Annotated in this window: 226 protein-coding genes, 3 tRNA genes, 1 other RNA gene and 1 pseudogene (2 of these 231 only partly in view); 101 read left to right on the forward strand and 130 right to left on the reverse strand. The window is 36.0% G+C overall.

From position 1 onward, the window contains the following. Together ACXAGJ_RS06545 and ACXAGJ_RS06550 are read left to right on the forward strand one after the other, a co-directional pair. A protein-coding gene (locus tag ACXAGJ_RS06545) for a metal ABC transporter permease (protein ID WP_474838993.1) crosses the window boundary here: on the forward strand, positions 1-1,038 show its 3' portion. The gene continues 93 nt to the left of window position 1, outside the view; only the last 1,038 of its 1,131 coding nucleotides appear in the window; its start codon lies beyond the left edge, outside the window; it ends in the stop codon at positions 1,036-1,038. Further along, positions 1,031-2,191, forward strand: a complete 1,161-nt coding sequence (locus ACXAGJ_RS06550; protein WP_474838237.1) for a metal ABC transporter permease — start codon at positions 1,031-1,033, stop codon at positions 2,189-2,191. The genes ACXAGJ_RS06545 and ACXAGJ_RS06550 overlap by 8 nt, the downstream gene beginning before the upstream one ends. Positions 2,192-2,221: 30 nt before the next feature. Here the strand turns inward: ACXAGJ_RS06550 and ACXAGJ_RS06555 are convergent, their stop codons facing one another. The 10 genes from ACXAGJ_RS06555 to recR form a co-directional block, all read right to left on the reverse strand. Next, entirely contained in the window at positions 2,222-3,730 is a 1,509-nt protein-coding gene (locus ACXAGJ_RS06555; RefSeq protein WP_474838239.1) for an aminotransferase class V-fold PLP-dependent enzyme, read from the reverse strand. Between the two features lie 2 nt (positions 3,731-3,732). Then, complete coding sequence (locus ACXAGJ_RS06560; RefSeq protein ID WP_474838241.1) at positions 3,733-4,404, reverse strand: DUF4395 domain-containing protein; 672 nt, start codon at positions 4,402-4,404, stop codon at positions 3,733-3,735. 51 nt (positions 4,405-4,455) lie between these two features. Continuing rightward, complete coding sequence (locus ACXAGJ_RS06565; RefSeq protein WP_474838243.1) at positions 4,456-5,133, reverse strand: DUF4386 domain-containing protein; 678 nt, start codon at positions 5,131-5,133, stop codon at positions 4,456-4,458. A gap of 92 nt (positions 5,134-5,225) precedes the next feature. After that, positions 5,226-5,771, reverse strand: coding sequence for a GIN domain-containing protein (locus ACXAGJ_RS06570; protein WP_474838245.1), 546 nt, complete (start codon positions 5,769-5,771; stop codon positions 5,226-5,228). Continuing rightward, entirely contained in the window at positions 5,758-6,138 is a 381-nt protein-coding gene (locus ACXAGJ_RS06575; RefSeq protein WP_473281451.1) for a GntR family transcriptional regulator, read from the reverse strand. The genes ACXAGJ_RS06570 and ACXAGJ_RS06575 overlap by 14 nt, the downstream gene beginning before the upstream one ends. A 2-nt stretch (positions 6,139-6,140) precedes the next feature. Next, complete coding sequence (locus ACXAGJ_RS06580; RefSeq protein ID WP_474838247.1) at positions 6,141-6,893, reverse strand: hypothetical protein; 753 nt, start codon at positions 6,891-6,893, stop codon at positions 6,141-6,143. Next, positions 6,880-7,731, reverse strand: a complete 852-nt coding sequence (locus ACXAGJ_RS06585; protein ID WP_474838249.1) for an ABC transporter ATP-binding protein — start codon at positions 7,729-7,731, stop codon at positions 6,880-6,882. Before ACXAGJ_RS06585 ends, ACXAGJ_RS06580 begins: the two co-directional genes overlap by 14 nt. Positions 7,732-7,906: 175 nt before the next feature. Further along, positions 7,907-9,256, reverse strand: coding sequence for a dihydrolipoamide acetyltransferase family protein (locus ACXAGJ_RS06590; RefSeq protein WP_474838251.1), 1,350 nt, complete (start codon positions 9,254-9,256; stop codon positions 7,907-7,909). A gap of 90 nt (positions 9,257-9,346) precedes the next feature. Further along, positions 9,347-10,474 (reverse strand): glycosyltransferase family 2 protein, encoded by a 1,128-nt coding sequence (locus ACXAGJ_RS06595; protein WP_474838995.1) that lies wholly within the window; start codon positions 10,472-10,474, stop codon positions 9,347-9,349. A gap of 23 nt (positions 10,475-10,497) precedes the next feature. After that, a complete protein-coding gene (gene recR / locus ACXAGJ_RS06600) occupies positions 10,498-11,118 on the reverse strand; it encodes a recombination mediator RecR (protein ID WP_474838253.1) in 621 nt (206 codons plus the stop codon). 106 nt (positions 11,119-11,224) lie between these two features. On the opposite strand from recR, the gene ACXAGJ_RS06605 reads away from it, so the two are divergent. The 4 genes from ACXAGJ_RS06605 to secA all read left to right on the forward strand — a co-directional run bounded on the left by ACXAGJ_RS06605 (position 11,225) and on the right by secA (position 15,930). Next, positions 11,225-11,395, forward strand: a complete 171-nt coding sequence (locus tag ACXAGJ_RS06605; RefSeq protein ID WP_474838255.1) for a hypothetical protein — start codon at positions 11,225-11,227, stop codon at positions 11,393-11,395. Positions 11,396-11,409: 14 nt separating this feature from the next. Further along, entirely contained in the window at positions 11,410-11,985 is a 576-nt protein-coding gene (locus ACXAGJ_RS06610) for a cob(I)yrinic acid a,c-diamide adenosyltransferase (protein ID WP_473281466.1), read from the forward strand. A 136-nt stretch (positions 11,986-12,121) separates the two neighbouring features. Beyond that, complete coding sequence (locus tag ACXAGJ_RS06615) at positions 12,122-12,343, forward strand: DUF2795 domain-containing protein (RefSeq protein ID WP_008272287.1); 222 nt, start codon at positions 12,122-12,124, stop codon at positions 12,341-12,343. Between the two features lie 230 nt (positions 12,344-12,573). Next, complete coding sequence (gene secA, locus ACXAGJ_RS06620; RefSeq protein ID WP_474838260.1) at positions 12,574-15,930, forward strand: preprotein translocase subunit SecA; 3,357 nt, start codon at positions 12,574-12,576, stop codon at positions 15,928-15,930. Between the two features lie 71 nt (positions 15,931-16,001). Here secA and ACXAGJ_RS06625 read toward each other — a convergent pair whose 3' ends face one another. From ACXAGJ_RS06625 to ACXAGJ_RS06655, 7 genes are all read right to left on the reverse strand, one after another. After that, entirely contained in the window at positions 16,002-16,610 is a 609-nt protein-coding gene (locus ACXAGJ_RS06625) for a hypothetical protein (protein WP_474838262.1), read from the reverse strand. Next, on the reverse strand, positions 16,607-16,945 hold the full coding sequence (locus tag ACXAGJ_RS06630) for a PadR family transcriptional regulator (RefSeq protein WP_073320612.1): 339 nt from the start codon (positions 16,943-16,945) through the stop codon (positions 16,607-16,609). Before ACXAGJ_RS06630 ends, ACXAGJ_RS06625 begins: the two co-directional genes overlap by 4 nt. A gap of 171 nt (positions 16,946-17,116) precedes the next feature. Then, complete coding sequence (locus ACXAGJ_RS06635) at positions 17,117-17,755, reverse strand: hypothetical protein (protein WP_474838265.1); 639 nt, start codon at positions 17,753-17,755, stop codon at positions 17,117-17,119. A 350-nt stretch (positions 17,756-18,105) separates the two neighbouring features. After that, positions 18,106-18,798 carry a peptidoglycan DD-metalloendopeptidase family protein gene (locus ACXAGJ_RS06640; RefSeq protein WP_474838267.1) on the reverse strand — a complete coding sequence of 231 codons (693 nt, stop codon included), beginning with the start codon at positions 18,796-18,798 and terminating at the stop codon, positions 18,106-18,108. Beyond that, entirely contained in the window at positions 18,799-20,127 is a 1,329-nt protein-coding gene (locus ACXAGJ_RS06645; protein WP_474838269.1) for a flavin-containing monooxygenase, read from the reverse strand. 95 nt (positions 20,128-20,222) lie between these two features. Beyond that, positions 20,223-20,624 carry a hypothetical protein gene (locus tag ACXAGJ_RS06650; RefSeq protein WP_474838271.1) on the reverse strand — a complete coding sequence of 134 codons (402 nt, stop codon included), beginning with the start codon at positions 20,622-20,624 and terminating at the stop codon, positions 20,223-20,225. After that, a complete protein-coding gene (locus ACXAGJ_RS06655) occupies positions 20,608-21,195 on the reverse strand; it encodes an RNA polymerase sigma factor (RefSeq protein WP_474838273.1) in 588 nt (195 codons plus the stop codon). Before ACXAGJ_RS06655 ends, ACXAGJ_RS06650 begins: the two co-directional genes overlap by 17 nt. Positions 21,196-21,345: 150 nt before the next feature. On the opposite strand from ACXAGJ_RS06655, the gene ACXAGJ_RS06660 reads away from it, so the two are divergent. Continuing rightward, on the forward strand, positions 21,346-21,696 hold the full coding sequence (locus tag ACXAGJ_RS06660; RefSeq protein WP_073320630.1) for a DUF6249 domain-containing protein: 351 nt from the start codon (positions 21,346-21,348) through the stop codon (positions 21,694-21,696). 74 nt (positions 21,697-21,770) lie between these two features. On the opposite strand, the gene ACXAGJ_RS06665 is transcribed toward ACXAGJ_RS06660, so the two are convergent. The 4 genes from ACXAGJ_RS06665 to ACXAGJ_RS06680 all read right to left on the reverse strand — a co-directional run bounded on the left by ACXAGJ_RS06665 (position 21,771) and on the right by ACXAGJ_RS06680 (position 25,287). Continuing rightward, positions 21,771-22,409: a hypothetical protein gene (locus ACXAGJ_RS06665; protein WP_474838275.1), complete on the reverse strand. Its 639-nt coding sequence runs from the start codon at positions 22,407-22,409 to the stop codon at positions 21,771-21,773. Between the two features lie 386 nt (positions 22,410-22,795). Next, complete coding sequence (locus tag ACXAGJ_RS06670; RefSeq protein ID WP_474838277.1) at positions 22,796-24,169, reverse strand: hypothetical protein; 1,374 nt, start codon at positions 24,167-24,169, stop codon at positions 22,796-22,798. Further along, the gene (locus ACXAGJ_RS06675; RefSeq protein ID WP_474838279.1) at positions 24,150-24,758 is read right to left on the reverse strand and encodes a hypothetical protein; all 609 of its coding nucleotides are present in this window, start codon (positions 24,756-24,758) and stop codon (positions 24,150-24,152) included. The genes ACXAGJ_RS06670 and ACXAGJ_RS06675 overlap by 20 nt, the downstream gene beginning before the upstream one ends. After that, positions 24,742-25,287, reverse strand: coding sequence for an RNA polymerase sigma factor (locus ACXAGJ_RS06680; protein ID WP_073320642.1), 546 nt, complete (start codon positions 25,285-25,287; stop codon positions 24,742-24,744). Before ACXAGJ_RS06680 ends, ACXAGJ_RS06675 begins: the two co-directional genes overlap by 17 nt. A gap of 232 nt (positions 25,288-25,519) precedes the next feature. Between ACXAGJ_RS06680 and ACXAGJ_RS06685 the strand changes: the two genes are divergently transcribed. From ACXAGJ_RS06685 to meaB, 3 genes are all read left to right on the forward strand, one after another. After that, a complete protein-coding gene (locus tag ACXAGJ_RS06685; protein ID WP_073320645.1) occupies positions 25,520-25,741 on the forward strand; it encodes a hypothetical protein in 222 nt (73 codons plus the stop codon). Between the two features lie 81 nt (positions 25,742-25,822). Then, positions 25,823-26,380, forward strand: a complete 558-nt coding sequence (locus tag ACXAGJ_RS06690; protein ID WP_474838282.1) for a DUF2911 domain-containing protein — start codon at positions 25,823-25,825, stop codon at positions 26,378-26,380. A gap of 70 nt (positions 26,381-26,450) precedes the next feature. After that, on the forward strand, positions 26,451-27,524 hold the full coding sequence (meaB, locus tag ACXAGJ_RS06695) for a methylmalonyl Co-A mutase-associated GTPase MeaB (RefSeq protein ID WP_474838284.1): 1,074 nt from the start codon (positions 26,451-26,453) through the stop codon (positions 27,522-27,524). Between the two features lie 7 nt (positions 27,525-27,531). Here the strand turns inward: meaB and ACXAGJ_RS06700 are convergent, their stop codons facing one another. After that, positions 27,532-28,755: an acyloxyacyl hydrolase gene (locus ACXAGJ_RS06700; protein ID WP_474838286.1), complete on the reverse strand. Its 1,224-nt coding sequence runs from the start codon at positions 28,753-28,755 to the stop codon at positions 27,532-27,534. A 222-nt stretch (positions 28,756-28,977) separates the two neighbouring features. Next, a complete protein-coding gene (locus ACXAGJ_RS06705) occupies positions 28,978-29,268 on the reverse strand; it encodes a hypothetical protein (RefSeq protein ID WP_474838288.1) in 291 nt (96 codons plus the stop codon). A 345-nt stretch (positions 29,269-29,613) separates the two neighbouring features. Here ACXAGJ_RS06705 and ACXAGJ_RS06710 point away from each other — a divergent pair, with 345 nt between their 5' ends. Together ACXAGJ_RS06710 and ACXAGJ_RS06715 are read left to right on the forward strand one after the other, a co-directional pair. Beyond that, positions 29,614-31,134, forward strand: coding sequence for a BCCT family transporter (locus ACXAGJ_RS06710; RefSeq protein WP_474838290.1), 1,521 nt, complete (start codon positions 29,614-29,616; stop codon positions 31,132-31,134). A 45-nt stretch (positions 31,135-31,179) separates the two neighbouring features. Then, on the forward strand, positions 31,180-33,417 hold the full coding sequence (locus ACXAGJ_RS06715; RefSeq protein WP_474838292.1) for a penicillin-binding protein 1A: 2,238 nt from the start codon (positions 31,180-31,182) through the stop codon (positions 33,415-33,417). Positions 33,418-33,445: 28 nt separating this feature from the next. Here the strand turns inward: ACXAGJ_RS06715 and ACXAGJ_RS06720 are convergent, their stop codons facing one another. The 4 genes from ACXAGJ_RS06720 to ACXAGJ_RS06735 form a co-directional block, all read right to left on the reverse strand. After that, entirely contained in the window at positions 33,446-34,009 is a 564-nt protein-coding gene (locus ACXAGJ_RS06720; protein WP_474838294.1) for a phosphatase PAP2 family protein, read from the reverse strand. 23 nt (positions 34,010-34,032) lie between these two features. Then, positions 34,033-34,260 carry a hypothetical protein gene (locus tag ACXAGJ_RS06725; RefSeq protein WP_073320831.1) on the reverse strand — a complete coding sequence of 76 codons (228 nt, stop codon included), beginning with the start codon at positions 34,258-34,260 and terminating at the stop codon, positions 34,033-34,035. 68 nt (positions 34,261-34,328) lie between these two features. Then, positions 34,329-35,414, reverse strand: coding sequence for an OmpA family protein (locus ACXAGJ_RS06730; RefSeq protein ID WP_474838296.1), 1,086 nt, complete (start codon positions 35,412-35,414; stop codon positions 34,329-34,331). Positions 35,415-35,519: 105 nt separating this feature from the next. Next, positions 35,520-36,890 (reverse strand): MATE family efflux transporter, encoded by a 1,371-nt coding sequence (locus tag ACXAGJ_RS06735; protein ID WP_474838298.1) that lies wholly within the window; start codon positions 36,888-36,890, stop codon positions 35,520-35,522. A gap of 86 nt (positions 36,891-36,976) precedes the next feature. Between ACXAGJ_RS06735 and ACXAGJ_RS06740 the strand changes: the two genes are divergently transcribed. After that, entirely contained in the window at positions 36,977-37,342 is a 366-nt protein-coding gene (locus tag ACXAGJ_RS06740) for a hypothetical protein (RefSeq protein WP_474838300.1), read from the forward strand. Here the strand turns inward: ACXAGJ_RS06740 and ACXAGJ_RS06745 are convergent. The 11 genes from ACXAGJ_RS06745 to ACXAGJ_RS06795 all read right to left on the reverse strand — a co-directional run bounded on the left by ACXAGJ_RS06745 (position 37,339) and on the right by ACXAGJ_RS06795 (position 48,432). Beyond that, on the reverse strand, positions 37,339-38,199 hold the full coding sequence (locus ACXAGJ_RS06745) for a GNAT family N-acetyltransferase (protein WP_474838302.1): 861 nt from the start codon (positions 38,197-38,199) through the stop codon (positions 37,339-37,341). The two genes, ACXAGJ_RS06740 and ACXAGJ_RS06745, sit on opposite strands and share 4 nt — an antisense overlap. A 41-nt stretch (positions 38,200-38,240) precedes the next feature. Next, a complete protein-coding gene (locus ACXAGJ_RS06750) occupies positions 38,241-39,629 on the reverse strand; it encodes a M20/M25/M40 family metallo-hydrolase (protein ID WP_474838304.1) in 1,389 nt (462 codons plus the stop codon). A 53-nt stretch (positions 39,630-39,682) separates the two neighbouring features. Beyond that, entirely contained in the window at positions 39,683-40,561 is an 879-nt protein-coding gene (locus tag ACXAGJ_RS06755) for a PPK2 family polyphosphate kinase (protein ID WP_474838306.1), read from the reverse strand. Positions 40,562-40,683: 122 nt separating this feature from the next. Continuing rightward, positions 40,684-41,205, reverse strand: a complete 522-nt coding sequence (locus ACXAGJ_RS06760) for a hypothetical protein (protein WP_474838308.1) — start codon at positions 41,203-41,205, stop codon at positions 40,684-40,686. Positions 41,206-41,292: 87 nt separating this feature from the next. After that, positions 41,293-42,456 (reverse strand): sigma-54-dependent transcriptional regulator, encoded by a 1,164-nt coding sequence (locus ACXAGJ_RS06765; RefSeq protein ID WP_474838310.1) that lies wholly within the window; start codon positions 42,454-42,456, stop codon positions 41,293-41,295. After that, positions 42,456-43,358, reverse strand: a complete 903-nt coding sequence (locus tag ACXAGJ_RS06770; protein ID WP_473281523.1) for a DUF6268 family outer membrane beta-barrel protein — start codon at positions 43,356-43,358, stop codon at positions 42,456-42,458. Before ACXAGJ_RS06770 ends, ACXAGJ_RS06765 begins: the two co-directional genes overlap by 1 nt. A gap of 41 nt (positions 43,359-43,399) precedes the next feature. Beyond that, positions 43,400-44,290 (reverse strand): mechanosensitive ion channel family protein, encoded by an 891-nt coding sequence (locus ACXAGJ_RS06775; protein ID WP_073320696.1) that lies wholly within the window; start codon positions 44,288-44,290, stop codon positions 43,400-43,402. A 4-nt stretch (positions 44,291-44,294) separates the two neighbouring features. After that, on the reverse strand, positions 44,295-45,596 hold the full coding sequence (locus ACXAGJ_RS06780) for an ABC transporter permease (RefSeq protein WP_474838313.1): 1,302 nt from the start codon (positions 45,594-45,596) through the stop codon (positions 44,295-44,297). Then, positions 45,589-46,518 carry an ABC transporter ATP-binding protein gene (locus ACXAGJ_RS06785; RefSeq protein WP_474838315.1) on the reverse strand — a complete coding sequence of 310 codons (930 nt, stop codon included), beginning with the start codon at positions 46,516-46,518 and terminating at the stop codon, positions 45,589-45,591. Before ACXAGJ_RS06785 ends, ACXAGJ_RS06780 begins: the two co-directional genes overlap by 8 nt. A gap of 248 nt (positions 46,519-46,766) precedes the next feature. Next, positions 46,767-47,879, reverse strand: a complete 1,113-nt coding sequence (gene dnaJ / locus ACXAGJ_RS06790) for a molecular chaperone DnaJ (protein ID WP_474838317.1) — start codon at positions 47,877-47,879, stop codon at positions 46,767-46,769. 7 nt (positions 47,880-47,886) lie between these two features. Continuing rightward, a complete protein-coding gene (locus ACXAGJ_RS06795; protein ID WP_474838319.1) occupies positions 47,887-48,432 on the reverse strand; it encodes a nucleotide exchange factor GrpE in 546 nt (181 codons plus the stop codon). 164 nt (positions 48,433-48,596) lie between these two features. Here ACXAGJ_RS06795 and ACXAGJ_RS06800 point away from each other — a divergent pair, with 164 nt between their 5' ends. Both ACXAGJ_RS06800 and ACXAGJ_RS06805 read left to right on the forward strand, forming a co-directional pair. Continuing rightward, positions 48,597-49,271, forward strand: coding sequence for a YceI family protein (locus ACXAGJ_RS06800; RefSeq protein WP_474838321.1), 675 nt, complete (start codon positions 48,597-48,599; stop codon positions 49,269-49,271). A 208-nt stretch (positions 49,272-49,479) separates the two neighbouring features. Continuing rightward, a complete protein-coding gene (locus ACXAGJ_RS06805) occupies positions 49,480-52,569 on the forward strand; it encodes a T9SS type A sorting domain-containing protein (RefSeq protein WP_474838323.1) in 3,090 nt (1,029 codons plus the stop codon). An 80-nt stretch (positions 52,570-52,649) separates the two neighbouring features. Here the strand turns inward: ACXAGJ_RS06805 and ACXAGJ_RS06810 are convergent, their stop codons facing one another. From ACXAGJ_RS06810 to ACXAGJ_RS06820, 3 genes are all read right to left on the reverse strand, one after another. Continuing rightward, positions 52,650-53,555 carry a TIGR01777 family oxidoreductase gene (locus tag ACXAGJ_RS06810; RefSeq protein ID WP_474838325.1) on the reverse strand — a complete coding sequence of 302 codons (906 nt, stop codon included), beginning with the start codon at positions 53,553-53,555 and terminating at the stop codon, positions 52,650-52,652. Positions 53,556-53,654: 99 nt separating this feature from the next. After that, a complete protein-coding gene (gene mnmC2, locus ACXAGJ_RS06815) occupies positions 53,655-54,344 on the reverse strand; it encodes a tRNA (5-methylaminomethyl-2-thiouridine)(34)-methyltransferase MnmC2 (protein ID WP_474838327.1) in 690 nt (229 codons plus the stop codon). Beyond that, positions 54,344-54,847: a DUF4920 domain-containing protein gene (locus tag ACXAGJ_RS06820; protein WP_474838329.1), complete on the reverse strand. Its 504-nt coding sequence runs from the start codon at positions 54,845-54,847 to the stop codon at positions 54,344-54,346. Before ACXAGJ_RS06820 ends, mnmC2 begins: the two co-directional genes overlap by 1 nt. Before the next feature lie 179 nt (positions 54,848-55,026). Between ACXAGJ_RS06820 and ACXAGJ_RS06825 the strand changes: the two genes are divergently transcribed. After that, the gene (locus ACXAGJ_RS06825) at positions 55,027-56,094 is read left to right on the forward strand and encodes a branched-chain amino acid aminotransferase (protein ID WP_474838331.1); all 1,068 of its coding nucleotides are present in this window, start codon (positions 55,027-55,029) and stop codon (positions 56,092-56,094) included. A gap of 57 nt (positions 56,095-56,151) precedes the next feature. Here ACXAGJ_RS06825 and ACXAGJ_RS06830 read toward each other — a convergent pair whose 3' ends face one another. Further along, positions 56,152-56,538 carry a pyrophosphohydrolase domain-containing protein gene (locus ACXAGJ_RS06830; RefSeq protein ID WP_473281542.1) on the reverse strand — a complete coding sequence of 129 codons (387 nt, stop codon included), beginning with the start codon at positions 56,536-56,538 and terminating at the stop codon, positions 56,152-56,154. Positions 56,539-56,582: 44 nt separating this feature from the next. Here ACXAGJ_RS06830 and ACXAGJ_RS06835 point away from each other — a divergent pair, with 44 nt between their 5' ends. The 5 genes from ACXAGJ_RS06835 (at position 56,583) to ACXAGJ_RS06855 (ending at position 61,026) form a co-directional block, all read left to right on the forward strand. Beyond that, positions 56,583-56,774, forward strand: coding sequence for a hypothetical protein (locus ACXAGJ_RS06835; RefSeq protein ID WP_474838333.1), 192 nt, complete (start codon positions 56,583-56,585; stop codon positions 56,772-56,774). 183 nt (positions 56,775-56,957) lie between these two features. Then, a complete protein-coding gene (locus ACXAGJ_RS06840) occupies positions 56,958-58,127 on the forward strand; it encodes a hypothetical protein (RefSeq protein WP_474838335.1) in 1,170 nt (389 codons plus the stop codon). 24 nt (positions 58,128-58,151) lie between these two features. Beyond that, a complete protein-coding gene (locus ACXAGJ_RS06845; RefSeq protein ID WP_474838337.1) occupies positions 58,152-58,610 on the forward strand; it encodes a hypothetical protein in 459 nt (152 codons plus the stop codon). 2 nt (positions 58,611-58,612) lie between these two features. After that, entirely contained in the window at positions 58,613-60,403 is a 1,791-nt protein-coding gene (locus ACXAGJ_RS06850; protein ID WP_474838339.1) for an ATP-binding protein, read from the forward strand. Then, the gene (locus ACXAGJ_RS06855) at positions 60,400-61,026 is read left to right on the forward strand and encodes a response regulator transcription factor (protein WP_073320738.1); all 627 of its coding nucleotides are present in this window, start codon (positions 60,400-60,402) and stop codon (positions 61,024-61,026) included. Before ACXAGJ_RS06850 ends, ACXAGJ_RS06855 begins: the two co-directional genes overlap by 4 nt. 68 nt (positions 61,027-61,094) lie before the next feature. On the opposite strand, the gene ACXAGJ_RS06860 is transcribed toward ACXAGJ_RS06855, so the two are convergent. After that, entirely contained in the window at positions 61,095-63,140 is a 2,046-nt protein-coding gene (locus ACXAGJ_RS06860) for a dipeptidyl-peptidase 3 family protein (protein ID WP_474838341.1), read from the reverse strand. 180 nt (positions 63,141-63,320) lie between these two features. Here ACXAGJ_RS06860 and ACXAGJ_RS06865 point away from each other — a divergent pair, with 180 nt between their 5' ends. The 4 genes from ACXAGJ_RS06865 (at position 63,321) to ACXAGJ_RS06880 (ending at position 66,544) form a co-directional block, all read left to right on the forward strand. Then, entirely contained in the window at positions 63,321-64,355 is a 1,035-nt protein-coding gene (locus ACXAGJ_RS06865; RefSeq protein ID WP_474838343.1) for an SRPBCC family protein, read from the forward strand. A gap of 69 nt (positions 64,356-64,424) precedes the next feature. Continuing rightward, positions 64,425-64,790: a fluoride efflux transporter CrcB gene (crcB, locus tag ACXAGJ_RS06870; protein WP_073320837.1), complete on the forward strand. Its 366-nt coding sequence runs from the start codon at positions 64,425-64,427 to the stop codon at positions 64,788-64,790. 42 nt (positions 64,791-64,832) lie between these two features. After that, positions 64,833-65,171 (forward strand): P-II family nitrogen regulator, encoded by a 339-nt coding sequence (locus tag ACXAGJ_RS06875; protein ID WP_474838345.1) that lies wholly within the window; start codon positions 64,833-64,835, stop codon positions 65,169-65,171. Between the two features lie 260 nt (positions 65,172-65,431). Continuing rightward, entirely contained in the window at positions 65,432-66,544 is a 1,113-nt protein-coding gene (locus ACXAGJ_RS06880; RefSeq protein ID WP_474838347.1) for a porin, read from the forward strand. Positions 66,545-66,606: 62 nt separating this feature from the next. On the opposite strand, the gene ACXAGJ_RS06885 is transcribed toward ACXAGJ_RS06880, so the two are convergent. Beyond that, the gene (locus tag ACXAGJ_RS06885; RefSeq protein ID WP_474838997.1) at positions 66,607-67,146 is read right to left on the reverse strand and encodes a DUF1684 domain-containing protein; all 540 of its coding nucleotides are present in this window, start codon (positions 67,144-67,146) and stop codon (positions 66,607-66,609) included. On the opposite strand from ACXAGJ_RS06885, the gene ACXAGJ_RS06890 reads away from it, so the two are divergent. The 3 genes from ACXAGJ_RS06890 to ACXAGJ_RS06900 all read left to right on the forward strand — a co-directional run bounded on the left by ACXAGJ_RS06890 (position 67,034) and on the right by ACXAGJ_RS06900 (position 69,339). Next, positions 67,034-67,264, forward strand: coding sequence for a hypothetical protein (locus ACXAGJ_RS06890; RefSeq protein WP_474839011.1), 231 nt, complete (start codon positions 67,034-67,036; stop codon positions 67,262-67,264). The two genes, ACXAGJ_RS06885 and ACXAGJ_RS06890, sit on opposite strands and share 113 nt — an antisense overlap. 92 nt (positions 67,265-67,356) lie before the next feature. Further along, on the forward strand, positions 67,357-68,562 hold the full coding sequence (locus ACXAGJ_RS06895) for an MFS transporter (RefSeq protein WP_474838349.1): 1,206 nt from the start codon (positions 67,357-67,359) through the stop codon (positions 68,560-68,562). Positions 68,563-68,577: 15 nt separating this feature from the next. Further along, positions 68,578-69,339: a DJ-1/PfpI family protein gene (locus ACXAGJ_RS06900; protein WP_474838351.1), complete on the forward strand. Its 762-nt coding sequence runs from the start codon at positions 68,578-68,580 to the stop codon at positions 69,337-69,339. 304 nt (positions 69,340-69,643) lie between these two features. On the opposite strand, the gene ACXAGJ_RS06905 is transcribed toward ACXAGJ_RS06900, so the two are convergent. Both ACXAGJ_RS06905 and ACXAGJ_RS06910 read right to left on the reverse strand, forming a co-directional pair. Then, positions 69,644-71,065, reverse strand: a complete 1,422-nt coding sequence (locus tag ACXAGJ_RS06905) for a hypothetical protein (protein ID WP_474838353.1) — start codon at positions 71,063-71,065, stop codon at positions 69,644-69,646. A gap of 201 nt (positions 71,066-71,266) precedes the next feature. Next, positions 71,267-71,722: an AsnC family transcriptional regulator gene (locus ACXAGJ_RS06910; RefSeq protein WP_473281569.1), complete on the reverse strand. Its 456-nt coding sequence runs from the start codon at positions 71,720-71,722 to the stop codon at positions 71,267-71,269. Positions 71,723-71,834: 112 nt separating this feature from the next. On the opposite strand from ACXAGJ_RS06910, the gene ACXAGJ_RS06915 reads away from it, so the two are divergent. Further along, positions 71,835-72,218, forward strand: a complete 384-nt coding sequence (locus ACXAGJ_RS06915) for a hypothetical protein (RefSeq protein WP_474838355.1) — start codon at positions 71,835-71,837, stop codon at positions 72,216-72,218. 16 nt (positions 72,219-72,234) lie between these two features. Here ACXAGJ_RS06915 and ACXAGJ_RS06920 read toward each other — a convergent pair whose 3' ends face one another. The 4 genes from ACXAGJ_RS06920 to ACXAGJ_RS06935 form a co-directional block, all read right to left on the reverse strand. Then, entirely contained in the window at positions 72,235-73,569 is a 1,335-nt protein-coding gene (locus tag ACXAGJ_RS06920) for an amidohydrolase family protein (RefSeq protein WP_474838357.1), read from the reverse strand. Positions 73,570-73,618: 49 nt separating this feature from the next. Beyond that, on the reverse strand, positions 73,619-75,115 hold the full coding sequence (locus ACXAGJ_RS06925) for an alanine/glycine:cation symporter family protein (protein WP_474838359.1): 1,497 nt from the start codon (positions 75,113-75,115) through the stop codon (positions 73,619-73,621). Positions 75,116-75,211: 96 nt separating this feature from the next. Next, complete coding sequence (locus tag ACXAGJ_RS06930; RefSeq protein WP_474838361.1) at positions 75,212-76,330, reverse strand: LuxR C-terminal-related transcriptional regulator; 1,119 nt, start codon at positions 76,328-76,330, stop codon at positions 75,212-75,214. Positions 76,331-76,422: 92 nt separating this feature from the next. Then, on the reverse strand, positions 76,423-79,857 hold the full coding sequence (locus ACXAGJ_RS06935; RefSeq protein ID WP_474838363.1) for a methylmalonyl-CoA mutase family protein: 3,435 nt from the start codon (positions 79,855-79,857) through the stop codon (positions 76,423-76,425). A 425-nt stretch (positions 79,858-80,282) separates the two neighbouring features. On the opposite strand from ACXAGJ_RS06935, the gene purU reads away from it, so the two are divergent. Next, complete coding sequence (gene purU / locus ACXAGJ_RS06940; RefSeq protein ID WP_474838365.1) at positions 80,283-81,137, forward strand: formyltetrahydrofolate deformylase; 855 nt, start codon at positions 80,283-80,285, stop codon at positions 81,135-81,137. Here purU and ACXAGJ_RS06945 read toward each other — a convergent pair. Continuing rightward, on the reverse strand, positions 81,132-82,088 hold the full coding sequence (locus tag ACXAGJ_RS06945) for an MBL fold metallo-hydrolase (RefSeq protein ID WP_474838367.1): 957 nt from the start codon (positions 82,086-82,088) through the stop codon (positions 81,132-81,134). The two genes, purU and ACXAGJ_RS06945, sit on opposite strands and share 6 nt — an antisense overlap. A gap of 36 nt (positions 82,089-82,124) precedes the next feature. On the opposite strand from ACXAGJ_RS06945, the gene ACXAGJ_RS06950 reads away from it, so the two are divergent. Continuing rightward, positions 82,125-82,844, forward strand: a complete 720-nt coding sequence (locus tag ACXAGJ_RS06950; RefSeq protein WP_474838369.1) for a DUF4197 domain-containing protein — start codon at positions 82,125-82,127, stop codon at positions 82,842-82,844. A gap of 7 nt (positions 82,845-82,851) precedes the next feature. Here the strand turns inward: ACXAGJ_RS06950 and ACXAGJ_RS06955 are convergent, their stop codons facing one another. The 4 genes from ACXAGJ_RS06955 to ACXAGJ_RS06970 form a co-directional block, all read right to left on the reverse strand. Further along, a complete protein-coding gene (locus ACXAGJ_RS06955; protein WP_474838371.1) occupies positions 82,852-83,631 on the reverse strand; it encodes an alpha/beta fold hydrolase in 780 nt (259 codons plus the stop codon). A 95-nt stretch (positions 83,632-83,726) separates the two neighbouring features. Continuing rightward, positions 83,727-84,518: an ABC transporter substrate-binding protein gene (locus ACXAGJ_RS06960; protein WP_474838373.1), complete on the reverse strand. Its 792-nt coding sequence runs from the start codon at positions 84,516-84,518 to the stop codon at positions 83,727-83,729. A 303-nt stretch (positions 84,519-84,821) separates the two neighbouring features. Then, complete coding sequence (gene pyrF, locus ACXAGJ_RS06965) at positions 84,822-85,640, reverse strand: orotidine-5'-phosphate decarboxylase (protein ID WP_474838375.1); 819 nt, start codon at positions 85,638-85,640, stop codon at positions 84,822-84,824. A gap of 19 nt (positions 85,641-85,659) precedes the next feature. Continuing rightward, positions 85,660-86,868 carry an NAD(P)-dependent oxidoreductase gene (locus ACXAGJ_RS06970; protein ID WP_474838377.1) on the reverse strand — a complete coding sequence of 403 codons (1,209 nt, stop codon included), beginning with the start codon at positions 86,866-86,868 and terminating at the stop codon, positions 85,660-85,662. A 144-nt stretch (positions 86,869-87,012) separates the two neighbouring features. Between ACXAGJ_RS06970 and ssrA the strand changes: the two genes are divergently transcribed. Further along, positions 87,013-87,411, forward strand: a transfer-messenger RNA (tmRNA) gene (gene ssrA / locus ACXAGJ_RS06975). Positions 87,412-87,584: 173 nt separating this feature from the next. Here the strand turns inward: ssrA and ACXAGJ_RS06980 are convergent. The 16 genes from ACXAGJ_RS06980 to ACXAGJ_RS07055 all read right to left on the reverse strand — a co-directional run bounded on the left by ACXAGJ_RS06980 (position 87,585) and on the right by ACXAGJ_RS07055 (position 103,525). Then, positions 87,585-88,433, reverse strand: a complete 849-nt coding sequence (locus ACXAGJ_RS06980) for a hypothetical protein (protein WP_474838379.1) — start codon at positions 88,431-88,433, stop codon at positions 87,585-87,587. A gap of 182 nt (positions 88,434-88,615) precedes the next feature. Further along, entirely contained in the window at positions 88,616-90,088 is a 1,473-nt protein-coding gene (locus ACXAGJ_RS06985) for an alpha/beta hydrolase (RefSeq protein WP_474838381.1), read from the reverse strand. 81 nt (positions 90,089-90,169) lie between these two features. Continuing rightward, entirely contained in the window at positions 90,170-91,276 is a 1,107-nt protein-coding gene (locus tag ACXAGJ_RS06990; RefSeq protein ID WP_474838383.1) for a helix-turn-helix domain-containing protein, read from the reverse strand. Positions 91,277-91,457: 181 nt separating this feature from the next. Further along, positions 91,458-92,525, reverse strand: a complete 1,068-nt coding sequence (locus ACXAGJ_RS06995; RefSeq protein ID WP_474838385.1) for a methyltransferase domain-containing protein — start codon at positions 92,523-92,525, stop codon at positions 91,458-91,460. Between the two features lie 258 nt (positions 92,526-92,783). Then, the gene (locus ACXAGJ_RS07000) at positions 92,784-93,287 is read right to left on the reverse strand and encodes a DOMON domain-containing protein (RefSeq protein WP_474838387.1); all 504 of its coding nucleotides are present in this window, start codon (positions 93,285-93,287) and stop codon (positions 92,784-92,786) included. Between the two features lie 155 nt (positions 93,288-93,442). Continuing rightward, positions 93,443-93,895, reverse strand: a complete 453-nt coding sequence (locus tag ACXAGJ_RS07005; RefSeq protein ID WP_474838389.1) for a DoxX family protein — start codon at positions 93,893-93,895, stop codon at positions 93,443-93,445. 63 nt (positions 93,896-93,958) lie between these two features. Continuing rightward, positions 93,959-94,525, reverse strand: coding sequence for a Crp/Fnr family transcriptional regulator (locus tag ACXAGJ_RS07010; protein ID WP_474838391.1), 567 nt, complete (start codon positions 94,523-94,525; stop codon positions 93,959-93,961). Continuing rightward, positions 94,526-95,467: a TolB family protein gene (locus ACXAGJ_RS07015; protein WP_474838393.1), complete on the reverse strand. Its 942-nt coding sequence runs from the start codon at positions 95,465-95,467 to the stop codon at positions 94,526-94,528. Continuing rightward, positions 95,464-96,675 (reverse strand): alpha/beta hydrolase-fold protein, encoded by a 1,212-nt coding sequence (locus tag ACXAGJ_RS07020; RefSeq protein WP_474838395.1) that lies wholly within the window; start codon positions 96,673-96,675, stop codon positions 95,464-95,466. Before ACXAGJ_RS07020 ends, ACXAGJ_RS07015 begins: the two co-directional genes overlap by 4 nt. Positions 96,676-96,952: 277 nt before the next feature. Then, complete coding sequence (locus ACXAGJ_RS07025) at positions 96,953-97,408, reverse strand: hypothetical protein (RefSeq protein ID WP_474838397.1); 456 nt, start codon at positions 97,406-97,408, stop codon at positions 96,953-96,955. Positions 97,409-97,519: 111 nt separating this feature from the next. Then, positions 97,520-98,173, reverse strand: a complete 654-nt coding sequence (locus ACXAGJ_RS07030; protein ID WP_474838399.1) for a CPBP family intramembrane glutamic endopeptidase — start codon at positions 98,171-98,173, stop codon at positions 97,520-97,522. A 114-nt stretch (positions 98,174-98,287) separates the two neighbouring features. Beyond that, a complete protein-coding gene (locus ACXAGJ_RS07035) occupies positions 98,288-99,106 on the reverse strand; it encodes a LytR/AlgR family response regulator transcription factor (protein WP_474838401.1) in 819 nt (272 codons plus the stop codon). Between the two features lie 103 nt (positions 99,107-99,209). Continuing rightward, positions 99,210-100,667 carry a serine hydrolase domain-containing protein gene (locus tag ACXAGJ_RS07040; protein WP_474838403.1) on the reverse strand — a complete coding sequence of 486 codons (1,458 nt, stop codon included), beginning with the start codon at positions 100,665-100,667 and terminating at the stop codon, positions 99,210-99,212. Between the two features lie 66 nt (positions 100,668-100,733). Continuing rightward, positions 100,734-101,861 carry a helix-turn-helix domain-containing protein gene (locus ACXAGJ_RS07045; RefSeq protein WP_474838405.1) on the reverse strand — a complete coding sequence of 376 codons (1,128 nt, stop codon included), beginning with the start codon at positions 101,859-101,861 and terminating at the stop codon, positions 100,734-100,736. Between the two features lie 624 nt (positions 101,862-102,485). Continuing rightward, positions 102,486-103,067 (reverse strand): hypothetical protein, encoded by a 582-nt coding sequence (locus ACXAGJ_RS07050; protein ID WP_474838407.1) that lies wholly within the window; start codon positions 103,065-103,067, stop codon positions 102,486-102,488. 77 nt (positions 103,068-103,144) lie between these two features. Beyond that, a complete protein-coding gene (locus ACXAGJ_RS07055; RefSeq protein WP_474838408.1) occupies positions 103,145-103,525 on the reverse strand; it encodes a DUF2200 domain-containing protein in 381 nt (126 codons plus the stop codon). A gap of 220 nt (positions 103,526-103,745) precedes the next feature. Between ACXAGJ_RS07055 and ACXAGJ_RS07060 the strand changes: the two genes are divergently transcribed. Next, complete coding sequence (locus tag ACXAGJ_RS07060; protein ID WP_474838410.1) at positions 103,746-106,976, forward strand: S41 family peptidase; 3,231 nt, start codon at positions 103,746-103,748, stop codon at positions 106,974-106,976. A gap of 109 nt (positions 106,977-107,085) precedes the next feature. On the opposite strand, the gene ACXAGJ_RS07065 is transcribed toward ACXAGJ_RS07060, so the two are convergent. The 11 genes and pseudogenes from ACXAGJ_RS07065 to ACXAGJ_RS07115 all read right to left on the reverse strand — a co-directional run bounded on the left by ACXAGJ_RS07065 (position 107,086) and on the right by ACXAGJ_RS07115 (position 115,096). Then, entirely contained in the window at positions 107,086-107,586 is a 501-nt protein-coding gene (locus tag ACXAGJ_RS07065; protein ID WP_474838412.1) for an SRPBCC family protein, read from the reverse strand. An 18-nt stretch (positions 107,587-107,604) separates the two neighbouring features. After that, positions 107,605-108,033, reverse strand: a complete 429-nt coding sequence (locus ACXAGJ_RS07070; protein WP_474838414.1) for an SRPBCC family protein — start codon at positions 108,031-108,033, stop codon at positions 107,605-107,607. Between the two features lie 116 nt (positions 108,034-108,149). After that, on the reverse strand, positions 108,150-109,025 hold the full coding sequence (locus tag ACXAGJ_RS07075; protein WP_474838416.1) for an RNA polymerase sigma factor: 876 nt from the start codon (positions 109,023-109,025) through the stop codon (positions 108,150-108,152). 118 nt (positions 109,026-109,143) lie between these two features. Next, entirely contained in the window at positions 109,144-110,547 is a 1,404-nt protein-coding gene (locus ACXAGJ_RS07080; protein ID WP_474838418.1) for an SMI1/KNR4 family protein, read from the reverse strand. 158 nt (positions 110,548-110,705) lie between these two features. Continuing rightward, positions 110,706-111,463, reverse strand: a pseudogene (locus tag ACXAGJ_RS07085) (NYN domain-containing protein). A gap of 63 nt (positions 111,464-111,526) precedes the next feature. After that, on the reverse strand, positions 111,527-112,351 hold the full coding sequence (locus ACXAGJ_RS07090) for a ChbG/HpnK family deacetylase (RefSeq protein ID WP_474838420.1): 825 nt from the start codon (positions 112,349-112,351) through the stop codon (positions 111,527-111,529). Positions 112,352-112,424: 73 nt separating this feature from the next. Further along, positions 112,425-112,898: a DUF1905 domain-containing protein gene (locus tag ACXAGJ_RS07095; protein WP_474838422.1), complete on the reverse strand. Its 474-nt coding sequence runs from the start codon at positions 112,896-112,898 to the stop codon at positions 112,425-112,427. Between the two features lie 177 nt (positions 112,899-113,075). Further along, entirely contained in the window at positions 113,076-113,474 is a 399-nt protein-coding gene (locus ACXAGJ_RS07100) for a rhodanese-like domain-containing protein (RefSeq protein WP_474838424.1), read from the reverse strand. 2 nt (positions 113,475-113,476) lie between these two features. Beyond that, positions 113,477-113,791, reverse strand: coding sequence for a rhodanese-like domain-containing protein (locus tag ACXAGJ_RS07105; protein WP_073317524.1), 315 nt, complete (start codon positions 113,789-113,791; stop codon positions 113,477-113,479). 119 nt (positions 113,792-113,910) lie between these two features. Beyond that, entirely contained in the window at positions 113,911-114,537 is a 627-nt protein-coding gene (locus tag ACXAGJ_RS07110) for a thioredoxin family protein (RefSeq protein WP_474838426.1), read from the reverse strand. A 37-nt stretch (positions 114,538-114,574) separates the two neighbouring features. Continuing rightward, positions 114,575-115,096, reverse strand: a complete 522-nt coding sequence (locus ACXAGJ_RS07115) for a TlpA family protein disulfide reductase (RefSeq protein WP_474838428.1) — start codon at positions 115,094-115,096, stop codon at positions 114,575-114,577. Positions 115,097-115,335: 239 nt separating this feature from the next. Here ACXAGJ_RS07115 and ACXAGJ_RS07120 point away from each other — a divergent pair, with 239 nt between their 5' ends. From ACXAGJ_RS07120 to ACXAGJ_RS07170, 11 genes are all read left to right on the forward strand, one after another. Next, entirely contained in the window at positions 115,336-115,794 is a 459-nt protein-coding gene (locus tag ACXAGJ_RS07120; protein ID WP_474838430.1) for a MarR family winged helix-turn-helix transcriptional regulator, read from the forward strand. Positions 115,795-115,825: 31 nt separating this feature from the next. Then, positions 115,826-116,392, forward strand: a complete 567-nt coding sequence (locus tag ACXAGJ_RS07125; protein WP_474838432.1) for a YceI family protein — start codon at positions 115,826-115,828, stop codon at positions 116,390-116,392. A gap of 227 nt (positions 116,393-116,619) precedes the next feature. Beyond that, a complete protein-coding gene (locus tag ACXAGJ_RS07130) occupies positions 116,620-118,017 on the forward strand; it encodes an anthranilate synthase component I family protein (protein WP_474838434.1) in 1,398 nt (465 codons plus the stop codon). Between the two features lie 30 nt (positions 118,018-118,047). Next, positions 118,048-118,620: an anthranilate synthase component II gene (locus ACXAGJ_RS07135; RefSeq protein WP_073317512.1), complete on the forward strand. Its 573-nt coding sequence runs from the start codon at positions 118,048-118,050 to the stop codon at positions 118,618-118,620. A gap of 7 nt (positions 118,621-118,627) precedes the next feature. Beyond that, positions 118,628-119,632 carry an anthranilate phosphoribosyltransferase gene (gene trpD / locus ACXAGJ_RS07140; RefSeq protein WP_474838437.1) on the forward strand — a complete coding sequence of 335 codons (1,005 nt, stop codon included), beginning with the start codon at positions 118,628-118,630 and terminating at the stop codon, positions 119,630-119,632. Between the two features lie 111 nt (positions 119,633-119,743). Continuing rightward, a complete protein-coding gene (gene trpC / locus ACXAGJ_RS07145; RefSeq protein WP_474838439.1) occupies positions 119,744-120,529 on the forward strand; it encodes an indole-3-glycerol phosphate synthase TrpC in 786 nt (261 codons plus the stop codon). Then, positions 120,526-121,185, forward strand: a complete 660-nt coding sequence (locus tag ACXAGJ_RS07150) for a phosphoribosylanthranilate isomerase (protein WP_474838441.1) — start codon at positions 120,526-120,528, stop codon at positions 121,183-121,185. Before trpC ends, ACXAGJ_RS07150 begins: the two co-directional genes overlap by 4 nt. Continuing rightward, positions 121,182-122,363 (forward strand): tryptophan synthase subunit beta, encoded by a 1,182-nt coding sequence (trpB, locus tag ACXAGJ_RS07155; protein WP_474838443.1) that lies wholly within the window; start codon positions 121,182-121,184, stop codon positions 122,361-122,363. The genes ACXAGJ_RS07150 and trpB overlap by 4 nt, the downstream gene beginning before the upstream one ends. 29 nt (positions 122,364-122,392) lie before the next feature. Next, positions 122,393-122,911 carry a DinB family protein gene (locus tag ACXAGJ_RS07160; RefSeq protein ID WP_474838445.1) on the forward strand — a complete coding sequence of 173 codons (519 nt, stop codon included), beginning with the start codon at positions 122,393-122,395 and terminating at the stop codon, positions 122,909-122,911. Positions 122,912-122,952: 41 nt separating this feature from the next. Continuing rightward, entirely contained in the window at positions 122,953-123,714 is a 762-nt protein-coding gene (gene trpA, locus ACXAGJ_RS07165; protein ID WP_474838447.1) for a tryptophan synthase subunit alpha, read from the forward strand. Positions 123,715-123,910: 196 nt separating this feature from the next. Next, on the forward strand, positions 123,911-125,038 hold the full coding sequence (locus ACXAGJ_RS07170) for a glycerophosphodiester phosphodiesterase (protein ID WP_474838449.1): 1,128 nt from the start codon (positions 123,911-123,913) through the stop codon (positions 125,036-125,038). A gap of 74 nt (positions 125,039-125,112) precedes the next feature. Here the strand turns inward: ACXAGJ_RS07170 and ACXAGJ_RS07175 are convergent, their stop codons facing one another. After that, complete coding sequence (locus ACXAGJ_RS07175; protein WP_474838451.1) at positions 125,113-125,931, reverse strand: hypothetical protein; 819 nt, start codon at positions 125,929-125,931, stop codon at positions 125,113-125,115. A gap of 261 nt (positions 125,932-126,192) precedes the next feature. On the opposite strand from ACXAGJ_RS07175, the gene ACXAGJ_RS07180 reads away from it, so the two are divergent. From ACXAGJ_RS07180 to ACXAGJ_RS07195, 4 genes are read left to right on the forward strand one after another with little or no spacing between them, the layout of a single operon-like run. Beyond that, positions 126,193-126,864 (forward strand): hypothetical protein, encoded by a 672-nt coding sequence (locus tag ACXAGJ_RS07180; protein ID WP_474838453.1) that lies wholly within the window; start codon positions 126,193-126,195, stop codon positions 126,862-126,864. Positions 126,865-126,872: 8 nt separating this feature from the next. After that, positions 126,873-127,526, forward strand: coding sequence for a hypothetical protein (locus tag ACXAGJ_RS07185; RefSeq protein ID WP_474838455.1), 654 nt, complete (start codon positions 126,873-126,875; stop codon positions 127,524-127,526). Further along, positions 127,526-128,284, forward strand: coding sequence for a sensor histidine kinase (locus tag ACXAGJ_RS07190; RefSeq protein ID WP_474838457.1), 759 nt, complete (start codon positions 127,526-127,528; stop codon positions 128,282-128,284). The genes ACXAGJ_RS07185 and ACXAGJ_RS07190 overlap by 1 nt, the downstream gene beginning before the upstream one ends. Continuing rightward, positions 128,274-128,921 (forward strand): response regulator transcription factor, encoded by a 648-nt coding sequence (locus ACXAGJ_RS07195; RefSeq protein WP_474838459.1) that lies wholly within the window; start codon positions 128,274-128,276, stop codon positions 128,919-128,921. The genes ACXAGJ_RS07190 and ACXAGJ_RS07195 overlap by 11 nt, the downstream gene beginning before the upstream one ends. 49 nt (positions 128,922-128,970) lie before the next feature. On the opposite strand, the gene ACXAGJ_RS07200 is transcribed toward ACXAGJ_RS07195, so the two are convergent. Next, entirely contained in the window at positions 128,971-130,236 is a 1,266-nt protein-coding gene (locus ACXAGJ_RS07200) for a hypothetical protein (protein WP_474838461.1), read from the reverse strand. A 282-nt stretch (positions 130,237-130,518) separates the two neighbouring features. Here ACXAGJ_RS07200 and ACXAGJ_RS07205 point away from each other — a divergent pair, with 282 nt between their 5' ends. Beyond that, a complete protein-coding gene (locus tag ACXAGJ_RS07205) occupies positions 130,519-130,677 on the forward strand; it encodes a 30S ribosomal protein THX (protein WP_474838463.1) in 159 nt (52 codons plus the stop codon). 1 nt (position 130,678) lies between these two features. On the opposite strand, the gene ACXAGJ_RS07210 is transcribed toward ACXAGJ_RS07205, so the two are convergent. Continuing rightward, positions 130,679-131,332 carry a uracil-DNA glycosylase family protein gene (locus ACXAGJ_RS07210; RefSeq protein ID WP_474838465.1) on the reverse strand — a complete coding sequence of 218 codons (654 nt, stop codon included), beginning with the start codon at positions 131,330-131,332 and terminating at the stop codon, positions 130,679-130,681. Between the two features lie 149 nt (positions 131,333-131,481). On the opposite strand from ACXAGJ_RS07210, the gene ACXAGJ_RS07215 reads away from it, so the two are divergent. The 5 genes from ACXAGJ_RS07215 (at position 131,482) to ACXAGJ_RS07235 (ending at position 136,971) form a co-directional block, all read left to right on the forward strand. After that, positions 131,482-131,802 carry a hypothetical protein gene (locus ACXAGJ_RS07215; RefSeq protein ID WP_474838467.1) on the forward strand — a complete coding sequence of 107 codons (321 nt, stop codon included), beginning with the start codon at positions 131,482-131,484 and terminating at the stop codon, positions 131,800-131,802. A gap of 186 nt (positions 131,803-131,988) precedes the next feature. Beyond that, positions 131,989-133,023: a carboxylesterase family protein gene (locus ACXAGJ_RS07220; RefSeq protein ID WP_474838469.1), complete on the forward strand. Its 1,035-nt coding sequence runs from the start codon at positions 131,989-131,991 to the stop codon at positions 133,021-133,023. Positions 133,024-133,154: 131 nt separating this feature from the next. Further along, positions 133,155-133,808: a hypothetical protein gene (locus tag ACXAGJ_RS07225; RefSeq protein ID WP_474838471.1), complete on the forward strand. Its 654-nt coding sequence runs from the start codon at positions 133,155-133,157 to the stop codon at positions 133,806-133,808. A gap of 119 nt (positions 133,809-133,927) precedes the next feature. Next, entirely contained in the window at positions 133,928-134,761 is an 834-nt protein-coding gene (locus ACXAGJ_RS07230) for an AraC family transcriptional regulator (RefSeq protein ID WP_474838473.1), read from the forward strand. 77 nt (positions 134,762-134,838) lie between these two features. Beyond that, complete coding sequence (locus tag ACXAGJ_RS07235) at positions 134,839-136,971, forward strand: DUF885 family protein (protein WP_474838475.1); 2,133 nt, start codon at positions 134,839-134,841, stop codon at positions 136,969-136,971. Positions 136,972-136,992: 21 nt separating this feature from the next. Here the strand turns inward: ACXAGJ_RS07235 and ACXAGJ_RS07240 are convergent, their stop codons facing one another. Genes ACXAGJ_RS07240 through ACXAGJ_RS07250 form a run of 3 tightly spaced genes read right to left on the reverse strand, consistent with a single transcriptional unit; the run spans position 136,993 to position 141,413 of the window. Continuing rightward, on the reverse strand, positions 136,993-138,651 hold the full coding sequence (locus tag ACXAGJ_RS07240) for an MBOAT family O-acyltransferase (RefSeq protein WP_473281713.1): 1,659 nt from the start codon (positions 138,649-138,651) through the stop codon (positions 136,993-136,995). Next, positions 138,644-139,921, reverse strand: coding sequence for a GDSL-type esterase/lipase family protein (locus ACXAGJ_RS07245; RefSeq protein WP_474838477.1), 1,278 nt, complete (start codon positions 139,919-139,921; stop codon positions 138,644-138,646). Before ACXAGJ_RS07245 ends, ACXAGJ_RS07240 begins: the two co-directional genes overlap by 8 nt. Next, complete coding sequence (locus ACXAGJ_RS07250; RefSeq protein WP_474838479.1) at positions 139,911-141,413, reverse strand: SGNH/GDSL hydrolase family protein; 1,503 nt, start codon at positions 141,411-141,413, stop codon at positions 139,911-139,913. Before ACXAGJ_RS07250 ends, ACXAGJ_RS07245 begins: the two co-directional genes overlap by 11 nt. Before the next feature lie 232 nt (positions 141,414-141,645). Here ACXAGJ_RS07250 and ACXAGJ_RS07255 point away from each other — a divergent pair, with 232 nt between their 5' ends. Beyond that, positions 141,646-141,828 (forward strand): hypothetical protein, encoded by a 183-nt coding sequence (locus ACXAGJ_RS07255; protein ID WP_474838481.1) that lies wholly within the window; start codon positions 141,646-141,648, stop codon positions 141,826-141,828. A 265-nt stretch (positions 141,829-142,093) separates the two neighbouring features. Beyond that, a complete protein-coding gene (locus tag ACXAGJ_RS07260; protein ID WP_170864608.1) occupies positions 142,094-142,264 on the forward strand; it encodes a hypothetical protein in 171 nt (56 codons plus the stop codon). Between the two features lie 86 nt (positions 142,265-142,350). Here the strand turns inward: ACXAGJ_RS07260 and ACXAGJ_RS07265 are convergent, their stop codons facing one another. Continuing rightward, positions 142,351-145,803: a pyruvate carboxylase gene (locus ACXAGJ_RS07265; RefSeq protein ID WP_474838483.1), complete on the reverse strand. Its 3,453-nt coding sequence runs from the start codon at positions 145,801-145,803 to the stop codon at positions 142,351-142,353. Between the two features lie 265 nt (positions 145,804-146,068). Here ACXAGJ_RS07265 and ACXAGJ_RS07270 point away from each other — a divergent pair, with 265 nt between their 5' ends. Beyond that, positions 146,069-146,905: a hypothetical protein gene (locus tag ACXAGJ_RS07270; protein WP_474838485.1), complete on the forward strand. Its 837-nt coding sequence runs from the start codon at positions 146,069-146,071 to the stop codon at positions 146,903-146,905. A gap of 71 nt (positions 146,906-146,976) precedes the next feature. Here the strand turns inward: ACXAGJ_RS07270 and ACXAGJ_RS07275 are convergent, their stop codons facing one another. From ACXAGJ_RS07275 to ACXAGJ_RS07305, 7 genes are all read right to left on the reverse strand, one after another. Then, a complete protein-coding gene (locus ACXAGJ_RS07275; protein WP_474838487.1) occupies positions 146,977-148,116 on the reverse strand; it encodes a TRAP transporter substrate-binding protein in 1,140 nt (379 codons plus the stop codon). A 40-nt stretch (positions 148,117-148,156) separates the two neighbouring features. Continuing rightward, positions 148,157-149,503, reverse strand: coding sequence for a TRAP transporter large permease (locus ACXAGJ_RS07280; protein WP_474838489.1), 1,347 nt, complete (start codon positions 149,501-149,503; stop codon positions 148,157-148,159). Then, positions 149,503-150,006, reverse strand: coding sequence for a TRAP transporter small permease subunit (locus ACXAGJ_RS07285; protein ID WP_474838491.1), 504 nt, complete (start codon positions 150,004-150,006; stop codon positions 149,503-149,505). Before ACXAGJ_RS07285 ends, ACXAGJ_RS07280 begins: the two co-directional genes overlap by 1 nt. A gap of 78 nt (positions 150,007-150,084) precedes the next feature. Next, complete coding sequence (gene yaaA / locus ACXAGJ_RS07290; RefSeq protein WP_474838493.1) at positions 150,085-150,846, reverse strand: peroxide stress protein YaaA; 762 nt, start codon at positions 150,844-150,846, stop codon at positions 150,085-150,087. Positions 150,847-150,971: 125 nt separating this feature from the next. Continuing rightward, positions 150,972-151,553, reverse strand: a complete 582-nt coding sequence (nudK, locus tag ACXAGJ_RS07295; RefSeq protein WP_474838495.1) for a GDP-mannose pyrophosphatase NudK — start codon at positions 151,551-151,553, stop codon at positions 150,972-150,974. A 36-nt stretch (positions 151,554-151,589) separates the two neighbouring features. Beyond that, positions 151,590-152,642, reverse strand: a complete 1,053-nt coding sequence (locus ACXAGJ_RS07300; protein WP_473286962.1) for an RluA family pseudouridine synthase — start codon at positions 152,640-152,642, stop codon at positions 151,590-151,592. Continuing rightward, entirely contained in the window at positions 152,642-153,238 is a 597-nt protein-coding gene (locus ACXAGJ_RS07305; protein ID WP_474838497.1) for a PASTA domain-containing protein, read from the reverse strand. The genes ACXAGJ_RS07300 and ACXAGJ_RS07305 overlap by 1 nt, the downstream gene beginning before the upstream one ends. Before the next feature lie 83 nt (positions 153,239-153,321). On the opposite strand from ACXAGJ_RS07305, the gene ACXAGJ_RS07310 reads away from it, so the two are divergent. The 6 genes from ACXAGJ_RS07310 to ACXAGJ_RS07335 all read left to right on the forward strand — a co-directional run bounded on the left by ACXAGJ_RS07310 (position 153,322) and on the right by ACXAGJ_RS07335 (position 158,942). After that, positions 153,322-154,302, forward strand: a complete 981-nt coding sequence (locus ACXAGJ_RS07310) for a D-alanine--D-alanine ligase (protein WP_474838499.1) — start codon at positions 153,322-153,324, stop codon at positions 154,300-154,302. 56 nt (positions 154,303-154,358) lie between these two features. Beyond that, positions 154,359-154,814 carry a pantetheine-phosphate adenylyltransferase gene (coaD, locus tag ACXAGJ_RS07315; protein WP_073317388.1) on the forward strand — a complete coding sequence of 152 codons (456 nt, stop codon included), beginning with the start codon at positions 154,359-154,361 and terminating at the stop codon, positions 154,812-154,814. Positions 154,815-154,900: 86 nt separating this feature from the next. After that, positions 154,901-155,698, forward strand: coding sequence for a carbohydrate-binding protein (locus ACXAGJ_RS07320; protein WP_474838502.1), 798 nt, complete (start codon positions 154,901-154,903; stop codon positions 155,696-155,698). 101 nt (positions 155,699-155,799) lie between these two features. Continuing rightward, a complete protein-coding gene (locus ACXAGJ_RS07325; RefSeq protein WP_474838504.1) occupies positions 155,800-157,188 on the forward strand; it encodes a DUF1800 domain-containing protein in 1,389 nt (462 codons plus the stop codon). 13 nt (positions 157,189-157,201) lie between these two features. After that, complete coding sequence (locus tag ACXAGJ_RS07330) at positions 157,202-158,395, forward strand: DUF1501 domain-containing protein (protein WP_474838506.1); 1,194 nt, start codon at positions 157,202-157,204, stop codon at positions 158,393-158,395. A gap of 88 nt (positions 158,396-158,483) precedes the next feature. Further along, positions 158,484-158,942 (forward strand): GyrI-like domain-containing protein, encoded by a 459-nt coding sequence (locus tag ACXAGJ_RS07335; RefSeq protein WP_474838508.1) that lies wholly within the window; start codon positions 158,484-158,486, stop codon positions 158,940-158,942. Between the two features lie 55 nt (positions 158,943-158,997). Here ACXAGJ_RS07335 and ACXAGJ_RS07340 read toward each other — a convergent pair whose 3' ends face one another. Next, complete coding sequence (locus tag ACXAGJ_RS07340; RefSeq protein WP_474838510.1) at positions 158,998-162,579, reverse strand: RICIN domain-containing protein; 3,582 nt, start codon at positions 162,577-162,579, stop codon at positions 158,998-159,000. Between the two features lie 335 nt (positions 162,580-162,914). Here ACXAGJ_RS07340 and ACXAGJ_RS07345 point away from each other — a divergent pair, with 335 nt between their 5' ends. Continuing rightward, complete coding sequence (locus ACXAGJ_RS07345) at positions 162,915-163,736, forward strand: class I SAM-dependent methyltransferase (protein ID WP_474838512.1); 822 nt, start codon at positions 162,915-162,917, stop codon at positions 163,734-163,736. Here ACXAGJ_RS07345 and ACXAGJ_RS07350 read toward each other — a convergent pair. The 4 genes from ACXAGJ_RS07350 to ACXAGJ_RS07365 are packed head-to-tail and all read right to left on the reverse strand — an operon-like array spanning position 163,733 to position 167,712. Further along, a complete protein-coding gene (locus ACXAGJ_RS07350) occupies positions 163,733-163,951 on the reverse strand; it encodes a hypothetical protein (RefSeq protein ID WP_473281752.1) in 219 nt (72 codons plus the stop codon). The two genes, ACXAGJ_RS07345 and ACXAGJ_RS07350, sit on opposite strands and share 4 nt — an antisense overlap. After that, positions 163,948-165,342: a radical SAM protein gene (locus ACXAGJ_RS07355; protein WP_474838514.1), complete on the reverse strand. Its 1,395-nt coding sequence runs from the start codon at positions 165,340-165,342 to the stop codon at positions 163,948-163,950. Before ACXAGJ_RS07355 ends, ACXAGJ_RS07350 begins: the two co-directional genes overlap by 4 nt. Next, positions 165,314-166,075, reverse strand: coding sequence for a prolipoprotein diacylglyceryl transferase family protein (locus ACXAGJ_RS07360; protein ID WP_474838516.1), 762 nt, complete (start codon positions 166,073-166,075; stop codon positions 165,314-165,316). Before ACXAGJ_RS07360 ends, ACXAGJ_RS07355 begins: the two co-directional genes overlap by 29 nt. A 38-nt stretch (positions 166,076-166,113) precedes the next feature. Next, positions 166,114-167,712 carry a SulP family inorganic anion transporter gene (locus tag ACXAGJ_RS07365; protein ID WP_474838517.1) on the reverse strand — a complete coding sequence of 533 codons (1,599 nt, stop codon included), beginning with the start codon at positions 167,710-167,712 and terminating at the stop codon, positions 166,114-166,116. A gap of 149 nt (positions 167,713-167,861) precedes the next feature. Between ACXAGJ_RS07365 and ACXAGJ_RS07370 the strand changes: the two genes are divergently transcribed. Beyond that, positions 167,862-169,607, forward strand: a complete 1,746-nt coding sequence (locus ACXAGJ_RS07370; RefSeq protein ID WP_474838519.1) for a M14 family metallopeptidase — start codon at positions 167,862-167,864, stop codon at positions 169,605-169,607. Here the strand turns inward: ACXAGJ_RS07370 and ACXAGJ_RS07375 are convergent. Beyond that, the gene (locus tag ACXAGJ_RS07375; RefSeq protein WP_474838521.1) at positions 169,599-170,207 is read right to left on the reverse strand and encodes an NUDIX hydrolase; all 609 of its coding nucleotides are present in this window, start codon (positions 170,205-170,207) and stop codon (positions 169,599-169,601) included. The genes ACXAGJ_RS07370 and ACXAGJ_RS07375 overlap by 9 nt on opposite strands. A gap of 8 nt (positions 170,208-170,215) precedes the next feature. On the opposite strand from ACXAGJ_RS07375, the gene pyrE reads away from it, so the two are divergent. Both pyrE and ACXAGJ_RS07385 read left to right on the forward strand, forming a co-directional pair. Then, the gene (pyrE, locus tag ACXAGJ_RS07380) at positions 170,216-170,857 is read left to right on the forward strand and encodes an orotate phosphoribosyltransferase (RefSeq protein ID WP_473281764.1); all 642 of its coding nucleotides are present in this window, start codon (positions 170,216-170,218) and stop codon (positions 170,855-170,857) included. Positions 170,858-170,871: 14 nt separating this feature from the next. Then, on the forward strand, positions 170,872-171,264 hold the full coding sequence (locus tag ACXAGJ_RS07385; RefSeq protein ID WP_474838523.1) for an SRPBCC family protein: 393 nt from the start codon (positions 170,872-170,874) through the stop codon (positions 171,262-171,264). A 10-nt stretch (positions 171,265-171,274) separates the two neighbouring features. Here the strand turns inward: ACXAGJ_RS07385 and ACXAGJ_RS07390 are convergent, their stop codons facing one another. Next, positions 171,275-172,006 (reverse strand): biotin--[acetyl-CoA-carboxylase] ligase, encoded by a 732-nt coding sequence (locus ACXAGJ_RS07390; RefSeq protein ID WP_474838525.1) that lies wholly within the window; start codon positions 172,004-172,006, stop codon positions 171,275-171,277. A gap of 89 nt (positions 172,007-172,095) precedes the next feature. Between ACXAGJ_RS07390 and rsfS the strand changes: the two genes are divergently transcribed. The 6 genes from rsfS to ACXAGJ_RS07420 all read left to right on the forward strand — a co-directional run bounded on the left by rsfS (position 172,096) and on the right by ACXAGJ_RS07420 (position 176,967). Then, complete coding sequence (gene rsfS / locus ACXAGJ_RS07395) at positions 172,096-172,467, forward strand: ribosome silencing factor (protein WP_073317339.1); 372 nt, start codon at positions 172,096-172,098, stop codon at positions 172,465-172,467. A gap of 15 nt (positions 172,468-172,482) precedes the next feature. Then, entirely contained in the window at positions 172,483-174,441 is a 1,959-nt protein-coding gene (ftsH, locus tag ACXAGJ_RS07400; protein ID WP_073317336.1) for an ATP-dependent zinc metalloprotease FtsH, read from the forward strand. Positions 174,442-174,555: 114 nt separating this feature from the next. Beyond that, entirely contained in the window at positions 174,556-175,167 is a 612-nt protein-coding gene (locus ACXAGJ_RS07405; RefSeq protein WP_073317333.1) for an LUD domain-containing protein, read from the forward strand. A gap of 90 nt (positions 175,168-175,257) precedes the next feature. Next, the gene (locus tag ACXAGJ_RS07410; RefSeq protein ID WP_474838528.1) at positions 175,258-176,061 is read left to right on the forward strand and encodes a phosphatidate cytidylyltransferase; all 804 of its coding nucleotides are present in this window, start codon (positions 175,258-175,260) and stop codon (positions 176,059-176,061) included. Next, positions 176,051-176,698, forward strand: a complete 648-nt coding sequence (locus ACXAGJ_RS07415) for a phosphatidylserine decarboxylase family protein (protein ID WP_474838530.1) — start codon at positions 176,051-176,053, stop codon at positions 176,696-176,698. Before ACXAGJ_RS07410 ends, ACXAGJ_RS07415 begins: the two co-directional genes overlap by 11 nt. 2 nt (positions 176,699-176,700) lie before the next feature. Continuing rightward, the gene (locus ACXAGJ_RS07420; RefSeq protein ID WP_073317325.1) at positions 176,701-176,967 is read left to right on the forward strand and encodes an acyl-CoA-binding protein; all 267 of its coding nucleotides are present in this window, start codon (positions 176,701-176,703) and stop codon (positions 176,965-176,967) included. A gap of 58 nt (positions 176,968-177,025) precedes the next feature. Here ACXAGJ_RS07420 and ACXAGJ_RS07425 read toward each other — a convergent pair whose 3' ends face one another. Continuing rightward, a complete protein-coding gene (locus tag ACXAGJ_RS07425; protein WP_474838533.1) occupies positions 177,026-179,659 on the reverse strand; it encodes a valine--tRNA ligase in 2,634 nt (877 codons plus the stop codon). A 232-nt stretch (positions 179,660-179,891) separates the two neighbouring features. On the opposite strand from ACXAGJ_RS07425, the gene ACXAGJ_RS07430 reads away from it, so the two are divergent. After that, a complete protein-coding gene (locus ACXAGJ_RS07430; RefSeq protein ID WP_073317319.1) occupies positions 179,892-180,287 on the forward strand; it encodes a DUF1573 domain-containing protein in 396 nt (131 codons plus the stop codon). 53 nt (positions 180,288-180,340) lie between these two features. On the opposite strand, the gene ACXAGJ_RS07435 is transcribed toward ACXAGJ_RS07430, so the two are convergent. Further along, entirely contained in the window at positions 180,341-181,690 is a 1,350-nt protein-coding gene (locus tag ACXAGJ_RS07435) for a retropepsin-like aspartic protease (protein ID WP_474838535.1), read from the reverse strand. Positions 181,691-181,794: 104 nt separating this feature from the next. Here ACXAGJ_RS07435 and ACXAGJ_RS07440 point away from each other — a divergent pair, with 104 nt between their 5' ends. The 4 genes from ACXAGJ_RS07440 (at position 181,795) to ACXAGJ_RS07455 (ending at position 184,884) form a co-directional block, all read left to right on the forward strand. Next, on the forward strand, positions 181,795-182,985 hold the full coding sequence (locus ACXAGJ_RS07440) for a pyridoxal phosphate-dependent aminotransferase (RefSeq protein ID WP_474838537.1): 1,191 nt from the start codon (positions 181,795-181,797) through the stop codon (positions 182,983-182,985). Then, positions 182,985-183,998 (forward strand): UDP-N-acetylmuramate dehydrogenase, encoded by a 1,014-nt coding sequence (murB, locus tag ACXAGJ_RS07445; protein ID WP_474838539.1) that lies wholly within the window; start codon positions 182,985-182,987, stop codon positions 183,996-183,998. The genes ACXAGJ_RS07440 and murB overlap by 1 nt, the downstream gene beginning before the upstream one ends. Before the next feature lie 65 nt (positions 183,999-184,063). After that, positions 184,064-184,270, forward strand: coding sequence for a membrane or secreted protein (locus ACXAGJ_RS07450; protein WP_073317309.1), 207 nt, complete (start codon positions 184,064-184,066; stop codon positions 184,268-184,270). Positions 184,271-184,311: 41 nt separating this feature from the next. Further along, positions 184,312-184,884 (forward strand): RNA polymerase sigma factor, encoded by a 573-nt coding sequence (locus ACXAGJ_RS07455; RefSeq protein WP_474838541.1) that lies wholly within the window; start codon positions 184,312-184,314, stop codon positions 184,882-184,884. A 26-nt stretch (positions 184,885-184,910) separates the two neighbouring features. On the opposite strand, the gene ACXAGJ_RS07460 is transcribed toward ACXAGJ_RS07455, so the two are convergent. Both ACXAGJ_RS07460 and ACXAGJ_RS07465 read right to left on the reverse strand, forming a co-directional pair. Beyond that, entirely contained in the window at positions 184,911-185,144 is a 234-nt protein-coding gene (locus ACXAGJ_RS07460) for a hypothetical protein (protein ID WP_073317304.1), read from the reverse strand. Positions 185,145-185,295: 151 nt separating this feature from the next. Continuing rightward, the gene (locus tag ACXAGJ_RS07465) at positions 185,296-185,943 is read right to left on the reverse strand and encodes a hypothetical protein (protein ID WP_474838543.1); all 648 of its coding nucleotides are present in this window, start codon (positions 185,941-185,943) and stop codon (positions 185,296-185,298) included. A gap of 269 nt (positions 185,944-186,212) precedes the next feature. On the opposite strand from ACXAGJ_RS07465, the gene lipA reads away from it, so the two are divergent. From lipA to ACXAGJ_RS07480, 3 genes are read left to right on the forward strand one after another with little or no spacing between them, the layout of a single operon-like run. Further along, positions 186,213-187,085 carry a lipoyl synthase gene (gene lipA / locus ACXAGJ_RS07470; RefSeq protein ID WP_073317298.1) on the forward strand — a complete coding sequence of 291 codons (873 nt, stop codon included), beginning with the start codon at positions 186,213-186,215 and terminating at the stop codon, positions 187,083-187,085. A gap of 27 nt (positions 187,086-187,112) precedes the next feature. Continuing rightward, the gene (gene gap, locus ACXAGJ_RS07475; protein WP_474838545.1) at positions 187,113-188,117 is read left to right on the forward strand and encodes a type I glyceraldehyde-3-phosphate dehydrogenase; all 1,005 of its coding nucleotides are present in this window, start codon (positions 187,113-187,115) and stop codon (positions 188,115-188,117) included. 30 nt (positions 188,118-188,147) lie between these two features. Further along, positions 188,148-190,370: a response regulator gene (locus ACXAGJ_RS07480; protein WP_474839000.1), complete on the forward strand. Its 2,223-nt coding sequence runs from the start codon at positions 188,148-188,150 to the stop codon at positions 190,368-190,370. Between the two features lie 93 nt (positions 190,371-190,463). Here ACXAGJ_RS07480 and lpxK read toward each other — a convergent pair whose 3' ends face one another. Further along, positions 190,464-191,474: a tetraacyldisaccharide 4'-kinase gene (gene lpxK, locus ACXAGJ_RS07485; protein ID WP_474838547.1), complete on the reverse strand. Its 1,011-nt coding sequence runs from the start codon at positions 191,472-191,474 to the stop codon at positions 190,464-190,466. A gap of 80 nt (positions 191,475-191,554) precedes the next feature. On the opposite strand from lpxK, the gene ACXAGJ_RS07490 reads away from it, so the two are divergent. From ACXAGJ_RS07490 to ACXAGJ_RS07500, 3 genes are all read left to right on the forward strand, one after another. After that, entirely contained in the window at positions 191,555-192,649 is a 1,095-nt protein-coding gene (locus tag ACXAGJ_RS07490) for a Nif3-like dinuclear metal center hexameric protein (RefSeq protein ID WP_474838549.1), read from the forward strand. A gap of 3 nt (positions 192,650-192,652) precedes the next feature. Further along, positions 192,653-193,429, forward strand: coding sequence for a zinc ribbon domain-containing protein (locus ACXAGJ_RS07495; RefSeq protein WP_474838551.1), 777 nt, complete (start codon positions 192,653-192,655; stop codon positions 193,427-193,429). A gap of 63 nt (positions 193,430-193,492) precedes the next feature. Then, positions 193,493-194,731: a glycosyltransferase gene (locus ACXAGJ_RS07500; protein WP_474838553.1), complete on the forward strand. Its 1,239-nt coding sequence runs from the start codon at positions 193,493-193,495 to the stop codon at positions 194,729-194,731. Positions 194,732-194,894: 163 nt separating this feature from the next. On the opposite strand, the gene rpsT is transcribed toward ACXAGJ_RS07500, so the two are convergent. The 4 genes from rpsT to proS form a co-directional block, all read right to left on the reverse strand. Further along, complete coding sequence (rpsT, locus tag ACXAGJ_RS07505) at positions 194,895-195,143, reverse strand: 30S ribosomal protein S20 (RefSeq protein ID WP_073317281.1); 249 nt, start codon at positions 195,141-195,143, stop codon at positions 194,895-194,897. Between the two features lie 39 nt (positions 195,144-195,182). Continuing rightward, positions 195,183-195,254: transfer RNA gene (locus ACXAGJ_RS07510), tRNA-Glu, on the reverse strand. 70 nt (positions 195,255-195,324) lie between these two features. Continuing rightward, positions 195,325-195,396 (reverse strand) — tRNA-Glu (locus tag ACXAGJ_RS07515). A gap of 80 nt (positions 195,397-195,476) precedes the next feature. After that, positions 195,477-196,955 carry a proline--tRNA ligase gene (proS, locus tag ACXAGJ_RS07520; protein ID WP_474838556.1) on the reverse strand — a complete coding sequence of 493 codons (1,479 nt, stop codon included), beginning with the start codon at positions 196,953-196,955 and terminating at the stop codon, positions 195,477-195,479. Positions 196,956-197,054: 99 nt separating this feature from the next. Between proS and ACXAGJ_RS07525 the strand changes: the two genes are divergently transcribed. Beyond that, the gene (locus ACXAGJ_RS07525; protein WP_474838558.1) at positions 197,055-198,170 is read left to right on the forward strand and encodes a hypothetical protein; all 1,116 of its coding nucleotides are present in this window, start codon (positions 197,055-197,057) and stop codon (positions 198,168-198,170) included. Between the two features lie 79 nt (positions 198,171-198,249). Next, on the forward strand, positions 198,250-199,761 hold the full coding sequence (locus tag ACXAGJ_RS07530) for an OmpP1/FadL family transporter (RefSeq protein ID WP_474838560.1): 1,512 nt from the start codon (positions 198,250-198,252) through the stop codon (positions 199,759-199,761). 59 nt (positions 199,762-199,820) lie between these two features. On the opposite strand, the gene ACXAGJ_RS07535 is transcribed toward ACXAGJ_RS07530, so the two are convergent. Beyond that, positions 199,821-201,326, reverse strand: a complete 1,506-nt coding sequence (locus tag ACXAGJ_RS07535; protein WP_474838562.1) for a T9SS type B sorting domain-containing protein — start codon at positions 201,324-201,326, stop codon at positions 199,821-199,823. A gap of 262 nt (positions 201,327-201,588) precedes the next feature. Between ACXAGJ_RS07535 and folE the strand changes: the two genes are divergently transcribed. From folE to ACXAGJ_RS07560, 5 genes are all read left to right on the forward strand, one after another. Continuing rightward, positions 201,589-202,266 (forward strand): GTP cyclohydrolase I FolE, encoded by a 678-nt coding sequence (gene folE, locus ACXAGJ_RS07540; protein ID WP_474838564.1) that lies wholly within the window; start codon positions 201,589-201,591, stop codon positions 202,264-202,266. A gap of 31 nt (positions 202,267-202,297) precedes the next feature. Then, positions 202,298-203,794 carry a cysteine--tRNA ligase gene (gene cysS / locus ACXAGJ_RS07545; RefSeq protein ID WP_474838566.1) on the forward strand — a complete coding sequence of 499 codons (1,497 nt, stop codon included), beginning with the start codon at positions 202,298-202,300 and terminating at the stop codon, positions 203,792-203,794. Between the two features lie 20 nt (positions 203,795-203,814). Beyond that, complete coding sequence (gene yidD / locus ACXAGJ_RS07550; RefSeq protein ID WP_474839002.1) at positions 203,815-204,066, forward strand: membrane protein insertion efficiency factor YidD; 252 nt, start codon at positions 203,815-203,817, stop codon at positions 204,064-204,066. A 124-nt stretch (positions 204,067-204,190) separates the two neighbouring features. Beyond that, a complete protein-coding gene (gene lgt / locus ACXAGJ_RS07555) occupies positions 204,191-205,132 on the forward strand; it encodes a prolipoprotein diacylglyceryl transferase (RefSeq protein ID WP_474838568.1) in 942 nt (313 codons plus the stop codon). Positions 205,133-205,238: 106 nt separating this feature from the next. After that, entirely contained in the window at positions 205,239-206,276 is a 1,038-nt protein-coding gene (locus ACXAGJ_RS07560; RefSeq protein WP_474838570.1) for a glycoside hydrolase family 5 protein, read from the forward strand. A 20-nt stretch (positions 206,277-206,296) separates the two neighbouring features. Here the strand turns inward: ACXAGJ_RS07560 and ACXAGJ_RS07565 are convergent, their stop codons facing one another. After that, positions 206,297-207,013, reverse strand: a complete 717-nt coding sequence (locus ACXAGJ_RS07565) for a sulfite exporter TauE/SafE family protein (protein WP_474838572.1) — start codon at positions 207,011-207,013, stop codon at positions 206,297-206,299. 105 nt (positions 207,014-207,118) lie between these two features. On the opposite strand from ACXAGJ_RS07565, the gene ACXAGJ_RS07570 reads away from it, so the two are divergent. Continuing rightward, positions 207,119-207,553 carry an Lrp/AsnC family transcriptional regulator gene (locus ACXAGJ_RS07570; protein WP_474838574.1) on the forward strand — a complete coding sequence of 145 codons (435 nt, stop codon included), beginning with the start codon at positions 207,119-207,121 and terminating at the stop codon, positions 207,551-207,553. Between the two features lie 54 nt (positions 207,554-207,607). Here ACXAGJ_RS07570 and prfA read toward each other — a convergent pair whose 3' ends face one another. Further along, positions 207,608-208,684, reverse strand: a complete 1,077-nt coding sequence (gene prfA / locus ACXAGJ_RS07575; protein WP_073317649.1) for a peptide chain release factor 1 — start codon at positions 208,682-208,684, stop codon at positions 207,608-207,610. Between the two features lie 115 nt (positions 208,685-208,799). Here prfA and ACXAGJ_RS07580 point away from each other — a divergent pair, with 115 nt between their 5' ends. From ACXAGJ_RS07580 to ACXAGJ_RS07590, 3 genes are all read left to right on the forward strand, one after another. Further along, positions 208,800-209,186, forward strand: a complete 387-nt coding sequence (locus ACXAGJ_RS07580) for a hypothetical protein (RefSeq protein ID WP_474838576.1) — start codon at positions 208,800-208,802, stop codon at positions 209,184-209,186. 96 nt (positions 209,187-209,282) lie between these two features. Beyond that, positions 209,283-209,486 carry a hypothetical protein gene (locus tag ACXAGJ_RS07585; protein WP_474838578.1) on the forward strand — a complete coding sequence of 68 codons (204 nt, stop codon included), beginning with the start codon at positions 209,283-209,285 and terminating at the stop codon, positions 209,484-209,486. 88 nt (positions 209,487-209,574) lie between these two features. Continuing rightward, positions 209,575-210,066: a peptide-methionine (S)-S-oxide reductase gene (locus ACXAGJ_RS07590; protein ID WP_474838580.1), complete on the forward strand. Its 492-nt coding sequence runs from the start codon at positions 209,575-209,577 to the stop codon at positions 210,064-210,066. On the opposite strand, the gene ACXAGJ_RS07595 is transcribed toward ACXAGJ_RS07590, so the two are convergent. The 8 genes from ACXAGJ_RS07595 to ACXAGJ_RS07630 all read right to left on the reverse strand — a co-directional run bounded on the left by ACXAGJ_RS07595 (position 210,063) and on the right by ACXAGJ_RS07630 (position 220,258). Next, positions 210,063-211,244 carry an AIR synthase related protein gene (locus ACXAGJ_RS07595; RefSeq protein ID WP_474838582.1) on the reverse strand — a complete coding sequence of 394 codons (1,182 nt, stop codon included), beginning with the start codon at positions 211,242-211,244 and terminating at the stop codon, positions 210,063-210,065. The two genes, ACXAGJ_RS07590 and ACXAGJ_RS07595, sit on opposite strands and share 4 nt — an antisense overlap. Before the next feature lie 121 nt (positions 211,245-211,365). After that, positions 211,366-212,856, reverse strand: coding sequence for a carboxypeptidase regulatory-like domain-containing protein (locus ACXAGJ_RS07600; protein ID WP_474838584.1), 1,491 nt, complete (start codon positions 212,854-212,856; stop codon positions 211,366-211,368). Between the two features lie 52 nt (positions 212,857-212,908). Beyond that, positions 212,909-214,381, reverse strand: coding sequence for a CsgG/HfaB family protein (locus ACXAGJ_RS07605; protein ID WP_474838586.1), 1,473 nt, complete (start codon positions 214,379-214,381; stop codon positions 212,909-212,911). A 6-nt stretch (positions 214,382-214,387) separates the two neighbouring features. After that, entirely contained in the window at positions 214,388-214,792 is a 405-nt protein-coding gene (locus ACXAGJ_RS07610) for a curli production assembly/transport component CsgF (protein ID WP_474838588.1), read from the reverse strand. Positions 214,793-214,896: 104 nt separating this feature from the next. Then, positions 214,897-215,619 carry a CsgE family curli-type amyloid fiber assembly protein gene (locus ACXAGJ_RS07615; RefSeq protein WP_474838590.1) on the reverse strand — a complete coding sequence of 241 codons (723 nt, stop codon included), beginning with the start codon at positions 215,617-215,619 and terminating at the stop codon, positions 214,897-214,899. Positions 215,620-215,643: 24 nt separating this feature from the next. Next, positions 215,644-216,153 (reverse strand): hypothetical protein, encoded by a 510-nt coding sequence (locus ACXAGJ_RS07620; RefSeq protein WP_474838592.1) that lies wholly within the window; start codon positions 216,151-216,153, stop codon positions 215,644-215,646. 86 nt (positions 216,154-216,239) lie between these two features. Further along, positions 216,240-217,754, reverse strand: a complete 1,515-nt coding sequence (locus ACXAGJ_RS07625; protein WP_474838594.1) for a hypothetical protein — start codon at positions 217,752-217,754, stop codon at positions 216,240-216,242. A gap of 317 nt (positions 217,755-218,071) precedes the next feature. Next, entirely contained in the window at positions 218,072-220,258 is a 2,187-nt protein-coding gene (locus ACXAGJ_RS07630; protein WP_474838596.1) for a glutamine synthetase III family protein, read from the reverse strand. A gap of 219 nt (positions 220,259-220,477) precedes the next feature. Here ACXAGJ_RS07630 and ACXAGJ_RS07635 point away from each other — a divergent pair, with 219 nt between their 5' ends. After that, on the forward strand, positions 220,478-221,503 hold the full coding sequence (locus tag ACXAGJ_RS07635) for a glutamine synthetase beta-grasp domain-containing protein (RefSeq protein ID WP_474838598.1): 1,026 nt from the start codon (positions 220,478-220,480) through the stop codon (positions 221,501-221,503). A 105-nt stretch (positions 221,504-221,608) separates the two neighbouring features. Here the strand turns inward: ACXAGJ_RS07635 and ACXAGJ_RS07640 are convergent, their stop codons facing one another. Beyond that, positions 221,609-222,562 (reverse strand): calcium/sodium antiporter, encoded by a 954-nt coding sequence (locus ACXAGJ_RS07640; protein WP_474838600.1) that lies wholly within the window; start codon positions 222,560-222,562, stop codon positions 221,609-221,611. 181 nt (positions 222,563-222,743) lie between these two features. On the opposite strand from ACXAGJ_RS07640, the gene ACXAGJ_RS07645 reads away from it, so the two are divergent. The 4 genes from ACXAGJ_RS07645 (at position 222,744) to ACXAGJ_RS07660 (ending at position 225,970) form a co-directional block, all read left to right on the forward strand. Next, positions 222,744-223,100 (forward strand): BlaI/MecI/CopY family transcriptional regulator, encoded by a 357-nt coding sequence (locus ACXAGJ_RS07645; RefSeq protein WP_073317215.1) that lies wholly within the window; start codon positions 222,744-222,746, stop codon positions 223,098-223,100. Positions 223,101-223,104: 4 nt separating this feature from the next. Continuing rightward, complete coding sequence (locus ACXAGJ_RS07650) at positions 223,105-224,706, forward strand: M56 family metallopeptidase (protein ID WP_474838602.1); 1,602 nt, start codon at positions 223,105-223,107, stop codon at positions 224,704-224,706. A gap of 109 nt (positions 224,707-224,815) precedes the next feature. After that, positions 224,816-224,971 carry an SsrA-binding protein gene (locus ACXAGJ_RS07655; protein WP_073317209.1) on the forward strand — a complete coding sequence of 52 codons (156 nt, stop codon included), beginning with the start codon at positions 224,816-224,818 and terminating at the stop codon, positions 224,969-224,971. Positions 224,972-225,151: 180 nt separating this feature from the next. Beyond that, positions 225,152-225,970, forward strand: coding sequence for a hypothetical protein (locus ACXAGJ_RS07660; protein WP_474838604.1), 819 nt, complete (start codon positions 225,152-225,154; stop codon positions 225,968-225,970). Between the two features lie 58 nt (positions 225,971-226,028). Here the strand turns inward: ACXAGJ_RS07660 and ACXAGJ_RS07665 are convergent, their stop codons facing one another. Then, positions 226,029-226,541 carry an adenine phosphoribosyltransferase gene (locus tag ACXAGJ_RS07665; RefSeq protein ID WP_474838606.1) on the reverse strand — a complete coding sequence of 171 codons (513 nt, stop codon included), beginning with the start codon at positions 226,539-226,541 and terminating at the stop codon, positions 226,029-226,031. A gap of 241 nt (positions 226,542-226,782) precedes the next feature. On the opposite strand from ACXAGJ_RS07665, the gene ACXAGJ_RS07670 reads away from it, so the two are divergent. Further along, positions 226,783-226,856 (forward strand) — tRNA-Arg (locus ACXAGJ_RS07670). 94 nt (positions 226,857-226,950) lie between these two features. Here the strand turns inward: ACXAGJ_RS07670 and ACXAGJ_RS07675 are convergent. The 5 genes from ACXAGJ_RS07675 to ACXAGJ_RS07695 all read right to left on the reverse strand — a co-directional run. Next, on the reverse strand, positions 226,951-228,051 hold the full coding sequence (locus ACXAGJ_RS07675; RefSeq protein ID WP_474838608.1) for a serine hydrolase domain-containing protein: 1,101 nt from the start codon (positions 228,049-228,051) through the stop codon (positions 226,951-226,953). 7 nt (positions 228,052-228,058) lie between these two features. Beyond that, on the reverse strand, positions 228,059-228,775 hold the full coding sequence (locus ACXAGJ_RS07680) for a GNAT family N-acetyltransferase (protein WP_474838609.1): 717 nt from the start codon (positions 228,773-228,775) through the stop codon (positions 228,059-228,061). Continuing rightward, entirely contained in the window at positions 228,775-229,731 is a 957-nt protein-coding gene (locus ACXAGJ_RS07685; RefSeq protein ID WP_474838611.1) for an NAD(P)H-dependent oxidoreductase, read from the reverse strand. The genes ACXAGJ_RS07680 and ACXAGJ_RS07685 overlap by 1 nt, the downstream gene beginning before the upstream one ends. A gap of 117 nt (positions 229,732-229,848) precedes the next feature. After that, positions 229,849-230,427: an NAD(P)H-dependent oxidoreductase gene (locus ACXAGJ_RS07690; protein ID WP_474838613.1), complete on the reverse strand. Its 579-nt coding sequence runs from the start codon at positions 230,425-230,427 to the stop codon at positions 229,849-229,851. Between the two features lie 50 nt (positions 230,428-230,477). Then, on the reverse strand, positions 230,478-230,686 hold the end of the coding sequence (locus ACXAGJ_RS07695; RefSeq protein WP_474838615.1) for an NAD(P)-dependent alcohol dehydrogenase. The gene runs 712 nt beyond the window's last position; 209 of the gene's 921 nt are visible here — the last part of the coding sequence; its start codon lies off the right edge, out of view — the gene reads right to left on this strand; its stop codon occupies positions 230,478-230,480.

The raw sequence follows: 230,686 nt of genomic DNA on the forward strand, positions 1-230,686 counted from the left end.
ATGCTAGGGAGTTTTGCCGTATTGCGAAAACAAAGTCTATTAGGTGATGCCATTTCTCATGCTGCGCTCCCAGGAATTGCCATTGCTTTTTTAATTATTGGAGTAAAAAGCAGTTCTGTTTTTTTATTAGGCGCACTGATCAGCGGTCTTATTGGAACTTTTTGGATTCGTGGGATTACTCAAAAAACCCATCTCAAATCAGATACTGCTCTCGGGCTTATCCTATCCTTGTTCTTTGGTTTTGGTATGCTGTTGCTTACCTATATTCAAAAGCAACCTAATGCAAATCAAGCGGGATTAGAAAGTTATTTGTTTGGTCAAGCCGCTACACTTCTAGAAAGTGATGTTTGGTTAATGGTCATAGTTACTGGTATAAGTCTAGTTATCGTGCTACTGTTTTGGAAAGAACTAAAATTGTTACTTTTTGATCCAGATTATACCAAAACTCTCGGTTTTAATACCAAATTTCTTGATATCCTGATTACCACTTTTATTGTGGTTGCTATCGTATTAGGATTACAAACTGTCGGTGTTGTCTTAATGAGTGCTATGCTTTTGGCTCCGGCAGCTGCAGCCAGGCAATGGACCAATAATTTGGGAAAAATGGTGTTTTTGGCAGCGCTCTTTGGTGCATCCTCTGGAGTTTTAGGGACTGCGATAAGTGCAAGTCATAACAATCTATCCACGGGACCTGTTATTGTACTTGTTGCTGGGGTATTCGTTTTATTTTCTTTTATCTTTTCTCCGGGACGTGGTTTACTATTTCGAGAAATACGGTTTAGAAAAAACAGAAATGACTTGCAATTGCATAAGACCCTATCATTTATGTACAATATTGCCAGTACTCATGAAGACATATCTCATCCACATGCGATCAAAATCCTTAATAATTTTCAGGGATTTACCAGAAAATCGTTGCAAAAACTAGAAGACAAAGATTATGTAAAAATTGATGGTCCCATGTGGTCAATGACAGAAACAGGATACCACACTGCAGCAAATTTATACAATCAATTAATCAAAGAAGAAGATGAGTAGTGCACAAATTGAAATACAGCTGATCGCAAGCCTGGTAGCTATCGCTTGCGCTATACCTGGAACCTTTTTGGTGCTACGCAAAATGGCATTAATTACCGATGCTATTAGCCACTCCATTCTTCCTGGTATTGTGATTGGTTTTTTTATTACGCACGATCTGTCATCTCCTCTTCTTATTATTTTGGCCGCAGCTAGTGGCGTACTTACGGTGGTATTGGTAGAGTTTATTCAAAAAACTGGACTGGTAAAAGAAGACACGGCGATTGGATTGGTGTTCCCTGTACTATTTAGTATAGGTATTATTTTGATCGCTCAAAATGCCAACGATATTCATTTAGATGTAGATGCCGTATTATTGGGAGAACTCGCTTTTGCTCCGTTTGATAGATTAGGGTTTAATGATATTGATCTAGGCCCAAAATCCTTGTGGATTATTGGCTCTATTTTATTAATCACACTTGGTTTGCTTTTTGCTTTTTTCAAAGAATTGAAAGTAAGCACGTTTGATGCTGGTTTAGCTTCTGCTTTAGGCCTATCACCAGCTGTTATGCATTATGGACTGATGACGGTTTCTTCTATCACTACAGTGGGAGCCTTTGATGCTGTAGGCGCCATATTGGTAATTGCCCTTATGATTGCCCCAGCCGCCACCGCTTATTTATTGACCAATGACCTGAAAAAGATGTTGGTTTTGGCTGTTGTATTTGGTGTAGGAAGCGCAATAACAGGTTACTGGGTAGCTCACACTTTGGATGCTTCTATTTCAGGATCAATGACAACAGTACTAGGTCTGGTATTTTTAATCGCTTACTTATTTGCTCCAGGTCGAGGTTTGTTCTCTGTTCTTTATCGACAAAGACAACAGCGCATCGAGGTGTCTCTGCTTACCTTCCTTCTACACTTGGGAAACCATCAGGAAATTGAAGAAAGACACGTAAAACACCTCAACGAACATATTAATTGGCAGAAAGTACAATCAAAATCTGTATTGGATTTGGCACTCAAAAACAATATGATTACCATTGATAATGATATCGTATCGCTTACCAAAAAAGGTAAAGATTTTACCACAAAAGCAATTAACTATATCGTAACCAACAAAAATTCTGAAATTGAAAACATGAAGGATCATTTCTTCTTGTTTCGAGGGTAGGATTATTGCTATCCTCTTATACTGAGTCTTCTACCAAATCCCAAAAGATTCAGGCTTTTTTAAAAATCTTGCGGTGAAACTTTGATCTATGCTCCATTTCATTTCTAAAGTAGAAACCGTATTTGTATGCGAAATGGTTCCTTTTGCCAGATCTATATCATAATCCTTACTCCATATCTTATGATATTTTGCTAATTGCTGTACCGCATCCAAAATAAATACGATTTCCTTATTGCTATGGGTTGGATGAATAGACATTCGGATCCAACCTGGCTTATCTGCATTATTTCCTTTATTGATCTGATCTGTGATTTCTTTGGACCTCTGTGGCGTAACACCAAGCAGATAATGTCCATAGGTACCTGCACAAGAGCAGCCCCCTCTAGTTTGTATCCCAAATCGATCATTGAGTATTTTAACCCCTAGATTATGATGAAGACCCTCGATATAAAAAGAAATTACGCCTAATCTTTCCTGATGCTCTCCTGCCAAAATGTGTAAATTCGAGATATTGGATAGAGACTCCCAAATCATTTGAAGAATTTCATGTTCTCTTTTTTGTATGTTATCTACTCCCATTTCTTCTTTCAACTGCATGCACATCGCTACCTTGATGGTTTGTAAAAAAGCAGGCGTACCTCCATCTTCTCTAGCTTCAATAGCATCCAAATACCGATGTTCACCCCACGGATTAGTCCAGGAAACTGTACCGCCACCTGAAATGTCCGGTATCTTATTATGATACAATTTACTGTTGAACACTAAGATTCCTGTTGTTCCCGGTCCTCCCAAAAATTTATGCCCCGAAAAATAAATAGCATCAAGGTATCGTCCTTTTTTGTCGTCTTCGTGCATATCCATCTCAATATAAGGTGCGGAACAGGCAAAATCCACAAAACATAAGCCGTTGTATTGATGTATGAGTTCAGCTATTTCCTGATAAGGAGTGATAATTCCAGTCACATTAGAACAGGAAGTAATCGCTACAATTTTCATTTTACGATGCTGATACTTCTGGATTTCAATTTCAAAATTATGAATAGATACCAACCCCTTTCTATCCGGAGGAACCACAACAACATCTGCAATAGTTTCTAACCAAGAGGTTTGATTAGAATGGTGCTCCATATGAGAAACAAATACTACTGGCCTGTCCTCTTCTTCATATTGAACTTGATCTTGATACGATTCATGAACCCTGAGCCCGAGCATTCGTTGCAACTTATTAACCACTCCCGTCATCCCTGAATTTGAAGATATCAGCACATCCCGAGATGAGGCGTTAACATGCTGCTTAATAATTTGCTGTGCTTTGTGATACGCATACGTCATTGCGGATCCCGTATAATTCGTATCTGTATGTGTATTGGCCACAAAGGGATAAAAATCTTTGAGCATACGTTCTTCGATGGGTCGATACATTCGACCACTAGCTGTCCAGTCTGCATACAACACCCGTATCGAATCATGATAAGGTGTTTTGATATATTGATGCTGACCAATAATCTGATTCTGATATTTCAAAAAATAATCCTGCATGGTTATTCCTCTACTGTACCATTAATAATATCCCATAAATTGGCTGGATCTTCGGCATAAATATCCCGAAGTAGGAATACCATAAGCACAATATAGGCTATAAATCCAAAAAAGATCATGCGCTGAGCCACCGTTGTCTTTTGTATATCTTGTCTGTCTTTTCTTTCACAAACTTCCCCTGGACAGTACTGTACTTTATCCTTATAGAATCTTGCATAAAACTTACAACCCAAACAAATCCCAAAAGCGGTTTCCCAAAACAAAAATACCAGGCAGATCAAACAAATCAGTGCAGTAACTGGTCCATATGAATTGACCACATTTGATAATACAAATATGATACTGGATAGTACTAAACCTATTTTCCAGGCAAATTTCTTTTGCGGTGCCCCCACATATTCTGGTACTTGATTACGAACAATCATTCGACCAAGTATTAAGAATGGTGAAAACCTTGGGTTGATCAATACCCTAATCATAATATCTGTTAGAAAAATAGTCACTGCGTATTTAAGCATAGTGAAGTCGCCTGTAAAAACTACGATAAGTATCGAGATAAACATGATCAAAAAGAGAATGCCTGCAGCCGCTCTTATTTCTCGTTCGTTTAATACGGGTATGGTATACCCATCTACAAATTCACCAAATTGAATGGTTTTGTTAATTGTATGCATTTTGTTCGTTTTTTGATTAATGATTAAAATTGATTGATGATGATTGATGTCTTACCTCTCCATAGAGATTAATTTTTCCAGGTTAAACCCTTTGATAATAAGCCAAAAAGAAATAGCTATTTGCAACAGTCCTATGGGGAGATATAATATCATAAGACCACTATCATACAAAGACCAAAGCACGTTTGATAGCATGGTTATTGCTGCAAGACACCCTAAGATGGAAAATACTGAAGGAACAAGTTCGGTTTTACAGAACCCATAATATAGGACCATAACCGAAAGTCCTCCTACCAACATATCCATCATATGAATCCGACCTCGTACCTCAAGAAATAATGCTCCCGAGCTCTTTAAATAATCTTGGTTAGCGATATCAGCTCCAACATAGTCACTACTGATAGACAATAAAGATAACAGTACTGTATTATCGATAAGAGTAGCTGCAAAACTCACTACAGTGAGTACCAAATAGAGCATGCCCAATCTACGGCTGTAGGTATCGAAAAATGGTTTTAAGGTAATAGCTATCCAAAGACTTATGCAACCTAACAAAACTGCCAATAAAGTGGCTGTGACAATCTCCGTTTCATGAGAAGCAGTAAGGGTTAAAAAGTCGTTGTCAAAAATAACTGGTCCCAGTAAATAGAAGTTGATCAATACTCCTAATACAAACTGAAATAGAAATAGGTATCCCAGTATCATACCCGTTTTAGGATTGAAATTCATAATGTTCGTTTTTTGATTAATGATTGAAATTGATTGATGATGATTGATGATGTAATTTGTACTATTTACATATGCTTCATGATTTAAATTGATTAATTAGAAAAGTCTACTTGATTGGAGTTCCCTTTGATATTGACCTTAGCTCCAGACTTCGCTTTGCTCCTTACCGATTCATAGGATAAATCCAATACCCCATAACTTTCGTTACTAAACAGAAGATTAAGATCTTTCCCAGATACTTGTCCCAAGGTTTCAAAAGTAGTTCCTGAATGCATTACGACTCCCTCTAATACGGAATTATGAATAAAAATCTGTACACTATCCCGCTTACGTATTTCTTTGGCGTTCTCTATTCTTAATGTATCTCCAGATATTTTAATCTTTACAAAAGGCAACAGGTTTTCTGGTGCTTTAATCTTGAGTTGGGTAATACTATCCTGAATAAAATAAATATAAGCTCCTTCTTCATTGTAGATGCTCTTGAATGCTGAAACATCCCTTACTTCCTCTTTAACAGCAAGATTCACTTTACTTCGATCTACTTTATCGATATAATCATGCATGATCTTCTGAAAAGCAAAAAAGAAAAAAGCCAGCAGTACCACTGCAATTATTAATACCAAATTACTTTTTTTCATCACTTACATTTTTAATATATTGGTCATAAGAATTCTTGACTTCTTCAAACTCTACATCGAGTAGCATCATTTCTTTAAACATATCCGGAAGTCGTACTCCCATAAATTCTTTTTTCTTGATTTCGAGTACGGTATCATACCCTTTTTCTGAGACAAAATATCCAATTCCTCTTTTATTATAAATTACTTCCAGTTCTTGCAAATGTGTAAATGCCCGACTCGCGGTATTTGGATTTACCTCTACCATAACAGCAACCTCTCTTACCGAAGGAATCCTTTCGTTTTCCTGCCATTTACGGATCAGAATATTCTCATAAAAGAAATCCACAATTTGTAAGTATATCGGTTTGCCGTTATCAAAATCCATGATCAAGCCTCCTTTTCTGTCATTTTAAAATAAGCTGCCAAAAGCATCATGGGCCCGAAAATCAAACCGAAAAGAAATCCACCGACCCCTGATAGATCATTTTGCGCCAACGAAAATCCTTCTGTAGAAAAAGGATCAGAACTAAACACATCAAAAGCCCCTCCTGTAAACCAAAAACACAATATCATATTATAAATAAACACCCCGAAAACTACCACTAATGCAGCGAGCAGGGTTTTACCTATCCTGTTTTTTGTAAAGGTTAATGCCCCCAGTAAAAATGCAGGTTGAACAAAAAAGTAAAACCTCACCAAGCACCAATACGTATCCGAAAAAATGGGCAAAACATGTAAATCTGTACTAGGAAAAACACTACATAAAGCAATGGCCAATTGCCCAACAACAAAAGCAAAAACACTAAATACTACAATGTACATTACATTGGAAAGCAACCATGAAGCCAATACTTTTTCTAAAGCAGTCGCTGGTAGCAAAAAGTAGAAGTGATTTGTTTTATCTCCTTGAATTTCTCTGAAAATTGAGAAAGTGAACAAGAGACCTAATACCAAAAACAAAATAGAAAACATAGAAATGAACTCATCAGGCTTTACCATAAAGTCTCCTCGCACACTTATTAATGTTCCTACAAAAACAAGTCCACCTGCAACAAGTAAGGCTGTAATTATTGCTCCACGTAGCAATATCACGCTCCTATAAATAAGTCCTGCTATTCTTTTTGCACTAAGCTTTTGCATCGTAATGTGTACTTTTTATTACCGTATTGATTTTGTCTGGATTACTAACTACAGCGTTAAACAACAATTCAAGATCAACCTCCGTTTCTTCAAAATTTTCTCGTTTCAACACTGCTCTACCCCCAAAAGTAGGTTCGGCATATAAAACTTCATCCATCATTTGTTGTTTTGGTCTGCCAAACCATAATTTTTCGGAAACGGAAGAAAACGATTGATCGAATATTACTTTTGATTGCCCAAGAATCACCACATGATTAATCAGACTATGCAAGTCCCTTACCTGATGAGTTGAAATCACTATACATTTCCCCTGATCTACTGCGGAAGCCATAATCCTTCTAAACTGACTTTTTGAAGGGATATCTAATCCATTGGTAGGCTCATCCATAAGCAATAAATTGGTATTGGCTGCAATACCAAAAGCAATGAGTACTTTTTTCTTTTGTCCGAACGACAATGCAGATAGTTTTTCTTTAGGAAAAAGTTTAAATTCCTGAATCAATTGGTAGAATTGATCTCTAGAGAATTTAGGATAAAAAGGAGCGTTTATTTTTTCAAAACTATCAATGCTCAAAGCGGGTAATTCGAAATCTTCAGGAACTAAAAAAATCTCTTGTAGGTTCTCGATACTTCTTCTTGAAATGTCCTGATTAGAAATTTGACAATACCCGATTTTCGGAAACAACAAACCTGCCATCAACTTAATGAGTGTACTTTTCCCTTCTCCATTTTCACCAAATACCCCATAGATGTTACCAGGAGTAAAATCCAATGAAATATCATTAAGAATGGTTCTTCCTTTTGGATACTGAAAACCTAAGCCTCTAATTTGAATCATATCTAGTGTATTAGTTATCTAGTACACCTCAAAACTAAAAAAGTTATTTGAATTGACCAATTTTTTTTGGTTTTTACACTTTATTCATTGAGTATTAGCAGGTATTACTCCAAGAAAAAACAAACCCCACAGTAGAAAACTGCAGGGTTGCCATTATTTTCAAAGATTGATCTTTTTAGATCTCTCTATTACTATCAAAAGCTTCTAAGTAATCTTTTACTCGTTGCACAAACTGTCCTCCTAAAGCTCCATTCACCACTCTGTGGTCATACGAATGCGATAAGAACATTTTGTATCGAATACCAATAAAATCTCCTTCTGGAGTCTCGATTACCGCAGGAACTTTGCGAATTGCACCAAGAGCCAATATTCCTACCTGCGGTTGATTGATGATTGGCGTCCCCATAATACTGCCAAAAGTTCCAACATTAGTAACCGTGTAGGTACCATCTTGAATATCGTCTGGCTTCAATTGATTATTACGAGCTCTACCCGCCAAATCATTAACAGCCTTAGTCATTCCTACAAGATTCAATTGATCTGCATTTTTAATCACAGGTACAATCAAATTCCCATCAGGCAATGCCGCTGCCATTCCTAAATTGATATTTTTCTTTTTAATAATACTATCTCCTGACACAGATATATTCATCATCGGGAAGTCTTTCAAGGCTTTTGCCACAGCTTCCATGAAGATCGGGGTAAATGTAAGGTTCTCTCCTTCTCGCTTCATGAAATCTCCTTTCACCTTCTTTCTCCAGTTCCAGATATTGGTTACATCTGCCTCGATAAACGATTGTACGTGAGCCGAAGTTTGTACAGACTCTACCATATGATGGGCAATTAGTTTACCCATACGTGTCATTTCTATAATTTCATCTTCTCCCGAAGCCACCACAGGTGCTGCCTTTGGCGTTTCTGCTTTTTTAACAGGTGTTGCTGCAGGTTTCTCCGCTGCTACTTTTGCAGGTTCAGCTACAGCTGGTGCTACTTTACCATTTTTGCGATCCTCTACAAATTGTAAAATATCATTTTTGGTAACTCGACCATCTTTTCCTGTACCTTGCAGCGCCTCAAGTTCTGCTAGAGATATCCCTTCTGCAGTTGCGATATTTTTAACTAAAGGAGAATAGAACTTGCTACCTTCTGAGAAGTCAGTTGCAGTAGCACTAACTGCTTCTGCAGTTTCTGCTATTTGGGTTTCAATAACCGCAGCTTCCGCAGGAACTTCAGCAGGCGCCTCTTCTACCGCAGTCGACGATCCAGAATCAGGAACATCTGCTCCTTCGGTTTCGATAACGGCAATAGTTTGACCTACCTGTACTACATCGTCCACATCAAATAGTTTCTCAACTAGTACACCTTCTACCTCACTAGGCACTTCACTATCTACCTTGTCTGTTGCGATTTCTACCACAGCATCATCCAGTTCGATAGTATCTCCAACTTCTTTTAACCAAGTTGTTATTGTTGCTTCTGCAACACTTTCACCCATTTTTGGAAGTTTTAGCTCAAATTTTGCCATATTCTTAATCCAAAGTGTTTAAATGTTATATTTTTTGCGAATTTAATTAAAATAAAGCTTTAAAATTAGTTTTTCTATATTAAAGTTTATTTAAAATGTGATCACCTCTCCCTTTCCATCACTAAAATCACTCCCCAAAATATAGTCACAATCTGCTGGTCGTATTTTGAAAGTGACATTTTGTTTATTCAACAATTCCATTTGTTGAATGATCTCAAGATAAGCCATAAAATCGCCATCAAAGATAATCTCGATATTCTTATCTCCCAAATCTTCTCTCTCTATTGTAGAAACTCTTATCAATTCAGCATTCAATTTTGCTGCAATACCGGCGCTCAACATTTCATTTTCTGAAATCAAGTAATACTGCTCTATCTTTCTTCTATTTTTCTTAAAATCTTTAAATGAATGTATAAAAGATACCATTCGTATCCCCACAGAAACCATGAAATCAAGAACACGATTACTCCTAAAATGTTTGCTGTAAAACAATCGCATGGCTCCATAGAAAATCATTACCAAGTCAGCATTACGATCAACACTTTCTCCTTTATAATGCAAAGCCGTAAAAGTACCTAAATAATAATTAAGCAATCCCATTTTCTTAACTCTATAGGACAAATCCAGGTCTTCGCCATATAAAAAGTAATCATCATCAAAACCACCAACTGATAGATAATGATCTTTTTTGATCAGCATAAATGCGCTATCCAAAACATCGACTCTTCCTATCTCTCGTTCTTGAATATGATCGGCAAAATAGCTTTTTACAAATCGCGTACGAATTCCTAAAAGTCTTTTTAAAGAAGTTAGTGGTGCGGGGATATTACGTTTACTTTCCCGAAGAAAGTTCCCCTTACCACTGATTAATCTGGGTCCTACTAACCCAACATGTGGTAGTTGCGTTGCCTTTTTCAAAAGATTTGGAAATACATTGTCCGGAATAATAGTATCCGGATTGAGAAAACACAAAAATTTCCCACTAGAAACACCGACTCCTTTATTGTTTGCTTTGGCCAATCCAAGGTTGCTCTTGTTTTCTAGCAATAGCACTTCGGGAAACTTATCCCGAATCATTTGACAACTATGATCTGTAGAGTTATTGTCTACAACTATGACTTCAGAATCTTCTGCAACGATTACCTCTCTTAGACTCAATAGACATTGTTCTAAGAAATATTGCACATTATAATTTACTATGATTACTGATAGTCTCAGGTTACTTACTTTTCTGTAACAAGTTAGGAATTCTTCAGGGCGTTTTCAAAAGGAATCCTATTCATAATACTTCTACCCAAAGTAACTTCGTCTGCATACTCCAACTCGTCATTAACCCCAATACCTCGAGCGATCGTAGATATTTTGACTTCTTGCCCTTCTAATTGTCGGTAGATATAAAAATTAGTTGTATCCCCTTCCATAGTGGCACTAAGTGCAAAAATGAGTTCTTTGATTTCTCCTGATTTCACTTTTTCTACCAGGGAACTAATCTTCAAATCTTGCGGACCAACACCATCCAACGGACTTATTTTTCCGCCCAACACATGATACAAACCTCTGTATTGCCCAGTGCTTTCGATAGCCATTACATCTCGAATATCTTCAACCACACAAACGAGTTCCTTTTCTCGACTAGGGTTACTACAAATATCACAGATTTCTACATCACTAATACTATGGCATTTTTTACAGAATTTGATTTCTTTCCTTAATTGCCCCAACGCCAAGGTTAAATGTTCTGTTTGAGTCTCTGGTTGTCTTAATAAATGAAGTACTAATCTCAAAGCGGTTCGCTTCCCGATACCGGGTAATTGAGACATTTCGTATACTGCGTTTTCCAATAATTTTGAAGAGAATTCCATAGCGCAACAAATTTAGCATTTTTTAATGCATATTCCTTCTTAAATACTGATTGTTTATAAGCTTCAATTAAAAGCATTTTTCTACTTTTACCTTAAAAGAAAAACAATGTTTGATTCACTTTCGGGAGAAACTCAGCTTATCTTGATGGTCATGGGGATTGCCGTTTTATTTGCAATTGTGTCTTGGAACACCAAGAACAATAAGCGCAAACTGTATGATCGTGATAAACGAAATTTCAAAAAGAATTACTTCAAAAAGAAAGAAAAAGAGCAATAAGAAACTAATTTCACATGAAAATATACACAAAAACAGGGGATAAAGGCACTACAGCCCTTTTTGGAGGCACACGAGTCCCTAAGCATCATATTCGAATCGACAGCTATGGAACGGTCGACGAATTGAATTCTCATATTGGATTGATCAGAGATCAAGATATCGATGAACTTAGCAAACAAGTTTTGGTCACTATACAGGATAAACTTTTCACCGTAGGTGCTGTGTTGGCCACTGATCCTGAAAAAGCAATGCTAAAAAGTGGCAAAAAACGATTGAACATCCCTACCATAGCCGATGAAGACATCGAATTATTAGAAAATGAAATGGATCGAATGAATGAAGCTTTACCGCCAATGACACATTTTGTATTACCAGGAGGGCATCAAACTGTGTCATTCTGTCATATAGCCCGCTGCGTATGCCGTAGAGCAGAACGTTTGGCTACTGCACTATATGAATTAGAGCCTTTTGAAGGCACTACCTTGCAATATTTAAACCGACTATCTGACTACCTTTTTGTACTGGCACGAAAGTTGTCCCACGATTTGAAAGCAGATGAGATAAAATGGATTCCTACCAAGAATTCTTAAATTAAAAATACCTGCAAAATTAATAAGGGAAAACCCCAGAAAATCACGTTCTTATAATTATTGTTTAAATAATTAATTTTTTACTTGACTTTTTAAACTAAAAAATTATTTTTGCAGAAAATAAACCAGTAAACCTATGTATTGGACTTTAGAACTAGCATCCTATCTGAGTGATGCGCCTTGGCCAGCTACAAAAGACGAACTAATTGATTATGCAATTCGTACTGGAGCACCTTTGGAAGTTGTGGAGAATTTGCAAGCGATTGAAGATGAAGGAGATTCTTATGATTCGATAGAAGAGATATGGCCCGATTATCCTACAGACGAAGATTATCTTTGGAATGAGGATGAATATTAAAAAAATGAAATAGTTATAAAAGTCTCGCAAGAGGCTTTTTTTTTGCGTAAATTACGCCACTTAGATTACGATTTTTGATCGTAAAAATATTGTATAATTTGACCTGATTGGTCGTGAGATAATTTCGCTAATCCCAAGATCTGGGACTTGACTCGAATGACCCGAACAGTTGGACCTTCCAACCAGTTGTGTTTAAAACAAACATCTCAATAAACATATAACCATAAATTATGGGAATTTTAGATTCTGTATTAAAAGTATTTGTAGGAGATAAATCCAAAAAAGATATTAAAGAGATTCAGCCAAAAGTTGAATTGATCAAAAAAGCTGAAAAAGGACTTGAAGGATTATCTCATGATGAACTGCGCGCAAAAACAGAAGCATTCAAAAAACAGATTGATGATGCCAGAAAAGATATTCAATCCAAAATTGAAAAACTTCAGGAAGATGCAAATACTGAAGAAGATATAGACAAAAAAGAAGATATCTACGCAGAAATCGACAAGCTAAAGGACGATGCTTACGAAGCTACAGAAAATGCATTAAATGACATTCTACCTGAAGCCTATGCTGTTGTTAAAGAAACAGCGAAGCGTTTTGCAAATAATGAAACCATAGAAGTTAGTGCTTCTACCTACGATCGAGAACTTTCTGGAACAAAAGATTACATCACACTAGATAATGACAAAGCAATTTGGTCTACAAGCTGGGATGCTGCTGGTAAAGAGGTGAAATGGGATATGATCCATTATGATGTTCAGCTTATCGGTGGTATTGCCATGCACGAAGGTAAAATTGCAGAAATGCAGACGGGTGAGGGTAAAACTTTGGTAGCTACCCTACCGGTATATCTTAATGCGCTTTCTGGAAATGGAGTTCACCTGGTAACCGTAAATGATTACCTTGCACGTCGTGATAGCGAATGGATGGCTCCTATATTTCAGTTTCATGGACTTACCGTAGATTGTATCGATAACCACAGACCTAACTCGGCAGAACGTAGAGCAGCTTATAACGCGGATATTACTTACGGTACCAATAATGAATTTGGTTTTGATTATTTGCGTGATAATATGTCTCATGCTCCTGAAGATTTGGTACAACGTCCACATAACTATGCGATCATTGACGAGGTGGATTCTGTTTTGATTGATGATGCACGTACTCCGTTGATTATTTCTGGTCCTATACCAAAAGGAGATATTCATGAGTTTGATCAACTAAAACCAAAGGTTGCGGATATCGTTGCTGTTCAACAAAAATATTTGACCACTGTTCTTGCTGAAGCTAAGAAGCTCATCAAAGAAGGAGATAACAAAGAAGGTGGCTTCAAATTACTACAGGTATATAGAGGTATTCCAAAAAACAAAGCCTTAATTAAGTTTTTGAGTGAAGAAGGAGTAAAACAACTACTTCAAAAAACAGAAAACTTCTACATGCAGGACAACAATCGTGAGATGCATAAGATTGATGCCGACCTGTATTATGTAATCGAAGAGAAGAACAATCAAATAGATCTTACCGATAAAGGTGTCGAATATCTTTCTGGAAAAGAAAACCCAGATTTCTTCGTACTTCCTCAAATTGGTATGGAAATCGCCAAAATTGAAGAATTAGGATTATCTAAGGAAGAAGAGGCTGAAAAGAAAGAAGATCTTTTTAGAGATTATAGCGTAAAAAGTGAACGCATTCACACCTTAAGACAATTACTAAAAGCATATTCATTATTCGAAAAAGATGTGGAGTATGTGGTAATGGATAACAAAGTAAAGATCGTTGACGAGCAGACCGGACGTATTATGGATGGTCGTCGTTATAGCGATGGTTTACACCAGGCGATTGAAGCTAAAGAAAATGTAAAGATTGAGGATGCTACGCAGACCTTTGCTACGGTTACTTTGCAGAACTACTTCAGAATGTACCGAAAGTTATCCGGTATGACCGGTACCGCAGTTACTGAAGCAGGTGAACTTTGGGAAATCTACAAACTAGATGTGGTAGAAATCCCAACCAACCGACCTATAGCAAGACACGATCGTGAAGATTTAGTATATAAGACAAAACGTGAAAAATACAATGCCGTTATCGAACAGGTAACCGAATTGTCTCACGCAGGTAGACCTGTATTGATCGGTACAACCTCTGTAGAAATTTCTGAATTATTAAGTAGAATGCTTACCATCAGAAAGGTTCCACATAATGTGCTGAACGCGAAATTGCATAAAAAAGAAGCCGATATTGTTGCCGAAGCTGGTAAACAAGGTATGGTTACCATCGCTACCAATATGGCTGGTAGGGGTACTGATATCAAGCTTTCTGATGCGGTAAAATCTGCTGGCGGACTTGCAATAATCGGTACAGAGCGCCATGATTCAAGACGTGTAGATCGCCAGTTAAGAGGTCGTTCTGGACGTCAGGGAGATCCAGGTAGCTCGCAGTTCTATGTATCGCTAGAAGATAACCTTATGCGTTTATTTGGTTCTGAACGTATCGCCAAAATGATGGATAGAATGGGGTTAGAAGAAGGAGAAGTAATCCAACACTCTATGATCACAAAATCTATCGAGAGAGCTCAGAAAAAAGTAGAAGAAAACAACTTTGGTGTTCGTAAAAGACTCTTGGAATATGATGATGTAATGAACGCACAAAGAGAAGTGGTATACAAACGTAGATATCATGCGCTATTTGGAGAACGTTTGCGTGTAGATATCGCTAATATGATCTACGACACTGCCGAAGTGATCACCGAATCCAACAAGAACGCTCAGGACTTCAAGAACTTTGAGTTTGAGTTGATACGTTATTTCTCTATGAGTAGTCCTATCTCTGCAGAAGAGTTTGAGAAAATGGATGCTCAAAAAATTGCGGGACAAGTGTACAAAGCAGCTTATGATCACTATCAGGATAAAATGAAGCGTAATGCAGAAACTGCATTCCCAGTGATCAAACAAGTATATGAAGATCCTTCTAGCAATTACGAAAGAATCCTTGTACCGTTTACGGATGGTGTAAAGAGTCTGAATGTTGCTACAGATCTTAAAAAAGCCTATGATTCTGAAGGAAAACAGTTGATCACTGATTTTGAAAAGAACATTACACTAGCCATTATCGATGATGCTTGGAAAACCCATCTTCGTAAAATGGATGAATTAAAGCAAAGTGTACAGCTTGCTGTTCACGAACAAAAAGATCCGTTGTTGATTTACAAATTCGAAGCTTTTGAGTTGTTCAAAGCAATGATCGAAGAAGTAAATAAAGATGTGATTTCGTTCTTGTTTAAAGGAGAATTACCTACTGGTAATACACAAGATATTTCTGAGGCTCGCCAGGTAAGAAGAAAAGAAAATCTGGAAACTAGCAAAGAAGAGATTCCAAATATGGACGAGCGAGCAGCCATGAATAGAGCCGCTGGTCAAACCCAACAACAACCACAAGTAACAGAAACCATCGTAAGAGAGCAACCTAAAATTGGTCGTAACGATAGAGTTACCATTAAGCACGTAATGAGTGGTGAAAATAAAACTTTGAAATATAAGCAAGCCATTCCTCTGATCGAAAAAGGAGAATGGGTATTGATCAACGAATAAGAAGTTACAAGACTTTACATAAAAAAACCTGCAGTTTTCGCTGCAGGTTTTTTTATACTTCTTGAGTTGACCTATGATACAGACTTTTTATACATAGTAAAAAACAAAAAAGGCAAATATCCTGCAGCAAATATAAACGCTCCTGCCAACAGAAGGACACTAGCCCCTTGCCAATGCAAGAATTTAAACACTCCAGACAAACCTATCACAGTTCCTGAAACACAGCCCATGATAATTTTTAATCGTTCTGACAAAGAACGCGCTATTGCTAACTTGAACTTGTCAAAAGTATATAACGGTAAAAACACAAGTAACAATAATAGAAACCCCACTGTAAATAGCATATTAGCATAAGGAAAATACAATAACTTGAATGTAATTCCTGCGGTAAGGGTAAACGCCCCAACAAAACCAATTAGATACATAAGTCTTTTCATGATAAGTATTCGTTTATAGTTTAATAAAAAAATTGTTTTTTGTTCAATCTCACTTAGTCCATTAGGAGCCAACTCTATTAATGCTTCTTGCAAGGCCATCTCAAAGGTTTCTCCTTTCTTTATTCGGATTTCTACTACACAACATAGATGATCCAAAATATCATCTCGTAGAGACTTTATTTTTAACCCATCTTTATCCAGAAGTTCAATAATCTTGCGTTCCTGTTCATCAGTAAGCCTCATGAGATCTTCAATTGTGGATTAATAACTTTGCTTATGGTTGCTATAAAATCTTGCAGCTCTTCCAAATAATGCACTTTTTCCTCTTTTCCTTTCTTGGTGAGCAAGTAATATTTCCGAATTCTTTTACCGATATATACTTCCTCGCAAGTCAACAACCCCTCTTTTTTCATCTTTTGTAAAGCAGGGTACAACGAACCATCCTTGAGCAAAATTTTGCCATCAGACAGCTCCTTTACTTTCTGAAAAATCTCATAGCCGTACATACGTCCATTTTCAGCAAGGATATTTAATACAATAACAGAAAGGGTTCCTTTTAAAAGTTCTTTTGAATACATAGATCAAATATACATAAAAAAACAATACATCATAATTCTATGTATTTAAATTTTAAAATACTCTAAAAAAACCCATTACATCATCATATCCCAAAAAAAAGAAGCGGATCCAAATTGGATCCGCTTTTTTTTATTTTTGTTTGAGCTGTAAAACTCCCCTGATGAATTTTCTTATAGTTCGCTAAGGTTGTTTTGAGTTTCAATAAACTTTTCAACGATTACAGAATCTCCGTTGTTATTTTCTAATAAATATACCCCTACAGGAAGTAAACTTAAATCGATAACATTAGTAGTTTTTGATAACACGTGTACTGTATCTTTTACTTCAAACAACTTTAACTTATCCCCTTCTTCAAAATTTAATACAGTAACAATATCTCCATCTCTATGGATGTCCAGTAGATTTTGATTAGTATCTACATAATTCTTGATAAACCCTTCTTCAACATCTTCGCTCTCTCCTGCATCAGCCATCATACTATCTTCTACCTCAAAATTTTCATCCTGAGCAAAAACAGCTCCTTCGATCATTAACTCTTCCTCTAAACGGTCGATAACTACAGATTGACCTTGACTGTTCTCCAAAATATAAGAACCTACTGGCAACTGACTTAAATCGATATGAGAATAAGATTTTGATAAGATATGATCTCCAGTTTCAACTTCGAATAACTTTAATTTATCTCCTTCTTCGAAATCCATTACTTCAACAACTAAACCATCCTGCTTCACAACAAGACCATTGTCATCTTTAGCAATACTAACAAGAGATAAAAATAAACTGAATAATAGTGTAATCGCTTTCATCATTTTTGGGGCTTTGTAGTTAAGAAACTACGGTTTTACCATACAAGGATACAGCGAAATAATTGTGTTACCAACTAGAAATCAAGTTTTTAGATCAAATACGCCGTATTTTCGTCAAAATACCAAAAAAGAAGAAAAATATATTTAAACAACTGATTATCAAATATTTAAATATTGTAAGTGTCGCCAAAAAACACAATAAACTAGATCAAATACACAAAACACACTAGATCAGGCACTTAAAACTAGTACATATCCAGATAGTTTTATCGATTATGTACACGAAAAATCTCTTAATTATACTTGTATAATTAAACAAAATAATTCTAAATGTGATAATTCCAGGGGTGTTTTTACCTTATTTTAAGTAGTAGATTAGGATCAGGACAATTGTTTTGATATCTAGTTAATTCACTTTTACTGGATACTCCTGGATAATCTCCAGAGTTTCCTTCCAGGTCTTTCATAATCTGAAAATGCAAATGCGGAGCATAATCTCCATTTACAGACGCATCACCTAATCTGGCAATAACATCGCCTGCTCGAACCTCCTGACCAATAGCAATATGATCCAACGAAGCCACACTAAGGTGACCGTACAAGGTATAAAAAGTTATTTCGGAATAATTATGTTCCAAAATAATAGTAGGGCCGTAATCCCCATAATTCTTATTGTTTTTGTAGCTATGGATTTTTCCAGGTATTGGAGCCAGGATTTCTGTACCCGCATCACACCAAACATCTAATCCCAAGTGAATATTTCTCTCGGTTGCAGGATCTTGCTGGTTAAAATGAGTGCTTCGACGATACATTGATCTCACCTCCAAATATCCGCCATAAGCTACCATAGCATTATGTTGTTTTAGAAAATCGGCGATATAATCATCAAATGCTGCTGATGATGAAACATCTATCGCATCCAGCTCTTTATTGGACTCGGACAGATCTATGGCTAAATAATCATCTTTTGAAAATACGGAAGATACTACAGGAACAAAATTATCGGTCAACTGACCTAAAAAATCTTTAAACATTGTACTGTTCATTTAAGCACTTTTTGAAATGGTTTTGGGTTCTTTGGATATCCAATTTTTAGGAAGTTGTTTCAATAACGCCTTTCTAAAATCATGATAATCCACAGTAATGGTATGTCTTGGTGTACTGATTTGCTTATAATGTGGATGGGTAACTTCTCGCTCACATAACTTCTCAATATTTTGAGGCATTTTCCACTCCCCAGTCAAATAATTAGCCAAAATCTTACTTTGCAACTCTGATCCCGGCCAAATGCAACCTAATGGCTGAAACATGCCTACAAAGAACAAATCATGGTATTTTGGGTGAAACATTTTGAGATATAAGGGCACTGGACCCTCACTATAATCGATAAAAGAATCCTTAAAGAAGGAATGTTTCAAAACAAAACCTGTACATGCAATAATTACGTCAAAATCTTCCTTGGTACCATCTTTAAAATGCACAGTATTATCATCCAAACGTTCTATATCCACTTTAGGATGAACTTTTCCATGTCTTATCTTATATAACAGTTCATCATTAATGGTGGGATGAGTTTCTCCAAATTTAGTTCTTACCTTCTGTAACCCATATAATTTATTTTTCCCTATAAGAAGATTCAGCAATCGATCGTTAAGCCAACTTCTTATTTTTACAGGCAACCAGGCAGATCTTGCTCCAACGATATCCGAGGGTAACCCAAAAAAGAATTTTGGAATGATACGATACCCTCTTCGCCAGCTTATACTTGTTTTCTCACTCACTCGACTGGTTTCTACGGCTACATCACAAGCAGAGTTCCCTCCACCAATGACTAACACTCTTTTTCCTGCAAATGGTGATGCTTTTTTGTAGTGATGTGAATGCATAAAGGAACCACTAAAATTTCCTGGATACTCTGGCATTCTAGGTACAGAATGATGACCGTTACAGGCTACCAAATCGGTAAATACTTCTACACGCTCTTGATTGTGCTGTTTGATGGTGACATGCCATTCATTATCTCCTTTTCTATCACAATGTAGTACGCTAGTTTCAAATTCGATATGAGGATAAAGGTCAAAATAGCGGGCATAGGCTTGAAAATACCTCCGTAACTCATCATGAGATGGGTAATCCGCCACCGTTTTATCAAAATCATCAAAAGTATAATCCTCGTATTGTGATAATGTTTTGGAGCTAATAATATGAGTGGTCTCAAAAACACTGGAGTGGCTTTCATCTTCAGAATAAATCCAGTTACCGCCTACTTCTTTGTTCTGATCATAACAAACCACAGATAGTCCTTTATCAATCAAATTCTTGAGCACCGTGATCCCACTAGGTCCAGCTCCTATTATACAGACTCTTTTTTGCATACGGATGTATAATAATTAATTAGGGTATGTAAAATAGAGAATGTAACGGAGTTTAAAAAATCTTTTAAAAGATTAGTTATGTATACGCAGCCGAACTATAAAGAAAAACTCTTATCTATTCTTCTTTTAAGAATTGGGATTTGTACAAAAAATAATATGGAGAAGAACAAAATCCCATACAAGGTAGTCTTATAAAGTGTAAAGTCTTTAAAAGGGTTATTGATCAACTTCCCCTTTAGTTGTAAAGAAGAAAGATCTACCTTATCCAAAATCGATGTATTATTATCAGTTAAAAATGCAAGACTCAAAACCAAACCAAAAATTAATGTTCCTATCCAAAACCAGGCTCTTTTAGAAATAAGAGGTGTATAGACGATAGGCTCCTGTGCATTCAACCTTTTAATATCACGCATCACATTGATAGAGAAACCCGACGAGGGACGTTCTATTCCTGCCTCTTTTACTAAACGTTTTACATCATTAAATTGCTCTTCCATTTTTATTGCTTATTTCTGGTAAAACATAATGTTTCAGTATCGAATATAACTTTTTTCTACTACGAAACAGTTTTATTTTTACATTATCTGCTGTTAACCCCACAATATCAGCTATTTCTTTTATATTCTTTTCTTCAAAATAATAAAGTGTTACTAATACTGCCGTTTCTTGTGGTAGTTTTAAGATACTTTCTGCTATGATTTTTTTTCGTTCTTGTTCTTGTAAATAGCTCAATGCATCAGTAACCAGTTCTACATCTCCTTCGTTAATCTCTTCTATCAATTCTGAAGTTATTAATTTCTTATTCGATTTCACCAAATCCAGGCTTTTTCGATAGGCTATCGTATATAACCAAGTTGAAAATTTAGCTTCTCCTCTATACTTAGCTAAAGACTCATATGCCTTGACAAAGGTATCCTGAGCCACTTCTTCTGCCTGTTCTTTATTTTTAATTACCCTATACACCACAGTATATACCAAATTCTGATATCGTTCTACCAGTATCGAAAAAGCGTTGATATCGCCTTCTAGTACTTTTTGGATATAATATTGGTCTGGTTGATGGTTCATTTATCTATGAGACGACATTCATCTAACTACGGTTACACCTAATACTCAAAAAAGGTAATAATTTTTTTTTCACATTTTTTGTAACCGCTCCAAACATTTGCCCGTCATAATGAAAAAACGAACAGTAATCTAAATTTTAAAATCAACATTATGAGTTTTATTGAAGCATTAATACCATTATCTATTTTTGGTTGCATTTTTGGAATATTCTACCTCTTTATAGCTGCCAGAAATAAAGAAAGAATGGCATTGATAGAGAAAGGAGCAGACGCCTCTATCTTCTACAGTAGTAAAGAAAAAAGAGTAACACCTTTTTGGAAAGTGTTTATCTTGAATTTCTCATTACTATTAATGGGTATAGGTTCAGGTATTTTTATCGCGGGACTCTTGCATCAAGTAATTGGTCTAAATCGTGAAGTTGCATATCCCGGAACTATTTTCTTAATGGCAGGTGTTGGATTATTCGTAGGTTTCAACATGACCAAAAATCTAGAGAAATAAAAACAATACCCCTAGATCACAAACAAAAAAGCCTATCCGTTTGGATAGGCTTTACACATTTTATATAGCATTTCCTACATTTCTGCTACTTGATCTTTGTCTACAAACTTTTCTACAACTACAGAATCTCCTCTATCGTTTTCTAGTACATAAACTCCAGCTGGTAATTGGCTAAGGTCTACGAAGTTTGTTGTTTTTGTTAAAACGTGAACTGTATTTTTTACTTCAAATAATTTTATTTTGTCTCCTTCTTCGAAATCCTCTACGGTAATCACATCACCTTCTCTTGTAATCGCTAAAAGATTGGTTTCTGAGTTATCATAATAGTGCATATACTCTTGCTCAACATCTATCTCTGCAGGAACCATAACTCTTGCACTATCTCTTTCTAATAAAAAATCATTGTGAATTGCATTGATAGCTCCATCCACCTTTAACTCTTCTTCCATTCTATCAATTACAACAGATTGTCCTTCATTGTTTTCTAAAAGGTAAGTTCCTACAGGTAGTTGACTTAAATCGATCTCACTATGGGTTTTAGAAAGAATATGCTCTCCAGTCTCAATCTCAAATAACTTGATTTTATCTCCTTCTTCAAAATCCAATACAACAACAACTAGACCATCTTTCTCTACTTTAAGATCGCCGTCACTAATGTTTGCATAACTATTTAAGAATAGAAATAAACTAAAAATACATGCTATTAATTTCATCTTATCTAGGGTTTTTGAATAATGCTTTGTCCTCCCCCTGTTACGGGTTTACCATACAATGATATTACTTAAATATGGCTAAACAAACTAAAAAACAGACTTTTAGATCAAATGAATTCGATACTCGATAAAAAACACAAAAAATGTTAAATTTAAGTTATTTAAACATTAAAACACTGTTTAACAGAGACTTACATTTAAAGAATCGGGGAAATAATAGATTAAATGCATTTTTGTAAGGATCAAAGACAAACCGCGACCAAGGTTCTTACGCTTTTTTTTGTAGAAAAATAAAAACAGTCAACGCCTAAACACTAAAAAAGCCCCATCGATCTGTACCGATGAAGCTTTTTTATAATTAACACTACAATTATTATGAAAAATATTTATTCTTTACTTAAAATCACATTACTATATTTAGCATTAACAGTAATCAGCTTGTTCGTATCCCGTGTACCTTGATACCCATTGATAAAAACGTTTCCAAAATTACTTCTGGTATTAATCTCCAGCGTTTTGGGCAATCCAATTTTACTGCGAGATCCAGTATACGAGAGATTAAAAGGTGTTTTAGGTAACTTCAATCGAAAATCACTATTCTGGACGGCTAAATCCAACGTTTTGAAAGAACTTCCTAAATTCGCAATGGTTACTGTTCCAAAACTTGCAGCTATGGCTCCATTTTCATCCATTTGCTGAATAAAGATGTTGCTCGAATCTGAGTTTACCAAAAGATTCTTAGCAGTCTGAATTCTACAATTCTTTACATAATTCACTACAAGTCTTCCATCATTCCATTGCCTTACAAATACAGGAGAATAAGATGCTTTTATAAATGTTTTATTTCCATCAACCACATTGGCAGATAATCTAGTATGTGATAAGGATGCTTTTACATTATATGATCTTTCTGCAAGTTGTACTGCCCCATGACGAATGTTAAGTTTCAACTTTGCATTTTTAGGCATTTTCACTTTGATCACCTTACTTGTTCCTTTGGTATTAGGTCGTGTAGCTGTATACTGATAAACCGTTACATTCGACGTTCCTTGTTGCTGATTTTGTATATCTCTGACAAACTGTGAAGCCCACGCTTCCATTTGTCTACCATACTGCTCTCCCCACTCTAGTTTGATTTGTAAATCTCCAGAAATAGTACCATTCTTTTCTAACTGTTGCGCAAGCTTTTGCTTTTCTTTTTCGATTTCATCACTGAACTTTTCTCGAATTTGACTCTCCCACTGCTGCACATACTTCTCGTCCTGTCCCGAATATCTCCTATCAGAGAGGTTAACATTAGACTGTTGATCATTTGAAAGCGAATTAGGCATAGGATTATTCTCTATATTTTTGATAAGAGGCCCTAAAAGGTCCGAAATAGCAGGATCTAACTTTCTTAACTCTTCTTCACTAATCGTAAAATTCGATGCAGTAACTTTTCCAGACCACAAATTTCCTGCTCTGGAGTTGATCGTAATACTTTGGTCATCTCCCAATACATCCAATTGCCAACTTTCTATAATCCTTCTACTATTTTCGTCATCCAAATTCTCTCCCTCTACATAAGCTTCAATCCCAATTTCATTTCTATTCCAGGTTTCAAAAACAACATTGGTATGGCTGGTATTCAGGTTTAACGCAACATCAGAAGCAACAGAAATCCGTTCATTAAGTTTCTCTTGTCTATCCTGAGCCAGTAACCCTGTAACACAAAGACTAAGAATGCAAAATGTAATACCGCTAAGCTTGTATTTCGTCATATCCTTCGTTCTCAATTTTTTCTAATTCTTCAAGTTTTTCTTTTAATTGCTCTAATAATGAAAGTCTAAGTGTTAGATTCTCCTTCATCGCTTCAATACTCTCTAAGTTTGGCCCAACTTCCATCAATTCTTTATTTAAGTTCTGGTATTCTTTATCAAGATTACTCAACCGCACCTTAAAACTTTCTACTAATTCTCTGTTCTTATCATTGACCGTAATTTCGGATAATTGAAATTTTATACTTGTCAACAAATAGTTCTCTACCTTTTCATATTCTGGGTGCATATCTGCCAACCCAGAGGATTGCTTGTTCAACACTACTGTAGCATTCTTGGTAGTTTCAGCATCTACTACCTCAGTACCGGTATTATCCTTACCACCAAATTGGTTAAATGCGGTGATAGAAATCGAAAAAATAATAGCCACACTGGCTGCAATTTTAAGCCAGCCATAATTAGACGATTTAGTTTTCCGCTCGGGTAACTCTTTCTCTAATCTAGCCATAAAACGAGCTTGATGTCCATCTTGCAATCGTTCAGAAGGGATAGCTTTATCTTGTCTCAACAGCTCTCTAATATCTTGTGCCATCTTTCAAATGTTTTAGTTGGTCCTGTAGTTGCTTTTTTCCTCTATGTACTAAAGTCCTAGAAGCAACCGGGGTGATATCTAATATTTCACTTATCTCGTTATGATCATACCCTTCTATTAAAAATAGCATTACTGCATATTTATATTTTTCAGGTAATCTTTCTATAGCTTTCTTTACTTCATCTACGGTAACCGAATCTGAAACAGACCAATCATTCTGTTCTTCCACCGTCGTCATTACCTGTTCATTTATCGCCACCATATTCATCTTTTTGGCTTTAAGCATATCAATGCTCTTATTAATTACAATTCGTTTAAGCCAAGCACCAAAAGTAACATCACCTGTAAATTGATGTAATCTCGTAAAAGCCTTGATGAAAGATTCTTGCATAGCCTCCTCTGCCTCAAATGGATCTTTGAGGAATCGTAAAGCCACATAATACATACCATCGCAGTACTTATTATAAAGCTTCATCTGTGCTCTGCGATCATTCGCTCTACACTGTTCTATTAGCTCGCTTTGTAACAAACTTCCTTTACTTTTGGTTAGTGATTCTAATTAAAAACTGTTTCTAATTGTATTCATTTATATAGACGAATACAAAAGCCTAGGTGTTGCAAAATTATGTATAAAATCGAAACAAAATAATCAAACACTTGAATACCAAATAATTAATAAATATTTAACTACTCTCGAAGTAAGCTTTTGTAAAGTAAATATACTACATAATACAACTTTTATTAAACTAAATTATTTAACCATGCATAAGCTAAAAAAAAGTCAGATTTACGAAGATCATGATGAAGTAAAAGATGTCTTCACACTTTTGGAGAAAAATATGAATTGTACCAATACGATAATCGATCAAATTGATTATTTACTAGAAAACAAGCATTTACCCGATTCGATATTAAAAATCCTTACTTCACTGAGAAACACTTGTGCAGTAAACATCATGAATATTGCCAGATTAACCCAATAAACCTACTACTTTTCTTTCTAAGGATTAATAGCATTTAGATCCTAAAAAAGACTATCTTTAATCAATCAAAGATTAACTTTTATGTCCAGATTACTAAAACGAGTGCTATTAATCCTTGCCGGCCTTTTCATTTTTGGTTTTGCCGGCTTACAATTGATAAAATACAATACCAAAAAACATAGTCCGGAAGAAGCCTTTACCCACAATGCAGGTAATGTCAATTTTGAGATTTATTATAACAGACCCTACAAAAAGGACAGGGAAATTTTTGGCAATTTGGTCCCATTTGGCGAAGTATGGAGAACAGGAGCCAATGAGGCTACCACTTTTACCACCGATAAAGACGTTATGGTAGACGGCACACAACTACCAGCAGGGACATATACGTTATGGACTATCCCAAATAAAGATTCCTGGAAAGTCATTTTTAATAATAAACTGTACGATTGGGGAGTGAGTTTCAAAGATGGAAAAGCTACTCGAGACCCGCAATACGATCAACTCATTGTTGAAGTTCCTGTACAACCTCTTCTAAATGTGGTAGAGCAATTCTCTATTTATTTTCAAAATGCAAATGGATTTACCCTCATGTTCTTGGCTTGGGATCAAACCGCCGTTGCTATTCCGATAAAAGTATAATTTTAGTTTAAGGAGCAATAAAAGATATATTAACGGTTAGGAATTTATAACTTTGCCTTAAAATCAGTCTGTGCCTAAAGTACCCAACAAACATCCTCATTCGATCTCAAAAGTTCCTGAAAGCACCAAGAACGATGCTATTGATCGCTTTAAAAGGAAACGCCAAAAAAAAGTAAGCGTCCAAACCATTTTTGAAGGAATTTTGGCCAAAGATACTACGGCATTAAGTCGCGGTATTACTTTGATCGAAAGCACACAGAAGGATCATACCACGCAAGCACAACAACTCATAGAAAAATGTTTACCTCACTCCAATAAGGCCGTTAGGGTTGGTATTACAGGAGTACCGGGAGTAGGAAAAAGCACATTCATTGAAGCCCTAGGCGATCTTTTGATTCAGAAAGGAAAAAAAATTGCTGTTCTGGCTGTTGATCCTAGCAGTACAATTTCGAAGGGTAGTATATTAGGAGACAAAACCCGAATGGAATCTTTGGTAAGGTCTCCAGATGCTTTTATTCGTCCTTCCCCTTCTGGTAGTTCTCTAGGAGGAGTTGCTCAAAAGACCAGAGAATCTATAATTCTTTGCGAGGCTGCTGGGTATGATGTAATTATTATTGAAACGGTTGGAGTTGGACAAAGTGAAACGGCAGTGCATAGTATGGTGGATTTCTTTTTGCTTTTAAAGTTGGCCGGAGCAGGAGATGAACTACAAGGTATCAAGAGAGGGATTATAGAAATGGCAGATACCATAGTGATCAATAAAGCAGATGGTGATAATCAAAAACGTGCACGTGAGGCAAAGAATCAGTTTAGAAAAGCCTTGCACCTATTCCCTCTTGCAGAAAGCACCTGGTCTCCGCAGGTAATGACCTGTAGTGCCCTAAAAAAAGAAGGGATTGAAGAAATCTGGAAGGTCATTCTGGATTATTTGGACATCACCAAAAAGAATGGTTTTTTTGAAGAAAACCGGATTCAACAAAACAAGTTTTGGTTACTACAGACTATAGAAGAACAATTAAAAACATCATTTTTTAATAACCCAGAGGTGAAAAATGAAATGAATACTCAAATGGAAGCAGTACAACAGCTTAAAACCTCTCCTTTTGCTGCTGCTAAACATTTACTCAACCTAAGCAAAAAGTAATAAAGTACTATTTTGATTTTTCCTTAAATCCAAATCGATATGCATACCCCAGGCTTAACTCAGAAAAGTCTGCCTGACCCAAATTGGAATTAATTGTAGCCCCAAGAAACACATTGTTTTTTGGTGATTTGGAAGTATTAAACAAGTAATATCTTATTCCCATCCGACCAGTAATGGTTCTTTTTATCCTGTAGTACGAATTCAACTCTCCTAACCTGGCATATTGTCCTTGGTAAAAAAAACCCTGACTCAATTGCCATTCAATCTTATAAAAAGGTTTGTAAATATTTATCCCCAAATCAAACAAGATCCCTACGTGTCCCAGGAAGAGCTCTGCACTTCCAAAAAAACCAAAATTTGTTGCATAGCGAAATGGGTGTTCTTTATACTCTGGCACTTGTTCGCTTATGAGTTCTGCATCTTCTTGTATATGATCATAGTAGTGTTCATAAAAGCGATAATACGCTCCTATCCCAAACTTAAACGTTTTATTGATAATCTTACCTCCTGAAAGAGCTACAGAATACACCTCTTTCTTATCATTAAAAATTCTGGAAAGCACATTTTGCCCAATACCAGCTCTAAAAGAAAAATAATTCTCTGAGTATCGTTTCTTTTTTGGCACTGGTACCCCACTCTTTTCCTCAGATACTATAGGCTGTTTTCCTATTTTAGAAGATATATTGATTAAGAAAGAGTTCAGTCCTTGATTGGGTAACCGAGTATGTCCGTTAGAAAAATGCGCATATCCTATCCCCAAACGCCAATTGATGTTTCTCCGTTTTAAAAAATCATAATACAAAAATGAACGAAAAGTCCAATTGACCTTAGTAGTAACCGCAAGATTAAATGGATTCGTTTCGGGATCGTATTGCGTATCGAGATAAGCTGCTCCCATACCTACATTTACATTCCACCGGTCTGAACGTTTTTTAAATAAACCAAACTCAACAAATGGTAGAACCGAATATGCCAACCCCAATTTGTCGGTATTACCAAAATCTGTAATTCCTAAAGAAAGACCTGTTTTGGGGTAACCTAACTCTGCTGCCCATCGTTGATCACTTGAGGAATTGTACCGACCTATGCTTATAAATAGAGATTTTTGCAGATCCGTTTTAGGAAAACCCGTATTTGCTTCCATGGTTTTTCCTACAGCTAGTTCTGGAATGATAAAAAAAGATGTGGAATTCTTTTTACCTGGTTGCTGTGCATAAAGTGATACTCCCACAAAAAAAAGGAGTAAATATTTTCTCTTAAACAATATAAATGCGGTTTTATAACCTAATTGTATCCAAAAGGTTCTTAAAGGTTTGGTTGTTGTTAACTTGTTTTTTCCCCAGCATATATCTATCCAAATACTGATATCAGCATGAGGAAATATACAAATAAAAATAAATTTGCATTAGTTAGGCATAAACAACCAAGCTTGTTTACAGAAAATAATCTTCGATTATTCTTCTGTCCCTTCCATATCCTTTACCTCGGGAGCGCGCACATTTTCAGGAATATTGTCTGTGGTATCGTCATCATCAAAGGCTTGCATTGTATCTGATAATCTTTTACTTATTTTTACCAGATATGCAGTATCTTCTGTTCGTACTTCTACAGCTTCGATCAGCTCATTGTGATGATTTTTGAAAGAAATGATGTCCCTATCGGCATAGCCATCAGGAAACTTTTGTACAAGAAGGTTTAAAATGTCTTTATTCAGCTTTTTAAAATCAACAATTACTCTTCTCATGGGTTTGCAGGTTTAGTTAGTTATAATAACAGGGTCAAAACGAGGGTCTACTTTTAATTCTATTACTAAACTTGAGGAAAATTATAGTTACTTTACCCCAAGGAATTTTCTAATTGGGCTGGTTCCCATAACACAGCTGTAATGCTATTACAAGTCTACTTAAAATTATTGAAATTTTTGAAGAAACAAGTTTAAAAATCAGATTATTTTTTCGGTTTTTTACTTGTTAAAAAATTCAAAACTTATCAGGATCGTAACGTCAATTCAAAACTTTTTAAGACATTTAATAGTACACCATTACATTTTAGTACTACTAAAAAATTTTCCAAAGAAAAACGAACTATTATGAGATTTGATTTCAGCAAAAACAGTTTACTCTATATTTCACTGGGAACCCTCCTATTTTTTTCATTTTTCTTATATTTTTTTACTGTCGAAACCTATGATGTTATCGAGTCCTTTTCCATATTGATACGACAGCTATTTGGGAGGTTTTATCTTTGGCTAGGATTGATTTGTGTAGTATTATTAGTGGTGCTAGCCATTTCTAAATGGGGGAGTAAGAAATTGGGCTCCTCTACCGATAGACCTCAATTCTCAAGATTGGCATGGATATCTATGCTATACAGCGCAGGCATGGGTGCCGGAATTTTATTACGAGCAGTGCAGGAACCCGTATATATGATGAATAATCCGCCAATAAACACCAGTGCCAAGGCGAGCACTATAGCACTCGAATACACTTTTTATCAATGGGGATTTACCGCGTGGGCCTTTTACGCAATTTTTGCTATAGTAGTAGGGTATTATTTATTCGTTCACTCCAAAAAAGTATTGTCAAGCAGTGCTTTTTCCTCAATATCAAAATTGGTCCCCTCTGGAATTACTCAGAGTATCATTTTTGGGAGTATCGATATTCTTGCTATCCTTACCACCGTTTTTGGATTAGTGGCGGCCATAGGACTTGGTACTACCCAAATCGAAGGAGGATTGACTCATATATTAAACTATGACATAGGATTAACAGGAACCATTTTGGTCCTATTACTTATTTCGGTATTGGCTTTTATATCCGTGTTTAGAGGAGTTAACAAAGGCATTAAAATCATTTCTACCTGGAATATTTACATCACTATAGGTCTATTACTCTTTGTATTTGTACAAAGTGATATTCTTTCGGTCACCTACCAATTTTTTAATGCATTATTTCGCTACATTATTGATTTTATACCTCTTAGTTTAGCGTATGGTCGGTATAACCCAGGCGAGGAGTTTCTTACGGATTGGACCTACTATTATTGGGCATTTTGGTTGGCCTGGGCTCCGTTTACTGGTATTTTTATTGCCAGAATTTCTAAAGGCAGAACCCTTAGAGAAATTATACTGGGAGTGCTTTTTATTCCTTCTTTGGGTACCTTTTTTTGGTTTACTACCTTTGGGCAATCTGCTTTTGATATCATAGAACACCTAGGTAATTATCAAGGGCAATTTGACAATGTATTTACTTCTATTTTTATCTTTTTTGAAAATTATCCCTTTCAAGGGATCATAAATTCATTAACCATATTGCTCTTGATTAGTTTTTTGGTCACTTCGCTAGATTCTGCCATTTTTGTGCTCAGCATGTTCACTGATGATGGCAAACAAGAACCTTCAAAAAAACATCGTTTATTATGGAGTATTGTCCTCACAATTTTTGCTATTGGAATCATTTTATTGGGTAATGCTAAGGCTGAAATCAACGTACTGATTGCCATGCAAAAACTACTCATTATCACATCTTTACCTTTTTCATTGCTTATGGTAGTAATGATCATATTATTCTTTAGAGATTTTAAAAAGAAAAGACCTGTTGAAAAAACTTAATAATAGCGAGTTTTTAACGTTATCTATGTCGGGATCTGAAATGACATGAAGCAGTTTTTACAAAAAAAATGGGTAAAGTGGCCGTCGTTGGGCATTGGCATTATTGTACTGGGATTTATTGGTTTTTACCTTTCTATCTATCTTGGTGCGTGGGGCAAATTACCAACCAAACAGGAATTAGGTACGCTTAAACAAGCTCAGGCAACTCAGGTATTAGCTAAGGATGGACAACTAATTGGCAAATATTACATCTATGATAGACAACCTATCACATATGCAGATCTTCCGGAACATTTGATTAATGCGCTTATCGCAACAGAAGATGTTCGGTTTTATGAGCACGATGGTGTGGATAACAAAAGTTTATTGCGTGTATTTTTCAAAAGTATCTTATTAAGAGATAAATCTTCTGGCGGTGGTAGTACGATTACTTTACAATTGGCTAAGAATCTTTATGGGCGAAAAAAATATCGAGTATTCAGTACTGTGATTAATAAACTAAAAGAATCTATCGTTGCTCAAAGGATGGAGGAAATTTATACCAAACAAGAAATACTGGCACTGTACTTTAACACCGTTCCTTTTCCGGATAACACCTACGGTATTGAAAGTGCTGCTCAAAAGTTTTTTAATAAAACCACCTCTCAACTTACCTTATCTCAATCCGCAACTTTGATTGGCACCCTAAAAGCAAATCATAGTTACAACCCTCGTCTTTTTCCAGAAAGAAGTCAATTGAGAAGAGATGTAGTGCTCAAACAAATGGTCAAATATGGATACCTATCATCTAAAAAAGCAGATAAGACGATGAGCAAAAGTATCGAGCTGGATTACCAATACTTTAATCATGATCTTGGACTTGCTCCTTACTTCAGAGAAGAGGTAAAAAAGGAGCTTCTCAAAATCATGGAACATCATAAAAAACCCGACGGTAATGATTATGATATTTACAATGATGGCCTGGTGGTTTACACTACTTTGGATTTCAAGATGCAGGCCTTGGCTGAAGAAGCGATGAAAGAACATCTAAAAAGTCTACAAAAACAATATGAAACATCATACGGGGATCAAGCACCATGGAAGGACAAGGAGCTTCTCAAGAATATCATCCGGAAACAAAAAACATATAAAAAGTGGATTGAAGAGGGATTGACAGAATCTCAAATATTGGATTCTTTATCTAGGAAAAAAGAAATTGAGCTTTTTGAATGGAGTGGAGATAGTACCAAAAAAGTTTCTTCTATAGATAGCACTCAACACTATCTTAAGTTTTTAAATACCGGGATGATCGCTGTAGAGCCTTCTACCGGAGCAGTACAAGTCTATATTGGTGGCATTGATTATCGTCATTTTAAATACGATCATGTATCACAAAGTAAAAGGCAAGTTGGATCAACTTTCAAACCCTTTGTATATACCGCTGCCATAGAAGACGGTATGAAACCGTGTACTTATTTTTCAACCAAATCGATTACCTATACAGATCTAGAGGATTGGACTCCTAAAAATTCATCAAAAAAAGAAGACCCATATCTCAACTTTAGTCTGGAGACTGCGCTAAGTCAATCTGTTAACACAATTGCCGTTAAAGTTCTTAACGAAGTGGGAATCCCTAAAGTGGTAGATCAGGTAAGAAAATTAGGCATTACAGATTCGCTGTCAGAAAAGCCTGCTATGGCTTTAGGTACAGATGGTATTCCTTTAAAATCTCTTGCCGGTGCCTATGCCAGTTTCGTAAACGAAAGTAAACCCGTAACCCCATTTTACATCACAAAAATTGAAGATAAAAATGGTAATCTCATACAATCTTTCGAACCCAAAGTAAAGGATACCATAGCATACTCGGCATATACTCGGCAGGTAATGTTAGAAATCATGAAATCTACTATTGATAAAGGAACGGCTTCAAGAATACGGAATTCTTATAAGCTAAATAACGATATCGCAGGAAAAACAGGAACCACGCAAGATAATAAGGATGGTTGGTTTGTTGGAATTACTCCAAAACTTGTGACAGTTACCTGGGTAGGTAATGATAATTACAACATTGGCTTCAAAACGACAGCATTAGGTCAGGGAGCGAATACGGCGCTACCTATCTTTGCTAAGCTATACCAGGAAATGAATAAAGATGCTAGTTTTGACTTCATAACCAAAGCCAAATTCGAGCAACCCACTGAAGAAATTCTAGATGATCTGGATTGTAAACCCGAAAAGCGTGATGGTTTCTTAAAACGATTATTTAGCAAAAAGCAGAAAAAGAAAAAATTCAGAAAAAACTAATATCGCTAAAACCCAAAAATGGGTTCTACTATCCGTATTTTTTGATTAAAAATCCGTGAAGTTTATACGCGCCCACACCCAACAAAATACCTATCGCCATACCAGTAATGATATCTCCCGGATAATGCACTCCTAAGTAAATTCTACTATAGCTCACAACGATAGACCAAACTACCATAAAAGGAAAGATATATTTTAGATGTTTTTGCAAAGATAGTCCTGTAAAAAAAGCCAACGCCATAGAACTAGCAGCGTGCGCTGAAAAATATCCATGACGACCGCAGCGTTCGGCTATAAATCTGGTAAATTCTGCTACCCCTTCTGCGCGACATGGTCTTGGTCGCATAAACAATACATTCTTGAACAGGTTTGACAATTGATCAGATGCAGCAATCAAAGCAGCTACGACAACCAGTGTTATAATCGTACCACGTAACCCAAAATACTTATGGAAAAAGTACAACAAAACTAAATACAAGGGAATTTGATATAACTTTTCGGTCATAAACAACCAAAATCCATCCCAAGTAGTATTCCCTAGGTTATTGAGATATAAAAAAAGATCTTTATCAAATTGTATTAGTTCTTCCATGGATCAATTGGATATCAATCGAGTTATTCGTCATAACGTTCTATCTCACGATCATAAAAGTCATTAGCTTCCTGAAAAAGGTTCTCAGCTTCAGAAAGTAACTCTTTCTCATCGTGCTTATCAAATTCTTCAAGCCATTCTACCTCATCATTTTCAAGATTGATGATAAACCTTGGAAATTCGGTATGAATCACAAAAATTGAATCAGGAAAATCAGTATTATCCCCTAACAAGAATTTTGGAAAGCTCATGATTTGTCTATAAAAATTTGCTTCAAAGGTACTACCTTTTTGAAGGAACACCAGTTATAATTTTGGTATTATTCTATTTTAATTTCTACGCGATTATTAGACTCTGGGTCCAAATCAGATCCTTCGGTAACTATAGGAGCCGTTTCTCCTGCTGCAATGACTTCAATAAGCGACTCATCTACTCCTTTTTCGATCATATAAGTCTTTACATTAAAAGCTCTTACAGAAGACATGATTTCATTCTCAAAGGTAGAACCAGCATCATCTGCATGACCTATAATTTTTACCGAGTTGACATTAAAAATAGTTACATATTGGATGTATGAATCCAAAGCTTCTTTAATTTCTTTGTAAGCCTCACTCTCACCTACCAAAAATTCAATAGGCTTAAAATCTAACGCCATGTTACATACCTGATCCGCAATTAAGCCTTTAGTGCTTCTCATTTCCATCAACAATACATCATCTACAAAATAATAACCGGTATCATAATTCCCTCCCTTAACCGACTTACCTCTCGGACTATCAGAAAAGTAACCTAAAGAAATATATTTTTCTGTACCTTTTGCACGATATACTCCACAAACTTTTGCCCAACCTTTGGTATCACAAACTCTTTTTGAAGATTCGATGTGTAGAGGAAGTTTTGATGTTCCTGTGATTTTTGGACTTCTAGCACTGAAATAAGCTCCTATAGAAGAAGTACAGGAATTAGAAATTCCTTCTCCCAAAGATACATACATATGAAAATAGTAATACTTCCCGGCACTAAGCGGTTGTCTTAACTTTGCTGTTACCCCTTCTTTATACTCTCCCCCGGCAATATACATTCCAACTTTACCTTCTCCAGTTCTTGGGTCTTGATCTCCAAACTGTTTTAGAAAATTAGGCGATTTATGTATGAATCTTACCAATTCTAGTTGTGGATGATAAGCATCTGGAGAATTAATTGCAGGCTTCCAATTTTGAAGGATTCCAAAATTCTGCATTTCCATATCCATCCTCTTAATTGAAGTATTTACAGTCTCAAAACTCGGGTTAGGAATTAAGTTTTGTTTTTTACTGTGTTCGAAGTTTTGACCTCTACCACTAGTTATCATCAACAAAGTAAAGGCAATAAGTGATAGACAAAATTTAAAATTTGGGACTTTCATTATTTGCGTTAGGTTTTTATGGGAAAGATAGTTAATTATTCGTTAATACCAAATTAACGAACGAAGTAGGTAAAACGTATTTCTCCCTTGTTTTTATTTCAAAATTCAATCTTTTTGAATCAAAGCTTTTGTTAATTTATTGAATCTGAAATACAACAATAATGCCGAAGTTGTAAGTCCGGCAAGAAGACCTATCCAAATACCTGAACTATGATAATCTGTGTACAATCCCAAATAATAACTTACAGGAAAGCCTACTATCCAATAAGCAATAAAGGTAATAACAGTAGGTATTTTTACATCTTGAAGCCCTCTTAGTGCCCCAAGTACGGTTACCTGGATTGCATCAGATATCTGGAATAAGGCTGCGATAACTAAAAGCTTGGCTGCAATGCTAATTACTTCGGTATTGTCTGCTAGATTTTCTATATCATTTTGGTCCAGATAAATTAGAGGAAGAATAGTGTTGCACAGAATAAAAATTAACGCAAAAACTGTAGCAATAAGAAATGAAAGCAGAAATATCGAAATTGCAATTCTGCGTAAATCTTCAAAACGTGCTAATCCCTTCTGGTTACCTACCCTCACCATAGCTGCTACACTTAACCCCATGGCGACCATAAACGTCATAGAAGACAGATTGAGAGCTATCTGATTGGCTGCCTGAGGGTTCTTACCCAAAATACCAGACAACCATATCGCTGCCGTAAAAATGGCTACTTCAAAAAACATTTGCAACGCTGATGGAAACCCTAACGCCAATATTTTTTTGATCATCTTACGCTCCAGAATAAAGAATTTGATGTTCTTTACATAATTTGTGGACTTTATATTCTTTTGCAAAAAGACCCATAAAAAGACAGTCATTACAATTCTGGATGCTAGTGTACCTATTGCGGCACCTACTATTCCCATCTCTGGAAATCCAAATTTCCCAAAAATCAACAAATAGTTTAATACCACATTCACCACATTAGCCAATAGTGTTGCATACATTGGATGTCGGGTCATTGATAGCCCATCAGAAAATTGTTTTAAAGCCTGAAAACTAATCAAAGGAATTAGTGAAAACGCCACCAAATCCAAATAAGGTAATGCCAGAGTTACCACCTCTTCTGGTTGCTTCATAAGATACATCATCGGCTTGGCTAGCAAAATCAAAAAGAACAATACAACTCCCAAGGTCGTGCATAAAAAAAGACCATGTTTAAAAGCAGACTTACCGTTCTTAAAATTATTCTCACCATCAGCTTCTGCTACCAAAGGAGTAATTGCAGTAGAGAAGCCGATTCCCAAAGACATAGCAATAAACATAAAACTGTTCCCCAAAGAAACTGCTGCTAGTTCTGCTGTACCTAACTGCCCTACCATAATATTATCTACCAGAGCCACTAGGGTATGCCCTATCATCCCCATCATAACAGGAGCAGCTAATTTGATGTTGTATCTAAATTCTTTGGTGTACTGTTGAAGCATTTTTGAGTTTTGAAGACGCAAAGGTATATGAACCAAAATAAACTAAAATATTCTTATCGTATATTTAACGTTCTATACCATAAACTATGTCTGAAAAAGTAGCTAATAGCACCCCTTTAAAGAAGCGAAATAACACTAAGATCTACCTCATTGTTGCCAGTATTATTTTTGGCATTCTAATTTTACCCTCTTTACCCATGATCATCATGTCCCCGATGATGTTTGACAGTCCTGGATCCGAAAATAGCATCCCTACCATCACTTTAGTCATTAGCCTGGTTGCTTATCCTTTTGTGACGGTTTTTTCTATTGTAGTAAGTTGGATTGCTTTTGTAAAGAGAAGACATCTTTTTGCAATTATTGCAGCTAGTCTACCAGTACTGAATATTCTAATAGGAATAGCTGCTATCGTTTACATGGCAGTAGTTTGCGATGGCAATTTGGATTGTTAGAAGGTAAGTATCATTTCGAACTGCCCCTTACCCGGTGGTATTTGTAAATACTTAAAAAACTGCGTAAAAGGCTCATAACTACTCTCGATATTAATCATTTTTATCATTCCAGAGGTTGAAAAAGTTCCTAACTCCTTCAATAAAGAAGTTCCAAAACCTTTTCTTCGATGATCTGGATGAATGACCAACAACGGAATATCTCCTGTATGCATTTCTATAGCTCCATACCCAACCACTGTTTCATTCACAAGCATCTGAAGGATCTTAAAATGAGGCAACTTTCTTTCTACTGATTCCTTATTGTTCTGCCATGATTGTGGTATTGAGAAAAAAGATGTTATTTCTCCCCAATCTGGTTTTTCTATGCTTTTGAAAACAACACTTACCTGTTGCTTGTATCGTACTTTGTCCAAATCCTTATTCTCAAACACATAATAATCGTAAGTTCTTGTAACCTCAAAATCCAATTCTCTGTACAACTGAACCGCTTTTGTATTCGTCTTAATAACTTCTAGTAAATATTGTTTTTGCCCTTTATCCACTAAATCTTCAATCACAAATCGAAATAGATCTTTTGCAATCCCTTTTCCCTGGAAGTCAGGAATAATTCCTGTGCCGGTATCGTAGGCCGTTGGTATACCATTCCATATACCGATTCCATTAAGCACAAAACCTACCAATAACTCATTATTGAAAGCTCCATAGGACATAGAAAAATCACATCCTCTTCGGGCTAACATATAAGAGAATTCATCTAGGGTAATGTTAAATGGGACCTCATAATTTGCAAAAGCTTCCAAGAAACAAGAATGAATATCTTTGATATCGATACCCTCAAGTGTTTTGAATGTAATCATATCCAAGTTGTTGTAATAAGTAAGTATACGTAGTTGTTCCGCTACCTTACACCATATTTATCAAAAAGATACACAAGACTAGTCATTGTTGCTGCTCCTAATTCCAGTTCTCTTTTGTTGATTGCATCAAAAGTATCATTTTTGGCATGATGGTAATCAAAATACCGTTGAGAATCAGGTCTAAGTCCAGCGAGAACAATTCCATTTCCTTTTAGTGGACCGATGTCCGCTCCGCTTCCTCCTTTGGCAAAATAATGCACTAAATATGGTTCAAAAAGAGGTTTCCAACTTTGTATCTGACCAAAATTTGCGTCATCACAATCAAAAGAAAACCCTCTGGGGGTAAATGCTCCCGCATCACTTTCTAAGGCAAATACATGTTTTTCTCCTTTGCTTTTAGCGACTTTAGCATACTTTTTACCTCCTCGTAATCCATTTTCTTCATTCATAAACAGTACTACTCTGATAGAACGTTTAGGTTTGTATCCTATTTCTTTAAAAAGTCGCAACACTTCCATCGACTGAACCACTCCAGCTCCATCGTCATGAGACCCATCTCCTAGATCCCAAGAATCCAAATGCCCACCAACTACCATATATTCATTTGGGAATTCGGTTCCGGTAATCTGACCGATCACATTGAAGGACTCTACATCTTTCCAACTTCGGCAGTTCATATTGATATGAAATTTGATCTTTGGATTCAACGTCAACATCGAACTTAATAGGTCTGCTCCATTGGTACTAATAGCAGCTGCTGGGATTTTATCACTATTCGGCAAATCGCCATAACTCATAGCTCCTGTATGCGGAAAATCATCTAATCTCAAGTTCATGGATCTCACGATTACTCCAACTGCTCCAAATTTGGCTGCCTCTGCCGCTCCTGAATAACGCTGATCTACACAACCTCCATACGCCTCAAAAGTATGAATAAGATCTGGCTGCATAGGTCGATTGTAAAACACAATTTTACCTTCGATCTGATCCGTTCCCAGAGTTCTGAGCTCCTCAATACCTTTTACCTCAATTATTGGAGCTTTTATACCTCCTATTGGAGTTGGCACAGAACCTCCCAGGGCACAAATAGGAACATTCGTTGTTTTACCTGGTTCCGTTTCTATATATGCAAATTCGGTTACTCCTCTAGTCCATTTAGGTACCATCACAGATTGTAACCACACCTTATCAATCCCTAGCTCTTTTAGTTCTTTTTCTCCCCACTCTACTGCCTTTTGTGCATTGATAGAACCAGAGAGACGTCCTCCTATCTGGTTGGATAAATAATCTAACCACTCATAACTTTTTCCATTTACTAAAGAGGTAGTGTATATCTTCTTAAGCATAGTAGAATCCTCTACAGAAGAGGTTTGGGCAAAGCCATTAAGACTTAGTAGAATAAAAAGAATAGGGGTTATTTTTCTTAACATAGTATTTATCTCTGTAATGTATTGACGGTTATCCTAAATCAACTATCCATACATTATTCATTATTTAATTGTTGTTTGTACGTCTCTAAATTGGCTTTTGTCTCTTCATCTAATTCCGGTTCCCGAATATCTTCATAAGCCTTTAAGGTATCATACAAAATTTTCGCTACAATATATCTTGCAGAAGGTTTATCATCTGCAGGAATTACATACCAAGGTGCGTGAGGTTCTGATGTTCTACTAATGGCATCCTGATAGCATTTCTGATAATTTCTCCAGAGTTTTCGTTCCTTTAAATCTCCTGCCGAAAATTTCCAGTTCTTTTCCTTTTTTTCAAGCCTACGCAATAATCTGTTTTTCTGCTCTTCTTTTGACAGATGCAGATAAAACTTATAAATCAAAGTACCGTTTTGAGCAATATGCTTTTCAAAATTTCGTATTTGCTCAAAGCGTTTATCCCAGAATTCATCGTTAATATCCGATACCGAAGTAACCTCTGGTAAATTTTCATTCATGATATACTCTGGATGTACCCGAGTAACCAAAACATTTTCGTAATGTGTCCTGTTAAAGACTCCAAATTTTCCCCGCTGTGGCAAGGCTATATAATGCCTCCATAAATAATCATGTCCTAACTCCAGATCGGTTGGCACTTTGAAACTATGGACGATAATCCCTCTTGTATTGAAATCCTTAAATACTTCTCGAATCAAACTATCTTTTCCGGCGGTATCCATACCTTGTAAACAAACCAATACGGCATATTTACCATGAGCATATAGAGTATCCTGAAGTTCTCCTAGTTTTTCTCTGACTTCTTCCAACTCTTTTTCAATCTTCTTTTCACTTTCTTCAAGATCAATAATGGTTGGGATACTTGATAGTTCTACAGGTCCTTTTGCCCTAAAATCATCATGATTTATGTGCTTCATAATGTCATTTGTGTTATACTTCGAAAGATACTAAAGTTTTGGTTTTGTAAAAAATATATCTAGTAATTGGAGCTTATCATCAAGTGTGCATAAACCAGTAGTCTTATAACTGATTTTAGTTATTATCTTGCTTTAAAATCATAGCTAAATCCTATCAAGAAGGTATCATATCGTCTTCCCAAACTTTTGACATTCAATTCGGCAAAAATGTGTACAGGAACGGATATCTGATGCAATGCTCTTAGTTTTATCTGAGCACCGTGATTAAAATTCCCAGATCTTATCCCCAAAAAGGCTTCGTCCTCTATCTCTTCAAAAAAATTAGAGTCATTACCAATGTACCCCATTCCCGCAGTTATGGTAGTAGGATACCAATTAAATAAAATAAGATTGACTCCAAACGCTAGTTCATTAAATCCTTCATAGTCTTCTTCTCCACCAATCGCAAAAGCTCTATTATACTCACCTATAAAGGTAGTGTAGCAATTAAAGGCATATTCTACTCTAGCTCCTAGTCCAACTTCATTTTGCAAACCAAAACTTTTGATCCCTACAAAACCGTAGTTTACGGCACCAGGATCGTATTGTGCTGTAGCATTATGCAGGCCGAGCAACAGCAGAAGGGGCAATACAATTTTCTTCATAACAAAGGGCTTATCCCACTTTTGGTCGCAATATAGGGTTTATTCATTACATGCATAAATCACTATAGCACCAAAGACTATCTACTCTTATTTTGCCGCAAAGAGCTTTACATCCTCTTCGCTTACTTCTACTCCACCAAGAATAATTAAGCGTTCTACTACGTTGCGTAGTTCCCGAATATTACCTGTCCAATCGTATTGTTGTAATTGCTTAATCGCTTTGGCAGAGAACGTTTTTGTAGGTGATCCTTGTTCTGAAGCTATTTTCTTTGAAAAGTGATCAACTAATAACGGAATATCTTCTCTACGATCGTTTAATGCAGGAACCTTGACTAGGATAACAGCCAATCTGTGATATAAATCCTCCCGAAACTTGTTATCGCTAATTTCCTTTTTAAGGTCTTTATTGGTAGCTGCTACCACTCTTACATTTACCTTAATATCTTTATCGCTTCCCACACGTTGTATTTTATTTTCTTGTAATGCACGAAGTACCTTTGCCTGGGCAGAAAGGCTCATATCACCAATCTCATCAAGAAATATGGTTCCTCCGTTTGCTGCTTCAAATTTACCAGCTCTATCTTTATTTGCAGAGGTAAATGCTCCCTTCACATGACCAAAAAGTTCACTCTCGATCAATTCTCCGGGGATTGCAGCACAGTTTACTTCGATCATTGGTCCAGAAGAACGATCACTTTTTTGGTGAATCCAATGCGCCACAAGTTCTTTACCGGTTCCATTAGGCCCAGTAATTAACACCCTAGCATCAGTAGCGGATACCTTTTCAATAATTTCTTTGATGTCTGAAATGGCTTTAGACTCTCCAATCATTTCGTAATTTTTGGAAACCTTCCTCTTCAGCCTCTTATTTTCGACTACCAGTTCTTTTCTATCCAAGGCATTTCTAACCGTGTTTAGTAGACGATTTAAATCTGGTGGTTTTGAAATATAATCAAATGCTCCCAACCTCATCGTATTTACAGCTGTATCCAAATCACCATGTCCCGAGATCATTACAATTGGGATTTCTGGTTTTATCTTTTTTACAGCCTCTAATACCTCAACTCCATCCATCTTTGGCATTTTGATATCACAAAGCACCAAATCATAATCTTCATTTTTGATCATTTCTATACCCAAAAGCCCATCTTCGGCTTCGAACACCTCATATTTATCGTTTTCTTCGGTAAGAATTTTGACTAAAACTCTTCGAATCGCAGATTCGTCTTCAATTACTAAAATTTTTGCCATTATATTTTTAGTTTTATTCCACTACGAAAATAGAATGTATTTCCATTGTTGATGGTCAGTACATTTTCCTGATCCCCATCTCGTAGTCGTATTTCATTACTTAATGTATATCCGGAATACATATAGAACAATAAGTGTTCCGTAAAATAATATTCATATCCCAATGCGCCAAGAATATTCAACATCGACGCATTTTCTGCAACCTTTGTTTCCCCATTTTGATCTACAAAAGTTCTGTTATTCTGCAGATTACCATAAAAACGATCCAATCCCACAAAAGCTTGTAATGTATTCTTTTCGTTAAAGAAATATTTGATACTCGTCTTTGGTGTTCCTACCGAAAAAGACCAGTTTTGATGAAATCGTTTAAAGTAATTTATAATCGGTAACGGGAAGTTAATACTGGCAGGAGTAGTATAGCGTAATCCCATAATCAACCTAGCCGTTTTGGGGGCTTGTTTATCTTTATAGCTTTTTACAAAATACACTGAACCTGTATATCTAAAATCGTCACCTTCTATTCCTGAACTTTCGAAATTCGACGAAATCTGCCCTCCTAGTTTGGCTCCAAATCTCCAATTATTTTTCATTTTGAAGGTATACCCCAATTCCAAACCTATAGTCTGAAATACATTGAGATCTCCTCCGGGATCAAATATCAATGGATCTTCTATATCAAGATCATTATATCGGTACTGACCAGAAATTACCAAATAAGACCCCTCTTGTTTCATTTTAATAGGATAGTTAGCAGAAAAACGAATTCTGCTATATTTATTATCACTATCACTTTGAGGGATATAAGCGTATTCTAACCTTGCCAAATCAGTATCCTGGGATCTAATAGTTGTGTGTATTGCAAACACACAAAAACAAAACATTAAAAGATCCTTATACTTCATATTGGGGCATGTATATTATTTACTAACTTTTCAATGGTAGATTATTCTTTAACAATAGTAACCTCTCGTTGCGGGAACGGAATATTGATATTGTGTTCTCTAAATAAACGATCAATCTCAAATCGTATTTCACTCTTAGGGATTACTCCCTGAAAACTATCATTGATCGTAAAAATGACTTTAAAATTTAGTGAGCTATCTGCAAAATCCGTGAATAACACCAAAGGTTCTGGTTGTTTCAACACATGAGGATTCGACAATGCCGCCTGGATTAATAATTCTTTGACTAATTGCGTATCACTCCCGTAGGCCACCCCAACGCTTACAGACTCTCGTGTCAACGCTCCATTTTGAGTCCAGTTGTACAATGAGGATGTCATGTATTTATGGTTAGGAATAATGAGTACCTTGTTATCTATGGTAACCGCTCTCGTTGTTCTGAGTTTAATCTCTACTACTCTACCTACTTTATCCTCCAGCTCTATGATATCCCCAACATGAACGGTTTTGTCCACAAAAATGAATATCCCAGAGAGAATATCCTGAATAAAAGTTTGCAAAGCCAGACCCACTCCAACCAATAGTGCTGCCGAAGCTGCAAAAATGGCGGTGATATTAAAACCTATGGCGTCCAGTGTACCAAAAATAACGACGATATAAATGAAATACTTTAAAAACGAAAAAACGGATTCAAATTTCAGCTTATCGTCACTATTCAATTTCCGTGTCAGGAATCTTTTAAATACCCTTAAAAAGAAGGAAGTAATCAACAATACAAAAATCACAAATAGCAGCAAACCTACCGTAAGCACCAAGGGATGATCATCAGGACCGAAATGGAATATTTCGTAGCCCAGAAACTCTTTTATCGCACCCCAAACATCTTCTTGGATTACTTCTTTTACCTGTTCTGTGATTTCTTCTTGTATCATTGCACTAATACTTTAACCATTTGTACAACTCTTTATAACTAGGCTTCTTACCATACATCAAAATACCTACACGGTATATTTTTCCGGCCAGCCATACCATAAATATAATACTTCCGAATAACAGAAGGATAGAAATCAATACTTCCCACCAATTTACTCCAAAAGGAATGCGCATTAGCATTACGATGGGAGAAGTTAATGGAATCATGGAAAAGACCGTAGAGACCGTACCATGTGGATTTTCTACAACCGAAAAGAACCCTACATAAATCCCCAGCATCAATGGCAAAATAATAGGCAGCATGAATTGTTGAGAATCTGTTTCGCTATCCACTGCAGCACCAATAGCAGCATAGATAGAACTATATAAGAAATAGCCTCCTACAAAGTATACAAAAAAGGCCATTACCAAAGTACCTAACGGGAGTTTCAATATATCCTGAAGCAACAATTGTATTTCTTCTTGATGATCTTCTTGTAGTGCTATAGAAGGATCTATACCTGTGGGAGTTTGTGCTTCTATTCCAAAAACCGAAGTAGCGATAAATAATAAAACGCTTCCTAAAAGCACCCATATTAAAAACTGAAGGATTCCTGCAAAAGATGTTCCCAGGATTTTTCCCATCATTAATTGTAATGGTTTTACCGATGAAATAATAATCTCAATAATTCGATTTGCCTTCTCCTCGATTACCGATCGCATCACCATGTTACCATAAATAATGATAAACATCATTAAAAAATACCCTGCAGCACCTCCAAAAAACATCTTCACATAATTTGTCATTTTTGATGTCTTTTCTCCGGAGAAATTTTCGATCAAAATATTAACCCTTGCTCTTGAGTTTTCGATCACGTTCAAATCCAAACCTTTCTCTTCAAAATTTTGATTGGTGAGTTTTGAAGCGATGATATCTTCAATCCCATTAAGGATGGAAATATTTGGAGCATCATCCGCATAGAACTGAACAGAAGAAGCAAGCTCTTTGTTTGTTCCTTTTTTAGGAATATAAAGTAATCCATAAAGCTTTTTGATGACTACCGAATCTTTGGCGTCGTTCAAACTAAGATCACTATAATCTATGTAGGTTACGTTATCCGAATTTTTAAAATCGGAAGTAAACATTCCCGTTTCATCAAAAAAGGCAATTTGCCGAACTTCTTCATTATTGAGTGTAGCTAACCATGTTATTAAAGCAATCATCCCCACAAAGATGAGGGGACTTAAGAAAGTCATAACCACAAAAGTTCTGTTACGAACACGAGCAATAAATTCTCTTTGAATTATTAATTTGAGATTATTCATTTTCTGAGATGGTTTTAATAAAAATTTCGTTTACACTAGGGATCACTTCGTTAAACCGAAGAATTTGTGCTTTGGAAGACAGATATCCCAATAAATCATTTGAAGATGTGCTCTGATCCAAAGTGATTTTCAACTTTAGTTGTTCTTCTATGGTTTTAAAATCGGCTGGAACTACCTGGAATTTCTCTTTAAGCTCATCATACAATCCATTTTCACTTTCTGCGAGTAACCCAACCTCAAAAGTATTGGATTTGTATTTTCTTTTGATATCTGAAACTTCGCCTTCCAAAATTTTCTTGGACTTGTTGATTAATGCAATATGATCACATAGTTCTTCAACGCTTTCCATACGGTGGGTAGAAAATATAACTGTAGCGCCTTCCTCTCGTAATTGTAGAATTTCATCCTTAATTACATTGGCATTGATAGGATCAAAACCACTAAAGGGTTCATCAAAAATTAACAGCTTCGGTCGATGTAGTACCGTTACTATAAATTGTACCTTTTGCGCCATTCCTTTGGAAAGCTCTTGTATCTTTTTGTCCCACCAGTGTGAAATTTCAAACTTATCAAACCAATATTTTAATCGATCTTTTGCTTCTTTTTTACTTAATCCTTTAAGTTGGGCCAGATACAAAGCTTGCTCTCCTACTTTCATCGATTTATACAAACCACGTTCTTCGGGAAGATATCCTATATCCTGAATATGTTCTTTTTTTAAAGGTTCGTTATCCAAAAACACCTTTCCTTCATCTGGAAGTGTAATCTGATTAATAATACGAATCAATGTAGTTTTACCAGCTCCATTGGGTCCTAATAGCCCAAAAATACTCCCTTTTGGTACCGCTATAGAAACATTATCCAGTGCCGTAAAGCTACCGAATCGTTTGGATGCTCCTTGTACCTCTAAAAGATTAGTCATAAAGTGTAAAAATATAATTGTGGTTGTTATCAGCTCTGCATGATACGAAAACTAAAAAACTTATGCTAATATATGCCTATTAAAACAAAACCCACCCTAAATACAAGTATTAAGGATGGGAAAAAAATTGCTATGAAAAAGAAAAATTATCACTAAATGCGCTAGTGATGTTTCAAATATACGAATTTTTCTTAATCAAAAGTTAATATCAAACAAATGATTCTTTCAACAATAATCAACTGATTTTATTAAGAAAACATATCTTTCACTTTCTCGAAAAATGATTTCTCCCCACTATCGGGATTTGGCTTGAAATGATCATCCTTGGCCATTCTTTCAAAAAACTCTCTTTGTTCTTTGTTAAGGGTTTTTGGAGTCCATACATTGACATGAACCAGTAAATCTCCTTTACCATATCCATTAAGGCTTGGGATTCCTTTGCCTCTCAGCCTTAGGATTTTTCCACTTTGCACTCCCTCTTCTATTTTAATACGCACCTTACCAGATACTGTATCTATTTCTCTTGAAGTTCCTAATGCCGCTTCAGAGAAGCTTACATACAAATCATAGTGCAGATTATTTCCTTCTCTCTGTAATTCTGGATGATCTTGTTCTTCGATGGCTACCAAAAGATCTCCTGCAATACCATTACCTGGTGCTTCATTTCCTTTTCCTGTAACTTTCAATTGCATACCGTCTTCTACTCCAGGTGGAATTTTAATACTTACAGTTTCTTCTGTAACCTTTAATCCCTGAGCATCAGCATCTGCTGGTTTATGATCAATGATTTGCCCAGAGCCTCCACACGTAGAACATGCCGTAGACGTTTGCATTCTACCCAAAATAGTGTTGGTAATACGTGTTACCTGTCCAGTACCATTACAGGTTCCACAAGTCTTATAGGTAGTTCCTGGCGCCTGAATTTTACGTTTTACCTTTATCTTTTTCTCAACTCCATTGGCGATTTCCTCTAGGGTAAGCCTTACTCGGATTCGAAGATTGCTTCCTTTTACCCGACGTTGTCTTCCGCCACCGCCAAAGCCACCGAAACCACCAAAACCACCTCCAAAAATATCTCCGAACTGGCTAAAGATGTCATCCATGTTCATTCCGCCGCCGCCTCCGAAGCCGCCGCCGCCTTCAAAAGCCTGATGACCAAATTGGTCATATCTCGCTCTTTTATCAGCATCGCTAAGAATTTCATATGCTTCTGCAGCTTTCTTGAATTTCTCTTCGGCTGTTTTATCACCAGGGTTCTTATCGGGATGAAACTCAATAGCTTTTTTGCGATATGCCTTTTTTATTTCGGCATCGCTAGCATTTTTGCTAACACCTAGTATGTCATAAAAATCTTCCTTCATACCTAAATTATTGTCCGGTTACTACTTTTGGAAAACGAATTACTTTCTCTCCAAGTTTATAACCTTTTTCAATCACATCTACAATTTTACCTTTCAAATCTTCACTTGGAGCAGGGATTTGAGTAATTGCTTCATGATCATCTGCATTAAAAACATCTCCTGCGTTCACTTCTATCTGCTCAAGACCTTTTCCTTTAAGGGTTTCCTTAAGTTTGTTATGAATTAACTCTACTCCTTTTTTCAGCTCCTTATCTTCTGATTTTTCAATTTCCTTTAAAGCTCTGTCAAAATCATCCAAAACAGGTAACATAGAAACCATTACATCCTGACTTGCTGTCTTAAAAAGCTCTAGTCGTTCTTTTGATGTGCGTTTCTTATAATTTTCAAACTCTGCAAAAAGTCTTAAAAACTTATCTTTTTCTTTATCTAGTTCTTCCTGCAATTTCACCTCAACATCCACCTCTTCAGTTGTTTGCTCTTCTGTATCTTGTGCATCAAGTATTTCTTCTACCTGATCTTTTACCTCTTCTGTATTTTTATTTTTATCACTCATTGTAACAAGTACCTAATTATAAGTTTTCAATTTGAAGTAGCAAAAGTACTGCCATTTTTGAATTAATGTCATAATGTCACAGGAATATTTTAGTATATATTTAAGAAGTATGTGTTAAGAAAAAAAATAATTTTGAAAACGTTTTAACCATTTAAGAATTATCTATGAAAACTAAACTAATTAACTTATTTGCAGTATTGGCCATTATAGCTTCGGCTACTTCTTGTAAAGGAGAAAAGCAAAATGAAACAGAGACTTCTGACGCCGAAGAAGTGAGAGAAGCTCCAGCAACCGCATTAACCTACTCGATAAATACGGTTTCAAGTGTAATCGAATGGACTGGTAAAAAACCTGCTGGATCACATACTGGAACGATCAAATTATCTGGTGGAGAGGTCACTACTGAAACTGGAAAACTACAAAGTGGATCTTTTGAAATCGATATGAATACAATTACCGTAACCGATTTGGAAGGTGATGAAAAGGCAGGATTAGAGGGCCACTTAAAAGGTGAAGGTGAAGGAAAAGAAGATCACTTTTTTAATGTAGCTCAATTCCCAAAAGCTACTTTTGAAGTTACTGGAGTTACGGAAGAAGCAGGAAAAACAATGCTTTCTGGCAACTTAACGATCAAAGGTATCAGTAAAAACATTTCGATTCCTGTATCGAGTAAAATAGATCCAAATGGAGTATCAATGACCAGTGAAGTATTTACAATCAATCGTACGGATTGGGGAGTTAACTATGGTTCAAAATCTATTTTTGAAAACCTGGGAGATAAGTTTATTAATGATGATATCGAGCTTAAAATTAGCATTCATGCTAACCCTACTTCATAAAGAAAGTGTATACAAGAAATATAAAGCCGATGTTTGACATCGGCTTTTTTTTGTCTTCAATTCGAGTATAAACATCTCATAGACATCATATCCTGATATTGCGTACTAGTGATGTAGTTTTGAATGGGCATTTCGAACTATTTTACTACTCTTTTCATTTTGTACAGGTTTACATTTACCCATTCTTAAAACTTAAACTTAACACAAGATGAAAAAGTTAAATTATTGGTTAGCCCTACTTCTTTTAGTGCTCTCTCAAGCTATTAATGCTCAATCTCAAGACCCTGGAGAAATCGGAGATGGAATGTCTCGATTAGGGTTTGTACACCGGTATGAAAATTGGGTGTATCCAAATAATGTATTGGCAGAATGGAAAAAAAACAGAGGAGGAATCAATCCTAACTCGACTTCAGGATTATTATCAAATCCATATCGAAACGATGGCACTAGCTTGAGTTACGGTATAACTGTCCCCGACAATTTTAATGGAAAAATACCCGTTTTTACCGAAGGGAATTGGTGGCCTACTATTGGCAGTAATCAAACTGCACCTCTAACCTACGGTGATCTGGAAACAGATACGGGCGCTACTTATCAAAATGGAAACGTAGTTAATAATCCCAATATCACAAGAAGAGGTATTGATCGAATCACTATTGTGAATAAAACATCTTACAGCTATCTAGTATCATCAGGAACGTTCCCAGGAAACGAGCAACCAGGACAAGTTATGACTATAATCAATCCCAACGAAGAGGGGCAATTACCGATTCCTCCCAAAGATTGGTGGGAATTTGTTTTTAACGGACAACTCATAAGTGCGGTACCTGAAGTCTATTCTTCAGTAGCAGGACTAAATCCCTTAGATGCTCCCGGATGGAAACATTCGTCGTGGTCTCCTAAGTATTCCGGAGGAATACAAGCCAGAGATTTTGGCACAGGAGGGTTTGCATATACATTTGGATCTTTATTTGGTCGAAATGATGGAGGTTTTGATTTAACTAACACACTTTTTGCAGGTTTTCATACCAATGAGGGTTACGATCCTCTGGTATCCGGAGATCCCGGTTATGGATGTGCATTCTACATCAATGGTCAAATACAAGCGGTAATGGACATCAGCCTTACAGGGACACATACGGCCCAAGCCATTTTGGTGGCACAAAGCCAGCATAACCCTGCTCCTGAGCCATCCGCTTTTGGTCCTGGATTTTCACATTTAAAATCCATTATTGGAGTACAACCTGGCCAAACAGCAGAACTACATTACATATCTCATCAGGAAGCTCTACAATTAATAAACACCTACTCTTCAAATGGGAATTGGAAAAGAATTGAAAAAACATATCAATCCAATACGCAAGCCAATGTTGTAGACACTCCGTTACCTAATATTATTCCCGGTGAAGGAGATAATGCCTCATCTTGCAATGATGGGGTTCAAAATGGTAATGAAACGGGAATCGATTGCGGAGGAAGTTGCACTCCTTGTACTACCAGCCCGAGTTGCAATGACGATATACAAAATGGGAATGAGACTGGAGTAGATTGTGGAGGTGATTGTAATCCATGTACTGACAGTGGAGATAACACCACTTATATCACAGGAAAATTCGTTAGTTCCTCTGGTGGTACTTTATTAGCTATTGGTCAAGATGCTACAAGTATTGACGCTTATGTATCCTCTACCAATCAGATACCCGCAGCAGCAAGTGGCTATACGAGTATAAATAATGTAGAGGGTATCGACACAGAAGCCTCTTATGGAACTGGCCCTCAACACCTTTCGCGCCTAGCTTCTAGTTATCCCAATAGCGGATTGGTTGTAGCGGTCTATCTTGTAGATCAGTTAAGGAATTTCAACAATGGTACTTTGAATAATGAAATGGATTCTTTGATTGACAAACTGGTGGCTTTAGATAGACCGATTTACCTAAGATGGGGGTACGAATTTGACGGACCACATAATCGTTATGATCCTAATCAATTTGTAATCGCATGGAGAAAAATGTTTAATCGTATCAAAGAAAAAGGAGCTGACAAAAATATTGCCATGGTTTGGCATTCTGGGGCTTTTTGCGGATCTACATTCAATAACAATCCAATTACGGCCTGGTACCCAGGAAGAGAATTTGTGGATCTTATGGGAATCTCAGTATTTACTCCACAAGACTGTAATTATGGGGCTCAAGACACATTACTGGATTTTGCCCGGCAAGAAAACAAGCCTGTTATAATTGCCGAATCTACACCTCAAGGATATGATCTAAGTGACAACACTATTGCTCCTGTATTTGGAAACAATGTAGGTGTAAAAACACAAAAAACAGCACAACAAATTTGGGATGAATGGTACCAACCATTTTTTGATTATATCCAAGCAAACAAAGATGTGATTCGATTAGCAACCTATATCAATGCCAATTGGAATGCACAAGGTTTTTGGGATGCTCCTTATGAAATGGGATATTGGGGAGATTCAAGAACACAGATAAACAATCTGATATCTAGCAACTGGCAAAACAACGTCAACTCATCATATTGGATCAAAGCTTCAGAAAATCTTTTTGATCTTATTGGATATAACACCAATGATCCTAATCCTCCAGCCCCTACTTGTTCTGATGGTATACAAAACGGTGATGAGACTGGAGTTGATTGTGGAGGAAGTTGTACTCCTTGTACTACTACTCCAAATTGTGAGGACGGTATACAAAATGGAGATGAAACCGGAGTTGATTGTGGTGGTAGCTGCACCCCATGTAGTACCGATGGAAATACTGATAGTTGTGGAGAATTTGGTATATCTTATATTGACGATAATACTGCGAGAGTATACCATAAGAATTTAGGGTTTAACAGCAATATCTACGCTTGTGTTAACAACAATTGTTATCCTCCAGTGTTAGAAAATGGATACTACTACTTTGATTTCAGTTCATCTACAACCTATTCATTTGTTACGATGAACTTAGGACAAACTTACACCATCAAATTTCAGGCAGATTATCGTGATGTTGCAGAAACTACGGTTACATTTACCACAGACACTTGTTCTTTTACTAGTAATAAAAATAGGGTTTCAAAGGATTTATACATTTACCCTAACCCATCCGAAAATATCATTCACATTACTGGGATTGATATAGATTTCAAAACCCAGTATACTATTTACACTATAAACGGAAAAGAGGTATCAACTGGTGCAGGAAATAATATCGACATTTCAGAGTTAAGCGAGGGAATTTATATTCTAAGAACAGACACCAATGAACATCAATTCTTTATAAAAGAATAAAATAATATAATGCCGCTACAAGGGTCATGTTATAAAAACATGGCCTTTTTTATTTAATTTAAATGAACCGGGTGCAAAAATTAATCTAATAACGCATTAACCGCAGAAGTGATATTATCATATTCGAACTCAAACCCGGTCTTTGCAATTTTGTCACTACAAACTCTCTGACTCGAAAAAAGAAGTACGTGCATTTCTCCCAACACCAGTTTCATAGTAAGCCTGGGAACGCCTGGCAATACAATATTCTTATTTAACTTATTGGCAACAGTATCTGTCAATTTTTTATTAGAGACGGGATTCGGTGCTACCGCATTATATACTCCAGTGAGTTCTTCTTTCAAAACATGCACAAACATATTGGCCAGGTCCGATACATGAATCCAGCTTTGCCATTGTTTACCACTACCAAATACAGCCCCTACCCCATATTGAATAGGTTTCTTGATTTTTGGGAAAGCCCCACCCTTATCTGATAGTACCAAACCAATTCTCAATAAACTCACTTCTATACCCAAATCCTTAAACTGGAGTACGGCATCTTCCCATTTCTTAACTACTTCCCCCAGAAAACCAGTATCCTCTTCGGGGGAGTCTTCCATATAATAATTTTGAAATGAATCGGGATAGATTCCAATAGCGCTAGCAGAAATAATATGTCGAACGGTATGCGAAATATTTTTCAAGGAAGCTATCAATAGGTCTGCTGATTTGGTTCTACTATCTAAGATTTCTTGCTTGTAAGAAGAAGTCCAGCGTTTGGCAACTGTTGCTCCCACCAAATTAATGATCACCTCAACATCTTTGAAACAGTTAGTATCTATTTCATTTTGTTCCAAATCCCAGTAAAAACCCTGATATGCTTCATTTTCACTGATCTTATTTCTGTTCGTAGTAAGGTAATTCACATCAATCTTTGATTGATGACATAGCTTTACGATCTCTTGGCCGATCAAACCTGTAGCTCCTGTAATTAGAACTCTCATGGTGATACATTTTGCTGCAAAATACTATCACTAGGGTATAAAACCTATATCTTTATTATAGGTTTAACAATCGTTCAGAAGGGAAAACAGAACTGGACATCAAAGTTTGCTTGCTCTCAACATTTCCCTTTTACCGGGTGGTCCGGGCAGGCGTTCTACAGTAAAACCAACCTCTTGCATCGCTCTTCTTACACTTCCCTTCGCTGCATAAGTCACCAAAATACCATTATCTTTTAAGGCCTTAAACATTTTCGTAAAAATTGAAACTGTCCAAAGCTCGGGTTGCACTCTGGCACCAAAAGCATCAAAATAAATCAGATCAAAGCAGTTTTCATCTTTTATTTCAGAGAAAAACTGTTTGCGTTTTGTGCATACAAAATTATCAGAAATTTCAACTTGGGTTTCCCAGGAAGAAGTATGTAATTCATCAAAAGCAGCTTTTTGATCAGTTGCCTCAAGAGCTTCGACATAGTTCATCACATTGGCTTCTTCAATAGTAACAGGATATGCCTCTACTCCAACATAATCCACTTTCTGTTTACTTTTTTCGGACTCCAAAAGTGTGATAAATGCATTTAAACCCGTCCCAAATCCGATTTCCAAAATATGCAACTCCTCAAAAGCGTGTAATTGAAGAATGTGATGAAAACCCTGTTTTATAAATACATGCTGCGCTTCATTAATAGCGCCATGCTTGGAATGGTATTGCTCATTCCATCCAGGAAGATGAATGGTTTTGGACCCATCGCCAGTAGTAATAATTTCTCGCTTTTGTTCCTCCTGCTGCATCAATTCTTAATTAAAACCCCATCTGCTATAAAAGAATAGGTCTTTTTTGGTTTGGTAATCGCTGCAATTTCCTCCTTGCTTTTTCCGGCATCGCTTGCATAATGACGTTGATCTTCTACAGACATTTCTGTCACGAATGCTTTGCCCTGCACAATTACGGTGTCATTTTCTATATCCTTAGGTACAAAAAAACCGTAATTCTTAAATTTCACCATAGTTTCCTCATCCTTATTGATTGCGAGCTTCATCCAACATCCTTTGGCTTTACAAACATTATTTACTGTACTGGTAAAAGCGATGTCTAAGGTATCTCCCACATTCATTTCTTGATATTTTTCTGCTAAGGCTCCTTGATAAAAAATCTGATCTTTCACGATCTTTCCACCGTAAGGTGAATAATTTTCTATAGCCGTTTCCTGAAAAGCAAAAGAGTCCTTTTGATTGTTTGTACAACTAATCATAATTAGTAGTGATACCGTTAAAAAAAGCTGGATTTTATTCATTATTTTATAATTATTTGTCATCAGTTACAAAATTACGCATTTTGAGAATTCTTATTTTAGGAGAAAAGGGTATTTTTGCGTACTTTATAGGTTCATGTTAGTTATTATCTAAATATTAGACTGAATATAAGATATTTCGAGCTTGAATATATTGGTTTGATCACTAAAAAACGAATAGAATGAAAAACACAATCTCTCAGCAGATAGAAATTAAAAAAGCAAGTGAGTCCAAAATTGGACAAGTAGATTTTGAAAATCTAAATTTCGGGAAAATTTTTACCGATCATATGTTTGTCTGTGATTTTGTAAATGGTGAGTGGCAATCTCCAAAAATTGTTCCTTATGGACCATTAACTATAGAACCGTCTGCACGTGTGTTTCATTATGGACAAGCTGTTTTTGAAGGGATGAAAGCGTATAAAGATGATAATGGAGATACATTTTTATTCAGACCTGATGAAAACTTTAAACGTATCAATAAATCCGCAGAGCGTTTAGCTATACCAGAATTCCCAGAAGAATATTTCTTTGAAGGATTACACACCCTATTGAAGTTAGATAACGAATGGATTAAACCAGGATATGGAAATTCATTATATATAAGACCGTTTGTAATTGCTACACAAGCTAGTGTTTCTGCCTCTGAAGCGGACGAATACAAATTTATGATCATTTGCTCACCTGCACAATCTTATTATAGCGGGGATGTAAGTGTTTTGGTTGCTGAAAAATTTAGCCGTTCGGCAAATGGTGGTTTTGGATACGCTAAAGCCGCAGGAAACTATGCCGGGCAGTTTTATCCAACCAAACTAGCTAAAGAAAAAGGATATCAGCAAGTTATCTGGACAGATGCCAATACACATGAGTATATGGAAGAAGCAGGTACAATGAATGTATTCTTCAGAGTAAACGACACCTTGCTTACTGCGCCAGTAAGTGATCGTATTCTAGATGGGGTAACCCGCAAGAGTCTAATCGCTATGGCCGAGAAAGAAGGTATCAAAGTAGAAGTACGACCAGTGAAAGTAAGTGAAATTGTAGAGGCTGCAAAAAATGGAACTTTAAAAGAAGTTTTTGGAGCCGGAACTGCTGCAGTCGTTAGCCCAATTAAAGCTTTTGGTTATCAGGGAGACCACTATGAAATTGAAAAGCAAGAACAGCCATATGCTGATTTCTTCAAAAAGGCATTGATGGACATACAATACAATAAAGCCGAAGATCCTTTTGGCTGGAGACAAAAAGTATAAGCTCTCAAAAATATATGAACAAAAAACTCCAGATGTTATCACTGGAGTTTTTTTTATTTAACGATCTAAAATTTCTTTGATGTTGGGTTTAAAATAATTTGGCCCCTTCAACACTTTACCATCTTCTCTATAAATAGGCTTTCCGTCCTCGCCTAGTTTACTCATATTACTTCGTTGTATTTCATTAAAGACCTCTTCTATTTTGTGCTGCATCCCATGCTCGATAATAGTTCCGCACAAGATATACAACATATCCCCAAGCGCATCTGCCACTTCTATCAAATCATTATTTTGAGCCGCCTCAAAATACTCTTCGTTTTCTTCTTTCATAAGATTAAACCGAAGTGTATTTTTCGCTTCCCCCAGATCAGCAATGGGTTCATTTTTATATCCAATCTCAAAAGCTGTATGAAATTCTTGTACTGCAGCAATTTTATCCTTCATCCGTATGTTTTTATAAATTATCTTTGCGGTAAAAATAAGAATTTATGTTTAGTCAGGGTCAGTTAATATTTGCCGGTCTTTTTGTAGTTGCTTTTATTATTTTAATGATTTTTAGCTACCGAAAAGATCTAAAACTTCATCGCAAATATTACAAGGGCAGTCTTTTCATTTTGATCGGTTTTATTATCTTTATTTTGTTGTTGTTTGCGTTAAAAACGTATTTACAACCAGAATAAACCGTACACACCCCTGGTTTTCAATCAAATAATCATTAGAAAGAATATCGCTTTTTTCAAAAAGTGATGTTTGAATGCTCGCGTTTTTATCGTCATAGATGCAATATACCCTGTATTGGGTATGGATTGTAATGCTCTTTTTTTAGAGTTTTGGAGTGAACAGAATATTTAAAACTAAGAATTATGAGAACTAAATATTTTTACATACTTATTTTCTTTCTTCTGGCTTCTTTTACCAACCCTAATCAATTTGACGATCAAACACATGATTACCCTTCAAAAAAAGAAGCTCAAAGGGCTTTAGAGTATTACAAAAAGTTTTTGTTTAGATCTAATCTGGTAAAATTCATCGCTGTCACTAAAAATAATGATACCGGAAATTTTCAATTATCTATTGGAACTAATGGGAAAATGGAATCAAGGAACATCCGTACTAACAATACATATAATGGAAAATTCCCTTCGAACGTTATTCCTACTAAATTACCAGTACCTTCCTCGGATAGCAACAAAAAATACATTAAAGGTTTAAAAATTTCAACATTTCCTATTGACTTAGATAGTCTAACAAATCTGTATAATAAAAACAGAGCTGAATTTATCCAAAATATTGAAACAACTTGTTTTCAGGAAGAATGGTATGACTTCCCCTATGGATGTATCCCTGTCAAAAGAGAAAACAGTTTTCCGGGGACATTAGGAGCTATTTTTGAGCTTTCAGATTTTCCCGGGCGTTTATTTGGTATAAGTAACTGGCATGTACTATGTGATAAAGACAGTAAATTGGGCGATCCCGTATTCTTCAGTGATGCAACGGGACAAAACAGCATTAAAGTTGGTAAGCTTTTTTGGCGAAAATTTGATGATTACCGAGAAGTAGCTTTTGTTTTATTTGATAATCCTGAGGTTGAAAATTTCCTAAGAGAAAAACACCAAACAAAATTCTTAAGAACGATAAGTACAAAGGGATTTCCAAAAAAAGTCTTTCAAAAAGGAATGAAATCGTATTCAGAATGTGATACAGAAGATTCTTTTGATTTCTATTCTGATTATGCTGCAATTAATCAATATACTGTGGGAGACAAAACAAAAAACCTGCATAAACAATTATTGATAGACACCATGGTTAATGAAGGTGACTCTGGTTCTATTATTTACAACAAGGACAAAAATGCAATCGGTTTAGTGTTTGGAGGAAACAAAACACCCTCTATTAGGCATTCAAGCAACGAAGTAAAATATCTAATCTACGCCAATAAATTGGAATATATTTTCAACCATACTTTTGAAACTCCACAAGAAATACTAAAAACGAATAATATTGATAAAATTCATCAATTTCAAATAAAATAAACTATAAAAACAAATGAATAAATTATGGGACAATTTGACTTTTTAGACAATAAAGAAATACAATGCAGAATATGGTCAAAAAATAATGACGCTAAAAAAAAGATCTACACAGACCAAGACTCTGTTCTAAGAGCCAAAATGAAATGGAAAGATCAACTCACTGGAGAATTGGACAAAATACAGTTCAGCTTAAGAAGTAAAAAACTTGAATACCAATACGAACTTTTTGAAATAACTTATGAAGAAACTATAAAGCCTCATGAATACATTAGATATTTAATTCTACATATTCATAAAGACGGAGAAGAATTTTTATCAAAAAAAACATACAATTTCACCCAAAAAAAGTTATTCTTAAAACCTAATGAACGCTTTGGAGTTCTATTTAGAGTATATCCAAGTCTTCCAAATAGTCCCATTGAGCATAATTTAGATGAAGGGAGTCCAGAAACCAAAGATGGGAGTATAATCATAGGAGGGTAACTATGGTGAAAACAAAAAAAAGACTATTACTACTTTTTTTACCAGTAAGTTTATTACTTACTGGTTTTGCATTTTCTCAGGATGTAGAACTTCAAAAAGCCAAAAGGTATTTAAAAGAATCTATCCCAGATTCTGCTTTGTACGTTTTACAAAATATAGATACTACCAATTTTAACAATACTCAAAAAGCTCTTTTTCATTATCATACTGGAAGTGCTTATTTTTTAATTGACAAACATGATGTTGCATTCAAACAATTAATGACCGCAGAAAAACTGTTTTCCCAAATCGAAAATCACAAGACAACTGCAGAGGTCAATTTTAAAATTGGACAGCTACTTGAACATCAGAAAAGCAGCTATATTAGTTCCAAACCTTTTTTTGATAAGTATATCGCTTATGCAAAATTAACTAGAGATCCTAAAAAACTGGATTCCGCCTATGCAAGAGTCGCTATAACTCATCTTCAAAATGATAATGGTTTTGAAGCCCTAAAGGAATTTGATAATGCGATTACTCAGGCAAAAATCAGTAACGATTCGTTAAGAATTGCTTCACTTCAGTTCAATAAGGCGGTAACCTATAACACTGTTTTGAAGAAGCCAGATTCTGCATTGAAAATTTACCAAAATACATTACCTATTTTTATAGAATACAACAAACAAGATTACGCCTCATATGCGTATAACAATATTGCCGAAGTATATAAAACAAAGGAAAACTGTAAAAAAGCCATAGAATATTACAAAAAAGCGGACTCCATAGTTCTTCGGAATAATAAATCAAAAACCAAAGTCATATTTTATAAAAACATAGTGGATTGCTATACATCTATACAAGATTATCAAAACGCCAATTTTTACTTAAAAAAACTAGATGTACTAAAAGACAGTATCAATAGCACCAAACAAAACATTGAAATTGCAAATATCAAAGAGCAATATGATAATGAAAAACTACGAGCAGACAACTTAGAAATCGAAGCAAAACGAATCAAAAACAGAAATTTCTTGATAGGTTCTCTGATCCTTTTATTTTTTGGAGGAATCACTGCTTTTCTAATTAACAAAAGCACTAAACGCAAACAGCGTATCGCCGAACAGGAAAAAGAAATCGAAATTCGAAAAACCGAAAAACTATTAAAAGATCAAGAACTCGCGGCTATCGATGCGATGATAGAAGGCCAGGAAAAAGAACGCCAACGACTAGCTAATGATTTGCATGATAATCTGGGGAGTACCTTGGCCACTGTCAAGTTGCATTTTGATCACCTAAAAAACAATCACAACAACCCCAAAATTGAAAATATTGAAGAGTTGTATGGAAGAACCAATGATTTACTTGACGAGGCCTATCAAAAAGTACGCACTATAGCTCACGAAAAAAACGGTGGAGTTATGGCTAATCAGGGATTGTTAACCGCCATTAAAAATCTAGCCAAAAAAGTTTCAAGTAGCAACCAAATACAGGTAGAAGTACAGGACTATGGATTGGATGAACGATTAGACAACAGTCTAGAAATTTCTATCTTCAGAATGATCCAGGAGTTGATTACAAACTGCATCAAACATGCCGAAGCCAATGAAATTCATGTTTCTCTTACCAACCATGAATCATTGTTAAACATTATAATAGAGGATAACGGAAAAGGGTTTGATCCTAAAACAATCGTCGATAAAGATGGAATGGGATTAAAAACCATCGAAAAACGTGTAGAACATCTCGAAGGCACCTTTGAAATTGACTCTACGCCTAATCAAGGAACCAATATCATCATAAACATACCGATATGATCACCGTAGCGATAGCCGAAGACCATCAATCCTTAATAGACGGAGTACAATTACTCCTAAAATACGAAGATGATATCAGTATAGTTGGGAAAGCAAATGATGGAGAAGAATTACTTAACATTGTAAGACGTAAGCAGCCAAAAGTAGTACTTATGGATATTAGAATGCCTAAAATTGACGGTATTGCAGCTACCAACATCATCAAAAAAGAGTTCCCTAGTATCAAAGTAATTGCTTTTTCAATGTTTGATCAGGAAGATGCCATAAAACAAATGGTCAATGCAGGGGCTTCGGGATATTTATTAAAAAACTCACCTTTAGATGAAGTTTTAACTGCGATACAACAAGTAGCTCAGGGAGGCACCTATTTTGATGCCGCAATTGACCCTTCTTTATTATCAAAAGACGCTAAGCCTCAAGAAAAAAAACAAGTATTATCAAAAAGTGAACGTGAGGTACTCAAGTTAATAGGTCAAGGCAAAACCTCTTCAGAAATTGCTGCTATTCGTTTCAACTCGGTATCCACCATCGAGACCCATCGTAAAAACATCATCCGTAAACTGGGATTGCAAGGAAAAGGCGAATTGCTGCGATACGCTATCGAGAAAAAGTATGATTTTTAATAGACTTAGAAATAAAAAACGCTTTCCCTGTTTAGGGAAAGCGTTTTTTCTTATTATTGAAAGTAATATTAATTGACTGCTGGTAAGAAACTGTAGTCTTTGCTATAATTTAGCATTTGCATAGTAAAATCTGTTGGCTGAGTCACATTTACCTTTGTAATCTCTCCATTTTCGTCCATTTCTGGCACTAAAACAGGATTTACAAATCCACTATACGGTGCAGCTGTGAATTGCTCATTACGCTTTAATACTTCGGCATGTACATCTTGATCCACTTTTACACCGTATCCCTCTACCAAAGCTTCTGCTGCTGCATAATCTCCTTCTGATTTGATTCGTTGAGTTTCACGAAGCAATCTTCCAAAAATTTCACGTAATTTCTGGTAATCGTTTACATTGAAATAGGTTTTCCCATCTCTGGTTACCTTTTCGATCACGTTATCCTTAGCTCCTTGTTCAAAAGCCCAGGCACTTACCCACTGTCTGTTTCTCATGTGCGCTTCTTCTACATCATCTCCAAGGTTTAGACGAATTAATTGGGTCATTAATCCATTTCTGATATATCCATCATAAGCAGCTTTACCCACTTTTTCCCAATCTTCCACCAAACCGAGCTCCTGTAATTTTGGATCCATTAAATAATATAATCCTACAAGATCAGCACGTCCTTCCTCCATTGTAGACGCATAATTTTTCAACGTTTCTTTGGTCTCTCCAACCCCAGGATTCAATTGACCCGAAGCATGTCCAATTACTTCGTGTAACGCGGTATGCAATTTATCTGCTAGTTGCCCATACTGCTCTTCTAACTTATATTCTTCATCATCATGTACAAACTCCTTTAAACGACCAGATCCTCCGGCATTGTTGTAAGCACCAATAATATTTCCTAAAGAAACAGATTTTGATCCTACGGCAGCTCTAATCCAGTTCGCATTAGGTAAATTTACTCCTATAGGCGTACTAGGTGAAGCATCTCCTGCTTCTCCGGCTACATTTACTACTTTATAGGTAACTCCTACCACATTCTTCTTCTTATGCTCTTCCATAAGTGGTGAATTATCTTCGAACCACTGAGCATTCTCAGACAATACTGCCATTTTTTGAGACATATCAAAATCTTTGATTTCTACAATAGTCTCATACGATCCTCTATATCCTAATGGATCGTTGTACACTTCAATAAAGCTATTGATATAGTCAATATTTCCTTCGGTAGCGGCTGTCCAAGCCACGTTATAATCATCCCATATTTGTAAATCTCCCGTCTTATAATACTGGATTAACAATCCAAGGGCATCCCCTTGAGCTTTATTTTCGGCTACACCTTGAGCTTTTTCTAACCACTTGATGATTTCATCGATAGCCGAACCATACAATCCACCTGACTTATACACTCGCTCTACCAACTTTCCATTTTCCTTTACTAACTGAGAATTCAATCCATAAGACAACGGTTTATCTTTGTCTGGAGATTTAATCTTGGCATAAAAAGAGGTTACATCATCATTGGTTACATTTGGACCATAGAAGTTTACCGCAGAAAGGGCAACATTATCGATTCCCTTTCCTTGATTCACTTTTTTACTATCTTCATCGTTAAAGATTGCTTCGTAAGCTTCTTTCTCTAACTCAGTGCTCGTTGCAGCCAAAAGCGTACTTAAATAATCCTGACTAAACTCTGGCTTAATCTTATCATTACTGTAGTGGTGATGGATTCCATTAGAGAACCAAACTCTTTTAAGGTAGGTTTCAAAAGCTTTCCAATCTGCAACATTTTTATCGCCTTCATAAGTACGGTAGATTTTTTCAAGAGCTTTCCTAATTCTTAAATTATATCTGTAGTTTTGATCCCACATAATATCACGCCCACTTAAACCAGCCTGAGTTAAATAATACACTAGTTTTTGTTCTTTAAGGGTTAGGTTATCCCAACCTGGAATTTGATATCTTAATATTCTTAGATCAGCAAACTGCTCTACTACATGATCAAATTTCTCTTCTGCAACTTTCTCTTCCTGTTGCTCAATTTGATCCTGTACTTTTGGGTCCTGTTTACACGCCACAAATAGTGTAGCGAACATGATAAAAAATAATAATCTGTTGAGTTTCATTGTTTGTTTGTTTTTAGTTTATGAGGTAAAATTAATCTTACAAATCGTATTCTTTTTGGGATAAAAGAGTGTATCGAAAATTACTTCATAAACCGATTTAGTAATTCTGACAAATGTAACAAAATAATAGGATGCAAAAATTAGTTATATTAGCTAATCAAACAATCTAAACTGACTGACATGAAAATAATCAAGTATTTGTTCTTTTTATTATTATTAATAATCATTGGTGGCGCCGTGTATGTTGCGACAATCGATGGCAAATATCAAGCAGAAGAAAGCCGAGTAATTGAGGCTCCAGATGAGTTGTTATTTAATACTATTAATGAATACAAAACATGGGAAAAATGGGGTCCTTGGATGGATGAATCCGATGATCTAATTATGGAATATGCAGAAAAAACCAGTGGCGAAGGAGCCTCTTATAGTTGGAAAAGTGAAATCCAGGGTGACGGAAGAATGAACACCGTAAAAGCTGCTCCATTTACCAGCATTGATCAAAAGATCACTTTCATTACTCCGATGGGAGAAAGTGCTAGTGACGTGTACTGGAAATTTGAAAAAATAGAAGGTAAAAAAACTAAGGTGACCTGGGGCATGAAAGGAGAGCAATCTTTTATGGAAAAAGCATTTTGGGTAACGCAGGACAGCACCCTGTCTCAAATGATCAAACCCATGTACAGTAGAGGTTTAGAAAAGTTAGATGCTTATGTTAATGAAAAAATGAAAGAATATGCGATTAATGTGGATGGTGTTACAGAACATGGTGGAGGATTCTACATGTATAGCGCAACTGCTTCTTCGATTGCGGTAATTCCTGAGAAAATGGCACAAATGCTACCTGCTGTAAACAGCTATATGATAGAAAATAATCTACCACAAACCGGAATGCCTTTTACGATTTACAATGAATTTAATGAAGAACAAAGTACAGCAATTTATTCAACCGCTATTCCTACCAGGGATAAAGTAGTAACTCCTAAAGACAGTCCTATACTTTGTGATTTTCTTCCTAGACAGAAAGTCGTAAAAACTACCTTAACTGGCGATTACATAAACCTTAAAGAAGCTTGGGAAGCAGGTTATAAATACATAGCAGATAATGGTTTAGAGTTGAATACACAATCTGCTGCATTTGAAGTTTACAGAACTAATCCAGAATTACAACCCAACCCAGCACAGTATATCACTGAAATTTACATCCCCATAAAATAATAAAAACACTAATTTGCAACCTGCATTTCTTTTGTATAGGAAATGCAGGTTCTTTTTAATCTAAAGATAATGAAACAACTATTATTGGTATTTGTAGGAGGTGGTACAGGCAGTATTGCTCGCTACCTGATTCACAAGTACTTTAGTTCGATTTCCTGGAGTTTTCCTTATGGAACATTCGTGGCTAACGTATTAGGAAGCTTTCTAATCGGAATTATCTTGGGGCTTGCAGCAAGAAACACCACACTTTCGCAACAAACTGTACTATTACTCACTACTGGTTTTTGTGGTGGATTTACTACTTTTTCTACCTTCGCTTACGAGAATCATCTATTTCTTAGATCCGGAGATTTCCTTTCCTTCGCCATCTACACCATTGGCTCTATTAGCGTTGCCCTACTTTTTGTATTTTTAGGGGTATTCATTACCAAATAGATATCCCAAAAATGGTTTTTCTATACTATCAACCAAAGAATTATGAAAAAAATTGAAGCTATTATCAGAAAATCAAAATTTGGCGCTGTAAAAAACGCATTACACAGTATTGGCATCGATTTTTTTACTTATTGGGATGTTACAGGAGTAGGCAATGAAAAAAAAGGAAACGTCTATAGAGGCATCAGCTACAGCACCAGTGATATCCAAAGAAGATGCCTGTCTATTGTGGTAACAGAAGAGTTAAAAGAAAAAACAGTGCAAACCATTCTTGAAACTTCTAAAACAGGAGAAGTTGGGGATGGAAAGATTTTCGTTTTTGATATACAGGAAAGCTATAGAATTCGCACTGGAGAAAAAGGAGATCAAGCACTTAATTAATAATTATCAAGATCAATTTCTTAATAAGTACAGGTTTGAAGTCAATTTTTTGATTGATTTCCGGAAAAATACGCTAAACCCTACTTTCAAATTCTCAAAATTTATCGACTTTAACAATAAACCTTAATTTTTTTAGGGTATAAAATTAAAAATACGTAAAAATACGTAGTTATACCCACTTTTTTATTGGGGTAAAATTCTTTTAACATAGTTTTACAGCACCAATTAAAAACAAATTATCACAGTAATTAATGTTTATTATGAAAACAAAAACCGTAACAAATTTTTTGAAACCAGTATTCTTACTGGCTTTTGCGTTATTAAGTGTTAATGCTACTGCCCAGGAGGAAGAAACCGAATCGGCAGTAGAAAAATTATTATCCAAAGTAAGCCTATCGGGGTCTATTGACGGCTACTACAGATATAATTTTGGCGCACCCAATGACAATTCAGTCGCTCCTACTACATCATTTGCCAATCAGAGTGGATTTGCTTTAGGTATGGCGAATGTGATTTTGGGGTATGAAGGAGAAAAAGTAGGGTTCGTTGCAGATTTAGTATTTGGACCAAGAGGAGAAGACGCTGTATTCTTGTCTGATGGTTCTTCTCAAATTGTTAACCAATTGTATGCATACTGGAATGTATCAGAAAAAGTAACCCTTACTTTTGGAAACTTCAACACCTTCTTAGGATACGAGGTAATTTCTCCAACAGGAAACTTCAACTATTCTACATCATATATGTTCTCTTACGGACCTTTTTCACACACTGGACTTAAAGCGGACTTTGCGTTAAGCGAAAAATGGTCTGCTATGTTAGCAGTTATGAACCCAACAGATTATACTGAAAACAATCCGTTTGACACCTATATCATTGGAGCACAAATAGGATATTCTGGAGATACTGGTAGTGCATACTTAAACTTCAGATATGGTAACGAAGGAGAACCAGGAGAAGTTGGACCTACATTTCAGGCAGATTTAACCACAGGATGGGATGTATCAGAAGACTTTTATCTAGGAGTTAATGCTACCTACTTATCTACAGAACCACAAGAAGATGGAGATGCTTCAGGTTTCTACGGAGTTGCGCTATATCCGCAATACAAAACTTCTGAAAAATTCACTTTGGGATTAAGAGGAGAATACTTTGGAGTATATAATAATGGACTAGTAGATGTTATTGGACTTGATGATGAGAATGATGGGACTGTATTTGCTGCTACGCTCACTGGTAGTTATGACATAGGAGATTTAACTTTAAAACCAGAAGTTAGATTAGATTCAACATCTGAAGATTTCTTTACCGATAATGATGGTGAATTGACCAAAAGTCTTTCATCTTTCGTACTGGGAGCTATTTACAAATTCTAATAATATCTGTAAATATATTGTTTGTTTAAATCAAGGCGTTCTGCATATTCAGGACGCTTTTTTTAGTGGGTTGTTGGTAAGTTTTTATACTTTTTGACTCCCACAGGTATTAATAAATTCAAATGATTTTCTTCTGGGGGAATTGGACAGGAATACCGATCATTATAGGCACAATAAGGATTGTACGCCGTATTAAAATCTATTGTAATTTCATCTCCTTCCGGAATTCTTAAATCAATAAAACGCCCCCCAGCATAAGTGGTTTCTCCATTAGTCAAATCGGTAAAAGGTAAAAATAAGTAATTCTCATACTCGGGTTCTGTTGTCAACCCTTGGTTTTGATAGATATTAACCGTGTATTTCTTGTCCTGAAATTCAAAATGAGCTTCTGCATATTTTACATAGAGCGGTTCTCTTCCCGTTGTGGTCTTCATGATAAAGGGAGTCTCATAGGGTGTTCTTACAAACTTAGCTCTAAAACAAAAACTAGTGTCAATCTTAAAAAATTCGAGGGTTTTGAATGCTTTTAAATCCTTGGGAGGTAATGGAGACGTTTCCTCAGAAGCAAATTCGTGGTTTAATTCGTCCTGGAAGGATAAAATTCGCTGGACATTCGATACTTCTTGCCCAAAAACATTGACAAGACAAAAGAACACGATGACCACCAGTTTATACACTACTCCTTACTTTTTTGCAAAAGTACAATTTACAATGAGTTAACTAATTAATTTTGATAAAATTGTTTAAGAAACTAGATAAAAAACTATTTTTATCGATTATTTTGATTGAACAACCAAAAAATCACCCTTTTCTTGAAGAAAATTTTACAACGCTATAAGGATTCGTTTTCGGGCTTATCCAGAGAGGTATGGTGGCTCGCATTGATTACATTGATCAATAGAGCCGGAGCAATGGTTATTCCATTTTTATCCCTTTACCTATCCGACAACCTAGATTTCACTAAAGAACAAATCGGTTGGGTAATGACCAGCTATGGATTGGGATCTTTTTTTGGTGCTTGGTTGGGAGGTAAACTTAGTGATGCCCTTGGATATTACAAGGTAATTCTGGGCTCTTTGTTACTAACAGGGATTGCTTTTTTTGTAGTTCAGTTCTTTTCAAGTTTTTGGAGTATTTGTATAAGTTTCTTTGTGCTTATTGCTATAGCAGATGCTGCCCGTCCTGCATTTTTTGTAGCCTTAAGCGCGTACAGCAAACCAGAAAACAAAACAAGATCCTTAACGTTTATTAGACTTGCCATTAATTTAGGTTTTTCTGCTGGTCCGGCAATAGGAGGTTTGATCATCGCCACTATGGGATATTCTGGATTGTTTTGGGTAGATGGAGTTACTTGTTTGATCGCTGGTATCGTTATGATCCAAACCCTTAACCCCAGAAAAGCAAGAGAATTAGATAAGGAAATCCCTGTAGAAAACCCTGTTGCTCCTCTTAACGATGGACTCTATGTTATATTCTTGATTGCCCTAGCTCTTTTCGGATTCATTTTTGTGCAATATTTTTCCACTATTCCACTTTATTACAAAGAAGTACATCAACTTTCTGAAGAAAACATCGGTTTGTTACTGGCAATGAATGGAGCGCTTATCTTTTTCTTCGAAATGCCACTTATTGCCTATTTAGAGAGAACAAATACATCAAAAGTGGGTAACGTCATCAATGGATTTATATTAACTGGTATTAGTTTTATCTTACTACTTATAACACCTTGGGCAGGTATTTTGATCATAGGTATGATTGCTGCCACTTTGGGAGAAATGGTAGCATTTCCATTTGGAAATGCCTTTGCTCTAGAACGATCAAAAAAAGGACGGCAAGGAGCGTATATGGGATTGTACAGTATGTCTTTCTCGGTAGCCCATATCTTTGGACATAATTCTGGAATGCAATTTATTGCTAATTTTGGTTACGATAACGGCTGGATATTCATGGCCGTTATGGCAGGTATTGGTACCTTTTTGCTTTTTATCGTAAAACGTGGGCTTACACTCAACAAATAAACTCAAAAAACACTCATGAAAAAACTTTCAATTCTCATCTACATAGCAGCCATTTGCATATCAAGCTGTACTAACAACGATCAACAAAATAATGCTACAGTTGTAAAGGAGGAAAAAAAACCAGAGCAAAAAAAGACTTTTCCCAAATTAGAAGACAATCGGTATAACGTAGCTTTTTTGATCATGGATGGCACTTACAATACAGAGTTTACGGCTCCTTATGATATTTTCCAGCATACCCAATATCGCAAAAACATTAAGCAAATGAATGTTTTTACGGTAGCAAATACAGATCATCCTATCACCACTTTTGAAGGGGTGAAAATTATTCCCGATTATAATTATCTTCAAGATGAATTGCCCAAAATTGATATTCTTGTTGTCCCTAGTGCAGAACACCATTTGGATACTGATCTGGATGATGAGCAAATGATCCGTTTTGTACAGAAGGTAGACCAAAATGCTTTGTACATGACTTCGCACTGCGACGGTGCTTTTGTACTGGCCAAGGCAGGGCTTTTGAACAATGCTGTCTCTACGACTTTCCCAAGTGATATCGACAAAATGAAAAGTATGTTCCCTGATCTGGACATAAGAAAAGATGTACTATTTGTTCATGATGGAAAATACATTACTTCCGCAGGAGGAGCAAAAAGTTTTGAAGCTGCTTTGTATTTGTGCGAATACCTCTATGGTGCTGATATTGCAAGATCCTTGGCGGGTGGTTTAGTAATTGATTGGAAACTTGAAGAAGTATCCCATATTGTAATCAAATAGCCAAAAACAAAGAGTGCCTACACTAGGTAGACACTTCTATTTGTAGGGTCAAATTACGCACTCTCTTTAGCTTCAAGATTTGGGGTCTTTAGACTAATGTCCTCACACCTAATTTGTCCCTGATGTATTCCAAACTAATATTTTAAATCCGAATCGTCACTCAGCTTAAAATGTTAGTTGAAGGCGACACATCAAGTATTTTTAAGTTGAAGTAAATTTAATGTAAAATAATTGTAAAACCAAAATTTTAACCGATAAAAAACACAAAAATTCGATGAAATACACAAAATTTTATGATTTCAGTTTATTTTGAAAAGAAGTATTTAGAATTTCCGAGGTATTTTTCGATCAACTCATTGTATTTTTTAGTGATCTTTAAAGCTAAGGTTCCTTCTATTTCGTACAAGGCATCGTAATCCTTATAACCGTTCTGCAACATCTTCTCTAGATAAAACAAAGCTGTCTCATTATCCAGATCTCTGGCACTTAAAGAAATGATCTTTTTATAGGAATCAAAATCCTTTTTATTGACGATGGTGCTAAAAATGTTCAAAAACAATTGCGCTTCCAGATTCACGTTTTCTTTTATTGCAGTGATTTTGTAATTATCTATAATCGCATTTACATACCCTTTTACCCGAATTGCCATATCATGGCTATATTTTTCTTTCTTGGCAATCAAGGTATCCAACTTAGACATTTCATATTGCCACCAGCCAAAATTACTATAGTTTAGCAAAGCAATGTCTTCTTCGGCAGAGAACAAATAAGATTCTCTCAAATAATTTTCTTTGATTGCATATTTTGACTGTAATCGTTTCTGCTTTCTATAACCATCCAGTTTCTTTATTTCTTTCTGTTTTTCCTTCAAATAATCTGTATCAAAAAATTGATTGTAATCAATACGAATTCTTTTTAGCTCTTCATACGCTTTTAAGAACTTCCGTTTTGACACATAACCATCAACCTCTTGCAAGCTTTCCTTAAAACTATTTTGAATCCAAATAGAATCTTTTGCTACTCTTCCTTTGAGCATGGCTTGTCTGGTTAAAGCAGTCAACACATTCTTTATAAGCTCTTGAGTAGGAAATTCTCCTCCCCCTTCATAAACAAATAGATCCGCAGGAACTGCCCTTCTCTTTAAAAAGCTCTTATTGGCCTGAAAATTTTTAAATCGATAGTTATGTGTATTGAGTATCCCAAAATGCGTAAAATTTTTATTTAAGTTAATTCTTGAATCATAAAAATAACTATCGCCAATAGCGATTACTCCAAAAATTTTATCCGGATATCCCAAAGGGAGTAAACTAGCAAATTTGGCATCATCACCTACCCCTGTTACATAAACCCTTCCTATCTGAATGGGAAACAGAGAAAAAATATGCTTCATGAAAACGGCTACATAGTTTGCCCTTTCTCTGGCCGATTGCTCTTCGGTAAAATTGGTAACCGCAATAATATATCCTAATTCTTCTGCCGCAGCCTGATAAAATCTGGCAATATTGCTGGTTCTGTTTGAAGAATCAAAACCAAAAATAATCGGCCAACTTTTATTTTTATCATATGTCCTAGGTAAATAGATACTAAATGTATTTTTTGTATCAGGTACCACAAGTGAATCAGTAACTCTACCCTTGGTTAATACCAATTGACTTTGCGCATACCCAAAGAAGGACGCAAACAAAATAACAAGTAGGATGTTGTTTTTAATTAAAGATGCTCGCACTATAGCTTTTTTTACTGTGATAACACCACAAAAAAGATGCCACCAAAGTCAAAAATTACTATAAAAAAAACACCTGAACAAATTCAGGTGTTTTTCATCTTCCCCTTGTACTCTCTTTAGCTTCCCAAACTAATGTCCTCACACAAGATTAAGACTATCCCTATATGTCTTAATTATAACAAATCTTATGCCAAAGTTTTCCTAAATAGCTTCTCCTCCATGATCCATAATTGGACTGTTTTCTACCAAATTAGAAAGAATGATATGCGTTTTTGCTTCTCCGTAGGTAATCAACCGATCGATAAACTCCTGAAGATGTAGTTGATCTCTCAAAACTACCTCCATAATAATATTCTCATTACCTGTTATACGATAGCAATTCAATACTTCTTTAAACTCTGGAACTTTAAGCATAAAAGGTTTTAACCTGCCCATAAATGCTTTCAGCGTAATCATTGCTTTGAGCTGGTATCCTGTTTTTGTATAAGAAACATCTGCTCTAAATCCCTGCAAAATACCGTAATCTTCCATTTTCTTGATGCGCTCTGCTACTGCAGGCGAACTTAGTCCAATTTTCCTTCCTATCTCTGCATTAGAGAGTCGTCCGTTTTCTTGAAGACAATGTAATATTTCCCAATTTATAGTGTCGATTTTCATTTTAACTCAAAAAACAGATTAATATTTAAATTATAAAGTAAATATACTGATTCACTTTAATTTCCAAAGAAAAAAACATGAAAAATACAGTATTTTTGATGTAGAAATTGCTATGAGTTTACAACCCAAAAATAAAAGACTGTATCAAAAGGCACGGGAGATCTTTACACTCTCTCGAAGTGTCTCGAATTACCTTGTAGAAGATTTAGCTCCACTACAACATAATGGTGACGAAAACCCTCATGTTTATTTTACCGGAGACATTGTAAGGCAGTCTGATGCGCTTGCTCCGCACATCATTAATGCTGAAAATCAAACATTTCAGGATGATAGAATTCGTTATGCAAATTCTTTGATCCGTATTACTAACAAATTATATAGAAATTGCGAACGCCTTGAACAGTCTGAGAGCAATGGAAAAGAATTTGTTATCTTACTTCGTAAAGAACTAAGAAAATTCAGAAAACTACAACGAAGTTGGGTAATGTCTCTTTAAGAACTCCTTTTACAGACTACTTATATTGTTTTCCATTTTTAATTACGATATCTACATCTTGCAGTAAGCTAATATGTCGAAGCACATCTCCTTTTACCGCTATTATATCTGCTAATTTCCCTTCGGTAACGGTTCCCACTTTATCTGCTACTCCCATCCACAATGATGGCCAATAAGTTGCTGCTCGTATGGCGTACATTGGATCGATTCCAAATTCATTTACCCAAACATCCAGTTCATTCCAGGTGGATTGGCTATGAAATTTCATGGGTATCCCACTATCTGTACCAATCATTAATACCACACCTGCATCCATTAATTGTTTTATTTTGGTTTCTAAAGTTGGTTTTCGTATTGGTGTTAACTGAAAATACGGTAATCGATCTTTATGCTTAAAACTGTTCTTAATATCTGCAACAATGGTATCATGTAATCCTCTATGCCAGGAATCATTATCCAAGTGCTCTCCATGATCCCGAACATACTCATAATTATACAACCCTTCTACTGTAGGACACCAATACAACGGACCTAAATTCATTTGTGCTGTACGCTCCTTTATGGCTTCCATCACATCATCTGGGTACCGTGGTGCCGATGATAAGCCTGTATGCTCAAAACAATCCGCTCCCGCAGCAAGCCCGGTTCGAATTTCCTGTGGTCGATGACCATGAGCCACTACTTTCAAATTATACTTATGAGCAGTGTTTACCACCGCTTGCACCTCTTCTTTACTCATTTGATCCTGATCGATCAATTTTATACAATCCACTCCAGCATCCGCTAACTTTTTGATTTTCTTTCTTGCATCTTCCACTCCGTTTATCCCCCATCTAAAAGCCTCCGTACCTGGATAAGGCTTCTTCTGAATAAAAGGCCCCGAAACATACAAGGTTGCTCCTGGGATTTCTCCTTTATTGATACGATCCCTTACCGATATACTTTCTACCAGTGGCCCTCCTAAATCCCTGGCACTGGTTACTCCAGCCATAAGCAATTGCTCTGCAGAAGCAGGCATAATCACATTTTCTAATAAGGGAGGATAGGTCTTATCCCAATATGCATAGTCTGCATGCCCATTGATCATGGTATGTACATGCATATCCCATAAACCCGGAAGTACAGACATTCCTTCCGTTGAGATCACTCTAGCATTTGCTGGAATCTCCAATGTCTTTTTTGTACCAACTGCCTTGATTTTATCTCCTTCAACAATAATTACACTGTTCTTAATAGGCGTAGACCCAAAACCATCGATTAATGTACCTCCTACCAAGGCCAAAACTTGATCTGATTGTTGCGCAAAAGATGATGTAGCTATTACTAGCAATAGGGTGAGTAATTTCTTCATGATGAGTTTGTGTTTGTCTAAAGATAAAGAAATTAGCTAGTACCCAATGTTATAGCATTTCAAAAATTTTGTATTTATACCGCTTTAGTTCTTGTTTTACTTTATCCTTCAGCAAAAATAACCCTATCATATTAGGAACCATCATTGCAAATACCATGGCATCGCTAAAATCCGTTACTGCATTTAAAGTTGCAGATGCCCCTATCACCGTAAAACAACAGAAGATAGATTTGTAGATATATTCCATACGTTTACTCCTGCCAAATAAGTAACTCCAGGATTGGTAACCATAATACGACCAGGAGATCATCGAAGAGAAGGCAAATAGCACCACTGCTACGGTTAACAAATACGGAAACCAGGAAACACCACTTTCCAGTGCAGAAGCGGTTAATAAAACCCCTTGTTCAGAGTTGATCTGCATCCCTGTATCTACCTGCCCAGTAATAATCAACACCAAAGCTGTCATTGTACATACAACCACGGTATCTATAAACGGTTCCAGCAATGCTACCAAACCTTCACTGGCAGGATAATCTGTTTTTACTGCACTATGCGCTATAGAGGCACTTCCTATCCCGGCTTCATTACTAAATGCTCCACGACGAAACCCTTGAATGAGTACTCCTACGAACCCTCCGATTACTCCTTGGGGATCAAAGGCACTATCCCAGATACTTTCTAAGGCTGCTGGAATAGCCGAAAAATTTAATCCCAAAACCACCAAAACAGATAAGATATATGTTAACACCATAAAAGGGACGACTTTGTCCGTAACACTGGCTATTTTCTTGATCCCTCCTATAATTACTACGGCCACCAAAATAGCCATGACTACTCCAAACACCCAACCCTGTCCTTGGATCATAGCCCCATCAGGAATCAATACCTTGTCGAATAATTTGAAAGCCTGGTTCGCCTGAAACATATTCCCTCCACCAAAAGATCCACCAATACACATGATCGAAAATAACACAGCTAATACTTTTCCAAGTTTTTGGTATCCTTTTTCGCTTAATCCTTTTTTCAAATAATACATAGGTCCACCAAAAACCTTCCCGTGCTCATCAATTTCTCTGTATTTTACACCAAGTGTACATTCTACAAACTTTGAGGACATCCCCAAGATCCCAATCAAAACCATCCACAAAGTTGCTCCCGGTCCGCCTATGGATAATGCTATAGCTACTCCCGCAATATTTCCTAATCCCACAGTGGCCGAAACCGCAGTAGTTAATGCTTGAAAATGGCTTACTTCCCCATTTTTGATGACTTCTTCTTTTTTAGTTGTATTACCATTTTCCAAATGATCAAACTTACCCCTTACTACTTGTATGGCGGTAAAAAAATCTCTAAAATTTATTCCTTTAAAATAAATAGTGAAAAACATTGCTCCAGAAAAAAGGACGACTAGTACCCAAGGAATACCTACTTCTTGAGTTAGTGGAATTTCAGCCAAAATGCCGTCAACAAACCAGTCTGTGGCATTACCAAAAGCTTTATTAATTTTTTGATCCAGATTTTGTTCTGCTATAAATGCTCCCATACTTCTTTAAATTTTTGTCCAAATTCAAAGAAAAATGGTTAGCATAAAAGGTTACGCACTGCTCAAATTTTGTAACCCCAGTACGTAAGCATATGGTTAAGCATTCCCTCCCGATTGGAAATACTGAAGGAAATCATGAGTTTTGGCAAACTCTATAAGTTGCTCTTTACCACCAGCTCCACTGATGTTCAATATTTTTTTGATCTGATGAATATGGGTTTGCAAACCGTCGGTACTAATATGCATTTCTTGAGCAATCTCGGTATACGATTTATCCTTCCCGTAATGAGCTAAATACCCTAATACCTCCTTTTGCCGATCAGAAAGTTCAACTTTTGCCGTCTGTCGCAGATCTTTTACCTCCATTTTCAAATTCTTAATGCTATCTAAATGACTTTCGTTAGCTAATTCGAGTTGACCTATTGTTTTTTTTAATTGCTTATTTTCTTGAGTTAACTGTTGCGCCAAACTTTGTTGCTGTTCTTTTTCTGAAAGGAATTTCCAACTGTACAAAAGAATAGAAAACAACAAAATAAATAGAAACTTGAAAGAGATCGCCGTAATACTCCCTAATACACTCCAAAATTGCTGATCAATAAATTGCAGTGCTTTATCCTGAGGAATAATTCTATGGGTAACCGCAATAACGATGAGAATGAACAATACGAAAGTTGGCAAGTACATAAACTTCATTTGTCTAGCAACAAAAGCTTTGTTCAATTCGAACAACAGTGAAATAGCTACCAAAATAGAAATAGGAATATCTATTAACCAAATAAAATTATTGCTAATCTCTTCATTTCCGTAGGATGAGGCTAAAAAAACAAATGCAATCATTCCCAAAACACCACAAAACAGGCTTACAAATTCCCTGATACTAAAACGCTGTACCAGTCGCACCAGAATTCCTGACTTTTTTTGATGTTCTATAGAAGGTAAGGACAAGATGATAAATAAGGAATTAGCCAAGGATATCAACACCCCAAAATAAATCAATACTTTGTTGGTAGGTGTCCATTTGAGTCCAGAAACCAAAATCAAATTCACCAAAGCCCCCAATCCCCATACAAATATTGCTAATCCAAACCATTTGATCCCTTCCACTCCCTTGGGATCGGCTTGACGTAGCCTTTCTTTGCTAAAAATACGTTGAATTACTATAGCCGAAATAAGACAAACGATTGCTGTAACAGTATATTCTATGGTATTGAGCACGAAGTATCCTTTTGCTTTAAAGATAAAGAAACTACGGTAAATGAAAAACCCCGCTCTATTGAACGGGGTTTGAAAATATTGTTTTTGAACTTTTACATATTTCTTCTATACTGTCCTCCCACCTCAAATAAAGCGGCAGTGATTTGTCCTAGAGAACACACTTTGGTTGCTTCCATCAACACCTCGAAAATATTTTGGTTGTGAATGGCGGCCTCCTGCACTTTTGCTAAAGCATCTGTAGCAAGATCTTTTTTGGCTTCATGCAGATTGTTAAGTGTCGTAATTTGATATTGTTTTTCTTCTTCAGTAGCTCGAATAACCTCTCCCGGAGTTACCGTTGGAGACCCTTTTGAACTCAAGAATGTATTTACCCCAATGATCGGGAACTCTCCTGTGTGCTTCAAAGTTTCGTAATACAAACTCTCTTCTTGAATTTTACTACGTTGGTACATAGTTTCCATAGCGCCTAGCACTCCACCACGCTCTGTAATTCTATCAAATTCTGTTAGCACGGCTTCTTCTACCAAATCAGTCAATTCTTCAATTATAAATGATCCCTGAATAGGATTTTCATTCTTGGCTAATCCCAATTCTTTATTGATAATCAACTGAATTGCCATTGCTCTTCGTACCGACTCTTCGGTTGGCGTGGTAATCGCTTCATCATAAGCATTGGTGTGCAATGAATTACAGTTATCATAAATCGCATACAGGGCTTGCAACGTAGTACGAATGTCATTGAAATCAATTTCCTGAGCGTGTAATGAACGACCAGAGGTTTGAATATGGTACTTCAACATCTGCGCTCTGGCGTTAGCTCCATACTTATGTTTTAATGCTTTTGCCCAGATTTTTCTTGCTACACGACCGATCACTGCGTATTCAGGATCGATTCCGTTAGAGAAAAAGAAGGATAAATTAGGCCCAAACTTGTTGATATCCATTCCTCGGCTCAGGTAATACTCTACATAAGTAAATCCATTTGCCAATGTAAGGGCCAACTGCGTAATTGGGTTTGCCCCAGCTTCGGCAATATGATATCCTGAAATAGATACCGAATAGAAGTTACGCACTTGTTTATCAATGAAATACTCTTGTACATCTCCCATCAATCGTAGGGCGAACTCTGTAGAGAAAATACAGGTGTTTTGTGCCTGATCCTCTTTAAGAATATCTGCTTGTACAGTACCGCGTACCGTACTTAACGTTTCACTTTTTATCTTTTCATATACTTCTGCCGGTAATACCTGATCTCCAGTAACACCCAAAAGCATTAACCCTAGTCCATCATTTCCTTCAGGTAAATCACCTTGATACTCAGGTCGTGCTATCCCTTTATCTTTATAGATCTTTTTGATCTTGGCTTCAACCTCGGCTTCTAGCTCATTTTCTTTGATATATTTCTCACAGTTTTGATCCACCGCAGCATTCATAAAGAATCCTAACAACATAGGTGCAGGACCATTGATAGTCATACTCACCGAGGTCATTGCGTGGGTCAAATCAAATCCTGAATATAATTTCTTGGCATCATCAAGACAACAAATCGATACTCCAGCATTACCAATTTTTCCATAGATATCTGGTCTATGATCTGGATCATTACCGTATAAGGTTACCGAATCAAAAGCAGTTGATAATCGTTTTGCAGGCATCCCAAGACTCACATAGTGGAAACGTCTGTTGGTACGCTCTGGTCCACCTTCTCCGGCAAACATCCTTGTAGGATCTTCTCCTGTTCTTTTGAAAGGGTATAATCCTGAAGTATACGGAAATTCCCCAGGAACATTCTCCTGCAAAGACCATCTCAGTACATCTCCCCAAGCCTCATATTTTGGTAAGGCCACCTTCGGAATCTGTGTATGTGATAACGACTTGGTATGTGTTTCTATATTAATTTCTTTATCTCTTACCTTGAATGTGTAAACTGGATCTTTGTATTTTTTTACTTTACCAGCCCAACCAATAATGATCTCCCAATTGTAAGGATCCAGATTAAGTTTAACACGATCAAACTCAGCCAATAATAGCTTAATAAAAGCCTTATTATCCTCATTTTTCACACTTCGTAATGCTTCATCTTCGATTCCATTTTTTGAAAGTCCAATGAAATTTACATCCGCAACACTACAAATAGTTTTATAAATCCCATATAGTTTTTGAGCCACCTCAACCTGGGTTCCTACAGTTTTATCATAGGCTCTGTTATTTTCTGAAATCTCAGATAGATATCTTGTTCTGCTCGGTGGAATCACAAATATCTTTTCAGACATTTCTTTTGAAATATGAAACTCTGAAACCAAACTTGCTCCGGTTTTCTCCACCAACTTATCCATGATCGCTTTGTAAAGCGTATTCATTCCCGGATCATTAAATTGCGAAGCAATAGTCCCGTAAACTGGTAATTCTTCTTGTGGAGTATCCCAAAGATTGTGATTACGCATATACTGCTTTTTCACATCCCTAAGCGCATCTAGCGAACCTCTTTTATCAAATTTATTGATCGCTACCAAATCTGCAAAATCCAGCATGTCGATTTTCTCTAACTGTGTAGCTGCACCAAATTCTGGTGTCATCACATATAAAGATGTATCACTATGATCTAAAATCTCAGTATCCGATTGACCAATCCCTGAAGTTTCTAAGATAATCAAATCAAATTCTGCAGCTTTTAATACTTCAATAGCTTCGGCAACATATTTGGATAACGCTAGATTAGATTGTCGTGTTGCAAGAGACCTCATATACACACGTGGAGAATTAATCGCATTCATACGGATTCTGTCTCCCAACAGCGCTCCTCCTGTTCTTCTTTTTGAAGGATCTACAGATACAATCCCGATCGTCTTTTTAGGAAAGTCGATTAAAAACCTACGAACTAACTCATCAACCAAAGATGACTTTCCTGCTCCTCCAGTTCCTGTAATCCCTAATACTGGAGTAGTTGATGTCTTATTTTTTTGATGGATTTCATCTAAAGTATCTTTGGCAACATCCGGAAAATTCTCTGCTGCAGAAATCACTCTGGCAATAGCCCCAATTTCTTTTTCTGCAAGATGGTTAGCCTCTCCATTTAATGTATTTCCTATTGGGAAATCTGCCTGTTGTACCAGATCATTGATCATTCCCTGCAATCCTAACTCACGTCCATCATCTGGAGAGTAAATTCTTGTAATCCCATAATCCATAAGATCTTTGATCTCTTCTGGAAGGATTACTCCTCCTCCTCCTCCAAAAATCTTAATATGTCCTGCTCCTTTTTCCTGAAGCAAATCATACATATATTTGAAATACTCATTATGTCCGCCCTGATAAGAAGTCATCGCAATTGCATTGGCATCTTCCTGGATCGCACAGTTTACTACTTCTTCTACACTTCTATCATGACCTAAGTGAATTACTTCAACACCTGTAGATTGAATAATTCTACGCATGATATTAATCGCTGCATCATGGCCATCAAACAGTGAGGCAGCTGTTACGATTCTTACTTTATTCTTTGGTGTATACGGTGCAATTTGTTCCATCGACAATAAATAGTGAATTTAATGCCGCTAATTTACGAAATACGCATCAAAAAGGAATATTTTTTTAGAATTATATAATTTACTTAACCTTTTAGGGCACTTTACTGTTTATAATTCAATTAGAGCATTCAAAGTTTATGTAAAACACAAAGTTCGGATAAATAATTAAGATACAATCATTTGTTATCGTTAATATTAAACACTCATGTAGTTACAAAATCTACACGCTGTAAAATCCTACAATATCCAACAACCATTTATTCTTATGAAATTGTTTTTTAATTAAATCAGCTTTTATTTTTATCAATCTTTCATAAAAAACGAGCTTTCATTTTGAATTAATCAAAAAGTAAACCCATTCAATTAAAACATTAGTGCAGCCGGGGCTTTCTTGGTATGTTTATATACTGAAAAGACTTTTATTAATGAAAAAGACCACTTTATTAATCAACTGCCCTGATCAAAAAGGGTTAATCGCCACTGTAACCAATTTTATACTAGAGAAGGAAGGGAATACCATCTACGTCGAGCAACATGTTGACCACGAACTTAAAGAATTCTTTATGCGACTGGAGTGCGAGTTTGACAGTGATGAGAAAAAATTAGCACGATTTAAAGAATCCTTCAATACTAATGTGGCTGCTCATCATCAAATGCATTGGGAGATGTATGACACCGACAAAAAGCCTAAAATGGCTCTTTTTGTCTCTAAATATGACCATTGTTTGTATGATATTTTAGGAAGATATGCTTCTGGCGAATTGCATGTTAAAATCCCTATTATTATTAGTAATCATGCAGATCTTAAACCCATTGCCGATGCTTTTAATGTTCCTTTCAAACACATTCCTGTAACCAAAGGGAACAAAGTTGAGGCAGAACGTGAGCAAATTAGTGTTTTGGAAGAACATAAAATTGACTTTATCGTTCTTGCTCGGTATATGCAGATACTCTCTTCAGATTTTGTAGATCGATATCCTAATAAGATCATCAATATCCATCATTCATTTCTTCCTGCGTTTCCAGGAGCTAAACCCTATCATTCGGCTTACGAAAGAGGTGTAAAGATTATAGGAGCTACCAGTCATTATGTAACATCGGATCTTGATGAAGGCCCTATTATTGAACAAGAAATTGTGCGAGTATCTCATATACATAATGTTCAGGATTTTATTTTGAAAGGAAGAGATTTGGAAAAAATCGTATTGTCCAGAGCCATCAAACATCACATCCAACACAAAGTATTGGTGTACAATAACAAAACGGTCATTTTTTCATAAAGGGAAAATAGCATCCGTGGTTGCAAATTGATATCCTTGCGCTTCAAATGCTTTTCTTTTTGGATACTCTTTTTGAAGAGCTGGGTTAGAATGATTGAAGTGAATAAAAATAACCTTTGACTTTAGTGCTTTAGATTCAGACTCAAAGAGTTTTACTGTTTCTGTAATAAATGGATGAGGAACTTCTGACATAGGTCTGGGGATTTCTCCTTCTTCAAAAAAAGTGGCATCAATAAAGGCATAATCTACTTTTTTAACCTCCGCTACGATATTCTTTTTCCAAAGAGACCACTTATTGATATCTGGAATAAAAAGTGCGGTTGCCTCATTACCAGTAATCATGTATCCCACAGTTTCAGAATATTCGTCTCTATGTGGTACCAAAAAAGGTGTTACTTTGATGTTATTCGTTAAGACAATGGTGCTATCTGCTTTTAAAGGTTTGATTTTAATATTATTAAGAGCTACCAACTGAGACCAAGGACCATTGTTTTCTAAAAAAGATTTCATTCTGGGCATGGCATAAACAGGAATGTTTTTGGATCCCATGGCCTCTCTTCCAAAATGCATCAACCCAGTGTAATGACCAATATGTGCATGGGTAAGAAAAACTCCATCGATAATATCATCATTCTTTATATGTTGTTCTTCTAAAACTGCTAATTGCTTTGGCATATCCGGAGTAGCTTCAAAAAGAAATTTTTGATTCGCTTGTTTATCAATTACTCCCAAGGCTGTGACCAGTTCTTTATTTCGCTCTTTACTTTTTACCGCAACAAATTCTGAAGTATTATTAATATGCGGGTATCCCCCATCTTGTGTGATTCCCAAAACGGTAATATATTGCCGGGTTGTCTTTGGTTGAAAAGATGTGCCGTTTATCGATTCTTTTTCATTTTTGCATGAAATAATAAGAATGTATACCAGTAAAAAAACTAAATTTGATTTCATTTTAATTCATTGTATTCTCAAATCTAACAAGAAATTATGAAACGTATTATTTGTTTATTTGCTGTATTAACTCTGTCAAGTTGTGCTGAACTGCAACAAGTTGTAAATAGTTTACCACAAACTACAGGAGGTGGTTTTGGAGTTAGTAACCTTGACATCGCCAACGGGTTACGACAAGCACTGGACAACGGAATCGATAAACAAGTAACTAAACTCACCCAAAAAGACGGTTTTTACAGAAATGAGCTTGTAAAAATTCTTTTACCTCAAGAGCTTAGAAAAGTTGACAAAACCTTACGAGACATCGGTTTAGGCAATCTTGCCGACGAAGGTCTACGGGCTATCAACAGAGCTGCAGAAGATGCTGTAAAAGAAGCTACTCCTATCTTTGTGGATGCGGTAAAGCAAATTACATTTACTGATGCTAAACAAATTCTTTTGGGATCGGATAACGCCGCAACTACATATTTACAAAACAAAACAAACTCTGCATTATATGCCAAATTCAGCCCTGTTATCGACAAATCGTTTTCTAGAGTAGGTGCTAACCAAATATGGTCTAATATTATCAATAAGTATAATGCAATACCACTTACCAATAATGTAAATCCTGATCTTACTGACTATGTAACTCAGGAAGCCCTTAAAGGAGTCTATACCATGATTGCAGTTGAGGAAAAGGACATCAGAAACAAACTGAGTTCTAGAACCACGGATTTATTACGAAGAGTATTTGCCCTTCAAGATAATAGATAAGCTGAAATCAAGAATTTGAAATAAAAGAAATTGATGTTTTATTGAACACTTCGGGTTGTTCCACATTGACGACATGCCCGGAGTTCTTTACTACAAATAATTGCGAAAGATGGTGGGCTGCTACTACCTTTTCTACCGACGGCAGAAAAAGATAGTCTTCTTCTCCCATCACATATAAGGTTGGAATACGTATATCTTTTGCTCTAAAGAATCGAAGTAAAGGATTAATCTCAGAAGTTAATCTAAACCATCTTACAAATTCTTTTTGGTATAGTTTTTTAGCTTCGTTGGCAAACAATATTCTGGATTGTTTATGATTTTTCTTTGGCATAATAATAAATGCAAAGAATTTATACAGTAACATATATGGAATTACAGATTTGAATACAATTCCTAGACGCATTAACACTTGAGATCTAAGATTCAATTTCATAATCGCTCCACCCATAATCATGCTTTTTACACGATCCGGATATTTTTCTGCTAAGTTTCTAATCAATATAGTTCCCAGAGAAATCCCTACAAAATGAGAAGTAGTAATATTCTCCTTATCAAGCACCTCAACGATATCCTCTGTAATCGAATCGAAAGTGTATTTGGAATCAAAAGCATCTTTGAGCGCTGGTTTGGAATTACCATGCCCTCTTAGATCCAATAGTAAAATATTAAAATGTTTTCGAAACTCGCGCACCTGTTTGAACCAGATAGAAGAGCTCCCTCCTGCTCCGTGAACAAAAGTCACCCATTCGCTACTAGTATCGTGTTGATATACAGAATAATTTAACAATAGAAAGTCGTTTAGAACCTCAAAAATAGGAACTTATTTGTTAGAAACGTACCACTTAACAATATTTATAGAAATGTTTATCCTCTGCTGCAGGCTTAGTGCAAGGTTTTAAAATAGGTAAACGCACCTAAGAGACGTGATCCGTACCACGAAAAATATTCTCCATCTACCAATACGACTTCAGCATTTGTATGAAGCTGTTGCGCTTGTTCTATGTGTTTTTCGGAAAAAGGAAATGGTTCTGATGACAGCAATATTTTATCCAACTTCTCCAAACCCTGTATCTCTTCTTTGGATTTTTCTGGATATCGATCTTCATCTTCAAAAACATTAATGAATTTATTCAGTTTCAAAAGGTGATGGATAAAAGTTTGATTGGCAGCTGCCATCCAGGGATCTTTCCATATAAAATAGGCTACCCGACGAGCCGGTTTATCTTTTATAAAATCAAAGAAAGCCTGTTGTTCCTTTTCAATATCTTGAACTAAGCTATTTGCCTGCTCCTGCATATCAAAAAGCTCACCATATTGTTGTATCAACTCCAAGGCATCTGCTATGGTAAAAATATCGGAAACATGGACTGGGAATTCTTTTGCCAAATTTTCTACGATCTCTTTGGTATTTTCTTCTTTGTTACAAAGAATAATATCGGGTTCTAGTGCTCGTATACGATCGTATTTGATGTTTTTGGTACCACCCACGACAGTTTTCTCTTTTCGAATGGTTTCGGGATGTACGCAAAATTTAGTCACCCCAACAATGTGCTCCTCTAACCCTAAGGCAACCAACAATTCTGTTTGCGAAGGCACCAACGATACAATACGTCTTGGCGTTCTCGAAATCTCCACCTTTCGGTCTAATTGATCGATAAAAAACATCTTATCCATGGATTTTTAACATCACTAATTAAATAAATCCTAAAAAGTTCATAAACTCTTAATAACTAAACACTTAAAAGTAGGAATTTTCATCAAAAACCAGTATCTTAGAAAGAATAATAATTAAAATTTCGGGGCTATGAATTCAGTATTACTAAACGTTATCATTTATGGTATAATGGCATTTTTTGTAGTGTTCATCGCGTATGGACTTTACGGATATGCAAAACACGTATTTAACGCGAATAGACGTTAATTCTATTGTTTTAAAAGGGAACGAAATTTATACAAAAAGGTTTCGTTCCTTTTTTATTATCGACTCGTCAATATTTTTTCCATTTGCTCTTGTAACACTAATGCTTTAGCTTGTGCAGCTTCGGCAAAATCTTTTCCTTTTGAAGCGTAAATGATCCCTCTAGAAGAGTTAATCAGCAAGCCTATTTGATCATTGAGCCCATATTTGCATACATCTTGTAAATTTCCGCCCTGTGCTCCTACTCCAGGAACCAATAAAAAACTATCTGGGATTATTGTTCGTATTTCTGCCAAAAACTCTGCTTTGGTGGCTCCTACTACATACATCAAGTTTTCTGAATTTGCCCAGGTTTTGGATACTTCCAGAACATTCTTATATAATTCTTGCCCTTCGGTTTGTTTAGTCTGAAAATCAAAAGCACCTTGGTTTGAAGTTAACGCCAAAAGGATGGTATGTTTATCTTCAAAAGCAAGGAATGGCTCTACAGAATCTTTACCCATATACGGTGCCACAGTAACCGAGTCGAACTGTAAATCTTCAAAAAAAGCTTTGGCATACATGGTACTGGTATTTCCGATGTCTCCACGCTTCGCATCTGCAATGGTGAACACTTCGGGATAATTTGTATTTAAGTACTCAATTGTTTTCTCCAGAGATCTCCATCCTTTCAGCCCATAAGCTTCATAAAAAGCAGTGTTGGGTTTATAACCTACTGCTAAATGATGCGTAGCATCAATAATCGCCTTATTAAATTCAAAAATTGGATCTTCTGTTTCTAATAAATGCTCTGGAATCTTGTTAAGATCTACATCCAGACCCACACACAAAAATGACTTTTTCTTATGGATTTGTTCGACCAGTTGCTTTGTTGTCATGTCTCTTTATTTGCTTCCGTTATTCTTTACCATCTACATAATCCTGCAGATAACTAAAACGCTCTGTTAGTTTTCCTCCTTTGGTCATTCGTGCTCTTTCGAGAATACCATCTTTATCTCCATTAAAGAAGGCAGGGATTACATGTTCTAGAAACATTTCTCCAAAGCCTTCGCTTGCATCTTTTGGCAGCTCGCATGGCAAGTTATCTACTGCCATGACTACTATCGCATTAGGATCCTTATAATCAACTTCTGTTTCTGTATTGGGATCATAGCCATAAATAGGGTCAGCAATGGTGGAAGGCCTAATTGTAGATGCCACAGGACCATCGATATCACAAGAGATATCTGCCACTACTTTTATATTAAAATCATCAGACTTGGCATCTTCTCGTGTAAAAATAAAAGGTGCTCCATCTCCGTAAAAGTGTCCTGCCATATAGAGATCGCTTACTTTGGCAAACTTTATAAAGTCTCCTTCATACTCCCCTGGATTAGTATAAAAGTCTGTTTTGTCTAACACAGTTCCGTCTTTGCGTTTGTTGTAATCCAACACGTCTATCTGTACATATACGGGCTCATAAAAAGTATTGTTCAAATATTCGTCTGCAGACACTTCTCTGATCTTCATCGCTTCTACAATCTCTCTCGCTCCACTTCCTACTTTACCGTTTCCAGTAATTACAATTTTGATATTAGGCAGTGTGATTTTTGAAAGCTCTGCTTCCAGATCTTTTTGATCGCTTAAGGTCTCTGCTTTGGGTAACGAAAAAGTACCAAACTTTTGTCCCCAGGCTCTAAATCCATTATACGCCCCCACAATACCTGCATATCTACCAAAACCAATCAATCTAAACCCTCTGCTCCCAACGATTACCTCGTGATCATATAGTTCTATATTCTTGTCCAGTATAGCTTGTAAAAGCTCCCGATTATACGGCTGTTTTTTGATGGTATGCGAAAAGAAAAAGTATTTCTTATCGGCTATCAAATCTGTTTTCGGCACTTCTTTGACCCCCAATAACACATCACAATCTGTCACATCATTAGATACCGCAATACCCGCATCGGTATATTGCATATCGCTAAACACTCGTATATCTGAATGTTCTACGGTAAATGAGGCTTCTGGAAACTTAGAAATTACTTTTTTTATGCCATCTGGAGAGAAAACAACACGACGATCTGGCGGGTTTTTTCGTTCTTTAATAACACCGAACTTGACCATAAGGTTTGGTATATATTTTGTTGAATTAAAATTGCGGCTAAAGATATGACAATTATAGTTATCTTTGCCAACCATTTTATGCTTGGATCTTGTAATTTTACATCAATTTGACATGAAATGGAAACTATCTTGAATAATAGTATCGGGGTCGACTGGTTTTGACAGCGAGATGAATAAGATGGTAAGCACGTCGAGCGCTGGAATATAGCTCGTAAATATCATGTTTCACTTTTTTAAACGGCGAGAATAACTACGCCCTAGCTGCATAATCCGAATCATAGTAGGATAGTGCCTCGGCTCACTAGGTGAGCAAGCAGGAAGTCTCCCAATAGCCTTGGTTTGCGGCGATTGATTTTGAGACTTCGTAAAAGTAAACCTAGAAACTATAGGATCTTGATGTGGTTTCGAAACTTAATTAAGAATAAGCGATAGGTTGGCGGTTTTTGGTCTTTCTTATCGACGAAAATTAAACAAAGACTAAGCGTGTAGAAAGCTGTGTTGTTCCTTGTTTGGACGAGGGTTCGAATCCCTCCGACTCCACAAAAGAAGCCTTGTGTTTTCTTAACACAAGGCTTTTTTAGTTTGAGGAATTAACACTAGATTAAAACAACACTTGAAACTAAATTTGAATCTATAGAGAAATCTCTATTATCTTTATTACACCAAACTATTATTATTAGATGGTTCACATCTATTTAGTGTCAGTTCATCTTTGTTTATCCTTGCCCAGGACCACGAGACTTTCTTCTACTTTTTCGGGTGTTTGTATTTCCCAAGTTTGTTGGTTTTTGTTCAGTTTTTCTTCTTTGAGTATTTCTGGGAGTTCCTGAAGTAACTGCTTTTGTTGCTGTATGATCGGGCAACATAAACCCTTCTAATACATTTTTAGCATTACTTTCCCCTTTTCCCTTACCAACTCCCATAATGTAAAGCGACTCAAATTGAAGGAGTAACTCTTCTTCACTCTCTAATTTCTTATTTTTAGGTGTTGCCATAACATTCTTATCATTAGTGTTTTCGGCAGAAAGTTTCACAAAATCATCCATGAATTTGTCAAGTTCAGCTGCACCCTCTGGAGTTTTGTGGCGGTCTTTCTCTTTTATATGTTGTACGCTAAGAGAAGCCTCAAGCTTTTTTATATCAAATAGGGAGCAACCTTTTTTTGAAATAAAAGGAGTACGACTAATATGGTGAACTTCTTTACCTCTTTCCACCGATCGTTCTCCAACCTTCCAAACCTTTCCGTTTTTATCTTTTCTTTCGGAAATAGCTGTTATATCAAATTTATCTTCATTCTTTGTCATAAATTCTTCGGGCAACATCCCATTCTCTTCCTGATCAATAAGTACTAATTCGTTTTTCCTGGTATACTCACTCTCCTTCACTGTGTTCACAAAATCACGCCCTACATTATCGGGATCAGCAGGATAGTATTGGGTGATATGCCCATAAGAAATGGTTCCATCTCCATTTTTTCTCTCAAAATACACTGTAGGTTTATTATTGATATCCCCAGTATATCCTATGATATTTTCTTTGGTATAAAAATCGTCTGCGTAACTCATAATATTATTTGTTTAGATTACTAAATCAAATGTATAATTGATTCCTCCATTATGAGATTGCTAATAAATAAACGGATGGATTTTTGTAATAATTGGTCGAATGTGATTGAATCATCTACTTACGGAGCTATGTTTTTGCTATATCATCAATAAGTAAAATTAAATTCTTGCATAATGTAAACTCACCGAATAGAAGGATGACTATTACTTGGTCCTGTAACTTTTACGAACTTTATATCTCCATAATATGTCTTTTGGGCATCAACTTTTTCTCTTTTCAGAAATAAAGGAATGATTTCATCTACTACTTTTGAGTTCCAATGGGCTTGTTCATGTCCGGCATTTTCCACCTTGATATGTGTAACATTTTTAAATCCTTTCATTGTTTCTTCTACCTGTTCAATAGGCGTGCGGCAATCCAAGGTTCCCGTAATAAATAAAGTAGGAATTGAAGAAGCTATTGGGATAGAAGAGTCAAAAGACAATGTATTTTCCGGCCAATGCCCTAGAGCTATATTAAAGGGGAAATTTACTGCGTTGCCGAACATGCTTTTTTCTGCTTCTTTTGAAATTTGCATTCTTCGTTCCTTACCTACTCCCGATGCTAGCTGCTGATTAATTCCACCCCCTGGTATTGCAAGGCTAAATGCCACGCGTTTTTGCACAAACCACGAAAGCATCCCATAATCCTCTTTTTCTATGCTATACAAAAGTCTGGGTAATACCGGAATATCAGTATAGTCATCAATATCTAATCGTAAGATTACCCCTAATCCGTACGCCCCAATTTTGAGTTTCATTTCTTTTCCGGTTATAGGACTATTGATAGTAACGATTGCAGGTTTTTGTGCAAGTTGTTCAATAACTCGTTTTACTAATTTTTTGAAATCGGGTACTTCTTTATTTACGTTTTGATCTGCATTGACTAGTGTTGCTAATTTCTCGATATGAGCATCCAAATACCGGGGAAAGTTAAATGCTTGATTTGGAGCATCTGCTCCAGAAAAGATAGCACGCTCTACACGATCTGGAAAAAGTTGCATAACAGTCATCCCAATATGCGACCCAAAACTGAAACCAAAAATTGAATATCGATTAATTTTCAAAGCGGTCATTAATTCATTTACGTCATTAGCATGTGCTTCAATGGTATAACTCGTTACATCTACACCACGTTTTTTAAATGTCGCCAAGGATTCCTTTATCATTTGTTGGTAATGAATACTTGCAGCTTCTTCTGAAACAAAAAAGTCTTCAGGGTATTCACCGGACCAGATATAAGTGAGTGATTCATCCGTGCTTCCGCGTCTATCGATAAAAATCAAGTCTCTTACTTTCAAGAGTTCAATCCAATCTGCTAAGTCTTCAGGACTGTCTGCTTGCCATGTACTGACTCCGCTCCCGCCATCAAGAAAAACCACAGGCGGCTCAGTGTTTTTAGACCTGTTTTTTAACCAAACATACTTTACCTTGATTTTTCTACTAGCTGTTTGGTTCTTGTTTTCTGGCACTTCCAGATAACCAAACTGTGCATCAACGTTTACCTCTTCACTCACCTTAATAACTTTATGGGTAACGTCTACGAGTTTTACCTGGCCAAATAAACAAGATGCGTATATGCACCCAAGAATAATCATTACAAATTGTTTTTTCATGTCTTTTAATTTTTTCCAAAGTTGGCATGGAGTTTTAAAACATGAAAATAGAGAGGGTCTCAGATCATCATATAAGACTTCTTATTCTTGAGATTTAATAAATTCTGAAGGTGTCATACCTGTTTCTTTTTTAAAAACTCGATAAAAAGATGCTTTTGAGCTAAAGCCAACTTCTAGACCCAGACCTAATATTGAATATTTCTTTTTATCAGGTTGTGCGCTTATTTCTTTAAAAGCATTCACTCTATATTTGTTGATAAGATCACTAAAATTGGTTTGCAAGGTTTCATTAATTATTTTGGAAACATTATTTATCGGCCAACCCAGATGACCTGCGAATTCGGTCAGAGTAATTTTTGGATTCTTATATAGCTCTTCTTTTTCCAGCAGCTCAAGGAGTTCATTTTTTCTAAAGATAAGTTCGGCTAATGAAAAGTCAAATTTTAAGACTCTGTCCATATAGTTTCCGATAAATTTGACATATTTTATCAGATACAAATAACCAAGTACATAAATCCAAAGTGCCTTGATAACACCTAAAGGCTTATACAACCACTGTGAATTATCATCAAGGTTTTTGATAAAAATAAGCCCTATGGGGATAGCAATCATAAGAAACCCGATGATCAAAGACCAGGAAATAATCAATATAGAGAGCCACCTTTTTACTTTTTTAAATTCTTTGAGTACTTGATTGGAATCCTTTGATTCCCGATAAATGAAATAGGAATAAATAGCTAATTGAATCATCCCGATAGCCGCCATGATTAGTGCAATGGTTTGTATGAGTGGAATATTGTCATAAGCCCAATCCATATTTGCTCTTATAAACAGAAAGGAAATGGTAAAAAATAACACGTCGAATATCAAGGAAGGCACAAAATGGATGAGATCTTTCCAACGAAAGGACCTCAGAGGATCTTTAATATGTAGAATATGTAAATATGCCAAAGGACCGTAGGAAAAACTAAAGTTTAAAGGTATTGGGTATTTTGAGTTGAAAGCATGAATAGAAGACTCTAAAACCGATTGCAAAAGAGCAGATGAAAATAAAAGTATTAGAATTCCCAAGTATATATTGGGTTTTCTCTTGGGTTTTAGAAAAATGATAAACAATGCCAATAAAACTCCTTGAAATACCGCTAGCAAAAAATAAAAATTTGATGAGCTAAGGGAAGTGTCTATCATTGCTTTTCTGTATTACTTTATGAGATTTTATTACTTCTAGTTGCTGTTAATGTTTTCAATACCGCTATGGTGATATGTGATTAAAAATAAGGTTTTTTTTGATGTAGCACACAAGATTACAGGTATGTGATATGATGATGTTTAATTGACCGGTCGCATACTCAATATTAGTAGCAGTTCTTTATCGCCTTCCTTTAGCTTTAAAAAAAGTATAGCTAAATACCCCATCTTCTTTCGTCGTTCTTAGTAATCCGGTAATTCCTTTTTCAAATTCTTCTTTATTCATAATTCCCTCTGATATTATTTCTGTCGAAACACCCTGAATCATCGCTGTAAAAGTATTCTTTATAAATCCTTCTACCAGTTCAGGATTACTATTATCCACGTATATTTGCCTAGGACTAATTTCTACATCTTTAAACCCCGATTGTACTAATAAAGGGTATAGTTCCCGACCTATATTTGCATTACCTCTTCTAATTTCTTGTAGTTTGACTTGCCCTTCAATCACTTTTCTTGAAAATAAATTATCAGGATAAAATAAGGTCGATCCATGATCACCTTCAATGATTGTTATTGTACCTGCTGGTTTTATCAACTTTTTTACATGTTTTAGAATTTCTATGGGATTATTTATATGTTCCAGAACAAAACAGATAAAAACATGATCAAATTTCTGTTCTGAGTTTAAACTCCTTATATCTTTTACTTTAAATTCAACATTAGTTATTCCCAGGCTTTTAATTTTGGACCTAGCCTTTTTTATCGATGCTTCTGAAATATCTATAGACGTTATTTTTGCTTTAGGGTTTTTTAGCGCAATTATTTCTGTTTGAGCACCAACTCCACACCCTACCTCCAAAATTGTTGAATTCTGATCCCACACTGAATCATAGTGCAAATATTCTGATACTGTAGATGCCTGGTCTAATAATCGTTTAGCTTCTCTTTCACTATAGCCATGAACATATCGATTATATTTGGATTCTTTAATTTCTAATAGCTTTTGCTCAAGTTGATGTAGGTCAATTGATATTTTTTCTGCTCTTTCTCTTAATTCATGTCCAGCTTCTGTAAAAAACAACCTATTCCCTTTTCTATAAAAAATTTGTATCGCTAATGAATCCTCCAAATTTTTGAGCTGATGACTGAGTGCAGATTGGGTTAAATTCAATTCCTTGGATGCTTTATTCAATGACCCATTTTTCTCTATAGCGAGAATTAAATTTATATGTTTTCTTTCAATCATATCTTTTTTAGTAAATCTATGATTTCGTTTGGTATTTCTTTGGAATATACGATGAAACCTTTTAATGAGACTTATTAGATGTATTAATAATTATCACTATTGTTTAATCTATGGATCGCAATTGAGCAAAATTGAAATGAATTTATGTATTCGCTTTTGCCATACCCAAGGTTTACTATAAAATGTGGGTTATTGCATTGGTATACCTGATAAGCTGTCCCACAGTTTTTATTTTGTATATCTTTTACTTTCTATAACCTAAAAAGTAATTGTGACTTTATCTCTCATAAAAGAATGATGCGCAAAATCATCATCCTGGCTATATGCAATATGCATAAAGAATTTCTTACCTGTTTCGAGTTGATGGTGAAATTTACTATCGGGGAATCTTTCCAGGTCAAATATAATTTCTGTACTGTTAGAATTTTCTTTCCCGCTAATATTGCTAACCGCTGTTTTGCCTCCTAAGTCTTTTACCTTGGGAACGTCTCCCGGACTTCTGGTATAAAAATCTTCTATTTCGACAATACCGTTTTTTACTCTTCCGATTAAAAAACTACTCCCTGCCAATTTATTCTCTGGATTTAAGCCAATTGCCACCCATCCATCGGTTGGAGCTGTCATCGTAAAATTGACAAATTCTTTTCCAACTGTGTATTGTACCTTCATCCCCCTTTTTTCGATGGATTCGTTTTTTTGTCCAAAAGACTGAACATGAAATGAAAAAAACAAAACCGTTAAGTAAATAATTAATTGATCCATGTGATTTATTTTTTGATGTTCTGAATTTAACAACTACCTTATCTATCTTAACGATCTAGTATACAAAAAGTTGCAAGATTCTAAACACCAACTTTAATTATAACTCTATGCCCGCTATTTCCATATACAATAGTAACTACTCACTTTACTTGAAACTACATTCGGATTGAACTCATATAAGTCCAAATAATAAATAGAAATTGCAATGGAATTCTAAACCACAAATAAGAAAGTCCATTACCATCAAATGTTCCCTTTTGATAATTGACCTGTTGTATTGAAGCATAAATATTTGCGGGCAACATTAATATCAAAAAGATAATCAAGGCCCAGCCACTTATCATTTTTAGTTTGGGGATCAGTAGACCAATTGCCAAAATAACTTCAAATACTCCTGTGAGATGGACAAAATTTTCTTTAAAAGGGATAAAGCTAGGAATCATCATTGACATTCCTTTGGTATACACAAAATGACCTACCGCTGTAAATAGAAGCATTACTGACATTGCAATTCTTGCTGATAAAGCAAAATCATACTCCTTTTTAATGATTTTGATTGCAAAAATGGAGATCGTAAAACTGAGTAATAAAACAATTAGTGGTTTCATATCTTTTGGAATTATTGAAATACAAAGGTTAGAAAACACCGAAGTAAAAACAATGAACCCAAGTTAAGTAATGCGTCTTCTAATTCTGCTTAGTGCCTGTGGAGTTACACCGATATACGATGCAATATATTTTAATGGAATTTGCTTCAGTAGTTTTGGCCTGTCTGAAAATAAATCCAAATATCGTTCTTCTGCCGTTTTACTTAATAAAGAAAGTTCTCTCTTTGATTTTCTTAAGAACATATTTTCAGCCATTTTTCGTCCGATAATATTCCCACTACTTGTTCTTTCATAGACTTCTTCTAAATCTTGATGGGAAATTCTCCACAAAACTGTATCTGTCAATGTTTCAATTTGGTATTCTGAGGGGGTTTGTGTTAATAATGAATCATAACCTGTAACAAATTCGTTTTCGAATAAAAAGCCAAAAGTCAAATCAACTTCCTCTCCAGGAATATAAAATCGAACGATTCCTTTTTCTATGAACCACAAATGATTTTCTACCTCTCCAGATTGCAACAGAGGAGTATTCTTTTTGAGCGTTACTTCTTGCAACTTTGAAGAGAAAAACTGCCAATCAGAATCTGTTATTGGAGTTATATTTTCAATAAACTTTCTGATTTCGTTCATTTACTTTTTTTTTGGCCTTAGGTTTTCTACAACCTTTATGCTTACCCAATAGATATTTGATAGTCCTGGTTCTATATCTCTTTCATCCCTACCAAAAAATAAATACTTACCATCTGGAGTGATTCTTGGAGCTTTTTCATTAAAACTAGTGTTTATTGTATTTCCAAGATTTTTAGGTTTTGTCCATGTTCCATCTTTCTCTTTAAAATAAACATACATATCATTATCCTTTCTTCCATCTTCTAGATCGCTATTTGCTGTTACTATAATGTAATCTTGCGATGGAGAAATGAAAGCATGATGACCAAATTCAAGTGCAACTTCCTGTACTTCCGGAAATTTACCATTTTTATTAGGCGCATAATACGTTTTGAATTTTGACAAATTGAAATAATAAAGATCTCCGTTTTTTGCCTGATTTGGGAAAAATACCATATCGTCATTTATGGGCGAATCAAGCTGTGTTGCATCACTCCAAGAATCGTCTAAACGGTCGACATACCAAATCTTTTCGTCTGCAAAAGCAGAGTCCATCGCAGTGAAATAAATCCTCTCACCATCGGGGCTAACAAATGGATGCATTTCTTCCTTTTTTTTACCATTCGTAAAATTGGCTTTTTTTATAGGAGTCCATTTATCATCTTTCAGTTTTGAAAAATAGATAGATGCCTCTTCCTCTTTATTTTCAGCCGCAAAATACATTTCATTCAACTCTGAAGAAAACGAAACGGTACCTTCAAACCTTCCATCCATAGAAACAAGGCCAGGAGCAAAAACTTCTGGTATTAAACCAGGTGGCTTTTGACCAAAATAATAACGTTCTTTGATTAAAGAACCCTCCTTTTCTGTATTTGGCTTTTCCGTGTTCGATTGCTCAGTTTTGCAACTACTAAGAAGTATAACAAACACCGATACCAAGAATTTAGTTATGCGGTTGATCATTGCTTAATTTGTTTTAACGATTCCAAAGACTTTCTATACAAATCTACATCACTACTTTTTTGAACTAAAGCTAGCTCAATAGCCCTATTATAAGCAGTAGTAGCTTTCAATAATTTTTGATTCTCCCTATACGACATACCCAAAAAATAATATCCCAAGTGTGATTGAGGGTATAATGTTGTCCAGTATTCGTAAAGTTCGATAGCCTCTTCAGTTTTCTTTGTCCCTAACAATCTTCTACCCACATTTTTAAGACAACTCATACTATATAATCTGTCTGTATTTGGATAAATATCGAACCCATATTGTTCAGATAATTTTTGATAAAAAGATACAATATTCTCTTTAGCCGTACCTTCTTTCTCAATTAAATCCAAGTAATCGATAAGCCACTTTTCTTTTGGAAATATAAAATCGAAAGCAGTAATTAAACCTGGTAAAATAACATCAGTATGTCCTTCTCCTAGAATTGTCTGGGCTTTTGTATGGATAGTATTAGAATTGAATCTGGATAATTTATCGTTGAAATCATTAATATTTGTAGTTATGTAGGGTTGAGAACTTGCATCCTTGCTGCCAGATACTACATACAAAAAGTTTTGTTTTATTTTATCTTTACTGTAAAGAGCAGCCAACTCTTCAATCAATCGTTTGTCTTTGCTATAACCATCCCCAATAATGTTACCCGCTGCAAAACATATATAAGCTTGAAACAAATTAGGTTTATTTAATAAGGTGTAGAGCCCAATGACTGATGATGGCGAAAACCCAATAAAAGTTTTAAAATCAGCAGCGCGATACTTTTTTTCTAATAATGGCAATAATTCAAGTTCCAAGAAATTGACAAATTCATCTTGATGATTGCCGTAGTTATACATTCTATTTCGATGATTATTGTAAAGATTTGGCGCAAAGTGGTTTCTATGTTTTCCTCCTGAACCAAGCGCAATCACAATGGATTCCGGCATTCTTGATGTGTTGCTCAAATGATTAACAATTGCACTTGTAGTGTTAAATAATAATCCTTCATCTAGTACCAGTATTAAAGGATATTTTTTTATTGAGTTTTTATATTCTTTGGGTAACGCTACTGTAACGGTTCGAGTTTCATCTATGTACTCTGAATTTATAGTAAAATTCTCAATTGAATTTTGTGCAGAGAATCGACTTGTGGCTAGTAGTAGAAATATAACTAGTTTAATCTTCATTGTCCTGGTTTAATTTTGAATCAGACTCATTTATAGTGCGAAAATTCTTCAAAATTTGTATTTAGAACAAGGAAATTAACTTGTTTAACAAGACATTGGGAATGTTTGTCGATACCAAATATATGAATCAGAACAAGGTAAACATACCAGAACCAATTCATCAATCTGCACATTTTTATTTCTTACCAAACGCAGATAAATTTAGCGCCTTTGCAAAATAGGAAATGACCGCTCGGTTTAATACTAAATGGCTCTGATTTTATATATAATGTTAGCATTATTGTTTTTTGTATTTCCTTATTTCATTTATCATTTCATCCAATCCATTTCCTGCAGAAAAGCAATATCCAAATTCATTTTTCTGGCTATTAATATCTAATGTAACAAATGTGCTTCCTCCGTCAATCCCTCCACACATAGGTAAGTCTATTGATGCAGTTTCCATTTCAGAAACTAAATTAATGACTCCTTTATCCTGGAACGTGAATGATTCGGTATTGGTTTTTCCTGTTAGCATTGAATAATTAAAGTGAGAGAAGAATACATCTCCATCATGAACTTTAATACGAATTTTTCCAATTATCTTCTCTACACACCCTCCTTGCTTTTGATATTCAATTTTTATCAATAGTGATTTATTTTCTAAAAAATTCTCATTTATCGGATTTGTTCCGTTCCTTTGAGAGGAACAAAAAATTGGGATTAGTAATAATATGTATAGCGATAAATTCATCTTAATAATTAATGCTAACGCATTTATATAGTTTCAAAAGGTAACCATATATCCTACAATATAGAAAATATAACTACCTCTTTTCACAAAGATCTTACGATTTCTTAGCGATTACCCCCAACCGTAATACATAAAGACAAGAGCGACAGTGTCGACAAATCCGTGAACCGCAATAGTAAACCATAAATCGTTCTTACGAAAATGAAAAATAATAGCGAGAAGCATCCCGGTAACACCTGCCACAACCTGCCCAGTTATCCCTTGATATGCATGTATATAACCAAAAACAAACCCAAAGAGAAGGATATTAATTATAAGGCTAATTTTACCAGATCCAAAAAACTTAGTAAACTGTCTCATCAAATATCCTCTAAACACAATTTCTTCACCAAATGCTGCCGATACCCATATAAAGACCAACAAAGTCATTGTAGCAGGCAGGTTTCCTTTATACACTTCGAATACAGAAAAGTCTATAGGTTGCCCCGTAAGATATGCAGCACCTGGTACCATAAGGTAGAAATAAAAAAGAAAAAGAACTACACCCAAAATTGGAGCTAGTATCAATAGGCTTTTTATATTGATTCTTTTACGTTGAAAGCCTAAAGATCTAAACATATCTTTTTTATACTCTACAGCACTTGCTACTAATATGATTAAAGCTGCTATGATGATTTGAAAATATCCGGATAGATATAATAGACAGCAAAGAACAATAGCGATTACAGGGGTTGCTTTTGTAGTTAAAAAGGTCTTGATATTCATTTTTTATCGTTTTTAATTTTAAGCGAAGTAAAAGCGATAAAGCCGTATAAACAGGTATATACTGCTGATTTTTACCGAATGGTATCAAAATAACCTCTGAATAATCATTGCATTTTATAGTTTGCCCTCAAACCAAGTCATAAATTCTTGTTTTTTATACCTGCTAATGTTTATCTGAAAAGTTTTTTGGTTGTCGATGGCAGGTTTCAGCAGTACAGATAGTTTTCCATTTTCTATGGATTGTACTTGTTCTATAGAACGAGAATGAAGTACGATCTGTCTGTTTGCTCTAAAAAAACTTTGTTCATTGATTTTACTTTCTACTTCATTTAAAGTGAAATCCGTAATAATTGTAGTACCATCAGTTTTTACAATATATACGATCTTGTTTTCGCTATAGATAAAAGCGATATCCCCATACTTAATCAAGGTTATTTTACCACCTTGTTGCGTTTTAAGTGTTCCTTTTATTGAGGCAAGCCTATGAAGTCTATAAATATCTGTCGAAAATAAAAGTGTAATTCCAATTGCACTGATGAGCAGACTGACGGATAGTCCTGTAAGCAAATGATATATGCTATAGGATTCGATTCCATTAATCATTCCATTTAGACCAAAGTATAAAATGAGATATAGGATAGTAATATATCCTAAAGTCGAAAAAAGAAAACGCAATACTATAGGTGTATTAATTTTGTTGTTGAAATACTTATTTTCAAAATGTTTAAAATTAATCCCGCCAATAAGAATGATTAAGCCTCCCGAAATGATGGAAACTACAATAGGAAGTAAAGGAAACTCGTAGTCTTTGTTAAACGGAAAATTTTCTGGCTCGGTAAGATGATTAGCCACAACAGAAATGATTACAATGATAACGATATTTCTAACCCAAAAATTTGAAAAATCAATACGTTTTTTAAAAGCGTCAATCATTGTTTTTATTGAAATTTTAATCTGTAGTCTTGGTTTTTTAAAACTTTATATAGCACTTGATGTAAAATGCGTTTTACTGCATTTTACATGGTGTTGCGTGTTGTTATTCCATTTTTTTTAACTCAATAGTTTTACCAACACTTTCAGAGTATACCAGTTTGGCAATATCATCTTCAAAGTTAAAAGAAAGTTTATAATAGTCTTGAGAATTTCGAAACGTATAGCGGTTCTCCTCAATTCTATATAACCGATATCTTTTTTTTGAACCAGAAGACTTGACAAAAAGCGTCCCTTTTCTTTGCTCAATTGATAGTTGCTGAGTACTATCGATATTCTCGTATTTACCTACTAACTTTGATTGCAATTCTGGTGAAATTTGAAGAGTTCTATACGTCTTCATAACAGGCCATTCATATTCACGGGCGACACTGGTAATGAATTCTTGCATTAATCGCTCTCCTCCATCTGAATTTAGCAAAATAACCGCTCCCGCTCCTTTTTCAATTAATCCATACAACAAAGCGGTATATCCCAAATTCTGTCCGGCATGCCAAAAAGCTTTTGGTTTTTCGATTCCTTTTAGGTTCACCCCCAGCCCTTTATTGTTTATCTGTACCCTCAGAAACTCGCGAGTTGCCTCACTGCTTAGTATCGAGTTTGATGCTCCGTGTAGGCTATTTTGAATCCCAATAACCAGCTTTGCCAGATCTTCGGCGGTTGTCCAGGGGCCTGCTGCCCCAAGCTCTGGATAAATGTTATATCTTCTGTTTCTCAATGTTTTTCCATTGGAAAGATGTCCCGTTGCAATCAAAGCTCCAAGATTCTTATCCGGGCGATACTCATAAGTAGAATGCGTCATTTCCAGAGGGTCAAAAACATGCTGCTGAATGTAATCTGCGTATGACAATCCACTCAAATCTTCAATCAGCAATTGAAGGATAAGATAACCGCCACCTGAATATCTTTCAATCTTACCTGGTAAAGTTTTAACCTCCAATGTCTTTTTGGTATTGGCTGGAGGTTCATTATTCAAAATCTGAAGTAAATTGGGGATTTCATTTTTCGGATTATAGCCCAAAAAGCCGTAATCATCCGTAAACCCAGCCGAATGCGATAGTAGATATCTAAGGGTTACTTTTTGTTTTTTTGTAATTTCGTTCTCCTTGAATTTCCAGCGGTTAAGTTTGTTGTTTATATCTTCATCCAGATCAACTCTTCCATCTTCAACCAAGTTCAAAACTGCAAGTGCAGTAATCATCTTACCAATGGAGGCACATTGAAATAAGGTTTCCTTTGTTACTGGGGTAGATTTTCCAAATTCCCTAATGCCGTATGTCTTTAACCATTCAATCTTCCCATCATTAATTACAGCTACACTTGCACCATGTATTTTGTTTTGTTCTAATCGCTTGATAATACTAGACTTGATGATACTTTGTTCTGAGTTTACAATGCTTTGAAGGTTTAGCCCATTTTCTACCTTAGTAATCCTTGTCTCTAGAGTTTGAGAGTAACCTGTGGCGTATGTTACGAACAGAATGGCCAATAGTAATTTCTTCATATTTTATCTTTTGGCAAATAAAGCAATCAAACACACCTTGAGTCTACTCAAATCTAGTTTTGAGAGTCAATTTCTATCGGGTACCGCAAATTTTTGCTGAAATTCTTTTGGAGTAATCCCCGTTACTTTTTTAAACACTCTTTGAAATGTTGCTTGAGAATTAAATCCGCATTCATATGCTATACCCGTAATCGTTAGTGATTGAGAATGTTCATTCAGCAACCGAGATTTTATCTCTTCAATTCTGTAATCATTCACGAACTCGTTAAAGGACTTGTTTAAATGTTGATTTAAAACTGCAGAAACTGTTTTTTGAGGCACATCGATATGTTTCACAACATCACTAAGTTTCAATTCGGGATTAAGGTATAATTTATCTTTATCCATAGCACTTTTCAAAGCAATTTCAACTTGATCGACTTTGTTGCCATCTAATTTCTTATGCCCTTTATGATTTGTTTTTACGCTTATGATCAAGCCATTGATCCCTACCCAATAGATTAATATAACCAAAGGTGTATAAATAGGATACCAGCCAACGTGCGCCAATAACTTTGTAGATAATGAAGGAATCAAATACGGAATCAAATGCAATAACCACAGTCCCGCAAAAATCGACATGCCCAAGGTAAATCGTTTTGTCCAACGCATGGTTACTAATTCCTTTTTTGTAGCCCTGAAATTGCTCATTAATTTGTAGGTAAACCATAGATAAACACTTAATGATATCCAACGAGGAATATCAGAATACATAAAATAGACGTCGATATAATTCCCCCATAAAAGGTTACTTTTTGAGGTAATAAAGCCAAGATAACTTGTAAGAAGTAGTGTCGTGGCCCCAACATAAGGAATGAGATCGATTATTGTACTGTAAAAATGCGCTCTATTAACCCTAGTCAATCTAAATTCTGGATACAACATCACCTTAACATAGAAATAGCAAAGCGGGCCAAGCGGCATAATTAGAATCAAAGGAATTACTGCTGATAACACTTTTAAAAAGGGAGTAAAATGTGTTATCGTTTCTAATAAATAAAAATTAAGACAAGCTAAAGAGATGAATAAGATGAGAAATGCTAGGATGCGATTCGCATATATTTTAGGTTGAAGCGTGAACAACAGAATTGTTGTGATAAAGCCTTGAACAACTCCCACAAGCAATATCACTTTAAAGAAGTCATATGATACCATATACAAAATGATTATCTATGGAGTTCCTATTCATTTTTATTTTTTCGACAAGCTTTCTTTTTTGGTATTTACAGTCTTATCAAACGATTGTCTGCAACATTTTTATACAAAATTTTGATACAAGAAAGCACACGAATGCTTTCTGGTTTTGCTAAAGATAACCAATGTGTACGAATATCATTATCAGAAATTCTGCTGTAAATCATCATACAATTTGTCGTAAATGTTTTTTTAAAAGAATAAATAAGATAAGACCACAATAGGTAACAACAAAGATGTAAATAAGTTTAGAAAACTAAATTGACTCCTACTATTTCTCTTAAAAATTAATAGTACTCCGGTCACTATTGAAATCACAAATGAAACTACTCCTATTCCAAAAATTAATATCCCGATAATCCCCTTGCCTATTCCTGCTTGTCCATCTGACATTAAATCAACATGAATGTTGTCAAATTCGTTTTTAAGAAAGAAAAAGCCAATAAATAGTATTAACAACAACACTAATATTACATAATTGTATTTTTTCATATCCTAATTTATTACTATAGCATTTCTTGTATGTTGTATTTACGTCACAAATGAAAAACCCCTATCATACAAATTATCAATAATTTCCACACTTTACTTAAAAAGTTGTTTCATTTCTTCATTATCAGTCTTTTGAGCAAGCATATTTCCTATACTCCAAATCTTGTTCTCCCAATTTTTCCAGTGTTCACTTTGGGGACTACTAACAAAAATTTGAGTCTCCATATTATTCGCAATCACATGGTATTCATAGGATACTCCGTCAATGGTTATTCCTTTATTGGCTGTAAACAATTCGAGGTTATTTACCTTATAAACGGGATCATTAACTCCTTCTATTTGTTCCTCAAAATAAAGTTCTCTTATTTTTCCTTTTGAGTCATAAAGAAAAATCCCTTGAATTAGTTTTTCAGGGTTTTTAATACCTCGAAACTCATTTTGGTTAAATTTTATGGTGATTAACCCTCCAAAACCTATGAATGATCTGCTTATTTTGGCAATCCAAATATAATCCACTACTAGCTCATTGTCTCTCCAACCTTTTTTATTTCTAATAGTATGCTCTCCACTATAAAGTCCATCTAACCCAAATGTATGGGCCAGAGATTGTTTTATAGCTTGATTACATTGAAAAGTACTTAATTCATAAGATTGTTTGATTTCGGCTCTACTCATTTTTGCAACTTAGCACTAAACGTTTTTAATAAAAAATCTTCTTAGGGCAACAATGTATTTATTATCAGGACTGATTTCTACTTTTTTTCTTCCCGTAAAATTTTCTCCATTTTACGACCTTTTGCCAATTCATCAATCAGTTTTTCCATACGTCTGCAATCTCGGTACAAGGCAAATTCTTCAGGTATTTCTTCAATACGATATCCGCACACCACCCCTTTGATCATGTCTGCATTTTCATGCATTTGGGCTCCTTCAAAAAAATCTCCAAAGGTTCCGTTACCCTCAATAAAAGATGCTAATGTAGCCTGATCATAACCCGTTAACCACAAAATAACCTGATCGAGCTCCTCTTTGGTCCTACCATGCTTTTCTATTCTTTTGAGGTAATGAGGATAGATAGATCCGAAATTCATTTTTGCGACTTGCTCATTCTTTTTTGCTGTTACTTCTGGCATGACTTATAATTTATTGTTTTTTTAACAACTTATGCATAATTATTTGCTTGTTTAGCATCTAATTTAGTAAACAAGAACAAGTAAGAGAAAATTCTAACAAAGATTTCTCTGATAAGCACTAACAAGAGTAATTGGATACACACGTAGCTGTGCTTACTTTAATTTTTAAAGTTTACTCAAATTTACGAATCAAACAATTAGAATACCTTATATTTTTATTATGAGACAATCCATCTTTCTGTTTTTTGCCTTTATTTTTTCAATCCAAATTTCATCTGCTCAAGAAAGTTCTCAATGGCTACGTTTTCCAGCCATATCGCCTGATGGTAAAACGATAGCCTTCAGCTATCATGGTGACATTTACACGGTACCATCTACTGGTGGAACAGCTACTATTCTTACCATAAATGATGGCTATGATCATATGCCTGTATGGTCTCCTGATGGTTCTCGAATTGCTTTTGCTTCAAACAGGCATGGTAATTTTGATGTTTTCGTTATGCCGTCAAAAGGAGGCACCGCTAAACGACTAACATTTCACTCTTCTAATGATAGTCCAAGCGATTTCAGTACTGATGGTAATTCTGTGTTATTCTCATCGTCACGTTTAGATTTACATACCAATCAACAATTTCCATCTGGTGTATTACCAGAATTATATCAGGTCCCAATTACTGGAGGTAGAGTTGTACAAGTTTTGACCACTCCTGCAGTCAATACCAAGATAAGCAATGATGGAAAGACGTTACTTTTTCAAGACTCAAAAGGATATGAAGACCCGCTTCGAAAGCACCATACATCATCCGTTACCCGGGATATTTGGAAATATGATGTGGAATCCAAAGCATATACACAACTTAGTGCGTTTAACGGAGAAGACATGAATCCTGTTTTTGCAAAAGATGGAAGTTCGTATTACTTCTTGAGCGAATCTTCAGGTAGTTTTAACGTACACAAAGCAAGTCTTACTGGAGGAGCTGCTCAACAAATTTCAAATTTCACCAAGCATCCTGTTCGTCATCTCAGTATAGCTTCAGATGGTAAGCTTTGTTATGGTTATCACGGAAGAATATTTTTACAAACTGAAGGTGCAGAACCTCAACTTGTAGAAATAGATATTCGTTCGGACTTACGCAATTTACCTGTCAAAACAGTATCCGTAAATGACAACCTTAGTGAGTTTGCTGTTTCTTCCAATGGAAAAGAAATAGCTTTTATTAAACGTGGTGAAGTATTTGTTAGTTCTATTAAGGATGGGATCACAAAACGAATTACTAGTACTCCCGAACAAGAGCGTAGCGTATCCTTTAGTCCAGATGGGAGATCTGTATTATATGCTAGTGAACGCAACGGAAGCTGGAATTTATATGAAACTTCAATAAGTCGTGAAGAAGAAAAGTTCTTTTTTAATTCGACAGTTTTAGAGGAGAAAATCATTCTCAATTCAGATTCAGAAACTTTTCAAGCGAGCTATTCTCCTGATGGTAAAGAAATTGCTTTTCTCGAAGAACGCACCAATCTCAAAGTCATCAATCTAGAAAGTAAGAAGGTGCGTGAGATCATGCCCGGTAATAATAACTATTCCTATGCCGATGGAGATCAATTTTATGAGTGGTCTCCCGATAGCAAATGGTTCTTGGTGAATTATTTAAGAGATGGACAATGGATAGATCAGGCAGGACTCGTCAATGCATCTGGCAAAGACCCCGTTATTAATATAGTTCCTACTGGGTATGGTGCAAATATCCCACAGTGGATGATGGGCGGAAAAATGATTACCTGGTATTCGAGTAGAAATGGAATGAAAAATCATGCGAGTTGGGGAAGTGAAATGGACTTTTATGGGATGTTTTTAACGCAATCTGCATGGGATGATTTCAATTTAACAGAACTTGAATCAGAGTTAATGTCTGAAGAGAAGAAGGATACGGATTCAAAAGATGATAAGAACACACCAAAAGATAAAAAGAAAGGTGAGGACGAAGAAAAAAAGGTAGCCCCCATTGAATTTGAGCTTGATGGTCGAGAAGATAGAATTACTCGACTGACAACGCATTCTTCTGATCTTGGAGCAGCAATTGTCTCGAAAGACGGTAAAATGCTCTATTACCTTGCCAAATTTGAGAAAGGTTACAATCTATGGGAAACTAATCTCCGTACTAAAGAAACAAAAATCCTGACTTCTTTAAATGCAAAAAACCCAGGAGATATGGAAATGGGGCCTAAAGGAGAAAACCTTTACATATTATCTAATGGTAGAATAAGTAAAGTTGATCTGAAAAAAGGAAAGGCTGAAGGTATTTCTATTAAAGGCGAAATGTTACTTGATGAAATGGCAGAACGTGCTTACTTAGCAGAACACATTTGGCGTCAAACCAAAAAGAAGTTTTACCGTGAAGATATGCAGGGCGTAGATTGGGATTTTTATAAAGAAGCTTATTTTGTTAAACTGAAAGACATCAATAATAATTTTGATTTTGCAGAGCTAATGAGCGAGATGTTGGGTGAACTAAATGCTTCTCATACAGGTGCAGGTTATCGAGATTCGAAACCAAATGGAGATCAAACCGCTTCGTTAGGAATCTTCTTGGATCCTTCTTACACTGGTGATGGCCTGAAGATTATTGAAATTATAGACAAGAGTCCTTTAGAAAATAAAAAAAATAAATCAAAGGCTGGTCACATCATACAAGCCATAGACGGGGTAAAAATCAATAAGGACATGAATTATTACCCACTCCTTAATCGCAAGGTTGGTAAAAATACATTGCTCACAATATATGATCCTAAATCGAAAAAAACGTGGATGGAAACAGTAAAACCAATTGGCAGGAGAGCATTAAGCCAACTACTGTATGAAAGATGGGTTAAAAATTGTAATCGTCTTGTCGAACAACTTTCTGGAGGTAAGTTGGGTTATGTGCATGTTCGCGGAATGAACGATGCTAGCTTTAGAAAAGTATATGATGATGCACTAGGAAAACATTATGATAAAGAAGGATTAATTGTAGACACGAGATTCAATGGTGGCGGTTGGCTTCATGACGATCTTGCCACATTTCTAAATGGAAAAAACTATTTAGATTTTAGACCTAGAGGTCAAAATTTAGGATCAGAACCTCAATTTAAATGGAGTAAGCCATCGGTTGTAGTGATGAGTGAAAGTAATTACTCTGATGCTCACTTGTTTCCTGTTACTTATCGAGCAATGGGAATCGGAAAGCTCGTAGGAATGCCGGTACCTGGAACAGGCACCGCAGTATGGTGGGAACGATTACAAAATGGGGCTCGGTTCGGGATACCTATGGTTGGGATGATCGACACCAAAGGTAAATATCTTGAAAATCAACAATTAGAACCGGATGTTAAAGTTGCGCTAGACCCAGCAATTGTTATTACAGGAAGAGATCAGCAATTGGAGGCGGCAGTCAACGTATTGTCAAAGAATTAATTTTAGATTAAACTACTGGTTTTATATAATGTATTTGCATTAAGTGTAATAGCGGTTAACGTTTACAACGAAACCGCTATCACTTATTCCCAATGTTAGCCACTACAGTTTATGAATCTTTAGCCATTTTTTCAGTCATTTCTTCTAGAGAACTATTCATAAATGCATGAAATTGTTCCTGTGTCATTTGAGGGTTTTTAATAAACTTATCATAATGAGACCAAAATACAAATACGCATTTGCCATAACCGAGATCAACTACTTGAATAGTGTTTACCATACCTTTTACAGGTGCTCCTTCTAACAAGGAATATGAAAAACTTCTCGTTGATTCGTTATAAGCTACAATTTTTTCCTTAAAGTAGCCTTTACCATCCGGCGTATAACATACCCTTTGACCTCCCCTTCCGATATTTCCAGTCCATTCAACTCTTGCAACATTTGATGAGTATTTGTCAATTTTGTCAATTTGTCTCACTGTCTCCCAAAACTTATCCGCAGACTTATTTATAATTTTACTGAATTGAACTTTTGGCTCGCCCATTGATTGTGCTGTGGCTAAATTTAGACTAAGCAAAAGGACTAATGTCGCTAAAAATAGATTTTTCATTTTTGATGTAATTTTAATTTAATACAATTTTTTAATTCCTTCTAAGCTCATTTGTATCATGCCCTGAAGCATAGAGGTAATTTCCTGATCCTGTGAGCCATCAGTATCAAAAAAACTCTGCCAAGTGACTTCGCTTCCATTGATCAATTCTTTTACGGAAATACTATTTTCCATATTAGTAACAGGCATTGGTGGGTTTTGAACTAAGTATTTTAAGTACCTTTCTGAATCATTAAATTCCGTAATAACTTCTTTGATTGTTATTTCCCCTTGTTCAGAATTCATGGTACAAGTTCTTTCACAACCTACACCATTTCCTTTTACTTCGCTATGGGTAATCATTCCTCCTGCATAATCTTCTACCCTATCAAAGTACTTGATTCTGTTCCAGATTTCTGAAGCAGGAGCTTCAATTTTTAAACTCTCGTTTACCTTAGGATGTTTCATATAAATTGATTTAAAATTTCCCTTTTGATCCAATTTCAATTGATGTGTTACAAAACAGAAAACAAAAAGCCCGTAACTCATAGAATTACGGGCTTTTTAAAGCTTGGTCTAATATCTTAACTCAATTCAAAATAGTTGAGCAGTTCATTATCTCCAATAATTTCATCCACAATTGTTTCCTTATTAAAGTTATCTTTGGCAGGAGTGTCTCTTAATAATTCAAGGTGCTTATTGTCAACAAGATCTGCAACAATTTCACTGTTTTTTGCAGCGTAATCGGCTACTTTCATTCTATAGCCTACATTAAAAAAAAGCTGGTCTTCTGTTAAATAACCATTTTTATGCATGGTCTTAGCTTTTTTACCACACCTACATGGATTTTCGGGATTCATCAATCCACATTTTTGTTGCATAAAGTTTATAAGTTCTTTTCTTGCTCTATGTAATTTTAATCTATAATTAGCTTTACTTATATCAAATATTTCAGCCCCAAGATTATGATCAACACCAAATGTTTCTCCTACAATAAATAATAATCTTTGCTCACGAGTTAGACACATAATCATTCCTGATAAACATCTATATCGAACCTCTTTTGTTAATTCTTCGTACTCTGCCTCTTCCTTAGCATCTAAAAAAGGAGTGTGTTGTATGGAATCTAATCGTTTTCCCTGACTCTCAAAATCAGTGAACTGCTTTTCTCCACTACGCCTTTTTGATTTTAAGAATTCATTGAATACAATTCTGTAAAGCCAGGTTCTAAATTGACTTTGGAAATTAAACTGAGATAATTTAGTAATTACCTTTATCAGTGCTTCCTGTGTCAAGTCTTCTGCATCTTGTGGGTTAAAAGAGAATTTCCAAGCCACATTAAAAATGTAAGGTCTATGAATGGCAATTAGCTCATTTAATGCATTCTTATCTCCCTTTAATGAGGCTTTCAATAGTTCAATATTTTTTTCCTCTGAGTATTTTTCGCCAAGTTGATTCATATTTGTTTTTTTGAGCTTAGATCCGAATTATCCTCTGGTGTTACAAAGTTTTTTAGACTATGACCTAGGCGTTCGTGTAAAATGCGTTAGAAAACATTTTATCTTGTGCTAGTACACATTATTTCCATATCTGATACCACTTTTTGTCATTTTTTAATTGAATTTTACTCGGATCATTTTTTCTAATCCAATTTAAACTAAGTTTAAACTCTGAAAGTCTTTGTTTAAGATTCGATAATATATAATCCTCTTCTACAAGAAAACGATCTGCTACCCTCTTATAATGAATAAGTAATTTCTTGTTTTTCAATCCAGAAAGGGCTTGTAGCGAAGAGTGAATAACTTTGTTAGAGCTATCATTCAGCCCAAGAATGAAAGTCTCCAGATAGTCTTTTTTGTTACTTAGTTGACCAAGAGCGTATACTGTTGTTGATCTAATATCCTCGTCATCATTTTTAATAAACCCTTGAATAAGATCCCCATAATCAAAATTACACTCTTGAAGCAAGTATGTACAAAATAGAAATGTTTCAGAATTAGTTATTCGATCTATATGACTGGCAATGTATTCTTTCCATTTTTCACTGTTGGATTTATCGTACCAAAAAATATATTGGAACACCGTTAGGAGGTCTACTTCTCCAAGTTTGATTAAATACTCTTTCCAGTTTTTATGTTTATGCTTTACTAGTATTTGAAGTAGTAACAGAGAATTCTCTTTCGTAGTATTGGGATAAGCCTTATCGATTGAGTTTAGAGTAAAAGAATCTAACGTTCTCTTTTTTAATAGTCCATGGAGGGCATCCACCTTAACTTCTTCATTGGATCCATGATTGTATACTTCTAGTAATTTTTCCTCAGAACCTCCCATGGTATATCCAAACCAAGATGGAGATGCTATCAACAAATCTTCAGAAATAATTTCATCTAACCATCTTTCGTACCAATCAAGAAAATTATCTTCAAAAGTGAAGCGTGGCTTTTGAAGTTCTTGGTCTATGTTTACTACTTTACCTTTATGCTCACCATTAAGAATTATCCCATGTAAATATGAACATCCTTGGGTTCCAATTGGTAAAATACCTCCAAATATTCTACCTAGTTCTTTTTCATAATCGTTATCCGAAATATTATCATCTTCTATTTTTTCAATTACTTTTTCCCAATCACTATTGCTCATTTTAGGATAAAGTATCGACTCGTTTTTGATATACTTTTCTGTGTTCTCATAAACAAGTTCATTCACACCTTTTCCCAATGGATAAATCCCATAGAAAGGCCCAGCTCCAGAATTCGAGTAGGATCTCCCTCCATTTCCAATTTTTAATACAAATGATTTATAGCAGTCAGGAAGGTCAATTGAATACTTTCTTTCAAAAGCATCCAATTCCTTAATACTAGCTGGCTTATGGATACTGTACTTATGATTACTTGCTCCAAAAACTTTAAGATCCTTGTCCACCTTGGCAGCCAGTAATAGCTTAGATCTTATACGTTCAATTTGAATAGAGTAATCAATCATTTCTAATATCTACTAATTGAGACCACGCACAGCATCTCAAGAGCATCTGGCCTTGGTCTTGTTGTGTATAGTTTGTCATCGACAAATGCTTAACTTAGGTCTCGCAATAGCCCTAAAGATAACAAAGCTTTGTAAAACTCGGCTAATGAACTATATTCTTAGGATTTCTTAGCCCTTGTTGTTCGCTTTTCTTTTATCTTAACATAAATCAATTTACTTCGTCCTTTAGGGTTTTCACGTTGTTCTATTTCAAACTTATTAATTGATTTAATAAGTGGCGTGAGTTTTTCAAATCCATAATTTCTTGAGTCAAAATTGGGGCGTTTTTTCTGGATCAAACTTCCAACATCTCCAAGGAAAGCCCATCCTTCCTCATCTGATAAATCATTGATTGAAGATGAAATTAAGTTAATCTCTTTATTGGTGATTTTATCTACTGAAGATTTAATGGTTTCTTTCGCATCTGTTTTATCTTCAGATTGTTTCCTAAGAATTTTATATAAATAAACTTATCACATGCTACGATGAACGGGTTAGGTGTTTTTTTCTCTCCTATTCCGATAACTAACATTCCTGCTTCTCTGAGTCGTGTAGCCAAACGCGTAAAATCACTATCACTAGAAACAAGGCAAAATCCATTAACTTTTCCACTATAAAGAATGTCCATAGCATCTATTATCATAGCAGAATCTGTTGCATTCTTTCCTGTTGTGTATCCATATTGTTGAATTGGAGTAATCGCATTTTCTAATAGCAAATTTTTCCATTTAGTCAAGCCTGGTCTCGTCCAATCACCGTAGATTCTTTTAATTGTTGGATTACCATATTTGGCAATCTCCTCCATCATTTCTTTCACATTGGCCGATGGAATATTGTCACCGTCTATTAGTACAGCCATATTTATATTCTGAGTCATTTATTTCTTTCTATTGTGATTTGTATATAACGGTTTCGTGTGACCATCAGTTTTTTATCGTGGTTATGCTTTGTCGTCATGTAAAGTTTTCTTTTTCATATCTGCATAACTGATTAATTCAATTCCTAAATCCTCGATCGTTTGTTTGACCCTAGGATCTGTAAGTACTTTCAAACATGAAAATCTATCTTCTGCCACATTTTCATACCCATTATGTCTTGTAGCTCTCATTTCTTCACTATCTAAACTAGGATGGTCTATAAAAAGATAGTCTCCTTCATTTAATTCATGTAATGAGCTTATAAACTTATCAATTCTTTCTTCATGGTCAATTATTCCTTTATATCCTCTAATTTGCTTAATATCTTGAGCACCTATTTCTAAATTAGAAAGTCCGTATTCTTCTCCCAGCTTTACACAAAGATTCGTTACTTCAGAATCCAACATATGACAATTCATATGGAAGCTTAAATGTGAAACTTGCTTTACTCTTTTGAGTCCTAGTTCGATTTGTGCTCTGAACTCCTTTTCAATATCAACAATTTTCCAATCGTTATTGGAAAGTGACCTTTTTTTTGGGTAGTACTTCTCACCAGTGAGCATCGGAAAAAAACAACCGTTATCTTCAATCAAACTTGGGGCTGATGTGATGGGTTTCCACTTAACACCTTCCCATTCCGATGTCAATGTAAGGTGTATTCCAACATCCACATTTGGATGCTGATTTAATAAGGCGCAAGCTTCTTCAAACCAAGCACAAACAGTCATTAACTCCAAACTTCTCACAATTCCATCGGTGTAAGATCTAATACATCCCAAGTTTGCAGAGTGTGAAGATCCTATATCATCTCCTCTCACTAAAAGCCGGATGTTGTTCACATTACTCATTTACGTTAGTTTTAGTTCTACACAATGTTTTAGCTAAACTACATTTAATGTGGTTTACATTTTATTAGGTGTATTATTTTTTCATTTTGAGCCTTTCTGTGTCCAAAAAGTTCATGATAATTTTCACTTGTTTATCCATGTCTTTAATCTTATTAAAACTGTAGATCAGCGATCTCTTTTTTCCATCGGTCAATTTATTGTAAATGGCTTTTGAATCTATATCTTGTTCTAAAAATACAGTTAGAACTTCGGGAACTTCCACTCCCAGTTGATCAGGGTCTTCGTCAATTTTAAAATTCACTTCCTCTCCAAGTTCTTTATTTAACTTTTCAAGGTATTTCCCTGCAACGATTATATAAAAATTCCCGTCTCCTAAGTGATTCAAACCACAGCGATAGGAAACAATATGATCAATGGTGCAAATCATTCGTGTTGCTCGTTTTCTATTGAATTGATTTATTATATCTGAATCAATTTTCAAATAGAAATATCCACCTTTTCTTTTTTCAAGTTGTTTTATTTCCTGTTTCCCTTGATATGATGTCATTTATTGTTGCTTGATTTTTCCGGCATTGCACCTGACATATACATATAGTAACCTTCTGTAAGTATACCCCTAAATATAAAAAATATAATTCCCTTTTTGACAAAAAGGTAAGATGCTCTATAAAACAAAAAACCACCAAAATTGGTGGTTTTCTATAGTATCATATGAAAAGGTGAGTTATTTGACCACCTTTTTTCCGTTAAATTTCCATTCGGTAATACCGCCATCTAGGTCATAAATCTTGGTAAAGCCCGCTTTTTTCATAAACGAAGAACACTTGCCACTTCTACCTCCTTTGCCGCAGTATACCGCAACCGGTTTGGTTTTATCTACTTTGGCAATCAACTCTTCAAAGTTTTCATTTCGAAAATCGATATTGATGGCACTCTCGATATGTCCTTGAGCAAACTCTTGTGGAGTGCGTACATCGATCAGCTTTACTTCTCCAAGCTTCAACAACGAATCCATTTCCTCTACGGTAATGAGTTCTACCGTAGCACCATCATCAGATGAATTATTACATCCAACAAGGGTAAGGGTAAAGATGAGTGCTAGTGTGAGTATTCTAAATTTCATATTTATTCAGCGGTTTCTCCGTCCCAATTCATAAAACCTCCTAACAGATTATACGTGGTCCCGAATCCCATCTGATCCATCAAGGTACAAGCCTGGGCACTACGCCCTCCTGATCGGCAATACACATAATAATTCTTAGATTTATCGAGTTGACCTACTTCATCCAAAAACCCCTGACCTTTTCTGATATCAATATTAATCATGTTAGGGATATAACCGTCTTCTACTTCTTCTTCGGTTCTAACATCTAAAATTACTGCATTATCATCTTTGGAGATCAAGTCTTGCCACTCTTCTTGGGTAATGTCTGCTGCCATTATAAAATTGTTTATACTAAAATTGGACTGTTATTTTTTATATTCCTTACAAATATAACAGTCCTTATTGAAATGTATTGCGTAAAATACATTCAATTCGATAAACTTTGCACGAAGATTTACGCTTTGATACTGCAACCAATGGCTTTGGTTAGCTCTACCGGAACTTTATTCCCGCTTAAAAGTGCATTCACCGCATCTTCTACATACTTCTTGTCTGCAGCAGAAGCATCTTTGTAGTTATTATCAATTGCACCGATGTATCTAACGATATTTCCTTTTGCGGTTTTTTCTAAGATATACACATGAGGAGTTTTGGTAGCCCCATATTGAGGGTATATTTTTTGTCCGTCGTCAAACAAATACGGGAAAGTAAACCCTTTCTCCTTTGCGCGAACTTTCATATTATCAAAACTATCATCCGGGTAAGCTTTTGGATTGTTAGGATTGATAGCAACTACAGGATATCCTTTGTCTTTAAACATTTTATCCAAAGCAATGATTCTATCCTCATAAGCTACTGAATATGGACAGTGATTACACGTAAAGATCACGATAAACCCTTTGGCATTTTTATAATTCGCCAAAGAAACCATAGCATCATCTATGTTTTTCAATTCAAAATCTGTCGCAACATCTCCAACTGCATATCCTCCTGTGGCGGGAGGGTTTGACACTTTATCTATAGCAAAAGCGCTAATTGCTATTATAAAAGCCACTCCGACAAGAATTTTTAATGTTTTCATGAGTAATTGTTTTTGTTATCTGTCAATCAATTTATGCTTATAATATTTTTTTCAATTCCTTTTCCAGCTCATTATAGGTAAATGATCTTTCATAGAAATTAACAGTGTTTCCTTTGTATATTATAGTAGCAGGTATAGAACCCGACCAATCTTTATTCACTTTAGGGATCCAACTATTGGCATCTGGATCATCCAACAAGATGACCTTGCTCTCTATCTTTTGCTTTCTTAAAAATGGTACCAATTTCGTCTCCACTTGTTTGGGTAAATCCAAGCTTACCAGGATCACCTCCACTTCATTATCAGGGTATCTACTATTGATTAATTCAAAATAAGGCAATTCGGCCACACAAGGTTTGCACCAGGTAGCCCAAAAATTAATGACTCTGGTTTTTCCATCGTTTATGGATAACAAGGGTTTGAAACTTTCAAAATCATACATCGGTATTTCAACCCCTTTACTCTTGTATACATCTGTTGCATCAAGAGCAACGTTCTGCTCTCCCTTGCAATTGAAAAGAGTAACTAGAAAAACAAGATATATAGCATATTTTGGCATAATACGAATTTATCAAAACCGCTAATTAACTAAAAGAAAATTAACAAGGTTTCTACCTTTTATCTAAATATTTTCAGAATTTTTTACAAATGTTTAACCCCTTGCAAATAGCATTCATGCCGCAATATTATCCATTTAAAAGCTTCTAAAATTGAACTTTAACAAAGAATTAATATCAATTTATAATTTCTAAAACATCTATTCTTTTACATTTGTACATACAAATTTTGTACAAACAAGTGAATATTGAAAAGATCATAAAAACAGAAGCCGAACTACCGCTTTCTCGCAAAGCTATAGTAAATCTTTTGTACACCGAAAACTGGGTGAGAGACAAAATTAACCTCGAACTAAAGACTTATGATATTTCTATCCAACAATTCAACGTATTGCGAATTTTAAGAGGCCAAAAAGGGAAACCTGCCAACCTCAGCACTATACAAGAACGAATGGTAAGTAAGATGAGCAATACAACGCGATTAGTGGATAAATTAATTCAGAAAGAATATGTTACCCGTGCTACCTGCCCTTCTAACCGAAGAAAAGTAGAAATTCACATTACAGAAAAAGGAAAAACGTTTCTAGACAAGGTAAGTCCTGCGATGCACAATTTTGAAACTAAATTAACATCTGCACTCAGTGAAGAAGATCTAACCACTCTCAACACACTTTTAAATAAACTTAGAACATCAATTTAAATTATTATATAACATCAAATTTTTAAAAATCATGAAAACTAAACTTAAATCATTCATCGTAGCCCTTGCTATTATTGCAACTTCTTCTGCGTTTGCTCAGAAAAAAGCAGTAGATGCTTCAAAAAGTACCATCGAATGGACTGGAAAAAAAATTACAGGACAACATTCAGGTACGCTAAATTTATCTGATGGATATTTAGTATTCGAAAACAACACCATTACCGGAGGAGAATTTACTGTGGATATGACTTCATTACAGGTAACAGATCTTGAAGCCGGAAAAGGAAAAGAAAAATTAGAGGGACATTTGAACTCTGATGATTTCTTTGGTGTACAAAATCACAAGACCTCTAAACTGGTCATTACTAAAGCCAAAAAAACTAGTGATGGATACAAGATCGCTGCAGATCTGACGATCAAAGGTAAAACAAATCCAATCCAGTTTAACCTAGCGGTAAACGGTGATTCGGCATCTACTACCTTATCCGTAGATAGAACAAAATACGGTATCAAGTATGGATCGGGAAGTTTTTTCGACAATTTAGGAGATAAAGCAATCAATGATGAGTTCGAATTGGCAGTAAATTTAAAAATGTAATTTTTTGTTGTTTCGAATTATAATTAATTTATATATTTGAACTCAATAAGAGCAAATATGAAATTATTCTTAACAAATAACTGGTGGTGGTCTTCGCGAAACGTAAACGTCGTGAAATAGCCCTGTTATTGTGTTAAGTAAACATACAAAAAGGCTTGTCATTCACGACGAGCCTTTTTTTATTGCTTAAAAACTAAAGTCGAAAAACAAAACCACATGATGCAAAAATGAGTTATACATTATCCACACATTACAAGCAAATCTTAGCTGATACCATTACTCCGGTAAGTGTTTATCTTAAAATCAGAGATCGTTTCCCAAATAGTTTACTGCTAGAAAGTAGCGATTACAGAGGTAATGAAAACAGTTTCTCTTATATCTGTTGTAACCCGATTGCAAGTATCAAAATTGAAAATGAAGTGATCTACCAATCTTTCCCAGATAAAAGCACTTCGGAAATCCCTATCACAGCAACCACCAATGTTCCACTGATCATCGAACAATTTGGTCAACAGTTTTCGACTTCCAAAAGTGATTTCAAGTTTATCAATAATGGACTTTTTGGATACATCGCTTATGATTCAGTACGATATTTTGAAGACATTTCGATTTCTAAAAAAGAAGGAGGACTTCAAATTCCTGATATGCACTATTCGGTATATCAAAATATTATTGCCATCAACCATTTTAATAATGAGGCTTATATTTTTGCACATTGTTATAACTCTGAAAGCAATATTGCCGAAATAGAATCTCTTCTTAATGTAAAGAACTTTGCATCTTACAATTTCACCACTGTTGGAGAAACTACTTCCAACCTTGATGACGAACAATACAAAGAGCATGTTGCTCTGGCCAAAAAACACTGCCAACGTGGTGATGTTTTTCAATTGGTACTATCCAAACGCTTTTCACAAAAATTTAAAGGAGATGAGTTTAATGTATACAGAGCGTTGCGCAGCATTAACCCCTCTCCTTACCTATTCTATTTTGACTACGGTAACTTCAAAATATTCGGAAGCTCTCCGGAAGCTCAACTAGTCGTAAAAGAAGGTATCGCAGAAATACACCCTATTGCAGGAACATTCAAAAGAACCGGTAATGACGAGCAAGATGCCGAATTAGCCAGAAAACTCTCCAAAGACGAAAAAGAAAATGCAGAACACGTGATGCTAGTAGATCTTGCTCGCAACGACTTGAGTCGTAACGGAAGCGATGTTACTGTCGAGACGTATCGCGAAATTCAGTTTTACTCCCATGTGATCCATTTGGTGAGTAAAGTTACCGGCAAAAAGCATGAGGATACTACAACCATGCAGGTAGTAGCAGATACTTTCCCTGCCGGAACGCTTAGTGGTGCTCCAAAACACATGGCAATGCAGCTTATCGAAAAATATGAAACGGTAAACAGAGATTTCTATGGAGGAGCCATCGGGTTTATGGATTTTGATGGAAACTTTAACCACGCCATTATGATTAGAACATTTTTAAGTAAGAATCATGAACTTCACTGGCAAGCAGGTGCTGGATTGGTAAATGAATCCAACGAAGAAAGCGAATTACAAGAAGTATATAACAAGCTAGGGGCGCTTACCAAGGCCTTGCAACTAGCCGAAGAAATATAATGTTGAATCCCTTAGGGCAAAAAATATAAAATGAATAAAAAAGTATTAGTAATAGACAACTACGATTCTTTTGTCTACAACTTGGTGCATTATTTGGAAGATCTGGGTTGTGAAGTAACTGTAAAACGCAATGATCAGCTGCAATTAGATGATGTAGCACCTTTTCAAAAAATATTACTTTCTCCCGGACCAGGAATCCCTGATGAAGCAGGTCTTTTGAAAGACATCATTCAATCCTATGCAGATACCAAAAGCATTTTTGGGGTTTGCCTTGGCCAACAAGCCATAGGCGAAGTCTTTGGAGGTCGATTGATCAACCTGGATGAAGTATATCATGGGGTTGCTACCAATGTTACTTTGTCTGTAACCGATGAGCCGCTTTTTGAAGGCTTAGATTCTAATTTTGACGTAGGGCGGTATCACTCCTGGGTAGTAGCAGATAATAACTTGCCCGATTGCCTGGAGGTGACTTCTTATGATCAAAATGGACAAATCATGTCGTTACGCCATAAAGAACTGGATGTGCGCGGGGTACAATTTCACCCCGAATCCGTGCTCACTCCAGATGGTAAAAAAATGTTAGAAAACTGGATTAATAATTAAATCAACTATGAAGAAGTTACTTAATCGATTAATTAATCACGAAACCATCTCCAAAGAAGAAGCCAAGAGCGTTTTGGTGAATATCTCTAGAGGAGAATACAATCAAAGTCAGATCGCATCTTTCCTAACGGTATTTATGATGCGTAGCATCACCATAGAAGAGCTAGAAGGTTTTAGAGATGCTTTATTAGAACTGTGCATACCAGTAGATTTTAGCGAATACAACCCTATTGATCTATGTGGTACCGGAGGTGACGGAAAAGATACTTTCAACATCTCAACACTATCCTCTTTTGTTTCCGCTGGAGCAGGCATCAAAGTAACCAAGCACGGAAACTATGGGGTGTCTTCAAAATGCGGAAGTTCTAACGTAATGGAATATCTGGGGATAAAATTTAGTAATGATATAGACTTTTTAAAACGAAGTATGGATGAGGCAGGAATTTGCGTTTTGCATGCTCCATTATTTCACCCTGCAATGAAAAATGTAGCTCCGATCCGAAGAGAATTGGGTGTAAAAACGTTTTTTAACATGTTGGGACCTATGGTAAATCCAGCTTTTCCAAAAAATCAAATGGTAGGAGTATTTAACCTTGAATTGGCAAGAATGTATGGTTATCTTTATCAAAATACCGATAAGAACTTTACTATTGTTCATGCGTTAGATGGCTATGATGAGATTTCGTTAACCGGAAATACCAAAACGATTTCCAACCAAACCGAAGGAATGCTATCTCCCGAAGATTTTGGTGTTCCAGTTTTGAAACAAGAACAAATCCATGGTGGAGATTCGGTAGAAGAATCAGCAGAAATTTTTATGAATATCCTTAACGGAAAAGGAACGGAAGCTCAGAACAATGTGGTCTGCGCTAACGCCGGGATCGCAATTGCAACGGTAGAAGGCTTACAACCCAAAGAAGGATTTGAAAGAGCCAAAGAATCCCTGCTATCAGGAAAAGGTTTGGCAACATTGAAAAAAGTACAAGAGCTCAGTAGGACTGTTAATAGTTAATAGTTTTCAGTTGATAATATGGAATATACGGAACTAAAAGTATGGACGAAAACGAAGTTATTAACAATTAGCGTATAATCGATAAACTATTGACGATTAACCAAAAACAAAATGAATATACTAGATAAAATAGTAGCTGATAAATGTAAGGAGGTTGAGCTGAAGAAAAGCTTGATTCCTGTCTCGCAATTAGAATCTTCGGTATTATTTGACAAGCGAACCCACTCACTAGCTACAGCATTACAAAATAGCGATACGGGAATTATTGCTGAACATAAACGCAGATCCCCTTCAAAATCAGTAATTAACCAAAAAGTAAGCGTGCAAGACGTTGCAGAAGGGTATGAAACCGCAGGAGTATCGGGTATGTCTGTACTTACTGATGGTAAATATTTTGGAGGTTCCCTTGATGACCTACTACTAGCAAGATCAGCGGTAAATCTACCGTTGCTTCGCAAAGAGTTTATCATTGACGAATATCAGTTACTAGAAGCCAAAGCACATGGAGCTGACGTCATTCTATTGATCGCAGCGGTATTAGAACGAGAACAAATCAAACATCTATCTGAGTTTGCCAAAAGCCTGTCGCTGGATGTTTTACTCGAGGTTCACAATGAAGAAGAATTACAAAAATCTATTATGCCGTCTCTGGATATGCTTGGGGTAAACAACAGAAACCTAAAAACATTTACGGTAAGTACCGATGTGAGTAAAGCATTAAGTACACAAATACCGGATGATTTTGTAAAAGTTTCAGAAAGTGGCATTAGCAATATCGAAGCCATAAAAGATTTACAACAATACGGATATCAAGGTTTTTTGATTGGTGAAAACTTTATGAAAACTGAAAACCCTGGGGCTAGTGCTGTAGAATTTATAAAAAACTTACAATCATGAAACTCAAGGTGTGTGGAATGAAATACTCAGATAATATCGAAGCCATCGCTGCTTTAGAACCCGATTATTTAGGCTTTATTTTTTATGATCGATCACCAAGGAATTTTAATGCAGAAATCCCGGTATTACCAGATTCGATCAAAAAAGTGGGAGTTTTTGTGGATAGTACCATTTCAAATATTGTTGAAAAAGTAAAACAATTCCGTTTCAAAGCAATACAATTACATGGAGATGAATCTCCAGCCTATTGCAAAGAATTGAAATCAAGTCTATCTGAACTAAATCCCGCCATTGCAATATGGAAAGTATTCTCCATCAAAGATGAATTCGATTTTTCTATCCTTGAGCCGTATGAAGGTATTGTAGATTATTTCTTATTTGACACCAAAGGAAAAGAAAAAGGTGGTAACGGTCATACTTTTGATTGGAATGTTTTGAAGAAGTACAATTCTCAAACCCCATTCATTTTAAGTGGTGGTATTGGTCTTGCTGAAATTGAAAAAATACAGGAAATCTTAAAAACTGATTTACCAATTCATGCTATAGATGTGAACAGTAAGTTCGAAATTGAACCTGGACTAAAAGAAGAAATTGCATTAGAAAAATTTAAAAACCAACTAACCCTTATCTCTAGGGATCAAAAAATAAAACTATGAGTTATCAAGTAAATGAAAAAGGATATTATGGTGATTTTGGAGGTGCATATATCCCAGAAATGTTATATCCCAATGTAGAAGAATTACGTACCCAATATTTGGATATTATGAACGACCCTTCTTTTAAAGAAGAATTCGATCAATTACTAAAAGATTATGTGGGTCGCCCTTCTCCTTTATATTTTGCAAAACGGCTTTCAGAAAAGCACAATACCAAAGTATACCTGAAACGCGAAGACTTAAATCACACCGGAGCGCACAAAGTCAACAATACTATCGGTCAAATACTAGTGGCAAAAAAACTTGGTAAAAATAGAATCATTGCCGAGACCGGAGCCGGACAACATGGAGTAGCCACTGCAACCGTTTGCGCACTTATGGGGATACAATGTGTTGTATACATGGGTGAGATTGATATTAAACGTCAGGCCCCAAATGTAGCTCGTATGAAAATGCTAGGGGCAGAAGTACGTCCTGCCAAATCAGGTAGTAAAACCCTAAAAGATGCCACCAACGAAGCAATTAGAGATTGGATCAATAATCCTGTAGATACGCACTACATCATTGGTTCTGCTATCGGACCTCATCCTTATCCAGATATGGTGACCCGTTTTCAATCTGTTATTTCTGAAGAAATCAAATGGCAACTTAAGGAAAAAGAAGGAAGAGAAAATCCTGATTATGTAGTGGCTTGTATAGGTGGAGGAAGTAACGCTGCTGGTACTTATTATCACTTTTTGGATGAGCCAAGTGTGGGTATCATCGCGGTCGAAGCTGCCGGTAAAGGTGTAGATAGTGGAGAAAGCGCAGCAACTTCACAATTGGGTAAAGAAGGAATTATTCATGGATGCAAAACCTTATTGATGCAAACAGCAGATGGACAAATAACAGAACCTTACTCTATTTCTGCTGGGTTGGACTATCCTGGTGTTGGGCCATTGCATTCGCATTTATATCGTACCAGAAGAGGAGAGTTTTACTCGGTTACCGATGATGATGCTATGGCTGCCGGATTGGAGTTATCCCAATTAGAAGGGATTATCCCCGCCATAGAAACCTCTCATGCATTAGCCATATTTAATGATAAAAAATTCAAACCAGAGGATGTGGTAGTGATTAGTCTTTCGGGAAGAGGCGATAAAGATTTGAATACATATATTGATTATTTTAGACTATAAATAAAGTACAATCAAATATTCACACAATTATGGATACGATTTCGGTATTGGTTACACAGACAAAAAGTGCATACGAATGGTTTAATAAACTGGCGTTATCCGTTCCCAAAGATGAATGGGAGTACTCACCTAACGTTATGGAAACCAACATTGCTTGGCAAGTTGGGCATCAAATCATTAGCTATTACTATCATAGCATACTATCTATAACTGGTCATCGACCAGACGTTTTTGAGCAAGTGCCTATCCGAAAATATGCAGATTGGTATACTTTTAAATCGACAGCATCACAGACTAATGATAAAGATACTGTAGGAAATCTGGAGAAAAACTTACTTTTTATGCAAGCTAAATCTCTTGAAATCATACAAGACTTGTCTCCGGATGATCTTGACAAGTCATTAGAGCCTTTGGATCAACCTCATCCGGTTGCCAAAACCAAATTTGAAGCCATCGATTGGAACATCAAGCATACCCTATGGCATTGTGGACAAATCGCGATGTTGAAACGAGTAATGAATAATCCATATAGTTTTGGACTAAATTAATAACGAGTTTCTCTATATAGAGCAACTCGAAACCTATAACAATGAATAGAATTAAAGAAAAATTAGCTGAAAACAAGAAGTTATTATCTATATATTTTACCGCAGGATATCCATCATTGAACGACACAGCTCAAATCATCCAGGATCTTGAAAAAAATGGTGTTGATATGATAGAAATCGGATTGCCATTTAGTGATCCTTTGGCAGATGGTCCTACCATTCAGGAAAGCTCTACTATTGCTCTAAAAAATGGGATGACCACTACCCTATTGTTTGAGCAATTACAAGACATCCGAAAAACGGTAAACATCCCCTTAATTATCATGGGGTACTTCAATCCTATGATGCAATACGGTGTAGAGGCCTTTTGTGCAAAATGTCAAGAAATAGGAATCGATGGATTAATCATTCCTGATTTACCAGTAGCCGAATATCATGAGCACTATCAAGAGACGTTTGAAAAATATGGATTAATCAATGTCTTTTTGATCACCCCTCAGACTTCAGAAGAAAGAATTCGATTTATCGATAGTGTTTCTGATGGATTTATTTATATGGTAAGTTCTGCCAGTACAACAGGAGCCAAAAACACGTTTGGAGATGTACAACAACAATATTTTGAACGTATCGATGCTTTATCCCTCAAAAATCCGCAAATTGTTGGTTTTGGAATAAGCAACAATGAAACTTTTACTCAAGCGACAAAGACTGCAAAGGGAGCCATTATTGGTTCGGCTTTTATAAAGCATTTGACTAATCATGGAGTGGACACCATCAACCAGTTTGTAGAAGAGATCAGATAATGATAAGGAGCGAAATTAGATAGTTAATTTCGCTCCTATTCTTTTGTATTGCATGTTAAATGAAGGTAGTTCATAAAACTTAACGTTCTTATCCTTTTCTTGACCATAGAGTAATACCTACTTCACAATTTCATAATTTCAGTTTCATTTCTTGTCAGGCGTTTACTAACTTAAAACCCAAGAAATGATAAAACACATGTCCACCGTATTTAGTCTTATTACCTTTATGATGATAACCTCCTGCGATCTCATCGATGATAACTCTGGTAATCCCGGACCTGACAACGATCTTCCTATTGTGATTGCACATCGAGGAGCACAGTCTGTACTCCCAGAGCATACGCTTGAAGGATATACCAAAGCATCAGAATGGAATGCAGATTTTATCGAACCGGATTTGGTGTTAACCAAGGACGGACATCTGGTAGCCAGACATGAACCTATGCTGTCGGGTACTACCAACGTTGCAGATCTTCCTGAATTTGCAGACTTAAAAACAACCAAAAATCTTGACGGTAAAATGGTAACTGATTGGTTTGCCTCTGACTTTACCCTTGAGCAAATCAAAACCTTAAGAGCCAAACAAGCATTTAGCGGAAGACCGACAGACTTTGATAACCTTTTTGAAATCCCAACTTTTGAAGAGGTGATACAATTGGCAAATGCACAATCCCTGGCAAGAGGTAAAGTACTAGGGATCTATCCTGAAATCAAACACCCTCTATTTCACAATGAAATATTTGGAGCATATTTTATGGAAGATCAACTGTTGAAAGCACTTTCAAAAGCGCACTGGAATCACAAAAACGCACCGGTGTTTGTACAATGTTTTGAGGTAGCACCATTGCAATACATTAACTCAAAATCTACTGTGAAGCTAGTACAGCTTATCTCCACTTACAACATCAACAAAGATGGATCCCTAGATTATAATGTACCCGATGGAGACTTCATCTCGTATGGTGCTCCCTATGATTTTTTTGTAAATGGAGATGACAGAACCTACGAGTTTTTTACTACAGAAGAAGGAATGAAGTTTACAGCTACCTATGCAGATGGTATTGGTCCGTGGAAACCTTTTATCATTTCGTATAGAACCGAAGACTCTGGAGAGCTAACTTTACTAGAGCCAACAGACTTTATAGATCTTGCACATGACAATGACTTACTCGTACATCCATACACATTTAGAAATGAAAACACGCAATGGAGTCAGGGCAATCCTGAAGCAGAATATCACTTGTTTTTTGATGCAGGTGTAGATGGTGTATTTTCGGATTATACGGACGAAGCCGTTCAAGCCGTTAGCACTTGGGAGGATTAGACATAAGGACAACTTGATAAAATAAATAAAACCGGGAAGTCTTCTTCCCGGTTTCTCTTTTTGTAGCCCCACTTTTAACAAACTGATCCGCAAAAGCGATTAAATGAATGTGCAACTCCAGAACCTAAGGCTCTTAGAATACACCAAAACATCCCCCATCCGTTTGATAAATTCGAAAATATACATCCTATTACCTTTGGTATACTTCTGAAAACTCCCCATCCAAGAATTTTCCAACCGTTTCTCCAAACACAATTCACACAATCCCAAAACCCTTTTTGAGCTGCATAGTCGGTATACATTAATCCTTTCATGGTTGACATATACAACAACATTGTGTTTCTATCAAAAGTGTTTAGTTCTCTGTTTTCTTTGATTACTCCTTCAAAGACCGTAAGCGTTTCTATTGCCTCTTCAAAAGTAGTAGCAGTAACCATTTGTGCATCCAGCTCTGTAAACAACTCTAATTGAGCTGAAGAATATACCCCAGTTTCTTGCAATACAGCCGTAAACTCTTCTACAGATGCTTCTGGATTTCTGATAATTTCTTCAGTTACCAGATAATATTCTCTCGTATCAATTGGTTTTTCCCCTTTATACACCAAATAATCATTTACTATAGAATGATCTACTTCATCTGGCCCGTCATAATCCTGTAGTGCCTTGACAAGACTTATATCTTTGGTTTCTTCGATAAAAGATTTCTCAATGGCAGAAATTTCCTCTAAAGAAAGTTCTTCTACCTTCGCAAAATCGAATTCTGCATCCCTCCTATTCTGATTCAAATCCACTTTGGTTTCTTCCTTAAAGCTATCCGATGAATCTTTCTCACAACTTAGCAAGAAAAAAAAGCTTGCGATAATAGGTACAATTAAAAATTTTAGATTTTTCATAATTAATGGTTTTAAGATTGCCTACTCTTACGATTTTCGGCTTCCTCGATCTTTATGCATTCCGATACTTTTTGTTAACAGGACAAAATTCAATCATTTTACTGATCGCAGGCAACGCTCAAAAACCTTAATTCTCTATATGATCAACCTCAAATTTTAGGTTGTTTAACCCTTTGAATTTAGGTTGATTTTTGGACTTAATACTTCATTAGATTTTCGTTATTTGCAAAACCAATATGTTAACTCTTTAAAACCTAAAAAATGATTTCAACAATACTTTTAATTGCTGTTACAGCAGGCTTTGCATCTTACGTTTATTATAACCCTCCAAAGAGATCACAATCCAGCTCTCAGAATCAAAATACAATCTGCATGGACTATTCTGGTGAACCTTTGAATACCTTAAGCGTGGATTTAGTTCATGCTATGACCAATGGTTATAAACAGAACCAGCTTCGATTCATAAAAACAGTAATGCAAGAAGACGCACACTCTATTTGGTTTGATCTGGAGACCTTAAAAAAGTTTTTATACCAAGTTGAAAAGAACACTGATAGCAGTGCCAGGGAAGAAAGAAACCTGGGAATTCGAATTTATTATTCAAGATACCCGAATAATGGCACTTGGGAGAAAAAATATCCAGATTTAAGGGATCTCGCAGGAAGTGAGTTGACAAAAAAGTTTGAAGAACACCATACACTGGTAATGGTCCCTACCATACAGAACGGGAAGACTCATATGGATTTTCACCCCTTGGATGTAAGAACATACGGAGAAAAAATGAGTGAATTTCCAGAATATCAGTCTACAAATACTGTAACCTCAATCTTTGCCTTGACTTCTACCAAACGATCAAATGCTTCAGGTAATATTTCTGCACAAAATCATGGAAGTCTTATCCCTCCTGCTGATGGATCTGGAGAATCTTTTTAGTCCACATTATGCCAGACTACTTTTACATCTTAAAACCTATCCTGCTATTGTCTGAGATTATGGCTGCAGTAGTAGGATTGTTTTATGTATCTAAATTGAAAAATAGTCCTTGGAGGTTTTTTATTTATTATCTGATTTTTATAGCCGCCCAAGAGGCTTTTTGGCATTTTGATCTCGGAATAGACGCCAGAATAAAACAAATGTATTATGCCTATGTTGGTATTCCTATACAGTATATCTTTCTGTATTGGCTATATGGAGTACAATCTTTGAATAACAGAAAGCTATTTACCATATGTATCAGCATATATTTATTGACTTATCTCCCTATAGAGTTGTTCTTTAAAAAGCTCGAAGTTGTGTATTCTTTAAATCCGTCTGTGGGTACCATTTTTTTGATCGTCTTCGTAATACTAGAATTTCTAAAGCAAATCAAAGATGATAGTATTCTACACTTTAGGGATAATAAGATGTTTTACATAAATTTGGGAGTCATCATGCTTTACGTAGGCACTTACCCCTTATTTTGCTTTTACGGTTTATTGCGAAATCACTACAGAGAAATCTGGGAACTGTATTTCGCTTATTTTTTGATAGCTAATATTATCATGTACACACTATTTGGAATCTCGTTTATATGGGGGAAACATCATTCAAAATAATGCTAGCACTCTTTAATGTGATCTTTCTTGCATTTATTGCAGGTATCATCATATTTATCTATCAATATCAGGTAAAAAAGAAAAAGCATCATCAACAATTGCTTAACAAAGATGAAACCCATAAAAAAGAGATTCTTAAAGTACAGATGGAAATTCAAACCAATACCATGAATCACATAGGTCAGGAAATTCATGACAGTGTTGGACAGAAGCTTACATTGGCTAGTTTATATATCAAACAATTACCTATCGATCAATTAGAACAACACACCACCTCTATACAATCGATAAATGACCTTGTAGATCATTCGTTGGAAGAACTTCGGCAAATTTCCAGATCCTTGGCTCAAAGTAGCATCAAAAATCAAAGTATTATCGACCTACTTGAACAACTAAGTAGCAGGGTCAATCATTTGAACAAATGTGAGGTGAAACTTGAGTATCCTCATCCAATCAAAATACATTCGATCGCTATCAAAACGGTTATCTATCGTATTGCACAAGAATTTATTCAAAATAGCATTAAACATGCTAAGTGTTCCCTAATCACCATCAAACTAACTCAAGATACCGATAAGATTGTACTGTATCTGGAAGATAATGGGATTGGCTTTGACATGGGTAGTGTTACAAACGGAGGAATCGGAATCAATAATTTTGAAAAAAGGGCAAAATGGATTGGGGCTACCTTACATTATAACAGCAAAATTGATCATGGAACCCAATTAACTTTAGAAATACCAGAAAATGAATTATAATATTGTTATTGTAGACGATCATGTGCTTATCGCCAATGCTCTGGCTGAAATCATTTCAAAATTCAAAGATTTTAATGTGATCTACACTTGTGAAAACGGGAAGGATTTACAGCAAAAAATCAGTACTACTATAAAACCGGACATCATATTACTCGATGTGAGTATGCCAGAAATGGATGGTTTTGAAACTGCCAAGTGGTTGAGCGAAACATATCCAGATATTTTGATCATGGCCTTAAGCATGCAAAATGACGATGCCAGCTTGATTAAAATGATCAAAAATGGAGCTAAAGGTTATATGCTAAAAAACATCCAACCCTTGGAATTAGAAGTGTCTTTACAAAAACTGATCAAAAAGAGAAGGTATTTTCCAGAATGGGCCTCTATAAAAGTATTCGAAAGTTTAAACGACATAGATAACGATGATAAAAACAATATCAAACTATCCAATCGTGAAATCGAATTCCTTAAATATTCCACAACCGAGATGAGTTATAAAGAGATGGCAGAAAAAATGTTCTGCAGCCCACGTACCGTTGAAAATTATAGGGATAGTCTATTTACCAAATTGGGTTTAAAAACAAGAGTAGGTTTGGCTGTTTACGCTATCAAGAATGGATTTGCTTTAGATGAATAAAAGATCAAAAGTCCATTCCCAAAACTATTTTGGTTGTTCCCCTAGGGTATCATCCACGTTTTACAAAAAGATTGCGGATAAATTTATCAAGTTTTTCCCTTTTCAATAGCATCACACTGGTATCGATTCTTGTGATAAAACCATAAGGATTACCATCAATAGACATCTCTCCTGCGATATACAATAGATCATTTTCGTCAATCTGCATTTTACCCAATGTTAGCATTGGATGTCTAAGCATAATAGATGCAATACCATCAACTCCAAAAGTTTCATCTATGGTTCCATCGTTCTTAAGCTTTTTGATCAATATTTCAGCATCATCATTCAAACTTTTGGACACTACAAATAGTTCCCCTTTCTTATTTACAACAAAACTGGAGTCATACAAATCGGCATTACCATCCACCTGTCCACTATCTCTAAAAGTTTTATCCTGATTACCGTCTACATCATATTTATTGATAAGATATAATGCTTCAGAATTCGTTTTTATTTGAGAAATATACACTGCAGCATCTGTCAATACAATATGATCAATAGTTTCATAATCCCCTTCTACCGATAAACAATGTATGTTTTGACGTTCCATTCGCTCACTGCTCAAACCTGCCAAATAAGTGGCATGGTCGACTTCATTTTCGGTATTTCCAGAATATGCCAAAAACAAATAGTCATCTCGCATAGCAGAACTATCTAATCGATAGCAATGATTGGCATACAAGTCCGAGGATAAGGTCCTTCCTTCACTGCTCAATTTGAGAATAGCTATTTTCTCTTCGGTAGTAGAAATACTAAAATCATTGATCTTTGCAACCACTACAATTTCTCCATTTGAAGAGGTGTACAAAAACTGACCGAAATTATCATCTGAGTTATCTAATATACTTTTGGTATAAATTCCTCCTCTACCAAATTGAGTATTCAGCGTTCCATCTTCAAAAAACTCATTAATATGGATCATCCAACTCAATCCATTCCACAAATTGGATAACACCACTACGGTACCATAAGGTGTAGCACTCATCGCCACAGGGGTAGTTCCTTCATTATTTAAAATAGCAGAAGTAAAATTAAAAGAGGTGTCCTTCTGGCCATTTTTAAGCAAACGAATCAAATTACCGTTATCATCAGACAGATGCAATACATAAAGCTCTCCGTTGTCTGTTAAATTGTAATCTATGATTCGAGAGGTATTCATCCCCAATTCCTTGAATAAGTAAAGTCCATTTCTGGCAAACTTCTCATCAATCTGCTGTGCAGATATAGGAATACAAAGGGCACAAAAAAGTAAGGTGAAAAAATTAATTTTCATGTTCAGTCGGTGTATAGCTTTTAGTCTAAGCCATCACTCAAGTGGTTGGTTAGGATGAAAGACCCAGGGGTAGTTGGATTCTGCTCCCAAAAAAAAGAATTAATATGTTATAAAACAAAACCTTTCGACAAACATCTAATAAAATAGATCAAATCACTGAAATTAATTTTGAAATGATCTGTAAGCTGAAAAGGATATTATACTCTTTTCGTTTTTCTGTCTTAATTCACTAAATTAGTAACACTTTAATTTTCAGATAGTTTAACACAAAAATTAAGATTTATGGGCAAAGGAGATAAAAAGACAAAACGTGGTAAAATCCATATGGGCACCTTTGGAAGACGAAGAAAAAGAAAAAAATCTGTTTCCACGATTCCTTCTAAGGCAAAATCAACCACAAAAAAAGATACGAAAAAGGCCAAAGAGGAAGAAACAGAGTAAATCAAAAGAATTCTTGATATTGCATGACTCTAAAATCGATGGTATTGAATTTGGGGTCTTTGCTTTTTAGATCCTTATAGATTTGCATACTTCCAATTGCCCGATTTGCAGAACCCGAAGGCGCTGTAAGCGATACGGTTTCAATCACTCTATTAGCTATTACCACCTTATGTATTCTGGGTACCGTATTAGAAACTACTTCTAATTTTAGATCGTGTTCTTTTAAGAGCCTTCTGAAAAAATACTCAGGTCCATTTTTGCTGTTGCCTCCCATAAAGATCAAACGATCTATTTTTGGATATTTTTCTAAGTAGCCTACCAGATCTCTTAATTGAACATTTTGCATTCCCAGGTCTGAGGCATCGATCTTATCCCGTTCGCAACGCTGTACAATATCGCAAACACCTATTCGATTTGCCGTCAAAAACCTTCTTCGTTGTTCTGCGGCTTCGTGGGTAGTCTCATACTTAAGACCAAGATCAAAAATTCGATCCAAGACCGGCCATAACAAACCATTACTGCTACCATAGCAAAAATCTACATCTTTATCATTAAGTGCTCCCGTAGTAAATCTGGGAGGTGGTAAAGTACCTACAATCAACTTTGTTGCTTCTGGAGGAAAAAAAGGTTCGTACGGATGAATATGTTGAAACATGATACGAATGTAACTGTATTCTCTAAAAACTAAAAACAAAAACTAACATATAAAACTACCGAATAAAAGAACTACAGCATTCTTCAATCCGACGCAACTTTTATATAAAATCTGAATCTATTAAACGTAATCAAAAAACAAAAAAAACAATGAAAATCAATATGTTGACTTTATTTTTAGCTTTAGGATGTATCGCTTTGAGTTGCAAAAATGATGATGACTCTCCAATCCAGTTCGAATCAACAGCAACAATCTCAGGTTTAGATTTAACACTTTGTGCCTGCTGTGGAGGATGGATTATTAACATCGATGAAGAGGAATCTGCAAGGCGTTTTTCTGAATTGCCACAAAACGCTACCATTGATTTAGAAAATTCAACATTTCCTATCACTGTACAATTAAATTGGGAAGCATCTGATGAATATTGTGGTAATGGAATTATTATTGAATCCATCCAATTGATAGAATAAAACTACTCTGAATAAGTATAATCTAACTAAATACTTTTTAAATCCATTCCCGATTTCTGACCCATATGTATTGTTCTAAAATTAGTAAATTGAAGTCTGGGACTAATCTCACATAAATCATAAGAAATTTAGCGACTTCACTAAACCTTTTTAATCAAACGGAGTCTAATAAATCAAAAACATGTGATGGAAATATATAAAGTTTTATGCTGCCTTTTCATAGTCTTGGGTACAGTTTCTTGCAGTAATGATGAATCGACTGTATCATCTCCAGATACTCAAGAACCCCTGGTGGTGCTTCAATACACAAATGCCCCTATAAACATTGAAGGTACAAATGCTCGATTCTCGATGGATGTGTCGTATGATCAATACGACAAAACCAAATTCGATATCTTTTTACCAGATAGTTCTACTCCTACAGGATTGGTGATCTTTATTCATGGTGGCGGATTTACCGGAGGAGATAAAGCATTTATTTATAACTCAACTTTTGAATCAGATATTACCGAGCTGCTCAACAATGGTGTTGCGGTAGCCACAATCAATTATAGACTTCTTGAAACTGGGGATACCGAAGGGGTTTTAAAAAGTTTGAATGACTCCAAAAGAGCTTTACAATATATAAGGTATATTCATAATGAACTGAATATTGACAAAGACAGAATTGTACTATATGGTTCTTCGGCAGGGGCTTCAACTTCATTGTGGTTAGCAACTAATGACGATTTAAAAGAAATGAATAGCGATGATCCTGTATTGAGAGAAAGTACTCGTGTACAAGGACTCGCCATTAAAGCTACACAATCCAGCTTGGATATCGAAACAAGATGGCTGGGTGATGTTTTTATTGAGTTTGGAATTACGCTAGAAGATATTATTCAAGAGTACGGAGAAGAGAGAATATACAACTTTTATGGAGTAAACAATCAGCAAGAGTACGAGACTCCAGAAATCGAAACCTACCGACAACAAGTTGATATGCTTTCTTTTCTTAGTTCGGATGATCCTGAAATTTGGGTTGCGAATACCGGAACACAAAACGATGAACCTACAAGCACAGGTAGTTTTAATCATCATCCTTTTCATGCTAGAGAAATTAAAGAATTTGCGGATGCAGTCGGTGTTCCTAATGTAGTCGCCTATGGAAATCCCATATTATTTAACAACCAAAATGGTGAAGGATATGTTGAATTTCTATTGAGGAAAATCAACGAATAAATTCTGTAATTATAATAAATAACAAAAGTTTAAGAGGGATCAAATAAAATAGTGCTATACTAGAGGTATCTCATAAAAATGTGTAATCAGTAATTCTAAACCGTTTTTGGTGGCGAACAAAACTAACACTTATGAAAAGAGCATTATTTGTTGTCATCTCATTATTGCTATGTATTTCTTGCGCTAAAAAGAAAAATACCGCAAACAATGAGTTATCTCTTGATCCAAGATACTTTCATATCAAAAGTATAAACACATTTGCTCATTGCAATGGCCCCAATGGTAGTTACACCACACAAGTAATCTCAAAAAAGAATGGATACCTCCTTTTTTCTCAAGTTTACGAGTATAGAGACTCCCCATTCATAGGGGAATTAAGCTCAGATAACAAAGGCTACGCTGTTGATAAGGACGGAAAAATTTTAGACACCTTATCCAACATTGCTGTAGAGATGATTAGAAGTCATGATTTCCATAGGTTACAAACCAATCCCTGGTCTTTCTTTAATCACATTAAATATGAAAAAAATTCTGAACCTGGAATTAATTTATATTCAGGGATTGATAGATTGAACAACCCTGTAAAAATCTATTATGACAACGCTATAGAACAGATTAGAACTATCGAATTTCTAAATATGATGGACACAACCGAAACCATCCAAGTAACCTATCAACAATGGGAAGAAAGCATGTATGGAAAACTTGCGAAGAAGGTCGAAATTATTCAAGCAAAAAAAGATACTTTCCATTTCGATTTCAAAACCATCAAGATAAATGAATGAGAACACCTATTAAACCACTAGTAACTTAAGAAGATTTGCAACCATAAATAATTTGTATTAAGTTTATTAGAACAAGACAAGCCCCAAGAGTACACAAAAATAGTTCGTGATTGTTTTTTATGTTTAGTAACCAAAGTAAATACCAAAGTCGATATGGCGAAATTAAACAATCCTATGCCTATGAAAAATTTTATTTCAAAGGTGAAACCAAGGGTATTGCATTAAAATATGTCAAACAGGGGTATGAAGATTATTTAATAAACGATCAGGTTCTTCGCGTGAAACAAGGACAGTTTATTCTGGTTCCAGAAGGGCAAAAATTTGAAGCAAAATCCAAATTAGCTTCCCAAAGTATCCATGGGCTTTGTATTGATTTAAATCCTACTGCTCTTGATATCGATCTTACAAAAATGTATGCCAATCCTCTACTCTTTAATCTTCCATTTGATTGTTTGCATTTTTCACCTTTAGTCAAAAAATTGCATACTACCCATTCAAATAAAGACAATAACTCAGAATTGTATCAAACCCTAACTATTCTAAACGAGCAGGTACACTCTTTCGCTAAAGAGATTACAGGTCTTCATGAACGCCTCTCCGTCCAATCCAGAAACACAGATACACAAAGAGCTATTCTCATTAAAATGATTTCTTGCAAGAACTTCATTTATCAACATTTCAACCAAAAGATAACATTAGACCAGCTGGCTACCTATACGGGCATTTCTAAGTATCATTTTTCGAGATTGTTTAAGTTGTGTTTTCAGGAATCTCCCCAGGAACTACAAGAAAAGTTAAGAATGGATAAGGCAATTGAGCTACTTCAAAACAATACCATGCAGCTCAATACTATAGCCTATGATCTGGGGTATCATGATTTGGCAAGTTTTTCCAAAAAATTCAAAAACTACTACGATATATCTCCTTCTGAACGCAGGAAAATGACAAATTAGCAATATTTTACAAGCCTCCTTGTTCCTGTCATCTTAATTTTATGAAGTACAGTATTATTTAAATCATTCAGCCAGGTATGCGTTTTTATTTATGTCTTTCTACCATCATCATCTTATTTTCATGTAAGACCAAAGCTCAATCCGAAGGTCTGGAGTTGGTATCCCAGCAATTCGTAGCAGCTTACAAAACAATGGACTTACCTCCATTGACTTTGGATTACATAGAAAACCTCAACAATATCCAAAACAAAGATGCAGTACTCGCTCAAGAAAAAATGTTTAACGACCTGGAAGCGGCACTCATCAAAATTAACACCAGTCATTTATCAGAAAGCGAACGATTAGACTTCAATTTAATGAAGTATGAAATAGCCCTCAACAAATTCAGGATCAATCTTGAGAAAAAATGGAATGAAGACAAACCGAATAAAATTCCTACTACGGGGATTGTTAATGTTCCCAACGGTAAACTATTATATACTTATTTTTTGAAAAAATGGGTCGATGTAAAAGTAACACCTGAAATGATGTTTGATTTTGGTCTGGAAGAGATCGCAAGGGTAAAAAACAAAATGAAGGATATCCAAAGTACGTCAGGTATGGATAGTATTAGTTTCAGAAAACATCTTACAAATCCTGATTTCTTCTTCAATGACCCTGCTGAAATTTTGAAAGCTTATCAAGAGAAAAAGATTGAAGTGAACAACAAGATTAAAGGATTGTTTCCTGATTTGGATAAGATCCCCGATGTGAGTATTAAAGAATACAAACAAGAAACCCTGATCGAAACCCCTGGTTTTTATCGGAGCAGAGAGAATTCGCTTTATTTCAAATACTTTGGGAAGCCCTATAGTAAAAGACAAATAGGATGGTTATACACTCATGAAGGGCTACCTGGACACCACTACCAAATTAAATATGCCGAGAAACTTGAGTTATCAGAGATACAAAAGCTTGTGGGTTCTGCTTGTTATAAAGAAGGATGGGCTGCTTACATTGAAGAAATTGGATATGAGATAGGCGCTTATAAAAACAGCTACGATGAATATGGAAAATGGGAATGGGACCTTATCCGATCTGTTCGAGTAGTCATGGATGTAGGGTTAAACTACTTTGGTTGGTCTGATGAAAAAGCCTTAGCATTTTGGCAACAGCATATACAAGAACAGGATCATATTGCACATCGGGAAATAAAGAGAATGAAGCAATGGCCTGCCCAAGTGATTACTTATAAATATGGAGCTGACAAAATATTAAAATGGAGAACCCTTTATGAAAAAGAAGCAGATTTTTCAACACTAGAATTTCATAAAAAGATATTGCAATATGGAGATATCCCCTTTTATGTGTTGGAAAAACATATTGGTATAGCCGATATTAAAGAAATTCATAATATCCCCTATGTTCAAGCTACTCGAGCAGTAGATGACCCTCTGCAAAGGTTGAATCTTGTACTACCACAAACGACAACAAAAGCTCCTTTACTCATTTGGATTGGCGGTGGTGCCTGGGCCTACGTAGATAGGAATATTGAAATGAATGTAGTGCGCAATATTGCCAAAAAAGGGATTGCCGTTGCCTCTGTTGGGCATCGCCTAAGTGCAGATTGGCGTGATCCTGATCCAGTAGTAGACATTCAATACCCAGATCATGTTAAAGATGTAAGTACCGCATTAAAGTGGTTAATCGATCATGCAGATGAATATGGCTATGACAAAGAACATATATTTGTTGGTGGGTTTTCTTCGGGAGCACATCTTACTGCAATGCTCGCATTGGATGAACGTTTCTTAAAAGAACATGGATTAACCCAAAATCACATTAAAGGTATCATTCCTGTAAGCGGCACCTATGACATTGAGAACTATCATGAAGCTTTTCTTAATGGTAGCAGACCTCATCTCGCCAAGTTACATGTACAATCTGTATTTGGTGACACCAAAAAACATTATGAAACCGCTTCTGCCACTTCATATCTGGATCATCTATCCGTGCCAATATTACTTCTTTCGGATACAGGGACATTTAATTACACTCGAATTTTTGAAAAAGGGATCAAAAAACGGAACTTCCAAAAACTGGAAGTACGTCACGTTGACTTAACACATGGCGAACTTTGGAGAAACTTATCAGAAGCTCCCAAAAGCGAATACCGAGATTTGATTACTGATTTTATTCAAAAATATTCTGAAGTACCAGAAAAGATGTAAGCATAACACTTGCAAAAATCTCTAAAACTGGAAATATATGAATGGCTGGAAATCGGCAGCATAGGTTTGATAGCAAATAATTGCTACCAAAGTAGCCACTATAGCTTTAATGATAAAATGACTCTTTATAAATAAAGCTTCTATCCAATCCTTTGTTTTATATGGCAACCAATGGGTGATATAGCCTATAAGCATCACGATAAATACCACTCTATATTCCCAAAGCACAGCCAACGCATTTCCCCAGTCCATGTTTGTTGCTACTTGCTGGTAAAACCGTTCGATATGATCCATACTATTTCCTCTAAAATAGATCCTGGTAAATGTGATAAAAACAAAAGTCAATGCAATTCTCCATAATAAGGCATACCAGGCTTTAGAATTTTCGTACGGACTAATCTTTCTCCAGTATTTATACACCACAATTCCCACTCCATTAAGCCCTCCCCATATGACAAATTTCCAGGAAGCTCCGTGCCACAACCCTCCGATCAACATTGTGATCATAATATTTACATTTCTATTAAAATGCCAAGCTAATCGTGAAGAAAACAAAGTAATAATCAACATGAAACCTACCCCTGCAGCCGCTATTAGAGCTATTCCATAATCAGACACTGCAAATACCCCAAGAAAGGTAAAAACCAAAATAAAAGCATATGAAAAAATACTCCCATTACGATTACCTCCAATAGGAATGTATAGATAATCCTTTAACCAACTTGATAAAGAAATATGCCAACGTTTCCAGAAATCACCACAGTGAATCGCTTTGTATGGAGAATCAAAATTGATCGGTAATTTATATCCCATTAATAATGCCAAGCCTATTGCGATATCGGTATATCCAGAAAAATCCCCGTAAATCTGTAGAGAATACCCAAACATCGCCATGATATTGGTAAATCCTGAAAACATTTCGGGGACATCAAAAACCCGATCCATAAAATTTGCCGCGATATAATCTGCAAACAACATTTTTTTGATCAATCCTTTTAGGATCATATAAGTCGCTTGCCCGAATTCTACTTTGGTGATCTTTATTTCCTTTCGGATCTGTGGAACAAAATCTGCTGCTCGTACAATAGGACCTGCTACCAACTGTGGAAAAAAGCTTACAAAAAAACCAAAGTCGATAATAGAGTTGAGTGGTTTGATTTGCTTTCTATAGATGTCTACACTATAGCTGATCGTCTGGAATGTATAAAACGAAATCCCCACTGGTAAAATGATCTTATCGACTGTAAAATAATCTACCTCTCCCCAGGTGTTGGCCCATTGTGCAAGATAATTGATAACCTCATAATTGGTCTGAAACAAATAATTATAGGAATCTGTAAAGAAATAGGCATATTTAAAATAGCAGAGTGTACCCAAATTGATAATGACACTAATCGCTACTAGGAACTTTTGTAAAATAACTGATTTACTCCTGTAAATAGCTTTTCCCAAAAAGAAATCATTGATCGTACTAAAAAGTAGAATCCCAATAAAAAGCCCACTTGTTTTGTAATAAAAAAGGATACTTATCGCAAAAAGATATGCACTCCTAAGGCTTTTTTTGCTGTAAACAATCGCATAGATAAAATAGACCACTGAGAAGAACACCCAAAAATCAGCTTGCGTAAAGATTAAAGGAGAGTCCTCAGAAAATGAAAATATGTCTAATAATCTATTCATTAATAATGCTATTCAAAATCGAATTGTTCGGTACTTCTAGTTCTTTCTCCCAGGCATTTGCTAATGCCTGTAATAACAAATCTGCTTTGATTCGATATCCTTTTACGGTAAAATGTATTCGATCTTTGGGCATTAGTTTGTTATTATACCAATCTCTAGATGAGTTAAAGCCACCCATAATTTCGTAAAAATCCCAAACCGCCATTCGTTGTTCTTTGGCAACTTCGTAAATCATTTTTCTTGCTATTCTCGTTCTAGGGTTTGGCACTTTCTTTTTGTAATAAGAATCGTTGGGGACAGTAAGCAGTACTGCACACTCGGGATTTGCCTTTTGAATCAGTTTTATCAGATCAGTATATTGTTGTTTGTATTCTTGAGGTTCAAAATCCGGATGATAGGCATCGTTTGTTCCCACCGAAACAATAAACAGATCTGGTTTATACAATAACAGTTGATCATCAAAATATTCGCATCGTTCGTAGTATGAAAAACTTCCTCCATTCACTCCGATAGAGGTATATTGAATTCCTTTGTTATCATTCATCAATTCTATTCCCATCATTAAGAACTCAGCTTCTTCATGATCTTCCACTCTTCGAATACAGAAATCGATCTCCTCTACTTTTTTGGTCAGTTTATACTCGATAAAGTGCGCATCTTTGTTTTCTTTTATTTCTGAGACCAATCCAGCTTCTTTAAATGCAATTTCGTAGTCCGTACTCCAATCATCATAAAAGATTCTGATCTTATCAAAATCATACATATCTTGATGATAGTTGTTGCCATTAGCCTTAATTTTTACATTAGCCAAAGAATCCTTGAATACAGCAGTTACCCCGGAGAGGCCCCAAGCTACGCTATCTTTTCTTACCGAACAGCGATATCCTTGCCACTCTCCATCATGTTCTACTCTGTAGTTACCGGGATTATTGGTTTTGGCAATTTTATAAGGATAGATAAAACCTCTTTGCCCTTTGGCTGTTGGGCCCATGGTCTGTAAATACGATCGCAAACGATTAGAATAAATATCTGCCTGGATATGAGAGCCTCCGATATGAAAAATATGCAAATCGGTTTCTCCTCCCTTTGCGATAGTATCCATTTTATGAAAAAGTGTCTTGAAAGCTGGAGAATATTCTGCCATTTTTATCGTATTGGCTTTCCAATTCACAAAGGGATATTTTCCTTCTATAGAATCTAATACATAAGTTTGCGCCATAGCAGGTACCGCAACTAAGTATAGGTAAAACAACAGTTTTTTACACTTCATTTTTTTCGGGTTCTTTAAGGTCTAGGTATAGGGCAGTAAAAAATAGTTCAGAAATTATTTTGGTTCCTTTCCAGGTAAAATGCATATAGTCTTTGGCAGTAAGTTTTTCTTCTACCCATAACTCCATAGATCCTTTCCCTCCCATAGCATCATACATACTCCAATATGCCACATCATTTGCCAAACAGGTTTCCATCAACTTAGTATTGAGATAAGGCAATAAGGGGTAGGTTTCCATTTTACCATTCACTGGCAAGCACATATCTGTAGGACCTATAAATATAAAGTTAGCATTTTTGGCTCTTCGTCGTATCCAATTGACCTGGGTTTTGATGCGATTTGCGTATTTATCGACATCGGTAGAGTCTTTGAGATAAGGCATAGTGTTACCCCCATACTGCATGATCACTATTTTGGGTTTCAACTGTCTCACCATTCGTGAGTAAGTAGTTGCATTAGCCCTTGCAAATATGGTTCCTGAGGCTCCACGCATGGCTATATTATCAATTTGTACTCTTGATCCACCATCCAGTGTTAATCCATAAAAATCTGCACTTACCTTCCCTTCTAATTCTATCTTGAGGTTGGTTGGTGTAGTTAATGTCCTAATTTTGTATTGATGATATCGCCCATCAGGTATTAAACTATCTTGCTGTATCAGCTCCCCTTCATTGTACACAGAAATCTTGATTGGAACGTTACAATTGCCATAATGCAAACCAATATTGGTAAACCTTCGAAACTTGGCATAGGTTTTTTTGGACTTACCAATAGTAACCGAAGCCTTGATTATTGGTAAAGAATCCAGAACAGCACTATCAGGTAGTTTTTTCTGATACTCTGTAAAACGGGATACCGAAAGATACGCTCCGTACTTTCTATGCGAAAACTTCTTTTTTGTAGGATCGAAAAAAGCATATCGTTCCCAATTTTCACTAGGTTCTACAATAGCACTTATTTGACGGTAAACAGGCAACAATGGTATAAATCCAGGGCCACTACCTCCATACATATGTTGTAATCGGTTTCGTAAATAGGCGGTAATTCTATCTCCTTCGATCTGAGAATCTCCATAATGTAGAATTCTACATGATTTTGAAGATAACTTTCTACGCAATTGGTTGGCAAAATCCGGATTGCTATCGGGATATCGTATTCGTACTAACCTTGTAGTATCAATTTTCGAAAAGTCCGGTAATTGTTTGATTTGTTGCACTTCTGCAATCTGATTATCCTCTGGAGTTTCTATTTCCAACGGAGTAACAATTTCTGTAACTTCCAGAATATCTTGTCTGGTAAGCGACGAATCTTTTTCTAAACCCAAAAAGGTGGTGTAAGTAGGATATTTTAGTGAAATGCCTTCATAAGAAAAACCATCATCCTGAGTTTGCTCCTTTTGCACTCCTCCTTTCTGACTCAGGAACATTAATCCAAACAATGCTCCTAACACCAAAAAAATAAACAATGATATTTGAATAGGCCTAATTTTCAACGTTTCCCGGGGTATTTTCCTCTTATTTAGTAAAAATAGAAAGATTTTGGAAACTTCAAAGTTTTTACTGCTTGTTGATCATTGTTAAAAACAGTTTTATATGCGTTTAATGTGGTAAAGATTGCACTGATTCAAACTTCATTTTGGGTTAAGTTTAACTGAAGTTGAGAAAAACTTAATAAACATAAAACCTAACTTTAGTTTAATAATTATTAACCTTAAATATTTTGCAATGAAAAAGAGAAATTTGAACAAATTGTCTTTAAACAAAAACATTATTTCTGATCTTCAGAAAAAAACAGTAACTGGAGGCCACTTACCTGGTTCTATTGGAGGAACTTGCCATTCTGACTTAGGTACCTGTGGCCCGGGAGAAAGTTTGGAAGCTTTTCCTGCACCATGTCATTTTGGGTAATCCAACCAATTATTTATAAGTAATAAACGGGGCTTTTGAAAGCCCCGTTTTTAATTGATCAATATGACCTTATTTCATAGAGATAAACAAACATCTACTTCTAATCAATATTCAAAACAATTAAAAAAGTTCCAGTTTTAGGATAACATTTCTTTTTGTCACGACATTAATAAAGAACAGTACTGTATTTCAAGAATATTATTCTAGACACAATCCTGAGTGTCTATAACTGTTCAGGCACATTAATACATAAATCATTTAAAAAATGAAAAAACAGAATTTAAACAAACTGGCATTCAAGAAAAATGTTATTTCTGACCTTCAGAAGAAAAGTGTACAAGGTGGTAATTATGACAATCTTCCAAGTGTTAAGCCGGATGTACTTGGCTGCAGATCCAGTGTTCATAATGATAATTGCATTTTTGCCTGTCATTAATAGCAACCGTTTATTGTTAAAAAAAGAACCTTGCAAACTAAGTTTTGCAAGGTTCTAGATAAGGTTTTTAATCTGTAGTGAGAGTGCTATTTTAAAGTAATCACCAAATCATCTGCTTCTACCATTGTCCCACCTTTTAGCACAATCTTTTTGATCATTGCATCTTCGTTGGCTGTAATGGTAGTTTCCATTTTCATGGCTTCGATAATAAATAGTGGATCGTTTTTCTTAACCGCCTGACCGGTTTTCACCAATATCGAAGATAATGAACCTTGAAGTGGTGCCCCGATCTGTTTGGCATCGGCTTTATCTGCCTTGGCATGTACCACTTTATCCACTTTTATCGAATTGTCTTGTATCTGTACATTTCGTGTTTGCCCATTTACTTTGAAAAAAACAGTTACTTTACCTTCTTCATTAGGCTCTCCTACTGATACTAATTCAATCAATAGTATTTTTCCTTTATCCAACTGCACAATAATCTCTTCTCCCGGAGTCATCCCATAGAAGAAATTCTTTGTGGGGATATTCATTACATTCCCATACTTCAAATGATGGTTATAGGCTCCTGCATATACTTTTGGATACAATTTATAAGATAGGAAATCAGTAATGTCTAACTCTCTTCCCATTCCTTTTTTGAATACCTTCTCAAAATCTTTGTATTCTTCTTCAAAATCAATAGGTTCCAGATGCGCATTAGGTCGATCTGTAAAAGGTTTTTGATCTTTTAATATTGATTTTTGAAGCTCCTTAGGGAATCCTCCTTCTGGTTGCCCAAGTTCACCTTTGAACAAGCTTACTACGGATTGAGGGAAAGAAATGGTTTCTCCTCTTTCTTTTACGTCTTCTATGGTCAAGTTATTGCTCACTAGATATTGCGCCATATCCCCAACCACTTTGGAACTTGGGGTTACTTTTACAATATCTCCGAACAATTCGTTTACTTCTCCGTACATCTTTGTAATCTCATGAAAACGATCTGCTAATCCTAAACCTTGAGCTTGAGGCTTTAGGTTAGAATATTGTCCTCCTGGAATTTCGTGCTGATATACTTCTCCCGTACCTGCTTTTAATCCGGATTCGAATACATAATAATATTCTCTCACTGCTTCCCAATAATTAGAATATTCGTTAAGCTTTTGAATATCCATTTGGTTCTCTCTTTCATGATACTTAAGCACTTCTACCAAAGAGTTGAAATTAGGTTGCGCCGTTAATCCTGAAAGTCCTCCCAGAGCCACATCTACTACATCCACCCCTGCTTCCATAGCTTTGAGATATGTAGCTGATTGTACCGAAGAGGTATCATGCGTATGTAAATGAATAGGAATATTAATTTCTGACTTTAATGCAGAAACTAACTCATAGGCTGCATAAGGTTTTAGCAACCCGGCCATATCTTTAATTCCCAAAATATGTGCTCCCGCATTTTCTATATCTTTTGCCAATTGCACATAATACTCCAAGGTATATTTTGTTCTTTTTGGATCCAAAATATCTCCGGTATAACATAATGACCCTTCTGCTAATCCTCCGGTTCTAGTCCGAACATGCTCTATACAAGGCGCAATAGATTGCATCCAGTTTAAAGAATCAAAAATTCGGAATACATCTACTCCGTTCTCCCAGGATTGTTCTACAAATTTACCGATCAAATTATCTGGGTATGCCGTATATCCGACTCCGTTTGACCCTCTGATTAGCATCTGCAACAGAATATTAGGCATGGCCTCACGAAGCAGTCTAAGACGCTCCCAAGGGTTTTCTCTTAAGAATCGCAGACATACATCAAAAGTTGCTCCTCCCCATACTTCCATACTGAAAACTTGTGGATGATTTTTTGCAAATCCCTCAGCTACTTTCAACATATCATACGTTCGCATACGTGTTGCCAACAAACTTTGATGCGCATCTCGCATGGTGGTATCTGTAAAATGGATTTTTTTCTCATTTTTTAACCACTCTGCAAACTTTTCTGGCCCAAGTTCTGTAAGCAAGTCTTTGGTTCCCTTCTGATATTCTCCTTTTTCATCAAACTTTGGTATTTGTGGTGTTACAAAAGTTTTGGTTGGATCTAATTTCTTTACATCTGGATTTCCATTTACGATAACATCTCCTAAGAAATTAGCCAATTTGGTCGCTCTGTTACGAGATTCTTTTATTTTGAAAAGTTCCTTCGTATCTCTAATGAAGTTTACCGTTACCGCACCTTTTCTAAAGGTATCATGGTTCAAAATATTATCCAGGAAAGGCATGTTGGTTTTCACCCCTCTAATTCTGAACTCAGATAACGCTCTCCTCATTTTTCTACAAGCCCCATCAAGTGTTCTACTATTGGCTGAAATCTTTACCAACATCGAATCAAAGAAAGGAGAAATCGTTACCCCTTGATATACACTACCAGCATCTAATCGAATCCCAAATCCTGAAGCACTACGGTAGGTAGAAATCGTTCCATAATCTGGTTTAAAGTCATTTTCCGGATCTTCTGTAGTAATCCTACATTGTACAGCATATCCGTTGACTTTTAAGCTTTCCTGACTTCCAATTTTAATTTGTTTGTCAGATAGCTGATATCCTCCTGCAATAAAAATCTGAGCTTTGATTAAATCAATCCCAGTTACAATTTCGGTAACTGTATGTTCTACCTGTACTCGTGGATTTACCTCTATAAAATATATGCTTCCATCGTCATCTACCAAAAATTCTACTGTACCAATATTGTTGTAATCTACTGCCTTACATATCGTAAGTGCGTAATTATACAAATTGTCCAAAATATCTTGAGCTACGCCAAACGAAGGAGCATATTCGATTACTTTTTGGTAACGTCTTTGTACCGAACAATCTCGTTCAAAAAGATGCACCATATTACCATGATGATCTGCTACAATCTGTATCTCAATATGCTTTGGATTCTCAACAAACTTCTCCAGAAACACAGTATCATCTCCAAATGCATTAAGAGCCTCTCTTCTTGATTCGGGATATGCTTTTTCTAATTCTTCTGCATTTCTAATCACACGCATACCTCGACCACCTCCTCCAGATGCTGCTTTCAGCATTACCGGAAATCCAATTCGCTTAGCTTCTTTAAGTGCAACCTTTATATCTACAAGATCTTCTTTGTTGCTTTCGATGATAGGAATATTATTCTCTATAGCCACCTTCTTTGCAGTGATCTTATCTCCTAACGAACGTAGTACTGATACTTTTGGTCCAATAAAAATGATTCCATTTTCCTGACATTGCTCTGCAAAGTCAGCGTTCTCAGAAAGAAAACCATATCCCGGATGGATCGCATCCACATTGTTTCTTTTGGCAACTTTAATGATCTCCGGAATATTTAAATAAGGTTTTAATGGCTCGTGATTTTCTCCAATTTGATAGGCTTCATCAGCTTTATATCGGTGTAAAGAATAACGATCCTCATAGGTATACACCCCTACAGTTTGTAGCCCGATTTCTGTACAAGCTCTAAAAATTCTAATGGCAATTTCACCACGATTGGCAACTAAAACCTTTTTAATTTGCATAATTTAAATTTTGAGTTTAGAACACTTTTAGCGAACATTCGCTGCGAAGATATTGATAAGATAAATTCTTTGCAATAGATATTTTAAAATATTAGAAAAAGAATATAAAGTTTCTTTTTTGAGCTTTTTTCCTTTTTCAATACATTTTCTCTAACATAACCTTAACATAAATTAACGAATCCTATAATAAGATTACCAGCCGCTTTACCGTTTTAAAAACAACCATTCCAATATAATATTCACTAATTAAAAAAATCAATTAAGCATGAAAAACAGGGTAATTACGCTTTTAAGTCTGCTATGCTTCGGTCTATTTTTATTTGTTGGTTGCCAAGATGATGACAACGAGCAAGAGATTCCAACCGAACAGGTCACGACCTCTATACAATATAAGGATATTGAAGCGGCTAATCAAAGAATTCAAGCATTTGTTCAGGATGTATTTACTTTGGAATCAGGTTTTGTTACTAATAGAATAGTACCTACAAAATCCAACGATTGTGTGACTACGACTTCTGAGGTTACAGAAACTACACGAACTATAACAATAGATTTTGGAGACGGATGCGAAGTAGGTCAAGGTGAAGTGATCACCGGGTTGATCCGGATGAGTTTTAGTGTAGATCTGGATGCTGAAAATAAGGTTACCATTACCTACACCGTAGAGAATTTTACTTACAAAGATATTTCTGTTAATGGAACTGCCACTTCTATATTTACATTTGATCGTGATGCAGGTACTCGAAAATTTACTACAGATTCTAATTTCACCTTTGATTGGGGAGATGGTCTTTCTGCCACTAGTGTCACCAATTTTGTAAACGAAACTTTCTTTGAAATGAATGCAGATGCCCCAGGTAATTTTGATTTCTACAACCTTACCTCAGGAACTAGTACTACAACGTTTAGTAATGGAGATGTGTATTCAGTAGAAATTACAACACCGTTACGAAATGAAAGAGGATGTGTCTACACGGTGAGTGGAGTTGTTGTGACTTCAGAAAACAGCGATACTTCTACTTTGGATTATGGAGATGGGACCTGCGACAATTTAGCTACGCTGACTGATAAAGACGGAAATGAAACAACCATAGAGTTATAATACCATAGTAAACATCGTCATATTGTGGTATTCACCGTTTTGGCTCCCCTTGCCAAAACGGTTTTTTTATGCTATTTCTGGATCTTGTTGTAGTATGCTTTTTCGGTAACTTCTGACCATTTTGCGATTTTTTTCTGAAAATTGGAGTAACTCTCGTACACCTCTTTGGTCAACGGATCGTCTCCTACCATTTCTTGTAAAGCTTCGTCTGTATATCCTCTCAACGCATCCAAAGTTTCTTTAGAAAATTCTCTAACCTCAACTCCCTCTTCATTCACCAATTTATCCAAATAAATCCCATTTTGTCTATCAAATTCTGCCAACACCCAAACTTGTGCTCGTTTTGAAGCCGCCTCCAAAACCGCTTGTAAATGTGGAGGTAAACCATCATATAAATTCTTATTTACAAAAAACTCTAGCTGGGAACCTGTCTCGTGCCAACCCGGTGTATAGTAATATTTCGCAATTTTATGAAATCCCATTTTATAATCGTGATAAGGACCTATCCATTCGGTAGCATCTATTACTCCTCGTTCTAGACTGGTATATATTTCACTACCGGCCACCAATACAGCCGCGCCACCTGCTTTTTCAAGTACTTTTCCTCCTATACCAGGCAATCTCATTTTCAACCCTTTAAAATCCTCTACAGAGTTGATTTCGCGATTAAACCAACCTCCCATTTGCACTCCTGTATTTCCTCCCATAAAAGGAACCAGATTAAATTTGGCATAGGTTTTTTTCCATAGTTCATATCCTCCTCCGGTTTCTAACCACGAAGTAATTTGCTGGCTATTCATCCCAAAAGGAACCGCCGCAAAAAACTGAGCTGCCGGTGTCTTACCCGCCCAATAATAAGACGCTCCACACCCCATCTCTATCGTCCCTTGCGAAACTGCATCAAAAGCTTCTAAAGGAGGTACTAATTCTCCTCCTCCATATACTTTGATTTTTATTTGTCCGTTGGATAGTTCTTCAACCCAATCTGAATACTTTTCTGCCACTTCTCCCAAAACCGGGAAATTAGGAGGCCATGTCGTGGTCATTTTCCAATAAAATACTTTATCCGGCTTTGAAGTATTGTACACCGTATTGGGATCCATACTTGCTGGTGGATCTCCCAAACATGAAGAGAATAGTAGAGGCAACAAAAGAGCACAAAAAGAAGCTTTTGTAAATTGCTTAAAGGGTTTGAAATTAAAAAAACGCATAGGTATCTATATTATTGATGAAACCAACATGTGATTTCTATTATTTTGATATGAAAATAATTTCAGGGAAAAACACCACCAAGCTTACAATGAACAATTGTATCACGATAAACGGAATGATCCCTTTGTAAATCTGACTTGTTTTTACTGTTTCTGGAGCAACCCCTTTTAAATAGAACAAGGCAAAACCAAAGGGCGGAGTCAAAAATGAGGTTTGTAGATTTAACGCGATCAAAATCCCTACCCAAAGCATATCCATCCCAAAAGCATTAAATACCGGAGTCACCACCGGAACAATGATGAATACAATTTCAATAAAATCAATAAAAAAACCTGCTATAAAAACCACCAACATCACCAACAAAAGAAACAGCAACGGAGTCAGGTTTGAAGACATTATGATTTCTTGCAAATACGCGTCTCCACCAAGGGTCCTAAATACCAAAGTAAAGGTAGTAGCTCCTAAAAGAATAAAAAACACCATCGAAGTGAGCTTAGCCGTCTCCTGGCCTACTTCTTTTAAAATCTGTAACGAGAACTTTTTCTGAATAATCGTAAGCAAAGTAGCACCAATGGCACCAATTGCAGAGGCCTCGGTAGGAGAAGCAATTCCTGTAAAAATAGACCCTAACACCAAAACAATCAATAACACCGGAAGTAATAACACCTTTATTACTCTTGCTCCAAATTGGGATCCTCTAAACTCCTGTATCTCCTCTGCTGGTATACTCGGAGCATCTTCTTTACGAATCCAGGATATGATCAAAATATAAATGATATAAAGACCAACCAATACCAATCCCGGAAATAATGCTGCAGAAAATAGAGCTCCCACATCTACAGAAGCCGCTCCTCTGGAAGAACTATTGATGGTGTCTGCCAGTAATACCAAAACTATCGAAGGCGGGATAATTTGCCCCAAAGTACCTGAAGAAGCAATCACCCCCGTAGCTAACTCAGTTTTATATCCTCTTTTGAGCATAGTAGGTAAACTTATTAATCCCATAGTTACTACAGTTGCTCCAACGATTCCAGTTGAAGCTGCTAACAAGGCACCTACAATGACAACAGAGATGGCTAATCCTCCTCTTACCCTTCCAAACATCATCGCCATAGTTTCTAACAAATTTTGGGCTAGTCCTGACTTTTCTAACATAATCCCCATGAAAATAAACAAGGGAACGGCCATAAGTACGTAGTTATTGACTACTCCCATTATTCTGGAAGGCAACAGATAGAACGTAGACATCTGAAAAACATCTGGCGCTAATAAGGAAACGCCATAAGCAAAGGCTATAGAAATCCCGCCCAAAGTGAACGCAACAGGATAACCTCTCAAAATCAGAATAAAAATAATTACAAAGAGTACAATTGCTAAATATTCCATTAATTATCTTTATTTCTTAGGACTTGAATTGATTTTAAAATGCTTGACACTCCTTGCAACAGGAGGAATACAAACCCTAGGGTAATGCAAAATTTAAGGACATACAGAGCAGGCAATCCACCAGGTTGCGGAGAACCTTCGCCTATCATAAAAGAAGACAAACCATAGTACCAAGACGATACAATAACCACATAGCACCAAGGAATTAGGAGGAAAACTGCTCCTAAAAGATCGATCCAGGCTTTACCTTTTTGAGATAGTTTGGTATAAAAAATATCTACCCGTACATGCTTATCAAATTTGAAGGTATATCCAGAAGCCAACAAAAATAACATCCCGAATAGATAAATTTCTATTTCTATCATCCAGACGTAAGTAAATTGAAAAACATAACGAATGATAACATCCAACCCTATGATAATAGCTAATAACACCGACACCCAACTCACCGTTGTGCCAATTTTTTCACCAATCTCATCAAGGATATTGATTATCTTTTGCATCTAAGAATTTGTATGAAGCATATCTGAGGGAAAGATACTAAAATTAGATGCAGCAAAAAATAAAAAACAATAGCCGTACTATCTCACAAAAACTAATTCATTTGGCTTTACCGTATGCTCTTCGCTAAAACTGTATCCTTCGTAATTAAAGCCTTTTAAATCCTCGATAGTTTTTGCATCGGTATCAATGATATAGCGCACCATCATACCTCTGGCTTTCTTGGCAAAAAAACTAATCATTTTAAGCTTGTCTCCTTTCCAGTCTTTAAACTGTGGAGTAATTACAGGAACTTTTAATGCCTTTTTATCTACCGCACTAAAATATTCATTACTGGCCAAATTAATAAACAGTTCACCTTCGTCTAACTCTTCATTGAGCTTTTCGGTAACCGTTTTTTTCCAGAATTCGTAAAGATTGTTTTTGCGCCCTACCTTGAGCTTGGTTCCCATCTCCAATCGATAGGGTTGTATTAAATCCAAAGGTTTAAGTACTCCGTAAAGCCCTGATAGGATACGTAATTTATCTTGTAAGGCATCCAGCTTACCTTCTGGAAGATTATAGGCATCCAAACCTGTGTAGACATCTCCGTTAAATGCATAAACCGCTGGTCGTGCATTATCTTTAGTAAATGGAAGGTGGAAATCCTGATTACGTTGCCAATTTAATTGAGCGAGCTTATCACTAATCCCCATAAGGTCTGAAAGTTTCTTTGGAGATTTTTTCTTAAGAACTCCATTCAGTTTTTCAGACTCTGATAAAAAAACTGGCTCACTAAATCTTTGAGTGGGTAATTCGGTTTCAAAATCCAATGATTTTGCGGGAGATACTACAATTTTCATTTACTATTTCTTTTTTGAAATCCAAAAATACAATTGTACTATCAAAAATAAAACCTGCAGATGTATTTCTTATCTATTAAGGTATTTGTAAAAGTTATCCAAGACTCAAACTCAGGTAAAACTGATCATACCAAATGGTGTAATTTGGCGTATTGCAACAACATTATCGTCTTTCCATCTTTGATTTCGCCAGTAGCAATCATACTATAAGCTTTCTCAAAGTCCAATTCGATAACTTCAATATTCTCCTGTTCTTCTTGTATACCTCCTCCTTCACTTACCTTCATATCTTTGGAATACTCAGCAACAAAAAAATGAATGATCTCGGTAACCGCTCCCGGAGACATATACGACTCCATTACCTTTTCCACCTTAGAAATTCGATATCCGGTTTCTTCTTCTGTCTCTTTTCGTATACAATCTTCTGGATGATCACCATCTAATAACCCTGCGCAGGTTTCTATCAAAAGTCCCGTTTCGTTTTGGTTCACATAGGTAGGAAGTCGAAATTGCCGGGTAAGTACTACGGTTTTATATTTCTTATTATACAAAAGGATAGTGGCACCATTACCACGATCATAAACTTCTCTCTGGTGTGATTCCCATGTACCATCGTTATTTTGATAATCGTAGGTAATCTTATGGAGTTTATACCAATGATCAGATAGTAGTTCTTTCTCTTTTATGTTAACCCTTGGGTTATTCATTAAAAATGTATGAATTTATAAGCTTATTGCTAAGAGCTATTCTGAAGACAGCTGATTTTTTGCATAGTTTCTCCACCGTTCAACACATTGTTCCATATCCTCTGGTATCGAAGTTTCAAAATGCATTTTTTCTCCGGTAGTAGGATGCACAAAACCGAGTGTTCTAGCATGCAAAGCCTGTCTTGGTAATATCTTAAAACAGTTTTCTACAAATTGTTTGTATTTGGTAAACGTAGTACCCTTAAGGATCTTTTCGCCTCCATATCGTTCATCATTAAAAAGCGTATGCCCGATATATTTCATATGCACCCGAATCTGGTGGGTTCTTCCGGTTTCCAGTCTACACGAAACCAAAGTCACATACCCTAGGCGTTCTAAAACCTTAAAATGTGTAATAGCTGGTTTCCCCTTTTCTGCCTCCTCACCTTCAAACACGGTATTTTGCAATCTATTTTTTGGATGGCGACCTATATTTCCTTCTACCGTACCTTGATCTTCTTCAATATTCCCCCAAACAATAGCTACATATTCGCGTTCGCTGGTTTTATCAAAAAACTGCTTTGCCAAATGCGTCATCGCTTCTTCCGTTTTGGCAATCACCAACAAACCACTGGTATCTTTATCGATACGATGTACTAAACCTGGTCGATCACTGCTATTATTAGGTAAATTATCAAAATGATAAATCAATGCATTGATCAAAGTGCCTGAGTAATTACCGTGCCCTGGATGAACTACCATCCCAGCCGGTTTATTCACCACAAGTAACACATCGTCTTCGTAAACAATATCTAAAGGTATATTTTCTGGTGTTAACAGATTTTCATAAGGTGGATGTGCAAACAATACCCGAACGATATCATTTGGTTTCACCTTGTGATTAGACTTTACGGGTACATCATTCACAAATACACTTCCTGCCTTGGCTGCCTGTTGTATTTTATTACGTGTCGCGTTTTCTACAAAGTTCATCAAGAACTTGTCTACTCTTAGTGGTACTTGTCCTGCCCCCGCTACAAATCGATAATGTTCGTAGAGATCATCTTCGTTAGCACCAAAATCTCCTGTATCTACGTGTTCTTCCAAAATTAATTTGAGAGGTTAATTGAGCCTGATTTTCCATCACCCAGAACCAAATCAATAGTAGAAGTCTTCATTAGTTTGGTACCTGGTTTTAATCGTTTACCATTAAATCGCATTTCTAATACCATATCTCTTGCGATATTAGGCTGATATGTAATTGAACCAATTTTAAAGCCAAGGGCAATCAGTTTTGGTTCTGCCTGTCTTCTTGTTTTTTGAACCACATCTGGAACTTCAATTTTGCGGTATCCTGATGGGTTTAAGGTGACGTATATTTTTCTATTCTCCTTTACTTCACTTCCTGCAGGTGGATTTTGCTCAATTACCGAATATCTAGGATAATCTGGGTTAAAGTTCGCAGAATCCTGCACTTCATATCGCAAATCTTTCTCTTCAAGAATACCGGCTACCTCATCCAGCGTTTTCTTACTTAAACTTGGAACAACAATACGTTGATGATGATTAGTTGTACTTTCTAACCATTCTAAAGCTACAAAAGCTAATATCGCAACCATAGCTATGGCAATAACCACTTGGATTAGAAATATTTTACTATATACAAATCCAAAAAGATCCTTGAAAAAATTCATAAATGTCTTCATAGTTTGGACAAATATATAAAAACGGAAAGTTTTAAGCTTTTCTTATAAGATAAATGATATTTTTGTTTTCAAAAGTCATTTTAATGAAGCGAAATGTTGCGATCTTAATGGGGGGATATTCCAGCGAATATGAGATATCTATTCAAAGTGGAAATGTGGTCCATAAACACATCGATAAAAATCTATATCAACCTTTTCGAATTGTCATTAGTAAAGACGAATGGTACTACCTGGATGACAACGACAAAAAACATCCTGTAGACAAGAATGACTTTTCACTTTTACTTGATGGGCAAAAAATTACTTTCGATGTTGGGTTTAATATTGTACATGGTACACCAGGAGAAGATGGACTGCTTCAGGCGTATTTTGAATTGATCGGCATTCCACAAACCGCTTGTGATTTCTACCAGGCAGCACTTACTTTCAATAAAAGAGATTGTATCAGCACCTTAAAACCATACGGAATCCCAACGGCTACCAATTACTTTTTGAATAAAGGAGATACGATAAACGCAAAAGACATCTTGAATACAGTTGGTCTACCTTGCTTTGTTAAGGCTAATAAAGCAGGCAGTAGTTATGGTGTTTCTAAGGTGAAAAGTGAAGAGGAACTCCTTCCTGCAATAGAGGTAGCCTACAAAGAAGATGATGAGATCATTATTGAATCTTTTTTGAGCGGCACAGAAGTATCCGTCGGTGTCATTACTTACAAAGGAGAAGATCTGGTATTACCTATTACGGAAATTGTTTCTGAAAATGAGTTTTTTGACTACGAAGCCAAATATCTAGGAAAATCTCAAGAGATTACTCCCGCCAGATTATCCAAAGAAGATGAGGAAAAAGTAAGAGTACTTGCTTTAAAAATATATCAAATCTTAAAAATGAAAGGGTTTTCGCGAAGCGAATATATTTTTCATGATGGAGAACCTTATTTTGTGGAGATGAATACCAATCCTGGTTTTACTGAAGCCAGTATTCTTCCGCAGCAGGCAGCTGCTATTGGGATAAGTATACAAGAACTAATTACCAACACCGTTGAAGAGGCGATACAGAAAGGATAGTTTATATAATTTTTTATTTCAGTTATATTTGTAAACACATCATCATTTGTAAACTCATGAGAAGAGCTGTTTTTCCCGGATCTTTTGATCCCATCACTTTAGGACACTATGATATTATAGAAAGAGGTCTAACTCTTTTTGATGAAATTATCCTGGCGATAGGGGTAAATGCAGAAAAAAAATACATGTTCTCTCTCGAGGAAAGAAAAAAATTTATTGAAGATTCCTTCAAAGACGAACCAAAAATCAAAGTAATGACCTACCAGGGACTTACTGTAGATTTTTGTAAAAAACAGGACGCTAATTTTATTCTTAGAGGATTGCGTAATCCTGCGGATTTTGAGTTCGAAAAAGCCATCGCCCATACCAATCGTAAAATGTCTGAAATAGAAACCGTTTTTCTATTAACCTCTTCGGGTAAGAGTTATATTTCTTCCTCTATCGTACGTGATGTCATCCGTAACGGTGGAGATGTAACCGGACTGGTACCAGATACCGTAAAAGTAAAGTAACCTTAGCGATACTTATTTTTATTTTTTTACGTTATAGCCTTTTATTAGACACCCAATTCTATTTATCAACTTAACGCTTACTACTCATGCTAACCAAAAATTTAAAATCACTCTATCTTCTTATTCTTGTCTCTTTAGTTATTGCCTGTAGTGGTGATGATGAAGCCTCTCCCGACGAAACGGGTGGTGATCCTACTCCTACTCCAGATACAAATCCCGCTAATGGCTCTTGTGAAGAAGGCAAAACAGCTGTCTATATTGAAAAAGATGGGCTTTTAGTAATTGAATCTGAAAATGGAAGTTTTTCTGATACGGATTGGACATTAACAACGGATATTACCGAATTTTCTGGTGATGGATACCTGGTATGGAATGGTGAAAATTCTCTGGGTCAACCTGGCAATGGAACTTTAACCTACAAAGTAAGAATTACCAAGACAGGTACCTATCGTTTTATTTGGAGATCCTACATCACTATAGGATCTAATGGATCAGAGCATAATGATTCTTGGCTTAGAATACCGGATGCCAAACACTTCTACGGGAGAAAAAATAATGGAAATATTGTATACCCAAAAGGAACTACTTTGGATCCTATTCCTGAGAGTGCTGGTCAACAAAACACTACTCCAAACGGATCAGGTAAAGATGGATGGTTTAAAATATATATGAATATGGCTAATAAATGGCATTGGCAATCTTCTACCAGTGACAATGACGCCCATAATATTTTTGTGGTCTTTGATACTCCCGGTGATTATACCATAGAGGTTTCAGGAAGGTCTGAAGGGCATGGTATTGACAAGTTCGTTTTATTTACCGAAGACATTACGCAAAACGATGCTACAGGTAATGATACCAAAAGTGAAATACAATGTGAGTAAGTAATATGCTCATCATCATATGCTAAAGCCTTCAATATTTTTTGAAGGCTTTTTTTAAACCTTTTTAAAAATAGACGGTCCTATACTAAAAAGCATTGGTAATGGAGCGTCTTACAAATAAACAAATACAACACCTATACTGGCGTGCCGGATTTGGGATTTCGTATCAGGAATTAGAAACCGTTAATACGTTTTCTAAAGATCAGATTGTAGATCAATTATTTGAAAATAATACTGCCATTGCACCTCTACAAATGGATTTTGGTGCGTTGCTCAAAAATCCTAGAGAACTATCCAAAGAGGAACGCAGAAAGTTAAGACAGCTTCGGAATACAAAAATGACTGAACTGAATCTTCTTTGGCTCAATCAACTTATCACAACAGAAAGCATACTCAGAGAAAAGATGACCTTATTTTTTCATGATCATTTTGCGGTTCGTTTAAGAACTCCAAGAGCATGTCTTCATCTTAATAACGTTATCAGAAAAAACGCACTAGAAAATTTTGGCGATATGTTGATGGAAGTTTCAAAATCTCCTGCGATGTTGATTTTCTTGAACAACAGGCAAAACCGAAAGGATCATCCTAATGAAAATTTTGCGCGAGAGGTGATGGAGCTATTTACACTGGGGCGAGATAATGGATATACTGAAAATGACATTAAAGAAGCGGCAAGAGCATTTACAGGATGGAATTTTACCAAAATGGGAAGCTTTGTATTTCGCAGCGCACACCATGATTATGGGAGTAAGACTATTTTGGGAAAAACAGGAAATTTTACAGGAGAAGATGTTATACGGATATTGCTAGAGGAAAAACAAACGGCTAGATATATTTGCCAAAAACTATATCAATACTTTGTCAATGATACTATTATAGACGCACATGTAGAGAAACTTACTGAAGTATTTTATAACTCGAACTACGACCTTTCTGCTGTGATGAAAAGCTTGCTGAAAAGCGATTGGTTTTATCAACCCGTTAATATTGGGTCTAAAATAAAATCCCCCATCGAGTTGATCGTCGGTCTCAGTCGACCATTCAAGGTTACCTTTGAGAACTCGAAGGTGTTGCTGTATCTTCAAAAGAAGTTAAATCAAATGTTGTTTTTCCCACCAAATGTAGCCGGTTGGCCAGGTGGCAAAGCCTGGATAGACAACTCTACACTGATGCTTCGATTAAAACTGCCTTCGCTCACCTTGAATAGTGGTGTCATCGAATGGGATGAAACTCCTTCTGAAAATACGATGATGAAACAGCAATTGTATCAAAAGATGAAGACCAAACTTCAGAAGAAGGTAAAAGCAACTCCAAACTGGAATAGTTTTTTAACTATAGCCAAACAAAAAAACAAAACTGAACTCATCGACTTTCTCATTCAACCCGAACTATCGCCTGCGGCACACACTTCGATATTGGATTTGAGCGAAGATCATCTCAAAAATTATGTTACAGCAATTTTGAGCTTACCAGAATATCAACTCTGCTAAAAACAACCCTATTATGAAAAGAAGAGATTTTTTAAGACAATCCGTTTTTGCATCAGGAATGACATTGATTCCCTCATTTCTAAAAGGGATGGAATTCCTTTCTCCAGAACAATTATCTGGATACAAAAATGTGATTATTATTCAACTATCAGGAGGAAACGATGGGTTAAATACAATTATACCAGTAAGCAATGACATTTACCATCGCTTACGTCCATCTATTGCAAAAAAAGCTAGCGAAACCCTATCAATCACCAATGATTTGGCTTTCAATAGCAGCTTAAAACCTATTAAAGAATTATATGATCTTGGAGAGGTATCTATTATTAATAACGTTGGGTACCCGAATCCTAACCGCTCTCATTTTAGAAGTACGGATATTTGGCAAACGGCAAGTGATACGAATCAGTATCTATCAACAGGTTGGGTAGGCAGATACCTGGATGCCAATTGCCAACATCCGTATGAGGCTATTGAAGTAGATAGTGCGCTCTCACTAGCTCTAAAAGGCAACGACAAAAATGGAATTGCCGTTTCTGATCCTAAACAATTACATAGAACTACCAGAGAACCGTTTTTTAAAAATGTAATTACCCATGCAGATCAAAATATGTTGAATGAAGATAATCAGGGTTATTTATATAAAACCATGTTAGAAACGTATTCTTCGGCATCTTATATTCATAACACATCTAAAATTTATACAACACAAACCCAATATCCACAAACTCCCTTTGCGCGAAACTTGAAAACGATTGCAGATTTTATCGTTTCAGGTTTAAAAACCCGTGTATATTATAGTTCCCTTAGTGGTTTTGATAGTCATGTAAATCAATTGAATAGCCAGGATCGATTACTAAAAGTTTATGCCGATGGTATCCATGCATTGGTCAAGGATTTAAAAAAGAACAATCGATTTAAAGACACGTTGATCCTTACTTTTTCTGAATTTGGAAGACGCGTACAACAGAACGGTAGCCGGGGAACAGATCATGGTGCTGCCAATAACGTTCTACTCATAGGTGGTAGCCTAAAAAAACCTGGAGTATATAATGAGCTTCCTAACTTGGCTGATTTGGATACTAATGGAGATATCAAATACACTGTGGATTTCAGAAGTGTTTATGCTACTATTCTAGACAATTGGTTAGAAGTAAATGATCATAAAGTCCTTAATAAAGCCTTTACCAAGCTAAATTTTGTATAATTTCTGAAACAAAAATATCCTGCTGACATAAGGTTGTCATAACCCGCATATAACTTTGGAGAAGTATTCATCTTAAAACAACAAAATTATGACAACTACATCATTTAACGAATTTCATGTTATCGGACTATCTGTAAGAACTCGAAACGAAGATCAGCATATCACTCAGGATATTCAGAATCTTTGGAAAAAATTCATAGACCAGGAAACAGTGCATACTATCCCAAACAGAATTGAAGATACCATGTATGGAATCTATACAGATTACGAAAATGGTCCTGCCGGGTATTATACGGCAATTGTTGGATACAAAGTAAGTACTCTGGATAACATTCCTGAAGGTTTGGTAGGCACTACAATCAAAGACGGAAACTATTCTAAATTTATAGCAAAAGGAGACGTTACCAAAGATGCCATTCCTAATGCATGGGCTAACATTTGGAAATCAGATTTAGACAGAAAGTACACTACAGATTTTGAAGTCTATGATAATAGAGCCATGGATCCTACCAACGCCGAGGTTGATATTTTTATAGCTGTAGAATAAAAAAAGGAGCCTTAAAACGGCTCCTTTTCTTATTTGTACATTTATTGGTAATTACTTACTCTTTCATGAATTTTATAGGAGATAAATTTCCAACTGAAATAAAGTAAATCCCGTTCATGAGTTGCGAGACATCGATTTGCGTATTTTGATCCTTTTGATTCAAATTCTGGGACAAAATCAGTTTCCCAGTGATGTCTAGTATTTTTACTGAAGTATTTTCTTTGATGTTATGCAAATTCAATACTTCTTTAACTGGGTTAGGTGAAACGATAAGACCCTCTGCATCAATATCGGCAACTTCTCTGGTAACATTGTTCTTGCTCGAAGTATTATCTGCTATAATCTTCCATTTCTGATTTGTATTTGTAGTACTATACCCCCAAATCTGTACGTTAGCATTTGATTTTCCGGCTGCTCTATCCAATCCACGTCCTAGGCAATGCTTCGGCTTAATACCATAAATTCCATTTCCATTTTGAACAATTTTCCATTGTTTATGCGTATCTACCGCATTGGTCCAGGTAGCCACATTAGAACCATCATTACATGCTCCATAAGGAACTTCTAAATATCTTCCTGTTCCTTTATTTTGAATGGTATACACATCATCCGACAAGTGAGTAAATTCCCATTTTTGATCATCAAAATTACCAGGGTCGACCATTCTGGCACTGTGATTCTCTAAAGCTCTTGATAATAATCTTTGATCATTTACAGCCGAAGTAATCAAATATGCACCGTCAGGAATGATTTGCGTATTCAAGGCATTAATAGCAACTCCTGTAACCTGATCTCTATCCAACCAATCTCTCCAGGTTGTGTTAAGAGGTCTAATATGTGTTTTGTATACATAACCACTTCCTGGATTTGGTAAACTAGGAAGGTTAACAGTAACCGATTGAACTCCTTTTCCTGCACTTACAGTTACATTTTCTTGTGCAATCCAATTGGTTGCTGACCAAAACTCTACGATAATCTCTCTATTGGTTGAAGCTTCGTAATCAATATCAAAGGTATATGAGGTAGCTTGAGTAATGGCTAAAGGTGCATTTTTAAAACTCACCTTATCACCGTATGGTTGTTGTACGGTAACATTATTCACCTGATCTCTATCCAATGCATTTTGCCAAGAACTATTTAGTGGGCGGATATGTGCTTTATAAACATATCCTGCTCCAGGTTGTGGTGCATTTGGTAGGGTTACTGTTATGGATTTAGTTCCTGAACCTGCAGCAACTATTTCATTTTGTTGAGCTATCCAGCTGGTAGAAGACCAAAACTCCACAACAAGTTCTCTATCGGCAGAGGCTTCATAATCTAAACTAAAAGTGTACGAAGTTGCCGGAGTAATGGTAGTAGGAGCATTTACAAATGCTATAGTATCTACACTTGGCAAAGGATTCCCCACAGTAATAGTAATAGTGGCTTGGTTACTATCCCCATCATTATCATAGGCTACGGCTTTTAACTCATAAGTTCCTGCGGTAAGATTTTGTAATAATGGATCATTTTGATTGGCTTGCCCCCACTGATATGGTGCCAAATTTTCTCTCCTTACAAACGTATTATTTACAAAGAGTTCTACATACGCTACAGATCCATCTGCATCTGTGGCAGTGGCCTCTACCGCTACAGAACTGCCGGGGTTTAATTGTGCGCCATTTGCTGGTGTAGCAAATGATATAGAAGGTGCTGTATTAGCATCAGAACAGTTTTCTCCTGGCAACCCATAGCATCCTTGCCCCGTAGGTCCAAGTGCAGGATTCCAATCGATACCAGGTACCCAGTTTTCTCCTCCATATTCATAGGCTCCTGCATCTGGAGCTGATCCCACATATCCATTAGTAATTCCTGAGATTTGTCTACCTGCATTAACCGCAGGAGAGCCAGCGGTTAAGTTGAACTTGTTTCCGTTGTAGTTCAAAAATCCGGATTTTGTGATGACATTATTTTGCTTATCTGCATCTCTTTCAAAAGTACCTTCGTCTTCTTGGGTAGAAGGATCATCCACCGTTTCAACATCCGCTATATTATTCCATACTTTAACATTAGAAAATGCTGTCCCTTCTTTATGCCAAGCTCCCATGGCACCTCCCTCGGTTTTTACAAGGGTATTGTTAAAGATGTCGATGTCTTTACCGTTCCAGTTGATTTGAACTCCTGTCCACTCTACATTCCAAACGACGTTATGGTGTACCGAAAATGCTTCAGCATCATTATCCAGATAGATTCCTGCGGCTTTTCTTTTGGAGCCTCTCGAAGCAGAATCGTGAAACCAATTGTGATGAATCTCCGTATTTTGTGGCCCTCCTACGGTATAGAAAGTAGCACAATCGTCTGCTATCAAATTACTTTTATAAACATCGTTATACGCAATTTCGCAGCGATTACCATTAAAGTTGATACCATCTCTACCTCCATTAAAAATCGTATTTCCGGTAATTTTATTATCGGTCCCTCCTCTTGCTACCAAAGGTGCATCATAAGAACCTAAATAATTAAAGTCATGAATATAGTTGTTGGTTAGTTTATTGAACTTACCTCCCAAGCGTACTCCAGTGGCAGCACTAAATGCAATTTCACATTTCTCAACGATATTATTGGTTCCATTGACTTCAACACTTGGTTTACCCGCGTTAAATCCTCTAAATACTCCTTGCGTATGGTTCCCATAAAATGAAGAAACACCGTATAATTTATTATTGTTTGAGTTCGCTTTTAGTAATATAGAACCACCAAAAACAGCTAAGTTTTTAATTTCTATATAACTTCTTCCGTTTAAGTCGATAGCAATCTCTCTTCTTCTCATTTGCACTTTACCGTCTACTGGTGCTGTTCCACCTGGCATTTGTACAAATAGTTCTTTTGTATTGCTATTAAACCACCATTCGTTTTGATAATCTAATGCTCCTTTTACCCCTTCCAGGTAAAAATCTCCTTTGTCGGCTGGGGCATGAAACGTTCTTATCCAGTTTGGGTTTTTATCCAAAGTGAAGTTTACTCTTCCAGAGGTACTACTATTTATAAATGCTTTCCAGGCGATCCATCCCGATCCTGGTTTATCCCCATAAAAGAATACTGATCCGCCTTTCCAGTTAATGTTTGGGATTTTGGACGAAGTAAGATAAGCTCCGTTAACTACGTTAGAACCACTACCTCCATCATTACGTAGCGAATTTAATGTAAATGGTTTCCCGTCTACATTATTCGGCCAACGGGCCAGATCCATGGCGGTACTTCCATTCATTACAAAATTTTCCTGACCCAGATCCCAGTTCACTTTTACTTTGTAAATCACACCTGAGTCCTTTTGCCAACCACTTAACGCCTGCATAGCAGAAATAATTACTTTTTCTCCATCTTTTGCAATATAAGTAATTGGTCTACCGGCCACACCAGATCTTGCTGGTCGAATCACTTCTTCGTAGGTACCTTCTCCTATAATAATTACATCTCCAGCTTGTGCTACTGCCGATGCTTTTGAGATAGTTTTGTAAGGTTGCGATGCTGTCCCTGGGTTAGCATCGTTTCCGGTTTTTGAAACATAAATGTCTTTTGCACTTAATGAAGAGGTAATGACCATCATCAGCAGTACAGTTTTTTTCAATAAGGTTTTAAGAATACTGTTTTTTTTCATTGTTGAGTTAGTTTAGTTTGATTGGGTTTAACAATTATATAATCGAATAATTACAAATTAATAACACCTTGTACCAATTGCGTGTTTTTAATCTACAATTCTAATAATGAGATAATTACATAATTTCAAAAGCAACAAAATGACAATTTATAGACAATGAAAATGAACTAAAATAGAATTCGCAGTTTTTGAGGTAGAATTCGTTTATTCTCTTTGAGTATTTGATGAAATCTGGTCAACCAAAAAAGAAAAAGCATTTTTTGTTAAGTGTTAAACTTTTTAAAAGAGATCTAATTCTTTGGGCAATATTTTAGAAATTAACAAAAAACACGACCATGCAAATCCACGAAACCGCTTTTGTAGTATCTACCTATCGCTCTTTTCACGAAGACATCAGTAAAGATGTCTATGCCAAGTTATGGAACAACGCTGCCACAGATGCTTTGATCCCTGAAATACTGGATAGCGTTTCTGAACACGAAGCTATTTTACATAGCGTAAGAAATCGGTTTTTTTATGAAAAAATGCAGTCCTTTTTTGATACCGAAAATGGAGGTACTTTGATTAACTTCGGTTCTGGATTTAGTATGTATCAATTTTCGCTCCCAAAAAGTGTCAATACCATAGAAATTGATAAGGAAGATATTATTCAATACAAAAAGGAAAAAATTGACAATTGGACAGCGCGGGGGAAATTACCAAAAAGAGAAATTGAATATTTGGCGGTAGATTTTAATCAGCGTTCAGCTCAAGAAATTGTGGAAGCTATCCAGCTTCTGGTCAAAAAAACACCCACCTTTATATTAATTGAAGGCGTATTTTTTTTCTTAGATAGAACAACTACGGATAAGTTATTTCAAGTTTTTAATTTACTCCAAGAACCACAAGACGAAGTAGGTTGTGTTACCTACTTACCTGAAGTAGAAAACACTTCGGTATACAAACGCTTACTCCATTATTTTGATAGTCATAACGATGCAAACGATCCGTTTTCGCACCAAACCATACCGTATTCCTATTTTCAAGATCTTGAAGGGTACACCATTTCTGAAACTACTGATGAGTTTGAACTCTCAAAAAAACACACTTCTAATAATCGCATAAACAACGCTACAGAAGTTCTGAATGAAACCTTATTTCTTTTAAAGAGAATTTAAAATCCTGCCAATAAAGCTCCACAAATCCCGAGCCCTACTACAAGATAGATTCCAGCCAGAATAAAAAATACTTTACCGGCTTTTTTGTGTTTCGATCTAAATAAAAAAAGACCTATCAAAGCCAGGAATGCTGGAGGTCCAAAAAGAATAAAAAGGATTAGGTAAATCAACCCATCAAGGTTTCCCGGTTCTAGTATGGTTAAGTTATACATCATATCACTTCTTTTCTTAGTTGTTCTAAACGTTCTTTTTTATCATCCCTGTAAAACAGATTCATCGTTTCAAAAGGAATAATTTTATAATCTTTATCTACGATATGTACACATGATTTTTTAATGGCACTTACATCAAAATTATAGGCATCAATAAATTGCATAATAATCACTCTGAAAAGGTTATCATACCCCAAATTAGGTGCATCGATTTCTGGTAGACAACACATGATCGATTTCAAATTTTCTGAAGCTGTTTCTACCGAATTACCTGTACTAAACAATTCCAACACTTTTCCATGTAGCTCTTGATCTTGTTCATAAACGATCGTGTTTTTTCCATTATCCAACAAATCTGCCGGATTGATATATCGAGTTAGCGGCAGTATTCCATCCTCATTTTTTAATGCGTACCCCATCACCAAAGCATCTGGATTACAGGGGACCGGAATCAGATCATCGGATTCAAAAATTGGAAACTGTTCCAGAATTTTTCTCCTTACTTCAGTAAGTGTTATTCGGTTCAACTGTGCATCAAAATCTTCCAACCGTCCAGCGATTTGTGTTGGTTGAAAGGTAACTCCTCTAACACATTTCTGTTGAGTGGCGAATGACAGAATATCTCCTATTTCGTTGTCATTTAGTCCCTTTTCCAAAGTAACCACCAATGTCGTTGATAAATTTTCAGCATTTAAATTGGCAATTGCCTGCTTTCGAACTTTGGTTAAGTCCTCTCCTCTTAGTTTTTGTAATACTTCTGCCTGTAAAGAATCAAACTGTAGGTATATCTCAAAATCTGGCATATAGCTAGCCAATTTCTTGGTAAAGTTGGCGTCCTTGGCAATTCGAATACCATTGGTATTCAACATCAAGTGGCGAATTGGCAATTGCTTCGCATAATCCAAAATTTCAAAAAATTGTGGATGTACCGTTGGTTCTCCCCCACTTATCTGTACCACATCAGGTTCTTTTTCGTTGGCAACGATCGTATCCAACATTTTTTTAATTTCTTCCAGAGTACGATGACGTCCATAATGTGGAGAAGAAGAAGCGTAACATGTCGGGCAAGTAAGATTGCATCGATCTGTTACTTCAATAATTGTTAGACATGAATGTTGCTCATGATCAGGACATAATCCACAATCATAGGGACAGCCATAATCTGTTTTGGTATTAAATTTATAAGGAAACTCTGAAGGTTTATTATAATTTCTAATGTTCTTGTAGTATTCTACATCGTCGGCGATAAGAACCTTTGATCTTCCATGTTCTCTACAATTCTTTAGCATATACACCTTATCGTTTTCAAAAACAATTTTGGCATCAACTCTCTTAAGGCATTCTGGGCAAAGGCTTAGTGTGTAATCATAATAGGTGTATGATCTTGTTGGCATAAAACAATTTGTGTTTGATAGTTTTGTGATAATAAACAAAGCATAAGATACACAAATACTGAATACTACTTAGTCCAAAGATCAAAAAGATATTAGGTTTTAAAAATTCGATAAGGAACCTAAACAAGAAATAGCAAATCATAAAATACTTGAAAACCAATCCTTTTTCTAAGGTTTGTTTATTTTTTATATAAGATAGTATTATCCATAAAAGGAGTAGAAAAATTACTTCGTAGAGTGCAATTGGATGTCTTGCAAGTCCATCTCCCAAATCCATCCCTGTAAAAAAAGTAGTTTCTTTCCCGTAGGTAAATTCACTTATACCTTCCAAAAAGCACCCCACTCTACCTATAATAATCCCTAAAATAATAGGAAATGTAAACAGATCCCCCGAAGATTCTTTTTCTCCTATGATCTTTTTTGCTAACTCTACTCCCAAGAGTCCTCCAAAAAGTCCTCCCATAATCGTTTTAGCACTAAGTATAGCTATCAAATGTTCTAAATCAAAAGAGAAAATAGGGTGTTCTAAAAATCCAACAATCCTGGAACCAAAAAAAGCTCCGAAAACTGCACCGATAATAATAGACAATCGATTGGTTGAGGAGATAGGATCTACGCTTTTTTTACGTAGGTATATATAATAACGAAAACCAACAAAAAAAGCGGCATATTCCAAAATTAAATGGACATTCACTTTTATACCAAAAACTACAGGTTCAAAAGGAATGTCCATCTATTTGTATACTTCGTTTAAAATCGAAATATACGTTTTTATTTCATTACTTTGGCCATCACGTGATAGCGAGGATCATCAACATTATGTTCAATTACGCTAGCTAATCGTGGTGAGGCCTTAATCATTAGTGCCTGGCATTCTTCACTTAGATGTTTTACTTTCACCTTTTTTCCTGCTTCCTCATATTTTCCTACCAACGCCCAGATAGCTTCCAACGCCGAATGATCACTTACCCGAGATTCCATAAAATCAATTTCTACCTGGTCGGGATCATTGTTTACATCAAACTTGTTGTTAAAGGCCTGTATACTTCCGAAGAAAAGAGGTCCCCAAATTTCATACACTTTCGTTCCATCTTCTCGAACATGCTTTCTTGCTCGAATTCGTTTTGCACTCTCCCAAGAAAAAGCCAACGCAGACATAATCACTCCAGCTATAACTGCCACCGCCAAATCAAAGAATACGGTTAGCGATGAAACGGCTATCAATACTATGGCATCGGTAAGAGGAATCTTATTCAAAATTCTGAAACTTGACCAGGCAAACGTACCGATCACTACCATAAACATTACTCCAACCAATGCTGCAATAGGCACCTGTTCAATAAGTCCTGAAGCGAATAAGATAAACATCAAAAGCGTAATTGCAGCTACAATCCCTGATAGTCGAGTACGCCCTCCTCCTTTAATATTGATAATCGATTGCCCAATCATTGCACAACCTCCCATACCTCCAAACAGACCTGTTACGATATTTGCACCTCCCTGAGCCAGACATTCTTGGTTCGAATTTCCTCTGGTTTCGGTGAGTTCATCGATTAAATTCAAAGTCATTAACGATTCTATCAAACCAATAGCAGCAAGTATTACTGCATATGGACCAATGAATTTTAATGTTTCCCAAGTCATTGGTACTTTATTAAATATATCAAATTGAAATTGCGGGAGTCCACCTTTTAGACCTTCTCCCCCACCATCTCTAATAAAGCTACCAACAGTAGCCACGTCAAGGTTTCCTAAAATAACAATTGCAGAAACTACAATAATCCCAACAAGTGCTTCCGGCAATTTAGCTGTAGCTTTTATTTTTGGTAGTCCCCACATGATTCCCATAGTTAACAAGACCAAGCCCAACATCAAAAATAAATCTCCTCCTTGCATCCATACTTTTTCTCCGTTTACAAACTCTTTGAACATCCCTAATTGAGAAAGAAAAATTACAATAGCTAAACCATTTACGAATCCCATCATTACAGGATGCGGTATCAATCGTACAAATTTACCGAGCTTCAAAACACCAGCCAGCATTTGGATAATCCCCATTAAAATTACTGTTGCAAACAGATAATATAACCCGAGTTCTTCTCCTTCGGCTCCCATGACATTTCCTTCTGCTACCAGATGCACCATTACAACGGCTAATGCTCCCGTTGCACCAGAAATCATTCCTGGTCTACCCCCAAAGATTGAGGTGATCAAACCGATCATGAATGCAGCATACAACCCCACCAAAGGATCTACTCCAGCCACAAAGGCAAAAGCAACAGCTTCTGGTACCAATGCCAGCGCAACTGTTAATCCGGATAGGATGTCATTTTTGGCGTTCGCCACTCTTTTTCTTACAAACTCTGTCATAGCTATCGTATTTGAGGGTGCAAAAATACGCTTATTTTGTAGGTAAACAAGCAAAATCGAAGCGTATCTGTAAGTAGCAAAGGACTATAACGTTTTAGAAATCATGAATTTCGAAAACTTAGTATATTTGGCTTTCATATTCATCAATCATGCGCAAAATTTTACTCGCTTTCGGCTTACTATCTATTATTTCATGTTCTACTTCAGAAAACAAAACAGAAGAACGACCTGATTTTATAACACTTTTTGAAAAAAGTAATGGTACCGAAACCCCAACATATCAAGAGGTCATTCGTTATTATGAAGATCTGGCTAAAACCTATGCTGAAATTGCTATTCAGGAAATAGGTACAACAGACAGTGGTTTCCCTTTGCATTTGGTAACCCTTAATCCAGATAAAACATTCGATTTTGAAACTATCAGACCTTCAAAAAGAATCCTGTTAATCAATAATGGAATCCATCCAGGAGAAAGTGACGGTATAGACGCTACTATGATGCTCTTTAGGGATATGGTGCAGAGCAAGGTTGAAATACCCAAAAACACAGTTATTGCGACCATCCCAATGTATAATATTGGAGGAGCTCTACAACGCAACTCCGGGAGCAGAACCAATCAAAATGGGCCAAAAGAGTATGGTTTTAGAGGGAATGCAAGAAATTTTGATTTAAATCGCGATTTTATCAAAAGTGATACTAAAAACGCCTATGCCTTTTCACGAATCTTTCATTTGGTACAACCTGATGTTTTTATCGACAACCATGTAAGCAATGGAGCGGATTATCAGTACACTTTGACTCATCTCTTTACCCAACATAATAAACTTGGGAAAGAACTGGGTGAATATTTACACACCCAAATGCAGCCTCAATTAGAAACATCGTTGGCTCAAAAAGAGTGGGATATCACTCCTTATGTAAACGTATGGGGAACTACCCCTGATAAGGGATGGCAGCAGTTTATGGACTCTCCGAGGTACTCTACGGGATATACCACTTTATGGAACACCTTAGGAATGATGGTAGAAACGCATATGCTTAAACCCTACAAAAAAAGAGTTGAGGGGACTTATGAATTAATGAGATCCATGATTGATATCACCGAAAAAGACGGAGCAACTATACGCTCATTAAGAGAGCAAGCATTCTCTAACTGGCCTACTCAAAAAACATATCCTGTAAACTGGGTAATCGACACTACCAGAAATACCAAATTCAATTTTAAAGGATATGAAGGGAAATTTATCGACAGTGATCTTACGGGAGCAAAAAGACTAAAATACGATCAAAATCAACCCTATACCAAAGAGGTTAGCTATCAGGATTACTATATTCCTAAAACTGAAGTAGTCGTTCCTAAAGCTTATGTAATTCCTCAAGGATGGTGGAATATAATCAATCGTTTGAAACAAAATCAAATTGAGTATACGACTTTATCAAAAGATTCTTCTATTACCGTTGAAACCTATCATATCAAGGATTACAAATCCCGAAAAACACCTTATGAAGGGCACTATTTACATTTTGAAACCTCGGTGACTAAAGGTGAAGAAACTATTCATTTTAGACAAGGGGATATTATCGTTACTGTAGCTCAAAAAGGATTTAGATATCTGTTGGAAACTCTGGAACCAGAGGCTACTGATTCCTTTTTTAACTGGAATTATTTTGATACCATACTACAGCAAAAGGAAGGGTTTTCTCCTTATGTTTGGGAGGACAAAACCAAAGAATTGTTGATGAATAATCCTGCTTTGAAAGAAAAGTTTGAAGAAAAGAAAAAAGACACTGCTTTTGCCAATAACTGGTATGCACAATTAGATTGGTTACACAAACAATCCAGCAATTACGAAACATCGCACCTTAGGTACCCGGTATATCGTATTTTACGGTAAATAGTCATGAGAAAAAAGCTTTTTGATGTTGGCGTAAGAATTGGTTAGTGCCTTCATTGCTTTTTTCTTGTTTTTCCATTTCACTTTGGTGATGCCCTCACTTGTTTGAGGTACCAATTCTCCATCGTACTCAGTTTTCATTTCAAACCAATAGGTCACTTTAAGTCGAAACTCTCCGTTTCGCTTAAATATGTGATAGGTTTTGTATAAAAACTTTGTGATCTCAAGTCCAGAAACACCAGTTTCTTCTTCTACCTCTCGTATGGCCGCGGTTTCGATATGTTCTTTTTTCTCGATCTTCCCTTTGGGTAAATCCCATTTTCCGTTACGACGTATAAAGAGAATTTCCATTTCTTTATTATAGACTTTTCCTCCTCCTGCAACCACCACCGGAAGTTTTTCGTACAAATGATCCATGAGCTTGTCCTCACTCTTATGATAAAAATGGTATTTGGCTTCCTTTCCTTCTCCTTCTTGCTTTAGGATATCTCTAATGATCGGAGGAAAATCTACATCTTTAATCGAGATTGTTTTATACCCCTCTATTGTCTTTTTTGTAGAAAGAATAATAGGCGTATTATTCACAAAAACTTTATACATTTGCAACTATGATTTTTGACAAAAATACAGCAAAAAAAACTGCTGAGTTATTACTGCAAATTAACGCAATTAAATTACAACCGCAAGAACCTTTTACTTGGGCGTCGGGATGGAAATCTCCTATCTACTGTGACAATAGAGTTACCTTATCGTATCCAGAAATACGAAATTTCCTTAAGGAAAACTTAGCTCACTTTATCAAAGAGACCTATGGAAACCCTGATGTGATCGCTGGTGTTGCTACTGGAGCAATTGGTATCGGAATGCTAGTGGCACAGCACCTTGACCTACCATTCATTTATGTACGACCAGAAGCCAAAAAGCATGGTCGTAAAAATCAAATCGAAGGAATTGTTCCTGAAGGTAAAAAGGTCGTAGTTGTAGAGGATTTGATCAGCACTGGGAAAAGTAGCCTGAATGCAGTCAAAGCGCTTAATGAAGTAAATGCTGAAGTGCTAGGAATGGTTGCTATTTTTAACTACGGTTTCCAAATAGCAGATGACAACTTCAAAAATGCGGCACTATCCTTGCACACACTCAGTAATTATGAAAATCTCCTGGAACAAGCTTTGGACACAAGCTATATCAATCAGGAGCAATTAAAAACCCTCCAAGGCTGGAGAACGAATCCGGCTGAATGGAATATTTAACAAATTAATAATTTATGAACTTAGAGAGCCCTACGGTAACCGTAAATAAAACCGCAGAAGAGGTATTTGAATTTTTAACAAAGGTGGAGAACTTTGAGCAGTTGATGCCAGAGAGCAAGCAAAAGTTTGAAAAACTGAGTGATTCCAGGTTTCTTTTTCAATTAAAAGGTATGCCAGAATTGGTTTTGGAACAAAAATCAAGCGAAAGTCCGATTAAAGTAGTATTGGGTGCTGCTAGCGACAAATTACCATTTACTTTGACTGCAGATATCATAGATACCGGAGACGGAAAAAGTACTACACAATTGGTTTTTGAAGGTCAGTTTAACGCTATGATGGCCATGATGATCAAAAACCCAATTCAAAACTTTATCAATACACTTACCGAGAATATCGGAAAGCTTTAATAATAAGTGGTTAATAGAGCAATCGAATCTCCTTTAAATCAAAAGTAGAAATGATTGCATCTTCTAACATCACTTGCAATTTTCCTTGATTGGTTATTGCCTGTATGATACCCACAAAAGAATCACCCTTTGCATCCACAAATGTAGAGGGTTTATTTTTTCTAAATAACAGTGTCTCGTATTCTTCTTTCAACTTTTCAAAATACAAAGGACTCAGCAACGAAAAACGATGTTCCAGGGCATTTAAAAACCCATGAAGTACTTCTTCAATATCCACTGGTTGTCCTAAAATTTGTCTGATGGATCCTGCTTGTGGCAAATCGATAAACTCTGATTGATTGACATTTAAACCTACACCGATAATAACCCCTTCCAGACTGCCATTTTTAACGATATTTTCGATCAGGATACCACAAATTTTTAATCTATCTGACAGAATGTCGTTTGGCCATTTGATAGATAATTTAGGAATCATCATATTTTGCAGTGCATCATAAACTGCCAAAGAAGTTGCAATCGAAATATAAAACTGATCCTTTAATGCAACCTTCTCTATAGGCATAAACACACTACAGGTAAGGTTTTCGCCAGGGTTGCTTTGCCAAACGGTTCCCATTTGACCTTTCCCAGCTAGTTGTTCAAAAGCCAAAACACAAACAGGTTTCTCCAACTTTTTTTCTCGATTTAGGTTGCGAAGAAAAGTATTCGTAGAGTCAATGGCATCAACTTTGATTATATGCATACAAAAAGGTGTAAAAGTTTCATAAATGTCCCATAATACGGACGTATAAACAATAAAAAGTAATAACTTTACACAAATAAAAAAAATGCATGATTAAAAAAGAAATCGGTAACGATCAATTAATTACTCAAATTATAAAAGGTATTGAAGAAGTTAAAGGTAATGACATCAATATTTTGGATCTTAGAGAAATCGAAAATACGGTTTGTAATTATTTTGTAATCTGCAATGGTACTTCTAATACTCAGGTAAACGCAATAGTAAATTCCATCCAAAAAACAGTTAGTAAAGAGCTTAAGGACAAACCTTGGCACGTTGAAGGGAGCGAAAATGCAGAATGGGTTTTAATTGATTATGTAGATGTTGTTGTTCATGTATTTCAAAAGCATATTCGAGAGTTTTACGATATAGAAGGACTTTGGGGAGATGCAAAGACAACCGTTATCGAAACTAATTATTAAAAAGCACACCGTTAAATGGCGAAAGAAAATAAAAAACCAGAACCAAATAAAAAACCAAAATTTAGCGCATATTGGATATACGCTATTATTATTGTTGGTTTTTTAGTATTAAATTTTATGGGTGGTAGCAGTGGCCTTGGATCTGCTCCTAACACCTCTCCTTCAGAATTCCAGGACTTTTTAGAAAAAGGTGAAGTAGAAAAAGTTGTTGTTGTTACTAATCGCAGACAAGCTAAAGTTTTTCTAACTCCTGAAGCTAGAGCTTTGGATAAACACAAAGAAGGAAGAAGCAAATCCATCCTTCCTAAAAGCCCTAGTGATCCCGATTACCAATTTGAATTTGGAGATCTTCAGAATTTTGAAAATAAGATTGCCACGATAAAGAAAGAAAATAACCTGAGCACTACAGTTAGTTATGACACCGAAAGTAGTTTCTGGGGAGAGATTTTCATCACCTTATTACCATTTGCCTTGATCATTGGAGTATGGATTTTTATTATGAGAAGAATGAGTGGAGGTGCTGGTGGAGGTGCTGGCGGGCAAATCTTTAATATTGGAAAATCCAAAGCACGACTTTTTGACCAAAATACAGATGTAAAAGTATCTTTTGAAAATGTTGCTGGTCTGGAAGGGGCCAAAGAAGAGATACAAGAGATTGTAGACTTCCTTAAAAACCCAGAAAAATATACCTCTCTAGGAGGTAAAATCCCTAAAGGCGCCTTATTGGTAGGACCTCCGGGAACAGGTAAAACGCTTTTGGCTAAAGCTGTTGCTGGTGAAGCTAAAGTACCTTTTTTCTCGCTATCAGGATCTGACTTTGTTGAGATGTTTGTAGGAGTTGGAGCTTCAAGGGTAAGAGACTTATTTAAACAAGCTAAAGAAAAATCTCCAGCAATCATTTTTATCGATGAGATTGATGCTATAGGTAGAGCACGTGGTAAGAGTAATTTCTCTGGATCTAACGACGAGAGAGAAAACACCCTTAACCAGCTACTAACAGAAATGGATGGTTTTGGAACCAATACCAATGTAATTGTTATTGCTGCTACTAACCGTGCAGATGTATTGGATAAAGCATTAATGCGTGCTGGGCGATTCGATCGTCAGATCTACGTGGATCTACCAGATGTAAGAGAGCGTAAAGAAATTTTTGAGGTACACCTAAGACCTCTCAAAAAACTAGATAACGAACTTGACACAGATTTCCTTGCTAAGCAAACGCCGGGATTCTCTGGAGCAGATATTGCCAATGTATGTAACGAGGCTGCTTTAATTGCTGCCAGAAAAGGTAATAAAGCGGTAGGAAAACAAGATTTCCTTGATGCTGTAGATAGAATTGTTGGTGGATTAGAAAAGAAAAACAAAATCATTACTCCAGGAGAAAAACGTGCTATTGCATTCCACGAAGCTGGTCATGCAACAGTAAGTTGGATGTTAGAGCATGCTGCACCCCTAGTAAAAGTAACCATCGTTCCTAGAGGACAATCTTTGGGAGCTGCGTGGTATCTTCCTGAAGAAAGATTAATCGTTCGCCCAAATCAAATGTTGGACGAAATGTGTGCTGCATTAGGAGGTCGTGCTGCGGAGCAAGTGATCTTTAATGAAATTTCTACCGGTGCGTTAAGCGATCTTGAAAAAGTAACCAAACAAGCCAGAGCTATGGTTACTATCTATGGGCTTAATGATAAAATTGGTAATCTTACTTACTATGATTCGTCTGGACAAAGTGAATACAGTTTCGCAAAACCATATAGTGAACAAACTAGTGAGTTGATCGACAAAGAGATTTCAAATATTATTGAGACACAATACCAAAGAGCAATTGATTTATTAGAGAAGCATAAAGATAAATTAACTGAGCTTGCCGAAGTATTACTTGAAAAAGAAGTGATCTTTAAAGACAATCTTGAGAAGATATTCGGAGAGCGCCCATTTGGTAAAAAAGAAGAAGAAATCATTCCTGAGCCTTCTTAATAAAGATATTTTTACTTGTAAAATGAAAAATCTTAACCGAACAGAATTTTGGTTAAGATTTTTTTTATCTTTGAAGATAGCTTAAAATTGTAATTCCCGAATCATAATCCAAAGATGAGTCTATTTAGAAGATTATTTTCATCAAAATCTAAATCAGACCAAAAGAGTAAGGAGCGTCACATTGATGATCGCAGTAAATATATGCCGGAAATCGACCTACCCGTCGATGAAAGTTTCATGATGAATTTCAAAAGAAACGGTGGTAAGTTTTTATACTGTGACAAAGATGAAGAGGTCCTGGATTCTTTTGACAAGATCCTATTGGAGAATGATTGGTATGAAAAAGATGTTTGCTGTTTTGACATTGGTCTGGAACACAAATTTTCTGGGTACAATTTAAATTACGTCAAAAATTCGAATGCTTCTTTCTTTTTCGCCACTTGCGAATATTTAATCGCAGATAGTGGTGCGATATTAGTCTCTTCAAATCAGTTACGAGAAAAAAAACTAACCGAATTACCTGATAATTTTGTGATTTTAGCCTCTACAAGTCAACTAGTTAAGAGCATTGGAGAAGGATTAAAAGGAATCAAGGACAAAAACAAAAATGCTATTCCTTCAAACATTACCACCATTAAAGATTTTGAACCACAAAAAGAAAAGGATTTCTTAAGCTATGGAAGTAGTTCAAAAAATTTATATTTGCTCCTGCTGGAAGATCTATGATTCAAAATCAGCCGAATCATTAATTTGGCACTAACCAACATGATCCTTGACGTACACTTCCACATCAACAAAAACAACAATTACAAGTAGATGAAAGAACTGCTCACTAGGTCTTTATCAGGTTTTTTATACGTCGTAATCCTACTGGTATGCATATTCGTATCCAAATATACATTCATAGGTATATTTTTCATTTTCGGTATGATATCCGTATACGAGTTTCAAAAACTAATTAATTTACGAAATAAAAGACTCTACATCCTTTTCATTTTCTTTTTCACCCTGATGAATTTTTTTCAGCATCAGTTATACCTTATCATTCCTATTTTGGTACTCACCTTAATTACTGAGTTATTCTTGATCAAAGATCTTCTTACCATCAGGATCATACCGATGTTCGAAAAAAGAAAATATGGGACGAGTATTTTCTATCTCATCACTTCGATTACCTTTTTAACATTAACTCCAAATCATTCTGGCGACTATCAACCACTAATCATTGCAGGTGCATTTTTGATTACCTGGACCAATGATAGTTTTGCGTATTTGGTAGGTAAGAATTTTGGAAAACATAAGTTACTTGAGCGCATATCTCCAAAAAAAACAATCGAAGGATTCGTCGGTGGATTTGTTTTTTCCATCCTTGCCGGATACCTTATCTCCACCATATCTCATACACTTACACTTACAATTTGGTTGATTATAAGCATAATTATGAGTATTTTTGGGACATTGGGAGATCTAATACAATCGAAGTTCAAAAGACAAGCTGGAGTAAAAGATAGCGGATCTATAATGCCTGGACATGGTGGTATTTATGATCGATTGGATAGTGTTATTTTTGCAAGCCCATTTCTATATGCATTTTTACAAATTTTGAAATATGTTTCATAAAGAAGGATACAAAATCATCTCGATAACTTTGGTATTATTTATAGGTATCAATGTTGCTTCATATGTAGCCATCCAGAATGACGAATGGCGATTTGCTATATTGGCTTTGAGTCTAGTCTTACTATTTTTAATACTACAGTTTTTTAGAAACCCCAAAAGAAAGACTTTAGTAAGTAATACCACAGTAGTAGCACCCGTAGACGGCAAAGTGGTAGTTATCGAAGAGGTGCATGAAAAAGAACACTTTGATGACAAAAGGCTACAGGTTTCTATTTTTATGTCTCCAATAAATGTTCATGTTACTCGCCATCCCATAAATGGAGAAGTGATCTTTAGCAAATATCATCCGGGGAAATATTTGGTTGCCTGGCATCCAAAGGCATCAGAAGAAAATGAAAGAACTACCGTAGTGGTAAAAAATAATCTTGTTGAAGTACTTTACAGACAAATTGCAGGTGCTTTGGCCAAAAGAATTGTGAACTACGCAAAAGAAGGTGAAAAAGTTACTCAGGGATCTGATAGCGGTTTTATCAAATTTGGATCAAGAGTAGATGTTTATTTACCAATAGGTACCGAACTTAATGTTACTTTAAATCAAAAAGTAAGAGGAGGAGAAAGTGTTATAGCTAATCTTTAGTCATGACCAATGAGGAATTAAATATTGCTTTTGAAAAGGCATATGAGAAGGCTTGCAACACAAAAATGCAATTCCCGCCGGACGTTATGCTTCATTTCTATGCCTATTATAAGCAGGCTACACATGCTGATGGGTTCTACACCCCATCTGGAAATAGCCAACTCAGGAATGCTTTTAAGTTAAATGCCTTGTTTCAGGTTAAAGACCTAACACCAGAAGAAGCCAAACTAAAGTATATAGAATACGTAAATAAATACATAAAGGATTAAAAAAAAGCACCTTGAATTTCTTCAAAGTGCTTTTTTTTTATTATTCGCACGCTTTCGTCTAGCTTTGTAAACTTTCAAGGCTTGATTTCAGCGTTTGAATTTTTGCTTCGGCATCTGCTTCTTTCTTTCGCTCGTTGGCAATAACTTGTTCTGGAGCATTATTTACAAAACGTTCATTTTGCAATTTTTTCTGTACAGATTTCAAGAAACCTTCGGTGTAAGTTAACTCTTCGGTTAGCTTCTTAATTTCTTCTTCTACATTAATAGCTCCCGAAATAGGAATAAAATATTCATTCGATTTTACCCTGAAAGAAAGCGCACCATCTACTTTCTCGTCTACGTAAGCTAATGTGGATAGATTACCCATTTTAGCTATTACTGAATCAAACTCAGTGCTATTATTTTGAGCATTCAACACCATCATCTCGATAGACTCTTTGAACGCTATATTCTTTTCTTTTCGAATCGTCCGTATCCCAGAAATCACCTCTGAAGCCATTTCAAATCCTTGAATCAAGTCGCTGTTAATTTCATTCATCTCTGGCCAGCTGGCAATAATCAAAGCTTCATCATCATTTCGTTCTGCAAGTTGTTGCCAAATCTCCTCGGATATAAATGGCACAAAAGGATGTAGTATTTTCAAATTATCCTCAAGCATAGAGATCACTTCATTATACGTTTTACCGTCTATTGGGCTTCCATATGCAGGTTTGATCATTTCTAGTAACCAACTACAGAAATCATCCCAAACCAACTTATAGGTTGTCATTAATGCATCACTAATTCTATATTTTGAGTAGCTATCTTCTAGTTCTGACAAGGCTTTCTGAAACCTTGATTTGTACCAGTTCACAGCAATAGTAGAAGCTTCAGGCTGTTCAATATCGTGATCAACTTCCCAACCTAAGATTAATCGAGACGCATTGAATATCTTATTCACAAATGCACTACCCTGCTTACATAGGTCTTCATCAAACATCAAATCATTACCTGCAGGAGAACTCAACAACATCCCTACTCTTATTCCATCTGCACCATATTTATCGATCAAATCCAAAGGATCTGGAGAATTCCCCAAAGATTTTGACATCTTACGTCTTTGTTTATCTCTTACAATACCTGTTAGATAAACGTTGGTAAATGGTTTCTCTTCTTTATATTCATATCCAGCAATAATCATCCGTGCCACCCAAAAGAATAAAATCTCAGGCGCCGTAACTAGGTCTCTGGTTGGATAGTAATAATTAATCTCTTCATTCTCTGGTTCCAAAACACCATTAAACACACTCATTGGCCATAACCAGGAAGAAAACCAGGTATCCAAAGCATCGGGATCTTGAGTCAAATCTGCATCAGTAAGTGCAGAGTTATTTGTCTTCTCTTGAGCCAAAGCCAAAGCCTCTTCTCTACTCTCGGCAACTACAAAATCTTCTTTTCCCTGACCATAGTAGTAAGCAGGTATTTGATGTCCCCACCACAACTGTCGAGAAATATTCCAGTCTCTTACGTTTTCCATCCAATGACGGTAGGTGTTTATAAACTTTTCAGGAACTAGGTTTACCTCTTTATTCAAAACCGCATCCAGAGCAGGTTTTGCCAAATCTTCCATTTTCAAGAACCACTGGTCACTTAATTTAGGCTCGATAACTGCCTTTGTACGCTCACTGGTTCCTACCTTATTGAGGTGTGTTTCGATTTTATTCAAAGCACCAATACTCTCCAGTTCTTTTACAATTTCTTTGCGAACTACAAAACGGTCCTTACCTTCATAATGCAATCCTAGCGCATTTAAGGTAGCATCATCGTTAAAAATATCGATTACTTCTAAACCATGTCTATCACCAAGCTCCTTGTCATTTTGATCATGCGCCGGAGTAACTTTTAAACATCCTGTTCCAAACTCTATATCCACGTAGTCATCCTCAATGATCGGGATTGCACGATTGGCGATAGGAACGATAGCTTTTTTTCCTTTAAGGTGCTTAAAACGCTCATCATTAGGATTGATACAAATAGCAGTATCCCCTAAGATGGTTTCCGGTCTTGTGGTAGCTATAGTTAAGAAATCATCGCTTCCTTCAATCTTATAATTTAGGTAGTATAAATTCCCTTGCTTTTCTTCATATATCACTTCTTCATCTGAAAGGGTAGTTTTGGCTTCTGGATCCCAATTTACCATTCGATATCCGCGATAAATCAAGCCTTTGTTATATAAATCCACAAAAACTTTGATTACCGAAGCTGACAGGTTGTCATCCATTGTAAATGCCGTTCGCTCCCAATCACAAGATGCTCCTAATTTTTTAAGCTGTTCCAAAATGATCCCTCCATGCTTATGAGTCCAATCCCATGCATGCTTCAAAAACTCTTCTCGTGTAAGATCGTTCTTGCTAATACCTTCTTCCTTTAATTTTGCTACTACTTTGGCTTCAGTAGCAATAGAGGCATGATCCGTCCCCGGAACCCAACAGGCGTTGTATCCCTTCAGTCTAGCTCTTCTTATCAGCACATCCTGAATGGTATTATTAAGCATATGCCCCATGTGTAAGACCCCTGTCACATTTGGAGGGGGAATTACTATAGTATACGCCTCTCTTTCATCTACTTCAGAATGAAAATAGTTGTTTTTCATCCAGTAGCTATACCACTTCTCTTCTACCGATTTTGCATCATATTTTGCTGCTAATGCCATACTTTGGTCCGATTTTTGGAAATTTTGAAGTGCAAAAGTAATTATTATAGTACGAAGTATAAAGTGTGATATCAGAAATTATGGCCATTGCTGCGAAAAATTTATTACCCAAAACGCATAACATGGTAAAAAAGATAGAATATTATCCTCACTTTAACGTTAGTACTAGGCAACATCAATTTTGATGTTGATTAAAAAGTGATTACTTTTACACGTAACAAAAACCTACATTATGAAAAAAGTGATGATGATTTTATTTATAGGTCTTGTCAGTTTTGCTGTGAAAGCGCAGGATGGTAAAGCCGAAATAGAATTTAAAACTGAAGTTATCGATTATGGTGAGATTGCCAAAGGAAGTGATGGCGTTCGTCAATTTGAATTCAAAAACACTGGAGATGCTCCGTTAGTGATTTCAAGAGTATATTCAAGCTGTGGATGTACCATTCCAAAAAAGCCTGAGGCTCCTATCGGACCGGGAGAAACTGGTGTAATCGAGGTAAAGTACGATACCAAAAGAGTTGGACCTATTCGTAAAACAATTACCGTTACTTCTAACGCAGCAAGTAGCCCTACAATGGCTATAAAAATTAAAGGAACTGTCCTTAGCAAAAGCGTTCTAGAAAATTAAAAGTTTAAATACTTACTATAAAAAAGGATTGTCATCAGACAATCCTTTTTCATTTATATTACTTTTCTAAGATTAAAATCAAAACGCATCTCAACGCCTAATCGATTTATCTTAAGCCTTATTTTCTTTCCTTCTTCCAGATAAAACAAATCATTAAGTTCTGACAATTTATAGGTATAGGCTTTTCGTCCATTAATTTCGATCAAAATATCTCCTTTTTTAAGCCCTGCTTCCTCTGCGGGAGAACCTGGTCGAACATCCGAAATTTCGTATTTAGGTTTTAGCACAAAATCATTGGTAAACTGTACCGTTTTTTGATTAATAATTTTATTCAATCCTATATAAAATCGGTCTTTTTCGTTATAATCTTTTGCAAATGCAAAACCGACATGTTGGATCGTTAATCCACTCATATTATAGTGAAAAGGTTTTTCGAAATAATTATTTTTCCTAAGTGATATTTTTTTATTCGGATAATCCATGATCACATTAAATCTTCGCAATACTCCACCTCCCAGGGAACCTTGCCTATTATTCACCGAAATTCCTTTGATGTATACAGAATCCGGAAATGAAGTAGTAACATCTCTAAGCATAAAATCACCAATATGCAATTCATCAATTTTGGTGCGCTCACCATAGATATCTCCGTTAAAACCTTTACCCAAAAAATCTCTGAATGAATTTTCTGAAACTTCTATCCCCTTTTCTTTATTTTCAAACAACCAAAGAGAAGACCCAGAGCCTGAATCCAATAACAAGTTCACATCTATCAATCCCTTCTTAGATTTGTATTTTGCGGTCAAGAAAGGTCTTTTATGCTGATCTTGGAACCCTAAATCTGTTCGATAGCACTTTTTACATCTTTTGTACTTATAGGTACTTGGTCTATTAATTTTTATATAGTTATTAGAATAATTAATATCCATAATAAAGTCTCTAAAAAAATCATACCCTATGATTCCATGAATAGGAAACCCCATTCTTGGAGAAAAATTGATCGACTCGTCCAAAACCAAATAAATTGTATGTGATGCACTAATTGCTTTCCCTATTCTTACTTCATTACTAACAGATTTAATAGCTTCTACAGGAGCTTCATCTCCTAACCCTCTAAGATATATTTTGGTGGCATTTTTAAGTTCTAAAGAGTTTTTATTGTCTACACTAAAGATAATTGTAGACCCTACACCAGTGTCCAAAATAAAAGAAAGCTCTACTCCATTGACATACACGGGAATAATCATTAAGTTATTGGCAAATTCGAATTTTATTTTGTCACTAGACGACCCGGCCGGTAAACTGAAGTGAGATTGAGAAAACGCTGCAACATTAAAAAACAGAAGGAAAACAAGGGTCTTGCTTTTAAGAAAATGATAAAATTTCTGTGATAAAATCTTCATTCCTCTAAATATAGAAAAATAGTTGAAAAATAGTCGTTAATATGTATTTAATTCTTAAATAATTTAAGAAATTTACCGCTATTTTATTTTTAAAATCAGATCAGATGCCTATTGTATCTCAAAAAGGTAAAGCAATGCCAGAATCACCAATCCGAAAATTGGTACCTTTTGCAGAGAAAGCTGCAAAAGAAGGCAAGCGCATTTATCACCTTAACATTGGTCAGCCAGATATTAAGACACCCATTGAAGCCATGGAAGCGGTAAAAAACCATTCATTAGATGTACTAGCCTATAGTCATTCTGCAGGTTTTGAAAGTTTTCGAAAAAAATTGGCCGGATATTATGCAAAACATGATATCACAATAACTTCTGATGATATTTTAGTTACTACTGGAGGTAGTGAGGCTTTGATTTTTACTATGGGTAGCATTACTGATCCAGGGGATGAAATCATAGTGCCAGAACCTTTCTACGCTAATTACTACAGTTTTTCTACGCAATCTACGGTTACCGTAGTTCCTGTAATATCAAAACTCGAAACGGGATTTGCACTACCAGCAATCGAAGAGTTTGAAAAGCTGATTACAAAAAAAACCAAAGCCATATTGATCTGTAACCCAGGTAATCCTACAGGATATCTATACAGTAAACACGAAATACAACAATTGGCCAAGCTAGCGATCAAGTATGATTTGTTTTTGATTTCGGACGAGGTATACCGAGAATTTGTATACGACGATATCGAACATTATTCGGTGCTACAGGAAAAAGAATTGGACGAACATGCTATTGTCGTAGATTCTGTATCCAAAAGATATAGTATGTGTGGTGCACGAATCGGATGTATCGTTAGCAAAAACAAAAGTGTAATGGAAACTGCTATGAAATTTGCTCAGGCTAGATTAAGCCCTCCTACTTTTGCACAAATTGCCAGTGAAGCTGCTCTAGAAGCGCCAGAATCTTATTATCGGGAAACGGTTTCGAAGTATAAAAATCGAAGAGATACTTTGATCGCAGGTCTAAGAGAAATTCCTGGAGTAAAAGTAGCCGAACCTATGGGTGCCTTTTATTGTATAGCAGAATTACCTATCGATAATGCAGATCATTTTGCACAATGGTTACTAGATAAATTTGAATTAAATAAAGAAACCGTTATGTTAGCGCCAGCATCTGGTTTTTATTCCAGCCCAAATGAAGGGTTAAATCAGGTTAGAATAGCTTATGTACTAAATCGTAGAGATTTAAAAAAAGCCATTGAAATATTAAGAGTAGCTTTGGAAAAATACAACAGTTAATGAAAATTGAGCAGCGCAAATCCTTAAAAAATTACAACACTTTTGGCATTGAGGTGTTTGCCAATGAGTATATTGAAATCACTTCTGAACCTATTCTTAAAGAAGCTCTTGAAGAATATAAGGACAAAACACTTTTTATTCTTAGCGGGGGAAGTAATATGCTGCTTACCAAAGATATTGAAGCTACCGTTTTACACCTTACACTGAAAGGAATTGAAACTGAGGAATTATCGGATGAATATGTATGTGTATCGGCCAATGCGGGTGAAAACTGGCATGAATTTGTTCAATATTGCATACAAAAAGGATACAGTGGATTGGAAAACTTATCTCTTATCCCTGGTAACGTAGGCAGTGCTCCCATTCAAAACATAGGTGCATATGGTGTCGAGCTTAAGGACACTATGATTAACTGTGAAGCATATGAAATAGCAACTGGAAAGAAATATACATTCTCTAATGAAGATTGTAAATTTGGATACCGAGACTCTATTTTTAAAAATGTGGCTAAAGGCAAGTACGTTATTTCAAAGGTCTCTTTCAGACTACGAAAAAAGAATCATGCATTAAACACTAGTTATGGAGCAATAGAAGCAGCACTTTCTGCTCAAAACATTCAGAAGCCAACCATCAAAGATGTTGCGGATGCCGTTATCCAGATACGAAAGAGTAAACTCCCAGACCCATCAGAGATCGGTAATAGTGGTAGTTTCTTCAAAAACCCTGTAGTGTCCAAAAGTCAATACTTAGCTCTATTAGATAAGTTTCCAGAAATTCCATCATACACCATAGACGAGAATCATATAAAAATACCTGCAGGGTGGTTAATCGAACAAGCGGGTTTTAAAGGTAAAAGATGGGGTGATGCCGGAGTGCACAATAAACAAGCTTTAGTTTTGGTGAATTATGGCAATGCTACAGGACAAGAAATTCTAAATGTTTCTCGTGAGATACAAAAAGAAATTACAGAGAAGTTTAACATTAATCTAGAGACCGAAGTTAATATCATTTAACATTTTCTATATTACCACACTTTCTTTGTATCTTTGCCTCCTATTTAAGTACATTTTTAATTGTTATGAAACTTCTATTACTTACCGTAGGTTTACTTCTTTTGGCTTTTGCAGGGATTGCCATAAAATTATGGGCAAAAAAGGATGGTAAATTTGCTGGAACCTGTGCTAGTCAAAGCCCTTTTCTTAATAAAGAAGGAGAATCTTGTTCGCTTTGTGGTAAAACTCCGGATCAATATTCTAGTTGTAACGAAACTGAGCATGCCAAATAAATTAAGCTTAGGCAGCAACTATTCTATTCAAAAATAAATCGTTGAAAAAAGAAGACTCTATTTCATTACAAGAGCATATCGAAAATGCTAAAGAAGGTAAGCAAATGTCGTTTAATTATTTGCTGGATACTTTTTGGAATGACGTATATAATTTTCAACTGAAAAGAACTCAAAACGAATATGATGCAGAAGACATTACCATTCAGAGTTTTTCAAGAGCTTTTGATAAAATAGGCACTTTTAAAGAAGAATACACCTTTAAAACCTGGTTAATACAGATCTCTAAAAATATTCATATCGATTTATTGAGAAAGAAGAATGCTTCTATACAATCTCAAACCACCACTCAGGTAGATGATAGGGTATATAAGATAATCGATGACACCCCTACACCAGAAGACAAATTAATTACAGAACAAAACCTTGCACAGCTTTTATTATACATAAAACAACTAAAGCCAAATTACCAGCAGGTTATAAATCTGAGGTACTTTCAGGAATTAAGCTATAAGGAAATCGCTGAATCTCTGAATGAACCAATTAATAATGTAAAAGTAAAATTATTGAGAGCCAAAAAATTACTATCTGAGATTATTACCAATCCCAACACCTAATTTTTGGTATAAAGGTATTATGATAATTACCTTAAATTAAAGGTAGTAAACCTTTTTATCACAACAAACAGCGGATCTATCCATTTGTCGTTAATCTTTTTATCGTATTTCACAAATTTTTGCACTAAGCCTTTTGGTGCCGAAATCTCTTTTTCTATCGCAGTAATATTGATATATCTGTGATTATTTAACAACCATTTTTCAACACGCTTACGATCATTCTGTCTTTTTTTAGGACTGACTAATTCCTCTTGCATCATTTTTCCTCGTTTTGCTTTGATAACTTTTAAATCCGAAAAAAATTTTATGTTAACTTAATTTTAACCTCATGTTAAAATAATTTTATGAATTATAAATAAAAAAAACCGGTATCGAAATTTAACACCGGTTTTTCGTCTTGTTTGATAAAAACTACCTTTCGAATCCTTTTTCAACAGATAAAATCACATTAAAGGTTTCATTTTCAGGATTCACCAACACCGGATACTTCCCAGCTTTAACGGTATTCCCGTACAACCCTAATGATCTGCTTGTTTCTGCATCTAGTTTAAGATCGTTTTCAAGATAAAAAACACCAGATTCTTTGTCTCGAATTTCCATAAGCTCATTTTGCTCATAAAACTGTAATCCTGCAATTTGTTCATTGAGTGCAAACGGAGCAGACCCAATTCTTGGATCAATTTCCAGCTCCAGTTTATCACGAATGGATTCAAATTCTCTTGGGTCAATTTTTTCATAAATATCCCAAGGATCAAAAATTTCTATCCAACATGGAATTAACCAACATGGATCAAAAATGATCTCTGGGAAACAAAACCTTTCGATACTACAAATCCCAGGTAGGTTTTTGTTACAATAAAACCCAAAAGGACTTGCAACCCATCGACCGTATTCAATAAAATATACGCAGTATCGTCCGCCATATTTACCTTCTACGGCCTCTTCAACTCCGACTTGGCTATCGGTAATCGAATTTTGTGGTTCGTAATCTGTTTCTTTCTCGCATGCTCCTGATAGCAAAAGCATTACGCCCATGATCATTACTGTTAGTTTTTTCATAATTAATGGTTTTAAGAGTTCTCCTACTCTATTTAGGTTTTTCGGATACCACCTTTGTTAAAAAATTCAAAACAAATGTAACAACATGTATAACAGCATATTAGGATCATACAACTGAATCTAAACAGGAAAAAACCTGATCAAAAATGGGATTAAAACCTTTGGATAAAAACCAGAAATAAGATAGACTCTTATAGAAAACATAACTTTTATAAGAACTACATACTAATCAAACCTTTCTTCGTATTTTTGCTAAAAATATTGCTTGTATGAACAATGACGTAAGTAGCGTAGCTCCGCCAAAGACAAAACCAAAGTGGTTACGAGTAAAACTCCCAACAGGGAAAAAATATACCGAACTACGAGGACTTGTAGACAAATACAACTTACACACTATCTGTACTTCTGGTAGTTGTCCTAATATGGGAGAATGCTGGAGTGAAGGAACAGCTACCTTCATGATTCTAGGTAATATCTGTACCCGTTCCTGTGGTTTTTGTGGAGTAAAAACCGGTAGACCCGAAACTGTAGATTGGGAAGAACCTGAAAAAGTTGCTCGTTCTATCAAAATAATGAACATCAAACATGCTGTAGTTACTTCAGTGGATCGAGATGATTTGGCTGATGGAGGTTCTATCATCTGGGCAGAAACCATTCAGGCTATACGACGAATGAACCCAGAAACCACACTAGAAACCTTAATTCCCGATTTTCAAGGAAAAACCAAAAACATTGACCGTATAATAGCAGTAAAACCAGAAGTGGTTTCGCACAATATGGAAACGGTAAAACGACTTACCCGAGAAGTACGAATTCAGGCAAAGTATGAACAAAGTCTTCAGGTTTTAAAATATCTTAAGGACAATGGTATTAATCGCACCAAAAGTGGAATTATGCTTGGACTGGGCGAAACCGAAGAAGAAGTAATACAAACCCTTAAGGATCTTAGGGCCGTAAACTTGGATATCGTGACTATTGGTCAATACCTTCAACCCAGTAAAAAACACCTACCTGTCAAAGAGTTCATTACACCAGATCAATTTCAGAAATACGAAAAAATAGGTTTAGAAATGGGGTTCAGACATGTGGAGAGTGGCGCATTGGTGAGATCCTCATACAAAGCACAAAAACATTTGACCTAAAATAAAAAAAGCATCAGTTAGGAAGTAATGAATACCCCTATTAGAATTGCCATCAACGGTTTTGGAAGAATCGGACGAAGTCTCTTTAGATTACTTATCGATCATTCTGAAATTGAAGTTGTAGCCATAAACGATCTTGCAGATGCAAGAACTCTTAGTCATTTACTGAAGTATGATAGTATCCATGGCGTTTTACCATTAGAGGTAACTTACGATAAGGACCATATCATTATTAACGAAAAAAAGATCCCTCTTCTTAATCAAAAGGATCCAGAACATTGTGATTGGAGTTCTTATGAAGTGGATATTGTAGTAGAGGCTACCGGAAAATTTAAGACCAGACCTTTATTAGAAAAACACTTAAATGCTGGAGCTAAAAGAGTAATCCTCTCTGTACCGCCTCAGGATGACCAGATTAAAACAGTGGTTTTGGGAGTAAACGATGATATTTTGGATGGATCTGAAACTATCATATCCAACGCTTCATGCACTACAAACAATGCAGCGCATATGATCAAGGTGGTTAATGATCTTTGCGGAATCGAACAGGCTTATATTACCACGGTGCATAGTTATACCACAGATCAAAGTTTACATGACCAACCTCATCGTGACTTGAGAAGAGCAAGGGCTGCTGGACAATCTATTGTGCCCACCACTACAGGAGCTGCCAAGGCACTTACCAAAATTTTTCCTGAGCTAAGTTCGGTCATCGGAGGTTGCGGAATAAGAGTACCTGTACCCGATGGATCTTTGACCGATGTTACTTTTAACGTAAAAGAAGAGACTACTATTGAAGAGATAAATAATGCCTTTAAGCAAGCCGCAGAAAACAATTTAAGCGGTATTTTAGCATATACAGAGGATCCAATTGTTTCTATTGATATCATTGGAAATCCACACTCCTGTGTTTTTGATTCCCTGATGACATCTGTTATCGGAAAAATGGTAAAAATTATTGGATGGTATGACAATGAGATAGGCTATAGTCATAGAATAATAGATTTAATTATTAACATTTGTAAGAAATAACTATATTAGTTGACATATTTCAAAGGAAAAATGCCAACCCAAATCAGATTTTTTATATTCAAATTTTTATGTATCTGTTGTTTTTATGCGTCTGCTCAAATTCCAGAAATTGCAAAAAACAATCAGGTCAAGGATTCTATTGAAAGTTATTTAGTAAGAGCTTCAAACTCAATTGATCAGGCTCAACTAGAACTTGCCCTTTCCAATATTATTCAAGCAAAAGAAATCGCTTTACAAAATCAAGATCGTATCTATATCTCTAAAACTAATATGGTCTTGGCCAAGTTATACAGAGAACTCGGTGATTTAAATCAAGCAGAAGACCAGATCCTGGATGCTATAAAAATTCAGGAAGAGGAAGAGAATGAGGAGATGCTGGCACATTCATATATGATATATGGAGCAATTGCCACCAAACTTGAAAAATATGATATTGCAGAAGAAGCTTTAAATTCTGCACTTACCTTAACCCAAGAAAATGATATTTTGGGGTATCAAGGTCCTATAAAGACCAATCTTGGTATATTGGCATTGGCTCAAAAAAAACCTGATCTTGCCATCCAACATTTCAATAGTGGACTCCCCATGATTGATTCGTTTGATATGCATTATTTTAAAGCTAAACTTTATGTAAATAAAGCAAAAGCTCAATTGATGCTAGATATGCCGGATGAAGCCCAACAAACCAATGAGCTTGCCCTCCAAATCGGTAAAGAAAAAAAATATCCCGAAATTCGATCAGAGTGCTATAAGTTATACAGTAGGATTTTTGAAAAGCAACAAAACTTTCTTACCTCTCTTGATCACTTAAAGACCCATCAGAAAATAAAGGATTCTCTATTTAATATTAATAAAGAGATTATTGCGCAGGAAGCAGGGGCTAAATTGAATTTGAACGAAAACAATGTATTGATTGAAGAGTTGACAGAAGAAAATATTCAACAACAAAAGTCTTTAAAGCTAGGTAGACTTACTACCATTTTGAGTATCGCACTCATTACTATACTCTCTTTGCTTACGCTTTCGTTGTATAAAAATAATAATTTGAGAGCCAAAGCCAACGAGCTGCTTCAAAACAAAAACACAGAACTCATCTTGGCAAAAGAAAATGCAGAAAGAGCAAGTGAAGCTAAGGTACAGTTCTTGTCGACCATTACTCACGAATTACGCACACCTTTGTATGCGGTAACCGGGCTAACCCATTTACTATTGGAAGAAAGCCCAACACCTAATCAAAAAGAACATCTAAATTCCCTTAAGTTCTCTGGAGAATATCTTTTATCTCTCATTAACAATATTTTAGATCTAAACAAATTAGAAGCAAACAAAGTAGAAATCGAAAATACTTCTTTCAATCTCAAGAAAAGAATTAACGATGTACTTATCGCTTTGGGTAAATCTGCAAAAGACAGAAATAACAAACTACACTACGAATTCGATGACAATGTACCTGCCAAACTAAAAGGAGACCCATTAAAGGTTTCTCAGGTTTTGATCAATTTAATTGGTAATTCTATAAAGTTCACGCAAAATGGCGATATCTGGATAAGAGTTAAGTTAATTAGCATGATTGAAAACAAAGTTTTCCTCAACTTTAGTATTGAAGATAATGGTGTGGGAATTTCTGAAAAGAAACAACAAAGCATATTCGAAAACTTCACCCAAGGTTCTGTTCAAATCAATCGAAAATTTGGAGGTACAGGTTTAGGGCTTTCTATTGTAAAGAACCTTCTTAATCTAATGGATAGCGAGATTAAATTAGAAAGTGAACTGGGCAAAGGTTCCAAGTTTCTTTTTGATTTAAAATTTGAGGTCGTGGAGGACAAGAGTACGAATTACTCTGAGGAAGCTAAGAAAATCGATTATAAAGTGATGATCGATAAAAACATTCTGATTGTAGAAGACAATAAGATCAACCAGTTGATTACCAGGAAAATTCTTGAAAAGAATAAAATCATTTGCGACGTAGCCGACAATGGGGATATTGCGGTACACAAAGTAAAAGAAAATACTTATGATCTTATTCTCATGGATATCCACATGCCAGGAATTAGTGGTATAGAAGCCACTAGACAAATCAGAGAATTTAATACCGAGATTCCGGTTATCGCCTTAACTGCAGTAACGCTAGATGATAATCTGGATGAATTTTACGATAACGGATTCAATGATATCATTCCAAAACCCTACAAAACCGAGGAATTTTTCACGAAACTACATAAGGCTTTAAAAGAAAAACAAACCACAACATAATAAATGGCATAAGAATTGATAAATACTAATTAAGCTTAGTAAAACAAGCTTTTGAATTAGCCTAGATAAAATTAGAATGAGGTCTTTTTGGCCTCATTTTTTTATGCATTCCAGTATCTTTTGATCAAACAATTCCTGCGCTACGATAAAACTTACTGAAATGGGCTGATACCATAATTCGGTGGTATCATCAAGCTGTTTGCATAAACGTATATAGTCCTTCTCTGTGGTTATAATACGTTCACATCTTTTTAATTTTTCCAGATCCTTGTCGGTAAAATTATGATGATCTGGAAAATTTAAGTGCTCAGACTCCAACCCTAGTTCGCGGTAATAATTAACCAACGGCCCAGGGTTAGCAATCCCTGTTACCAATGTAAAAGGTAATTCTTGAAATTTTTCTACCGACTGCACTCCTTGTGTACCCACTAGTGTGTTTTCGTAAGCTATAGAAGTAAAAAATAAGGATTGATGAGGCAAAACATTGAGTTCCCTCTCTATTTTACTCCGTTCCTGCTCTGTTATTGAAGCCGGACATTTGGTTACTATAATAATGTCTGCACGTTGAGCACCACTGCGTGGTTCTCTCAGATTACCTGTTGGCAAAACGATGTCTTCACTATATAACTCATAATAAGGAGTCAACAAAATATAAAATCCAGCTTTCACCTTCCGATGTTGATACGCATCATCAAGGATTAGCAATTCGGGTTGCGGGTCTTGAGATCGTAATTGATGGATTCCATTACGTCGATCCGCATCTACTCCTACCAAAACATCTTCAAACTTAGTTTTAAACTGCAAGGGTTCATCTCCAACATCTATAGCTTCAGAAGACGTTTTTACGATTTGAAACCCCTTTGTTTTTCTCTTATATCCTCTACTTAAAGTCGCAATTCTAGTATGATCTTTTAGCAACCGAATCAAATACTCCACCATTGGGCTTTTTCCTGTCCCTCCAACACTTAGATTCCCTACAGCAATAACCGGGAATTTATAACTGGTAGATTTTTTTATCCCAAGATCATACATTTTGTTTCTAAACCATGTAATCAGGTAATAAATAGGAACTATGGGTAAAAGTAATTTTCGAAGCACATTCATACGCACAAAAGTATAAAACGAAACTTTGATTATTGCTAAAAGTTTTTTTACATTTCATTTTTTAATAAAAAGAAATCACAATGTTAATTAAAGAGGTTATTCAACATTTAGAAGCTTTGGCACCAACATCTTATGCAGAGGATTTTGATAATGTTGGATTATTGGTAGGAACACCGGATACAGAGGTTACAGGAATTTTAGTAACTCTAGACACATTAGAAGTTATAATTGACGAAGCTATTGAAAACAACTGTAATTTGATTGTTAGTTTCCATCCTATCGTCTTTAAAGGAATCAAAAAGTTCAATGGCAAGACTTATGTTGATCGTGTAGTAACCAAAGCGATCAAACACGATATAGCCATATTTGCAATTCATACTGCTTTGGACAACGCCATACACGGAGTAAACGACATGATCTGTGAACAATTAGGATTAATCAACCGACAGATATTAATTCCACAGCAAAAAACCATTAAGAAGCTGGTCACTTATGCTCCTGTGGCAGAAGCCGATCAATTGAAGTCTAAACTATTTGAAGCTGGAGCAGGAACTATTGGTAAGTATTCTAATTGTAGTTTCTCTAGTGAAGGTTTAGGAACATTTCAAGCTTCTGAGACCGCAAATCCTTCTATCGGAGAAATTGGAAAAACGCATACCGAAAAAGAAAGTCAAATTGAGGTTACCTTTCCAAAACATTTGGAAAGCGCTATTTTGAAAGCTCTTTTTAATAATCACTCCTACGAAGAAGTGGCTTATGAAGTGACCACCCTTGAAAATACCAATCAAAATATAGGGATGGGAATGATTGGCGAACTTCCAGATGCTATGAATGAATTAGATTTCCTAAAGCACATCAAAAAAATCTTTAAGAGCGGATGTGTAAGACACTCTCAGTTATTGGAAAAACCCATCAAAAAAGTAGCTGTATTAGGAGGAAGCGGTAGCTTTGCTATAAAAAATGCACAAAAAGCAGGTGCTGATGTTTTTATTACTGCAGATCTTAAATATCACCAATTTTACGAGGCTGAAAAAAAGCTAATATTGGCTGATATTGGGCATTATGAAAGCGAACAGTACACAAAAAATCTAATTGTTAGCTATCTTAGAAAAAAAATCAGTAATTTTGCAATCATTTTATCGGATAAAAACACCAATCCAATTCAATACCTGTAAAATATGGCAAAGAAAGAAGTTACTGTTGAGCAAAAATTAAGAGCATTATATGACTTGCAATTAATTGACTCTAGAGTTGATGAGATCAGAAACGTACGTGGAGAACTACCTTTAGAAGTTGAAGATCTTGAAGATGAAGTAGCCGGATTAAATAAAAGATTAGAAAAGCTTACTGCGGATCTGGAAACTATCGATGATAGTATCAAAAACAAGAAAAATTTGATCGAAGAAGCTAAAGCTTTGATTAAAAAATACGGAGAGCAACAAAAAAATGTTCGAAACAACCGCGAATATAACTCACTAAGCAAGGAAATTGAATTTCAAGAGTTAGAAATTCAATTGGCAGAAAAGCACATCAAAGAGCACAAAGCGCAGATCGTTCAGAAAAACGAAATCATCACACAAACCAAAGACAAACTTGGCGAGCGTAATGAGCACTTATCTCACAAAAAAGGTGAGCTTGATGCTATCCTAGCAGAAACCGAGAAAGAAGAGCAAGCATTGATCGCAAAATCAGAAGATTTTCAGAAAGAAATCGAGGAGCGTTTAATTGTTGCTTACAAAAGAATCAGAAGTAACGTAAAAAATGGATTAGCAGTAGTTCCTATCGAGCGTGGAGCTTCTGGAGGTTCTTTCTTTACTATTCCTCCTCAAGTTCAAATGGAGATTGCTTCTCGTAAAAAAATCATTACCGATGAGCACAGTGGTCGAATTTTAGTAGATCAGGAGCTTGCCAGAGAAGAAAAGGAAAAAATGGAAGCACTTTTCTCTAAGCTATAAAGAAACTATTTTAAAAATATAAGTAAGCCTCAGTTATCTGAGGCTTTTTTGATACTAGTAATCATGAAGCATGTACTTATTATAGGATCCGTTTGGCCAGAACCTAAGTCGTCTGCTGCAGGCAGCAGAATGCTTCAACTCATACAATTACTACTAGAAAAAGGGTTCAAAATTACTTTTGCGAGCACGGCAAACCCTTCCGAAAATATGTATGACTTGCAAAGTATCGGAATTCAAAAAATAACTATAGAAGTCAATAACTCTAGTTTTGATACTATTCTAAAAAAATTAGATCCAAGCATCATTATATTCGATCGATTTATGATCGAAGAACAATTTGGATGGAGAGTGACTAATACATGTCCTAACGCCCTGAGAATTCTAAATACAGAAGATTTACACTGCCTTAGAAAAACCAGAGAAGCTTTTTTGAAAACAGGTAAAAAGTTCGAACATCAAGACCTTTTGGACCAAGAGATCACCAAAAGAGAAATAGCTAGCATTTATCGTTCGGATCTTTCATTGATCATTTCAGACTATGAAATGGAACTTTTGAAGAGTACCTTCAGTATCAATGATGGGTTATTGCACTATCTACCTTTTCTATTACCAAGTATCACCTCGACCACTATAGAGAAATGGCCTTTATACGAAGAAAGGACACATTTTGTAACTATTGGTAATTTTCGACATGGACCTAATTGGAATAGTATTTTATATCTTAAAGAGGATATATGGCCTCTGATTCGAAAAGAACTTCCTAAAGCAGAATTACACATTTATGGAGCCTATCCTCCCCCAAAAGCCATGCAATTACACAACACAAAAGACGGTTTTATCATCAAAGGATGGACAGAAAATGCGAAAGAAGTGATCAAAAATGCAAGAGTTTGTGTGGCTCCTCTTCGTTTTGGTGCCGGAATAAAAGGGAAACTAGCAGATGCTATGCTTTGCGGGACCCCTAGCGTAACCACTTCTATAGGTAGCGAAGGCATGCTTGATGACGATCAGGACTGGAATGGCTTTATAAAAGAAGACCCACTTGCTTTTGCCAAAGCAGCTATAAGACTGTATACCAATGAAAATTTATGGCGACAGTCTCAGCAAAATGGAATCGAAATCATTAATACTCGTTTTCAAAAAGAAAAATTCACGAATTCTTTTTACAACACCATTGAAGATCTAATTGCGAATCTACCCAAGCACCGTTCTAAGAATTTTATTGGGTCCATGCTACAACATCACACCCTACGCAGCACAGAGTATATGTCTAGATGGATTGAAGAGAAAAACAAAAAATAGAGATCACCAAGGAGCAAGTCAGCACAGGAAGTTACTGTTCTAAAAATGTTCACGTTCGACCTATTATGTAATAACAACACACATCAAAGGATATACATAAACAACAAAAAAAGCCCTTCCTTTTCAGGAAGAGCTTATATACTTTTTCAATGCTTACTCTTAATTAAAGAGCAGCTACGTGCTTTGCAAGCTTCGACTTTAAATTAGCGGCTTTATTCTTATGAATAACGTTGTTCTTCGCTAATTTATCAAGCATAGAAACAACTGTAGGGAACAATGTCTCTGCCTCCTTCTTATCAGCTTCACGTAACTTCTTGATAGCATTACGTGTAGTTTTGTGCTGATATCTATTTCTAAGACGCTTTGTCTCGCTATTTCTAATTCTTTTTAACGCTGACTTATGATTTGCCATCTTCTTTTGCTAATTAAATTTCTTACTACTAAAAATTTGTAGCCCGTAGGGGAATCGAACCCCTCTTACCAGGATGAAAACCTGGCGTCCTAGCCGATAGACGAACGGGCCATTTTTTCTTTTTTCAAAGATTGCAAATTTACAGCTTTCACTATTAATCTGCAATTAATTTTAATCTTCGTAGCCCGTAGGGGAATCGAACCCCTCTTACCAGGATGAAAACCTGGCGTCCTAGCCGATAGACGAACGGGCCATAGTTGTTTGCCTAATTGCGGATGCAAAAATACAACTATTTTTTAATGGCGCAAGTGTTATTTTATTTTTTTCTAAAACTTAATATGCCTTTGCGAATAAAACCCTCACTTTAGACGGTTTACCGGTATACACACAAGTACCATTTTCTTCTTTAGCATCAAAAGGAATACATCGAATTGTAGCCTTTGTAAGCTCTTTTATCTTTTGTTCGGTTTCTGCAGTACCATCCCAGTGCGCAGAAATAAATCCTCCCTTATTCTCTAAAACCTCTTTAAATTCTTCAAAAGAATTAACTTCAGTAATATGCTCATCTCTATATTGAGTAGCCTTTTGATGTAAACTCTCCTGAATCTCTTTAAGCAAAGCATCTACAGTATCCACAACTTTATCTTTACTCACAAACTCTTTGGATAACGTATCTCTTCTTGCCAATTCTACAGTACCTTTCTCCAGATCTTTAGGGCCAATTGCGATCCTTAATGGCACACCCTGCAACTCGTATTGTGCAAACTTAGCTCCTGGTCTATGCGTATCTCTATTATCAAATTTTACCGTGATTCCTTTTGATCTAAGATCCGCAACCAATTCATTGGCTACTTCAGAAATTTGATCCAATTGTTCCTGCCCCTTGTATATTGGTACAATCACCACTTGTATTGGCGCGAGATTTGGAGGTAGCACAAGCCCATTATCATCACTATGTGTCATAATCAATGCTCCCATCAATCTGGTAGAAACTCCCCATGATGTTGCCCAAACGTAATCCAGCTTTCCTTCTTTAGAAGTAAACTTTACATCAAAGGCTTTTGCAAAATTTTGCCCTAAAAAATGAGAGGTTCCAGCCTGAAGCGCTTTCCCATCCTGCATCAATGCTTCAATACAATAGGTGTCTTCTGCCCCAGCAAAACGCTCACTTTCCGTTTTTCTACCTTTTACCACAGGTATCGCCATAAAATTCTCTACAAAATCCGCATACACATTATTCATCTGTTCGGTTTCTGCTATTGCCTCTTCTCTAGTCTCATGCGCAGTATGACCTTCTTGCCACAAAAACTCTGCTGTACGCAAAAATAAACGCGTTCTCATCTCCCATCGTACCACATTCGCCCATTGATTAACTAAAATTGGCAAATCACGATAAGATTGTATCCAGCCTTTGTATGTATTCCAGATGATTGCTTCTGAAGTAGGCCGAACAATCAGCTCTTCCTCTAATTTGGCTTTTGGATCAACGATTAATTTTGAAGCATCGTCCGGATCTGTTTTCAATCGATAGTGAGTTACTACTGCACATTCTTTCGCAAATCCTTCTGCATTTTTCTCTTCGGCTTCAAACAAACTTTTAGGCACAAATAATGGAAAATACGCATTTTGGTGCCCTGTTTCTTTAAATTTTCTATCTAACTCCGCTTGCATTTTTTCCCAAATAGCATATCCATAGGGCTTGATTACCATACAACCTCTTACCGCTGAATTCTCGGCTAAGTCGGCCTTCACGACCAATTCGTTATACCATTTTGAATAATCTTCGCTACGCTTTGTTAAATTCTTACCCATAAACTATTATTTGGCACAAATGTTGTGACATTGTTAAATAAAATTTTGTTAGCGCAAAACTAACTAAATTTGTAATGTTCAACAATAAAATAAGAAGATATGCGACCTAAAAATTATTTTCAGAAAAATGGAGCCATTGGAGTGTTACTTTTGGCTAGCGCATTTTTGTTGACGTCTTGTGGCTCATATGAATATGTACCTTACGATGATGGAATATATGGAGAAGCCAGAAGCCAGAGAAATGTAGAAACTCCAAGAAATAACACAGCTAATCAACCTAATAATCAATCCAATTATTATTCTAGTTACTTTTCTGAAAAGTCGGCGCAAATTGATGATGTTGTCGAACAGAATGAAGTTTTTACTGATATCGACTCTTACTCAAGTGAAGGATATGATGCGGCAGACACTACCGCAACCGCACTAAATTATGAAGTAGGAAATCCTTCTTGGGGAAGTAACCCCACAGAAGTTAATGTAAATCTAATCAATACCGGATGGAATGGCTGGGGTCCTAGATGGGGTCTTGGATGGGGATGGAACGGTTTCTATGGCCCTGGTTGGGGATGGAACGGTTTCTATGATCCTTGGGGATTTGGATACGGTGGATTTGGATTCGGCGGATTTGGATTCGGATTTGGATACGGCGGAGGATTTTGGTGCCCACCTTATGGAGCCGGATTCTATGGCCCAGGATTTTACGGTAGAGGATTCTACGGAGCTCCTTTTTATCGTGGTGGAAGATATATCGCATATAATCGCGGAAGAAGAAACGGATATATTGCGTATAACGGGAGTAGATACAACAGTAGATATAATACATCTAGGAGTCGCTATAGAGGATCAAGAACCTATGCAAATCGTTCTCGAAGCACTAATTATAGTCGAACTCGACAAGGATATACAAATCGCAGAAGAGTTTCTGCTGATGCATCAAGCAGATCGCGTAGCTCTAGCTACTCTAATGGATCAGGTTACGGAACACGTTCAAGATCATCTGTGGGAAATAGCTCCAGAACATACTCTAGTTCTGGATCTAGAGCAAGAAGCAGTAGTTCTTCTAACAGAAGCAGATCATACACCCCTTCTTCAGGATCTTCGAGAAGCCGTGGTAGCTACTCTAGAGGAGGAAGCTCAAGAAGCAGTGGTTACCGAGGTGGAGGAAGCAGATCCTCTTCAAGAAGTAGTGGTAGCAGAAGTAGAGGAAGAGGATAAAAACACCTTGATCTTTATCAATTCTATTTGTAGAATGTCATCATAACACAGACATTCTGTAAATCTAAATTTGTACAAAATGAAAAAACTATTTTTGTTCATAGGTGTCCTATCTATGTCTTTTCTGAACGCTCAAGATATTACAGATGCACTGCGATACTCGCAACAAAATGTATTGGGTACGGCTCGATTTAGAGGAATGAGTGGAGCCTTTGGAGCCTTGGGAGGAGATTTGTCATCTATTCAGATTAACCCAGCGGGATCGGCAGTTTTCTTAAACTCCTATGGATCAATAACGCTTGGATCTACAAGAACTATAAATGAGGCTCGCTATTTTGATGGATTTGCCAGCGAAAGTGACACTAATATCAATTTTAATCAATTGGGAACCGTATTGGTTTACGACAACAGTCACTCCTCTTCTAATATCAAACGCTTTTCTCTTGGTCTTGCTTATGAGCAAACAGCAGATAATGCGGATGAATTTGTAAGCTTTGGTCGCAGCACAAATTCTATCGACAGCTTTTTTCTTGCAGAAGCCCAAGGATTACCATTGGATTTAATTACACGCAGAACTGGTGAATCTGTAAATGACCTATATGCCTTTCTTGGAGAAACTGAAGGTTTTGGCGTACAACAGGCCTTTTTAGGACATGAAGCCTTCGTCATCGATGCTGTAGATCCTGATGACCCAGATAACACAGCATATGTTTCCAATATCGCATCAGGTGTTTTTGATCAGGAATACATTGTAGAAAGCACAGGTCTTAACGGTAAATTCACTATTAATGGAGGAGCGCAAATTAATGACGATTTGTATGTAGGAGTTAACTTGAATACTCATTTTATAAATTACGATAGAGTCACTGAGTTTTTTGAAGGAAACAACAACGCAGGTAGCAATATAAATGAGGTAATTTTTACGAATAGATTATCCACCAATGGGGCTGGATTTTCAGCACAGTTCGGAGCGATTGCAAAAGTATCTGATATATTGCGTCTGGGTGCATCATACGAATCCCCTACTTGGTATTATATTGAAGAGGAAACTGTTCAACGTTTGGAAACTTTTAGTGATGCAGATGGAACCGCTGTGGTAAATCCCAACATCATTAATCTTTTCCCAGAGTACAAACTAAGAACACCCGAAACCTATACGGGTAGTGCTGCCTTAATTTTTGGTAAGCAAGGATTAATTAGTCTGGATTACTCTTACAAAGATTATACTTCAATAGAATTAAGTTCTGACAACGGTGTAAATTTTGCCGGAGTGAATGGTGATATTGACACTGCATTACAAGATGTTGCCATTATTCGCTTAGGAACTGAATGGAGAAATGGAAACTGGAGTATCAGAGCAGGATACAGTTATGAAGAAAGTCCATACAAAGATGATCGCATCCTAAGTGATAAAAACGGATATTCTGTTGGCTTCGGTTACAATTTTGGCCAGTTCAAATTTGATTTTGCTTACGATTATACTGATCAACAAAGGCAAGAACAGTTTTTTCCAGGATCAGGCTTTACCAATTTTGCAGTGGTAGATACCTTTAAAGACAATTACACATTTACTCTTGGAATGAATTTTTAAGAGATTGAATAAATAGTATAAACAAAAAGAGCTTCCTATTTGGAAGCTCTTTTTGTGTTTTATCGTATCAGGGAAAAACTCCCCGCAAATACTCTTCTTCGCATGTTTGGATCTCGTGGTTCATTGAACTCTACTCTAAACCAATATTCAGAAGATGGCATGATTCTCCCGTTATAGGTTCCATCCCACCCCAGACCCCCTGGTCGTAATTGTTTTAATAACTTTCCGTAACGATCAAAGATGTAAATCTGCGCATTAGGCTGATCTTCTATATTAATGATATGCCAAGTATCATGAAAACTATCTCCATTAGGTGTAAAATATTTAGGATACCCCAAAATCATAATAATATCCGATTCTCTTTCTGTAGAAGGGCAATTGGCATATCTGGCCAAAATCCGATAATCCCCTGGAGGAACATCCTCAAACACTGGGGAAGACTGATACTCGCGATACTCACGGAATCCCTGACCTATATCCCGATCTAATCGGTACTCAAAATCAGTAAACCCTAATGCTTGTATATCTATAGGAGCTGTAGTAACCTCTGCCGTTATCGTATAGCTCCCGGCAAAAGATTCTTCAGCAATATTTCCGGTCACTGTAATTTCTTTAGTAGACACATCTACTACAGATAAATCATCACGCCCGACTTCGGTTGTTCCAGCGGTATCAGAATACCCAATTAATTGATAGGCTCCTTCAGCAGTAACACTTAGCACTGGAGTATCTGTTAATCCGCCCACATTAGTAAATGCTGTAGACCCTAAAGGCGCAGACTGCCACTGATATACAATTGCTCCAGGAAAACGTCCTTCAATAGAAATAGGGAACTCTCCACAGGTAGCAATATCAGGACCTACTCCTGGTTCTAGTATTGTACAGTCCGTAGTACCAGCATTATCTTCATCAAGATTGGTTTGTTGTAATTGAATTACACCAGCCTCATCAGAGAAATTAGTGATCAAAATGAAATAATATTCTCCTGTTTGTGCATTTGGAATAGTAAAAGTCTCAGTAAAGATCCCTTCCTCGGGGTTTCTGGCAAAACTACAATCTACAATATTGGTATTATCTAACCCCAAAGGGCCTGTAGTATAAAAATCCGGATCGTCTACATTGTTAACGCACTCTGCAGGTCTTGGCGTATCATCTCCAGCTGTATCACAACCTCGGGCCAGATCATCTTCACAATTGATAAAAGAAGTAGTAAACGGTCCCCAAGCTATAAAATCCACATCCAATTGCTGCTCTCCACGATCTAATCGACTGTTATCATTACCATCAACCCATTGTTGAATATCAAAAATCAACTCTCCTGCTTCATCAATTCTAAGAAAATACCAGGAAGAATTACGTGTACTATCCAAACAACCCAATCCCTGAAAACTAATATCCTCTCCTGTTATATTAGGAAAAGTCAGCTCCTGAGCGGCATCAGAACAAAATGGTTGAGCAAATCGACACGCTACATCAAAATCCACCTGGGCAACTCCAGAAAAAGGAGTTACTCCAATAAAAAAGAGGATCAACGCAATTTGAGGTAAAGATATTTTTTTTGCCATTGTCATATAACGTTAGAAACTACAATTTTCTTGTGTTTCGGTTAAATTTGGGATTTAAATATACAGAACTTCTACAATAAAACTACAATACGTAATTGTTTAACATTGCTTTTACTAAGTAAATCAACAAAATCGTATCTTTGCAAACTATGTTATGAAAGTATCCTAAACGGAAACCACACTGCTGTAAAAATTTATGTGCAAATATATATTTTGAAGTGTGATTCTTACTAGGATTTTATGAATATTAAATATTTGAAGTGTGAAAATTGACAAGGCCCTTGAAGCTATTGAAGCGCTAGGTGATAATCATGTAGCTACTAGCGCAACCACCCCTCTTAGAGAAGATGCCTTTAAACTTAGTGATAAAGAAAAAATTGCTCTGATTAAAGAAGATGTAAAACATATTATGGAAACCTTAGGTTTAGATCTTACCGACGACAGCCTACAAGGAACTCCACAACGCGTTGCAAAAATGTTCGTTAATGAAATTTTTTCTGGGTTACATCCGCAAAGAAAACCCGATGCCTCTACGTTTCAGAATCATTACAAATATGGTGAGATGTTGGTAGAAAAGAACATTACTGTATATTCTACTTGCGAACACCATTTATTACCTATTGTTGGTCGCGCACATGTTGCCTACATCTCTAATGGTACTGTAGTAGGACTATCCAAAATGAATCGTATTGTAGACTACTACGCCAAAAGACCGCAGGTACAAGAGCGTTTAACGATGCAAATTGTTCAAGATCTACAAGTGGTATTAGGAACTGAAGATGTAGCTTGTGTAATAGACGCAAAACATTTGTGCGTAAACTCCAGAGGAATACGCGACATTGAAAGTAGCACGGTTACCAGTGAATTTGGTGGAAAATTTAAAAATCCAGCTACAAAAAGAGAATTTTTGGATTACATTCAACTAGACACAACATTCTAATCTTAATACTAATTTCGGCACCTAACAAATTATGGCGACAGCTCCTTTGTACAAAACTCAAGAATTAAAAATTTACAACTCCTTAACCAGCGAAAAAGAAACCTTCACTCCTATTACTGAAGGTAACATTGGTATGTATGTATGTGGTCCAACAGTATATAGCAACGTACATCTTGGGAATTGTAGGACTTTTATTTCTTTTGATCTTGTTTTTAGATATTTAAGACATCTTGACTACAAAGTGCGCTATGTACGTAATATTACAGATGCTGGACATTTAGAAAACGATGCTGAAGAAGGAGAAGACAAAATAGCTAAAAAAGCTCGCATTGAGCAATTGGAACCCATGGAAATTGTACAACAATACACCTTGGATTTCCATAATGTGATGGCCAAATTCAACACCATCCCGCCTAGTATTGAACCAACAGCCACAGGGCATATTGTAGAGCAAATAGAAATCATCAAAACCATCATTGATAATGGTTTTGCTTATGAGTCTAATGGTTCTGTATATTTTGATGTACAAAAGTTCAATGAAACTAGTCAATACGGTAAGCTAAGCGGGCGTAATCTTGAGGATATGATTGCCAACACCAGAGAATTGGCAGCACAAACGGATAAAAAGAATCCTCAGGATTTTGCACTTTGGAAAAAAGCAGAACCTCAACATATCATGAGATGGCCTGCTCCATGGAGTGATGGTTTCCCGGGATGGCATTTGGAGTGTACTGTAATGAGTACCAAGTACCTAGGCGAACAATTTGATATTCACGGAGGTGGAATGGATCTGAAATTCCCACATCATGAATGTGAAATTGCCCAGGGAGAAGCTGCTTGCGGAAAAACACCGGTTAATTACTGGATGCATGCCAATATGCTTACTTTGAATGGTAAAAAAATGTCGAAATCTACAGGAAATACCATATCCCCGGCAGAATTGTTTACAGGTGAGAATAGTGTTCTTAATAAAGCGTTTGACCCTTCTATTGTACGCTTTTTTATGATGCAGGCTCATTACAGAAGTATCTTAGACTTTTCTAATGATGCATTAGAAGCTTCTGAGAAAGGATTTTACAGGCTTATGGACGCTTTTCAAACCCTTTCTAACTTGAAACCAGAACAAGCCACCCAAGGTTTTGATGTTGCTGCTTGGAGAAATGAATGTTATGAGGCTATGAATGATGATTTCAATAGCCCAATACTTATTGCTAAACTATTTGATGCTGTAAAATTCATCAATACGCTTAAAGAACAAAAGGCAGGCATTTCTGAAGAAGATCTAACGCTATTAAGTCAAACCATGCATGATTTCGTTTTTGATGTTCTTGGCCTGGTAAATGCAAACGAAGTGTCATCTGATGCTACTGACAAGCTTTCTGGAGCAGTAGAACTCCTAATTAAACTTAGAGCCGAAGCTAGAGCAAACAAGGATTTTGCAACTAGTGACAAGATTAGAGATGAGTTAGCAGAAATGGGAATTCAACTTAAGGACAGTCGAGAAGGAACTACATTCACTTTGAACTAATTGTTTTGAAGGTGAAGGAAATCATAAAAAAAGTACTCATATTTCCTTTTGTGGTACTGGTGAAATTGTATCAAAATTTGATCTCACCATTAACTCCTGCTACCTGCAGATACCATCCCACATGCTCTCATTACACTATTGAAGCTCTGCAGAAACACGGATTATTCAAAGGAAGTGTACTGGCTATAAAACGAATTTTCAGCTGCCACCCATGGGGAGGAAGCGGGTATGATCCCGTTCCTGAGGTAAAGAAAAAGTCGAATACAGAGTAAATAGTTAAATCTGTTGTTTATACTATGAATCAATCGTAATTATTTATTCATTATTTCCTTAAAAATCCGCTAAGTAGTTTCTGATAGAAATACCTATATTTACTCACGAAAAATAAATCCACCCATGATATTATCAAAAATTGTCTGGAATCCCGTAGAAGGTATTGACCTTGGTTTTTTTGTTATTCGTTTTTATAGCCTGATGTTTGTTGTAGCCTTTTCGCTGGGTTGGTATTTGATGAAGAAAATCTACATCAGAGAAAACATCTCTATGGAAAAACTGGATTCTATCTTCATTTATGCCGTGGTCGCCACATTAATTGGAGCTAGATTGGGTCATGTATTTTTCTACGATTGGGATTATTATAGAAATCATTTGCTAGAAATTATATTACCTTTTAGATTCTCTCCAAAATTTGAATTTATTGGTTTTCAAGGCTTGGCAAGTCATGGAGCTGCCATCGGGATCATTACCGCCATGTATTACTACTCTAAAAAAGTAGTACAAAAACATATCCTATGGGTATTAGACAGAATCGTTATTCCTGTAGCATTTGGAGGAATTTTTGTGAGATTAGGTAATTTTTTCAATTCTGAAATCATCGGGAAAGAATCAGGTGACTCTCCATTTGGAGTGAAATTTATCCGAGATGGAATTAGCAAGTTTGAAGTCGTAAAAGAAACAGGTATCAAAGATGTCAATAAAGCCTATGCTGCTATAGTGGATAACCCGAAATTTTCGGCTCTTTTGGACAGTGTACCTTACAGACATCCAGCTCAATTATACGAAGCTTTTGGTTATGTTTTTGTAGCTATCATCCTTTGGTTGATCTATTGGAAAACAGACAAACGCAACTACAGAGGGTTTATCTTTGGGGTATTCCTAATACTTCTATGGACTGTACGATTTGTAGTAGAATACGTAAAAAAGAGCCAAGGTGGTTTCGAAGAAGCCCTTGGAGATTCACTATCTACTGGTCAATGGCTTAGTATTCCTTTTATTGTCGCAGGAATTTATTTTGTGATTGTTTCATTCAAGAAGAAAGAGGAAGCAACTCAAAATTAAATAACAAATAAATTCTGTATAAATAGTAGTAGTTAACTTCAAAATCTCACACTAAAAGAGACTTCTATTCGTTATTTCAAACATAACCAAATAGAACTTTCACACTATGAGAATCCTGAAGACCTTACTCCTATTTATATTTACTACCTCTTTTGTGATTGCATGCGAATCAGATTCGGATGCTATGCCCAACACCGATTCAACCGGAGGTGATGGTACCGAAGAACCAGATGATTCCTCTTCGATTGTAGAAAAACATGGATTACTCAAAGTTTCCGGAAATCAAATTGTTGGAAAACAAAACGAAGCCGTTCAGTTGCGAGGCATGTCTTTATTTTGGAGTCAGTGGATGGGGCAATACTACACAAAAGAAGCCGTACAATGGTTAAAAGAAGATTGGAATTCTACAATCGTAAGAGCTGCTATGGGTGTGGAAGATGCCGATGGGTATTTAAGTAAACCAGATATTGAAAAACAAAAGATTTTTGCGGTGATCGATGCCGCAATAGAACAAGGCATTTATGTAATAGTTGATTGGCACAGTCATCACGCCGAAGATCATGTAGAAGCAGCTAAAACATTTTTTGCCGAAGTTGCTCAAAAATACGGAGACCAACCTAATGTGATTTATGAAATCTACAATGAACCTCTTCCTGGAGCTTCATGGAATGACATTCTAAAACCTTATCACGAGCAGGTTATCGCTGAAATAAGAAAACACGACGCTGATAATTTAATCATTTGCGGAACACGCTCCTGGTCTCAGGATGTAGATGAAGTTATCGGAAATACAATTAATGATAATAATGTTGCTTATACTTTACATTATTATGCAGCAACCCACAAACAATTTTTAAGAGATAAAGCTCAAAAGGCATTAGACGCAGGGATCGCATTATTTGTAACCGAATACGGGGTTACCGAAGCCTCTGGAGATGGCTTTATAGACACTACCGAAGCACAGGCGTGGTGGGATTTTTTGGATCAAAACAAAATATCCTGGTGTAATTGGTCGATCGCTGACAAACAAGAAGCATCAGCTGCATTAACCCCGGGAGCTAGTGGAACCGGAGGATGGACAGAAAACGAATTAACCACTTCTGGAAAGCTGGTGAGAAGTGAAATCAAAAACAAAAATCCGTAATAATATTCTAACTAGGAATTTTATTTGATCAACAACACAATACCAGACAACAAAAGAATGAGCATAATCATTTTGCTCAAAAACTCCTTGTTGATCACCTTATATACCCATTTTCCTAAAAATAGTGACATCGCAAAGAAAGGAAGTGTCATTAAGGTATATTTAAATTGCTCTATATGCAATATCCCTCCAGCTATCAGCAAAGGGATTCTTGCAAAGGTTACTAATGCCAAAATACCAAACATCGTTGCTCTAAAAGTATGCACGCTAGGTGTAGATGCATTTACCACAACTACGTACAAAGGCCCTCCTGTAGAAAACAGCCCAGAGAAAAAACCTCCTAATAAGCTGAACACAAATTGGAAGCTATTAGATAATCTAAATGAGGCATTAGCCTTTAACTTATAAATAACATACAAAATAATAAATAGCCCTAGTGCTTTTTTTAATAGTAACGGTTTTGCAAAACTTAACAGGATAACACCAATAGCAACCCCTATCAATGAAGACACCGTCATTTTCTTTAATAGGTTTTTATCTATATGTTCCCATTCTTTCCGCATTAAATATAAACTAGAGAACACATAAAAAATAGAAAGGTATGCTATAGCTTCTGGTACTGGCATCGCGAATAGTAAAATCGGTAAAGCGACCAACGCACCTCCAAACCCAAGAATAGTCTGAACAAAAAAACCCACGAAGATGCCTACAGCTAAAACAAGTACAAAAATATCCATGGGTCAAAAGTACTTCTTGAGGCAGATACCAAGAAAAAGAATCAATCGAATTAAAACATATTTACCACTTAAAAAATTGTAATTTTACAAAAAACCAAAAATTCAATGGTAGATCAATTAGATTTAAAAATAATCAATGTGTTGATTAAAAACTCCAAAGCAAGCTACGTAGAATTAGGGAATACAATAGGGTTATCGCCTTCTTCTGTAAGAGAGCGTATTAAAAAAATGGAAGATGAAGGAATCATCAAAAAATATGGAATAACCCTTGACTATGCCAAACTAGGATACGGATTAGAAGTTTTTATCATGCTAAAACTGCATAGTGGTAAACTGGATCCCTTTACCAAAGAATGGAATTCTTTATCCGAAATCAAGGAAATATATAGAGTTACCGGTAATTACAACATTTTCCTGAAAGCCATACTTGTAGATCAAATTCATTTGCAGAAATTTATTGATCAACTCATTTCATACGGAGAACCAACCACACATTTGATCCTTTCGGATCTTACCAATACTATTGATAAACAAGCATAAAAAAGGTGCTTCAAATTTGAAACACCTATGTTGTTATAAGAAAAGAAACTCTGGCTAGAAAACTTCGTTTGATTCCTTCAGTTTTTCAGTATTTTCTACCAACTGTAATTCGTCTATAATTTTTTGGATATCGCCATCTATGATATTTCCTAGATCATAAAGTGTTAGTCCAATCCTATGATCGGTCACCCTACCTTGAGGATAATTATAGGTTCTAATCTTTGCAGAACGGTCTCCAGACGATACCATGCTCTTACGTTTCTCTGAGTCTGCCGCTTGTTTCTTAGCCAATTCTAACTCGTATAATCGAGAACGTAATACTTTCAGTGCTTTTTCCAGGTTTTTATGAGATGATTTTTGATCCTGACAACTCACAATCATACCTGTAGGTTCGTGATGTAGCTTGATCGCAGAATAGGTAGTATTTACCGACTGCCCTCCTGGTCCTGTTGAAGTGGTTCTTTCGATTCGCACTTCGGTCATATCCAATTCTACATCGAACTCTTCTGCTTCGGGAAGCACCATAACCGTAGCAGCACTGGTATGAACACGTCCTTGAGTTTCAGTTTGGGGCACACGTTGCACACGATGTACTCCAGCTTCAAACTTCATGGTACCGTAGGCATCTTCACCATTTACTTCAAAAATGATTTCTTTATATCCTCCACTGGTTCCTTCATTAAGATCTACCACACTAGTACTCCAGCCTTTACCTTCGCAATACTTGGTATACATCCTAAACAAGTCTCCTGCAAAAATACTTGCTTCATCTCCACCCGTTCCTGCACGAATTTCAACCACACAGTTTTTGGCATCTTCGGGATCTTTGGGTACCAACATAAATCTGATTTTCTCCTCAAGAGACGGGAGCTCTTCTTTTGCCTCTTCTAACTGCATTTTAGCCATTTCTACCATTTCGGCATCACTACCGTCAGAAATAATTTCTTCGGCTTCCTTCAAGTTATTTGTCAATTCGATATAACGATCTCTCTCATCCATCAAGGCTTTTAGATCCTTATATTCTTTGTTTAACTTAATATATCTCTTTTGATCCGCAATAATATCCGGCTGAATGATCAAATCACTCACTTCATCAAATCGCTGCTTAACTATATTTAATTTATCAATCATCGTAAATTGTCCTAATCTGTAGAATATACAAAAGTAAGCTTTTTTGAAGAAAAGCCTATACTCTACTTTCATTCTAACTATCGTTTTCTTTTAAAAGTTGTATTTTTAATGCGTCATGAAACAAAACGGAACAAGTACATATCAAAACTTTCCGATAATCAAGTGGTTTTTTCTATTTGCTGCTATTTTTAGTTTTGGCGGGTATTCGCAGTACACCCCTCCTCAAACCAAAAGAGTAGAAATCGAATTACTCTCTGTTACAGCAAGGGATACCAAAAGAACTATTCGTTTTGAAAAGGTTGTACAATCCAAAGAAATCCAGCGTTCTACAATTCATATACAGCAATCACTTCTCGATTTGTCTGATATGCATGCATCTGTTGCTCGCAAATTTCTTAAAAAGCACACACCTCACCTAGCATTATCGCTTAGAAAGAAAATCAATTTTAGTACACCACAAGTATTTCCTGACGAAGATTCTGCTCATTGTATCACGGCTTAGTGTTGTATTCCTAACACTCGCAGCCTAGGACATTCATTTATTTTTTTAAAACCCAGCACCCTTTGTGTTTTCGAGGGGTCATTACCTATTCATAAAATGAGCAGATTAAAAAGAATACTCAGAAGAATACTATTAATTACATTAATCATCATGGCCGCCATGGTTCCTGCACCTATTTTCTTCCAAAAGAAACAGGGAAAGTTCAATAGTGATGATACCATAGAACTCGTAGAGCAAAAACAACAAGACGACTCAGAAGAAGAACAAACTAAAAAACCGGATCAGGAATTGAAATCCTAATCTGAAATCTGGACTTACTCAACCATGCAACGTATCTCATCAAAGTTGTTTTTTATACATTTCGACAAAAGCATTAATTTTATATGCTATGAAATTAGAAAAGATAGGACTAGGTGGCGGATGCCATTGGTGTACCGAAGCTGTTTTTGATGCGTTGCGTGGTGTTACAATTGTAGAACAAGGCTACATCAGTAGTTTTGATGAATTTGAAGCCTATTCTGAAGCGGTTATTATCCACTATGATCCAGATATCATACGGTTACAAGATCTAATAGAAATTCATCTACACACCCACAAAAGCACTTCAAACCATAGTTTTAGAAAAAAGTACAGAAGTGCTATTTACTATTTTGAAACCTCTAAAAAAGAAGAAATACAGCGCATCTTAAAAGACCTGCAAAGTGATTTTGAGCTTCCTATCATCACCTTGGCATTACCTTTTAACGATTTTGTTTCTTCGTCAGAGGAGTTTGTCCAATACTATAGCAAGAATCCCGAAAAACCCTTTTGCAAGAGATATATTCACCCAAAACTTGAATTATTAAGGAAAAAATATACGGATTCGATGATATCAGATTAACTGTAATTATAGGTCCCGTATTCGCTTTTGATCGTAAGTTTTTTCTCTTCCGAAGCCTCTACTCTACCCACAATTTGAGCATCTACATTAAAACTCTTTGAGATGGCAATAATTTCTTCGGCTATATCTGGAGATACATATAATTCCATTCTATGCCCCATATTGAACACCTGGTACATTTCTTTCCAGTCTGTTCCTGAGTTTTCCTGAATTAATCGAAACAAGGGTGGTGTATCAAACAGATTGTCTTTGATAATATGAAGATGATCTACGAAATGTAAGATTTTGGTTTGTGCACCTCCACTACAATGTACCATACCATGAATGTTTGCGCTATCAAATTTCTCTAAAATCTTTTTGATAATTGGTGCATAAGTCCTGGTTGGTGAAAGCACTAATTTACCTGCATCGATTGGAGAACCTTCAACCTCATCCGTAAGTTTGGTCTTACCAGAATACACCAAGTCTGAGGGTACTGATGGATCAAAACTTTCTGGATATGTTTCTGCCAGAATTTTCGAAAACACATCGTGTCTTGCAGAGGTTAAACCATTACTTCCCATCCCACCATTATAGTCTTTTTCGTAAGTAGCTTGTCCAAAAGAAGCTAAACCAACAATAACATCTCCTTCTTGAATGTTAGCATTGTCGATTACATCTTTACGTTTCATTCGAGCAGTCACTGTAGAATCTACAATAATTGTTCTTACCAAATCTCCAACATCGGCAGTTTCACCTCCTGTAGAGTGAATTTGCACTCCAAAGGACTTGAGTTCTTCAAGCAACTCTTCGGTACCATTAATAATTGCAGAAATGACTTCTCCCGGGATCAAATTTTTATTTCTTCCAATGGTAGAAGACAACATGATATTATCTGTGGCTCCAACACAAAGCAAGTCATCGATATTCATGATTAGTGCATCCTGTGCAATACCTTTCCAAACAGAAAGATCTCCTGTTTCTTTCCAGTACATATAAGCCAAAGAAGATTTAGTACCAGCTCCGTCGGCATGCATAATCAAGCAGTACTCCTCATCATTAGTAAGATAATCAGGTACAATTTTACAGAACGCTTTAGGAAAAAGTCCCTTATCTATATTTTTGATAGCGCTGTGTACATCTTCTTTTGCTGCAGAAACACCTCGTTGAGCATATCGCTTACTTACTTCTTGGCTCATAGTCATTAAAATTAAAGCGCAAAGATAATTGAATTAATCACTAATAACGAATAGGAAGTAGTGATTTATTGTAAACGAAAAACTGCTTCTTTCAAACCTCTATTTATTCAAAGACAACTCACTATTCCCAATCGGGCATAGCAGCATTCTCGATAAGTGTATTTCTGTTATCCAGATCAGAAATCAATAAAGTCTGAATATTATTAGCAGAAATACCATCATTAGAAGTATTCACATATATTACTGAAGCCTCATTTGGCGAGAACCTTGCATCCAAATCGTTGGTTCCAGAAGGTTTATCTGTAGAGAGATTTACCAATGGATCTCCACCAAAGCTATAAATAAACATATTAGAATCAAGCCTTCTATAATTAGTGTTTTCTACACCAGAAACGTCTCTGGTATACAACAACCTGGATCCATCAACAGACAAATTGATTCCACCAGCAGCACCCGTTACACCCGTTAGAACGGTTGCTTGTACTACTCCAGCAGTGTTGATAGTGAAGATTTCTACTTCATACCCATCCAGGTTATTTGTCTTCAGGGCTATGATCCCTGTGTTTTCGTTTTTATCTACTTCCGTAATCAAATTACCATTGGTGGTTTGATACACCAATACCAATCCACTTCCTGTAGTATTAATCGAGTATAATTTATCTTGATTCGGGAACAACAATTTAGATCCATTAGCGTCCCATGAGAAATCTATCTCTTCGAGGTTGAAACCTGCTACTCCTAATTGCGAAGTAACCTGCTGCACATCGGACCCATCTTCATTCATAATGAACAAATGAGTTTGCGAACCTACAGATTGTAAAAATGCAATTTTACCTGTGGCCACATTTCTTCTGGGTCTAAAACTATTTTTTGAAGTAGTTGTAAGCGCAATTTCGGTTTCACCACTTTCATCAGCAGAATAGATCACACTGTTCCCATTGACTAATCGAGTATATATAATTCTATTATTTGGAGGACCTGCGGTTTCAAAAGCGAAAGTAGGACTATTTACAGGATCATTAATATCATCACTTGCCGTTACTTGCCAAAAATATTTTGTACTGAAAGACAAATTAGAAAGTGTAAATGTAGTATCAGTAATATTTTCGAACACCTCTACATTAGAATTATCTTCGTTACGCAGAGTTACACTAAAGGTAAGTTCATCATCATCAGGATCACTAATACTCCAAACCAATTCTATTTCTACAGGCACATCTTCGGCATTATCAGTTGGTGTAAGTAGCACCGGAGCATTAGGAGGTCTATTCCCTGCCGTTTCAGCATCCATCTCAAAAACAACTTCCAAGGCTGCATCTGCAATTACAGTAATTCCTTCAAAAGAAGCTAACAAACCTTCGCGCTCCGCAGTTAGAGAGTAATCACCAGCCGGAACATTTTCTAAAACATAGAACCCTTCCGCATTGGTGAATACAGTACTGGTTCCTGGATTCGTAGAGATTTTTACATTTTCCAGAGGTTCATTAGAACCTGATCGTACCACTCTTCCTCTTACCGTTCCTAAACCTGCTACATCAATAGTATCTTCACTACAGGAAACTGCAGAAAAAACCAATACGATTACTATTACTTTATAGATAAATCCTTTCACTTTGTTCTTTTTTTAATTCTAAGCAATCAGCACAACTGATAAAACACATCTACTAGTTGGTAGAAGATCGTTCTTTTCTAACTTTTCTATTTCTTTGTCTTAAATTATACAGCTCTTTTTCTTCGATTTTTTTGGCTCTTCGCGCATCCTTATTCATTTTAATTGGATTATCGAAATACCAGTTTAATCCTAAAGAGAAATTAAAGTATTGATCGTCTCTTTTTCCTTGAGCTATATTATCTAATTCGTCTCCTAACAATACGTTATGAGTAGCATTAGCCAAGAGCCCTATATTATCCGAAACCAAATATTCGATCCCACCTCCATATTGGAATTTGAAAAATGTTCTATCAAAACTATCGCTATTCACACTTCCTATCCCTCCGAAGAAGAAAGGTGACAGTTTTTCAAAGGGTAGTAAAGTCAGTTCTGTATTCAAATCGACTGCATTAAATCCTTCTGAAAATGCATTCTGATTGTTCAACTCAAACTTACTTATATTAGCATGGATGTTAAGATAGGGATTAAAATACCATCGTCCTCCCGCTTTTACAGAGTAGGATAATTCTGCGTTATTATAGTCTCCACGGATTAATGCTCCACCCCCTTGTAGATATACAGATTTCTTACCTCTTCGTTCTTTAAAATATCGGTCGTACAGCCCTGTATTTTGAGCTTCATCTTTTTCTGCTTCATACTCTTGAACCAGATTGTTAACTGTTTCTTGATTTGCATTTACTGCCCAGAGTTTATCTTCGATTCCTTCTATAATTAGGGCTTCAACCGCTTTTTCTATGGCTTCAGAAACCGCCAACTGTGCAGGTTCATTTTTGGTAAATCCGGTTTCGGCTTCTAGCAATCTTCTAAAACGCACATACCTGAAAAAATTAGCGTCTAAGGCCTGAGATAAAATTGTTTTGGATACATACACTGTTTTTAAAATCTTCCCGCTAGAAGTAGAAACGGCTCTAAGATACACAGTGATTCGATCTTGTCGATATTGGGTAGATGCACCCACTCCGAAATATCTAGCTCCCAAACCTCCTGTAATGATGTTGGTATCGTAAGAGACGATTCCACCTTCCAGAATAATTCCTGCATATAACAAAGGAGGTAACTGTGGTTCGTTAGGATTTTTTGATTTTCGGTATTCTTTTCTTGTAGAACGAATGATATTTCGTTCGTTGAGTAGATTACTAAGGTTTTCGCGCTCGATAGGCACAAACCATTTAGAATCTTCTAATGCTTTTATCAAAATTGTAGTTGCCCCTTGAGTAACTGCTGTACTAAACGTACTCCCAGCTTCTGTAGGTTTGTACTGCCCTGTTTGATCTCTAAACTTATACACCCCAACTACTACTGGTTCTTTTGGAGATGGAAGTGCTCTAAGCGTTTTACTTACATCTGAATCTTCTCCAATCCTGGCATTTTCTATGGTAATAGGCTGATTAAAATAAGTTCCGCATCCCGATAGTAAAAGTACGCAAGCAATGATTGCGAGTATTCTATTAAATCTAATGTACATTAATTATTAATTAGGAATTATAACTTGGGATTGGTCTCCTGTACTGGTATCTAATATATTGATGACCAATCCTTCAGCCGAAGGAAAAATTTCTATAAAAAGAGTACCAAAGCTAAACGTACCTTCGGTAAGCCCATCTTGACCAAACTGTTGGTTAAACAGGGTTCTAGAAATTTGATTGAGTAATTGACTATTTAGGTTCTCGGTGAATCGTTCTAAGTCTGATCTATCATCTCCCGAAGCTTCATCGTCTGTAAAGGTATTCTGAGCTTCTGCAGAACTAAGCAACCATTGGTAATTAAAGGTATCACCTCCAAAAGCAGGATTTATTGGACGATATACTAATTCCTGACCAAAAGAAAAACTACAGGCCAAAAATATAAGAACCAGGGTTATTGTAAATGATTTCATGTGTTTGTTTTGTAATTTTTTCAGCTACCCTAAAACTTCTGACTGCTAAAATAGGTATAAACTAATTACCTATTGTATTTGACACTACAATTTATTCAATTTTATCAATACTGAAAGATCTCCTTTTTTTGTTTTTTGAGGTCTTTAAAATATTTAAATACTTTTCTAATAGCCACTTTTGACATTTGTTCTAAATATTCTAAATCTGGTTTACTGATAAATTGATGAATTACATTGTCTTCGATCTTTACCCTTAGTATAGTGGTCCTACCAAAGCTTAAGGTTTCGTAAACTCCCACTACTTTGCTACCATTGATTTGATTTAAGGTGTACGAATTATAAAAGAATTCATAGAAATCTCTTCCTGGTTTTGTTTTTGTTTCTTCGATGACAATCCCTTTGAGTTCTATCCCATCATCAGAAGATTCTTCTACAGGTTCCGGCTTTTTTTCAATTTTTTCATTGAATGCCACACGGTCTTTTCCTATGATTTTTTCTTCTTCATAAATCAACAACAGCACTATAATTTTATCTGTATCATCCGCATTTACGGTTGTAACTGATAAATCCTTAGCTTCATTTGCTTCCAGTGTAAATCTTCCTTGCTGACTATTCTTTGTTAAGTTATTTTGATCATCTGTTCTAAAGACAGTCATCGTGTAACTCAAACTCTTATACACTTCAGAAGTATTGGTGGCTGTTCCTGTAAGAGAAACAGCCCCATCTACTTCTTTAGGTTTAATCTTTGCTACTACATCGGTGTTCGTAAATTGACCTACAGAAACCTGAAAAGTCATTATAAACAACAAAAACACCACTGGTTTCATAGCTATTCGATTGCTCTATATTTTTTAGAAACTTCTGATTACAATAGTTCTGGCATCTCCTGTCATTCTAAACTTCAAGTTTTTAGACAGTTCATTCGTACCAAAACGCTCAAAAATAAGATTGTTACCATCCTGAACAAGTTCAAGGTTGGTCGCTGTATCTGGATTAAAAGAAAAATCAACCACAGAATTATTATTTCCTAATTGTGTAATTTGTTTTTCGATTTCTCTAGCGGTTTCTTCTATAGCTACACTATTTTCATTTCCTTGTTGGAAAATTTTAATATCAGAAGACTCGGCTGCGATATTCGCAAGCACTACGTTATCTGTCCCAATTTGCTGTATAAACACTGCGTTTGTCCCGTTAGCAACCGAAGAGTTCGCTTGCGGAGTAATCGCATTTATTTGGGATAACGTTATAAACTTGTCCTGATCTGTAACCAGAACCTCTTCCTCATCAGCCTCTTGAGCAAATGTCAAAGATGTTCCTAAACACAAAAAAGCAACAAACGTTAAAAGAATATTTGTCTTCATTTCTTTATAGAATTAAATACCCACAGAAGAGTTATGCTAATTTAAGCATAACTCCTCTAAGGTATAAAATTATAGTGACTTTTCTATTATAGTCCGTTTTGCGTAACAACCGCAGAGTTACCAGCTCCTGTTTGGATGATTGTACTTGCGTTAAGATCTCCTAATTGAGTTACGAAAGTGTTATTTCCTAATCCAGTTTGAGTATCGTTAGCTAAGTTACCGTTTCCAAATTGGAAGATATCACTTGTATTTGTTGCTCCGTTTTGGTCAGAGATAGCGATGTTCTCATCACCAAATTGGAAGTGGATCACTAAGTTTCCTTCACCAGCTTCTCCTAAACCAGCTTCTTGAGAAGATTCTGCCACGTTTCCGCTTCCGAACTGGAATTGGTCAGTTACGTTTTCTCCACCAAAAGTTAAGATGTTTTGAGTTGCAGAAGCACTGTTTCCAGCTCCTGTTTGGTTCTGAACGATAGTATTGTTATCCTCTTCGTGTCTTGCGAATGCATCGTTTCCTTCTCCAGACTGAGTTTGGTTGATTACCCCTCCTCTAGAATCAAAGAAGAAACTACCTTGCTCTGCTACAGCGTTGTTTCCAAATCCGTCTTGGTTTTGGATCGCTACGTTATTGTCTCCTGATTGTGTTACAGAAGCAGTATTTTCGTCACCACTTTGTAATTGATCAGAAGCATTTGCAGTTCCGTTTTGAGAAGCGTCAGCAACGTTTCTGTTCCCTAATTGTTGTTGGATAGCAAAGTTATCTCCACCAAAAGAACCTAAGTTTTGAGAGATAGTTGCACTGTTTGACTCTCCTAACTGCCCTTGAAGTGCTCTGTTGTTATCTTCTTCTTGGTTAGCAAACGCAAAGTTTTCGTCTCCTATTTGAATTTGCTGAACTTCTCCTCCTCTTGATTCGAAAGAGCTGCTACCTTGGATAGAGATTGCAGTGTTACCACCACCATCTTGATCTTGTAATAATACGTTGTCTGGTCCCCACTGCTCACCAGTACCTAAATTTGAATCTCCAACTTGACTTTGCTGAGAAGAGTTCCCGTCTCCGATTTGAGCGATAGTTGCTTCGTTAAGGATTCCACTTTGGTTGATGTCACTAACATTGAAACCTCCCTCTTGAGTTGAGGTTGCACTGTTTTCCTCTCCTAATTGTACCTGGAACGCCGTATTAAAGGCTCCTTCTTGAGAGATTACTGCTTGGTTACCATCTCCTTCTTGAAGTTGATTTGCCAAGTTAGCCCCACCTGTAAATGCTAAGTTTTGAGTAGCTGTTGCCGAGTTACCGTTTCCGATTTGCTCTTGATAAATCTCATTCAAAAGCTCTTCGTGCTGAGCCAATGCTTGGTTTCCATCACCAATTTGAGTTTGTTCTACAACTCCAAGAGTAGAGCTAAATGCATCACTACCCTGAATAGCTTCGGCATTGTTACCTACACCTTCTTGTAAAGTAATTGAAGAGTTAGAATCTCCTACCTGAGTAATGTTTGCCAAGTTTTCTTCTCCTGTTTGGCTTACATTACTGGTATTCGACTGGGCAACCATTACCGCTGAGCTTAATAAAGTTGCTAGACTAAGAATTGCTGTTTTCATACGTAATATAATTAAAATGATTAATGAGTTTACAATTGCAATATGGCACAAGAACAAAAAAGATTAGAAAATTCTAATCCTTCTACATGATGTTAAAGTACAGGTATTCTTGGGGAGATTTGTTGGGATAGTGTAAAAATGCAGTACATTTCGACATTGACAAATTTAGAAAAATATTAAGGCTATTTTTATGGATTCTATAACATTTCGACGAAATGCATAAAAAAAAGTCATAAAAACCAAAGTTTCAATGACTTTTCCCAGATTTACTTTACTGACCGTTTTAACACAAAACCAAGATGTAAGTTAATTCCTACTTACCTGGTAAACAGGAGTTCACGGTATTTTGTTAGCGGCCACAACTCATCATCTACCAACAGCTCCAATTTATCGCAATTGTATCGGATCTGATCAAACAGTGGCTTTACTTTATTACAGTAATCAGAAGCTTTTTTCTCTAGGTCTTCAATCTTATTAGCTTTCCTTCTCTCTGCAGTCATCTCATTCACTTTTGTATTAATTTTACCGATGTACTCAGAAATTTCTTCTATAATCTCCATCTGTTCTTTGGCATGGTTCTTAAAATCTTTTCCATACAGTTCTTTCAATCCTGTTACATTATTGATCAACATATTTTGGTATCGAATTCCTGTAGGAATTACATGATTTCTGGCAATATCACCCAAGACTCTACCTTCAATCTGAATTCGCATTACATATTCTTCGATTTCTATCTCATATCTTGCTTTTGCCTCAATCTCATTCATCACACCCATTTTCTCAAAGAGGGCGATATTTTCTTTTGAAACTTTGGCTTTAAGAGCTTCAGGTGTAGTTTTATTATTACTTAACCCTCGTTTTTTTGCTTCTTTTTCCCATTCTTCACTATAACCATTTCCTTCAAAAAGAATATCCTTTGATTTCTTGATATACTCTCTCAACACATTAAAGACAGCTTCATCCTTTTTTAACCCCTTCTTATCAATTAATTTATCTACCTCAATTTTAAAATCTGCTAGCTGTTTCGCTACAATAGTATTTAGGATCGTCATTGGATTTGCACAATTTGCCTTAGATCCTACCGCTCTAAATTCAAATTTATTTCCTGTAAATGCAAAAGGAGATGTTCTGTTTCGATCTGTATTGTCTAACAAAATCTCAGGTATTTTACCTACCACATTCAACTTAAGGTCTGTTTTTTCTTGAGGCGATAGTTTACCATCGGTAACCCCTTCCAGTTCTTTTAGAACAGCCGTCAATTGTTCTCCTATAAATACAGACATAATCGCTGGCGGAGCCTCATTAGCCCCTAATCTGTGATCATTACTGGCTGACGCTATCCCTGCTCGCATTAATTCTTCATTATCGTTAATTGCCTTTATAGTATTTATAAAAAACGTCAAAAACTGAAGGTTGCTCATAGGAGTTTTACCTGGGCTCAACAAGTTTACACCTGTGTTTGTGCTTAATGACCAATTATTATGTTTCCCTGATCCATTTACTCCGGCAAATGGTTTCTCGTGCAGCAAAACTTTAAGATTATGTCTTGCAGCCACTTTACTCATAATGTCCATTAATAATGAATTATGATCCACCGCCAAATTAGTCTCTTCGTATACCGGAGCTACTTCAAATTGATTTGGCGCAACTTCGTTGTGTCTTGTTTTTACAGGAATCCCTAACAACATGCATTCTACTTCGAGATCCTTCATAAAATTTAAAGCTCGGGTAGGAATACTTCCAAAATAATGATCGTCTAATTGTTGTCCTTTTGCAGATGAGTGTCCCAACAGCGTTCTACCTGTCATTACGATATCCGGTCTTGATGCTGCCAGAGCCGAATCAATCAAAAAATACTCCTGCTCCCATCCCAAAGAAGCATTTACTTTTTTTACGTTTTTATCAAAATACTTGGCAACCGCGGTTGCTGCATGATCTACGGATTGTAATGCCCGTAGCAAAGGAGTCTTATAATCCAAGGCCTCTCCTGTATACGCAACAAAGACTGTTGGAATACACAAAGTAGTATCATAAATAAAAGCAGGTGAGGTTGGATCCCAAGCTGTATATCCTCTGGCTTCAAAAGTGTTTCGAATCCCTCCATGCGGAAAAGAAGAGGCATCGGGTTCTTGCTGTACTAACTGCCCTCCCCCAAATTTCTCTATAGCCTGTCCGTTATCAAGAGGTTCAAAAAATGCATCGTGTTTTTCCGCAGTGGCTCCGGTAAGCGGTTGAAACCAATGTGTATAATGAGTAACCCCTTTGGCCAAAGCCCAGTCTTTCATTGCAGAAGCGATCTGATCAGCTATTCTACGATCGATTTTAGAACCATTCTCGATCGCATCCATAACACTGTTATAAGCATCTTTGGTTAAACTCTGTAACATGGTTGTTTGGTTAAATACGTTTTCGCCAAACAATACGGATCTGCGTTCGTTTTCTGTAACCTTCAAAGAACGATGTAGCATCGATTCTTTTAAAGCTTGAAATCTAAGTGTAGACATATTGGTGTAAATTTTGGTACAAATATAAAACAACTTTCTATTGCTAAAATGAAAAATAAGTAATTCAAAAAATGCAATAAATTTAAAATACCCCCTAAAAAAGTAGGGTGTTAATAAAAATATGAATAAATTTAATTATATCACCCCTATTTTTTTTGGTTATACAAAAAGTTAGATTAATTTTGGCGACTTAAGAGTTCAATTTATAAAGTGTTAATTATGAGCAAGTCTAAATTAGAATACATTTGGTTGGATGGATATAAGCCAACTGCTAATCTAAGAAGTAAAACAAAGATTGAAGAAAACTTTAGCGGGAAGCTTGAAGATTGTCCAGTATGGTCATTTGATGGTAGTTCTACAAAACAAGCAGAAGGTGGATCTTCTGACTGTTTATTAAAGCCAGTAGCTATCTATCCAGATCCAACAAGAAGAAATGGATACCTAGTAATGACAGAAGTTTTGAATGCCGACGGTACGCCACACGAATCTAATGCAAGAGCAACAATTGATGATGATGATAATGACTTCTGGTTTGGTTTTGAGCAAGAATACTTTATCATGGACAAAAACACTCAACTACCTTTAGGATTCCCTGTTGGTGGTTATCCTGGTCCTCAAGGAATGTACTACTGTTCTGTAGGTGGTAAAAACACACACGGTAGAGATTTTGTTGAAGAGCATGCAGATCTTTGTATTGATGCCGGACTTAACTTTGAAGGAATCAACCAAGAGGTTGCTAGTGGACAGTGGGAATTCCAATTATTCTCTAAAGGAGCTAAAAAAGCTGGAGATGAGATTTGGGTAGCTCGTTATTTATTAGATCGTCTTACTGAAAAGTATGGATATTATATTGAATATCACCCAAAACCAATTAAAGGTGATTGGAATGGTTCTGGTATGCATGCTAACTTCTCTAACGAAGTATTAAGAACTTGTGGTTCTAAAGAAGTATACGAAACAATTTGTGAAGCTTTCAGACCGGTTACCAAAGAACACATTGAAGTTTACGGTGAATTCAATGATCAAAGATTAACAGGAGATCACGAAACACAATCTATTCATGAATTCTCTTATGGAGTATCTGATAGAGGAGCATCGATCAGAATTCCTATCATCACTGTAGAAAAAGGATGGAAAGGATGGTTAGAAGATCGTCGTCCTGCTTCAAACGGAGACCCATATAAGATTGCTGCTAGAATTGTAAAAACAGTTAAGACTGCTGACGTAGAAGCATTATTAGCTTAATCATACATGAACTAACCAATCCGTTAGTTAAACGCAAAAAAACCTCTAAGAAAATTCTTAGAGGTTTTTTGTTATTGTAAAGGTTTTCTTTTAGAAAACCAGATCTTATTTTATAAACACCAAAGCAATAAAAATACAATAGGCCACAAATATCAAAAGACCTTTTGGTCGTGTTAGTGTCATTTTTTTATGTACAAATGCCAGCGGTAGTAAAATCAAAGCAAAACCTAACATCCAGTAGATATTGACTCCCATTAAACTTTCATCTTTTACCGCGATAGGTTGAATCATAGCCGTGATTCCCAATACCGAAGCGATATTAAAAATATTAGATCCAATCAGGTTTCCTAAAGAAATTGCCTTTTCCTGTTTTAATGCAGCGATCACCGAAGCCGCCAATTCAGGAACACTAGTACCTACAGCAATTAGCGTAACTGCAATTACTCCTTCACTTACCCCCATACTCAATGCTATATCTTCTGCACCTTTTACCAACAATTCTGATCCAAAATATAGCGCTGTACCTCCAATCAGTAACCAAACTACGATTTTAAACCCTGAAGTTTTCTCCAAAGAATCGTCAACCTCTTCAAGAGTAGCATCCGCAAATTTTCTTGATCTCCTGATCAATAAAAAGAGATATATTAATAAAGATGCAAAAAACAACAATCCTTCTAGTTGTGTCAAAACTCCATCATTCTTTAACACCAAATACAACCCAAACGATAATAATACCATTACTGGCCAATTGAATTTGTAAAAATCCCTATCGATTGCAAGAGGTCCAATAATAGCTGTGATTCCTAATACCAATCCAATGTTTGCTATATTCGATCCAATCACATTACCCAATGATATATCGGATAAACCATCTAATGCCGCCTGGACACTAACCAATAACTCTGGAGCCGAAGTGGCAAAAGAGACAACGGTAAGCCCGATAACCATTTTTGATAGCTTTAACCGAAAAGATAACGCAACTGAAGAACGTACCAGAAATTCCCCTCCTACTACAAGAAGAACAAGTCCTATCAATACATAGAGTATACTTAAAAACATTGTTTATTATTTGGATGCGAATATAGATAATAAGAAACGGATAAGGTAATTCTACATCTACTTTTTATGAAATTTTGACGGCCTATTTTCAGCTGAAAACTATAAAATTCGTTAAATAACTAAAAAAATAGTTTCATAACTAAAATTATAGTTATATATTTGACCTATAACAAATACAATCATGGAAAAACTTACAACAAAGGAAGAAGAAATCATGAAAGCACTTTGGAAACTTGAAAAAGCATTTGCCAAAGAAGTACAAGCAGAACTAGGGACATCTGCACATTACAACACCGTATCCACCATTATTCGAAATCTGCAAGATAAAGGATACGTCGGCCACAAGGCTTTTGGTAAAACACATCAATATTTCCCTGTGATTACCAAAGAAGAATATCGCAGTCGTTTTGTAAGCAAAGCCATGAAAGAATATTTTAATGACTCTTATAAAAATTTGGTTTCCTTTTTTGCAAAAGAAGAAAAAATTACAGCCGAAGAACTTAGAGAGATTTTAGAAGTTATCGAACAAAAAAAATAATGATATGGAAGCTTTTATCTTTTACACACTTAAAGTAGGTTTTCTACTCTCCTTATTTTATGGAGTATATTTCATTTTACTTCGTAAAGACACATTTTTCTCAGTCAATCGCCATTTCCTATTGTCTGGGATTATCGCATCACTTTTACTACCCTTTGTAGAATTTACTACTGTGACTTATATAGAACCCACTCTTGCTACAGCATCTATTATACAACCGACCAACCTCACGCCAACCCAAAATACTTCTGTAAATTGGTGGTTCGTTGGGATTACTATATATGCTGTTGGAGTATTTCTTATGATGATCCGTTTTCTAATACAGGTACTATCTCTACGTCGTTTGATACACAAACAACCTATACAAAAGGAAGGGAAATTCAAGCTTATTGAAGTCGAAAAAGACATCGCCCCTTTTTCCTTTTTGAATACCATTGTCTATAATCCCGCTTTACATACCCAGGAAGAACTAGAAATGATTATCACTCATGAAAAGATACATGCGCATCAACTACATACACTAGACACCCTAATCGGCCATCTTTTTGTCATTTTTCAATGGGCAAATCCATTAGCTTGGTGGTATAAAAAAAGTCTGGAGCAAAATCTAGAATTTATCGCAGATCGGGAAGCTTCCAACAATTTATCCTGCAAAAAAGAATATCAACTTACTTTAATCAAAGTATCATCAAATAATACCGTTGCTATTGTCAACAATTTTTATCAATCATTAATCAAAAAACGAATAGTTATGCTAAACAAAAAAGATTCAAACAAACAGAATTTATTAAAGACTTTTGCGATCCTGCCTCTGCTCAGTGTTTTCTTATGGAGTTTCAACACCACTACCATAATCAAAGAAAAAACCACTTCAGCAACAAACAGTTCATATACCTATTTTATATCAAAGGATAGTAAAACAGTGAAATTTATCATTAATAAAAGCTCTTCTAAACAGGATCTGGAGAGTATCAAAAAAACATTGGAAGATGAGTATTCTGTTAAAATCAGTTTTTCTAACATCAAACGCAATGGTGATGGAGAGATTCTAAGAATCGAAATGAAAATGTCTTCAGAAAAAAGCAATGCCAATTATGCTATAGAAAATGATGCTCCAATAAATCCGATTACGATTACGTATAACAGTAAAACCAAAAAAATTAATATCAGCCAATCCGAGAATGGCAACATTCATGTTTGGTCTTCAAAAAAGAGTAAGAAAAAAATTGTAGAAATTGATTATGACGAAGACGAAGACTCTGATGGGGAGCATAATATTTCTATAGTAACTAGTGGTAAAACCAAAATAATCACCAAAAAGGACAAAAACGGTAACATTATTACCGAAGAGATTCACGGAGATGACGATGATAATATTTTTAAAATACACACCAATGACAAAAAAACCTTTGCATTCACGACTAATACCGGCGGCAAAGAGCCATTATTTTTTATCGATGGTAAAAAAGTGGAGGCCTCAGACATGAAAAACTTAGACTCAGATGATATTGAAGAAGTGAATGTGTATAAGGGTGAAAAGGCAAAAAAGAAATTTGGTGCAGAAGCAAAGAATGGAGTGGTTGAAATCATTACCAAAAACAAGTAATCCAGTATCCATTTTATCTTCTGCTAACTGATAGAGCATAAATAAATTATCTCATAATTTCAATCAAAAAACTCATCTTCTAAAGGTGAGTTTTTTGTAATTTTACAACATGAAAAATCAACTATTTGCCATCCTAGCCAAAATCAACAAACTAATCCTACCTAGCTTTACAAAAAGGAGATTAGACCTTAGTAAAGCCTCTAAACTTCAACTCGCTATTTTTGGCTGGAGACTTTATGTCACCAAAAGAGCGCTAGACGCTTAAATTAATTTCATTGATATCCAGAGTGATTCAATAAACTATTAAGAAGATTGCTTATCAAATAGCCAAAAATTCCTAGGCTTTTGCTCAATGCGGTCATTTTTCTGCAACAGCTACTTTCTCTTCTCGTATTTAAAGTAGCAATTGAGTATTTCACAATCAAAAAAACCAAAAAACAATCATATGAAAAAGTGGATCATTTTAGGAATGGGTATACTGGGTATACTATCCTTGTCAGCATTTTCTACAAATCACAACATGACCGACATCACCGAAGCATTACAAGACGAAGTTACTGCGGTCATCAGCAAAAATACCACTGAACAAGAATTAGAAGATTTAAAAACGTTTTTTGCGGAGAATGGTATCGAATTGATCATTAAAAAAGTGGCATATAATGATCAAAATGAGATTACTACTCTAAATATTACCTTAAAAAAGGGAAATTCGAAAAGCCAGTATTCTTCATCTTCTTCGGAGCCTATTTCTAAAATAGAACTGGGTTTCAAAAATGACAGTTTATATATCAATCAGCCGGGATCTTTTGATATCGCCTCTTTTGGTAATCAACATACGTTTACCTTTCCAAAAGTAGCAGTAGACAGCCTTTTGAAACAACAAAACTTTGCTTTCAACTTTGATTTTGATGAAGAAAACGATTCTTTGTTTTTTAATGGACGAGGTTTTGATATGAAAAAGTTCAAGGACATGATGAAGCAATCATTTTCTTTTAACCAAGACGAAAACGGAAACTTCTTTTTCAACGGTCAACAAATCCCTAATATCAATGCCAGATTTGGTCCAAAATTCAGATTTGTAGACGATCCAAATATCGAAAAGCTAATCATCATTGATGGAAAAGAGGCTGATTTTGAAACGTTGGATACCTTGGCGAAAGATGACAAGTTAGCAGAGGTTGATTTTCTAAAACCACAAACAGCCATTAGCGTTTATGGAGAAAAAGCAAAAGACGGGGCAATAATCGCAACTACCAAAAATTAGGTAGTACTTCTTTATATTGAGTTTGACGAAAAACCTTCACCGATCTGGTGGAGGTTTTTTAGTATTGTAACAAAGCTACAGTATCGGATTCTAGCTTCTCTCTTCCTTTCAGAAAGTCCAACTCCATAATAAAATTGCATTGTACAATAATCCCTCCGGCTTCTTTGACCAATTGACACACTGCAGCTGCTGTACCTCCAGTTGCCAACACATCGTCATGAATCAAAACACGTTCTCCAGGTTGTATAGCATCCTCGTGCATTTCTAAGGTATCTTCGCCATATTCTAACCCATAGTTTTTTGATTTCACTTTGTAAGGCAGCTTCCCTTTTTTACGCACTGGTACAAAGCCAGCTCCTAAACGTTCTGCAATCATGGTTCCTATAATAAAACCTCTCGCTTCGATACCGATCACTTTATCCACAGTAGTATCCACTGGGCAAAATGCGGCTAGTTGATCTGCACAATACACCAAAGCTTTATGATTCGCTAATAATGGGGTGATATCTTTAAATAAAATTCCAGGTTTCGGAAAGTCGGGAATATCTCTAACAAATTCTTTTACATCCATTGGCCCAAAATAATGAAATTTAAAAAAAGAAGGCAAAAAATAATTAATACCCCTAAAAACAATCCTTGTCTTGAACTAAGATTGACAAATCTATAGGATAAAAATAGCTGTCTAATCCATGATTTTTGAAGGTATCTTGCTTAGAATCAAATCAGGTAGCTTTTCTTTATAGAAAAATTAAGATTATATTTTGTTATGAGGATAAAAAACACCTATATTTGCACCCGCAATAATTAAAAAAGGCCTCGTAGCATAACTGAATAGTGCACTTGATTACGGCTCAAGAGGTTGCAGGTTTGAATCCTGCCGAGGTCACTTAAGAATGAAAAGCTCACCAAATGGTGGGCTTTTTTGTTTGTACCATACTTTCTATATGAGAAACACAGCATGGTCATGATTTTTAAAGTGATTATTTTACACTTTCAACAATAGCATTTACCAATTCATAGGTATTAAACAAAGGTGTTGCCTGTGATATGCAATAAGAAAGTACGGTTTTGGTACTTGGGCAATACCCAATATACGTACCATAAAATCCATAATGTCCAAAGAAAGTATAATTATTGTAAACAGACTTATAAACTCCCAACCCATATGGAAGGTGGTCTTTTATAGTAGGCTGTACGGCAATCATTTTCTGTAATGATGTTTCAGAAATAAGTTTTTTGTTAAAAAGAGCTTCAATAAAAGTAGCCAAATCTTGGTGCGTACTCACCAATCCCCCTCCAGACCAATCAAAAGAGGTATTTACCATATCAAAATCGATGTTACCTATATACTGATGTAATCTGGCCTTATTGGTTTCGGTTTTTTCATAAAACTCGAAATAAGTGTCTTTTAAATCCAGCGGACGCAAAATACGATCTCGAATGGAATGCGATAATGGCTTTTGTTCTAATTGTTCTATTAATAAACCTAGCAGCACATAGTTCATATCAGAATAGTGCCAACCCTCATCAGGTCTAGATTTAGTTTCCTTATGTAACCCAAATTCAAAATACAAATCGACTATATCTTTAGGTTGGTATTGCCGTTCTGGATTTTGCATCACACGCTCAAAAAAAGCTTCCTGTTTGTCATTAAAAATATCAGCTAATCCACTTTTGTGAGATAGTAGCTGTTCAATACTTATTTCTTTAGCAAAAGCTAAGTTGTCATAATAATGAAATTCATCCAACTTCAAATATTCGATATCCTTTAGGTATGGATATATCTTGTCCGAAAGACTAAATTTCCCCTCTTCCTGTAATTGCAAAATAATGGTGGATACAAACAACTTTGTACTACTGGCAATTTTAAACTGATCTGTTGATAATGCCTTCTCTCCTTCTTTTTCACGCAGTCCAACCACTTGATCTATAAGTACGCCATCCTGGTTTTTTATATACACAGAAATGCTATGTACAGGATTTTCTGATATGGAGTCTAATTTACTAGACAAAAGTTGATTTATATTTTGAGCATTAGCAGGAATCATAACGCTGAATAGGATTAAACAAATGTACTTCATAATTGTTCTATTGAATGGTGTATGACTTTAAATATCCATGGTTCTGAAAACCAAGCTTCTGATAAATAGGTGCTCCTAATTTTGAAGCTACCAGATGAATATAATCACTTTCGTTTCTCAACGCTACTGAAAGTAAATGTTGGGTCATTTTCTTGCCTAATCCCAATCCTCGGTATTCTTTTTTAGCTCCAATCATATGTAATCCCGAATCGCCATTAGCATCTACAAATACGATTCCACAACTTACATATTTATTTTCATGTTTTCCTAAGAATAACTGAACTTTTGTACTCTGAATTAAAGGCGCAATAGTGCTCTCATAAATTTGGTAACCAAATGCTGTAGACGCAATTTTTGCAAATGTTCGCGCACTCAAAACATCTGTTACTTTTTCAATTTCTGGATAGACACTATGTTGAATCTTATCATCAATTTTCTTCGTCATTGCCGCTACAGAAGATGTCTGAGTAAATCCCTTTGATCGTAAGAGCATTTCAAGTACTTCATTTTCCTCTACTGCTACGGATTTGGAGAGATGATGATTTGTGATCCTTTGTTTTAATGCTTCAATATGGTGTTCTTTAAGATCGAATATTTTAGAGGGCCAAGTGGCATCTTTGGGGGAAAGACTGGAAAACCCATCATATTGATGAAAATATCCTCCCACTTGACCGATATGTCTCCAAAATTCAAATTGATGTTGTATAGCCGCTGGTATCATCATTAAGCATATTCAATGGTTGACGCTTCAATAAGAGCAGCAGAATCTTCGTAGAAACGATATTCTTTTATCATTTCATCTTCAATCACACAAAGTTGTACCCAATTACTATTGAATAGTTTTCCTGAACTTTTTACCAAATGCGAGAAGGTACCTTTGGCAACCACCAAATTATCGGCTGCTTCAACAACGGTTTCTACTACAAATGCTTTGGTTTCAAAAAGGGCTATAATGTTGTTTAGAAATTGTTTTGCTTCCTTTCGGGTGCGATAAATACCGTGAAGCTGTTCTGTGGGTCGCTCTTCTTCTTTTACACTCACGATATAACAATCTGGATGAAAAACATTGAGTACAGCTTCTAAATCTCCTTGTTGAAAAGCATTAAAATACGCTTGTACTACTTCTGCATTGGTTTTCTTTGGTTTAGGATTTGATGCTACAAGAGCGGAAAACGCTTTATCCAGATGTTGTAACTCTGTTGCATCTTTGATGACATTTTGATCCATATCAAAAGCCTCATTAAAACTGCCAAGAGAATAGGTCGCACTTAGAACTCCTCCCCATAATGGAACTAACTTTGCTAATATGGACAAGTGGGTACGTGCACCTGTAGCGCCAGGAGAAGTACTTAACAACAAGACTGGTTTTTCTCCAAAGAAACGTTGAGTGATTACAGATAGCCAATCCAAGGTGTTTTTCAAAAATGCAGATGGCAAACCATTGTGCTCTGGCGAGGCTATAATAAAACCCTCACTTTCTTGAAAAATCGCATACAACTCTTGTATTGATTTTGGAATTCCCGTAGCCTGTATTTGAGGTGAATAGATGGGAGCTTCAAATTTTTTAAGATCGATAAATCGGATATCATGATTGGGGTATCTTTTAATTACCGAGTGAATTAGTTTTTCGTTAATGGAATCTTGGCTGTTACTGCCAGAAAAGGCTAAAATATTTTTCATTTCATTCTATTTTTAATTAATATTGATACAAATTTCCTGATATCTCTCTCAAAACATTTGTTTGAGCAGAAATTTGATTTGTTCTAAAAGTGATTTCGTTTGTACGTTATTTCATTTTCATTGTACTCTTGCTCCTAGTTGATTTACTTTGGTAAGCCATTGATCACGTTGTTTTTCTGTCGAGTCTTTGACTGCAGCGAGATATGTAACCTTTACTGGCTTTACACCGCAGAACTCCAGAACTCCTTTTTTAAACTGATTGATAGCTGGGTTTTTCATCACCAAACTATTGTACCAACTCACTGTATCTGCAGTTACAATAATTCGTGCCGTTTTCCCTTTCAATAATTTATCTGGAAACAATTTTCCCTTTTGATATTTGAAAGTTATCCCTGGTAAAAAAGTACGGTCGATAAAGCCTTTCAGTAATGCAGGAATGCCATACCACCACATCGGAAAAACCCAAACCAGATGTTCGGCTTCTTTTATTTTTTTGATAGCCATTTCCAAATCAGGCTCCAATGCATATGGAATTCTGTAGCCGTATTTCAAGTTCGGATCAAACTGAAGCTCCGAAAGGTTTATGGTTTCTACCCTGGCGCTTCCCGAGATTGCGCCTTTTTTATAGCTTTCGGCCAAAGCCCAGTTAAAACTTTCTTTATCAGGGTGTCCGTTGATGATAAGTACTTTTTTCATGTTTATTCATTTTTTAATGCTTCGACCAGGCTTAGCACAGATTGATGATTTTAATTTTGAATGACGACTGATACATTTCCTCGTTTTCTCCCCGAATCCACATATTGATGTGCTGCGCGAAGAGTTTCTAAACAGTACTCTTTGTCTATATATGGTTTCAATTGTCCAGTTTCCGCTAGTTGACGTACCTTTAAAAGCAGTTCTACGCTTTCTTTGGTGAGCATTTTTGTCGAAACAAACTTCCCTCCATTGCTTAATA

The organism is Aquimarina sp. AWH4_224 (assembly GCF_056160245.1).

Excerpts from the sequence above, each read along its gene's own strand:
- ACXAGJ_RS06550 (WP_474838237.1), top strand. The coding sequence starts at position 1,031 with ATGAGTAGTGCACAAATTGAAATACAGCTGATCGCAAGCCTGGTAGCT.
- ACXAGJ_RS06555 (WP_474838239.1), bottom strand. The coding sequence starts at position 3,730 with ATGCAGGATTATTTTTTGAAATATCAGAATCAGATTATTGGTCAGCAT.
- ACXAGJ_RS06560 (WP_474838241.1), bottom strand. The coding sequence starts at position 4,404 with ATGCATACAATTAACAAAACCATTCAATTTGGTGAATTTGTAGATGGG.
- ACXAGJ_RS06565 (WP_474838243.1), bottom strand. The coding sequence starts at position 5,133 with ATGAATTTCAATCCTAAAACGGGTATGATACTGGGATACCTATTTCTA.
- ACXAGJ_RS06570 (WP_474838245.1), bottom strand. The coding sequence starts at position 5,771 with ATGAAAAAAAGTAATTTGGTATTAATAATTGCAGTGGTACTGCTGGCT.
- ACXAGJ_RS06575 (WP_473281451.1), bottom strand. The coding sequence starts at position 6,138 with ATGGATTTTGATAACGGCAAACCGATATACTTACAAATTGTGGATTTC.
- ACXAGJ_RS06580 (WP_474838247.1), bottom strand. The coding sequence starts at position 6,893 with ATGCAAAAGCTTAGTGCAAAAAGAATAGCAGGACTTATTTATAGGAGC.
- ACXAGJ_RS06585 (WP_474838249.1), bottom strand. The coding sequence starts at position 7,731 with ATGATTCAAATTAGAGGCTTAGGTTTTCAGTATCCAAAAGGAAGAACC.
- ACXAGJ_RS06590 (WP_474838251.1), bottom strand. The coding sequence starts at position 9,256 with ATGGCAAAATTTGAGCTAAAACTTCCAAAAATGGGTGAAAGTGTTGCA.
- recR (WP_474838253.1), bottom strand. The coding sequence starts at position 11,118 with ATGGAATTCTCTTCAAAATTATTGGAAAACGCAGTATACGAAATGTCT.
- ACXAGJ_RS06605 (WP_474838255.1), top strand. The coding sequence starts at position 11,225 with ATGTTTGATTCACTTTCGGGAGAAACTCAGCTTATCTTGATGGTCATG.
- ACXAGJ_RS06610 (WP_473281466.1), top strand. The coding sequence starts at position 11,410 with ATGAAAATATACACAAAAACAGGGGATAAAGGCACTACAGCCCTTTTT.
- ACXAGJ_RS06615 (WP_008272287.1), top strand. The coding sequence starts at position 12,122 with ATGTATTGGACTTTAGAACTAGCATCCTATCTGAGTGATGCGCCTTGG.
- secA (WP_474838260.1), top strand. The coding sequence starts at position 12,574 with ATGGGAATTTTAGATTCTGTATTAAAAGTATTTGTAGGAGATAAATCC.
- ACXAGJ_RS06625 (WP_474838262.1), bottom strand. The coding sequence starts at position 16,610 with ATGAGGCTTACTGATGAACAGGAACGCAAGATTATTGAACTTCTGGAT.
- ACXAGJ_RS06630 (WP_073320612.1), bottom strand. The coding sequence starts at position 16,945 with ATGTATTCAAAAGAACTTTTAAAAGGAACCCTTTCTGTTATTGTATTA.
- ACXAGJ_RS06635 (WP_474838265.1), bottom strand. The coding sequence starts at position 17,755 with ATGATGAAAGCGATTACACTATTATTCAGTTTATTTTTATCTCTTGTT.
- ACXAGJ_RS06640 (WP_474838267.1), bottom strand. The coding sequence starts at position 18,798 with ATGAACAGTACAATGTTTAAAGATTTTTTAGGTCAGTTGACCGATAAT.
- ACXAGJ_RS06645 (WP_474838269.1), bottom strand. The coding sequence starts at position 20,127 with ATGCAAAAAAGAGTCTGTATAATAGGAGCTGGACCTAGTGGGATCACG.
- ACXAGJ_RS06650 (WP_474838271.1), bottom strand. The coding sequence starts at position 20,624 with ATGGAAGAGCAATTTAATGATGTAAAACGTTTAGTAAAAGAGGCAGGA.
- ACXAGJ_RS06655 (WP_474838273.1), bottom strand. The coding sequence starts at position 21,195 with ATGAACCATCAACCAGACCAATATTATATCCAAAAAGTACTAGAAGGC.
- ACXAGJ_RS06660 (WP_073320630.1), top strand. The coding sequence starts at position 21,346 with ATGAGTTTTATTGAAGCATTAATACCATTATCTATTTTTGGTTGCATT.
- ACXAGJ_RS06665 (WP_474838275.1), bottom strand. The coding sequence starts at position 22,409 with ATGAAATTAATAGCATGTATTTTTAGTTTATTTCTATTCTTAAATAGT.
- ACXAGJ_RS06670 (WP_474838277.1), bottom strand. The coding sequence starts at position 24,169 with ATGACGAAATACAAGCTTAGCGGTATTACATTTTGCATTCTTAGTCTT.
- ACXAGJ_RS06675 (WP_474838279.1), bottom strand. The coding sequence starts at position 24,758 with ATGGCACAAGATATTAGAGAGCTGTTGAGACAAGATAAAGCTATCCCT.
- ACXAGJ_RS06685 (WP_073320645.1), top strand. The coding sequence starts at position 25,520 with ATGCATAAGCTAAAAAAAAGTCAGATTTACGAAGATCATGATGAAGTA.
- ACXAGJ_RS06690 (WP_474838282.1), top strand. The coding sequence starts at position 25,823 with ATGTCCAGATTACTAAAACGAGTGCTATTAATCCTTGCCGGCCTTTTC.
- ACXAGJ_RS06705 (WP_474838288.1), bottom strand. The coding sequence starts at position 29,268 with ATGAGAAGAGTAATTGTTGATTTTAAAAAGCTGAATAAAGACATTTTA.
- ACXAGJ_RS06710 (WP_474838290.1), top strand. The coding sequence starts at position 29,614 with ATGAGATTTGATTTCAGCAAAAACAGTTTACTCTATATTTCACTGGGA.
- ACXAGJ_RS06715 (WP_474838292.1), top strand. The coding sequence starts at position 31,180 with ATGAAGCAGTTTTTACAAAAAAAATGGGTAAAGTGGCCGTCGTTGGGC.
- ACXAGJ_RS06720 (WP_474838294.1), bottom strand. The coding sequence starts at position 34,009 with ATGGAAGAACTAATACAATTTGATAAAGATCTTTTTTTATATCTCAAT.
- ACXAGJ_RS06725 (WP_073320831.1), bottom strand. The coding sequence starts at position 34,260 with ATGAGCTTTCCAAAATTCTTGTTAGGGGATAATACTGATTTTCCTGAT.
- ACXAGJ_RS06730 (WP_474838296.1), bottom strand. The coding sequence starts at position 35,414 with ATGAAAGTCCCAAATTTTAAATTTTGTCTATCACTTATTGCCTTTACT.
- ACXAGJ_RS06735 (WP_474838298.1), bottom strand. The coding sequence starts at position 36,890 with ATGCTTCAACAGTACACCAAAGAATTTAGATACAACATCAAATTAGCT.
- ACXAGJ_RS06740 (WP_474838300.1), top strand. The coding sequence starts at position 36,977 with ATGTCTGAAAAAGTAGCTAATAGCACCCCTTTAAAGAAGCGAAATAAC.
- ACXAGJ_RS06745 (WP_474838302.1), bottom strand. The coding sequence starts at position 38,199 with ATGATTACATTCAAAACACTTGAGGGTATCGATATCAAAGATATTCAT.
- ACXAGJ_RS06750 (WP_474838304.1), bottom strand. The coding sequence starts at position 39,629 with ATGTTAAGAAAAATAACCCCTATTCTTTTTATTCTACTAAGTCTTAAT.
- ACXAGJ_RS06755 (WP_474838306.1), bottom strand. The coding sequence starts at position 40,561 with ATGAAGCACATAAATCATGATGATTTTAGGGCAAAAGGACCTGTAGAA.
- ACXAGJ_RS06760 (WP_474838308.1), bottom strand. The coding sequence starts at position 41,205 with ATGAAGAAAATTGTATTGCCCCTTCTGCTGTTGCTCGGCCTGCATAAT.
- ACXAGJ_RS06765 (WP_474838310.1), bottom strand. The coding sequence starts at position 42,456 with ATGGCAAAAATTTTAGTAATTGAAGACGAATCTGCGATTCGAAGAGTT.
- ACXAGJ_RS06770 (WP_473281523.1), bottom strand. The coding sequence starts at position 43,358 with ATGAAGTATAAGGATCTTTTAATGTTTTGTTTTTGTGTGTTTGCAATA.
- ACXAGJ_RS06775 (WP_073320696.1), bottom strand. The coding sequence starts at position 44,290 with ATGATACAAGAAGAAATCACAGAACAGGTAAAAGAAGTAATCCAAGAA.
- ACXAGJ_RS06780 (WP_474838313.1), bottom strand. The coding sequence starts at position 45,596 with ATGAATAATCTCAAATTAATAATTCAAAGAGAATTTATTGCTCGTGTT.
- ACXAGJ_RS06785 (WP_474838315.1), bottom strand. The coding sequence starts at position 46,518 with ATGACTAATCTTTTAGAGGTACAAGGAGCATCCAAACGATTCGGTAGC.
- dnaJ (WP_474838317.1), bottom strand. The coding sequence starts at position 47,879 with ATGAAGGAAGATTTTTATGACATACTAGGTGTTAGCAAAAATGCTAGC.
- ACXAGJ_RS06795 (WP_474838319.1), bottom strand. The coding sequence starts at position 48,432 with ATGAGTGATAAAAATAAAAATACAGAAGAGGTAAAAGATCAGGTAGAA.
- ACXAGJ_RS06800 (WP_474838321.1), top strand. The coding sequence starts at position 48,597 with ATGAAAACTAAACTAATTAACTTATTTGCAGTATTGGCCATTATAGCT.
- ACXAGJ_RS06805 (WP_474838323.1), top strand. The coding sequence starts at position 49,480 with ATGAAAAAGTTAAATTATTGGTTAGCCCTACTTCTTTTAGTGCTCTCT.
- ACXAGJ_RS06810 (WP_474838325.1), bottom strand. The coding sequence starts at position 53,555 with ATGAGAGTTCTAATTACAGGAGCTACAGGTTTGATCGGCCAAGAGATC.
- mnmC2 (WP_474838327.1), bottom strand. The coding sequence starts at position 54,344 with ATGCAGCAGGAGGAACAAAAGCGAGAAATTATTACTACTGGCGATGGG.
- ACXAGJ_RS06820 (WP_474838329.1), bottom strand. The coding sequence starts at position 54,847 with ATGAATAAAATCCAGCTTTTTTTAACGGTATCACTACTAATTATGATT.
- ACXAGJ_RS06825 (WP_474838331.1), top strand. The coding sequence starts at position 55,027 with ATGAAAAACACAATCTCTCAGCAGATAGAAATTAAAAAAGCAAGTGAG.
- ACXAGJ_RS06830 (WP_473281542.1), bottom strand. The coding sequence starts at position 56,538 with ATGAAGGATAAAATTGCTGCAGTACAAGAATTTCATACAGCTTTTGAG.
- ACXAGJ_RS06835 (WP_474838333.1), top strand. The coding sequence starts at position 56,583 with ATGTTTAGTCAGGGTCAGTTAATATTTGCCGGTCTTTTTGTAGTTGCT.
- ACXAGJ_RS06840 (WP_474838335.1), top strand. The coding sequence starts at position 56,958 with ATGAGAACTAAATATTTTTACATACTTATTTTCTTTCTTCTGGCTTCT.
- ACXAGJ_RS06845 (WP_474838337.1), top strand. The coding sequence starts at position 58,152 with ATGGGACAATTTGACTTTTTAGACAATAAAGAAATACAATGCAGAATA.
- ACXAGJ_RS06850 (WP_474838339.1), top strand. The coding sequence starts at position 58,613 with ATGGTGAAAACAAAAAAAAGACTATTACTACTTTTTTTACCAGTAAGT.
- ACXAGJ_RS06855 (WP_073320738.1), top strand. The coding sequence starts at position 60,400 with ATGATCACCGTAGCGATAGCCGAAGACCATCAATCCTTAATAGACGGA.
- ACXAGJ_RS06860 (WP_474838341.1), bottom strand. The coding sequence starts at position 63,140 with ATGAAACTCAACAGATTATTATTTTTTATCATGTTCGCTACACTATTT.
- ACXAGJ_RS06865 (WP_474838343.1), top strand. The coding sequence starts at position 63,321 with ATGAAAATAATCAAGTATTTGTTCTTTTTATTATTATTAATAATCATT.
- crcB (WP_073320837.1), top strand. The coding sequence starts at position 64,425 with ATGAAACAACTATTATTGGTATTTGTAGGAGGTGGTACAGGCAGTATT.
- ACXAGJ_RS06875 (WP_474838345.1), top strand. The coding sequence starts at position 64,833 with ATGAAAAAAATTGAAGCTATTATCAGAAAATCAAAATTTGGCGCTGTA.
- ACXAGJ_RS06880 (WP_474838347.1), top strand. The coding sequence starts at position 65,432 with ATGAAAACAAAAACCGTAACAAATTTTTTGAAACCAGTATTCTTACTG.
- ACXAGJ_RS06900 (WP_474838351.1), top strand. The coding sequence starts at position 68,578 with ATGAAAAAACTTTCAATTCTCATCTACATAGCAGCCATTTGCATATCA.
- ACXAGJ_RS06910 (WP_473281569.1), bottom strand. The coding sequence starts at position 71,722 with ATGAAAATCGACACTATAAATTGGGAAATATTACATTGTCTTCAAGAA.
- ACXAGJ_RS06915 (WP_474838355.1), top strand. The coding sequence starts at position 71,835 with ATGAGTTTACAACCCAAAAATAAAAGACTGTATCAAAAGGCACGGGAG.
- ACXAGJ_RS06920 (WP_474838357.1), bottom strand. The coding sequence starts at position 73,569 with ATGAAGAAATTACTCACCCTATTGCTAGTAATAGCTACATCATCTTTT.
- ACXAGJ_RS06925 (WP_474838359.1), bottom strand. The coding sequence starts at position 75,115 with ATGGGAGCATTTATAGCAGAACAAAATCTGGATCAAAAAATTAATAAA.
- ACXAGJ_RS06935 (WP_474838363.1), bottom strand. The coding sequence starts at position 79,857 with ATGGAACAAATTGCACCGTATACACCAAAGAATAAAGTAAGAATCGTA.
- purU (WP_474838365.1), top strand. The coding sequence starts at position 80,283 with ATGAAAAAGACCACTTTATTAATCAACTGCCCTGATCAAAAAGGGTTA.
- ACXAGJ_RS06945 (WP_474838367.1), bottom strand. The coding sequence starts at position 82,088 with ATGAAATCAAATTTAGTTTTTTTACTGGTATACATTCTTATTATTTCA.
- ACXAGJ_RS06950 (WP_474838369.1), top strand. The coding sequence starts at position 82,125 with ATGAAACGTATTATTTGTTTATTTGCTGTATTAACTCTGTCAAGTTGT.
- ACXAGJ_RS06960 (WP_474838373.1), bottom strand. The coding sequence starts at position 84,518 with ATGGATAAGATGTTTTTTATCGATCAATTAGACCGAAAGGTGGAGATT.
- pyrF (WP_474838375.1), bottom strand. The coding sequence starts at position 85,640 with ATGACAACAAAGCAACTGGTCGAACAAATCCATAAGAAAAAGTCATTT.
- ACXAGJ_RS06970 (WP_474838377.1), bottom strand. The coding sequence starts at position 86,868 with ATGGTCAAGTTCGGTGTTATTAAAGAACGAAAAAACCCGCCAGATCGT.
- ACXAGJ_RS06980 (WP_474838379.1), bottom strand. The coding sequence starts at position 88,433 with ATGAGTTACGCAGACGATTTTTATACCAAAGAAAATATCATAGGATAT.
- ACXAGJ_RS06985 (WP_474838381.1), bottom strand. The coding sequence starts at position 90,088 with ATGAAAAAACAATTTGTAATGATTATTCTTGGGTGCATATACGCATCT.
- ACXAGJ_RS06990 (WP_474838383.1), bottom strand. The coding sequence starts at position 91,276 with ATGATAGACACTTCCCTTAGCTCATCAAATTTTTATTTTTTGCTAGCG.
- ACXAGJ_RS06995 (WP_474838385.1), bottom strand. The coding sequence starts at position 92,525 with ATGATTGAAAGAAAACATATAAATTTAATTCTCGCTATAGAGAAAAAT.
- ACXAGJ_RS07000 (WP_474838387.1), bottom strand. The coding sequence starts at position 93,287 with ATGGATCAATTAATTATTTACTTAACGGTTTTGTTTTTTTCATTTCAT.
- ACXAGJ_RS07005 (WP_474838389.1), bottom strand. The coding sequence starts at position 93,895 with ATGAAACCACTAATTGTTTTATTACTCAGTTTTACGATCTCCATTTTT.
- ACXAGJ_RS07010 (WP_474838391.1), bottom strand. The coding sequence starts at position 94,525 with ATGAACGAAATCAGAAAGTTTATTGAAAATATAACTCCAATAACAGAT.
- ACXAGJ_RS07015 (WP_474838393.1), bottom strand. The coding sequence starts at position 95,467 with ATGATCAACCGCATAACTAAATTCTTGGTATCGGTGTTTGTTATACTT.
- ACXAGJ_RS07020 (WP_474838395.1), bottom strand. The coding sequence starts at position 96,675 with ATGAAGATTAAACTAGTTATATTTCTACTACTAGCCACAAGTCGATTC.
- ACXAGJ_RS07025 (WP_474838397.1), bottom strand. The coding sequence starts at position 97,408 with ATGAATTTATCGCTATACATATTATTACTAATCCCAATTTTTTGTTCC.
- ACXAGJ_RS07030 (WP_474838399.1), bottom strand. The coding sequence starts at position 98,173 with ATGAATATCAAGACCTTTTTAACTACAAAAGCAACCCCTGTAATCGCT.
- ACXAGJ_RS07035 (WP_474838401.1), bottom strand. The coding sequence starts at position 99,106 with ATGATTGACGCTTTTAAAAAACGTATTGATTTTTCAAATTTTTGGGTT.
- ACXAGJ_RS07040 (WP_474838403.1), bottom strand. The coding sequence starts at position 100,667 with ATGAAGAAATTACTATTGGCCATTCTGTTCGTAACATACGCCACAGGT.
- ACXAGJ_RS07045 (WP_474838405.1), bottom strand. The coding sequence starts at position 101,861 with ATGGTATCATATGACTTCTTTAAAGTGATATTGCTTGTGGGAGTTGTT.
- ACXAGJ_RS07050 (WP_474838407.1), bottom strand. The coding sequence starts at position 103,067 with ATGAGTAGAGCCGAAATCAAACAATCTTATGAATTAAGTACTTTTCAA.
- ACXAGJ_RS07055 (WP_474838408.1), bottom strand. The coding sequence starts at position 103,525 with ATGCCAGAAGTAACAGCAAAAAAGAATGAGCAAGTCGCAAAAATGAAT.
- ACXAGJ_RS07060 (WP_474838410.1), top strand. The coding sequence starts at position 103,746 with ATGAGACAATCCATCTTTCTGTTTTTTGCCTTTATTTTTTCAATCCAA.
- ACXAGJ_RS07065 (WP_474838412.1), bottom strand. The coding sequence starts at position 107,586 with ATGAAAAATCTATTTTTAGCGACATTAGTCCTTTTGCTTAGTCTAAAT.
- ACXAGJ_RS07070 (WP_474838414.1), bottom strand. The coding sequence starts at position 108,033 with ATGAAACATCCTAAGGTAAACGAGAGTTTAAAAATTGAAGCTCCTGCT.
- ACXAGJ_RS07075 (WP_474838416.1), bottom strand. The coding sequence starts at position 109,025 with ATGAATCAACTTGGCGAAAAATACTCAGAGGAAAAAAATATTGAACTA.
- ACXAGJ_RS07080 (WP_474838418.1), bottom strand. The coding sequence starts at position 110,547 with ATGATTGATTACTCTATTCAAATTGAACGTATAAGATCTAAGCTATTA.
- ACXAGJ_RS07090 (WP_474838420.1), bottom strand. The coding sequence starts at position 112,351 with ATGAGTAATGTGAACAACATCCGGCTTTTAGTGAGAGGAGATGATATA.
- ACXAGJ_RS07095 (WP_474838422.1), bottom strand. The coding sequence starts at position 112,898 with ATGACATCATATCAAGGGAAACAGGAAATAAAACAACTTGAAAAAAGA.
- ACXAGJ_RS07100 (WP_474838424.1), bottom strand. The coding sequence starts at position 113,474 with ATGAAATTTAGAATACTCACACTAGCACTCATCTTTACCCTTACCCTT.
- ACXAGJ_RS07105 (WP_073317524.1), bottom strand. The coding sequence starts at position 113,791 with ATGGCAGCAGACATTACCCAAGAAGAGTGGCAAGACTTGATCTCCAAA.
- ACXAGJ_RS07110 (WP_474838426.1), bottom strand. The coding sequence starts at position 114,537 with ATGAAAACATTAAAAATTCTTGTCGGAGTGGCTTTTATAATAGCAATT.
- ACXAGJ_RS07115 (WP_474838428.1), bottom strand. The coding sequence starts at position 115,096 with ATGCCAAAATATGCTATATATCTTGTTTTTCTAGTTACTCTTTTCAAT.
- ACXAGJ_RS07125 (WP_474838432.1), top strand. The coding sequence starts at position 115,826 with ATGAAAACTAAACTTAAATCATTCATCGTAGCCCTTGCTATTATTGCA.
- ACXAGJ_RS07130 (WP_474838434.1), top strand. The coding sequence starts at position 116,620 with ATGAGTTATACATTATCCACACATTACAAGCAAATCTTAGCTGATACC.
- ACXAGJ_RS07135 (WP_073317512.1), top strand. The coding sequence starts at position 118,048 with ATGAATAAAAAAGTATTAGTAATAGACAACTACGATTCTTTTGTCTAC.
- trpD (WP_474838437.1), top strand. The coding sequence starts at position 118,628 with ATGAAGAAGTTACTTAATCGATTAATTAATCACGAAACCATCTCCAAA.
- trpC (WP_474838439.1), top strand. The coding sequence starts at position 119,744 with ATGAATATACTAGATAAAATAGTAGCTGATAAATGTAAGGAGGTTGAG.
- ACXAGJ_RS07150 (WP_474838441.1), top strand. The coding sequence starts at position 120,526 with ATGAAACTCAAGGTGTGTGGAATGAAATACTCAGATAATATCGAAGCC.
- trpB (WP_474838443.1), top strand. The coding sequence starts at position 121,182 with ATGAGTTATCAAGTAAATGAAAAAGGATATTATGGTGATTTTGGAGGT.
- ACXAGJ_RS07160 (WP_474838445.1), top strand. The coding sequence starts at position 122,393 with ATGGATACGATTTCGGTATTGGTTACACAGACAAAAAGTGCATACGAA.
- trpA (WP_474838447.1), top strand. The coding sequence starts at position 122,953 with ATGAATAGAATTAAAGAAAAATTAGCTGAAAACAAGAAGTTATTATCT.
- ACXAGJ_RS07170 (WP_474838449.1), top strand. The coding sequence starts at position 123,911 with ATGTCCACCGTATTTAGTCTTATTACCTTTATGATGATAACCTCCTGC.
- ACXAGJ_RS07175 (WP_474838451.1), bottom strand. The coding sequence starts at position 125,931 with ATGAAAAATCTAAAATTTTTAATTGTACCTATTATCGCAAGCTTTTTT.
- ACXAGJ_RS07180 (WP_474838453.1), top strand. The coding sequence starts at position 126,193 with ATGATTTCAACAATACTTTTAATTGCTGTTACAGCAGGCTTTGCATCT.
- ACXAGJ_RS07185 (WP_474838455.1), top strand. The coding sequence starts at position 126,873 with ATGCCAGACTACTTTTACATCTTAAAACCTATCCTGCTATTGTCTGAG.
- ACXAGJ_RS07190 (WP_474838457.1), top strand. The coding sequence starts at position 127,526 with ATGCTAGCACTCTTTAATGTGATCTTTCTTGCATTTATTGCAGGTATC.
- ACXAGJ_RS07195 (WP_474838459.1), top strand. The coding sequence starts at position 128,274 with ATGAATTATAATATTGTTATTGTAGACGATCATGTGCTTATCGCCAAT.
- ACXAGJ_RS07200 (WP_474838461.1), bottom strand. The coding sequence starts at position 130,236 with ATGAAAATTAATTTTTTCACCTTACTTTTTTGTGCCCTTTGTATTCCT.
- ACXAGJ_RS07205 (WP_474838463.1), top strand. The coding sequence starts at position 130,519 with ATGGGCAAAGGAGATAAAAAGACAAAACGTGGTAAAATCCATATGGGC.
- ACXAGJ_RS07210 (WP_474838465.1), bottom strand. The coding sequence starts at position 131,332 with ATGTTTCAACATATTCATCCGTACGAACCTTTTTTTCCTCCAGAAGCA.
- ACXAGJ_RS07215 (WP_474838467.1), top strand. The coding sequence starts at position 131,482 with ATGAAAATCAATATGTTGACTTTATTTTTAGCTTTAGGATGTATCGCT.
- ACXAGJ_RS07220 (WP_474838469.1), top strand. The coding sequence starts at position 131,989 with ATGGAAATATATAAAGTTTTATGCTGCCTTTTCATAGTCTTGGGTACA.
- ACXAGJ_RS07225 (WP_474838471.1), top strand. The coding sequence starts at position 133,155 with ATGAAAAGAGCATTATTTGTTGTCATCTCATTATTGCTATGTATTTCT.
- ACXAGJ_RS07230 (WP_474838473.1), top strand. The coding sequence starts at position 133,928 with ATGTTTAGTAACCAAAGTAAATACCAAAGTCGATATGGCGAAATTAAA.
- ACXAGJ_RS07235 (WP_474838475.1), top strand. The coding sequence starts at position 134,839 with ATGCGTTTTTATTTATGTCTTTCTACCATCATCATCTTATTTTCATGT.
- ACXAGJ_RS07240 (WP_473281713.1), bottom strand. The coding sequence starts at position 138,651 with ATGAATAGATTATTAGACATATTTTCATTTTCTGAGGACTCTCCTTTA.
- ACXAGJ_RS07245 (WP_474838477.1), bottom strand. The coding sequence starts at position 139,921 with ATGAAGTGTAAAAAACTGTTGTTTTACCTATACTTAGTTGCGGTACCT.
- ACXAGJ_RS07255 (WP_474838481.1), top strand. The coding sequence starts at position 141,646 with ATGAAAAAGAGAAATTTGAACAAATTGTCTTTAAACAAAAACATTATT.
- ACXAGJ_RS07260 (WP_170864608.1), top strand. The coding sequence starts at position 142,094 with ATGAAAAAACAGAATTTAAACAAACTGGCATTCAAGAAAAATGTTATT.
- ACXAGJ_RS07265 (WP_474838483.1), bottom strand. The coding sequence starts at position 145,803 with ATGCAAATTAAAAAGGTTTTAGTTGCCAATCGTGGTGAAATTGCCATT.
- ACXAGJ_RS07270 (WP_474838485.1), top strand. The coding sequence starts at position 146,069 with ATGAAAAACAGGGTAATTACGCTTTTAAGTCTGCTATGCTTCGGTCTA.
- ACXAGJ_RS07275 (WP_474838487.1), bottom strand. The coding sequence starts at position 148,116 with ATGCGTTTTTTTAATTTCAAACCCTTTAAGCAATTTACAAAAGCTTCT.
- ACXAGJ_RS07280 (WP_474838489.1), bottom strand. The coding sequence starts at position 149,503 with ATGGAATATTTAGCAATTGTACTCTTTGTAATTATTTTTATTCTGATT.
- ACXAGJ_RS07285 (WP_474838491.1), bottom strand. The coding sequence starts at position 150,006 with ATGCAAAAGATAATCAATATCCTTGATGAGATTGGTGAAAAAATTGGC.
- yaaA (WP_474838493.1), bottom strand. The coding sequence starts at position 150,846 with ATGAAAATTGTAGTATCTCCCGCAAAATCATTGGATTTTGAAACCGAA.
- nudK (WP_474838495.1), bottom strand. The coding sequence starts at position 151,553 with ATGAATAACCCAAGGGTTAACATAAAAGAGAAAGAACTACTATCTGAT.
- ACXAGJ_RS07305 (WP_474838497.1), bottom strand. The coding sequence starts at position 153,238 with ATGAAGACATTTATGAATTTTTTCAAGGATCTTTTTGGATTTGTATAT.
- ACXAGJ_RS07310 (WP_474838499.1), top strand. The coding sequence starts at position 153,322 with ATGAAGCGAAATGTTGCGATCTTAATGGGGGGATATTCCAGCGAATAT.
- coaD (WP_073317388.1), top strand. The coding sequence starts at position 154,359 with ATGAGAAGAGCTGTTTTTCCCGGATCTTTTGATCCCATCACTTTAGGA.
- ACXAGJ_RS07320 (WP_474838502.1), top strand. The coding sequence starts at position 154,901 with ATGCTAACCAAAAATTTAAAATCACTCTATCTTCTTATTCTTGTCTCT.
- ACXAGJ_RS07325 (WP_474838504.1), top strand. The coding sequence starts at position 155,800 with ATGGAGCGTCTTACAAATAAACAAATACAACACCTATACTGGCGTGCC.
- ACXAGJ_RS07330 (WP_474838506.1), top strand. The coding sequence starts at position 157,202 with ATGAAAAGAAGAGATTTTTTAAGACAATCCGTTTTTGCATCAGGAATG.
- ACXAGJ_RS07335 (WP_474838508.1), top strand. The coding sequence starts at position 158,484 with ATGACAACTACATCATTTAACGAATTTCATGTTATCGGACTATCTGTA.
- ACXAGJ_RS07340 (WP_474838510.1), bottom strand. The coding sequence starts at position 162,579 with ATGAAAAAAAACAGTATTCTTAAAACCTTATTGAAAAAAACTGTACTG.
- ACXAGJ_RS07345 (WP_474838512.1), top strand. The coding sequence starts at position 162,915 with ATGCAAATCCACGAAACCGCTTTTGTAGTATCTACCTATCGCTCTTTT.
- ACXAGJ_RS07350 (WP_473281752.1), bottom strand. The coding sequence starts at position 163,951 with ATGATGTATAACTTAACCATACTAGAACCGGGAAACCTTGATGGGTTG.
- ACXAGJ_RS07355 (WP_474838514.1), bottom strand. The coding sequence starts at position 165,342 with ATGCCAACAAGATCATACACCTATTATGATTACACACTAAGCCTTTGC.
- ACXAGJ_RS07360 (WP_474838516.1), bottom strand. The coding sequence starts at position 166,075 with ATGGACATTCCTTTTGAACCTGTAGTTTTTGGTATAAAAGTGAATGTC.
- ACXAGJ_RS07365 (WP_474838517.1), bottom strand. The coding sequence starts at position 167,712 with ATGACAGAGTTTGTAAGAAAAAGAGTGGCGAACGCCAAAAATGACATC.
- ACXAGJ_RS07370 (WP_474838519.1), top strand. The coding sequence starts at position 167,862 with ATGCGCAAAATTTTACTCGCTTTCGGCTTACTATCTATTATTTCATGT.
- ACXAGJ_RS07375 (WP_474838521.1), bottom strand. The coding sequence starts at position 170,207 with ATGTATAAAGTTTTTGTGAATAATACGCCTATTATTCTTTCTACAAAA.
- pyrE (WP_473281764.1), top strand. The coding sequence starts at position 170,216 with ATGATTTTTGACAAAAATACAGCAAAAAAAACTGCTGAGTTATTACTG.
- ACXAGJ_RS07385 (WP_474838523.1), top strand. The coding sequence starts at position 170,872 with ATGAACTTAGAGAGCCCTACGGTAACCGTAAATAAAACCGCAGAAGAG.
- ACXAGJ_RS07390 (WP_474838525.1), bottom strand. The coding sequence starts at position 172,006 with ATGCATATAATCAAAGTTGATGCCATTGACTCTACGAATACTTTTCTT.
- rsfS (WP_073317339.1), top strand. The coding sequence starts at position 172,096 with ATGATTAAAAAAGAAATCGGTAACGATCAATTAATTACTCAAATTATA.
- ftsH (WP_073317336.1), top strand. The coding sequence starts at position 172,483 with ATGGCGAAAGAAAATAAAAAACCAGAACCAAATAAAAAACCAAAATTT.
- ACXAGJ_RS07405 (WP_073317333.1), top strand. The coding sequence starts at position 174,556 with ATGAGTCTATTTAGAAGATTATTTTCATCAAAATCTAAATCAGACCAA.
- ACXAGJ_RS07410 (WP_474838528.1), top strand. The coding sequence starts at position 175,258 with ATGAAAGAACTGCTCACTAGGTCTTTATCAGGTTTTTTATACGTCGTA.
- ACXAGJ_RS07415 (WP_474838530.1), top strand. The coding sequence starts at position 176,051 with ATGTTTCATAAAGAAGGATACAAAATCATCTCGATAACTTTGGTATTA.
- ACXAGJ_RS07420 (WP_073317325.1), top strand. The coding sequence starts at position 176,701 with ATGACCAATGAGGAATTAAATATTGCTTTTGAAAAGGCATATGAGAAG.
- ACXAGJ_RS07425 (WP_474838533.1), bottom strand. The coding sequence starts at position 179,659 with ATGGCATTAGCAGCAAAATATGATGCAAAATCGGTAGAAGAGAAGTGG.
- ACXAGJ_RS07430 (WP_073317319.1), top strand. The coding sequence starts at position 179,892 with ATGAAAAAAGTGATGATGATTTTATTTATAGGTCTTGTCAGTTTTGCT.
- ACXAGJ_RS07435 (WP_474838535.1), bottom strand. The coding sequence starts at position 181,690 with ATGAAGATTTTATCACAGAAATTTTATCATTTTCTTAAAAGCAAGACC.
- ACXAGJ_RS07440 (WP_474838537.1), top strand. The coding sequence starts at position 181,795 with ATGCCTATTGTATCTCAAAAAGGTAAAGCAATGCCAGAATCACCAATC.
- murB (WP_474838539.1), top strand. The coding sequence starts at position 182,985 with ATGAAAATTGAGCAGCGCAAATCCTTAAAAAATTACAACACTTTTGGC.
- ACXAGJ_RS07450 (WP_073317309.1), top strand. The coding sequence starts at position 184,064 with ATGAAACTTCTATTACTTACCGTAGGTTTACTTCTTTTGGCTTTTGCA.
- ACXAGJ_RS07460 (WP_073317304.1), bottom strand. The coding sequence starts at position 185,144 with ATGATGCAAGAGGAATTAGTCAGTCCTAAAAAAAGACAGAATGATCGT.
- ACXAGJ_RS07465 (WP_474838543.1), bottom strand. The coding sequence starts at position 185,943 with ATGAAAAAACTAACAGTAATGATCATGGGCGTAATGCTTTTGCTATCA.
- lipA (WP_073317298.1), top strand. The coding sequence starts at position 186,213 with ATGAACAATGACGTAAGTAGCGTAGCTCCGCCAAAGACAAAACCAAAG.
- gap (WP_474838545.1), top strand. The coding sequence starts at position 187,113 with ATGAATACCCCTATTAGAATTGCCATCAACGGTTTTGGAAGAATCGGA.
- ACXAGJ_RS07480 (WP_474839000.1), top strand. The coding sequence starts at position 188,148 with ATGCCAACCCAAATCAGATTTTTTATATTCAAATTTTTATGTATCTGT.
- lpxK (WP_474838547.1), bottom strand. The coding sequence starts at position 191,474 with ATGAATGTGCTTCGAAAATTACTTTTACCCATAGTTCCTATTTATTAC.
- ACXAGJ_RS07490 (WP_474838549.1), top strand. The coding sequence starts at position 191,555 with ATGTTAATTAAAGAGGTTATTCAACATTTAGAAGCTTTGGCACCAACA.
- ACXAGJ_RS07495 (WP_474838551.1), top strand. The coding sequence starts at position 192,653 with ATGGCAAAGAAAGAAGTTACTGTTGAGCAAAAATTAAGAGCATTATAT.
- ACXAGJ_RS07500 (WP_474838553.1), top strand. The coding sequence starts at position 193,493 with ATGAAGCATGTACTTATTATAGGATCCGTTTGGCCAGAACCTAAGTCG.
- rpsT (WP_073317281.1), bottom strand. The coding sequence starts at position 195,143 with ATGGCAAATCATAAGTCAGCGTTAAAAAGAATTAGAAATAGCGAGACA.
- proS (WP_474838556.1), bottom strand. The coding sequence starts at position 196,955 with ATGGGTAAGAATTTAACAAAGCGTAGCGAAGATTATTCAAAATGGTAT.
- ACXAGJ_RS07525 (WP_474838558.1), top strand. The coding sequence starts at position 197,055 with ATGCGACCTAAAAATTATTTTCAGAAAAATGGAGCCATTGGAGTGTTA.
- ACXAGJ_RS07530 (WP_474838560.1), top strand. The coding sequence starts at position 198,250 with ATGAAAAAACTATTTTTGTTCATAGGTGTCCTATCTATGTCTTTTCTG.
- ACXAGJ_RS07535 (WP_474838562.1), bottom strand. The coding sequence starts at position 201,326 with ATGGCAAAAAAAATATCTTTACCTCAAATTGCGTTGATCCTCTTTTTT.
- cysS (WP_474838566.1), top strand. The coding sequence starts at position 202,298 with ATGGCGACAGCTCCTTTGTACAAAACTCAAGAATTAAAAATTTACAAC.
- lgt (WP_474838568.1), top strand. The coding sequence starts at position 204,191 with ATGATATTATCAAAAATTGTCTGGAATCCCGTAGAAGGTATTGACCTT.
- ACXAGJ_RS07560 (WP_474838570.1), top strand. The coding sequence starts at position 205,239 with ATGAGAATCCTGAAGACCTTACTCCTATTTATATTTACTACCTCTTTT.
- ACXAGJ_RS07565 (WP_474838572.1), bottom strand. The coding sequence starts at position 207,013 with ATGGATATTTTTGTACTTGTTTTAGCTGTAGGCATCTTCGTGGGTTTT.
- ACXAGJ_RS07570 (WP_474838574.1), top strand. The coding sequence starts at position 207,119 with ATGGTAGATCAATTAGATTTAAAAATAATCAATGTGTTGATTAAAAAC.
- prfA (WP_073317649.1), bottom strand. The coding sequence starts at position 208,684 with ATGATTGATAAATTAAATATAGTTAAGCAGCGATTTGATGAAGTGAGT.
- ACXAGJ_RS07580 (WP_474838576.1), top strand. The coding sequence starts at position 208,800 with ATGAAACAAAACGGAACAAGTACATATCAAAACTTTCCGATAATCAAG.
- ACXAGJ_RS07585 (WP_474838578.1), top strand. The coding sequence starts at position 209,283 with ATGAGCAGATTAAAAAGAATACTCAGAAGAATACTATTAATTACATTA.
- ACXAGJ_RS07590 (WP_474838580.1), top strand. The coding sequence starts at position 209,575 with ATGAAATTAGAAAAGATAGGACTAGGTGGCGGATGCCATTGGTGTACC.
- ACXAGJ_RS07595 (WP_474838582.1), bottom strand. The coding sequence starts at position 211,244 with ATGAGCCAAGAAGTAAGTAAGCGATATGCTCAACGAGGTGTTTCTGCA.
- ACXAGJ_RS07605 (WP_474838586.1), bottom strand. The coding sequence starts at position 214,381 with ATGTACATTAGATTTAATAGAATACTCGCAATCATTGCTTGCGTACTT.
- ACXAGJ_RS07610 (WP_474838588.1), bottom strand. The coding sequence starts at position 214,792 with ATGAAATCATTTACAATAACCCTGGTTCTTATATTTTTGGCCTGTAGT.
- ACXAGJ_RS07615 (WP_474838590.1), bottom strand. The coding sequence starts at position 215,619 with ATGAAACCAGTGGTGTTTTTGTTGTTTATAATGACTTTTCAGGTTTCT.
- ACXAGJ_RS07620 (WP_474838592.1), bottom strand. The coding sequence starts at position 216,153 with ATGAAGACAAATATTCTTTTAACGTTTGTTGCTTTTTTGTGTTTAGGA.
- ACXAGJ_RS07625 (WP_474838594.1), bottom strand. The coding sequence starts at position 217,754 with ATGAAAACAGCAATTCTTAGTCTAGCAACTTTATTAAGCTCAGCGGTA.
- ACXAGJ_RS07630 (WP_474838596.1), bottom strand. The coding sequence starts at position 220,258 with ATGTCTACACTTAGATTTCAAGCTTTAAAAGAATCGATGCTACATCGT.
- ACXAGJ_RS07635 (WP_474838598.1), top strand. The coding sequence starts at position 220,478 with ATGAGCAAGTCTAAATTAGAATACATTTGGTTGGATGGATATAAGCCA.
- ACXAGJ_RS07640 (WP_474838600.1), bottom strand. The coding sequence starts at position 222,562 with ATGTTTTTAAGTATACTCTATGTATTGATAGGACTTGTTCTTCTTGTA.
- ACXAGJ_RS07645 (WP_073317215.1), top strand. The coding sequence starts at position 222,744 with ATGGAAAAACTTACAACAAAGGAAGAAGAAATCATGAAAGCACTTTGG.
- ACXAGJ_RS07650 (WP_474838602.1), top strand. The coding sequence starts at position 223,105 with ATGGAAGCTTTTATCTTTTACACACTTAAAGTAGGTTTTCTACTCTCC.
- ACXAGJ_RS07655 (WP_073317209.1), top strand. The coding sequence starts at position 224,816 with ATGAAAAATCAACTATTTGCCATCCTAGCCAAAATCAACAAACTAATC.
- ACXAGJ_RS07660 (WP_474838604.1), top strand. The coding sequence starts at position 225,152 with ATGAAAAAGTGGATCATTTTAGGAATGGGTATACTGGGTATACTATCC.
- ACXAGJ_RS07665 (WP_474838606.1), bottom strand. The coding sequence starts at position 226,541 with ATGGATGTAAAAGAATTTGTTAGAGATATTCCCGACTTTCCGAAACCT.
- ACXAGJ_RS07675 (WP_474838608.1), bottom strand. The coding sequence starts at position 228,051 with ATGAAGTACATTTGTTTAATCCTATTCAGCGTTATGATTCCTGCTAAT.
- ACXAGJ_RS07680 (WP_474838609.1), bottom strand. The coding sequence starts at position 228,775 with ATGATGATACCAGCGGCTATACAACATCAATTTGAATTTTGGAGACAT.
- ACXAGJ_RS07685 (WP_474838611.1), bottom strand. The coding sequence starts at position 229,731 with ATGAAAAATATTTTAGCCTTTTCTGGCAGTAACAGCCAAGATTCCATT.
- ACXAGJ_RS07690 (WP_474838613.1), bottom strand. The coding sequence starts at position 230,427 with ATGAAAAAAGTACTTATCATCAACGGACACCCTGATAAAGAAAGTTTT.